The following is a 225,525-nucleotide window of genomic DNA, read 5'->3' as shown; positions in this document are numbered from 1 at the left end:
GCCCTGCTGCTGCCCGGGATCTGGCTGCTGACCCGTCGCTGGGACCGGGCCCACCTGCGCCTGGTCGGCTGGTGGTGCCTCGGTGTCGTCGCGGTGTGCCTGTGGTGGATCGTGCCGCTGCTGCTGCTCGGCGAGTACAGCCTGCCGTTCCTGGACTACATCGAGTCGTCCACCACGACCACCGGGGTGGCCTCGCTCTTCCAGGCCGTCCGGGGCACCAACCAGTGGGTGGCGTACATCGTCCAGGGGGATCCGTGGTGGCCGGCGGGCTGGCTGCTGATCGACCACCCCGTGCTGATGGCGCTGACCGCGCTTGTCGCGTTGATCGGGCTGGCCGGGTTGGCCGGCAACCTCCTGCCGGAACGGCGTTTCCTGGTGCTCGGCTTCCTGGCCGGGCTGACCCTGCTCACCATGGGCTACGTGGGCAGCCTGGACAGCCCGCTCTCGGGGCCGGTCCGGGAGTTGCTGGACGGCCCGCTGGCCCCGTTCCGCAACGTGCACAAACTCGACCCGGTGCTGCGCCTGCCGCTGATGCTCGGCTTCGCGCATGGCGTGGACGCGGTGGTCACCCGGCTGCACAACGCCGCCGCCCGGCGCCGGCCCGGCATCCGGCTGCGACCGTTGGCGCTCGTACCGGTGCTGCTGCTGGTCCTGGGCGCCGCCGCGCCGGCCTGGCTGGGTCAGCTGAGACCCGGGCCCGGCTGGTCGGACCTGCCGCCGCACTGGCGGTCCGCGGCCACCTGGCTGGCCGACCGGGACGCGCTGGCCCGGACGTTGATGGTGCCCGGGTCCGGCTTCGGCCAGTACGAGTGGGGGCGCACTGTCGACGAGCCGCTCCAGGCGCTGGCCGGAGCACCCTGGGCGGTGCGGAACCAGATCCCGCTCGGCTCGGCCGGCAACACGCGGGTGATGGACACGGTCGAGACCGTCCTGGCCGGTGGTCGGGGGTCGGCAGGGCTGGCCGACTTCCTGGCCCGTGCCGGCTTCCGGCACGTGCTGCTGCGCAACGACATCGACCGGAGCCAGGTGGACGCTCCGCCGGTCGCGGTGCTGCGCCGTGCGCTGACCGACTCGCCGGGCATCGCACGGGTGGCGACCTTCGGGAGCACGACCGCTGCCGGTCGCACGCCGGGCAGCCCGGTCGACGACGACGCCGGGCCGGTGCCGGCCATCGAGGTGTACGAGGTGCAGCGCCCGGTGCCGGCCGCCTCGGCGGTGCTCACCGACGATGTGCCGACGGTCAGCGGCGGTCCGGAGTCCCTGCTTCCCCTGCTGGAACAGGGGCTGGTGGAGCGGGACCGGCCGGTGGTGCTGGCCGGGGACCGCGCCGAGGTGGGGGACGAGAGGTGGATCGTCACCGACGGGCTGCGCCGCCGGGAGCGTGACATTGGCCGGGTGCGGGACAACGTCAGCCAGACGCTGACCGCCACGGAAGCCGGCCGGCAGGGTCGGGTGGCCCTCGACCTGCTGCCGTTCCCCGGCAAGCGGCACCAGACCGTCGCCACCTACCAGGGGGTGCGGGAGGTCAGCGCGAGCACCGCGACCAGCTTCGTGGACAACCTCGCCCCCGCCGACCCGTCGCACCTGCCGTTCGCCGCCGTGGACGGCGAGTACGCCACCGCGTGGCACTCCGCGCCGTTGGCCGGGCCGGTCGGCCAGTGGCTCCAGGTGGACCTGGACACCCCGCGCGCGGTGGACACCGTGTCGTTGGCGTTCGTCGACGACCTCGGGGTGGGCTGGCCGGTGACCCGGTTCCGGATCACCACCGACCGGGGCTCGGTGGACCACGAGGTGGCCGACACGCTGGGTGGGCACTCGTACTACACGCTGCCCGGATCCACCAGCCGCATACGGGTCACGGTTTTGGGCGTCGCCGGGGAACGACGCGACGGCGGGGTTGGCATCCGGGAACTCACCATTCCCGGCACCACCGCCCGCCGCGCCCTCCAGGCGCCGAACGACCTGCCCAAGGGCTTCCACGGGCCGGTCGCCTGGTCGTTCAGTCGAGGCCCGGCCGACCGGTCCGCCTGTTTCCCGGCAGCCGCTCCCGGCGCCGGTTGGGACGCGGCGGGCGCCGGGTCGGCGGGCGACGCCGACCGACCGGCCGGCTCGGTGGTGCGGTGCGACCGCTTCCTTGCGCGTGCCGGCGAGGAACCGCTCGGCGTCGACCGGGTGTTCCGCAGCACCACAGCGGGCAACTACCGATTGGCGCTCACCGCCGTGCCCCGACCGGCCGGTCAGCTCACCCTGACCGGCGTACCGGTGGCGGCCACCGTCTCCTCGTACCTGACCGGCGACCCGGCCGTCGCCGGCTACGCGGCCGTCGACGGCGACCCGGGGACGGCCTGGCTGGCCGACACCGGCGACCTCCGCCCCACACTGCGGTTGCGGTGGCCCGGGCAACGACGCCTCGCCGAGGTGCGGCTACGGCCCGCGGAGCTGCCGGTCGGCTCGCTGCCCACCCAGGTCGAGGTGCGGACCCCGGGCCGCAGCCGGGTGCTGCCGGTCGCCGCGGACGGGACGGTCCGCTTCCCGGCTGTGCGAACGGACCGGATCGAGATCGTGGTCCGGGAGACCGCCGCGCGGGTCGCCGACCGGCGCGGTAACGGCTGGACCGCCACCGCCGGCATCGCCGAGGTGGAGATCCCGGCGCTGGACGGCCTGCTCCGCCCGCTGTCCGGCGGCACCCGGATCACCGAGAAATGCGGCACCGGACCGGCCATCGAACTGGACGGCTACCGCTACCAGACCTCGGTGGCCACCACCCTCGCCGACGTGCTGGCCGGCCGGCCGGCGCCGGTCACGATCTGTGGCACCACGGGAGCGGTGGTGGACCTCCCGGCGGGAGGGCACCAGCTGGCGACCGTACCGTCGGCCGGTTTCGTGGTGCAGGACGCCACCCTGCGTCCGGAGGCGGCGGTGCCGGCGGCCCGGCACCGCGAGGTGACAGTGCTCGACTGGGACCCGACGGACCGGCGGGTCCGCGTGGCAGCCGGTGGCGCGGCGCTGCTGGTGGTGCCGGAGAACGCCAACGCCGGCTGGACGGCCACCCTCGCTGGTCAGAAGCTGGCCACGACCCGGGTGGACGGCTGGCAGCAGGCGTGGGTGCTGCCCGCCGGTGACGCCGCCGACGTCCGGCTGGTCTTCGCGCCGGACCGGACGTACCGGGGCGCTCTGGCGGCGGGTGCGTTCTCCGCGCTCGTGGTGTTTCTGCTGGCCGCGTGGCCGGTCCGCCGCCGCGCCGGGGTGGACCGGACGATCCCGGCCGAAGGCCCGGCGTGGGCGATCGGCGTCCTGCTGGTGGTGCTGCTCGCCGCCCTGGGCGGGGTGCTGCCGGTGGCGATCGTGCTGGCCGCGATGCTGCTGCGGCAGCTCGCCATCCGGGCGTTGCCGGTGGTGGTGCTCGGCGGCCTGGCGGTCGCCACGGTGACCGCGGTGGCGGGCCGGTTGCAGGGCCACGGGCAGGAGTGGGCGTACGGCCCGTGGGTGCAGGCGGCGATGCTTGTCGCGATCGGTGCGGTCACCGCGGCGGTGATCCCGGCACCCGGCACACCGGCCGCGCGAACGGCGGCGGGCGGGGACGAGCCGGCGACGGACCCGCCCCCGCAGCGGACGACTGTGGGCCCGGCGCGGCCGGAACCACGGACCAGGGACCAGGACGAGGACGAGGACGGGACGATGGCGCGATGACCACAGCAGACGGGGTGGCTGGCCGGGGGGCGTACCGGCGGTTCGCCACACTGGGCCGCTCGGTGACGCTGTTTCGGGCGTTCCTGGTCGAGCAGACCGACCCGGACCACTTCTACGGTCTGCTGGCCGGGGATTCGGTACGTCAGGTGGCGGGCTACACCGCGCTCGCCGGGCGGACCGTGCTGGACGTCGGAGGCGGGCCGGGGTACTTCGCCTCCGCCTTCCGCGCCGCCGGTGCCCGGTACGTGGGCCTCGACCCGGACGTCGGCGACTTCTCCGCCGCCGGGGACTCGGTCGCCGGCATGCTGCGGGGCAGCGGCACCTCCCTGCCGGTCCGGTCCGCCAGTGTGGACGTGACGTTCTCCTCGAACGTGCTGGAACACGTCTCCGCGCCGAGCCGGATGCTTGACGAGATGGCCCGGGTGACTCGGCCGGGTGGTGTGCTCTTCGTGTCGTTCACCCCGTGGCTGTCGCCGTGGGGCGGGCACGAGACGGCACCCTGGCACTACCTCGGCGGCGACCGGGCCCGCCGGCGTTACCAGCGGAGGATGGGCCGGCCGCCGAAGAACCGCTACCGCGAGACACTCTTTCCGGTCACCATCTCGGACGCCCTGCGCTGGGCGCGCGGCAGCGGTGACGTCGAGGTGCTGGACGCGCTGCCGCGTTACCACCCGTGGTGGGCCCGCTGGGTGGTCCGGGTGCCCGGCGTACGCGAGGTCGTGTCCTGGAACTTCGTGCTCGTCCTGCGGCGAACCGGTCAGGAACCGGGCGGCGCGGCGGAAAAACAGAGCTGACCGGGGGTCGCGTTGCAATGTGACCAGGTAGTAACCTCGCGGCCACATCACTGATCGATAGCGGCGAAATTAGCTCCTCCAGGGAGGAAACATGAAGCACCGCGCCATAGGTGCCGTGCTGTTCGGTGGCGGCGTACTGCTCCTGGCGTTGGCCGCCGGATTGGTGTTCGTCGTCAAGCCCGCGATGACCAAGCTGCCCTATGATCTAGAGGCGTCGACGTCCGTCGCCGAGGCGAAGGGTGCCACTTTCCTTCAGATCGCCAACGGCGCCATCGCGATCCACCAGGGCGATCTCAAGTCCACCGTCCTGGTCACACCGAACCGCGAGCAGACCGCCAAGCTCAGTGGCGACCTCAAGGGCGACACGGTGGTCTGGACGGTCGGTCAGACCGTCGACCGGACGGACACCAAAGAGCTGGTGAACGCGTACGGCGCCACGCTGGCGCTGGACCGGGTCTCCGGCGCGGCGGTGAACTGGGACGGTCAGTACCTCGACGACACCGGCACCCGGGAGAAGGTGACGTTCGCCGGCCAGGTCTACAAGTTCCCGTTCAACACCGAGAAGCGGAGCTACGACGTCTTCGACCGCGATCTGCGGAAGGCGCTGCCGGCCGAGTTCAAGGGCACGGAGGACGTCAACGGGCTCGAGGCGTACCGGTTCGAGCAGGTGATCACCGACCAGCAGCTGAACCTGGCCTCCGACCGGATGGCCCTGCTGCTGGGTGCCCTCGCCCCCGGTGCGACCCAGGGCAGGATGACCTACAGCAACACCCGGACGCTCTGGGTCGACCCGGTCACCGGGTCGTACGTCAAGGTGCGTGAGGTGCAGAGTAAGGCCCTGGTGCCGGATGTCGGCACCCCGATCTCGCTGCTCAAGGCCGACTTCACCTACAACGACGCCACCATCGAGGCGTCGGTGAAGCGGGCCAACGAGAGCCGTGGCCAGCTCACCATCCTCGGCGTCTACGCCCCGATCGGCGTGGCGGTGCTGGGCCTGGTGCTGATCGTTGTCGGTCTGCTGGTGGCCCGCCGGGGCGGGACCGCGCCGGCGGCCGAGGCGCGTCACCGGGCCGACCCGGTGCCCACGGGTGACCCGACGCCGACCCGGGTCGACCAGCCGGCGGTGCGGGACGACGAGCGCGAGCGGGAGGGCGGTCCGCTGACCGACGAGATCCCGCCGGCAACGACGAACTGGAAGTCCGAGGATCCGACGGTCCCGTCCCAGCGCTCGACGCCGGGCGGGGTGGAGCAGCGCTGACGCGCGTACGACCGGACGTATGACGAAGGGGTGGGCCGCACTGCGGTCCACCCCTTCGTCATGTCCCGCGACCTGCGCACTTTACATCCGTTACCAGATTGTAATCGGTCTATGCGATTGTCACTCTCCGTCGCTTTGCCGGGAATGATCACCTGGTTTGTGCCCTTTTGAAACCCCTCTGTGGTCCATGGTCCCGACATCTCGTGACGGTGCGACACCGCCTGGATGGCAGTGTGTTACCGCCGGGTAATCAAGGGGTTGTGAGTCGCGCCGCAACGGGTGCACGATCAGGCTCGATCGTTACCCGCCGGTAATAGATGACGGGCCCGGTGCAGGGCCGCCAGTCCGAAACCGGCCACCCGCGCGCATCCGCCTGAGGAGGAACCCGTGCAGGATCGGTTAGACAGTCAGGGTCGTACCCGGTGGCGGCGCTTCGCCGCCATGATGGTGCCCGCCACGGCGGCTGCCGGCGCCATCCTCTTTGGCATGTCGAGCGGCGCGATCGCGTCCGACATCACGGTCTCCGGGCAGACGTTCAAGATCGGTGCCGACCGCCTGGAGGGCGACGGCTTCAAGCAGTACGGCGGCATCGTCAAGGAGAAGGGCAAGGACGGCAAGAGCGGCGAGGTGCACCCGATCGCGCTTTCCGAGATCAGCAGCGCCGACCTCTACAACCTCTGCCAGTCCGTCCGCGCCGACCTGCCCGGCCTGCCGGTGGTGCTCACCATCAACGCCGGCGAGGGCAAGCAGCCCGCCCACGCCGAGGACCTGCTGATCGCGATGGACTCGCTCGACGGCAACGCGACGTTCACCAAGATCAAGATTGGTCGGGATGCCACCGACCTGAACCCGACGGCGCAGAAGGGTTCGTTCGGCCAGAACGCCGACCACGTCACCATCACCAACCTGAAGCAGGTGTCCCGGTACACGACCGCGGCGACCTTCAACCTGGTCGGCCTGCGGCTCAAGGTCAACGTGGGCGACGACGCCAAGGGCAAGGAGTGCTTCTGAGCTGAGCGCGGCCCGCGGTGACCGACCGCCGCGGGCCCGCTCCACCCCCGTCCCCGCTCCGCCAGGAGGAGTACGTGACAACCGCCAACCCGTCCCATGTCCGGCCGAGCAGTGCGGCCCAGGCGTGGCGGAGGTTCCGCCGCTGGCGACGGAGCCGGCCGTTCTGGGGCGGCCTTTTCACCATCCTGGCCGGGGTGGAGATGTTCGCCTCCACCCGGATGACCATCAACGGCCTGAGCTTCCACAGCGGAGCCACCGGGCTGCTCTCCCTGCTGATCCCGGTCATCCTGGTGACCTGCGGCGTGCTGCTCTGGTTCACCCCGGCGCAGCGGCTGTTCTACTCGATCGTCGCGGCGGTCACCGCGGTCTACGCGCTGATCGGGCTGAACCTCGGCGGGTTCTTCGTCGGCCTGCTGCTCGGCATCGTCGGCAGCGCGCTCGCCTTCGCCTGGACGCCGACCCGACCAGCGTCTGCCACCCCTGACCCGGCCTCTACCGAGCCGACCGCCGCCGCCGAGCAATCTGCCAGCGACCCGACCGTCGCTGACCCGGCCGTCGTCGGGCCGGCCGGTACGGGCGAGGTGCCGCAGCAACCAGACGAGCACCGAACCGAGCGGAGCACCGACTCCGCACCGGCCGGGATCGCCCCGGCCGATGCGACCGATGGCCGGACCGGCTCGGTGGCGGACCCTGACGCGGGCGCGTCCGGGCGTGCCGTTGATCCGCGTACCTTCGGTGTCGCCCTGGTGGTGCTCGGCCTCGCCACCGCCGGCCTGGCCGCCCAGCCTCGGCCGGTGCAGGCCGCCCCGACCCTCCCCGCCGCGAGCGTCTGCCCCACCCGGCCGGCGACTCCATCGCCCACTCCGAGCGCGCCGACCGCGACACCGGCACCGAGCGCAAGCCCGCACCGGGACGGCAACGTCGTCACCGACATCCTGGACGGGATCGGTGACCTGCTCACCGGCGGCCACCGCCGCGACGCCGCGACACCGTCGACAAGCCCGACCGTCACGCCCTCGGCCAAGCCGACCGCCACACCGACGGCCCGTCCCGGGTCCACGGCCTGCCCGGCCCCGGGCCGGCCCGGCCGACCGGGCGCGACGACGCCGGGTCCGGCGAAACCCGGCACCGTGGAGCCGGGCAAGCCCCTGCCGCGCATCGCCGCCGACCCGAACCTGCCTCGGGTGGCGCAGACGCCGTCCAAGCTCACCGGGACTTCGGTGCGGATGACGGGTCTGCGGTTCGAGGGAATCACCGACCTGCAGACCGAGAACGGCACCCTCAAGGTGCTGAAGTTCAGCATGCGGGAGGCGGTGACCGAGGACTTCCTGCTACGCGCCGACGGCCCGCAGGGGCGCAACCAGCGGTACGCGACCGACCGGCTGACCGTGAGCGGTGACGTGGCCTTCTACGCCACCCGATTCGTCGGCCGGCTGCTCGGCATCAAGATCACACTGACGCCGGACCTGCCGCTGCCGAACGGCCTCCCGGTCACCTCGCCCATCCCGATCACGTTCACCGACCCGGTCATCGACCTGGCGTACGTCACCAGCAACACCCTGACCGCGAAGCCGGCGCTGGCGCTGACCCTCGGCTGAGCGGCGGCCCGGCGGCCTCCGGGTGCCGACGACTGATCGCCTCGCCGGCACCCAGGGCCACTTCGGTGCCCTAGAGCCGGGCCAGCGCCTTGCGCAGCGGGTCGAGACCCAGCGCGCCCAGGTCCAACGCCTGCCGGTGGAACTCCCGCAGGTCGAAGTCGGCGCCCTTGCGGGCCTTGGCGTCCTCGCGGGCCTGCAACCAGATCCGCTCACCCACCTTGTACGACGGCGCCTGCCCCGGCCAGCCCAGGTAGCGGTTCAGCTCGAAGCGCAGGTTCTCGTCCGGCACCCGGCAGTGCGCCCGCATGAACTCCCAGCCCAGCTCGGGCGTCCACCGCTCGCCCGGGTGGAAGCCGAACGGGTTGTCCTTCGGGATCTCCAGCTCCAGGTGCATGCCGATGTCGACGATCACCCGGGCGGCGCGCATCGCCTGGCCGTCGAGCATGCCCAGCTTGTCGCCCGGGTCCTCCAGGTAACCCAGCTCGTCCATCAGCCGCTCCGAGTAGAGCGCCCAACCCTCGCCGTGCCCGGAGACCCAGCAGAGCAGCCGCTGCCAGCGGTTGAGCAGGTCGGCCCGGACGGCGGTCTGCGCCACCTGAAGGTGGTGACCGGGCACGCCCTCGTGGTAGACCGTCGTCACCTCCCGCCAGGTGGAGAAGTCCGTGATGCCCTGCGGCACCGCCCACCACATCCGACCCGGCCGGGAGAAGTCCTCGCTCGGGCCGGTGTAGTAGATGGCCCCGTCGCTGGTCGGCGCGAGGCAGCACTCGATCCGGCGGACCTGCTCCGGAATGTCGAAGTGGGTGCCGTGCAGCTCGGCGATCGCCTTGTCGGCGAGCGCCTGCATCCAGTCGCGGAACGCCTCCTTGCCCTGGATGGTCCGGGCCGGGTCGGCGTCCAGCGTGGCCACGGCCTCGTCGACCGTCGCGCCCGAGCCGGCGATGCGCCCGGCCACGACCCGCATCTCCGCCTCCAGGCGGGCCAGCTCCGCGAAGCCCCAGGCGTACGTCTCGTCCAGGTCGACCTTCGCGCCGAGGAAGTACTGCGAGGCGAGTTCGTAGCGCTCCCGGCCGGCGGCCTGCTTGTCCCGACCGTGCGGGGCCAGCTCGGCCCGCAGGAACTGGCCGAACTCGGCGGTCGCAGCGGTGGCCGCCGCCGCGCCCCGGCGCAGTTCGGCGCCGAGCGTGCCGTCCGCGCCCAGTCGTTCGACCAGGCCGTGGAAGAAGTTGTCCGCGGTCGGGTCGGTCCAGGTGTCGCACTGCTTGGCCACCTCGACGAGCTGCACCTTCGAGCTCACCCGCCCGTCGGCGAGCGCCTCGCGCAGCGTGGTCTTGTAACCCTCCAGCGCTCCCGCCAGGCCGTTGAGCCGGGCGGCGATGTTGGCCTGGTCGTCGGCCGTCGCGGTCGGCATCAGGTCGAACACCATGCGGACCTCGTGCAGCCCGCTCTCGATCACGCTGATTTCGCTCGTCGTCTCGCCGGCCTCGTAACGGGCCAGGTCGAGGCCGAGCCGTTCCTGCATGGCCTCCTTGGCGGTGCGTTCCGCCTCGGTGTCCGGCTCGGTCACCTCAAGCTCGGCGAGTGTGCGGCGGGTGAGGTCCGCCTTGGCCTGGTAACCGTCGGGGGAGAGGTCGTCGAGCTGGTCGTCATGGCCGGCGATGCCGACGTAGGTCGCGCCGGTGGGGCTCAACGGCGCCCACTCGGCCACGTAGCGGTTGGCGAGTTCATCAATTCGTCCCACAGTGCGACACTACGTGACCACCCCACCTGGATGTCGACGACGTTTGTCGTGTTCAGGTACCAGATCCAGAGGGCGGAAAGCCGCGGGACTTTGTCGTACCCGTCCGGCAGACTGTCAGGAGTGACCACCGATATCGCTCCTGACAAGGCGCCGTTGCGTGCCTGGCTGCCGGGCTTCTTCGCCCTCGCCGCCATCTGGGGTTCCAGCTTCCTGTTCATCAAGGTCGGCGTGGCCGAGCTGCACCCCGTCCAGCTGACCCTCTACCGCGTCGTCGCCGGCGCGCTGACCCTGCTGGTCGTCCTCGCGGTGCTGCGCGACCGACTGCCGCGCGAGCCCCGCGTGTGGGCGCACCTCTTCGTCGTCGCCGCCTTCGGCGTGGCCGTGCCGTTCACCCTCTTCGGTTACGGTGAGCAGCGGGTCGAGTCGATGCTCGCCGGCATCTGGAACGCGACGACGCCGTTGATCGTGCTCCCGCTCGCGGTGCTGGTGTTCCGCACCGAGCGGTTGACCGTGCGCCGCGCGATCGGCCTCGGGCTGGGCTTCCTCGGCGTGCTCGTGGTGCTCGGGGTCTGGGAGGGCATCGGCGGGGCACACTTCGTCGGGCAGTTGTTGTGCTTCGGCGCGGCCGCCTGCTACGGCGTCGCCATCCCGTACCAGAAGCGGTTCGTCGCCGGCAGCGCGCACTCCGGCCTCTCGCTGTCCACGGCGCAGCTGCTGCTCGCCGCCGTCCAGCTCGCCGTCGTCACCCCGTTCGTCGCGGGTGCGCCGCCGCTGCCCACCGAGCTGTCGCCGAAGGTGGTGGCCAGTGTGCTGACCCTCGGTGCGCTCGGCACCGGGCTCGCCTTCGTCATCAACATGCGCAACATCCGGGTGGCCGGCGCGAGCACGGCCTCCACCGTCACGTACCTGATTCCGATCTTCGCGGTGCTGATCGGCGCCGTGGTGCTCGACGAGCGGCTCAACTGGCACCAGCCGGTCGGCGCGCTCATCGTGCTGCTGGGGGTCGCGGTCGCGCAGGGCCTGTTCGGCCGTCGGAAGCCGCGCCCGGTGGTCGGCGTCGGCGCGCCCGCCGCGCCCGCAGCCGAACCCGCCCGCAGGTGACCCCGACCGGGCCGCCGGTCAGGCCCGGTCGTGTGTCCACTCCACCAGTCGCTCGGCCGACCAGGTGTTGACCACCCGGTCGGCCGGGACGCCGCAGCGGGCCGCCCGCTCGCAGCCGAACCGCTGCCAGTCGAGCTGACCGGGCGCGTGCGCGTCCGTGTTGATCGCGAAGCGGCAGCCCGCCTCCAGGGCACGGCGGATCAGTCGCTTCGGCGGGTCCTGCCGCTCCGGCCGAGAGTTGATCTCAACGGCGGTGTCGTGCTCCGCGCAGGCGGCGAAGACCGCGTCCGCGTCGAAGTCGCTCTCGTTCCTGGTCCGCGCCCGGTGGCCCCGATCACCCGGGCCGGTCACTCCCGCCGGCCGGGACGACACCATCCGCCCGGTGACGTGACCGAGAATGTCCAGGTGCGGGTTGGCGACCGCCCTCAGCATCCGCCGGGTCATCTTCGCCCGCTCGTCCTTGAGGCCGCTGTGCACCGAGCCGACCACCACGTCCAGCCGGGCCAACAGCTCGTCGTCCTGATCGAGCGAGCCGTCGGCGAGGATGTCCACCTCGATCCCGGTCAGGATCCGGAAGCCCTCGGGCAGCGCCGCGTTGACCTGCGCGACGTGGTCGAGCTGCCGGCGCAGCCGCTCGGCGGTCAGCCCTCGTGCCACCGTGAGTCGGGGCGAGTGGTCGGTCAGCACCAGGTACTCGTGGCCCAGCTCCACCGCGGCCAGCGCCATCTCCTCGATCGGGGAGCCGCCGTCGGACCAGTCCGAGTGGGTGTGGCAGTCGCCGCGAAGGGCGGCGCGCAGCGCCGTGGCCTCGGCGTCCAGGTCGCTGCCCTCGGTCGCCACCAGCCGGCGTAGATAGATCGGTTCCTCGCCGGCCAGGGACTCCGCCACGCAGCGGGCCGTCACGTCCCCCACGCCCGCCAGCTCGGTGAGTGTGCCGTTGCCGGCCCGCTCGGCCACCTCGGCCGTCGGGAGGCCGGCCAGCGCCTTCGCCGCCGAACGGAACGCCCGCACCCGGTAGGTGGCCTCGTTCGCACGCTCCAGCAGGAACGCGATCCGGCGCAGGTCGGCAATGGGGTCCCGGGCGCTCATCCACCGAACCTAGTGCGTACGAGCCGCGTCAGGGAGCCTTCGGGCAGCCGTGTTCGCGCTGCCACGCGGTCACCTCGGCGGCGGGTTCCCGGTTGCCGCCGCGCCGCCACGAGTCCAGATAGCGCGCCGGCCAGAGCACACCGCGCCGGATCCACCACCCGTCCTTGCCGGTGCACGGCGGCGAGATGCCGAAGTGCACGTGACAGACGTTGTTCGCGTTGCCGGTGCGGCCCACCTTGCCGAGCTGCTGCCCGGCACGGACCCGAACCCCCGCCTCGATGCCGGCGCCGACCACGCTCAGGTGCGAGCCGTAGTAGCGCACCCCGTCGTCGCCGAGCAACGACACCGACAGGCCGCCGTTGTCCGGGCCCTGCGGCCCACTCTTGGAGTACCTGTCGACACGACTCACCTCCAGGACCTTGCCGTCGGTCACCGCCACGAACGGCTCACCGCAGTCGGCGAACACGTCCGTCGCCGGGTACGCCCCGTGCGTCGTGTGATAGTCCACGTTGTCGGCGCGTACCGGAAAGACGTGCCGGAGCCCGGCGCGGGGTGCGGTCGGCGACGGCCTGGCCGACGACGGCGTCGGGCTGGCCGGGCGGGTCGTCGGCGTGGCCGCCGGCGCTGCCGGCTGCTCACCTGTCGCCCAGACCGCCGACGGCGACGCCGCGGCGCCATCCGGCGGCACCCCCGGCCGGGTGGTCGCGCAGCCGGCGGCCAGCACCGGGGCGAGCAGCAGCAGGATCGGGTACGCCGGACGCACGCGGCGACCGATCGTCGGCGAGGGCATTCGGTCATCCTGACAGACCGGTACCGTGGGCACGAGCGACGCGCGTGAGGGGAGGGCAGCCGATGACCATCGCCCGACCCGACCCCGTGCCGGATCCCGGTCCCGCCCGCCCGGCGTCGCGTACCCCGTCGGGGCTCTTCCCTGCCGGGCCGCCAACCAGACCCACCTACCGCGAACCGCACCCGGTGACCGGCGGTGGCGTCGCCGCCGGCGGTGGCGCGGCGGCTGCCTGGCTGCTGCTGTTCGGGCTGCTGGGCACCGACGTCGCCAGGTACGCGTGGTGGACGGTGGTGGCCGGCCTGCTGGCCTGGCTGACGGCTCTGGTGCTGGTCCGCTACGGCGATCGCGGCGTGGCCACCGGGGTGGCCATCGTCACCGCCGGTGGGTGGAGCATCGCCGCCGCCGTGGTGGCGGTCCGCTGGGCGACAAGCGGTGACTGGCCGATGTGGTGAGCGTGTTCGGACCGGCCCGGATCGGGGGGCGGACGACTGCGCCGCGTGCCCGGTTGGCTGCGTAGCGAACGCCGTCTTGACGTGGCTGTCGATACTCGGCACCCTCGGCACTATGGCCTGGACCACCCCGCGGCAGGACCCGGATCGCAACCGCCGCCGCCTCCAGTTGCTCGCCGAGTTGGCGGGCGCTCGGGCGGTACGCCAGCGCAGCCGGCCGCAGCGACAGCGCACCGAGCGTCTGCGCCAGCTCATCGCCACCCGCCGTCGGGTAGCCGGCTGATCCGACTTTGTCAGGTTTGGCTGGCGTCTCGGGGCGTTGACCGGTCGCCTGCCGACCCGACCGGCTAACGTGCACCCTTGACGAGTCGGCGCTGTGCCGAGGGCTTTTGGGGGAACCGTGTCGTACTTCGCTGCGGCCGTGGTGCGTGACGACAGTGGCTGGACCGCCGCCGAGGTCAGCCTGCGGGGCGCCACCGACATCGATGAGGTCGCCGACCGGCTGCGCGACGTCGACCAGGAAGCCGACGTGTCGCTGCTGTTCGTCGAGGCCGACGACGCGTACCTGGTGATCCTTCGTCTCGACGAGGGCGAGGATCTGCGGGTGTTCGGCTCGGACTCGGCGTTCGCCGAGGAGTCCCGGCTGGGTCAGCTGCTGGTCGGTGACCTGAAGACGTCCGTGACCGGGCTGGACGGCGACGACGAGCCCCGCCCGGCCGCCGGCGGCGACGACGACGAGAGCGAGCAGCCCGCCGTCGATCCGGAGGCCGATCCGGTGGGCGACGCCGACCTGCTGGCCAACCTGGGCATCTCCGCGCAGAAGCTGCTGACGCTCTGCGGCACCGAGGGGATGCTGCCGGCGGACGTCACCGCCGAGATCTGTGAGGTGCTCGGATGCGCCGACGAGGTCGAGGAGTTGCGTGAGGTCTGACCCCGCCGGGTCGGCAGCACACGGTGGGATCGTTCCGGCGGGCGGCGCGGAGCCGGCCGACGCCACCGATCCGCTGTTGGAGACGATCCGGCCGGGGCAGCCGACGCCCGGCGCGGTGGGCCGAGCCGGACCGGGCGCGCACGAAGGGCTGGCCGACCCGGGCGACCTCGGCCGGCGGCAGCGGCACGAGCTGTGGATGCGCCGGGCCCTGGAGGTCGCCGTCACCGGCCCGCCGGTCGACGACGCGGGTCCGGCCGACGTGGACGACGTGCCGGTGGGCGCGGTGCTCTACGGCCCGGACGGCACCGAGCTGGCGATCGGGCGCAACGAGCGGGAGTTGACCGGCGACCCCACCGCCCATGCCGAGGTGCTTGCCCTGCGCCGGGGCGCCGAGCGCGTTGGTCGGTGGCGACTGGACGGCTGCACCCTGGTGGTCACCCTGGAGCCGTGCACCATGTGCGCGGGCGCGCTGGTGCTGGCCCGGGTCTCCACCGTCGTCTTCGGTGCCTGGGAGCCCAAGACCGGCGCGGCCGGCTCCCTCTGGGACGTCCTGCGCGACCGCCGGCTCAACCACCGCCCCGAGGTCTACGGCGGCGTGTTGGAGACCGAGACCGCCGCCGTCCTGCGCGCCTTCTTCCGCTGAGACTGCCGCGCCCCGTTCGCTGTCAGTGCCCCTGGCCGCCGAAACCGCGCGTCGGTTGAAGCTGTGCGCGGGGGTGTCGGATGGTCAGGGTGGGGGCAGGGTCACCGTGACGGTCAGGCCACCGCCTGCGCGGGGCTGCGCGTCGACGCTGCCGCCGTGGGCACGCGCCACGGCACGGACGATCGACAACCCCAGACCGAAACCCCGCGCGCCCGCGACCCGCTCCCTGGACAGCCGGCGGAACGGCTGGAACATGGTCTCCACGTCGTAGCCGGCGATCACCGGGCCGGAGTTCGTCACCGTGAGGGTGGGTCGGCCTCCGACGAGCCCGGTGCGCACCTCGACCCACCCGTCGGCGGCCAGGTTGTGCCGCAGCGCGTTCTCCACCAGGTTGAACGTGAGCCGTTCCAACAGGACCGGGTCGCCGTTGGCCGGGGCCGGCGCGAGCGACAGGTGCACGGGTAGGTCGGGTGCCTGCTTGCCGGCCTGGTCGGTCACGTGCGCGCAGACCTCGGCCAGGTCGACCGGCGTACGGTCGGTCAGCTCGTTCTCCGAGTCGGCCAGGGTCAGCAGGCCGTCGATCAGCCGCTCATGCCGCTCGTTGACCGCCAGCAGTGACTCGCCCAGCCGGCGGGTCTCGGCCGACGCGTCCGGACGGGTGATGGCCAGCTCCACCAGGGCGCGGTTGAGCGCCAACGGCGTACGCAGCTCGTGCGAGGCGTTCGCCACGAACCGGCGCTGCCCGTCGAACGAGCGGTCCAACCGTTCCAGCATCTCGTCGAACGTGTCGGCGAGTTCGCGTACCTCGTCGCGGGGGCCGACGAGCGCGATCCGCTCGTGCAGGCCCCGACCGGCGGTGTCCGCGCCGGCGATCCGCCGAGCGGTGTCGGTGACCTGGTGCAGCGGCTGCAACGCCCGACCCGCCAGCAGCCAGCCGAACGCGATCGCCACCGCCGAGACCACGACCAACGCGATGCCACCCTGGGTGAGCAGAGACTCCAGCGCGCTGCGTTTCGCCTCGTCCTGCGCCTGTTCGACGAGGGCCCGCAGCATCTCGATGTTCTGCCCGCTACCCGAGCTGGGAGTGGGCGCCCCGACCTTCGGCAGGTCGCGCAGGCTCACCCCGAACGGCTGCGGCATCCGCTGGTCCACCAGCACGTACGTGACGGCGAGCAGGACCATGCCGGCCAGCAGAAACAGCCCGCCGTAGATGAGGGTGAGCCGGGCACGGATCGTGAGGCGTTTCATCGGATCCGGTACCCCGCTCCGGGCACCGTCTCGATCACCGGTGGATCGCCGAGCTTGCGGCGCAGCTTCATCACGGTCACCCGGACCACGTTGGTGAACGGGTCGATGTGCTCGTCCCAGGCACGTTCCAGCAGGTCCTCGGCGGAAACCACCGCGCCGTCGGCGCGCAGCAGCTCGACCAGTACGGCGAACTCCTTGCGCGACAGGGCCACGTGCCGGTCGTCGCGGCGTACCTCGTGGCGGGCCGGGTCGAGCTGGATGCCGGCGCGGCGCAGCGTCGGAGGCGCGGCCGGGCGGGCCCGGCGCGTCAGCGCGTGCACCCGTGCCGACAGCTCGACCAGGGCGAACGGCTTCGTCAGATAGTCGTCCGCCCCGAGCGCGAGCCCCGCCACCCGCTCCCGTACCGCCGCCGCGGCGGTCAGCATCAACACCCGGGTCTCGCCGCCCGCATCCACGATCGCCCGGCACACGTCGTCGCCGTGCACCACCGGCAGGTCCCGGTCCAGGACCACGACGGCGTACTCGTTGACACCGAGCCGTTCCAACGCCGCGTCCCCGTCGTACGCCACGTCGACCGCGAACGACTCCCGGCGCAGCCACTCGGCGATGGCGTCCGCCAGCACGCTCTCGTCCTCGACCACCAGCACTCTCACGTGTCCATGGTCCCCGGGGCGCGGTAACGGCGGCATAACCGCGCACGGTTACGCCCGGGATACACCCTCTGTCGTGCACTGGGTCCGACGTCCGGCGAGCCACGCCGGACACCAGCGGAGGTGAACACCATGCGACGACAGGTGCTCGTGGTACCCGTCCTGCTCGCCCTGGCGCTGGCCGGGTGCCGTGCGGGAGGCGACGACGGTGACGGGGTCGCGACCGCCGGCGGCGCGAAGACCGGCGCCTCGGCGAGCGCCACCCCGGTCAGCGACTCGGAGCGGCAGCTCGACTTCGCCCGGTGCATGCGCGAGAACGGGGTGGACATGCCCGACCCGGAGCCGGGCGGTCGCCCGGAGTTCCGCTTCGGTGCGGACGTCGACCAGCAGAAGGTCCAGGCGGCCATGGAGAAGTGCCGCGACAAGCTGCCCAACGGTGGGCAGGGGGCACAGCTCAACCCGGAGCAGGCCGAGCAGATGCGCACCCTGGCCAAGTGCATGCGGGAGAACGGCGTACCGGACTTTCCGGACCCGGAAGCCGACGGCCGGATCCAGATCGGGCAGGCCGGCAAGGCGTTCGACATGGGTGATCCGACGATGAAGGCCGCGCTGGAGAAGTGCCGGCAGTACGCGCCGCAGTTCGGAGGCGGCAAGTGACCCGGGCCATCCGACGTTCCCGGCTGCGTGCCGCCGTCGCCGGTGGCGTCGTCCTGCTGGTCGCCGCCGTGGGCGCGGTCGCCGCGATCGGCTTCGGTGGCGGCGCCACCGGGGACGCCGCCGAGGCCAGCGCGCCGGCGGCCACCGCCACGATCACCCGGCAGACCCTCGCCGACGCGCAGACCGCCGACGGTGAGCTGGGGTACGGCACGACTCGCACCGCCACCACCCGACTCAGCGGCACGATCACCGGGCTGCCGGCGACCGGGTCGACGGTGCGGCGGGGCAAGGCGCTCTACCTCGTCGACAACGAGGAGGTGGTGCTCCTCTACGGCGGGTTGCCCGCGTACCGGACGCTCACGTCCGGGGTGGAGGGCCCGGACGTCACCCAGTTCGAGCGGAACCTCAAGGCGCTGGGCTACACCGGGTTCACGGTCGACGACGAGTACACCGGCGACACCGCCGACGCGGTCCGTGACTGGCAGGAGGATCTCGGCCTGCCCGAGACCGGCCGGGTCGAGCAGGGGCGCGTCGTGTACGCCGACGGCGAGGTCCGGGTGGAGAGCCACCAGACCGACGTCGGTGCCGTCGCGCAGCCCGGTCAGGCGGTGTTGACCTACACCGGCACCAGCCGGGTGGTCACCGTCGACCTGGACGTGGACGACCAGCGGCTGGCCAAGCGGAACGCGAAGGTGACGGTGAAGCTGCCGGACGGCCGCTCGGTCGGCGGCACGATCAGCACGGTCGAGACGGTCATCCAGGCCGGTGCCACCGGCGCCAACGGGCAGTCCGGCGAGGCGGAGACGAAGATCGAGGTGACGGTCGCCGTCACCGACCCGAAGGCTCTCGCCGGCTTCGACCAGGCCAGCGCCGACGTGACGTTTACCGCCTCGGAGCGGCGTGACGTGCTCACCGTCCCCGTGGCGGCGCTGCTCGCGCTCGCCGAGGGCGGGTACGGCGTCGAGGTCGTCAACGGCGACGCGAGCCGGATCGTCGCGGTGACCACCGGGCTGTTCGCCGACGGCCGTGTCGAGGTCAGCGGCTCGGAGATCACCGAGGGCATGACGGTGGTGACGCCGAAATGACCGGTGACGTGATCGTCCTCGACCGGGTCAGCAAGCGCTACGCCGGCGGTGTGGTGGCGTTGGACGACGTCTCGTTGCGGATCGGCCACGGCGAGCTGGTGGCCATCGTCGGCCCGTCCGGGTCGGGCAAGTCGACGATGCTGCACCTGATCGGCACCCTGGACCGGCCCTCGTCGGGCAGCGTGCTCCTGGACGGGTACGACGCGGCGAAGCTGAGCGACCGCGAGCTGTCGGCCCTGCGGGCCAGCCGGATCGGCTTCGTGTTCCAGCAGTTCCACCTGGCCCCCGGCGTCCCGGTCGTGGACAACGTGGCCGACGGTCTGCTCTACGCCGGCGTACCCCTGTGGAGGCGGCGCGAGCGCGCGGAGGCCGCGTTGGTCCGGGTCGGCCTGGGCCACCGGCTCGGGCACCGGCCGCACGAGCTGTCCGGCGGCGAACGGCAGCGGGTGGCGGTGGCCCGGGCGGTGGTCGGCGAGCCGGCGGTGCTGCTGGCCGACGAGCCGACCGGCAACCTGGACTCCACCTCCGGCGCCGGGGTGCTGGACCTGCTGCACGAGCTGCACCGGGCCGGCACCACGGTGGTGGTCATCACGCACGACCGGGAGATCGCGGAGAGCCTGCCCCGGCAGGTACGGATGCGTGACGGCGCGGTACGGCACGACTCGGCCCTCGCGACGGCCCTCGCGACGGGCGGAGGCGTTCGATGACGACGGCCACGCCGGCGCGGCTCGTCCCGGCCCGGATGGGTCCGGCGGACGTCCTGCGGGTGGGCGGGGTCGGCCTGCGGACCCGCCCACTGCGGGCGTTCCTCTCCGCGCTGGGCATCGCGATCGGCATCGCCGCGATGATCGCGGTCGTCGGCATCTCCTCGTCGTCCCGGGCCGAGCTGGACCGCGCGCTCGACGCCCTCGGCACCAACCTGCTCACCGTCGAGCCGGGCAACACCCTGTTCGGCGCGGACGCGCAACTGCCCGAGGAGTCGATCGGCATGATCGGCCGGATCGGCCCGGTCACGCAGGTGTCCGCCACCGGGCAGGTCTCCGAGGCCAAGGTCTACCGTTCCGACCGGATTCCGGGGGCGGAGACCGGAGGCATCGCCACCCGGGCGGCACGACTGGACCTGCTCGGCACCGTCGGAGCCGAGCTGACCAGCGGCACCTGGCTGAACGAGGCCACCGCCCGCTATCCGGCGGTCGTCCTCGGCGCCACCGCCGCGCAGCGGCTCGGCATCACCACGGCTGATCCGCAGGTGCAGGTGTGGCTGGGCGGACGGTGGTTCACCGTGGTCGGCGTGCTCGCGGCCGCGCCGCTCGCCCCGGAGCTGGACACGTCAGCGCTGGTCGGCTGGTCCGCCGCGACCGACTACCTGGGGTTCGACGGGCACCCCACCACCGTCTACACCCGGGCGCAGGAGTCGCAGGTCGAGGCGGTGCGGTCGGTGCTCGGCGCGACCGCCAACCCCGAGGCGCCGAACGAGGTGGAGGTGTCCCGCCCCTCCGACGCGCTGGCCGCCGCCGAGGCGACCGACGCCGCGTTCACCGGGCTGCTGCTGGGCCTCGGGGCGGTCGCCCTGCTGGTCGGAGGGGTCGGCGTGGCGAACACCATGGTGATCTCGGTGCTGGAGCGGCGGGCCGAGATCGGCCTACGCCGGTCACTCGGGGCGACCCGCGGTCAGGTACGCACGCAGTTCCTCGCCGAATCGCTGCTGCTCTCTGCGCTCGGCGGGATCGGCGGGGTGCTGCTGGGCATCCTGGTCACCTCGGGATACGCGCTGTCGCAGGGCTGGCCGACAGTGGTGCCAGCGTGGGCGATGCTCGGCGGGGTCGGCGCGACCCTCGTGATCGGTGGCTTCGCCGGCCTCTACCCGGCGGTCCGCGCCGCCCGCCTCGCGCCGACCGAGGCGCTGACCGCCGTCTGACCGGGGTGGCGCGGGTTGGGCTGGCGTGGCGCGCGGTCGGGTCGGCGTGGCGCTTGGGCTGGCGTGGCGGTCCGACCCTGGCGTGATGCGGAAGAGCGGTATGACTCAGAGGAATAAATATTCCTCTGAGTCATACCGCTCTCGGCAGTGACACCGCCCCGCCGGGACGGATCAGGCGATGATCGTGTCGAGCGCGATCTCGACCATCTGGCTGAAGGTCTGCTCCCGCTCCTCCGACGTGGTCTTCTCGCCGGTCTTGATGTGGTCGCTGACGGTCAGCACGGTCAGCGCGCGGGCCTTGAACCGGGCGGCGATCGTGTAGAGCGCCGCTGACTCCATCTCCACCGCCAGCACGCCGTAGTCGGCGAGCGTGTCGTAGAGGTCCGGCCGGTCGGTGTAGAAGGCGTCCGCCGCCAGGATCGGTCCGACGTGCATGGTGATGCCGCGCCGCTCGGCCACCTCGACCGAGGTACGCAGCAGCCCGAAGTCGGCCACCGGGGCGTAGTCGATCAGCCCGTCGAAGCGCATCCGGTTCATGTTCGAGTCGGTGGACGACCCGATCGCCGCGACCACGTCGCGCAGTTGCAGGTCGGTGCTGAGGGCGCCGCAGGAACCGACGCGGATCAGCGTCTTCACGCCGTACTCGTTGATCAGTTCGTGGGCGTAGATGGAGGCGGACGGCATGCCCATGCCGGAGCCCTGGACCGAGACCTCGACGCCGTTCCAGCGGCCGGTGAAGCCCAGCATGCCGCGAACCGTCGAGTAGCAGGTGGCGCCCTCGAGGTAGGTCTCCGCGATCCACTTGGCCCGCAGGGGGTCACCCGGCATCAGGACCCGCTCGGCGATCTCGCCCGGCTTCGCGCCGATGTGCGTACTCATGGCAAAGATCCTGCCAGGCCGGCCCGAGCGATACCGGTTCGGCGTCCGAACCGGCGGTCCTGTACCCTCGTCGGCGGTGGCGTGTCCGAGCGGCCTAAGGAGCACGCCTCGAAAGCGTGTGAGGGTTAACGCCCTCCGAGGGTTCAAATCCCTCCGCCACCGCTCGTGAAATGCAGAAACGCCCGGACGATCCGCGAGGATCGGCCGGGCGTTTTCGCGTCAGAGCTGCTGCTGGCCGCCGTCGACGAACAGCTCGCCGCCGGTCATGAAGCTGCTCTGGTCGGAGGCGAGGAAGAGCGCGGCGTTGGCGATCTCGTCCGGGTGGGCCATCCTGCCCATGGGCACGCCGGAGGCGATGCCCTTCAGCAGCCCGGGGGCCTCCTCGGGGCTGGCCGCCAGGCCCGCGAGGCCGGGGGTTTCGGTCGAGCCGGGCACCAGGGTGTTGACCCGGATCTTCCGGCCGATCAGCTCGGCGGCCCAGGTCCGGCCGAACGAGCGGATGGCGGCCTTGGAGGCGGCGTAGACGCTGAACGCCGGGATGCCGCTCACCGCCGAGGTCGAGCCGGTCAGCACGACCGAGGCGCCCTCGTTGAGCAGGGGCAGGGCCTTCTGCACGGTGAAGATGGTGCCGTAGACGTTGGTGTCGAAGGTGCTGGCGACGTGCTCGACGGTGATCGAGTCGAGCGAACGGAACTCGCCGCCGCCGGCGTTGGCGAACACCACGTCCAGCCCAGCGCCCCGAGCCTCGATCGCCCGCATCACCCGATCCAGGTCGTCGAGCTTGCTGACATCGCTGGCGATGCCTGTGGCGTTCGCGCCGATGCTGGCCACCGCCTCATCCAGCGGGCCCTTGCGGCGGCCGGTGACGAAGACGTACGCGCCTTCGGCGGCGAAGCGGCGGGCGGTGGCCAGGCCGATGCCCGTGGTGCCCCCGGTGACAAGGGCGGTCTTGCCGTCGAGCTGTCCCACGATCGATCTCCTTCACAAATTGTGTACCGAGCGGTACTGATCCGACCGTAGCAACCGCTGACCTGCGCCGCAAATTTCTGTACCGATCGGTTTTCGACACGGGTAGGATGAGCCGAGGGGGTGGTGGGCAGTGCCACAACGAGGGCGACCACGCGGTTTCGACGCCGACGAGGCGCTGGAGCGCGCGCTGGAGGTGTTCTGGCGCCAGGGGTACGAGGGCGCGTCGATGAGCGACCTCACCGCCGCCATGGGCATCAACAAGCCCAGCCTCTACGCCGCCTTCGGCAGCAAGGAGGAGTTGTTCCGCAAGGCCGTGGCCCGCTACGCCGAACAGGACATGGAGTACGCGCGGAACGCTTTCGCCCATCCCACCGCGTACGAGGTCGTCGCCACTCTGCTGCGCGAGAACGTGCTCGCCGTGACCCGGCCCGACCGGCCGGCCGGCTGCCTGTCGATCCAGGGCGGCACCGCCTGTTCCAGCGAGAACGCCGCGGTCGCCGGGTTCCTCGCCAGCAGCCGCCTGGCCGGTGAGCTGGCCCTCGCCGACCGGTTCACCCGCGCCGTCGCCGAAGGCGACCTACCCGCCGACGCCGATCCGGCCGCGCTCGCCCGCTTCGTCATGAGTGTCACCGAGGGGCAGGCGATACACGCCGCCGCCGGTGTCGCTCGGGAGGACCTGCGTCAGACGGCGGAGATCGCGCTCGCCGGGTTCGCCGCCGTGTCCGGGGCGCGGGCTCCCGCGTCCGCGGACAACCCGGCCTGAGCGGCCGCCCCGGCCGAGCGCCGCGAGGCGTTGGGGGCCGTGCTTTGTGGATGACCGGCGGGCCGGCCCTCCAGCCACGTGGAGGACCGGCCCGCCGCCCGTCACGCAGTCGGGGCGTTGCCGTCCCGGTGGGTCAACCGGTACGAGGCGTCGACGGCATCCGTCTCCAGGATCACCGTCACCGGACCGGCGGGCAGGGTGCAGGTGATGGTCCGTTCGACGGCCGGGCTGGTGGGGCCGCAGTACCGGATGCCCTGGCTGTCGAAGACCGACATGCGGGCGTCACCGGAGCCGGCGGTACGCGTCCACGTGAAGCTCTCCCGGCTGGCGCGCTGGTCGGCCGGAACGGTGTAACAGACCGCGAAGTGGTCCGCTCCGGTCGTCACCGTGGCACCGGCCGCGTCCCCCGGCAGGACCGGGCAGGCCGGCGGCCCGTCGACCCGGGCGAAGCCCACGGCGTACGAGGCGGTGGGGGATCCCTCATCCGCGGTGAGCAGCACGGAGAAGGGCGCCTCGCCGGTCAGCTCGCAGCTGTACTGACGCAGCGAGGAGTAGTCGCACACCTGCTCGCCGGCGGCGTTCAGCACGCTGATCTCCGGTGAGGTCGCAGCCGTCACGTCCCCAGCCAGCAACTCGGCGACGTGAGCCCCCGCCGGGCTGGGCAGCTGGAGGCAGTTGTGCTGCCCAGCGGCGTCGAACCCACCCCGGCGCGGGGCGTCCTGCCAGCCGGTGTCGGACACCGGCGTGCAATCCGACGGCTTCCACGGCAGCAGCGCGACGGCGTAGAGGAAGTCATTGTCGATCACCGAGCCGGTCGCGCCCCCGCTGAGGACCATGGTGTACTTCCCCGCCGCAGGGATCTCGCACCAGGTGTCGGTGCAGACCTTGATTCCGGCGGAGTCGTAGACGGTGGCGTACGACCGATAGTTCTCCGCGTCCACCGCCGTGACCCGGTACACGCCGGCGCTGGGAAGGTCCAGGGTCCGGCAGCGGATGCCACCGAGGGCGCCGGCCGGTGCCGAGTTGTACGTGCCCGGGGTGATGGTCGGGCAGCCGGCCGCGTCGGAGAGTCGACGGACCTGGATCTTGTACGTGAGATCCTCGCTGTCGGCGGCCCAGTTGTTCAGGTAGGAGACGACGCGGTAGGTCCCGGTGGAGGGGAGGACGCACCCGTCCTGTTCCGACGAATCGGTACACAGCACGCCACCCTGCTCATCGACTATCCAGGAGTAGACGTCGTTGTACCGGTCCGGGGCCCGGTAGACCATGACCCGCTCGCCGGTCTCGCCGTGGAACGGCTGGCAGTTGGTCTGCACCGCCGAGGTCTGATGCACCGTCAGGGCCGGCTGGTCCCAGTTGAGTCCAGTGGGGGCGGCGCAACCTTCGGCCTGGTCGAGGCGGGCTGCCGCCACCCGGTAGGTAACCGGCTCCCAGTTCCAGTTCTGCGCCACCAGCGTGTAGGCCCCGGCCGTCGGTGCCGCGCAGGACCGCCAGGATTCGTACTCCGCGCACACCACATGTCCGGCGTCGTCGTACAGCCGCCAGTCGAGGTACTGGTTCGCGTTCTGATCAAAGCGGACGATCAGCCGGCCGGGGGCGGTGACCCGCAGCGACTGGCAGCTGATCCCCTGGTTCGGTGGCACGGTGCCCGTCCCGACCGCTGCGCCCGGGTCTCCGAACGCGGTCAGGGGCAGGGCCGGACAGCCGACGGACTGCGAGATCCGGGGCATCTTGAGGGTGTAGGCGGCCTTGTTGCCGTAGGTCTCCTCCAGGAAGAGCCGGTACGGTCCAGGCTCACCGAGGGTGCACTCCGTGGGGTACCGCACCGAGCAGATCGGCTGGAACAGGGCGTCCAGGATGCTGCCCTGGATGTCCTCGGCGCCGCCCGGGTCGGCGAGGTGCAGGACCGTGCCGGTGGGCTGCTTGAAGGTGAAGCAGCGGGCGGCAAGGCCGGCGGGCAGCGTGCCGCTGCGGCCCGTGGAGGCGAAGGAGAAGAAGCTCGCGGGCAGGTTGCCGCAGCTGGACGGGGTACGCATCGACTCCGCCGACAGCGAATAGGCGCCCTTGCCGGTCCCGTAGTCGAGCGTCACCGTGACCCGGTAGGTGCCGGCGGCGCCGAGCTTGCACTCCGTGAGGTACGGGCCGACGTAGCAGACGGTGGTGCCATCGGCGCCCTTGACCTGTGCGCCGACACCATCACCGGAGACCTCTCGGAGCCGGATGTACAGGGTGTCCTGGTCAACCGTCGAGGTGACCTTCCAGATCTGCTGTGCGGTGCCGACGATCGACGCGCAGTTCTTGACCTGGCCCAGCGGGAGCTGGCCGCCGCAGGCGGCGGAGAGGCCGACGACAGTCGTCGGACCCGCGGTGGTCCGGCCCGGGGCGGGGGCCGTGGGTGCTGGCTTCGAGGGCGCGGTGGCGGCGGGCGGTTGCTCAGTTGTCCGCGTCGGTCGCGGCGACGGCTCGGCCGTCGGGGCGGCGGTGGCGGGGCCGGCCAGCAGGCCCGCCCCCGTGAGGCTCAGGGCCGCCACGGCGGCCCACCTTGCCAGGTGTCTCCACCATGGATTGAGCACGGTTGTACGCACGATGTCCCCCCGTGTTCTGTCGCGCGATCTGCACGAGCGAGGGGATAATTTCACGATGGCCGATCGCCGACAATCGGCTTGTCGTATCGACCGGGACCGGTCGCTCAGCAGGGAGCGGCGCCCTCGTCGAAGAGGCGGCGGGCCCAGTCGGCGTACCCGGCGATGGTCTTTCGGACCGTGCGCCCGTCGTGCAGGAACAGGTACGCGCGGTCGCCGCTGCGGGCGAGCAGCCCGTCGAGCCGGTGCGTCCCCTGTGGAGCGGGCAGCCGCGTGACGGACGGGTAGCGCGCCCAGACCTCGTCGATCGGCGAGCCGGCCGTGATGCCCTCCGGGGTGCGCATCGGGTCACCGACCCACAGCAGCACCAGTCTGTCCTCAACGAAGACCGGACTGACCGTGTCGTGGCCGGTGAGCACCGGTCCACAGGCGTCCTGGTCGGTACGCAGGACGCCCCGGCGGGTCAGCTCGGCCTCGGTGTCGCCGAACTCGATGTTGCGCAGGCCGTTCAGGTCGATGACCTCGACGTTGCCCGCGGGTCGGTTCGGTGGCATCGGGCCGGGCGGTGGCGTGCCGCTGCCCGCGATCGAGGCAGCAGTCAGCAGCATGGCAATAAACGCGAATTGTCGCAATTTCATGGAATCCCCCAGTCCCCAACGGGACGGGGCCGCTCAGGTTGCTGCCCGTCGCCGGATTACTGGTTTTCCCACTGTTCGACCAGCTCGTCCCAGTAGTCGGCGCTGAGTCGCCGCCGCCCGTGCGCCAGCCAGCCGTCGGTGTTGCGCTCCAGATGCAACCCCACCTCGGCGAACGGGTCGATCCACGCGCCCCGCTCGACGCCGAGCTGAACCAGTGCCGCGTTGATCGGCCACTCCGCACGCGGCGCGTCGAGGACGTCGTCGAAGCGCGGACCCCAGGACAGGGCGCCGCCCAGCCACACCGCCGCCGACTGACGACCGACGCCACCACCGAACTCGGCCTCCACGTACGCCACCGGCCCCGACCGCGACCAGCGGGCCAGCAGGTCGGCCAGCGCCGGCGACAGCACCAGCTCGAACGGGTGGGCGACGGTGCGGTCGTCGGTCGCGTAATCCGGCAGCGAACCGGTCAACTCCACCACCAACTGCGGCGTGATCGGCAGCAGCGCGAAATCCTGCCGCAGCTCGCCGAGGACCGCGTGATCCAGCTCGGCGGTCTGCTCGCGGAGCAGGTCCACGTCCGCGACCACCGCGCTGAGCTGGTAACCCATCGAACCCTCCGCCGTCCACAGCCTGTGGATAGAACATGTGTACGACGGTTTTCCGGGTGCCGCCGGTCCCTGGAACGGTACCGGTGTTGCGGACGATCCGAAGCGGTCAGACCCGTCCCGGCGGCACCGCGACGGCCTGCACGGTGTCGGCGAGCAGGTGTGGATGGGAGAGCATCGGATGATGGCCGGTGGGCAGCTCGACGGTCCGGGTCGCGCGGACGGCCTGCAGGCGTTGCAGAGCGGGTGGCGTGGCGCGGTCCTCGGCGCAGACGACAGCCGTCGACGGCAGGTGACGCCAACCCGCGTGCCCGACCGCAGCGGTGAGCACCGACGCCTCCTGCCGGGTCAGGCGGGCGACCGCCCCCTCGACGGCCTGCTCGTCGCAGTCCTGGAGGAAGAGCTCGCGCACCGACTCACGCCGTACGCCGAACGTGCCGTCCGGGGAGAAGTCCAGGTAGGGGGCCGGTTCGCTCGGGCCGAGGTCGGCCAGGGCCTGCCCGACGTCCGGCAGGAACGAGCTGACGTACACCAGATGAGCGACCTCGCCGGCGTCGGCGGCCTCGGTCGCGACCACCCCGCCGTAGGAGTGCCCCACCAGCACTGCCGGGCCGACCTCGCGCAGCACCCGTCGGGTCTGGGCGACGTCCGCCGCGAAGTCGCGCTCGGCACCCGCCACCTCGCCGCAGCTCGGCAGCCGGACCGCGACGCTGTCCAGGCCGTCGGCGCGCAGCGCGGCGGCGACCCGCGACCACCACCACTCCCCGTCACGGACGCAGGCGCCGTGCACGAAGACCACAGTCATCACCGTCTCCCGTCCGCGAGCCCGCGCTGGGTCGCCCCGCCATCGATGTTCCGTTGACACCAGCGCAGATCTTGGACAGTTTCCGTTCGCCTGGAACGGAAACTGTCCAAGATCTGCGGCGGTGAGCCCTCCGCGGGCGTCAGGCGCGGCGGGCGACCTGGGTGACGAACGCACGCCAGGCCGTCGGCGGGAAGGCGAGCGCCGGGCCGGTCGGGTCCTTGGAATCCCGTACGCCGATCACGCCAGGCAGGTTGTCGGCGACCTCGACACACGCGCCGCCGTTGCCGCTGCTGCGGCTGCTCTTGCGCCACCGGGCGCCGTTCAGCTCCATGTCTCCGCCACTTCCGTCATCAGATCGACCGACTGCCAGTGCGACAGCGCCTCGCCGCGCACGTTCTCCCATGCCGCCATCATGGCCGCGATGTCGTCGGGGTCGCTAGCCACTTGTCCCTGGAGCTGGTTGTCCAGGTAGCCGGCTACCCGATGGTCGTGGCTGTGGGCGATCACGAACGGCCCGTTGAGGCCGGCGTACGCGCCGACCGCGCTGGGCACCACGTGCACCCGGATGTGCGGCTCCGCGCAGGCGGCGACGACGGCCAGCAGTTGCTCGCGCATCGTCGCCCGGCCGCCCACCGGCCGGCGGAGGATCGCCTCGTCGATGACGGCCGTGAACTGGGGCGGGTCGTCCCGCTTCAGCACGCCCTGCCGGTTGAGCCGCACGCTGAGGTGCCGCTCGATTTCGGTCGGCGGGATCAGGCCAGCACCGCCGAGGACCGCCCGGGCGTACGCCTCGGTCTGGAGCAGCCCCGGCAGGACCGTCGATTCGAACCAGCGCAGCGACACCGCCTCGCGCTCGATCTCCTGCCACGGACGAAACCAGATGGGGTCACGACGTCTTGAAGTGTCCGGCCAGATGTCCGACACGTCCTTGTGGAGGGCTTCCGCTGCCGCCAGGCGGTGCCGAGGATGCGGGATGCGGCCCTCGGTCAGCCAACGCGCCACGGTCTTCGGGTCGACGCCGACGGTCTCGGCGAGGGATTCGGTGGTGTGCCCGGTGTCGTTGAGCGCCACCCGCAACGCGTCGTTCACGGCCCCTCCATCGGATGTCTCGAATATCTGAGAACCATATAGCTACGCCCTGTATCTGCCCGGTGACGCGCCGCACTGTGGTCCACAGAAGACGGCGTGGCCGGTGGAGGCGCAGCAGCCCGGCGGTCGGCGTCAGTCCGGGGTCGCCCCGACGCGGAGGCGGGGTGACCCCTTCCACCAGGAAAGGAGGCTCACCCGTGCCTCGCCGTCGCCACCGAAACCACCTGCCGACCCGACCCACCTGGCGATGTCAGGCGTGCGGCATCGCCTGGCCCTGCTCGGCGGCGAAGCTCCGACTGCTCGGGGAGTACCGGAACGACCGGGTGGCGCTGACCGTCTACCTCGCGACGCTCCTGACCGAGGCCAGCGAGCAGCTCACAGAGGTGGACCCGGCGCGGCTCACCGACCGCTTCCTCTCCTGGGCCCGCGCCCGAGGGTGAGGGGCGGCGTCAGGGTCGCCAGATGACGATGCCCACGTCGCGCCGGCGCTCGGCGAAGAGGCCATCTCGCGCCGCCATCGTCAGGAGATCGCGCAGGTCCGCCTCGAACGCGGGCAGCCGATCGCCGAACAGGTGCGGCGCCGAACTGGACAGCGAGAACACCGCAGCCGTCACCTCGTCCACCGACCGTTCCACGATCATCCCCTGCTCGACGGTCAGTCGGGTGGGGCCGGAGAAACCCGCCGCGAGCATGATCTCCGCCTCGCCACTGGGCGTGCCGGCGGGTAGCGAGCCCTGACCGGCCCGACGGACCGGCCCCAGATAGCTTGCGACCAGCTCGTCGATCCGCGACCAGGGCGGCCGGGGACACGGCAGCGGGTCGTCGCCAGCCACGCCCTGGGTAGTGTTCGCGCTGACGTGGACCCAGGCCCCGTCGGGCGTGAGCATGTCGCGGACCCGCCGGGCCACCAGCGGTCGATCCATCCAGTGGTACGACTGGGCGAACGTGGCCACCCGGAACGTACCCAGGTTGGCCGGCAGATCCTCGGCGCGCAGGTGTCGCCACTCGACGCTGGTGATCCCGGCCTCGCTGGCCCGACGTTGCGCCTCGGCGAGCATGTCCCGGTCGGCGTCCACCCCCACCGCCGCCTCGAACAGGGGCGCCAGCAGCAGCGTCAACGACCCGGGGCCACAACCGACGTCCAGGAGGCGGCCGGTGCCGTCCAGGTCCAGCGCCGTACGGATGGCGTCGGCGAGTTCGGGCGGATAGGGCAGCCGGCCCACGCTGTAGTGGTGCGCGCTGCCCGCGTACAACGTCTCGTCCCACTCCCATGCGGTCTCCGCCATGGCGTCGATGAGACCACAGCAAGAACGCCCAGCCGACCAGTTATCCGTCTGCTGGGCGTTGCTGCTGCTCAGGGGAGCGCGACGCGGCCGGTGCGACCACGCTCGTGTCGTCGGCCGCAGTCCGCGCGTCGGGCACTGACGGGACCGCCGCCCCGGCATCACCAAAGTACGAGGCGCTCAGGGCGCGCTGGATCGATGGGGCGAGTGCTGGCTCGATCTCAACCGCCATCTCCTCAACCGGGAAAGGTGGACGCTCCGTCGTCAGGTGATAGCTCTCCAACTGGTTGATCTGCGCGAAGGCACGGTGGACCAGATTGACATAGCCGGCACGAACGTTGATCTGCCGACGGCTCGCTTGTGCGGCGGCGAGCTTCTCCATCGCCTCGGCCGTCGGAACGTAGGTGTAGACCGTGCACTGGTCCGGCTTCCCCGCCCAGGTCACCCACCTGGTGACCTCTCGGCGCTCGTAATTGCGCTCCCGCACGTCGAGTAGGGATAGGTCTTGGCGGGAGACCGGGAAGACCGAACCGTTGCATCCTGCTGAGGAACGGCTTTCCTCGATACCCAGCACCACCGTCACGCCGGTGTACTCACTGCCGTCGGCAAGCCGAAACGTTCGCTCCGGATGTGAGCCCTTGTCAGAGGCGACGTTCCACGATCGCCGCCACCCGGCCAAGATCGCATAATTGAACCTCGCCTGGTCAACCTCGTGACCCAGCGTGGACTCCACCGATTGGGGGCTGACCAGCGAGCCGTACCCGAAGACATAGATCTCGCCGTTGCCGTCGAAGTTGGGCCACCCGGGCCACGTCCTCGGGGGAGTCTCGTAATCGGTTCCGATCTCCTGGAAGTGCCCCAAGAGCAGATCCTCGCTCGCCTTGTACTCTCGGGCGCTGAAAAAGGGGTTCCCCGTGTCCAGCATGATGCCCGATACTAGCACCAGAAAAGACACGCGGCGTTTGTCTACGGCTTCGTCCCGGCGAGGCAAGCAGACCATCGTGCCGTCAATTGTCTCCTGCGCGGTCAGGCCCTCACCTAGGGCAGCGACGACGGTGAAGGGCACACCGCTTCGGGCGTACGGCCAGGACGCTTCGAGTTTATTGCTATTTGCATCTCGCGCGCCCAGGGGCAGCGCCAAGTTGCTGACCGTTTCCGGCGACCCGGTCGAGCGGACCCGAGCGATCACCTGGATGCTGACCCGTATGAGAGTGGAGGTGGTCCCGTTGTAGAAGCGGAAGCACAGTACCGACTGCCCGTTCGTCCGTGGCTCCAGCGAGACGACCTTCCGCCATTCAATGGGATCCTGCTGGAACAACTTGAACACGAAGGCGCTCAACAGGAAGATCGGAAGGAGAATGCCGAGAAGAGAAGCGAAACCGCCGAACAGATAGTAGGCCGGGGATTCTCCGTCCGCGAGGAGGATCTCTCCGGGGGAGAAGATCGTCGCGAGCGCCAGTCGGAAGGCAATGCCGTAGTGCATCCCCTTGGCACTGGCCGTCGTGAGTGTGAACGCCAGGAGCGATGCCGCGAACACGCAGGCCAGCGCGTAAACCGCGACGATGGTGGGCAGCCGGAGGCGACCAACGCGGACCCCGAGGGAAGTCCGGATCCGCGGATGGTTCCGGTGCCTCTTCAATCTCATGCGCCCGATCGTATCCGTCTATCTCAAACGCGACTGGGCTCGATTGAGCATTGGATCAGACATGTCCTGGGAGGGATTGTCCGCCTTTCCCGGCCGGACTCTTCGTCGTGTAAAGCACCGCGGTGCCGGCTCCTGTGCTCCTGGTCCTCGGCGTCTCCGGCCGTGCCGTGATGGGCATCATGGGCTGGTCCAACTCGGCGGTGGCAGTCCGATACCAGCACATGGCCGATCAGGTGCGTCGGGACATCGCGCAGCAGCTCGGCGGCCTGCTCTGGGGTGACCCGCCGCGTAGGACAGGGGAGGCCGGCCACGAGCGGCCCAACGGGCCGGAACATGGCAAGTGAGACGACAACTGAGACGAGAGCGACGGTGGAGACGATTCAGGGCCGGTCCCCGTGGGGGCCGGCCCTGTCGTTCTTCCTGCTCAAGCGAGCGGAGGATACGAGATTCGAACTCGTGAGGGTGTAAACCCAACACGCTTTCCAAGCGTGCGCCCTAGGCCTCTAGGCGAATCCTCCGCGAGCCAGGATACAGGCCCCCGTCGGTCGGGCCACCCCACCACCCCCTGAAGATCGACGGGCCGTCGGGTAGGGTTGGCGTCACCTCCCGTGCGGCGGTATCTCGTGAACCTCCCCAGGGCCGGAAGGCAGCAAGGATAAGCGAGCTCTGCCGGGTGCACGGGAGGCCTTTTTGTCTCCGGGGCCTTGATCCACTCCAGGTCGCCGATGTGGGGCTGTTCTGGGCCGTGGATACCGCCACGTCGCCGAGATGGAGTCGATCAAGCGCGGCAACCCGGGGTAACCCAAGCTGCCCGGCGGGGTGGGTGGTCACCCGCGGCCGACCGGCGCAGAATGGCTCGGTCGAGAGGAGGCGGGACGAGTGACGCTGGCGCTCTACCGCAAGTACCGGCCACGTACCTTCGCCGAGGTCATCGGGCAGGAGCACGTCACCGAGCCGTTGTCGCAGGCGTTGCGCAGCGGCCGGCTCAACCACGCCTACCTCTTCTCCGGCCCCCGTGGCTGCGGCAAGACGTCCAGCGCCCGGATCCTGGCCCGCTCGCTCAACTGCGAGCAGGGCCCCACCCCCGAGCCGTGCGGCAAGTGTGAGTCGTGCCGCTCGCTGGCCATCGACGGCGCCGGCTCCATCGACGTGATCGAGATCGACGCGGCCAGCCACGGTGGTGTCGACGACGCCCGGGAGCTGCGCGAGCGGGCGTTCTTCGCGCCAGCCAGCAGCCGCTTCAAGATCTACGTGATCGACGAGGCGCACATGGTCTCGACCCAGGGCTTCAACGCCCTGCTCAAGCTCGTCGAGGAGCCCCCGGAGTACGTCAAGTTCATCTTCGCCACCACCGAGCCGGAGAAGGTCCTCGGCACGATCCGGTCGCGGACCCACCACTACCCGTTCCGGCTGATCCCGCCGAAGGTCCTCCGCCCGTACCTGGAGCAGCTCACCCAGGCCGAGGGCGTCGCCGTCGAGCCGGCGGTCTTCCCGCTGGTGGTTCGCGCCGGTGGCGGCAGCGCCCGGGACAGCCTCTCCGTGCTCGACCAGCTCATCGCCGGCGCCGGCCCGGAGGGCGTCAGCTACGCCCGCGCCGCCGCGCTGCTCGGGGTCACCGACGCAGCGTTGATCGACGAGATGTGCGACGCGCTGGCCGCCGGTGACGGCGCCGCCGCGTACGCCACCGTCGACCGGGTCGCCGAGGCCGGGCACGACCCGCGCCGGTTCGCCTCCGACCTGCTGGAACGGCTGCGCGACCTGATCGTGATCCAGCAGGTGCCAGACGCCGCCGCGAAGGGCCTCATCGACGGCCCCGCCGACCAGATCGAGCGGATGGCCGCCCAGGCGTCCCAGCTCGGCCCGGCCACGCTCTCCCGCTGCGCCGACATCGTGCACGACGGCCTGGTGGAGATGCGCGGCACCACCGCGCCCCGCCTGCTGCTGGAGCTGATCTGCGCCCGGATGCTGCTGCCCGGCGTGGACGACTCCGCCGGCGGCCTCCTCCAGCGCCTCGAACGGATGGAACGCCGGCTCACCCTGGGCGGCACCGACGCGCCGTCGGCCGCCGCCGACTCCGCGTCAGCAGCCCAGCAAGGGGTACGCCCACAGCACGCCCCTCCGGTCCCGGCTGCCGCCACCCCGGCACCCGCCAACGCCCCGACCTCCGCACCGCCGTGGGACGTCGACCCGACCGCGTCCCCGGCCCCGGGCGCGCGCGCCGCAGACGCTGCGGGCTCGGGCGTTGTGGGTTCGGGTGCTGCGGGCTCGGCCGCTCGCGTTCCCGGCGTACCGGCCGCGCACGCGCCCTCGGGGGCGGACTCACCGATTCCGGCCTCGCCCGGTGCGTCGGCCGTCGCCGCGTCGACCTCCACTGACCCGACCGCCGCACCCGTCTCGCCGGCCCCGCGTCGCGTGGTGCCGCCGTCGGCCGTGCTGCCCGACCCGGCGACACCCGTGCCGCCTCGCCCCGGCGCGCCGGCCGCCGCACTGGACGCGGTGGCCGTTCGCCGGGCCTGGCCCGACGTGGTCGGCAAGGTCAACCGGACCAACAAGCGGATCGCCGCCCTCATGCGCGACGCGGTCGTGCGGGAACTCGACGGCGACATGCTGGTGCTGACGGTGAAGTCCACCGTGCTGGCCAAGATGATGGCCGACCACTCGGCGGTGCTCACCGACGCGCTCTACGAGGAGCTGGGCGGACGCTGGCAGATCCGCTGCGAGGTGGCCGGCGAGCGGGGCGGCGTGTCGCTGTCCGGCCCGCCGCGCTCCCAGCCGGCCGCGCCGCCCCGCCCGGCCGCTGCCGCGCAGGCACCGACCGCGCCGGTCCCGGCCGCTGCCGCACCGACCCCGGCCGCGCCGACCGCTGCCGTGCCGACCGCTGCCGCCCAGCCGTCTGCGCCGGCCTCGGCCGCTCCGACCTCTGCCGCGCAGCCGACCGCGCCGACCCCGACCGCGACCGCAGTTGCCGCGCCAGCCGCTGCCGCCGCGCCGCCTGCACCGGCGGATGTCCGACCTGCCCCCACGAACACAGCGCCCAACGTGTCTCCGGCCTCGACGAACATGGCCGCCGCGGCTGGCTCGACGAACACCCCGGCGGCTGCGGCAGCTGACGACGAGGACGACTGGCCGGAGGCTGCGCGCCCCGGTGGCAATGCTCCCGCCGCCGCCCAGGCGACGGATGACGACGACTGGCCGGAGGCCGCCCGGCCGGGCGGTACCGCCGTGGACGACCGCGACCCCGCCTCGGGCGGCGCCTCCGCACCCGTGTCGACCAGCGTGAACGGCGCCGATGCGGCCCACACCAGATCGAACGGCGCCGGCCCGGGGGCGAACGGTGGCGGCTCCGGCGGCTCCGGCGCGCTGACCGGTCAGCCGGACGCACGGGCGGCCAACCCCACGCCAGCGGCCCGGCAGCCGGCGGCAGCCGGCGGCGCACCGGTGAGCAGCGCCATCGCCGCCGCGCGAGCGGCGGCGGCGGGGCGCGGCGCGCGTACCGCATCGGCGGCCCGGCCCGTCGCGGACGCCGAATGGGCCGGCGAACCGCCTTACGACCCGGACTTCGACGGCCCGCAGCGCGGGAGGCGCCCGGGTGGCGCGGCACCGGCGGCGGTACCGACCTACGAGGGGTTCGACCCGGGCGATGAGCCGTTGGACGAGGTCATCGACGAGAAGACCGCCCGGGAGTCGAGCGAGGAGCAGGCGGTACGGCTGCTCCGGGAGACCTTCGGCGCCGAGAAGATCGACGAGGTCGACGCCCGCTGACACCCTGCCCCGTCGATCATGAGGTGGTGTGGCTCTCGGCCGACGCCGCGGCCTCCTGGGCGATGGGGTCGGGCGGGGTTTCGGCGAGCAGGGCGCCCAGGCAGCAGGCCCACACCGGAAGGGGCAGCACCGCTACGCGTTCCATGCCGCCCACTCCGATCCCGAAGCCCTGCTGGGCGAAGAACAGCACGGTCCCCGCCAGCGCGATCAACCCGGCGGCCAGGGTGAGCGGTCGCCATCGGCCGAGCACCGTGGTGTGCGGCGCGAAGCCGGCGAGGAGCAGCCCGACGTTGCCCAGTCCCATGATCAGGAACGCGCCGAGGACGTGCAGGTTCTCGTCGATGTCCGCCGGGTAGCGGGCCACCAGGGCGTACCCGCCGGCCGCCAGCAACAGCAGCGTCTGCGCGGAGCGCACCACCGCGCCGCGACCGAGTAACCGCCAGGTCAGCAGAAGCCCGGCGGCGAGTAGCACGGCGGTGGTGAGTATCGCGGCGTTCATCAACGGGTGCCAGGGGGAGCAGACGTACCGGGGCCGGGTGCTGTCCCAGACGCCGCAGTGGACGTTGCCGAGGTCGCTGATGTTGTGGCTGGCCCAACTGTAGGCCGGCTCGCGCCAGCGCAGGCCGGTGACCAGGCTGGCGACGAGGAAGACCGGCGCGGCGATCACCCAGCACAGTGCGCCGACCCGGCCCGCGGGGTTGAGGTTCATGCTGTCGAGCAGACCAGGGCGGTGGGTGCCGACGCACTACCCGCAGAGGGCCGGTTCGGGGTGGTGCCAGCCATACCTCGCAGGTCGTTCGGGCGGGGTCGGTCCCAGCGGTTAGGCTGGTCGGCGGCCGAGCAGACGAGTGCGAGAAGGAGCCATCAGTGCGCCCAGGTGGACAGCCGAACATGCAGCAGATGCTGAAGCAGGCGCAGAAGATGCAGCAGCAGATCGCCGCCGCCCAGGCCGAGCTGGCCGAGGCCGAGCTGACCGGCACGGCCGGCGGAGGTCTGGTCACCGCGACCGTCTCCGGCTCCGGTGACCTGAAGGCCATCAAGATCGACCCGAAGGCCGTCGACCCGGACGACGTGGAGACGCTTGAGGACCTGGTGGTCGCGGCCGTGCACAACGCCGCCGAGGCCGCGCGCGAGTTGACCGAGCGCAAGATGGGTCCGGTCGCCGGCGGCATGGGCGGCCTCGGCCTGCCCGGTTTCTGAGCCGGCAGATGTACGAAGGCGCCATCCAGGATCTGATCGACGAGCTGGGACGACTGCCGGGCGTGGGCCCGAAGAGTGCCCAGCGGATCGCGTTCCACGTTCTGTCGGCCGACCCGGCCGACGTCAACCGGCTGGCCGGCGCGCTGCGCAAGGTCAAGGAGCTGGTGCGCTTCTGCACGACCTGTTACAACGTGGCCGAGTCCGAGCAGTGCCGGATCTGCCGCGATCAGCGCCGCACCGACGAGGTGCTGTGCGTGGTGGAGGAGCCCAAGGACGTGGTGGCCATCGAGCGGACCGGTGAGTTCCGCGGTCGCTACCACGTGCTCGGCGGCGCGATCAATCCGCTGGAGGGGATCGGCCCGGACAACCTGCGCATCCGGGAGCTGATGACCCGGTTGAGCGGCGGGGCGGTCCGGGAGCTGATCCTGGCCACCGACCCGAACACGGAGGGCGAGGCGACCGCCACCTATCTGGCGCTGATGGTGAAGCCGATGGGGATCGCGGTGACCCGGCTGGCCAGCGGCCTACCGGTCGGCGGCGACCTCGAGTACGCCGACGAGATCACCCTCGGTCGCGCCTTCGAGGGCCGCCGGGCCGTCTGACCCTTCGACGACGATGAATAAACGGTGAGCCGGTGATGACAGTCAGGTGATCGCCGTCGTGACGATGGTGGCTCTTCTCTCCGCATCTCGCGACGGAGGTCACCGTGCGCCGGTTCCTGGCCCCCCTACTCGGACTCGCGGTGTTGACACCGCTGGTCCCGCCCTCACAAGCGGCCTCGGCCGCACCCCCCGACCCCGGCAGGAAGACCGCCGTCGGCCGGCCGGCGACACCGACCCGGCCAGCCGACCCGGACCGGATCCTCGACCCCGACCGGCGGCTCGGAGCCACCTGGCAGCGGTCCGCCGACCGGGTGGTCACCACGTCGTCCGACGAGACCGGTCTGCACGTACTGGTGGCGGACGCCAGGGAGGCGTACCGCTGGCGGACGGCCGCCACGCTCGGTGAGCCCGGCCTGCCGACGGACCAGTGGATCGGGCAGGTCTGCCTGACCGGCTCGGGTCGACGGGCGGTGGCGGTCTACGCCCCGCGCGAGTTCACCAACCGCGAGAACCTGCTCAACGCGGGCGCCTTCGCGGCGGTCGTCGACCTGGACACCGGCGCGGTCTCCAAGCTGCCCGAGCGCTACTCGCTGGCCTATCACAACCCCGGCTGCGGGGCGGGCGAGAGCGCGGTGCTGTCCCGCCTGGAGCTGCCCGCGTCGTCGCGGGCCGGCACGGCGGCACGGTCCACGCTGGCCACCGTGGACACCCGGAAGCCGTCTACCGCCCGGAAGGTGGTGGCCTCCGGTCAGCTCACCTCGGCGATCCCCGTCGGCGACGGGATCGTCGCGGCCAAGGGTCACGCCCTACTCACCCTCGATCGTGAAGGAGCGGTCCGGTCGACGCTGCGGACGTCGGGTTCGCCGTTCCGGCTGATGGCCGACGGTCCCCGGGACGTCGCCCTCCAGGTGGCCAGGGGAAACGAGGTCGACCTCACGCGCCTGGCCGGTGGTCGACTACAGCCGGTTGCGACCGTGCCGACGGGCACCGTCAAGCTGCGCGCCGGTGGTGACGGCCGCGTCTTCGCCGTGGGCGGCCGGGCCGCCGGCCGGCTTGCCGGCAAACGCCTGCCGAACGGTTGGGGCACGATCGACGCGCCGCCCGACAGCGACGTCTCCCGCACCGGCGACCTCGTGTTGACCAGGGCCGTCACGGGCCGGGAGGCCGCCGGTGCGCTGGGCGGCGCGCCGGGCGACGGGCGGACGGACCGGGTCGACATCAAGGCCCGGCTGCGGACCGGGGGCGATGTCGCCTTCACGGTGGTGCCGAACAGCGGCGTCGGGCAGGCGGCCCCGGCGGCGGGAGGCGGGGCCGCGAAGGGCAACGCGACCACCTTCGCCGACCCGAGCCCGGAGACCGTGGCGTACGACCTCGACGGCTCCTGCGCGGTACGCCGCAACGATCCGGCGATCCAGGTCTACCAACCGACCCGTGAGCAGGTGGAGTGGGCCGCCGACCTGGCGGTACGCGGACAGTTGACCTTCCAGCGCGCGGCCAACTGGGCGAACAACGGCCTGCCCGCGTACTCGCCGCAGACGATGTTCCCGTCGATGGCGCTCACGGGTGGTGGCGACGTGCCGGCGCAGGTGTTTCTTGGCATCCTCGCGCAGGAGTCGAACCTGTGGCAGGCGAGTTACCACGTCGTGGACGGGCTGGCCGGCAATCCACTGACCAGCCTCGGCTACTACGGGCTGGATCTGGCGAGCCCGGATTACACCAAGATCGACTGGACGAAGACCGACTGCGGCTATGGCGTCGGACAGGTCACGTCCGGGATGAAGAAGAGCGACACCGACCAGTGGATCGCGGGCGTGCAGTGGGACTCGACGAAGCAGAAGGCGGTGGCGCTGGACTACGCGGTCAACGTGGCGGCCGGCCTGCGCATCCTGCAGGACAAGTGGAACCAGACCCGGAACGCCGGGCTGGTGGCCAACAACGGCGACCCGAGGTACATCGAGAACTGGTGGTTCGCCATCTGGGCGTACAACACCGGTTTCTACAGCCAGATCCCGCAGGCCCCCACGCTGCCCTGGGGGGTGGGCTGGGCCAACAACCCGTCCAACCCCAACTACCCGGCGGACCGCAAGATGTTCCTGACCCAGCCGCTGGACGTGCCCACCGCCAACCCGCCGGTGGACGACCAGGTCGGCTACGACAACGCCAAGCACCCGAACCACTGGTCGTATCCGGAGCGGGTGATCGGCTTCGCCTACACCTCGCTGCGCCGCTACAACTACGAGACGGGCAACTACAGCGCGACGTACGCCACCGCGCAGGAACGCAACAAGCTTGTCGCCCAGCCGGAACGGTTCACCTTCTGCGTACCGGCCCAGAACGCCTGTGACCCGAACTTCTCCGGGGTGCCGGGCGACTACCCTGACGATCCTCCGGGGCCGTGCACCCGGGACGATCTGAAGTGCTGGTGGCACTCGCCGGTCACCTGGACGGACTGCTCGGTCAACTGCGGTCTGGAGAACCGGCGGTACACCAGCATCGAGCCCCGCCCGTACGGGTCCAGCATCTACGACTCGCAGTGCAGCCGGAACGGGCTGCCGAGCAACGCGCTGATCATCGACGACATCGACAGCGCCACCCCACTCGGCCCGCAGGGCTGCCAGCGCGACTACACGCCGGCGGGGAAGTTCTCGTTCAACTATCCGTCCCGGGTCGGGCCGAACAACGTGACCATCTATCCCGGGAAGGTGGACACCCACCAGATCGGCGGTGGGTTCGGCGGTCACTTCTGGTGGGCGCACACCCAGCGGTCCGACACGGCGCCGGAGAAGGTCACTGGACGCTGGACACCCACCAACCGCCTGAACGGCTGGGCCAAGGTGATGGTGCACATCCCCGACCACGGCGCGCACACCCAGCAGGCGAAGTACGTGATCAACACCGGGTCGGGGCAGAAGACCCGGTACATCCCGACCCGGACCGAGGCGCACCGCTGGGTGACCCTCGGGACGTACCAGTTCTCCAACTCGGGCGCCCAGTCGGTGGAACTGAACAACATCACCGAGGACGGTAACGGCACCGAGGACGTCGCCTGGGACGCTCTCGCGTTCGTCCCTCTGAGCGCCAAGCCGCGACACTTCGTGGTGGCCATGGGTGACTCGTACGGCTCCGGCGAGGGCGTCGGCAGCTACTACTACGAGACGGACAACAACTACGGCAACCGGGCATGGAACGGCTGCCGCCGCAGCACGAAGTCGTGGCCGCTGTTGACCCGCCTCCCCGGCTCGTCGAGTTCGATATCCAGCCGGCTGTCGAGCCACGACCAGGGTCTGGACTTCCAGAACGTCACCTGCTCCGGAGCGACGGCACAGCAGATGAGGGACACGAGCACCCCCTACTACTGGCAGAGCCCGCCCAGCGGGATCGGCGCCTACGGGCTAGCCGCCGAGGGGCAGTTCCGGGAGATGTCCCAGATCGAGTCCGGCGTACTGGACGGCAACACGACACTGGTGCTGTTGTCGGCGGGCGGCAACGACGCCAACTTCCCCGGCACGATGACCACGTGCGCGTTGCAGGCCTGTGACACCGCCAGCTACGAAGCGACAGTCCAGCAGCGGATCGACAGCGCACAGAGCCAGGTGCGCCAGCTCGTCAACGCGGTGGCCGCGAAGGCGCCGAACGCCACGGTGATGGTGGTCGGCTATCCCCGCATCTTCGCCAGTTACTACCAGGACTCGTGTGTCTTCGGCCGGTACTCGGCGGGCGAGATGGCGATGGTCAACAGGCTGGCGCTCTACATGCGGGACGCGGAGCGGACCATGGCCGACGGCGCGCGCGCGGCGGGGCTGAAGGTGCAGTTCACCGACATGGTCGACGGCATGCTCGACCACGGGACGTGCCGTAAGTACGACGCCACCCACGACATCCTCGTACCGGACGACATCAACGGGGTGGTCGCCGGCCCGGAGGGTGAGGGCGACTTCCGGATGGTGGACAACGACGACTACGCGACCTGCGTCGGCTGGATCACCGCGGGTCTCAACGTCTGCATCAGCCGGGCCTCGTTCCATCCGAAGGACACCGGCGCGGTGACGTACTCCAATGCCGTGACGTCACGATTGTCGGCGGTGGGATACAACTGAGTGGATCCGGTGGGTCCGCGCGTCGAACTCGCGGACCCACCGGCGTACCTCTGGAGGTGGCGTGTGGCGACGCGGCAACCGGAAAGGCGGTCCTGGACCCCGGCGGTGCTGGTGGCCGTGCTGACGCTGGCCTTCGCCGGCGTCCTCGTGGCGATCGAGGTGGGGAGCCGGCGAACCGCCGCGGACACCCGTGCCCAGGAAGCCGAGGCCGAAGCCGCGGTGACCCGGAACGCCCAGGCGTACGGCGCGGCGGTGGTCGCCACCGGCGACCCGACGCCGACCGACGAACGGTTGGCGGCGGTCGCGGAGGGCACCCAGGTCGAGGTGCGGGAGGTCCGCCGGGCGCCTGACCTGGTGGTGACCGTGTACGGTTCCGCCCCTTTCGGTGTGGTGTTCGGAGTGAGTCACGTGAACGCCTGCCACCGCGTGACCTTCCACGACCTGGGCACGGCCACGGCGGGTTCGGCCGTCGAGCGGCTGGCCGACTGCCCACCACCTGTGGCCTGGCCGTCGCCCTCCTGACGCGTCCCGAGATCGTCGGCAACGGGCGTCGACGGCTGGGTTCGTGGCGTCGGGTTCATGTGTCGCTCTATGTATTCGCCGCGCCGTCGACTGTCAGACGTCCGCGCAAGGTGTCGGCTTGGTAGCGATTGCCTGACGGCCGTTCCGCTTCCGGTGTTACATGTCATAGCCTCCCGCACACGGACCGAGCCACAGCTCGGCGTGGTCATGCGCATGACAGAGGTGAGAGATGCAGGCGAGAAGGCTTAAATCGGCCATGGCCATCGCGGCCGTTGCCGCTCTGGCGGTCGGCGCGGCCGGCTGCGCGAAGAGCGAGCGCGACGGTGGCAGTGGCGAGGCCAAGACTGGCGGCACCTTCATCTTCGCGGGTGCCGGTGACCCGAAGAACTTCGATCCGATCTTCAACGATGACGGTGAGTCGTTCCGGCCGGTCCGGCAGATGTTCGACACCCTGGTGAGCCACAAGCCGGGCACCGCGGAGCTGCAGGGCGGCCTGGCCGAGAGCTGGGAGCACGACCCAGACGGCAAGGTCTGGACGTTCAAGCTCCGCCAGGGCGTGAAGTTCCACGACGGCACCCCGTTCGACGCCGCGGCGGTCTGCTTCAACTTCGACCGTTGGTACAACATGAAGGGCGCTGCCGCCCAGTCCCAGATGATCTACTACATGGACGTCTTCGGGGGCTTCGCCAACAACGAGAGCCCGGACGCCGGCAAGGCGATCTACAACAAGTGTGAGGCGAAGGACGGCGGCACCGCAGTCGTCACCCTCAACCAGTACAAGGGGGCGTTCCCCGGCGCGTTCGCGCTGACCTCGCTCTCGATCGCCAGCCCCGAGGCGCTGAAGAAGTACGACGCCAACACGGTGAAGCAGAACGGCGACTCGTTCGAGTACAGCGCGTTCGCCACCACCAACCCGGTCGGCACCGGCCCGTTCACCTTCGGTGGCTGGGACAAGGCCAAGAACGAGATCACCCTGAACCGCAACGCGGACTACTGGGGTGACAAGGCCAAGGTCGACAAGATGATCATCAAGATCATCAAGGACGAGAGCACCCGCAAGCAGGAGCTCCGCGCCGGCACCGTCCAGGGCATCGACTTCCCGGCCCCGGCCGACCGCAAGGCGCTGGAGGGCGAGGGCTTCCAGGTCATCAACCGCCCGGCGTTCAACATCCTCTACCTGGGCCTCAACCAGAAGAACCCGAAGCTCAAGGACCTGCGGGTGCGCCAGGCGATCGCCTACGCGCTCAACCGCCAGCAGCTGGTGCAGACCAAGGGCCCGGGTGGCGCCAAGGTCGCCGACGAGTTCATGCCGGACACCGTGCTCGGCTACGCCCCGGACGTGCAGAAGTACGAGTACAACCCGGACAAGGCCAAGCAGCTGCTCAAGGAGGCCGGCGCCGAGGGTCTGACGCTGAACTTCTACTACCCGCCGGACGTCTCCCGGCCGTACATGCCGAACCCGCAGGAGATCTTCACCGTCCTCGCCAACGACCTCCAGGCCGTGGGCATCAAGGTCAACGGTGTGCCTCGCCCGTGGAACGGTGGCTTCAAGGACGACGTGCAGCAGTTCGGCAAGCAGGACCTGCACATCCTCGGCTGGACCGGTGACTACAACGACCCGGGCAACTTCGTCGGCACGTTCTTCGGCCGCGGCAAGGTCGAGTTCGGTGACCAGGGGATGACCGAGATGTTCGACGCCATCACCAAGGCCGACGGCACCGTCGACGACGCTGGCAAGAAGGCGGCCTGGGAGCAGGTCAACCGGGACATCGCGGCCAAGTGGCTGCCGGCCGTGCCGCTCTGGCACGCGCCGCCGGCGATCGTCGTCACCAAGGATGTCAAGGGTCTGGTGGCCAGCCCGTTGACCGACGAGCGATTCAACACGGTAAGCGTCGGCAAGTGACGTCCGTCGGCTGACGCCGTAGGCGTGATCGGCCCGGGTCCGGGGTTCCTCCCGGCCCGGGCCGATCCGCGATTCATCGAGAGTCTGGTGTGTGAGAGATGTTGCGAGTCATAGTCCGCCGCCTCCTGCAGTTGGTGGTGACCCTCATAGCGCTGTCGGCGCTGATCTTCATCTGGCTGCGGAACCTGCCCGGTGGCCCCGTCGAGGCGCTGCTCGGCGAGCGGGCCACGCCCGAGCGCCGCGCCCTGCTGACCAAGGCGCTCGGCTACGACCAGCCGATCCTGGTGCAGTACGGCAAGTTCATGCAGCGAGTCGTCACTGGCGACTTCGGCAACTCGATCCGGACCGGTGACCCGGTCACCGAGGTCATCAGCCGCGCCTTCCCGGCCACCATCGAGCTGGCTCTCGCCGCGATGATCATCGCGGTCGGCCTCGGCGTGCCGCTCGGCTACCTCGCCGCTCGCTGGCGCGGGCGATCGCTGGACAACCTCACCATCGCCGGCACCCTGCTCGGCATCTCGATCCCGATCTTCTTCCTGGGTTACCTGCTCAAGGACGTCTTCACCCAGAACATCCACTGGTTCCCACCGTCCGGGCGACTTACCACCGGACTGGACAACACCCACGTCACCGGGTTCTTCGTGCTCGACGGCCTGCTCACCCGCGAGTTCGACGCCAGCGCCGACGCGTTGTGGCACCTGATCCTGCCGGCGATCACGCTCGCCACCATCCCGTTGGCGGTGATCGTGCGGATCACCCGGGCCAGCGTGCTCGACGTCCTCAACGAGGACTACGTGCGGACCGCCGAGGCGAAGGGCCTGCGGCACCGCACCATCCGCGGCCGGCACATCCTGCGCAACGCGCTGCTACCGGTGGTCACCACCATCGGCCTGCAGACCGGCGCGCTCCTCTCCGGCGCGGTGCTCACCGAGAAGGTCTACAACTGGGGTGGCATCGGCACGCTGATCACGGACTCGATCAGCGGCGGCCGGGACTACCCGGTGCTCCAGGCGATCATCCTGCTCGCGGCGCTGGTCTTCGTGGTGGTCAACCTGCTGGTCGACCTCTCCTACGCCTTCATCGACCCCAGGGTGCGTGTGCGATGAGTGACCCCATCACCCAGGCCGGAGCGCCGACCCCCCGCAGCGGGGACGACAACCCCCGCCCCGGCATGAGCGAGCGCAGCATCGGCGTGCTCGGCGACCGCAAGAGGGCACGACTGGACGAGTTGGCACGTGCCAGCGCGTCCGGCCGGGGCGGCGTCAGCCTCGTCCGCGACGCCGTGCGCCGGCTGCGGCGCAACCCGGTGGCCATCGTCGGCGCCAGCATCGTGGGCCTGTTCGTCCTGGTGGCGATCTTCGCCCCGCTCATCGCGCCGCACGACCCGGTGCAGCGCTTCGAGGAGCTGACGAAGAACCTCACCGTGGACAGCATCCCGGGCGGCAGCGGTGACTTCCCGTTCGGCTCCGACCCGCTCGGCAGGGACTTCCTGTCCCGAATGATCTACGGGGCGCGACAGACCCTCTTCGTGGGTGTGCTCGCCACCCTCATCGGTCTGGCTCTTGGTGTGCTGATCGGCGCGATCGCCGGCGCCTTCGGCGGATGGGTCGACGTCGTCCTGATGCGACTCACCGACGTGATGCTGGCCCTGCCGAGCCTGCTGCTGGCGATCACCCTGGTCGCGATGGCCAGCCGGTCGAGCCAGTGGACGGTCATCTTCGCGGTGGCCATCGTCAACGTGCCGATCTTCGCCCGACTGCTGCGCGGCTCGATGCTGGCCCAGCGGGAGAGCGACCATGTGCTCGCCGCCCGCGCGCTCGGCGTCAAGGAGCGCAACATCGTGCTGCGGCACATGCTGCCCAACTCGCTGACCTCCGTGATCGTGCAGGCCACCCTGACCTTCGCGGTGGCCATCCTGGACGCCGCGGCGCTCTCGTTCCTGGGCCTGGGTGACCCGGACATCAACCGGGCCGAGTGGGGCCTGATGCTCGGCGTGGACGGTCAGCGCTACTTCGAGGTCCGTCCGGAGCTGGCGTACTACCCGGCGCTCGCGATCATCGTGGTCGCGCTCGGCTTCACCCTGCTGGGTGAGGCGATGCGCGAGGCGATCGACCCGAAGAACCGGCGGTGACCGCCGTGCGCGCATCGCGAGCGATGGACCACAGCAGTGAGGAAGTGACCCGATGAGCCTGCTCGACGTCCGTGACCTGAGCGTCGTGTTCCAGCGGCGGGGCGAGCGGCCCTTCACCGCCGTCGACAAGGTCAGCTTCACCGTGGAACCGGGGCAGACCGTCGGCCTGGTCGGCGAGTCCGGCTGCGGCAAGAGCGTGACCAGCCTGGCCATCATGGGCCTGCTGCCCAAGCGGGGCAACAAGGTCACCGGGGAGGTGCTCTTCGAGGGCACCGACCTGCTGAAGCTGCGACCGGACGACATGCGGGACCGACGCGGCCGGGAGATCAGCATGATCTTCCAGGACCCGCTGTCGTCGTTGAACCCGGTCATCCCGATCGGCGTCCAGGTGGCCGAGGTGCTGGAACGCCACCAGGGCCGGGACCGCAAGCAGGCGCTGCGCGAGGCACGCGACCTGCTCGACGCCGTCGGAATTCCCGACCCGCAACGGCGACTCAGCGAGTACCCGCACCAGATCTCCGGCGGAATGCGCCAGCGCGCGCTGATCGCCATCGCCCTGGCCTGCAAGCCTCGACTGCTGATCGCCGACGAGCCGACCACCGCGCTCGACGTGACCATCCAGGCGCAGATCCTCACCCTGCTCAAGCAGTTGGTCGACGACACCGGCACCGCACTCGTGATGATCACGCACGACCTGGGCGTGGTGGCCGGGCTCTGTGACACCGTCAACGTGCTCTACGGCGGCAAGGTCGTGGAGCGGGCCCGACGGCACGAGCTGTTCGCGCACGCCCGGCACCCGTACACCCACGGGTTGCTCAACTCGGTGCCGCGGCTGGACTCACCGCGCGGTGAGCGGCTGCACGCGATCCGCGGGTCGGTCTCCGACAACATCCCGTGGACCGAGGGGTGCGCGTTCGCCCCGCGTTGCGACAACGTCGTGGACGCCTGCCTGGAGGGGCCTCCGCCGCTCGAACCCACCGCCACCGGCGGCGACCTGCGCTGCAACAACCCCGTCTCCGAGGAGGTGGCGGCCCGATGACCGAAGAGACCACCCCGCTGATCGAGCTGCGTGACGTCAAGGTCCACTTTCCGATCAAGAGCGGTCTGCTCTTCGACCGGACCATCGGCTACGTCTACGCCGTCGACGGCGTGTCGCTGAGCATCCGCAAGGGCGAGACGTACGGCCTGGTCGGCGAGTCGGGCTGCGGCAAGTCGACGCTGGGCCGTGGCCTGCTCCGGCTCGTCGAGCCCACCGACGGCGAGATCGTCTTCGACGGCACCGACGTCCGCTCCCTCAAGGGCGAGGCGATGCGGCACGCCCGCCGCCGCATGCAGATGATCTTCCAGGATCCGCTCTCCAGCCTCGACCCTCGACAGTCGGTGGAGTCGCTGCTCGTGGAGGGCCTGAAGGCGCACGGCCTGGCCGGCGACAAGGCCGAGACGAACCGGCGGTTGCGCGAGACGCTGGAGGCGGTGGGCCTGCCCGCGTCGGCTCTCAGCAAGTACCCGCACGAGTTCTCCGGTGGCCAGCGCCAGCGGATCGGCATCGCCCGGGCCCTGGTGCTCAACCCGGACCTGATCGTCGCCGACGAGCCGGTCTCCGCACTGGACGTGTCGATCCAGGCGCAGGTGCTCAACCTGCTCGAGGATCTGCAGAACGAGCGCGGTCTGACGTACCTGATCATCGCGCACGACCTGGCGGTGGTCCGGCACATCGCCGACACGGTGGGCGTCATGTACCTGGGTGGACTGGTGGAGGAGGCGTCCAGCGACGACCTCTACCGCGAGCCGATGCACCCGTACACCCGAGCGCTGATGTCCGCGGTGCCGGTGCCCGACCCGGTCGTCGAGGACCGTCGGGAGCGCATCCTGCTCGCCGGCGACCTGCCCTCGCCCACCAACCCGCCGTCGGGCTGCCGATTCCACACCCGGTGCCCGTGGGCGCAGCCGACCCGCTGCGCCAGCGAGCGGCCGGCGCTGCGCGACGTGGTCGGCGGCCACCGGGTGGCCTGCCACTTCGCCGAGGACATCGCCGCCGGCCGGATCCGTCCGCACGAGGTCGAGGTGGAGCTGGTGCGCCCGGCCGAGGGCACCGGCCCGCTCGACCCGCCGGGTGAGTTGATCCCGACGCCGTGACGACATCGGGGGGCCGTCCTGCCACAGGACGGCCCCCGGTGCCACGGGTCGACGGTGCCCAGGTGTGGCGTCAGCCCTGCGGGCGGTGCAGCAGGGCGACCGCCACGGCGTGCACCGCGTCCAGCCCCGCCGGGTCGGCGAGCGGCACCGAGCCGCCGGTCACCGCGTACCACTCGTCGGCGTCCTTGTACTGCACCCGCAGCGTGACCTTGCCGTCGGCGTACTCGGTGCGCAGGGTCAGCTCGCCGGTGACCACCCCGACCTCGTCGGTCATCACCCCGCCCGGACCGGGCACGATGTCGGCGGTCCGGCTCTGCGGGGCGCTGGCGCCGGTCGAGTCCGCGACCATGCCGGCCCCCGGCACCGCGGCCGGCGTGTCGCCGGTGCCGTCGGCGGTCATCCCGGCCGCAGACGGGGCGGTGTTCGCGCCCGTCCCGGCGCCTGTCGCCGGTTCCTCGCTCATAAACAGCCCTCCAGCATGTCGGTCAGTGCGGACTTCTCGGCACTGGTCACCGTCAGCTTCCAGTAGTGCTTCACCGTCACCCAGTCCTTGGCGTACTGGCACCAGTACGACCGGTTTGCCGGCTTCCACTGGGACGGATCCTGGTCACCCTTTGCCCGATTGGAGGACGCGGAAACCGCGATGAGCTGCGGACGTGTCGTGTCGTTGGCGAAGTCACCGCGCTTGGCGTTGTCCCATTCGTCGGCGCCCGAGCGCCACGCGTTGGCCAATGGCACCGTGTGGTCGATGTCCACGTCGGAGGGATCGGTCGCGCTGCGGCCGTCGTACACACTCTCCCAGCGACCGCCGACCACGTTGCAGCCGGAGAGCTTCACGTCCTTACCGTCGCGTTGCAGGATGCTGTCCCGCACGTCGCAGTTCTTGCCGGTGTCCCGCCAGTGCGGGAAGCGGTCGCGGCTGTAGCCCTTCATCGAGCCGGCGGTGGCGACGGTCAGCTGGCCCAGCTGCTGCGCCGCGTTGCCGCCGTCCGTCGGTGGTGGCGGCGTTCCGGTCTCGTCCGGAGGGACGCAACCGGCCACGCCGAGCGCCAGCGCCGCGACGAGCGCGGTCACCGCCGCCCGCGGTCCTGATCTGGTACGCACAGACGACACCTCTCCAGCTTGCGGGCTCCCGGCGATTGCGCACAGTACCCGGGCATGGTTTCGGCGTTTCGCGGCGTCTCCCACATCCTGCAAGGCAGATTGATGAGATGACCACAGCCGTACCGTCGCCCGCTCTGCGGATGGGCACCGCCGCCGGCCGGGGGACGCTGCTCGCCGCGGTGCTCGCCTCCGGCATGGTCTTCCTCGACAGCACCGTCGTCAACGTGGCGCTGCCGAAACTCGGCCAGGATCTCGGGGCGAACGTGGCCGATCTCCAGTGGACCGTGAACGGGTACCTGCTGATGCTGGCGGCGTTCGTGCTGCTCGGTGGTGCGCTCGGGGACCGCTTCGGCCGACGACGGGTCTTCCTGATCGGCGTGGCGTGGTTCACCCTGGCCTCGGTGCTGTGCGGGCTGTCCCAGGGCACCGGTTGGCTGATCGGGGCGCGGTTCCTCCAGGGCGCTGGCGGGGCGCTGCTCACCCCCGGCTCCCTGTCGGTGCTCCAGGCCAGCTTCCACCCGGACGACCGGGGGAAGGCGATCGGCGCCTGGGCCGGGTTGTCCGGTGTGTCCACCGCGCTGGGCCCGTTCCTCGGTGGCTGGCTGATCGACGCGTTGTCGTGGCGGTGGATCTTCTTCCTGAACCTGCCGATCGCCGTGCTGGTGGTGCTGGCCACCGCCCGCTGGGTGCCGGAGAGCCGGGACGAGAACGCCTCCCGGACGCAGGGGCCGGGCCGGACGCGACGCCGATTCGACGTGGGCGGGGCGCTGCTCGGCGCGCTCGCGCTCGCCGGCGTCACGTACGCCCTGATCGACGCGCCCGCGCGGGGCTTCACCTCGGCGTCGGTGCTGATCGCCGCGCTGGTCGGGGTGGTGGCCGCGGTGGCCTTCGTCCTGCTGGAACGGCGGCGCGGCGACACGGCGATGCTGCCCACCGGGCTGTTCGGCAGCCGGCTCTTCTCCGTCCTGAACATCTTCACCGTGGTGGTCTACGCGGCGCTCAACGGCTTCACCTTCTTCTTCGCCGTCTACCTGCAGAACGTCGTCGAGTGGTCGGCCTTCCGCACCGGGATCGCGCTGCTGCCGATGACGGTGCTGCTGCTCATCGGGTCGGCCCGGGCGGGCGCGCTGTCGGCGCGGATCGGCCCCCGGCTGCCGCTGACCGTCGGGCCGGTGGTGGCCGCCGCCGGTCTGCTGCTGCTGCGCGGCGTCGGCCCGGGCGCGTCGTACTGGACCGACGTGCTGCCCGGGGTGCTGCTCTTCGGCCTCGGGCTGACCCTGGTGGTGGCGCCGCTGACCGCGTCGGTGCTCGCCGCGGTCGAGGACCGGTTCTCCGGGGTGGCCAGCGGCTTCAACAACGCCGCGTCCCGAGCGGGCGGTCTGCTCGCGGTGGCCGCGCTGCCGCTGCTGGTCGGCCTCTCCGGCGGCGGGTACGAGCAGAAGACCGAGCTGACCGACGCGTTCCGGGGCGCGCTGGCCTGGTGTGCGGGGCTGCTGCTGGCCGGAGCGGTGCTCGCCCTTGTGCTGGTGCACCGACCGCCCCGGGCGGCACCGCCGTCGCAGCCCTGCCACTCGATGCCCGCCGCCACACCCCCGGCCCGCAGGGGCTGAGGGAGGGCACCGGATGCCCTCCCTCAGCCAGGTCAGCCGCGCGCGCGGTTGACGGCGCTGGTGACCGCCTTGATCGACGCGGTGACGATGTTGGCGTCGGTGCCGACACCCCAGACCGTCCGACCGTCCACCTCGCACTCCACATAGGCGGCGGCCTGCGCGTCCCCACCGGAGGACAGCGCGTGCTCGTGGTAGTCGAGCACCCGGACGCCCACCCCGACCGACTGGAGCGCGTTGACGTACGCGTCGATCGGGCCGTTGCCGACCGCGGTCAGCGACCGTTGCTCGCCGCCCACGCCGACCTGTGCCTCGATCTCGACCTTGCCGTCGGTGGTGCCGATCGTGTAGCCGGCGAACCGGACCGCCGGGTCGGGCTGGTGGTCGAGCAGGTAGTGCGTCGCGAAGATCTCCCACATGGCGCGCGGGTCGACCTCGCCACCGTCGTGGTCGGTGACCTGCTGCACGACCCCGGAGAACTCGATCTGGAGCCGGCGGGGCAGGTCCAGCTGGTGCTCGCTCTTCATGATGTACGCGACGCCGCCCTTGCCGGACTGCGAGTTGACCCGGATGACGGCCTCGTAGGTGCGGCCCAGGTCCTTCGGGTCGATCGGCAGGTACGGCACCGCCCAGGTGTGCTCGTCCATCGGTACGCCGGCCGCCTTCGCGTCGGCGGCGAGGGCGTCGAAGCCCTTCTTGATGGCGTCCTGGTGCGAGCCGGAGAAGGCGGTGTAGACCAGGTCGCCCGCGTACGGGTGGCGCTCGTGCACCGGGAGCTGGTTGCAGTACTCGACGGCCCGCCGGATCTCGTCGATGTTCGAGAAGTCGATCATCGGGTCGATGCCCTGGGAGAAGAGGTTGAGCCCCAGCGTCACCAGGTCGACGTTGCCGGTGCGCTCGCCGTTGCCGAACAGGCAGCCCTCGATCCGGTCCGCGCCGGCCAGCAGGCCCAGCTCGGCGGCGGCCACCCCGGTGCCCCGGTCGTTGTGCGGGTGCAGGCTGAGCACGATGCTGGCGCGGCGCGGCAGGTGCCGGTGCATCCACTCGATCGAGTCGGCGTACACGTTCGGGGTGGCCATCTCGACGGTGGCCGGCAGGTTGATGATCAGCGGCCGGTCCGGCGTCGGGTCGATCACGTCGATCACCCGGGAGCAGACCTCCAGCGCGTACTCCAGCTCGGTGCCCGTGTACGACTCCGGCGAGTACTCGTAGAAGATCTCCGTGTCCGGGGTGTGGATCTCCGCGTACTTCTGGCAGAGCCGCGCACCTGTGGTGGCGATGTCGGCGATGCCGTCCTTGTCCAGGCCGAAGACCACCCGCCGCTGGAGGGTGGAGGTCGAGTTGTAGAAGTGCACGATGGCCCGCTTCGCGCCGCGCAGCGACTCGAACGTCCGGTCGATCAGGTGCTCCCGGCACTGGGTGAGCACCTGGATGGTGACGTCGTCCGGGATCATGTCCTGCTCGATGAGCTGCCGGACGAAGTCGAAGTCGGTCTGGCTGGCCGACGGGAAGCCGACCTCGATCTCCTTGTAGCCCATCTGGACCAGCAGCTGGAACATCCGCCGCTTGCGCTCGGGCGACATCGGGTCGATCAGCGCCTGGTTGCCGTCCCGGAGATCCACCGCGCACCAGCGCGGAGCGGCCTCGACGGTGCGGGTGGGCCAGGTGCGGTCCGGCAGGTCGATCCGGAACTGCTCCCGGTAGGGCTGGTAGCGGTGGTACGGCATCCGGCTGGGGCGCTGCCGGGCGATCGGATCGGTCTCGGCGTCGGTGACAGGTTGAGCCATCTCAGAGTGCTCCCTGGAACATGTGGCGTCAGCAGATCGGAAGGTGTCGGCGAGGTGCCGGGCGTCGGTGCGCGGCGGTGCCGAGAGGAAACTCAGATGTGCTGGACGGCGCGATGCAACTCCGCGACGAGGTGCCGGCCGGTCAGGCCTCGTCGCGGCGGCTAAGGAGAAGAAGCGCCCGCCACATGACCAGGTCACCCTACGTGATGGAACGGGGGGTGCAAAGGCTGGTCCGGACTATGGGACCGGGGTCATGGTCGGCTCCGGGGCCTGGGAACCCAGCCTCGGGGTCCGTTCGGCCCAGGCCACCGCGGGCACGATCGCCGCTCCGACCAGCACGAAGATCGCTGCCGTCGGTAACCAACCCCAGCCGCCGGTGCTGACGGCAAGCGCGGTCAACCCGGCCGGGGCGATCAGGTACTGCACCTGTCTGCCGAGCTCGAACGCCCCCACGTACGCGCCGCGCTGGGCGGCCGGCGGCAGGGCGGCGATGAGCCCCCAGGTGCCCGCCGAGTCGATCAGCTCGGCGAGGATCAGCAGGATCGCGCCGGCCACCAGCACCACCACGGTGAGCGCGCCACGGGTGACCCCGGAGATCGGCAGGACCAGGCAGGACAGGGCGATCAGCAGGCCACCGCGGCGGGAGGCCCGCGCCGCGCCCGCAGCGGTGTCGGCGCCCCGGCTGACGCGTACCTGGAGCAGCACGATCAGGACCGTGTTGAGCAGCACCAAGGCGGCGATCAGCGTCTTCGGGGCGTCGGTGTGGGTGAGGATCCAGAGCGGCAGCACCGTCAGGTAGAGCGTCTGGTGCGCGGTGAGCAACCCGGACAGCAGGGACACCGTCATGAACGGGCGGTCCCGCAGCACGGCGAGCCGGCTCATCGGCTCCTCCGGTCGAGCGACCTGCGGCAGCCGGGGCAGTCGCCGGACGAACAGGGCCGTGACCAGGAAGACCGTCGCGATGAACCAGACCATCGCCCGGTACGCCTCGATCGTGTCCACGGCCAGCACCAGACCGCTGATCACCGCGCCCAGCCCGAAGCCGACGTTCAACGACGACCGCTGGTACGCCATCGCCGTGACCCGTTCGGCGGGCGGGAGCGCGTTGATCGAGTAGACCTGGCGGGCCACGCCTGTCGACGCATCCACCGCCGCCAGCGCCACCACCACGGCGAGGAAACCGGCGAAGCCACCCACGAACGGGTACGACGCGAAGAGCGCCGCGTCCAGCACCAGCCCGACCACCCAGACCCGCTGCGGTCCGTACCGGTCGGTGAGGCCGCCCAGCGGCACGGTGCCGAGCAGTGACACCCCCGCCGAGATGGACAGGCCCAGCCCGACCTGGGCGGCGCTGAGCCCCAGCGCCCGGGTGAAGAAGACGGCGCTGCCAGCGTGGAACAGGCCGCTGCCGACGGCGTAGACCATGGCCTGCACGGCCAGCGCCCGGGTCAGACCGGCCGGCGGTACGACGTTGTGGACAGCGGTGCGGATGGTTTCTCTGGCCCCCATGGCCGGGAAGTGAACCGGGACCGGGCAGATCGGTCGAGCCTTTTAGGCTGGACCGAATCCTGCTCCCGGGGGAGGGCGCGTGTCCGAGTTGCGGTTCAGCCTGGCCGACGTCGCGAGAGTGCGGCTCGCCGTGTCGCCGGTCAACGAGACGGTAATGAGCATGTGGGCGTTGGCCAGCCCCGTTTACCACGCGGTGCACCTGCCCTGGATCGACCGCGCCCGGGTGACCATGCGTCGGCCCGAGGTGGCCGTCCGGGTCCGACCGCTGGTGGAGCTGGCCCGGCCGCGTAGTTGGCTTCCGGACTTCCTCACCCCGGCGGCCCGACCCAACGTGGAGATGACCGAGCAGCTCGACCAGATCGCCGCGACACCGCCGGCCGTGGTGGTCCAGGACCTGCTGGCGACCACCCCGCGCCGGCCGCTGAGCCCGTTCGGGCTGGCGCTGCTCGCCGACCCCCGTGGGCTGTTGCCACAGCTCGTCGACGCGGTGCGGGTCTGGTACGACGAGGCGATCGCCCCGGACTGGTCGCGGATGCGGGCGCTGCTCGACGCCGACGTGGCGTACCGGGCCGCACAGCTCGCCGAGAACGGCGCCGGACGGTTCTTCGAGCAGCTCCACCCGAGCCTGCGCTGGCTCGGCGACCGGGTGGTCAGCGACGATCCGTTCGCGCGGGACTTCGACCTGCGGGACCGTGGGTTGGCGCTGAACCCGACGGTGTTCAGCGAACGTCGGGTGCTGTGGAACCTGCTGGAGGACTCGTTGCCGGCCGGCGCGTACCCGGTCCGGGCGGTCGGGACGCTCTGGGAGACGAGCGCGCCACCGCCCGGCGACCCGCTGGCACGGGTGATCGGCCCCGGCCGCGCCGCGCTGCTGCACCTGCTCGACACGGCCACCACCACCACCGACCTGGCCCGGCTCACCGGGATGTCCGCCGGAAACGTCTCGCAGCACCTGGCCGCGTTGCACGCCGCCGGCCTGGTCGGCCGGTCCCGACAGGGTCGGCATGTGCTCTACCGCAACACCGACGCCGCCGGGGTTCTGCTGCGGGCCAGCGGGGCGGCTGACCCGATCAGGTGATCAGGCGAGCAGCAGGTCGGTGACCGGCCGGCGGTGCCGCAGGCCGGTCTCCCGGGCGCGCAGCTCGGCCGGGAGGGCGAAGGGATCTCCGAGCCGGCCGACGGCTGCGACCACCAGCGGTCGGACGCCGCCGGGCAGGTCGAGTTCGGTGGCGAGGCCGGCCTGGTCGAAGCGGACGAGCTGGCGGACGTGCAGACCGAGCGCGGTGGCCTGCAGCGTCAGGTGGGCGATCGCCTGGCCGAGGTCGTACGCGGCCCGCTCGGCGTCGCCGCCGGTGTGTGCGCCGACCACCAGGGTCGCGGCGTGCCGGGCCCAGCACTGGTCGTCGGCCGGAAGGTTGATCAGGATCCGTTTCCAGTTCTGGTCGTCCCGGTGGCCGAGGGCGAACCGCCAGGGCTGCCTGTTGTCCGCCGACGGCGCCCACCGCGCGGCCTCCAGCAGCGAGGCCGCCTCGTCCGAGGTCAGGGTCGCGCTCGGGTCGAAGGCCCGAGGGCTCCAGCGGAAGGCGAGCAGCGGGGTCAGGTCAGCCATGCCGAGAATCGTCCTGTATGGGCGATTCGCCACTCAATGCGGGCCTGCGGGATGTGGGCAAAAGCACCCGTAACGGGATGAAGATCAGGACGTTCCCGCGCTCGGGCTGAGTGTCGGATCGGGCGTCGGAGGGGCCGCGGTGTCGAGGGGTTCCGCGTCCACCACCACCGGCCCGGCGAGCTGCACGGTGGCGGGCGCCGGGCCGGGCGGGGCCACCAGCCGCAGCGTGCCGGCGTCGGTCCGGACGCCGGTCGGCGTGCCGTCGGTGTCGTAGCAGTAGATGCCGACGTCCAACGGCGCGTTCAGTGAGGCGGAGGTGGAGTCGACCGAGTAGCAGGTCCCGGTCAGCCCCTTCGGCGTGGTGGCCTGGGCCACCGCGAGCGGCGCGCGCCGGTCGGTCAGCACGTCCAGCCAGTCGGTGAGCGGATGCTGGATCCGGGGGTCCAGCCGGCGCGGGAGGGCGTCGTCACGTTCGCCGAGGCGTACGCAGCGCGCCGGCTCCGGGTGACCGGTCGAGGGCAGCGCGCACTGGAACAGCCCGTCGCCGGTCGCGGCCAGCGAGACGTCGGCGGTGCCACCCAGCGCTCCACCCGGCACGTCGACCCGCCAACTGCCGTCGTTCGCGCTGGTGAACACGATGCTGCGGTCCGGTTGGCCGGTCCGGGTGAACACGTAGCGCGCCACCAGGTGGCGATCCTGTGCGGCGGCGGCCAGGGCGGCCAGCTCGTCCCGGGTGGCATCCACCTCGACCGGGCCGGGGTCGGCCGGCGGCGGAGGCGGAGGCTGCTCGCTGGTGCAGGAGACCAGGACTGCCGGCAGGGCGAACACGAGCGGCCCGAGCACGCGGCCGGCCGAGCGGTGAAGGACGGGCACCGGCCCATTCTGGTGGGTGCGGGCCAGGCGCGGGCACCGGCGGGCAGCCGTCCGCTCCGGCGTGTCGGGCGCGGCCTTTCGGCGTACCGCCTGAACTCGCGGACCTGGCCCACCCGCGTTGCCCGCACGGCCGCGCGGGCCGGATCGTGGGATCACCCGACCCGCCGTCGCGGACCGCCGGATACCCTCATGGGGTCTGACACGCGCCGCCGGCCCCGGTTCCGGCGGCGTCGGCACGCTCAGGGTCACTGGGAGGGAGTGCACCGTCGTGGCACTCGTGGTGCAGAAGTACGGCGGGTCCTCCGTCGCCAACGCCGAGCGGATCAAGCGGGTGGCCGAGCGCATCGTCGCCGCCCGCAAGGCCGGCGACGACGTGGTGGTGGTGGTCTCCGCGATGGGGGACACCACCGACGAGCTGCTCGACCTGGCCAACCAGGTCAGCCCGCTGCCGCCGGGCCGCGAGCTGGACATGCTGCTCACCGCCGGGGAGCGGATCTCCATGGCCCTGCTGGCCATGGCCATCCACAACCTGGGGTACGAAGCCCGCTCGTTCACCGGCTCGCAGGCCGGTGTGATCACCACCTCGGTGCACGGCCGGGCGCGGATCATCGATGTCACCCCGGGGCGGCTCAAGGGCGCGCTCGACGAGGGCTCGGTGGTCATCGTGGCCGGTTTCCAGGGCGTCTCGCAGGACACCAAGGACGTCACCACGCTGGGCCGCGGCGGCTCGGACACCACGGCCGTCGCGCTCGCCGCCGCGCTGCACGCCGACGTCTGTGAGATCTACACCGACGTGGACGGCATCTTCACCGCCGACCCGCGGATCGTTCCCAACGCCCGGCACATCAAGGACATCACCTACGAGGAGATGCTGGAGCTGGCCGCGTGCGGCGCGAAGGTGCTGCACCTGCGTAGCGTGGAGTACGCCCGCCGGGCGGGGTTGCCGATCCACGTCCGTTCGTCATACTCGACCAACACCGGCACGATGGTCACCGGATCGATGGAGGACCTTTCCGTGGAGCAGGCACTGATCACCGGGGTCGCGCACGACCGCAGCGAGGCCAAGATCACGATCGTCGGGGTGCCCGACGAGCCGGGTGCCGCCGCGCGGATCTTCGACACCGTCGCCGGCGCCGAGATCAACATCGACATGATCGTGCAGAACGTCTCCACCGAGGGCACCGGCCGTACGGACATCTCGTTCACGCTGCCCAAGGCCGACGGCCCGACCGCGATGGCCGCCCTCAGCAAGATCCAGGAGCCGGTCAAGTTCAAGGGCCTGCTCTACGACGACCACGTCGGCAAGGTCTCCCTGATCGGCGCCGGCATGCGCTCGCACCCCGGCGTGGCCGCCGGCTTCTTCGCCGCGCTCGGCGCTGCCGGGGTCAACATCGAGATGATCTCCACTTCCGAGATCCGCGTCTCCGTCGTCTGCCGGGACACCGACCTCGACGCCGCGGTCCGCGCCATCCACGATCAGTTCGAGCTGGGCGGCGACACCGAAGCCGTGGTCTACGCCGGGACGGGTAGGTAGCGCCGATGACGGCGCTGCCCACCCTCGCCGTGGTCGGAGCGACAGGTGCCGTCGGCACCGTGATGTGTGAGCTGCTCAGCGGGCGTCGCAACGTCTGGGGTGAGATCCGGCTCCTCGCCTCCGAGCGTTCGGTCGGAAAGCGGGTGCGCTGCCGGGGCGAGGACCTCGTCGTCCAGGCGCTGACACCGGAGGCGTTCGACGGGGTCGACGTGGCGATGTTCGACGTGCCCGACGAGGTCTCCGCCGAGTGGGCGCCCATCGCCGTCGCCCGTGGCGCGATCGCCGTCGACAACTCCGGCGCCTTCCGGATGGACCGGGACGTCCCACTGGTCGTTCCGGAGATCAATCCCGAGCAGGTCCGCAACCGGCCCCGGGGCATCATCGCGAACGCCAACTGCACCACCCTCGCGATGATCGTCGCGGTCGCGCCCCTGCACCGCGAGTACGGTCTGCGGGAGCTGGTGCTCGCCTCCTACCAGGCGGTCTCCGGCGCCGGTCAGGCCGGCGTGGACATCCTGCACGACCAACTCGCCAAGGTCGCCGGGGATCGCGCGCTCGGCTCGCGGACCGGCGACGTCCGCCAGGCGGTCGGCGACGACCTCGGCCCGTTCCCGGCGCCGCTGGCGCTCAACGTGGTGCCCTGGGCGGGCTCGTCGGCCGACGGCGGCTGGTCGTCGGAGGAGATGAAGATCCGCAACGAGTCGCGGAAGATCCTCGGCCTGCCCGACCTCAAGGTCAGCGCCACCTGCGTGCGCGTGCCGGTGGTGACCGGCCACTCGGTGGCCGTACACGCGGTCTTCGCCACCGAGGTCGACGCCGAGGGCGCCCGCGAGGCGCTGCGCAACGCCCCCGGCGTGATCCTGGTCGACGACCCCGCCGCCGGTGAGTTCCCGATGCCGATCGACGCGGTCGGCACCGACCCGTCGTGGGTCGGCCGGATCCGCCGCGCCCTGGACGACCCGCGCGCCCTCGACTTCTTCGTCACCGGCGACAACCTCCGCAAAGGCGCGGCCCTCAACACCGCCCAGATCGCCGAACTCCTGGCCAAGGAACTCCGCACCCCTTAACCGGTCGCGCGCCCCACTCTGCCGCCCCACTCTGCGGCACCGCCATCCGCTCTGGCCGCCCGCCATGGCGATGTGCTGTTGAGCGGTATACCTCACAGGTATAAATATGACTCTGAGGTATACCGCTGACTGCCGCATCCGCCCCCAGGAAGGTGACCGACGGTCACCGTCGGCTGTCAGCCGGGTCCAGAGGTCGAGCCGAGACCAGGCCTCACTCGTCCAGGTCGTTCAGGCTGCGGCCAGGTGGACGCCGTCCCGGCCCTGGCGTTTCACCGCGTAGAGCGCCTGGTCGGCTCTTCGCAGGGTGCGATCGGGGGATTCGCCGGGGCGGGGCAGCGCGACGCCCACGCTGATCGTGCGACCGGTCCGTCGAGCCGCCTCGGTCAACCGCTCGGCGATCCGGACCGCCTCCTCCGGACGGCTCACCTCGATCACCGCGACGAACTCGTCGCCGCCGATCCGGTACAGCTCGTCGCCGTGCCGCAACGCCCCCTCCAGCGCGCGGGCCAACCCGACCAGCACCTGGTCGCCGGCCTGATGGCCGTACGTGTCGTTGACCGTCTTGAAGCCGTCCACGTCGATCGCCAGCAGAGCCGTACGCCCCGGGGTGGCCGCCGCGATCCGCTGCCCGAACGGGCCGGTGTGCCGTAGCCCCGTCAGCGGGTCCGAGCTGGCCTGCTCCCGCAACCGGGCGAGCGTACGCAGCCGGTCCAGGCTGGTCCACACCTGCCCGGCGAGCAGCTCCATCAGGCTGACAGTGGTCGGGTCCGGACGCAGCGCCCGCTCGTCGGCGACGAGCAGCGCCCCACCCGCGTCCGGCGGACCCACCGGAACGGCGATCAGCGTGCGTACCCCGGCCCGGGTCAGCGGTCGATAGTCCTCGGTAGGCGGGTGCCCCGCCTCGCCCAGCGTGTACCCGGCGCCGTACCGGTGCGCCCGGTCGATCATCCGGCCGAGAGCCTCCGATCCCGCCTCGGCCAACTCCGCCCGGATGTGGGTCTCCAACTCGCACCCGGCCAGCGGCGGCGGCCCGAGCTGGGCGCCCTCCGGGCCGCCGATCAGCAGCACCGCGGTGGAGAGGGTGGACACCTCCCGGGCGGCGGAGGTCGCCGCGCTGATCACGGCCTCCTCGGTCGGCGCGGCGGAGAGCGCGGCGGCGTGCCGGAGCAGCTTCTCGCTCCGGCTCTCCGACGGAGGGCCGCCCACTGCGGCGATGCGCGCGCCGAGCCGGGCCGCCAGCCGCTGCGCGGTCTCCCGCCACGGCTCCAGGTCGACCGGTCCACTCCACTGCAGGTCCAGTACGCCGATCACCCGGCCCGCCGGGTCGCGCACCGGCACGCACAGCTCAGCGGTCACGTCCGGGCGTACCGGAAGGTAGTCCGGGTCGGCGGTGACGTCCGGGACCACCGCCGCGACGTCGGTGGCGTACACCCGGCCGACGATCCCGGTGCGCGCCGGGACGGTCGCGAAGACCTGCCACGCGCCGGTCGCCGCCACGCAGCGCAGCCGGTCGTGGGCCTCGAGCAGCACCGAGATGGTGGCCGGGGTGTGGCGCGACAGCGCGGCGACCGTCCGCCGACAGGCCTCCGGCGCGGTCGACGCCATCGACAGGCGGACGGTGACGTCACGGATGACTCGCTGATGATCCACTCGCACGTCGTTCCAGGTAGGGGAGGGTCTGCGCGATCAAGCGTACCCACGCTGAGCAGGGCCGTCCGGGCTTCGTACACATGTGCTATCCACAGGCTGTGGACGCAGCCTGTGGGAAGAGGCGACGGGCGATAGCGTGGAACTCCCGTCGCCGAGGAGGCGAGCACGCATGCTCATCGCCCAGCTCAGTGATCCGCACGTGACCACCGGCCTGCTCGCCGCCGAGCCCGCCGCCGGGCTGCACCGGGCGCTCGGCCGGGTGCTGGCCCTGCGCCCGCGACCCGACTGCGTGGTCATCACCGGCGACCTGGTCGACCACGGCCGACCCGACGAGTACGCCGCGCTGCGCGAGCTGATCGGCCGGTTCCCGCTGCCGGTGTACCTGGCCGCCGGCAACCACGACGACCGGGAGTCGCTGCTCGACGCGTTCGGCGGCACACCCTGGCTCGGCGGCGGATTCTCCGCCTACTACCACGTCGACCACGAGGCGGCGACAGTCGTCGTGCTCGACTCGATCACCCCCGGCAGCGGCGGCGGCAACCTGGGCGAGGAGCAGCTCGGCTGGCTCGACGGCGTGCTCTCCGGTCGGCCCGACGTGCCCGCCGCGATCTTCCTGCACCACCCGCCGGTCGCGGTCGGCATCCCGGCGGCGGACACCATCCGGCTCGCCGACGGGCCCGCGCTGGCCGAGGTGGTCGGCCGGCACCGGCACGTCGTGCGGGTCGCCGCCGGGCACCTGCACCGTACGGTCACGGTGGGGTACGCGGGCACGGTGCTCACCGTGGCGCCCAGCACCTGGAAGCAGAGCACCCTCACGATGGCCACGGACGAGGTGATCGGCTGGGTCGCCGAGCCAACCGCCTTCCTGCTGCACCGCATCGAGCCGGACGACTGCGTGACCCACGTCGTGCAGGTCAGCCACTCGGCCGGCCAGACCTGCGGCTTCTGATCGCAGCGCAGATGCCCGGCACCGTCTGGTACGTCGCGTACGGCTCGAACATGCACGCCGCCCGGCTGGCCTGGTACATCGTCGGCGGCTGCCCGCCCGGCGGCCGGCGGACGTACCCGGGTTGCCGCGACCCCCGCCCACCGAGCCGGTCGGCGCCGGTGTGGCTGCCCGGCGGGATCTACTTCGCCGGCGAGTCCGGCGCGTGGACCGGCGGGATGGCGTTCTACGACCCGCAGCTGCCGGGCGAGGCCGCCGCGCGGGCCTACCTGGTCACCATCGAGCAGTTCACCGACATCGCCGCCCAGGAGATGTACCGCCCGACGGGCGACACCGCCGACCTCGTCCCGGCGGCCGGCGCGGCAGTCGACACCGCCGTCGCCGAGGGGCGGGCGACGCTCGGCCCCGGCCGCTACGAGACCCTGATCTGCCCCGGCCTGCGCGCCGGCGTCCCGCTGCTCACCTTCACCGCTCCCGAGCCGGCGTCGGCCGTGCAGTGCCGGCCACCGGCACCGGCCTACCTGCGCATGATCGCCCGAGGGCTGCACGAGTCACACGGCTGGCCCGCCGAGCGAATTGCCGACTACCTGGCACAGCGCCCCGGAGTCGCGGACGGCTGGCCCCCCGACGCGGTGACGACTCTGGTCACCGACGCGCTCACCGCCGGCGGTCGAGCACCATCAACCTGAAGTCCTGGACGCTGCGGGACAAGGCGCGCCATGTTTACACCTTCAGTGGCGACGTCCGCCTCGCCGCCGGAGCGAGTGTCTACATCCACACTGGAAAGGGCCGGAACACCTCGACCCACCGCTACTGGGGATCCGGCGCGTACATCTGGAACAACACCGGCGACAGCGCGTACCTGCGCGACTCGGCCGGGAAGCAGATCGACTCCTGCTCCTGGGGCAGCAAGGGCAGTTGCACCTCCCGCTGAGCAAGCGGACGCCGCCGGTGGACCGGCCGGCGGCGTCCGCCGCGGACGTCGGTCGACGAGATGTGGTCGGTGACCGATGGTGGACCAATCGGTGTATTCGCAGCTCTGCTGTGCTGCTCGGCTCGACGGGTGAGCGTCCGGATGAGAGGCTGGCCGGGCGGGCGACGCCCCAACCGCCCGCAAGCGTGATCGATCCTTCCGACGGCGTCGACGGCGGCCGCTCGACCCACAGGCCGGCCACCGCACGCGCCGATTCTCACGAGGAGTTCCATGTCCATACCCGGGATGCGTAGGGCCGCTGTCGGCCTGACCGCGCTCGCGGTGGCAGCGCTCGGCGCGGTCGCCACCACCCCCGAGCAGGCCGACGCGCGACCGAAGCCGGTCGACGTCACCCTGCTGGCGCTCAACGACTTCCACGGCAACCTCGAACCCCCGAGCGGCTCCAGCGGCACCATCGCCGGGCAGGCCGCCGGAGGCGTCGAATACCTCGCGACCCACCTGGCCGAGCTGCGCGCCGCCGCCAAGAAGAAGAACACCATCACCGTCGCCGCCGGGGACCTGATCGGCGCGTCCCCCCTGCTCTCCGCCGCGTTCCACGACGAACCGACAATCGAGGCGCTGAGCATGGCCGGGCTGGACTACGCCAGCGTCGGCAACCACGAGTTCGACGAGGGCGCCGCCGAGCTGCTGCGGATCCAGAACGGCGGCTGCCACCCGGTCGACGGCTGCGCCGACGGCACCCCGTACCGGGGCGCCGGCTTCCAGTACCTGTCCGCCAACGCCTTCAAGACCGCCACCGGCAAGCCGCTCATGGCGCCGTACGCGATCCACAAGGTGCAGGGCGTCAAGGTCGGCTTCATCGGGATGACCCTGGAGGGCACCCCGCAGATCGTCAGCCAGCAGGGCGTCGCGGGCCTCACCTTCGCCGACGAGGCGGAGACCGCCAACCGGTACGCCCGCGAGCTACGCCGCAAGGGCGTGGAGACGATCGTCGTGCTGCTGCACGAGGGTGGCGCCCAGGCGGCGACCGGTGGCATCAACGACTGCGTCGGCATGACCGGGCCCATCGTGGACATCGCCAACCGGATGGACCCGTCGATCGACGTGGTCGTCAGCGGCCACACCCACCAGGCGTACAACTGCAACATCAACGGCAAGCTGGTCACCAGCGCCAGCTCGTTCGGCCGCCTGGTCACCGACATCGACCTGAAGATCGACCGCCGCTCCGGGGACGTGCTCTCGGCCTCCGCGAACAACGTCGTGGTCACCCGCGACGTCGCCAAGGACCCGAAGCAGACCGCCCTGATCGACAAGTACAAGACGGTGCTCGGCCCGGTCGCCGGCCGCCAGGTCGGCGAGACCACCACCGCCATCACCAAGACCCAGGAAACCCTCTTCGGTACGACCCTGGGCGAGTCGCCACTGGGCAACCTGATCGCCGACGCGCAGCTCGCCGCCACCGATGACGAGCAGAATGCGGTCGCCGCCTTCATGAACCCGGGTGGGGTCCGAGCCGACCTCAACGCCGGCCCGGTCACCTACGAGGAGGCGTTCACGGTACAGCCGTTCGCCAACAACCTGGTGACGCTCGACCTGACCGGTGCGCAGCTCTACTGCGTACTGGAACAGCAGTTCGTCACCGGCCGGACGCTGTACCCGTCGTCGACCGTCGGCTACGTGGTCGACCCGGCCGGCACCACCGGCACCGTCGCCAACCCGTGCGCCGGCACCCGCGTGGTCCGGGGCAGCCTCACCATCGGCGGCACCGCCGTCGACACCGCCGCCACCTACCGGGTGACGGTGAACAACTTCCTGGCCGGCGGCGGCGACGGCTTCAGCGCCCTCACCGCCGGGACCAACCAGGTCACCGGCCAGATCGACCTGGACGCGTTCGTGGCGTACCTGACCGCGAAGTCGCCGGTCTCCGCCCCGACGCTCGACCGCATCCGCACCACCGCCGAGGTCCCCGCCGCCTGACGACGTACCCCGCAACGATCGGGCCCCGGAGCATCCGCTCCGGGGCCCGACCCGTCCCCGGACACCGGCCGCTGCAGCAAGGGACGCGGGGCGCGGGACGGGTCGTCAGACGGGGGTGGGTGCCGGGGCGGGCGTGGTGATCGTCGGGCGGCCGTCCTGGTCGACGGTGAGCAGTCGGCGCAGGGAGAGCGCGATGAGCGAGGCGATCAGGCAGCCGCCGACCACCACCGCGACCCAGACCATGCCGTTGGCCGCGCCGATGAGCGGGCCGGCGGTCACCGGGCCGATCACACCGCTGATCCCGAAGATCATCGAACTCATGGCGTTGTACCGGCCGCGCAGCTCGTCGGTGGCGAGCGCGTTGGTCAGCGCCGGCATCACCGGCGACAGCAGCGTCTCGCCGAGGCCGAAGATCGCCGAGCAGGCCACCACGCACAGGGCGGCCACCAGGGCGTTGCCGGTGCTGATCACGCCGGCGACGCCGAGGACCAGCCAGGCGACGGCGAACACCGCCCCGACCACGGCGAGCGCGCCGGTGCGGCTGCGCCCCTCGATCCGGCGGATCACCAGCAGTTGGGCGAGCACGATCATCACCGTGTTGGCCGCGAGCGCCCAGGCCACCACCCGGGGGTTCACCTCGGCGACGCGCACGGCGTACGCGGCGAAGCCGACCTCGACCTGGGCGTACCCGCAGGTGGTGAGGACCAGACCGAAAATCACGAGTCGGCGGAACGGACGGTCCCGGAGCACGGTCAGGTAGCCGCCGCTCGACGGCCCGTCGCCAGCGGTTCGGTGGCCGAGTCGGTGGCCGACGCCGGGCAGGGTCAACAGGATCAGGGCCGGCATCAGGTAGCTGACCGCATCCAGCAGGTAGATCGTCTGGAAGGTGCCGGGCCGCGCCGTGTCGACGATCGCGCCGGACGTCATGCCGCCGATGCCGATGCCGAGGTTGAGCAGCGCGAAGTTCAGCCCGAAGACCCGTTGCCGCTCACCGTCGTCAGTGAGCGAGGCGAGGATGGTGTTCTGCCCGGACCAGATCGCCGAGCTGCCGACGGCGACCACGGTCATCACGAGCAGGGCCGAGCCGGTCGAGTGGACCAGCGCCAGCGAACCGGTGCCGATCGCCTCGATCACGAAGCACGGCACCACCACCCGGCGCGCGCCGAACCGGTCGATAAGCGTCCCGCCCAGCGGCGACAACGCCAGGGTGACGACGCCGTACCAGCCGATCACCAGACCGGCGCGGGTGTCGGTGAGCCCGCGCACGTCGGTGAGGTAGATGAACAGGAACGGCAGGGTCAGGCCCCGCCCGATCGCCGACAGCAGGGTGCCGAGGAGGATCCGGCGGGCTTCCCGACGGCGGGGCAGGGATCGACGCAGCATGCCCGGCATTCTGTTCGGTGGGTGTGACGCCCCGCGAACCGTTTTGCAGCGGCGATGCTGTTCCCAGGGCCGCCGCGTGACCAACCCCACGGCGATCGTCGGTGTCCGCCGGGTCTGCGATGCTGGCCCGATGACCGGCACCTGGCGACACCTGCCCGCTACCGCCCGCGCCATCGCGGTCACCGCCACAGCGGCCGTCGCCGCCGCCCAGGCGCGCGACCACCAGGCGTACGACGAGGCGGTCGCTGATCTCGCGGCCGACGACAGGTCCGGTCTGGTGCTCGGAACGGTGGTGCGGCTCCTGCTGGAGGAGGGCCACCCGGAAGGGCTGGCTGGCGACGACATCCGCCAAGTGCTGACCCGCTGCGTGCAGGACGCGATGCGGTGGCGTCGTGATGTCGATCCGCACGTGGTGCTCGTCCTGCTCGCCGGGGCCCTCGGGGTGTACGACCCCGATGGCGACGAGTCGCCGCCGGACGCGTCCGCCCTGGCCCGGCATGCCCCGCTACTCGTGGCCGACCTGTTGGCGGTGACGGGCGTGCCGTTGGACGACTACCTGGCCGCCGCGTTCACCGAGATCGAGCGCACCGAACGGCAGGACTGACACCACCCGCCCGTTGCCGTGGCCGTGACCTTCGCCGGCACACACAAGAGGGCACATCCATGGATCGGATGTGCCCTCTTACCTCTGGTCGGGGTGGCCGGATTCGAACCGACGACCTCTTCGTCCCGAACGCGGGGACGGGGCAACGCCGAATGTCGTCCGGTGCTGTCTGACGCTGCCAAACAGCGCCCCTTCGCCGTCTCGTGTTGCCCCTTAGCGTTCACTGCTGGTCTTTTCGCTGCCTACTGGCTGCCTCGCCGACGTGCCACAGCCGGAGGAACGTCTAATGCGCCCGGTTGTGCTCGATCACCGAGATGCGTCGCGAACGCCCCTCGGCAGTGCTGAGCCCGTCAAGGTCTCACGGCACCCTCGTCTTGCCGCGCCGGGACCTCGTGGACCTTCTCGATAGCCACCCATCCCGACCGATGACGCGTGGGCCAAGCAGGGTCTTGCTGATACGCCACTGCGGCGGCAAGAGGCACCGAGAGCTGGCTGAACTAATGGGTGACCTGTCAGGATGACTTGATGGTCCCGATCGAGCCACCGCGTCCCGAGCTCGTTATCGCCCTGGCGAACGCACGCGTGGCTGTCGAAGACCACATGGTCCGGGCAGACCGAGCAGGCATCAGCTGGCGCGAGGAGACTGTCTCGGAGCTGCTGTGGGTCCATGCACATCCCTATATCTCGTGTGCCGACTTCAATAGGAAGCAAGAGAACCAGGTAGGGGCAGACTGGCTGTGGTGGTGGGTTGACGGCACCGGCGAATGCTTTGGACTGCTGGTCCAAGCAAAGCGGCTACATCACAGTCAATCCCAACAACCGCATGCCCTGCTTGACTTCGGGCACGGCGATGGCGAGCAGTTCCGGCGCCTGGTTAGCACTGCTGATCGCCTCGGTGTACCGGCCGCATACATCGTCTACTTTGGCGGCATCGAGCACCGCTACGGCCTCAGCTGCGAAGCGGACGACCATACGTCTCAGTGTCTCCCATGCAAGCGCCGTAGTGTCTCCGTCATCACCTCGTTGCAGGCTGGGTTGTTGCTCGGCGGAAGTCAGAGGGATGCAGCCACGGGGACATTCCTGTACTCCAAACCGCTCGAGAACCTTGTAGATCCTGACCTCGCTGCGCGCCCGGTCCAGGATCTCAACCTCCGCAATATCGACATGGAGCTGCGCAAGTTTCTGCTCACGCCACAAGTCGGAGCGCGCCGAGTCGCGAAAGAGGTTTTCCGCATGGTGGCGGAGATGCGGATGGGCCAGTTCGCCGCCGCCGTGGCCGATCGCGTCGAACTTGAAGACGACGCCATCTTCACGGGCCTGCCACTCGACCGCGGGCACTTCTCTGGCCCTTACTACCCGTACATCATGCGTGGACTTCGGCGCCGGCTTCCAGACACGGTCCAGCACGTACTTGACGGCAAGCCGCCGCCGGAGGAGTTCGATGGAGTTGCCGGCCTAGTCGTTGTGTATTGCTGAGCTTCAGCTCGTCGGGATGGCCACCCCGCGTCTTGACCCAGGCGTCGCACCGCAGGTTGCTGGCAGGACCGATGTATCTAAGGGTGCTGGTCGTTGTCACCTGTCTGACGCAGCAGCCGTGCCGGCCGCCGCAGCCAGGGGCTGATCGAGGGTTGACCCTCAGGCACCGCCCATCGGGCGCACGCCGGGCGCGGCCCACGCTCCTGCCTTACAAAGATCAAAGCTTCTCTCGGTCAGCGTCAGCGACCGTCGCTGGCCTGCTCGCCGCGTCGCCTCCCGTCGGCCGCGGGCGGCTCTCGTCGGCCGGCTTGGCTGTACGGATGGCCGTACAGTCACCCTCTAATCCGTGCTCTGGGCGGGTTGGGTCCCTTTCGGCTTCCCCCGAAGTCGGCTAGCTCCTGGGCGCGGCGTGGCAGCTGGTGCAGCTCGATCGGCTGTTGTACTTCGCTGCTGTACTGCCGCAGCCCCTGCACTACGCAATTCGGCCGCGGAACATGTTCAAGTGGTGCCAGGTGAAATAAGTCGCGCTCGCCACCGTGTGGGCGCTGACGAACCGTCCTTCGAGGTCGGCCAGCTTAGTAGCGATGGCCTTGTGCGCTGGATCGAAGCTGCTGGCGACGATCTGGCCGTTCTCGTTGACGCCGATGTAGCCCGTCTCGAACAGCGAATCACAACCGAAGACACAGGCGAGCATCCCCACGTGCGATAGGTCTCGGCGTTCGGCGTCCGTGCAGACCGACCGCGGCTTGATGTGAGCTGCCCACAGGAAGCGTGCCGGGTAGGTCTCACCGCAGATGGCGCACTCGGCTTCGGACATCGAGCCGAGCAGACGCCGACGCAGAGCCGGTTGTTCTCCTCGTTGGGTCCCCGCGAACGGCTTCTCAAGGCTGCCTGTAAAGGGATCCGTTGCGACCTTGTCGGCAGCCGGCGGTGAGCTGGCGTCTGGCTCAGCCACGGCAGGGGCCTGGAAGCTGATGACGGGAGGACTGCCGCTCGCCAGCGCGTAAGGCAACTGGAGTAAGACGGCTCCAATGAAAGCGCTCCGGTAGCCGACTTGGTCGGGGTGGATGGTGACCGAACCATGTTCCCGCAGGAGCTGCAATGCTTCCTCGACCCAAGCGATCGGTACCAGCGCCCCGGCGGGTGACGACTCCGTAGCAACAACAACCTCCGGTGGGCGCACGGCGAGAATCTTGTTCGTCCGCCCCTTGATGGTAAGTAGAGGCACGCCAATGAGCGCACGGAGCAGCTCGACCGCCTCCATCCGCGCCTCACTGGGCACATAACCGCCGGCGGCGACCCCCAAGGCCGGAAATCTGTCACCGAAGGTCGACGCAAACGACTCCCCGAAGGTCTTGCTCAGGGGGAAGAGGTAGCCCTGCTTGACCTTGCCCGAACGATCGAAAGGCCCAGCCTGCGGCTCCCTCAGCCGTTCATCAAGGAGCAGCTCGTCCAACGCAATCGCGTCCGCGGCCTCGTTATAGGTCGTTCGGATCATGCGGCCGTCGCGGTCCCACATGTCTTCCGGCAGGTCGCCGGGCCTGTGTGCGTCGACCGCGGCGGTGGCCACCACGCTGAACGCACGGACGCCCTTCGCGTAGTGGAGGATCACATCTCCCGGCCGCACGTGAAGCATGGACTGCCAGTGCAGAGGCTGGACGCCATTCTTCTGCACCTTGGGCGCCCAGAGGATTCCAGCCTTGCGCTCCTGCTGGTAGGTCTGGCCCTGGTTGACCCACCAGTAGTTCGTCTGCCCTAGCTTCGTTTCCGCCACGACGTCTGGTCTATCGACTCCCGCCAGCGAGCACAAGATCTGTTCAGCTGAAGATCCTCCTCCAGCCTGGCTGGCCCGGGGACATCATCGCCGCTCTAGCGACCGACCTCTTCGGTGTGAATGTTGCTCCAAGCTGCCGGCGCGCTTCATCCGCTGCCAGCAGATGTCGCTGCGTTCGCCCGATCCATCGTCGTGCAACGATCAACTTTGGATGACGCCAGCCGTCTTGCTGACTTCTCGCTGTCGCAGCGGCCGAGCGCCGGCCCGCGCCTCGAACCCCATCGTTCAAGGCGGGCCGCGACAAGCAGTTCTTCGCCGTGCTCACGTATGGTACTAGCGTGCCAGACTTTCGGCTATTGGCGGACATCTACTCTAGGCGCGCAAAGGGGACGATTCGTAGGATCAGGTTGGAGTGGCGAGGCGCTAGCCAATTCCCGTATTGGAATCCTAGCGGCAAGGTAATCATCTTCCGCCGGCCAACAGTGTTGCGGTTTGTCGAAACCAACCGCTACAGAAGGCATCGTCGTAGAGTTCAACGCATCAACCGCAGGCTGAACGAGAGGTACGTGCCAGGAAGGTTTGCACTGACCTTCATAGCATTGATCGCCGTCGCAGGCATCACCATCGCAGGCATATATACAGCACTAAATACAATCGCCACCGACGGAACCGCCGCCGTTCCTAATGAGGCCTCCTTCCGGTTGGAGGCCATTAAGGTGGCTCTCACGGCAACGGGTGGATTGGGCGCTTTAACCGCTCTTCTTGTTGCATATAGGAAGCAGCGAGCCGACGAAGTCGGACACCTTCGAGACCAAGATAAAACCTTCACCGACCGTTTCACAGCGGCTGCGGGGCAGTTAGGACATGATCGAGCTGCCGTCCGATTAGCTGGGGCATATGCGCTTACCCGTATCGCTGATGACTCCGATCGCGACCGCAGTACCTGCCTCAATACCCTTGCCGCATACCTTAGGATGACCCCCGCGCGTGATTCCGAACCGCCTCCCAGTGAAGACCCAGGCGAGGAAAACTTGAGAAGGGCAATACTGGCGGCCATAGTTCAACGGTTAGACGTATCTCAGCCCGAGATTTTCTGGGCGGAGAGCTTTCTAGACTTGCGTGAGACGCGCCTACCATTCCTGCACCTCACTTTCAGTCGACTGGAGGGCTTCGCCTCCTTTGATGGGACCGTCTTCGACGGGTCAGTTGAGCTGCTGGATGTTGCAAGCGGAGCGCCGCTCCAGTTCAAGCGATGCCACTTTCGGGATAAGGTAGAGACCGTCTTCCGACACGAAATCACCTCTCTCAACTTCTCCGGCTCCAGCTTTGACGAGGGCCTGCGGTCAATTATCGGATGGAAGTGCGAACAGTTCATTGACCTTGAGGGATCAACCATAAGGCAGGAACTGTCGATCGAGCATGAGGATGTCGAGGCCGGTCAGGTTCTTCTCCAAGGCGCGGATCTTTCACAAATTGACCGAGACAAGAACGGAGGACACCGTCTCGATATCCGTGTGGGGGACGTCGTTTATGACCGACAGACCTCATGGCCCACGGGTTTCAAGCCACCGACAAGGTGGCGCCGGCTAGAGCCCGGCGACTTCTCAGGCTTTCACCGTTGGCATAGCGAGTAACCTCAAGTATGGCGGAACGTTGCCCGTAATATGCACTACGAGCTAAGCAGATCGAAGTGAAAGCCTAATAGGAATAGTACGAAGGCAAGCCATCTCAGGTGATGGCCCGGCTCGGCGCGACGCAGGAGAAAAATCACTGGAGTTAGCAGCAGCGAGTGTGATACTGCACCCAGAGTAAGGCGCAGTATCTCAATGTAGAAAATTACCCAAGGGAGAAAATACACTAGGAAAGCTGTGGCCATCCATCCCAGAAGGAAGAAGACCCATACCGGGAGTCCATGCAAGTAGTCAGGCTGGCCTTCGACTACCCCTTGAATGACGGCGCATATTGCAATAAATGCGGGGCAATACGTGATGAACAGCGCGAGGAAGGCGCTAGCCTCCACTTCATCGAGACCCTTAAAGTACTCCGCGCGCACCTCGGGACGCGTCTCGCTGAACCTGTAGTGGGCACTTGCGATTCGGAAGAATGACCGCCTAGTGTCCTCTACATCGAATTGCAATCTTCTGCCAAGCAATCTCTGACGGTCGTCCGCTTTCCGCCCGATTCGTGCCAATCGACGAGGTCCGATTAGGTCTAAGACTACGATGAGCCCTGCGGTGAACTGTGCAATCTTGCCGTATCGCCCCCACCACTTGATCGTGGCCCCGAGCCAGACCTCTGAAGAAACATCTGCTCCGGCGAGCCACTGACACCAGAGATCCCATAAGGCCGACATCAGAGCGAAAGTACCGCTGGTGCGCAATAGGCCGACGCGTCGATAGCTTGGCCGCACCGGACACCCACCTTGATCGCCATCCCGTCTGCCGCCGACCCACACACCGTGGAGCGGGCCAGGGCCAGGGCGACAAGGTGGAGCGCCCAACCGGACGAACGACCTTGTCGCCCTGGCCCTGGTCTGCTCGGCTTGCCTGGGTCGGTGGCTGGCGGGATGGCATCCTCCATCAACCAACCTCCTACCGGAACCGTTCGGCAACTCCATCTCGGAGTCGTCTGGCCCCCGCCGGAGGCACAGCTTTAACCCCGCCTCTCCCTCACCCCCACACCACCTCAACCCCTCCCCTCCCTTGGGCTTGAGCGACCGGGCGCCATCGTTCGGCAACTTCGGCCCTCCGCGGTTGATCCGCCGGATCTCGTGCTGCTTCGGGATCGCCGGCACCGGGTAGATGCATGGGCGCCTGGCCCCGGTCGTCCTTCGGGACTCGTCACCGGGTCACCTCACTGACCCAGGGGTGACGCGCGGGGCGGGGCGTGGGCTCGGCCCGGCTGACTTACCGCCCCGGCGCCGTAGGCGGCCGGGGCGGCGGCTCCGCCGCAGCCGGTTACCGCGCCCCGCCCCGCGCCGCGCGGAGCGCGCTTGATCTAGTACAGGCCAATTCGGCAACAGATCACAGGCACCGCTCCTGACTGGCCACGGCGCGCCACGCACTACATCGGCCCGCACGATGCCAGCTAAGCTCACCCCGACCGCTCGCTCCACGCTCCACCTGGCTATGTGGAATCTCGGAGCGTCCGGTGCGCCGCATCAGCCACTCCCCGGGCATGCCTCTCCGGTCACCTCAGGCATCGCCCCGCAGCCCTTCTTCCGCTTCCAACTCTCAGCAGTCAAGGTGTTTGCGCGTTGAGGTGATGACCAAAAGTTAGAGCGCTACCTCCCACCGTCCCTTCTGAGGGACCGGCCGTCCAGTGCGGTGACACTGCGCTTTGGCCCGGCATCCAGCTATGGCAAAATCACCTAGGGTGGCGGCGCTGTGACAGTGCAGGCTCATTGTCCGCGAGGGGGATGCATGTCGGGGAGCGGACCGAAGTGGCTGAGCCCATCTGACGACCCCTGGCACCACCCGAAGCCGTGGTTCCTTCGGGCTCTCGCCTACGCGCGGGCCGCTGGTTGGTGGTACCGCAAGGCTGCGGGCTCAGCGCACATCCACGGCACCGCGTACTGTCAGCCTCCTGACGATCGCAGTGACGCCTGCAAATTCGTCGTCTTCTCGTCAGGAGGAGGTGGCGAGTCGGCAGCACGTGATCTTGAGCGTTTGGTCCGCCGGTGCTCCCACAACACGGGAGTAGTTGTCGGGGTAGTGGCCGAGGCGTCGGTTCAACTGGACAAGGTCGAAGCGCTCTGCCGAGGAGCCGAAGCCCTCCTAGACCAATGGTTGTACGACCAGGACGCCGCCGGGCTACTAGACAGGGCAGAGCAGCTCTTGACCGAGGCTGGGACAGGGGCGTCCGAGGTGGACGAGTTGCTGACCGCAGCCTTCGACTTGGAGCAGGAGGCTCGGGCTGCGGGTGAAGCCGCAGACGCAAGTCTTCGCCTCGCGGCGACGCAAGTCCGGGACCCTGGCCAGCTATTAGAGCTAGCCGACGAGTCGGCTTTACAGGTGAAGGCATCCCTCAAGCGGGAGCCTGAGTCGACCGAGGTTCGGGACCTGAAGAGGCGGGTAGGAGACATCCGTACTACTATTCGGTCTCTTCGGGAGCGTTTGCCCGAAAGGTGACACACCGAAGCGATTAACTGACGTAGGGTGTTGGCACCTGGCAACAGTAGCCCTATGCTAGAACCTTAGATGACGAGCAGGTGGGAGAGGCTCATGATCCGCATCCCCCTTCGTGTTAGCGGCGTGGATCTAGACGATGACGTCACCCTTGAGCTGCTGGGCGAGCATCTTTCCGATTTGACGTGGTCTGAGTGCGGCGGTGACGTTGTCGCAACGCTTCACACACCGACCAAGAACCCCGTCGCCACGGCCCTACAGGCCGCTCGCCGCATTGCTCACGTCCTTCCTCAGGCCGAGGTTTTAGATGTCGATCCAGAGCTTGTGTCGGCGTCTGACATTGCCACTCGCCTGGGAGTGTCACGTGAAGCCGTACGGCTTTGGGTGGAAGGGCTTCGCGGGCCAGGCGGCTTTCCGCGCCCCATCGGGACAATTGGAAATGGCAAGTCAAAGATCTGGCAGTGGTCAAGTGTCAACTCCTGGATGCAGGAGAACTACCACATCGGCGAAGATGAGCATCACTTGTCGGCAGAGCAGATCGCCGAGCTGAACGCTCACTTGTTGAAGGTCAAGCAACCGATCGACCATGAATGGGAAGCCGCCAATTCGTACCAGGGTCGAATCCGCCCGCCGGTAGAACGAGCGGAACACTATCATGTCCTCCTAGCGCAGCTCACCGAGGAGATTCTTTCCTCGCGAGCGAAGGGGCATATGAATTGGGCGATCGACATGAGCGAAGACTCGTCATCCTGGGTGGCTAGGTACTGGCACCAGCATGCCGCCTCCTACATTGAGGTAACACCTGGGCTAGAGCAAGTTGAGGAATTAACGTGAGCAACGCCTCTGAGTCTGAGGTCGTCCACGAGGCTCCCCCGTCCACCGCAGATTCCGAGCCGGCTCTCAGAGACTTAGTCTCCCGCGCAGACCTGCTGGACGTGCGGGTGGCTAAGTGGCACGCAGAACTGTTGACCGATAGTGCCGTAGAAGTCGGCGAGTTGGAAGTTAGAGTTGAAAGCGCATGGCGCCTTCGCGGTGACGGATTCGAAACTCGTTTCAACGTTGATGCACCCCTTGCCTCGCCAAGCGGCGAAGATCAAGTTGCCTCGATCCAGGTCAACATAATTGCAAATTTCTCGCTGAGCGAGGGCGAAAAACCTAATCGAGCACTGATGCGGAAGTTTATCGACCAAGTCGCCTTCTTTGTCGTGATGCCATTCATACGTGAGGGATTGCACTCGCTGTCGATGCGCATCGGGTTGGAACCCATTACCATAGGGCTACTTCACCAAGGTAAGGAAACTCCGCAAACCGCTTGGCAGAAGAAGCGTGGCGCTCCGACGGCGAGAGACTCTGCGGACGCTCAGTAACTATGAGGGCGGCTCCCAAGAGGGAACCGCCCTCATTTGCACTTCTAGCGCCGCCGATTTCACTCGAAGTCCACTGAACTATCCCGGGCGCTCCCAATACATAAACGCTTCTGCAACTGCACGCATTGACGTGACCAGCGCGTCAGCGCCCGCCGCTCGGAAGAGTTCCTCTTTCTGCGGCCTATTTGCGTACCCGATCACCCGGACTCCCGCAGCCTTCGCTCCCTCGATGTCCGCCAGCGAGTCTCCGACCAATATGCAGAGCGCCGGAGAAATTCCCACCGATGACGCCGCCTCTAAGATCGGTGCCGGGTTCGGCTTCATGCGGGACGGATTGGCGTAGGCACGCCCTACCGTCCTAGCGACATGGGCGCTCAGTCGATTACTCTTCAGGTACCTTTCTACCGCCTGAGCGGAGTTGTTACTCACTACCGCGATTTGCAATCCTAACTGCCGCGCCGCAACCATCGTCTCACGGCCGTACGGCGTTGGTTCGGCTGTCCTTACGGCCTGAACTTCGGCCGCAATCAGCCGATCCTCTACGGTCCTCGTAAGGCCATGGTCGCCCTCGACGGCTGTCCGCCGGAGGACTTCGAGTGGATCGGATTGGCCGTCCAGGTTACGGGCGAACTCGGCGCCCCGCGCCATAAGTAGCTGCACTAGTTTCTGGGCGACCATCGGGGCCGGATAGCCTGCGAAAATGCTGCACACCGGTCCGTCGAAGTCGAGCAGCAGCGCGCGGGCTTCGCGGCATAGCTGCTCAAGCGCCGCATTCACCCTTCGTACCTGTAGGCAATGGTCGACCACAAGGAGTCAAACCATTGCTGGGAAGCCTCCACGAACTGCGTACCGTGCGAGGCGTCGTCGTCGGTGACGGCGTAGTGGAAGAGGGGAACGTCCTTGCCCATCAGGTCGTAGATCGCCATGGGCTCGCCCTTGATAGCCACGGTGCGCTCCACCGCTGGGTAGAAGCCAAAAAACACTTCCTCGCCGTTCAGCAGGTAAAGCTTGAACTGCGGGGAGCCGCGGTGCATTCGGACCTCAACGGCTGTTGAGCGGACCAAACCGAGGTCCGCGAGTTCAGACACCTGGTCGATGATCCCGTCCACCGCCCGGCGGGTGATGCGGTCAGCGCGCTCCCGCACCGCCGGGTCATCTGCTTGGGTCTCCGCCCTGGAGGGCAGCGCTACTGGCGCCGACATGTCGGAGACCAAGACTCGGATGGCGATGGTCTCTGGCGCGAGTCGGCCTACCCGGACCTTGTCCAGCACTTCAGCGAGAGCGTCCCGGAGCGTCTCGCCCGAAAAGCCTGCAAAATCGACCGTTACATGAGACCGCTCGAATGCTGCCTCGATATGAGGCCGGAGTTCAACCGCACGCTGTGTCTGGGCTCGGACAAATGCGCCGCTTCCTTGCCTGGTCACGATGAGCCGCTCCGAGCGGAGCGCTTCGAGGGCTCGCTTGACGGTCTCGCGTGCCACGCCATACCGGGCGGCTAGATCAGGTTGCGACGGCAGCTTGTCGCCCGGCGCCAGTCGGCGCGTGAGGATCGCAGCCCGAAGCTTGTTCGCGATCTGCTGTGACGCCTGCTTCGGGTCATCGGGGTCAAGTTCCCCGAGGTAGTCCAGGTTCTCTGTCACCCCCTAAGCCTACTTCTGACTAGCCAAGCCAGGAAAGTATCCCCCTGATCTATTGACCTGGCTAGCCAAGCCCCCTTAGTCTCGACTCCAGCTACTTGGCTAGCCAGGGCGGTCAGTCTGGCGAATGGGTGCTCGGTCGGATCGACCGGCTGAGCGGTGAGCGCCGTTGGCGCTGAGGAGGAACACAATGGCTCTTCGCGGTGGTACTCGGTTCTCGGTTCCGTTCGAGGCGGTCTTTCCGCACGGTTGTGTGTTGGTGCCGGACTCGATCGCGGAGGCGCAGGACTTCGACGAGAAGACCCGGGCGCGGACGCCGAGTAAGGACAAGCTGACGGGGCAGCGGGTGTGGCAGTGCCGGGTGATGGACATGGACCCGGAGTTGGGTGCCCGCTCGCGTGAGGTGTCGATCAAGGTTCTGGCGGATGTGCAGCCGGTGCCGCCGGTGGGTCCGTTCCAGCCGGTGGAGTTCGAGAACCTGATGGTGACGCCGTACGTCGGGAGCAACGGCCGGCTGGCCTACTCCTACCGGGCGACCGCGTTGACGGCGCCGAAGACCCTGGCCGAGTCGCGCGGCAAGGCTGCCTGATGTTCGGCAGGAAGGGTGCCGAGCCGGAGCCGGTACGCAGGGACAAGGTCATGCGACTGATCAAGCTCGGCATGGACGAGACCGATGCGGCCGATCGGGACATTGACGGTCCCGGGTTCGACAAGGCTAAGAACGCGTTCGACGCCGCGAAGGACGGGTGCACCAAGGCGGAGCTGACTGCCGCCTACGACGCGCTTCGCCGGCACGGCTACTGAGCACACCAGCTGTTTTGGCGCGGGGCGGTCCGCTTCCTACGGCCTGACCGCCCCGCTGCCCTCTCAACCCTCTCGGCCTGGAAGGGCAGGTTCATCATGCCAATTTCCTTGGACTGGAGTCGCGGCGGTAGTGCCGGCGAGCCGGTCCCGTGTGTGATCTGCGGGAAGCCGGCGATCTGCCGCAGCCCTGCGGGCAAGCCGGTGCACAAGACCTGCGCGGAGGCGTGGACCGAGCAGCACAGCTCCCGTAAGGCGGTGGCGTGATGCGCGCTCCGCTGGTCAACTTCCGCCGCCTCCAGGTGGCTACCCCGTGGCCGCTGGTTTGGACGGTCACGATCGCGTTCCTCCTGGTCCGCCTCGCGGTGGCGGTGGTGCGCTTCGCTGTCTGGGCGCTGCGGCACTGGCGGGCCTGGCCGGCCGTCACCCTGGTCATAGTCGCCGTCAACGTCTACCAGTCGCGCGGCTGGTGGCCTCACCTCCTGGTCCTGCTCGTCTTCGCCGCTGGCGCTGGCCTGTGGTTCTGGCGCGGTCGGGATTCCTTCCACCGCCTGGTTGTCCTGCGTGCGGTCACTGTGTGGCGGCAGCTGTGGGTCTACCGGCGTCAGTGGCACGAGGCGATGACGCTGTGCGGGCTGGTGAAGAAGTACGACGGTGGCGAGAAGGTCCCTGACCTGCTCTCGGTGCGCTGCTCCTACGCCACGGATGAAGTGGTGCTGCGGATGCCGCGGGGGCAGAACCCGGAGGTCTACCACAAGGCTGCCCGAGATCTGGCGTACTCGTTCGGTACCCGGCACTGCCGCGTGTTCTCCGGCCGACGGCAGGCACCCCCGGTGCGCTCTGGTCGGTTGGCGTGGCTGCTGCGCCGGGTCGACGCGATCCGGTTCCGGGACCGGCCGCGGCATGTGTGGTTGGTGTTCATCCGCCGCGACCCGCTGACCCGCATCGTGGCGCCGCTGCCCGTGCCGGCCCGCCCCGACTTCACCGCTCTACCGCTCGGGCTGCGCGAAGACCTGGCCGTGTACTGCCTGCGACTGCTGGCGACGCATGTCCTGATCGGCGGGGCGACCCGGATGGGCAAGGGCTCGGTCATCTGGTCCCTGCTGCGGGCTCTCGCCGCCGGCATCCGGTCGGGGCTGGTGCGGGTGTGGGCGATCGACCCGAAGGGCGGCATGGAGCTGTCCATCGGTCGGCCGTTGTTCTCCCGCTACGTCGATGACGACTGGTCGCGCATGGCGGACATGCTCGATGACGCCGTGACCCGGATGCGTGCCCGGCAACGGCTGCTGCGGGGCAAGGTTCGGGTGCACACGCCGACCGTTGATGAGCCGCTGATCGTCATCGTCATTGACGAGATCGCCGCCCTGCTCGCGTACCTGTCCGACAGCGACATCCGTAACCGGATCGCCCAGTCGCTGGGGCTGCTGCTGTCGCAGGGTGCCGGGCTCGGCGTCTTGGTCGTCGCCGCGACCCAAGACCCCCGCAAGGAGGTCGTCTCGGTCCGGGATCTGTTCCCGACCCGCATCGCCCTCGGCCTTACCGAACGGGGCCACGTCGACCTCCTGCTCGGTGACGGCGCCCGTGACCGGGGAGCGCTTGCGGATCAGATTCCGCTGTCAGCCAAGGGCGTGGCCTACGTGCTGCTGGACGGCCAGCCCGAACCCGCCCGCGTCCGGTTCTCCTTCATCGCGGATGACGTGATCCGGGACATGGCCGCGACGTTCCCCGCCCCGCCCGAGATGACGCCGGAGCCGGTCGAGTCCCCGGCCTCGGTGAAGCCGGCCCGCTCCAACGGCAACGGGCGGCATACCTACCGGCCGACCCCACCGCGGCAGGCCGCGCCGCTGCTGCCGCCGTCGCTTCTCAACGCCCTGGACCTCAACACCACCCCGAACGGCGGTGACCCCCAATGACCACCGAGCTACCCGAGGACGTTCCGGTGCGGATGCCTTACGCCGACGAACCCGACGAGCAGACCGAGCAGCAGCGTCGCTTCTACCGGCTGCGCGCCCCGCACTTCGACAAGGCCACGGTGCCGGTCACGGTCCGGGTCACCCCCGACGCCGACCTGTACGTCGCGGTTGGCTCCGGCCGGCGCCGCATGTACCTGACTCCGGCTGAGGCGTGGGCGCTGTGGCGCTGCCTGTCGGAAGCCGTGGCCTCGACCGGTGAGCCGCCGGAGTGGATCCGCGTGCACATCACCCCCACCCACCGCTGACCCTGCCCTGTCTGGAGCTTGCGTGATGCGTACTCGTCGACTCAACCGTCGGCCCATCCGCCGGACCTGCCTCGACCTTGCCCACACCGACCCCGACCAGCAGTGCCCCTACTGCGCCCCCGACACCCACGCCGACGCGATCCTTGCCGCCGCGCTCGCCCGGCACGCCGAGATCGCCGCCGACGACGCCGAAGCCTGGGGGTGGGCCGCATGAACCCGCAGCTGTGGTCCTGGCTCCTGATGGCCGTCGGCGTCACCGGCCTCTACCTCGCCGGTAAGCGCTCCTGGACCGGCTGGGCTGTCGGCCTCGCCGCGCAGGTCCTGTGGCTGGCCTACTCCATCACGACCGAGCAGTGGGGCTTCCTCGTCTCCTGCTTCGCGTACGGCGCCATCTACATCCGCAACCTGCTCGCCTGGCTCCGCCCCACCCCGCCAACCGTGCCCGAGTCGGAGGTGACCGAATGCGCCGCCTCCTGAACCCAGAGCGGCTGGAAGCCATCGCCTTGGTCCTCATCCTTCTGGCCGTGGGCGGAATGGCAGGCGCCGCGTCGTTCACCCACGTCAAGGACTGGACGATGCTCCACGCTCCCGCCGGCACCGGGGACTGGTTCGGCTGGTCCAACGCCGTCATCTCGGAGCTGACCCCGGCCGCCGCGCTGCTGGTCATTCGCCGACGCCGCCGCCACGACTCGGAAGCCTCCGTGCTTTACCCGCTGGCGATCCTGATCGCCGCCGTGGCGCTGTCCCTGGCCGCGCAGATCGCCGTCGCCAACGACAGCTTCTCGTCGCGGCTGCTGTCCTCGGTCCCAGCGCTGGCGTTCCTCGCCCTGTCCAAACTCGTCCTCAACGGCACGCCGGCTCAGCCCGCGCCGACTCCGACCCCGCCCACGCCGGTCCCAGTGCAACAGCCCGTCGACCTCGCTCCGGTCACCGTGCCCACCGACCCGGCTCCCGCCGTGGTGCCGACCGCGCCGACGTCCGCACCGGCATCGGTGGTGCGTCCCGCGCTGGTGTCGTCCGTCGTCCAGTCGCCCCGCAACGGCCACGTCTTCACCTCGGAGGTGACCCGATGACCCGCACCCAGCTCGCCCGCGTCCAAACCCGCCGCCCTACGATCGTCGCCCGCCGGATCGTCGGCACCCCCGCCGAAGTCGCCGCGACCGTCGCCCTGGTCCGCGACTCCAACCGGCTGCTCTCCATGAGCGAGCCGCAACTGATCCCAGGCGGCTCCCGGGTGACGGTCACGGTGCGGTTCCTCGACACCGCCCGACCTACGCCCGCCTCGGCCCGGCGCAGGGTCAACCGCGGTCGCGTCGCCGCCGCGATCGCCGTCCCGACCGTGGGCGCCCTCGCCGCTGTCGGCTACCTCGCCATGCAGCTCGTCCAGGCGGTCCGGGCCGCGTTCCCCGCTATCGCGGGCGGCGTCCTGGTCCTGATCGTCATTGCCCTGCTACTGCGCCGCTCGGGTCGCTGCTGCCCCGGTCTGCACTGCCCCGGCTGCGGCCACTGACCGCCATGGCTACCGGCTGGCCCACCTACTGCGCCCGCTGCGGTGGGCCAGCCACCGCCCTGATCGAAGCCGGCCAACCCGGCACCGGCCACTACCGCGCCGAAACCACCTGCGCCCGGCACACCGCTGCCGCCCACCGCTGGGCCAGCACCGCCGGCCCGACCCGCACTACCCCAATCGGTGATAGCCAACCCGCCCTGTTCGACCTCCCGGAGGTGACCCGTTGACCGCCCCGACCCTGCCCGGCCTCGCCCCCGACGCCACCACCGAACCCGCACCCGCCCCGGCGCCCGTTCCGCCGGCGAGCGGGTCCCGCGCTGCCCGCCTCGCTCTGCCCATGTCGCGCCAGGTACTCAAGGAGATGGCCGCTGAGTACGGCGTGTGCCTGCGCCCGGTCACCCTGCGCCGCACCGACCTGCACACCGGCCAAACCGAAGTCATCGACCTGCCCTGCGGCTCCACCCGGGAAGACAAGTGCGAGCCGTGCGCCAAACGCGCCCGCCGGCTACGCCAGACCCAGATCCGGGAAGGCTGGCACCGCACCGACGAACCCGCACCCGCCCCCAACCCGGCCACCGACGCCCAGCGGGAGCTGATCCTGCTGCGCGCGCACCTGGAGTTCGCCCGCGACGAAGCTCAACGTGCCTCGCAGTTTGACCAGGTACCCGGTATCGATCACGCCATCGCCGAAGTCGAAGCAGCCATCGCCGCGGAAGGGCTGCGCGGGCAGGTCGCTCCAGCTCACGATGATGCCGACGGCTTCGGTCTGGGCATCAACCTTGGCGGGCGCCGCAAGCGCTCCACTCGCCGCCGCCAAGATGCTCCGGACCTGCCCCGCAAGAAGGTGGAACGCCGCACTCTGGGCAAGGTCTACACCGCCCCGGATGGCACCGAACATCGCCCGTCGATGTGGCTGTCGCTCACCCTCGACAGCTACGGCCGCGTTCGGCCCGATGGGACACCTGTCGACCCGGACAGCTACGACTACCGGCGCGCTGCCTGGGATGCGGTGCACTTCGCCCGGCTTCTCGACCGGTTCTGGCAGAACCTGCGTCGGTGCGTGGGCTGGAACGTCCAGTACGCCGGGTGCGTCGAGCCGCAACGCCGCTTGGCGCCACACGGCCACTTCGCCATCCGCGGCACCATTCCCCGCGCGATGCTGCGGCAGGTCGCCGCCGCCACCTATCACCAGGTGTGGTGGCCGCCGGCTGACGACCTCGTGTACTCCCTCGACCGGCCCCCGGTGTGGAACAACGACTGCGGAGAGTGGGTCGACCCCGACACCGCAGAGCCACTGCCCTCATGGCGGGACGCGCTGGACCTGGTCGACTCCGACCCCGCCGCCGAACCGGCGCACGTCGTTCGCTTCGGCCAGCAAGTCCACGCCGAGGGCGTCACCCCCGGCACCGTGCACGCTGACCGGACCATCGGCTACATCACGAAGTACATCACCAAGAGCGCCGCCGACTGCCACAAGACCGACACCGACCGACAGCGGGACCACCTCGACCGGCTCTGGCACCAACTCCGCATCACGCCGTGCAACGAGCGGTGCGCCAACTGGCTGCTCTACGGCATCCAACCCAAGAAGGCACACGAGCGGCTACAAGCGGGACGCTGCAAAGGCAAGGTCCACCAGCGAGCCACCCTCGGCATCGGTGGACGACGCATCCTCGTCTCCCGCGACTGGTCCGGGAAAACCCTCGCCGACCACCGCGCCGACGCCCGCGCCTGGGTCCGCAACCTCCTCGGCATCACCACCGGCGCCGACGACTCCGACCCCGCCGGCCCGGACCAACCCGCCGCCTACGCCTGGGAAATGGCCCGCCCCGACGACCCCGACATGCCACCCCTACAACACCGGCTCCTGCGCGCCCTGTCTCAACGGGCGCAGTGGAAGGCCGCGCTCCTGGCCGCGAGAGACCGAGCTGCCACCGCCGCCCCGACCACCGTCGACCACCCCACGTCCTGACCGGAGGAGCAATGGAACACGCCACCATCCCCACCGCCGCCCGTCCGGATCTGCCCGGTCGGATCCTGCGCACTAGTGACACCCGCGCCGTCTACTCCGTCCGGGAGGTCGCCCGCTTGCTCTCGCTCTCCCTGGGCAGCACCTACGCCCTGGTCCGCGAGGGAGAGATACCCGCCCGCAAGCTCGGCGGGCGCTGGGTCATCCCCAAGAAGCGATTCCACGATTGGCTCAACGAGGCCAACGAGCAGGACAACCGAGCATCGGAGGGGTGGGCCTGATGGGCTTCGTTCGCAAGACTCCCGTTGGGCGTCACCGGGCGTGCTGGCGTGATCCAGCCGGCCAGCAGCGGTCAAAGACGTTCCGCACCAAGAAGGAGGCCAATGCCTTCCTGGCCGAGGTCGAGTCGGCGCTGAACCGCGGAACGTACGTCGCTCCCGACGCCGGCCGGCTCCGCTTCGCCGACTACGCGCAACGCTGGTTGAGCAACCGCAACGACGAGAAGGCGACCGCCGCCCGGGACGCCTCGATCATGCGAAACCATGTCGTGCCGAGGTGGGGTCCGGTGCCGCTGGCGAAGATTGAACACTCGGCTGTGCAGGAGTGGGTAACCAAGCTGGGGGAGCGGCTGTCGCCGGCTACGGTCCGCGAGTGCTATCGGCTCACGTCAGGGGTGCTCCGGTCCGCGGTTCGGGACCGGCTCATCGGCTTCAACCCCTGCGAGGGCGTGCGGCTTCCACCGCGGCGACGCATGGACACCGACGAGTTGGTCATCTCCCGCGCGGATCTGTTCGACCGGCTCCTCCCCGTCGTCCCGGACCGGTATCGCGCCCTAGTCGCCGTCGCCGCCGGCACCGGACTGCGCTGGGGCGAGTGCGCGGGACTCCGCTGGGACGCTGTCGACCTGGCCGCTGGCATCCTCCGGGTGGTCCGGGTCGCGGAGGAGGTGTCAGGGCACGTCACGCTCAAGCCGTACCCGAAGTCACGAGCTGGCCGGCGAACCGTGCCGCTGCCTCCGTTCGTCGTCCAGGCGCTGACCGACCACCGGCAGTCCTTCGAAACCGGCGCCGAGGGTCTGATCTTCGTCGCCCGGACCGGTGAACCACTGAAGCGTGGCACCTTCCGAGCGCGAATCTGGAAGCCCTCGCTGCAACGGGCAGGGCTGCCGTTCGCGCTCCGGTTCCACGATCTGCGGCACTCGTACGCGACCTGGCTCGTGTCCGACGGCGTTCCGATCAACGACGTAGCGAAGGTGATGGGGCACGAGCAAACGTCAACGACCTTGGACCGCTACACGCACTCGACGCGTGACCGGGATCGCAGGGTGCTCGCGTCGTTCGCTGCCTTCTCGCTGCCTCAGGAGGAGCGGTGAGCCCTACAAACGAATCAAGACCCCTCGGTGGAGGGGCCTTGACCTGTACTTACCTCTGGTCGGGGTGGCCGGATTCGAACCGACGACCTCTTCGTCCCGAACGAAGCGCGCTACCAAGCTGCGCCACACCCCGAGGCGTGCCGACAAATAGTAGCCCACCCGCTCCGATGGTCAAACTCGGTACCCCGCCGCCCGGCCCGGCGGAACCGCGCCCGGAGCCGCCAAGATCCGCACAACTTCCGCGATGTTGCTGCCTCCCGGCACGGTGAGGCAGCCACATCCCCGATCTTGCGCGGATCTTGGGGCGGGACAGGGCGGGGCAGAGGCTGGGCGACGCAGCGGGCCGGCCTGAGGGTCAGCGGGGGATGAGGGTCAGGATGCTCGCCTCCGGAGGGCAGGCGAAGCGGATCGGTGCGGTCGGGTGGGTGCCGAGGCCGGCGGAGACGTGCAGCCAGGAGTCCGACCCCGGCCACCGGTGCAGCCCTTGTGCCATCGAGCGGGGCAGGCCGCAGTTGGTCACCAGCGCCCCGTACCCCGGGACGCAGACCTGTCCACCGTGGGTGTGCCCGGCCAGCAGCAGGCCGAAGCCGTCGGCGGCCATCTGGTCGAGCACCCGCGGCTCGGGGGAGTGGGTCAGCGCGATGGACAGGTCGGCCGAGGACGAGACCGCGCCGGCCACCGCCGGGTAGTCGTCCCGGTCGATGTGGGGGTCGTCCACGCCGACCAGGTCGAGCTGCCGGCCGCCGGCCTTGAGCGTGGTCCGGGCGTTGTTGAGGTCCGCCCAGCCGGCGCCGGTGAACACCTGGCGCAGCTCCTCGTACGGCAGGTCGACGCCCTCGGTGTACTCCCGGTCGGGCAGGAAGTAGGTGAACGGGTTCTTCAGCACCGGCCCGGTGTAGTCGTTGGAGCCGAACACGAACGCGCCCGGGTAGTCCAGCAGCGGTTGCAGCGCCCGCAGCACGCCCGGCACCGCGCCCGGGTGCGCCATGTTGTCGCCGGTCACCACGACCAAATCCGGGTCGAGGGCGGCCAGTGACGCCACCCAGCGCTGCTTGCGCGCCTGGTCGGGCATCATGTGCAGGTCCGACAGGTGCAGCACGCGCAGCGGCTCCGCGTCGGCCGGCAGCATCGGCACGTCGTACCGCCGGAGGGTGAACATGTTGCGCTCGACGAGCGACGCGTACGCGAGTGTGGTCGCGCCGACCGCGGCGGTTCCGGCGGCGAGGCGGAATAGTGTGCGCTTTCGCATGGCGTTCAGGGTAGTTTGACCGTCCATGAGCACGCTGAAGGACCGCCTCACCGCCGACATGCGTTCCGCGCTCAAGGCGCGCGACGAGCTGACCACCTCCACGCTGCGGATGGCCCTGGCCGCCGTCGGCAATGCCGAGGTCGCAGGCAAGGCCAAGCGCGAGCTCACCGACGACGAGGTGCTCGCGGTGTTGACCAAGGAGGCCAAGAAGCGCCGGGAGGCGGCCACCGCGTTCGCCGACGCGGGCCGCGCCGAGCAGGCCGCGAAGGAGACCGCCGAGGGTGAGGTGCTGGACCGCTACCTGCCCAGTCAGCTCTCCGACGCCGAGCTGACGGAGCTGGTCGCGGGGGCGCTCGCCGCGGGCGGCTTCACCGGCAAGGCCCAGATGGGCCCGGCCATGAAGGCGGCCCAGGCCGCGGTGGCCGGCCAGGCCGAGGGCGGTCGGGTCGCCGCCGAGGTACGCCGACAGCTCGGCCTCTGATCCGCCGGTTCGGACCGACGAAAACGGGCGGGCACCCGCAGTGGGTGCCCGCCCGTTCGTGTGTCCTGCTCGTCGGCTCAGCCGTTCGGGCGGCCGCCGGGTCGACCGGGCGTGCCACCGGGCGGCGCCGGCTTGTTGCCGTCCGGTGGAGTGCCGCCGGCGCCGGTGCTGACCTGGATGGTGACGATGCCGTTCTTGATGGTGCGCCCGTCCGGGCTGGTGCCGGCGGCGGTGCCCGCCGGGCAGGTGGACGCCACCTTCGTCTCGGAGACGATCGGCTCGAAGCCCGCGCCCTTGATCCGGGACTTCGCGGTGTCCACCGGCTGGCACTTCACGTCGGGGATGCTGCGCTGGTCACCTTCGGAGATCTTCTGCCCCGGGGCTTCGAACTGGATGCGCGGCTTGCCCTTCATGGCGTCCCGCAGCGTCTCGTACACCGGCGGGTTGATGCCGTCCTTCTCGGCGTGCTTCATCTCGACGTTGGTCTGCGCCCAGTCCGGGTCGGCCATGATGCCGGCCACCGCGTACTGCTTGGTCATCGCGACCAGGGCGGCGGTCTTCTCCGAGTCGGTGGTGCCGGACTTGCCGGCCACCGGTGCGTCGACGATGCCCCGCACCACAGCGGCGGTACGGCTGCTGCCGCACTTGCTGGTCTTGGAGTTGTCGCCGACCGGGCAGCGGGCGGCGTCCACGGCGGCGCGGGCCACGTCGGTGCTGAACCGCTTCTCGCAGCGCGGGTTGGCGATGTCGAGCTTCTTGCCCTCCGGGTCGCGGATCTCCTGCACCGGGATCGGCTCGCAGTACTTGCCGTCCGCCGCGAGGGTCGCGTACGCGTTGGCCAGGTCCAGCGGCGTGGTGGCGGAGACGCCCAGGGTGAAGGCGCCCCACTGGTGGGCCGCGTCCTTGGTGGCGGCGAACTTGGCGTCGTTGCTGGCCCGGAACTGGATGCCGGCCCGCTTGGCGACGTCGACCACGTTCTCCGCGCCGACCTGCTGCTGCAGCGGCACGAAGTAGGTGTTGATCGACTGGGCGAACGCGGACCACATGTTCTGCACGCCACCGGCCTTCTTGCCCGAGTTGGTCGGGCAGTAGAAGTGGGTGCCGGGGCAGGCCGCCGGGCTGCTGCTGTCGATGATGTATTCCGACTTGAACTGCTGCGGCGCGTTCATCGAGTAGCTGAGCGGGATGCCCTTCTCCAGCGCGGCGACGATGGTGAAGATCTTGAACGTCGAGCCGGCCTGGTAGCCGGCGATGCCGTCGCCGCCGGTGAGTAGCGGGTTCACCGTCGCCGGGTAGTTGCCCCTGATGCCCCGCTTGCTCTTCGCCGGATCGCTGGAGATCTTGTTCTTCGGGTTCTTCGGGTCGTCCAGCTTGAACTGCCGGTTGACCGCCAGCGCCCGCACCCGGCCGGTGCCCGGCTCCACCACGGCGACCATCGCGGCTTCCTTGCTGGTCTCCTTCTTGGACCGGCGAACCGCCGCGTCCGCGCCCATCTGCGCCTGCTTGTCGATCGACGTCACGACGGTGTAGCCGCCGCTCTTCAGGCGCCGCTCACGGTCGTACGAGGTCGAACCGAACGTCTCCTGCTGCATCCACCAGCGGTAGAAGTAGTCGCAGAAGAAGCCCCAGCTGTTGACGTTGGTGGCGACGCAGCCGTTCGGGGTGCGCTTGTCCTTGACCACCAGCTTGATCGCCTTGGCGGCGTCCGCCTCCTGCTGGGTGATGGCCTTGATCTCGACCATGTTCTGGATGACGTAGTCACGTCGTTCCAGCGCGGCCGGGTAGCCCGACTCGGTGGTCGGGTCGTTCGTCGTGGGCGCCTTGACCATGCCGGCCAGCATCGCCGCTTCCTCGATCTTGAGCTTGCTCGGCGGCTTGCCGAAGTAGACCTGGCTGGCGGCGTAGATGCCGTACGCGCCGTTGCCGAACGCGGCGAGGTTCAGGTAGCGGGTGAGGATCTCGTCCTTGGAGAACTCCTTGTCGACCTGCAGGGCCAGCCGCATCTCGCGGAGCTTGCGGGCGCTGGTGTCCTCGGTCGCGGCAACCACGTCGGCCGGGTGGGTGGCCGAGTAGGCGATGGCCAGCCGGACGTACTGCATGGTCAGCGTCGAGGCGCCCTGGCGCCCGGAGCCCTCGCTCTGGTTGTTGACGAACGCGCGGGCGACACCGTTGATGTCGACGCCGTTGTGCTTGTAGAAGTCGTGGTCCTCGGCCGCGATGATGGCCTTGACCATGTACGGCGAGATGTCGGCGAGCTTCACGTCGCGACGGTTCTCGTCGTACATCGTCGCTAGCGGCGTCTTGCCGTCCGACGCCAGCAGGTAGCTGATCTGTGGCGCGCGGGCCACCGTCAGCTCCGTCGGCAGGTTGCCGAATGTCTCTGCGCCGGCCTTGGCGGCCAGGCCGGACATCGCCACCGCGGGGAAGGCCGCCGCAGCGACCACCACGCCAGCCAACAGGCCACATATGAGCAGCGATGCGGCGTTGGTCAGCACATTGTGGTCACGTTTCCGCATCCAGGTCACCTCGGCATGGTACGCGAGTAGGGAACGAGGGGCGCTGGGGCGTTCTTTCCCCATTTCCTGCGTGCGCTGCCCTCGTTGTGCTAAACGCATGACCCCCCGTGCGAGGTTGCGTGTGACCTGGCGCGAGTCTCCACCGTTCGGCGGAGGCTCCGCAGCGTTTTCGCCGACCTCGGCGGGGTAACCGGCGGTCGAGAGCCCGGGAAGCCGGGTGTGTCCGGAATGATGGATTTCGCCGACAACGTTGCGTAATCAGCCGACTACAGAGCATGATGATGGCGGCGACAGCGCCACATGTCGTCCGCACCGCCTTGGGGAAGGCGGCCGGGCGACCGGGGGGAATTGCCGGCTGCCGTGCAACGAGGTCGGTAGGTACTGCAAGGGGGGACGTGTACACATGGGCATGATCACTGACTGGCCGTCGCTGGCGGCGTGTCAGAACGGGGACCCGGACGCGTTGTTCGTACAGGGCGCCGAACAGAACGTGGCGAAGCGGATCTGCCGGAGCTGCCCAGTTCGGTACGAGTGCCTGGCCGACGCGCTGGACAACCGGATCGAGTTCGGTGTGTGGGGCGGTATGACCGAACGCGAACGCCGGGCGTTGCTGCGTCGTCACCCACAGGTGACGAGCTGGCGCAAGATGTTCGAGGCAGCGATGAAGAAGAACAGCAAGGACAAGGCTGGCAAGGACAAGATCCTCGTCAGCGCGGCCACCTGACGCCGGTCACGACCGGCCGATCGCCGCGCCGATCGTCCGCAGCCCGTCGACGTCGTGCACGTCGGCGGGCTGCGCCGTCACCGACACCGCCGGCACCGCCGGGAACGCCTCGGTGAACCGCGCGGCGACCTGCTGCTCGCGTACCGCCTGACGGGCCAGCGCGGCGTGCGACCGCAGCACGTCGGCGGTGGCCTCGTGCCCACCCAGCTCGGCCAGCCGCTCCGCGGCGGCCCGACTCTGCTCGGCGTCCAGCTCCGGGACCGCCGGTCGGTGCACCCGGTTGAGCACCAGGCCGGCCAGCGGCATCTTCTCCTCCCGCAGCCGGCCCGCGAAGTAGGCGGCCTCCCGGACCGCGTCCGGCTCCGGTGCCGCGACCAGCACGAAGGCCGTCTCCCGCGCCTGCAGGATGCGGTACGTCTGCTCGGCCCGCTGCCGGAAACCCCCGAACATCGAGTCGAGCGCGGCCACGAAGCCGGACAGGTCGGTGAGCAGCTGCGCGCCGAGCACCTTCTGCACCACCTTCGAGAACATCCCGAACGAGGCCGTGACCAGGTTGAACATGCTCCGTCCGCCGCTGCGCGCCGGTGCCAGCAGCAGACGCAGCATCCGGCCGTCGAGGAAGCGGGACAGTCGGGCCGGCGCGTCCAGGAAATCCAGCGCCGAGCGGGACGGCGGAGTGTCCACCACGATCAGGTCCCACTCGCCCCGGGCGTGCAGCTGGCCCAGCTTCTCCATCGCCATGTATTCCTGCGTGCCGGCGAACGTCGAGCTCATCGCCTGGTAGAACGGGTTCGCGAAGATCTCCGCGGCCTTCGCCGGGTCGGTGTGCTGGAGCACCACGTCGTCGAAGGTGCGCTTCATGTCCAGCATCATGGCGTGCAGCTCACCGCCGCTGGCCTCGACGTCGATGCCCTTGACCTGACGGGGGGTGTTGTCCAGCTCGGTCAGGCCCAGTGACTGAGCCAGCCGGCGGGCCGGGTCGATGGTGAGCACCACCGTGCGCCGGCCATGGTGCTCGGCGGCCCGCAGCGCCAGCGCCGCGGCCGTGGTCGTCTTACCCACCCCGCCGGCCCCGCAGCACACGACGATCCGCACGCCCGGGTCGGCGAGGATCTGGTCGACGTCCAGCTGCGGCGCCGCGTCTTCGGAAGGCACCAATCGAGCGTATCGGGCCGCGTCGGTCCGTGCGCCCGTGCCGAGCTCAGGTGTGAGTCAATCGGCGCTGACGAGGGCGCGGGCCAGGGTCGTGAGGGCCGCCCGGTCCACCCCGTCGGGCAGCAACGGCAGCTCGACCATCGGCAGCCCCAACTCCACCAGGTCGGCGCGGAGCGAATCCTCCAGTTCGCGCCGGATGAGCTGGTCTCGCGCCTCGTCGTGCAACCCGGCCACGATGTCCTGATCGGCCGGCAGCCCGGCGGCGACCAGGCCGCGCCGGAGTTCCGCGGCGGTGACCGCCGGGCCGGCCGGCAGCGGAGGTCGGGCGCCGTTGACGATCACCTTCCCGATGCCGAAGCCGAGCGAGGTCAGGTCGGCGATGGCGTCCACCGTCTCCTGCACCGGCATCTCCTCCAGCAGCGTGACCACGTGCACGGCGGTCATCGGGGAGCGCAACAGCGCGGACACCCCCTCGCTCTGGGTCTTGATCGGGCCGACCTTGGCGAGCCGCGCCGTCTCGGCCGTGACGTTGAGGAAGCGGCCGATCCGACCGGTGGGCGGCGCGTCCAGCACCACCGCGTCGTACGCGCGCCGCTGCCCCGAGGTCCGGGTGGTGGCCTCCTTCACCTTGCCGGTGAGCAGCACGTCACGCAGACCCGGGGCGATGGTCGTGGCGAAGTCGATGGCGCCGAGCTTGCGCAGGGCCCGGCCCGCCGCGCCCAGCTTGTAGAACATGTCGAGGTACTCGAGCAACGCCTCCTCGGCGTCCACCGCGAGCGCGCGCACCTCACCGCCGTCCGGCGTGTCGGCGAGGTGCCGCTCCTCGTACGGCAGCGGTTCGATGCCGAAGAGCTGGGCGATGCCCTGCCGGCCCTCCACCTCCACCAGCAGGGTGCGCCGGCCACCGGCGGCCAGCGCCAGGGCCAGCGCTGCCGCCACGCTGGTCTTGCCGGTGCCGCCCTTGCCGGTCACCACGTGGAGGCGGGCCGACCATCCGGTACCGGCCGGGTCGGACGGCCGCTCAGCTGCACGCACCCGTCGAGCCTATCCAGGCCTGCCGGTCAGGCGACCTCGCAGACCCACCAACCCGTCTTCTGCACCACAGTGAAGCGCAGGTCCTGGTCGGCCACCTTCTCGTCGGCGGTGGTCATGGTGATGCGGGTGGAGACGGTGGCCCGGTCGCCGGTCTGGTTGTCGACCTTCGGGGTGGTCCACTTGAACCGGGGGTTCTGGTACTCGGACGCGTACTTCTGCACCTCGGCCACCTTCGCCGCGATCTTCTTGTCGTCGCGCGAGGCGGCGCAGACGTGATTGGCGGCCTTTGTCGCGTCCCGGTCCTTGTAGACGGCGGTGAGGAACTCGTCGACGGCGACCGCCGGCTCCTTCGCGCCCTCGCCGGATTCGGCGTTGCGCAGGGTCAGGAACGCCACGACGCCGCCGCCCACGCAGAGCACCATGATCACGACCAGCGCGATGGCGGCGATCAGCAGGCCGCGCTTCTTCTTCGGCTCGACGGTGCCCTGGCCCTGGTACGGCGGGTAGCCGGGCGGGGGCGGCGGGATCGCACCCGGGACGCCGGGAGACTGCGGCGTGCCGGCCGGGTCGTCGGACTGCGGGACGCCAGCGGGCGGGCCGGGCTGGGTCGGCACGCCCGGCTGCGCGGGGAGCGCCCCCGGCGCGGGCTGCCCGGGAAGAGCGGGCTGGCCTGGCTGGGCGGACGGGCCTTCAGCGGCGGCCGGGCCAGCAGGAGCGGCCGGGCCGGGAGGTGCGGGCTGGGCAGCCGGGCCGGGTTGGGCGGCGGTCGGCGAGCCGGGATGCTCCTGGACGGTCGCCCCGTCGGACTCCCTCAAGGGGGCGGTCGGGTCGGGTTGCCCGGAGATCGGCTGGACGGAGGGCGCCGGATCGGACTGGCCGGAGGCCGTCGGGCCGGGCTGTCCGGGGATGGTCGGCGTCTCGGGCTGACCGGCGGAATCCGGGGGCGCCGACGGAAGAGCGCGCGGGCCGGCCTGGTCGCCGCTGGGCGGTTGGGTCATCTCGTTCCCCCGGGGGTGCGGCGCCCGGCCGCCACCCCTGGCGCCGAGCGAGATCGAGCGGGCGGCCGGGCGCTGTGCGACCGTCCGACCGGAAGGGTAGCGGCCAGCCGCCGGTTCGGTGTCGCCCCTACCGCGCGGCGCTGGGCATCGCGCGCATCGTCCAGACCGCGAGATCACTCGCAGTCGGGATTTCTGCCCGACATCTGTCACATATGTGACTGGTGGTGACTGATCGTGCGCGTCCTGTTGGCGGGACTGCCGCCGTGGACCTACCTTCGTCCCGGTGCGGGGGCCGGAACGGATGAATGGTCCGGGCCGGAAGCGTGATCCGAGAGGTACGACCGGAGGCAGTTCATGCGCGACGCGGACAACATCCCTCGCACCCAGTTCCCGACGAACGAGCGGCAACGCCGGCCCGGGTCCATGGGAGAGGTGGCCGGCGGGCCGTTCGGCAGCCTGCCCATCAACGAGCGGTCGTACCGTCGGGTTCCGGAGCCCCCGGAGGTGATCCGGGGGTCGAGCCGGCCCGGCGAGCGGCTGCGGGACGACGACGAGCCCGGGTTCGTCATCCACCTGCCGATCCGGGTGCCCGACCTGGCCTCGGCGACCGTGCTGGCCGGTCGAGTCGCCGAGTCGCTGGGCTTCCTACCGGAGCTGGACGCCGGCGAGACCACCGTGTCCAACGCCGACGACCAGAACAACCGTCACCGGGTCTTCTGCGACCTGCTGCTGCCCGACCGGTCGCGCTGCCCCCAGGGGTACGAGCACCAGGGGCCCTGTGGAGAGCTGCCGGCCACGCCGGAGCAGCGTCCCGCGCCTCGTCCGGCCAGCGGAACGTAGGCTGTGCCCGACGAAGTCCGCACCACGAGGGAGCCCTCCAGCGATGCAGAAGTGGGAATACTCCACGGTCCCTCTGCTGGTCCACGCGACCAAGCAGATCCTCGACAACTGGGGTGAGGACGGGTGGGAACTCGTCGCCGTGGTCCCCGGCCCCAACCCCGACCAGCTGGTGGCGTACCTGAAGCGGCCCAAGGCATGAGCAACGGCCCGCACGCGAAGCTCGCCGAGCTGGGCCTCGAACTGCCCGACGTGGTGCCGCCGGTGGCCAGCTACGTGCCGGCTGTGCAGTCCGGGCAGCACGTGTACGTCTCCGGCCAGCTGCCGATCGCCGAGGGCAAGCTGCTGGCGACCGGCAAGGTCGGCGCCGGCATCTCCGCCGAGCAGGCCAAGGACCTGGCCCAGCGGTGCGCGCTCAACGCGCTGGCCGCCGTCGACTCGCTGGTCGGCCTGGAGAACGTGGTCAAGGTGGTCAAGCTGACCGGGTTCGTGGCGTCGGCCCCCGGCTTCATCGGCCAGCCCGCCGTGATCAACGGCGCCTCCGACCTGTTCGGCACCGTCTTCGGCGAGGCTGGCCGCCACGCCCGCAGCGCCGTCGGGGTCGCCGAGCTACCTCTGGACGCCCCGGTGGAGATCGAACTGATCGTCGAGGTCGCCTGACCGCACCGCCACCGTCCCGCGATCGTGCGCCGCCGGCCCGGAGGAAAGCCCTGAACAGGGATGAATCAGGGGCCGCACGTGCATGATCGCGGGCCGTGGCGGGCGGGGTCGTACGATCGCAGCCATGAGCGGGCACGTGACGGGGGCGACTGCGGCGCTGGCCGACAGGCTGCCGAGCTGGGTGACACTGCTGCGCGCGCCGAACCCCGGCCCGATGACCCTCGACGGCACCAACACCTGGGTGTTGCGCGCGGCCCCGGGCGAGCCGGCAGTGGTCGTCGACCCCGGGCCGCCCGACGAGGGGCACCTGGCGGCGATCGCCGCGCACGGCCCGGTCGGGCTGATCCTGATCACGCACGGCCATCCCGACCACACCGAGGGCGCCGCCCGGCTCAGCGAACTGCTCGGCGGGGTGCACGTCCTCGCCGTCGACCCGGCGCACACCATCGGCGGTACGCCTCTGACCGATGCGCACCTGGGCGGCTTCGGCCTGGGCATCCGACTGCTGGACACCCCGGGGCACACCGCCGACTCGGTCTGCTTCGTCGTCGAGCACGGCGACGAGCGGGCGGTGCTCACCGGTGACACCATTCTCGGCCGCGGCACCACCGTGGTGGCCCACCCCGACGGGCACCTCGGCGACTACCTGAGCAGCCTGGAGCTGCTGTCCGCGTACACCGGAATTCCGGCGCTGCCCGGGCACGGCCCGGCGCTGGCCGACTGCGCCGCCGCCGCCACCTTCTATCTTGCCCACCGCCGGGCCCGGCTCGACCAGGTCCGGGCGGCGGTCGCCGCCGGCGCGCGGACACCGGCGGAGGTGGTCGCGGCGGTCTACGCCGACGTGGACCGCTCGCTCTGGTGGGCCGCGGAATGGTCGGTCCGTGCCCAGTTGGAGTATCTGGGCGTCGACACCGGGGAATCCGCGCCGGGGGTCAGTGGGTTGGAGCACATGTGACCTGCCCGGTGTGCGGAACAGTCGCTGTCCCCGGCGCACGGTTCTGCCACAACTGCGGTGCCGCACTGCCGGCCGCCGCCACGTTGCCGGCGGCCGAGCGTCGGGTCGTCACCGTGCTCTTCGGTGACCTCTCCGAATTCACCTCCTGGTCGGAGGACCTCGACCCGGAGCGGGTCGGCGCGGTCACCGACCGGGTGCTCGCCTCCCTCGCGGGGGCGGTGAAGACGTTCGGCGGGCACGTCGACAAGCTGACCGGCGACGGGATCATGGCGGTCTTCGGGGCGCCGGTGGCACACGAGGACGACGCCGAACGGGCCGTCCGGGCCGCCCTGTCCATGCAGCGGGCCGTGCGTCGGGTGCTCGACGACGAGCGCGGCGGCGGTGCGCCGCTCGGCCTGCGGGTCGGCCTGAACACCGGCGACGTCATCGCCGGCATCCAGGCGGCCATCGAATACACGGTCATCGGCGACACGGTGAACACCGCCGCCCGGCTGGCCGACGCCGCCGCGGTCGGCGCGGTCTACGCCGGCGGACGGACCGCCGCCGCGACCCGGCACGTCGCCTCCTGGCGGGCGCTGCGCCCGCTGCGGCTCAAGGGCAAGCGCGAGCCGGTCGAGGCGTACGAGCTGCTGGGCCTGCTGGACGCGCCGGGCACCCGGTCGGGTCTCGGCGACGAGGCGCCCTACGTGGGCCGGGAGACCGAGATCGGCCGGGTCGCCGGCCGACTCGCCGAGGTGATCGACCAGGGTGACCCGCGGGTGCTGCTGATGACCGCCGAGGCGGGCATCGGCAAGTCCCGGTTCGCCGCCGAGGTCGAGCGCCTCGCCGCCGGGTACGACGTGGGCGCCGGCCGGTACGCCGCGCACACCGGCGCCCGGGTGCTCTCGGTGCGGTGCGCCGCCTTCGGTGAGCGGCGCAGGCTCGCGCCGTTGGCCGACCTGGTCCGTGCCGCGGTCGGTCTGCCCGGTGACGCGGCAACCGCGCTGACCCGGCCGGCCGTGGAGGAGCGGCTGCGGCGGCTCGGTCAGCGGCTCGCCCGCTCCGCCGGCGAGACGCCCCCGATCGCCACCGACCAGCTGCTCACCCTGCTCGGGTACGCCGAACTGCCCGTGCACGGCGGCGCCGACAACGGCGAGTGGGGCAGCACGGCCGCCTCGCCCGCCGATGCGGAGGCGGTGCCGAACGCCGTCGCCGACCTGCTCAGCGGGCTCGCCTCGGAGGCGCCCCTGGTGATCGTGGTGGACGACCTGCACGACGCCACCCCCGAGACCATCCGCGCTCTCGGGCTGACCCTCTCCCGACTCACCGGCCCGGTGCTCGTGCTGCTGCTCGGCCGCCCCGAGCTGGTCCGCACCGCCGGCGCGCTGACCCGCGTCGCGGATGCCGAGGTGCACTCCCTGCCGCCGCTGCGGGGCGCCGACGCCGCCCGGCTGCTCACCAGCTACCTCGGCGGCGGGAAGCTGCCACCGGCCGACGCGGACCGGCTGCTCGCCACCGCCCAGGGCAATCCGTTCTACCTGGCGGAGCTGGTCACCCTGCTGATCGAACGCGGCGCGCTGACCGCGGAGCGGCCCGCGTCCGGTGACCGTGACCCGAGTACGCCGGCCGGCTGGCGCCTGGTACCCGGTTCCCTGGGCAGCCGGCTGCTCTCCCGGGACCTCGCGGCCGTCCTCGCCGCCCGGATCGACGCGCTGCCACCGGACGCCCGTTCCGTCCTGCGGGACGCGGCCGTGGTGGGTGACACCGTGCCGACCGGCGCGCTGGAGGCGCTGCGCGAGCAGCGGGCCGGCCGCGACGGGAGGCCCTCGGCGGTGGTCGCCGTGGAGTTCGATCGGGCCGTCGAGGAGCTGCTGCAACGCCGCATGCTGCACCGCACCCGCGCCGGCTACGCGTTCGCCACCCCGCTCATGCGGGAGGCCGCGTACGCCGGGGTGAGCAAGGCGGAACTGGCCGAGCGGCACGCCGCGCTGGCCCGTTGGGCGGCACCCGTCGACGGGGCCACGGCCGGCGGGGTGGGAGGGTTCACCGAGGAGGCACGCGACGACTTCGTCGCCATGCACGTCCAGCGGGCCGCCACGCTCGCCGACGCGGTGAAACTGCGACCGGACGCGCCGGCCCGCGCCGTGGTCCCGCTCGGGATCGCCGCGCTCGGCCGGGCCGCCCGCCGGTCGCTGTCCGCCGGGGAGCCCGCGCTCGCCGTCGAGTACGCCGAACGCGCCGACGAGCTGGCCCGCGACGGAATACCGGCGATCGACCGGGTGGTGCACGCCCGTGCGCTGCTGCAGATCGGCCGGGTGGCCGACGCGCTCGCCTTCGCCGAGAAGATCGCCGCCAACGCGGGGGACGACGCCACCCGTGCCAGCGCCCTGCTGCTCGCCGGGCAGGCCCAGCAGACCCTCGGCGACCAGGGTCGGGCGGAGGCCGCCTGGCAGGAGGCGTTGCAGGTGGCCACGGCCGGCGGGCTGCCCACGCTGCGCGCGTCCGCCATGCGTCGGCTCGGCATGGGCGACTTCGTGGCCGGTCGGCTCAGCCAGGCGAGCAGCCGGTTGGCCGCCGCCTACCAGGTCAGCCTCAGCGCGCAGGATCGGCGTGGGCAGGCCTGGTCGCTGCAGAACCTGGCCTGGGTGACCACGACCCGGGGTGACTTCGCCGGCACCGATGCCGTCCTCGGCCGGGCCGCCCGGCTCTTCGCCGAACTGAAGGACCCGTACGGGCGGGCCTGGCTGCGGGGCACCACCGCGTTCGCCCGGCTGCTCGCCGGTCGGCTGCGGGAGGCGTGCCGGATGGCGCAGGTCTTCCTGCCCTTCGGCGAGCGGGTCGGCGAGGCGTGGGCGGTGGGCACGTTGCGCGCGGTCGCGGCGTTCGCCACCGCCGAGTTGGGCGAGCTGGCCGAGGCCGACCGGGAGGCCCGCCGGGCATACCGCGAGTTCGCCGCCGCGTCCGACGACTGGGGGCGCGGGTTCGCGCTGGTCGTCCGGGCCGTCGTGGCCCGTGGGCTGGGCGAGCCGGAGCACGCTGCCGACCTGCTCACCGACGCCCTGGTGTACGCCGAACAGACCTCACACCCGCTGCTCACCGGAATGGCGGGCACGCTGCGCGGCTTCGTGGCGCTGGACATGGGCGACCACGAGACCGCCGAGCAGGCTGCCCGAGCGGTGCTGACGGCCGTCGAACCGCACAACCCGCAGGCGCCGGCGCAGGTCGCGCCTCGGGTGCTGCTGGCCACCGCCCGGCTGGCCGCCGGTGATCCGGCGACCGCGGTCGGGCTGCTCGCCCCGGTGGCGACGGCTGCCGCCAACGCGCCCTCCCTGCTCTTCTCCCGCCGCCAGACCATGGCCCGGTACGCGTCGGCGCTGCTCGCCCACGGTCAGCGGGAGCAGGCGCTGGACTGGGCCCGACGGGCGGTTACCGCGCCCGCTGAGGACGTGCGCAGTCAGGTGATCGCGGCGATCGTGCTCGCCGAGGCACTGGCGGCCTGCGGCCACGCGGCGGAGGCCCGGTCCTGCGCCGACGAGGCGGTCCGCCTCGCGTACGCCACCGAACAACGCAGCGAACGAGCAGCAGCCAAAGCCCTCCAAACCCGCCTAACCCCTCCCCTAACCCCTCCCCCGCCCCCGGCCCCTCGCCCCGGGCCCTCCGCCCGTTGACCCCGTTGATCATGAAGTTATTGCGCCGACACGCCGGCATTGGTGGCAATAACTTCATGATCGCCGCGGGGGGGGGGGGGGGGGGGGGTGGGGGTGGGGGTGGGGCGGTTTTGGCGGTTCTGGGGATGTGGTGGTCGGGGTGAGGGGCTAGCGTGTCACCACCGTGCGGTGGTCCACAGTGGTGATCGTCGCCGTGCCTGGGGAGGCCATCATGAAGCTGCCGCGTTCCGTCGCGGGGTGGACCATCGCGGTCTTCGGCGTACTGGCGCTGGTGATGGGCGCGGTCGGGTTGCTCTGGCCGGAGGCGCAGCTGCGCCTGCTCGGGTTCGAGGTGCCGGCGACGCGTGGCGCTGGCGACTACACCGGCACGTTCCTGCTGGCGTCCTCGATGGCGTCGTTCAACATGGGCGTCTACTACCTGCTCGCCACGGTCACCGAGTGGCGGGCGTTCTACCGGTTCACCGTGGTCTTCCGACTGGTCACCTTCACCGTGTTCAGCATCGCCGTGCTGGCCGACATCGCCCCGGACCGGTTCTTCGGCGTGGCTGCCTGGGAGGGGTTGGGCGCGGTGGCCACCGCGGTCGGATTGCGGATGGACGCTCGCCGCGGCACGCCGGCCGCCGCCGACACCGCTGCCGCGTCTCCCGCCTCCGCTGCGCCCGCCGCCTCCACGTCGGCCGATGTCGACGTGCCGGGAGGCGCCGGAGAGGCGCCCGGCGCGGCCGGTGCCGCTCCGGCGGACGCGGCGCGCTGAGCCGCCGGCCGGGTTGGGTATTTTCGAGCGGTGACCGACACCCCGACCGGTGGCTTGCCGGTGCCGATCGTGCCCGGTCTGACTGATTTGCGGGTCTTTGCCCGAGGTGGCTACGCCACTGTCTACCAGGCCACCCAGATCTCGGTCGGCCGAGAGGTCGCCGTCAAGGTCGAGAACCGCACGCTGGACAGCGAGCGCGACCAGGCCCGTTTCCTGCGCGAGGCGCGGGCTGCCGGCCGGATGTCGTCGCACCCGCACGTGGTGGACCTCTTCGACGTCGGCGTCACCGTCGACCAGCACCCATACCTGATCATGGAACTCTGTGACGGGTCGTACGCCGAGCGGATGCGCAGCTCGCCGCTCGGCCCGGTGGAGGCCCGCGATCTCGGCATCAAGATCGCGGATGCGTTGGCGCACTCGCACGGGGCCGGGGTGCTGCACCGGGACGTGAAGCCCGCGAACATCCTCTACTCGCACTTCAACTCGGCGGTGCTGGCCGACTTCGGGCTGGCCGTGCTGGCCGAGGCGCGGGACGCCTCGGTCACCCTGGAGGTGCTCACCCCGGCGTACGCGCCGCCGGAGATGTTCAGCCACAGCCCGCCGTCGCCGGCCGTCGACGTGTACGCGCTCTGCGCCACCCTCTACGCGGTGATGCACGGCCGGCCGCCCCGCTGGCAGTCCGAGCGCAATCCCAGCCTGGTGACCGTGCTGGAGATGTTCAACCAGCCGCTTCCCGGCCTCCCGGGCGTACCGGACGAGCTCATCGACGTGCTGCGTCTCGGCATGGCCAACGATCCGGCTGAGCGACCGTCCGCCCTCGAACTGCACGACCTGCTCGCCAACCTGCCGTTCGGCTCGCCGGCCGCCCCGGTGAGCGGCGTCCCGATCAGCGGCTCCCCGATCAGCGGTGCCCCGGTCAGCGGCTCCCCGGTCAGTGGTGGTCCGAGCCGGTCCGGCCTGTACGGCACCGGTCAGCCAGTGCCGCGCCCCCCGGTCGAGGACTCCCGCCCCAGCGTTCCCGGCGGCCGGCGCTGGCGGCGGCGCTGGTTCCTCGGTGGCGCCGGAGTGCTGGCGCTCGCCGCCTCGGGCACCACCGGGGCCTGGCTGGCGAGCAGTGGCTCGCCGCCCGACCCGTCACCGTCGGTGACCCAGGTCGCGGCACCGGCGACCGGGCCGCTGCCCGGCTGCGCGTCCGGCGCCGGGGCACCGACCGCGCTGCCCAGCGGTGCCCGTTGCCTGCCCGAGCTGGAGTGCTTCGGCCCGGTGCGCATCCGCGGCGCCCGCGCCGAGGCGGCCCGGGTCTCCTGCGACGGCCGGCACACCTGGGAGACGTATGCCGAGGGCATCCTGCCGGTGCCGCTCGTCGGCGCGGCCTACGACGACGTGATCGCCGCCGACCCGGTACGACAGGTGTGCAGCGCCACGACGTTCCGACTGACCACGAAGATCGCCGAGCCGGTCGGCTGGCACCTGGAGGTGTTGCCGCCGGTGGACGGCAACGTGGACCGGGTCTACCGGTGCCTGGCGGGGCGGGGCGTCGACGCGCTCACCGCGCCCACGCTCACCGGTCGCTGAACCCGCCGCGCGCCCGTCCCCGGTCCCGCACCGCACGCAACGCGTCCCGGCTGTCCAGGGCGTCGAGGGTGTCCGCGTCGATCCCGTACGGCATCAACTCCGGCGGCGCGGTGGCGTGCGGTTGGTCCGCCGGCTGTGGTTCGGCGCGCTGACGGGCGGCGGACACGGCGACCGCGGTGACCATGGCCAGCAGCACGCACAGCAGCGCGAGAACCACACCGACGAGATCCTGCCGGCGCAGGACGACCAGCAGGATCAGCAGCGCGAGGGCTCCCGGCGCCGCGACCGCCGCCACCATCCGCGCATCGATCCTGGACAGTCGATTCACCCCTCCAGCATGTCGCTACCTGGGTCGCTGTCAACTTCAGAGGCGATCCGCCGCGCCGATCGGCGTTGATCGAACGGACCAGCCGACCCGACCGGTCGGCGTGCACACGCAGTGGACCCAGCTCGCTACTCTCGGTGTTCCGCAGACTGCTCCGTCAGCGAGGTCGCCCATGAACGTACGCAGTTCCCAGTCCCGGCTCCGCTCGGTCGCGTCGACGCTGGCGGTCGCCCTGACCCTCACCCTCTCCGCCGCCGCCGGCTGCGACAGCCGGAAGGAGCCGGACCTGCCGTCGGTGCAGGAGAAGTTGCGTGAGTCGCACATCTACGGGCAGTCGAAGCTGCGCATCGGCGTCGCCACCAACGAGCCGTTGATGGGCGACCTCCGCAACGGCGAGCACGTCGGCTTCGACGTCGAGATCGGTAGGTACATCGCCGCTTCCCTCGGTTACGAGGGCGACCAGCAGTTGGAGTTCGTGTCGGCGGCCACCGAGGATCGGATCCCGTACCTGCAGGGCGGCACTGTCGACCTGGTGGTGTCCAGCTTCTCGATGACCGAGGAGCGCAAGAAGCTGGTCAGCTTCGCCGGCCCGTACTTCGTCACCACCCAGGAGGTGCTGGTGCCGGTCCGGCTGAAGGACAAGATCCGCACCATCGAGGACCTGCGCGACCCGGCCTACAAGATCTGCACCACCGGCGGCTCCACCACCGAGGCCGAGCTGGAGAAGCGCCAGGTCAAGGCGCTGGTGGTGAAGGACGTCTGGGACTGCGTGACAGGCATCCGCGCCGGCCGGTACGACGTGGTCAGCTCGGACGAGACGATCCTCGCGGGCTTCTTGGCCACGTACCCCAAGGAGTTCGAGATCGTCGACCTGCCCTTCGGCACGAGCGAGCTGTTGGGCATCGGCGTGCCGATCGGCGATCCGGCGCTGCGCGACCTGGTCGCCTTCTTCCTGCAAAAGAGCTACCAGCAGGGCCGCAACGGGCAGGCCAGCCCGTGGCTGACCGCGTACAACCGGACCCTGGGCCCGTGGCTGCGCGTCGAGAAGACTCAGCCACAGCCACTTGAGGTACCGAAGCTTGTCGACTTCGACGACAAGGCGCCCCGGCGGTGAGCACGGTACCGACCGCCACCGGTGACGCGAGCGCCGGCGGCCCGGTGCCGCCCCGGGCGTCCGTGCCGACCGACCACGTGGAGGTGGACGCCGGCGGGTGGCCGACCGGGGTGCCGCGGGCCGAACCCGCCGTGCCGGTCGCCGACGTCCAGCAGGTGCCGGTGCGGTGGGACCCGGCGGAGCGGCGGGCGCGGGCCAGCCAGTCGTTCTGGACGGCCGTCGTGGGCGTACCGGCGATCTTCTCGGTGCTCCGGCTCGGCGTGGAGGCGGGTGGGGAACTCCAGACCACGCTGCTGCTGGTCGCCAACGTCGGTCCGGTCAACCTGCTCGCCGGGTTCCTGACCACCGCGGCCCGGCTGCTCTCCACCGGGCTGGTCGCCGTCTTCGCGCTCGGCGCGGTGCTGGCCGTGAGCGTGGAACAACTGCCGCCCGGCACCCGTCGCCGCCCGCTCTTCGCGCGCTGGGCGGACCTCACCCCCGCCTGGGTGGTGCTGGCGAGCTTCCTGCTCGCCCTGCTCACCTGGCCGCTGCTCTACCTGCCGCTGCTGCTGCCGGCGTTCGCCGCCGCGTTCCAGCTCCGTCCGGACCGGCTGCACGATTGGGTCGTACCTCGGTTGTCCGCGATCGTCGCGCTGTTCGCCGGGTACGGCTGGCTGCTGCTGCCGACGCTGCGCGACGCCCGTGCGCAGGGCGAGCTGCTGGTGCTGGCACTGCTCGTGGTGCCGCCGGTGTTGGCGCTCTTCATCGCCGGGCCGCTACCCGGCGTGGTGATCCGACCGCTGGCGTCGCTGACCGAGGTGGCGGTGCTGGCCATGCTGGTCTGGGCCGCGCTGCCGGTGATCAGCACACCGGTGCTCCCGCTCACCGTGACCACTGTGGGCGCCGAGAACGGCCCGACCGAGGACGTACGGGGGCACGTGGTGACCACCGACGACGTCAGCATGGTGATCCTGCAGGAACGGGGTGGAGTCCGGTACGTGCCGGTCGACCTCGTCCGCGCGCAGGTGCTCTGCCCGAGCGAGGAGGAGCTGCCCCGGCACCGGCTGCGGATCCACGACTTCCACATCGAGGATTCGCTGCTGGAGGGGATGGGCCGCCGGGTCCGCCCGGTGCACCGCATCGACGCGGCCTGCCGGGCCCCCGGCTGAGGTCAGTAGGACTTGTCCTGGCCGAGGACGTGCTGGGCGACGAAGTTCAGGATCATCTCCCGGCTGACCGGGGCGATCCGGCCGGCCCGGACCGCGCCGAGCAGGGTGGCCACCCCATACTCGGTGGTCATGCCCGCCCCGCCGAGGGCCTGCACCGCGGTGTCCACGGCGAGCGCGGCGGCCTCCCCGGCCGCGTACTTGGCCATGTTGCCGGCCACCCCGGCCTCCAGGTCACGGCCGGAGTCGTACAGGGTGGCGGCCTTCTGGATCATCAGCCGGGCCAGCTCCACCTGCACCGCCGCGTGGGCGAGCGGATGCGACACCCCCTGGTGCGAGCCGATGCTCCGGCCACCCCACACCTTGCGGGTGGCGGTGTACTCGCTGGCCCGCTCGATGGCGTACCGGCCGGTGCCGGCGCCCATCGCGGCGACCGTGATCCGCTCGGGGTTGAGCCCGGCGAAGAGCGCCGGCAGGCCGGCGTCCAGGGACTCGCCGACCAGCGCGTCGGCGGGCACTCGCACGTCGTCGAGGTAGAGCAGGAACTGGTTCTCCGGAGAGACGATCTCCATGTCCAGCTTGGACCGGGTCAGCCCGGCCGCGTCCGTCGGCACCAGGAACAGCGCCGGCTTCAACTTGCCGGTGGACGCATCTTCGGTCCGGGCCACCACCAGGACGTGCCCGGCCTCGTCGACCCCGGAGATGTAGCACTTGCGGCCGTTGAGCAGCCAGTCGTCGCCGTCGCGGCGGGCCACCGTGCCGAGTCGGTGGAAGTTGGAACCGGCCTCCGGCTCGGTGATCGCGAAGACGATCTTCTGGGAGCCGTCCGCGAGGCCGGGCAGGTGCCGCTTGCGCTGCTCCTCGGTGCCGTGCCGGTTGATGACGGTCGCCGCGATGGCGGGGGAGACCACCAGCAGCAGCAGCGGGCACCCCGCCGCCGCCAACTCCTCGCACACGATGGCCAGCTCGGTGATGCCGCCACCCCCGCCGCCGTACTCGGTGGGGATGTTGACCCCCAGATAGCCGAGCCGTCCGGCCTCGGCCCACAACTCGGTCGTGTGCTCGCCGGCCTTCGCCTTCTCGACGAAGTAGCCGTGGCCGTACCGGCGTCCCAGCGCCCGCACGGCGTCGCGCAGTTGGTCCTGCTCGGGGGTGAGGTCGAAGGTCATCGGGGGTCCTCCTCGGGGTTCGACGGCTCCAGGTCGCCGCTTGCGGGGGAGCCGTCGATGACGGCCAGGACGGCGCCGGTGCGGACCTGACCGCCGGCCGGCACCGGCAGTTCGGTGACCACCCCGTCGGTCGGGGCCAGCACGGGGTGTTCCAGCTTCATCGCTTCCAGCGTGAGCAGTGGATCGCCGGCCGTGACCCGCTGGCCGACCTGGACGTGCACCCGGGTCACCGCGCCGGGCAGCGGCGCCAGCAGCGACCCGGCCGCCACCGCCGCCGTGGGCAGCGGGAGGCGTGGCAGCTCGACGAGGCTCGCCGCCCCGTCCGGGCCGTCCACGAAGACCTCCGACCCCACCCGGTGTACGCGGTACGCCTGCCGAACCCCGTCGACGTCGAGCACCACCCGGTCTCCGGTGGCCTCGACCAGCGCCACGGTCGGCGTGTTCGCCGATTCGGAGGCGTCGCTGACCTTCGGCCGCTCGGCGGAGTCGTCGGCTGGCAACGTGCTGGACCAGTCGGCGAGCGCGCCGGTCCGGTCCAGGCGGTAGCGGATCTCGATCTCGTCGCCGTCCGACCCGACGAAGAGGGTGGTCTGGGGGACCGCGGGCACGTTGCGCCAGCCGGAGGGGAGTCCGGCGAGGACGGGGGCGTCCGTCCGACGCTGCGCGGCGCCGGCCAGCGCCGCCGCGAGCGCGGCGATCGGGAGTCGGCCGGCGGGGAGCAGCGGCGCGAAGACCTCCGGGTGCCGGTCCAGGAATCCGGTGTCGATCTCGCCGGCCGCGAACTCCGGGCTGCGCAGCACCCTAACCAGCAGATCGCGGTTGGTCGCCACCCCGTGCAGCTCGGCCCGCGCCAGCCCGCCCGCCAGCGCGCGGGCCGCCTCCGACCTGGTCGGCGCCACCGCGATCAGCTTGGCGAGCAGCGAGTCGTAGTGCACACCCACCATCGAGCCCGCCACCACGCCGGAGTCGAGCCGCAGGCCCGCCCGCTGGAGCCAGCCGAACTCGCGGTCCACGCCGGGCACGTCGAAGCGGTGCAGGGTGCCGGTGGCGGGCCGCCAGCCCTGCGCCGGCTCCTCGGCGCAGAGCCGTACCTCGATCGCGTAGCCGCGCGTGGCGGGGTAGTGGTGGTGCTCGGGCAGCGGGGCGCCCTCGGCCACCAACAACTGCATCCGAACCAGGTCCAGCCCGACCGGGGTGATCAACTCGGTGACCGGGTGCTCCACCTGCAGCCGGGTGTTCATTTCGAGAAAGAAGAATTCGCCGGTCGGCGCCAGCAGGAACTCGACAGTGCCGGCCCCCACGTAGTCGACAGCCCGTCCGGCAGCCACTGCAGTCTCGTGCAGCCGCTCCCGCAGCCCTGGCGGGAGATCCCCGGGCGCCTCCTCGATGATCTTCTGGTGCCGGCGCTGGATCGAGCACTCCCGGACACCGAGGGCGGCCACCGTCCCGTGGGTGTCGCCGAAGATCTGCACCTCGACGTGCCGGCCGCGCTCGACGTACCGCTCGATGAAGACCGTGCCGTCGCCGAACGCGGCAGCCGCCTCGCGGCGCGCGGAGGCCACGGCCTCGGTCAGGTCATCGGCGTCCCGGACGATCCGCATGCCCCGCCCGCCACCACCCGCGGACGCCTTCACCAGCACCGGGAAGCCCGTGACCTCGTCGGCGTCGGTCCAGCTCGGCAGCATCGGCACACCCGCGTCGGCGAGCAGCGCCTTCGCCGCCAGCTTGTCGCCCATCGCGGCGATCACCTTGGCCGGCGGCCCGACCCAGGTCAGCCCGGCGTCGGTCACCGCCGCCGCGAACTCGGCGTTCTCGGCGAGGAAGCCGTAGCCGGGGTGGACGGCGTCCGCGCCGCTGCGCCGGGCCGCGTCCAGGATCAGGTCCACCCGCAGGTACGTCTCGGCCGGCGTGTTCCCGGGCAGCCGCACCGCCTGGTCGGCCTCGGCGACGAACGGCGCGTCGGCGTCCGCGTCGGAGTGCACGGCGACGGTCTGCACGCCCATCGCGCGGCAGGTGGCGAAGACCCGGCGGGCGATCTCGCCCCGGTTGGCCACGAGCAGTCTGTTGATCATGAGTGGCCTCTCTACATCCGGAAGACGCCGAACCCGTCGGCGCCCTTCACCGGTCCGTTGTGGATCGCCGAGAGGCAGAGCCCCAACACGGTCCGAGTGTCCCGGGGGTCGATCACCCCGTCGTCGTAGAGCCGGCCGGAGAGGAAGAGCGCGCCGGACTGCGACTCGATCTGCTGCTCCACCATCATCCGCATCGCCGCGTCGGACTCCTCGTCGTAGTCCCGCCCCCGGGCGGCGGCGGCCTGCCGGGCCACGATGGACAGCACCCCGGCGAGCTGCGCCGGGCCCATCACCGCCGACTTGGCGTTCGGCCAGGTGAACAGGAACCTCGGCTCGTACGCACGCCCGCACATGCCGTAGTTGCCGGCCCCGTACGAGGCGCCCAGGTTCACCGTCAGGTGCGGCACCGTCGAGTTCGACACCGCGTTGATCATCAATGCGCCGTGCTTGATGATGCCGCGCTGCTCGTACTCGGTGCCGACCATGTAGCCGGTGGTGTTCTGCAGGAAGATCAGCGGGGTGTCCGAGGCGTTCGCGAGCTGGATGAACTGGGCCGCCTTCTGTGCCTCCGCGCTGAACAGCACCCCTCGGGCGTTCGCCAGGACCCCCACCGGGTATCCGTGCAGCTCGCCCCAGCCGGTGACCAGCGCGTCCCCGTACGCCGGCTTGAACTCGTCGAAGTCGCTGCCGTCCAGGATCCGGGCCAGCACCTCGCGCGGGTCGAACGGCACCTTCAGATCGGAGCTGACGATGCCGAGCAGCTCCTCCGCGTCGTACTTCGGCGGCTGCGGCACGGCCGTGCGCGGCGACGGGCCCTGCTTGCGCCAGTTGAGCCGGCGGACGCACTGCCGGGCCAGCCGGATGCCGTCGCGCTCGTCCTCGGCCAGGTAGTCGGCGAGCCCGGACGTGCCGGCGTGCATCGCCGCCCCGCCCAGCGACTCGTCGTCGGTGACCTCGCCGGTCGCCATCTTCACCAGCGGCGGCCCGGCCAGGTAGACCTGCGACCGGTCCCGAATCATGATCACGTGATCTGACATCCCCGGCACGTACGCGCCACCGGCCGTGGCGTTGCCGAAGACCACGCTGACCGTCGGGATGCCCGCGGCCGAGAGCCGCGTCAGGTCTCGGAACACCCGACCGCCCGGGATGAAGATCTCCGCCTGGGTGGGCAGGTCCGCCCCGGCCGACTCGACCAGGTTGACCATCGGCAGCCGGTTGGCCAGGGCGATCTCACCGGCACGCCGGGTCTTCGCGAGCGACCACGGGTTGACCGCGCCGCCGCGTACCGTCGGGTCGTTGGCGACGATCAGGCACTCCACGCCCTCGACAACGCCGATGCCGGTGACCACGCTGGCCCCGACGGGGAAGTCCGTGCCGTACGCGGCGACCGGCGACAGCTCCAGAAACGGGCTGTCGGCGTCCACCAGCAGCTCGATCCGCTCCCGGGGGAGCAGCTTGCCGCGCTTGTGGTGCCGGGACACGTACTTCTCGCCGCCGCCCGCCCGGGCCTGGTCCAGCGCGACGTCCAGCTCGGCCAGCCGCTCCAGCAATGCCGCCCGGTTCGCCACGTACCCCGGTGCGGCCGGGTCGATCGCGCTGTCCAGGATCGTCATAGGCCCATGCCCTTCGCGATGATCTCGTTCATGATCTCGGTGGTGCCGCCGCCGATGCCGAGGATCCGGGCGTCGCGGTAGTGCCGCTCCACCTCGGCGTCACGCAGGTAGCCGAAGCCACCGTGCAGTTGCAACGCCTGGTCGACGACCTGGTCGCAGGCGGCCACCGCGACGTTCTTGGCCATCGCCACCTCGGTCACCACCGGCTCGCCCGCCGCCACCCGGATGGCCACCTCGTGCACGTACGACCGGGCCGCCTCGGCGCGGGTGTGCATCTCGGCCAGCCGGTGCCGGACCAGCTGTCGGCTGGCCAGCGGACGCCCGAAGGTCTCCCGGTCTCGGCACCAGCGCACCGCCAACTCGACGCAGCGCTGCGCGGTCGCGTACGCCTGCGTCGCCAGCGACAGTCGCTCGGCGGCGAAGTGCTGCATGATCGCCAGGAAGCCGGTGTTCTCCGCGCCGATCCTGTTGGCCACCGGCACCCGCACGTCGACGAAGGACAGCTCCGCCGTGTCCGAGCAGTGCCAGCCCAGCTTCTCCAGTCGGCGGCCCACCGTGAAGCCGGGCGACCCCTTGTCGATGACGAGCAGGGTCAGTTCACCGCTGCCGGGGAAATCGGTGCACACCGCGGTGGTCACGAAGTCGGCCCGGTGCCCGCTGGTGATGTACGTCTTCGACCCGTTCACCACGTAGTGGTCGCCGTCGCGGCGGGCGGTGGTGCGGATGCCGGCCACGTCGGAGCCGCCGTCCGGCTCGGTGATCGCCAGCGCGCCGATCATCGTGCCGGCCAGGGTGGGCCGGACGTACCGCTCGATGAGGCCGTCGTCGGCGGACGGCAGGGTGCCGCCGAGCCGGCCGCCCAGCGACCCGCCGGTGCGGGCGCCGGCCGCGGCGACCATGTGCGGCAACGCGATGCCGTGCGTGAACAGGGCCGCGACCAGGCCGGACGAGCCACCCGAGCGGATCAGCTCCTCCGTCACGATGATCGAGTCGAGCAGGTCGCCGCCGCTGCCGCCCACCGACTCGGGAAAACCGATGCCGAGCAGGCCGAGCTTCGCGGCGGTCGCGTGCAGGGCCCGGGGGACCTCGCCGGCCCGCTCCCAATCGTCCAGGTGCGGCAGCACCTCCCGGGTCACGAAGGCCCGGGTCAACTCGCGCAGCTGCCGCCGTTCGGGGGTGTCCACGATGCTCATCGCGTCACCCCCGTCGGCAGGTCGACGATCCGGGCGCGCAGCAGCTCACCGAGCGCCTTGGCCTGCGGATCGAACCGGGTGGACGCGGCGACCCCGGCCCCGAGCAGGCCCTCGATCACGAAATTGACCGCGCGCAGGTTCGGCAGCTCGTAGCGCCGCACCGACAGCGACGCCGTCTCCGGCAGCAGCTCGGCCAGCCGCTCGACGGTCAACCAGGTGCGCAGCCACGCGTACCCGGCGTCGGTTCGGGCCCAGACACCGAGGTTGGCGTCGCCGCCCTTGTCGCCCGAGCGCGCGCCGACCAGCTCGCCGAGCGCCCCGCGCCGGGTCGGGCCGTCGACCGCCGCGTCACCGCCCGGTACGGTCTCGTCGTCCGCGGTGGGGGCGGTGTGGATCGGTGGGGCGATCGACACCCGCTCACCGCCGGGCAGGACCGCGACGTGCGCGACCTCGTCCTGCGGCACGGTGTCGGCGGTGAAGACGCCGTACGGTGTCGCGTCGCCCGGGAGGGTGGTCAGCGTGCAGCCCGGGTAGGAGGCCAGCGCCAGCTCCACCGCGGCGGCCGAGAAGGCCCGCCCGGCCCGCGCCCGGTCGCCGTCGCGCAGGTGTACGTGCAGCAGGGCGCTGGCCACCTCGGTGTCGGCGACGTCCGGGTGGTCGGTCCGGGCCAGCGTGAACTTCAGCCCGTCCTTGCCCACCGCCTCCTCGATCTGCCCTCGCACCAGGGCCGCCTTCGCCTCGATGTCCAGCCCACAGAGGACGAACGTCATCGAGTTCCGGAAGCCGCCGAGGTTGTTGACGCCCACCTTGAGCGTTGCCGGCGGCGGGGTGCCTCGCACGCCGGAGACCCGGACCCGGTCCGGCCCGTCGGGGCGCAACGTCACGGAGTCCAGCCGGGTGACCACGTCCGGCCCCAGGTACGCCGGTCCGCCGATCTCGTAGAGCAGCTGGGCGGTGACGGTCTCCACGGTGACCCCGCCGCCGGTGCCCGGATGCTTGGTGACCACCGAGGAGCCGTCCGCGTGCACCTCGGCGATCGGGAAGCCGGGGCGGTGCCCGCCGTCGGGCAGTTCGGTGAAGAAGCTGAAGTTGCCCCCGGTGACCTGCGCGCCGCACTCCAGGAGGTGCCCGGCGACGGTCGCCCCGGCCAGCTCGTCGAGGTCGCCGCGGCCCCACCCGTACCGGGCGATGGCCGGGCCGACCACCAATGACGCGTCGGTGACCCGGCCGGTGACCACCACGTCGGCACCGGCGTCGAGGCAGGCGGCGATCCCGAACGCGCCCAGGTAGGCGTTCGCGGTGAGCGCGTCGGGCCGCTGAAGTGCGTCGCCCTCGACGTACCCGACCTTCGCCGACAGGCCCAGACGGCCGGCGAGCGCCTCGATGGCGGCGGCCAGGCCGGCCGGGTTCAACCCGCCGGCGTTGGTCACGATCCGCACCCCCCGGTCGAGGGCCGTGCCCAGGCAGGTCTCCAGTTGACGCAGGAACGTCTTCGCGTAGCCGAGGCCGGGGTCGCGCAGCCGGTCCCGACCGAGGATCAGCATGGTCAGCTCGGCCAGGTAGTCACCGGTCAGCACGTCCAGCTCGCCGCCGTCGAGCATCTCCCGCCAGGCGGTGAACCGGTCGCCGTAGAAGCCGGAGGCGTTGCCGATGCGGATCACGCCCGTACTCCGTTTTCGCTGGCCGGTGCCCGGCCGGCCCCGGACGGCCCGGCGAAGGCCTGCGCCACGTCGAGCCACTCGTCGGCGATCGGGCCGGTGGCCACCAGAGCGAGGTCCGCGCGGTGGCGGCGTTGGGTGACCAGGAGGCAGAAGTCCCGGGCCGGGCCGCTCAGCCGGTCGGCGGCGTCCGCCGGACCCCAGGTCCAGATGTCACCGCCGGGCCCGACCAACTCGACCCGGACCGGCGTCGCCGGTGCCTCCCGGCCGTGGGCGGCGAAACCGTGCCCGAGAGTACGCACACCGAGGTGCGCCACGTGCCGGAGCCGGTCGCTGTCGGGGCGGACGACACCGAGGGCGTCGGCCACGTCCTCGCCGTGTGCCCAGGTCTCCATCATTCGGGCCGTCGCCATCGAGGTGGCCGACATCCGGGTGCCGTACCAGGGCAGCTTCTCGCCGGCCGGGACGGCGGCCAGGGCGTCGGCGAGTGCCGCCCGCCCGGCGCGCCAGCGGGCGAGCAGGTCGACGGGCGGGGCGAGGAATTCATCGGCACCCGCGTCCACCAGCCGGGTCACGTCCGGAGCGCCGGTCACCGTCGCGTAGAACGCCTCGGTATCGGTGGCGGCCAGCAGCGCCACGTGGTCGGTCCAGGCGAGGTGGGCGATCTGGTGCGCGATGCTCCAGCCGGCCGCCGGGGTCGGGCGGGCCCAGTCGGCCGCCGGCAGCGGCGCGACCAACGCGTCCAGGTCGGCGGACTCGTCGGCCAGATCCGCGAGCAGGTCACTGAGGTCGACCATGGTGCCTCCGGTCGGTGCTGGGCCGGTGTGGCCGGGGTCAGGGCGTGAGGAGGGTGGCGAGCTGGCGTTTCCAGGTGACGAGCAGGGCGGCGCGGCGGGCCGAGTCGTCGCTGAGCAGGTTGGCCACCCCGAGCCCGCGCAGCAGGTCGAGGGTGGCCTGTACGGCTTCGCGGACGCCGGGACGACGCTCGTCGACACCGAGCAGGACGACGGTGAGCCGGTGCATCTCCCGGCCGACCGTCGCCTCCAACGGGACCAGAGCGTCGCGGAGCTCCGGATCGGTGCGGGCGGCCACCCACAGTTCGAGCGCGGCGACGAAGAGCGGCCCGGTGAAGGCCACCCCGAGCAGGTCGATCACCCGGTCCAGCCGCTGCGGGCCGGCCGGCAACGCCTCGGCCTCGGTGCGCAGCTCGTTGGCCCGGCGCTCGGCCAGATGGGCGACGGCGGCCGTGACCAGCGCGGCCTTCGTCGGATAGTGGTGCAGCTGTGCGCCCCGCGAGACACCGGCTCGCGCCGCCACGACGGTGGTCGTGGTGCCGGACCAGCCATGATCGATGAGGCAGTCTACTGTCGCCTCCAGCAGGCGGGCCTGGGTGGCGCGACTGCGCTCCTGCTGGGGCACACGCGTCGCGCCGACGGACGTCGAGGCAGCAGACGTCGAGGCAGCAGACGTCGATGCGGCGGACGTCGATGCGGCGGACACGGCAACAGCCTGCGGCCTCCGAAACAAACAGTCAAGACTGACTTTTTATGGCTGGACCGGCGATGTACTCAGGTCGAGCTGACCTCGACTGCCCTCTCCGGCCCCTGTAGAGCTGCCCCACGAATGGGGCAGCGACGACGCGCCATCTGCCCCTCCTGCTCCGGGGCCTCCGTAGAGCTGCCCCGCCCGTGGATTGGGCGGCGACGATGCGCCATCTGCCCCTCCACCTTCAGGGCCTCCGGAGAGCTGCCCTGCCTCGGGATTGGGCGGCGACGATACGCCATCTGCCACTCCCTGGCCCTGTAGAGCTGCCCCACGAGTGGGGGGGCGGCGACGCCTGGTCTGCCCCAGATCTGGGGCAGCTCTACAGGCAGCAGAGGGGGTCCTCCGAGCTCAGCTGATTCGCCGGCGCCGGCTGTGGGCCACCAGCCGAGGCCGCCTGCAACCGCGAGCCGTCCGCAACGTCGAGGGCATGTGCGGCGCCGGGGCACGTGCGGCGTCGGAGCGGTGTGGGTCAGCGGCCGTCGCGCGGGCCGAAGACGGCGAGGGCGTCGGCGTCGCTGTGCTGGGAGCGCAGGTACTCGTCGGCCCAGGCGGCGGCGTCGGGGAAGGTCGACTCCGTCGCCACCCGGGCGCAGGCCGCGTCTACGTCGAAGGCGGTGCGGCGCAGCTGTACGCCCGGACCGAGCAGCGCCCACCACGCGCCCGCACCTCCGTACGGCATGCCGATGCTGCCCGGGTTGACCACCAGGCGCCGGTCGACCAGCCGGGTGAACGGCATGTGGGTGTGGCCGCAGACCACCGTCGTGATCTCGGCCGGGAGGCCGGCGAACACCTCCGACCAGCGGGACATTCGGGAGTCGACGAGCACGACTTCCTCGTCGTCACGAGGGGTCGCGTGACAGAACAGTGTTGGCCCGAGGCCGTCGATCTCGAACGTCGCCGTCGCCGGCAGGGCCGCGAGTCGGGCCACCTGGTCCTCGCGGAGCTGCCCGCCGGCCCAGTTGGACACCTCGAAAGCGGCGGGCCGGCCGGCCCGTGCGTCGACCAGCTCACGTTCGCAGTTGCCGCCCACCCAGCAGACCCGGTCACCCAGGTCGGCGAGTACGTCCAGCACCTCGACCGGCTGCGGGCCGGACGCGATGTCGCCGGTCAGCACGATGAGGTCGGCGGCGGCGACGTCCGGCTCGGCCAGCACGGCCTCCAGCGCGGGGAGTACGCCGTGGATGTCGGAGAGCACCGCAACCCTGTTCACCATGGGCCCACCCTCACCGCTTCTGCCGCCCCGAGCCAGCATTTCTGCGCCGGGCAGACGAAAACGTCCCCGCCTGCCGTCGGTGACGGCAGGCGGGGACGGGAAGTACCGCTCAGACGCGGGCGCGGCGGGCGAGGCGCTCCGGGTCCAGGATGATGATGCTCTTGCCGTCCAGCCGCAGCCAGCCGCGCGAGGCGAAGTCGGCAAGCGCCTTGTTGACCGTCTCCCGGGAGGCGCCGACGAGCTGGGCGATCTCCTCCTGGGTGAGGTCGTGCGTCACGCGCAGCACGCCGCCATCGCGCGTGCCGAACCGGCCGGCCATCTGGAGCAGGTTCTTCGCGACCCGGCCCGGCACGTCCGTGAAGATCAGGTCGGCGAGCGAGTCGTTGGTCCGACGCAGCCGCCGGGCGAGCACCCGGAGCAGCTGCTCGGCGATCTCCGGACGGTTGTTGAGCCACGGCCGCAGCGCCTGCTTGCGCAGCCGCACCAGCCGGGTGTCGGTCACCGCGGTGGCGGTCGCCGTACGCGGACCCGGGTCGAAGAGCGACAGCTCACCGACCATGTCCGACGGCCCCATCACCGCGATCAGGTTCTGCCGGCCGTCCGCCGCCCGGCGGCCGACCTTGATCTTCCCGGACAGCAGGATGTAGAGACTGTCGCCGGGCTCGCCCTCATTGAAGACGATCTCGCCCTTGCGGACCTCGATCGTCTCCATCTCCTTGGCAAGTGCCTCGGCAGCTTCCGGGTCGACACCCTGGAAGATCCCGCTGCGGGCCAGTACCTCATCCATCGCGCACCTCCGCCTACGCGTGCCGTCCATCGGCCGGGTCCGCCGTCCGCTGATCCCCTCGCGCGCCGCCAAGTCTAGGCGCACGTGAGCACGAATCAGAGGTCGCCCCTGGAATCTTGATCGGTGGGCGTAACCTGCCCGACGTGCTGAGCGACCCGACTCTGACCAGCCGCGCCGAGGACGGGCGGCACATTCCGCTGCTCGTCTGGCGGGCCGACGGGCCCTTGCGAGCGGTCAGCAGCGGCCCGCTCGGCGGTGGCGTCGGCGTCCGGCACTGGGTGCTGAACGCGACAGTGCCCATGTCGTACGACCGGGACGACCCCGCCGCCCACCTGACCTCGCTCGCCGCGGACCTGGCCCTCGACGGGCCCGGGGTGGGCCTGCTGACCGGCGTCGACGTGACCGAGGTGGTCGCCCGGACCGACACCGGGGTGCGGGCCTGGGCGACGGTCGGGCTCGGCACCCCGGTGCCCGCGGCCGCGCCGGAACCGGCCGCGCTCGCCCAGCGGGTGGGCACGGTCAACATCGTGGTGTACGTGCCGGCCCGGCTCGCCGACTCGGCGCTGGTCAACGCCGTCGCCACCGCCACCGAGGCGAAGACCCAGGCGATCGTCGAGCTGGGGTTGCCCGGGACCGGCACCCCCACCGACGCGGTCACCGTGCTCTGTCCGGTGGACGGGCCGGAGGTCGCCTACGGCGGACCGCGCTCCACCTGGGGCGCCCCGCTGGCCCGAGCCGTGCACGCCGCAGTGCGCGCGGGCGGCGACCGGCAGGTCGTTCCCTGGTCGGACCGGCTGGCCGGCTGAACTTCCGACCGATCGGCCCTCGTCGGCGCGTTGCGGGGCCGGTAGGGTCGCGGGCGATGTACGCTTCCGCCTCCCTCGCGCCCCGCTCGTTCCGCCGCGTCGCCCTCGGCCTCGCGGCGCTGCTGGCCGCCCTGCTCGTCGCCGGCTGTGCCGACAGCGGGGAGGCCCCGGTGTGGCAGCCCGGCGCCGGTGGTGGTGGCACCGGAGCGCCGGTGACCACGTCCGGCCCGAAGGCGAGCGGCGGCGCCGCAACCTCCGGCGGGGGTGGCGCCATCTCGCTCTCCGCCACCGGCGACATCATCATGGGCAACGCGCCGAGCCGGCTCCCCGCTGCTGGCGGCAAGGGCTTCTTCGACTCGGTCAAGCAGGCGCTCAAGGCCGACCTGGTGATGGGCAACCTGGAGGAGCCGCTGACGGTGGACACCGGCACCGGCAAGTGCGGGCCCAACTCCACCCGCTGCTACCAGTTCCGGGCCCCACCGGAGTACGCCGCGCACCTGCGCGACGCCGGCTTCAAGGTGCTCAACCAGGCCAACAACCACGGCTACGACTACGGGCCGAAGGGCTACGAGAACACGCAGAAGGCGCTGGAGAAGTACGACCTGGAGCACACCGGCGCCCCGGACGAGTTCACCGTGGTCGACGTCAAGGGCGTCAAGGTGGCCGTGGTGGGTTTCTCGTCGTACGTCTGGTCCAACAGCCTGGTCGACATCGCCAAGGCCAAGACGGTGGTCGCCAAGGCGGCCACCATGGCCGACCTGGTGGTGGTGCAGGTGCACATGGGCGGCGAGGGCGCGGACCAGACCCGGGTGAAACCCGGCACCGAGATCTTCTCGGGTGAGAACCGGGGGGACCCGGTGAAGTTCTCGCACGCCATGATCGACGCGGGCGCGGACCTGATCGTCGGGCACGGGCCGCACGTGCTGCGCGGCATGGAGTTCTACAAGGGGCGCCTGATCGCGTACAGCCTGGGCAACTTCGCCGGCGGTAGCAACACGTTGATCAATACTGGCCGGCTCGGCTGGGGCGGGGTGCTGAAGGTGTCGCTCAAGCCGGACGGCAGTTGGGCCGGCGGCACGTTCACCTCGACGTACATGAATTCCACAGGCAAGCCGACGATGGACCCGGACGACCGGGGCCTGGGCCTGGTCACCGAGCTGAGCCGCGCCGACTTCCCGAAGGGCGGGGCCCGGTTCGACGGGCAGGGCAGGATCACCGCGCCGACGGCGGGTTGACCCGAGCAGGAACGTCCGGGGTGCGACGTAGGCTGACCGTCGTGACCAGTAGCCCTCCCGGTGCCAGCGAGACCGATCTCGGGCGCAAACGTCGTGCCCGCAAGATCGGCCGGGTGCTGGCCGAGACGCACCCCGACGCGCACTGTGAGCTGGACCACTCCAACGCCCTGGAGCTGGCCGTCGCCACCATCCTCTCGGCGCAGTGCACCGACAAGAAGGTCAACGAGGTCACCCCGAAGCTCTTCGCCCGTTACCCGAGCGCCGCCGCGTACGCCGGGGCCGACCGGAGCGAGATGGAGGAGCTGATCCGGCCCACCGGCTTCTACCGCAACAAGACAGATTCGCTGCTCAAGCTCGGGCAGGCCCTCCTCGACCGGTACGACGGTCAGGTCCCCGGCCGGCTCGTCGACCTGGTGACGCTTCCCGGGATCGGCCGCAAGACCGCCAACGTCATTCTCGGCAACGCCTTCGACGTCCCCGGGATCACGGTCGACACGCACTTCCAGCGGCTGGTGCACCGGTGGCGGCTGACCACCGAAACCGACCCGGTCAAGATCGAGCACGCGATCGGCGCGCTGTACGACAAGCGCGACTGGACCATGCTGTCGCACCGGATCATCTTCCACGGGCGACGGGTCTGCCATGCCCGCAAGCCCGCCTGCGGGGCGTGCACGCTCGCGAAGCTCTGCCCCTCGTACGGCACCGGCCCGACCGAGCCGGCTGCCGCCGCCAAGCTGCTCAAGGGCCCCCGGGCGCGGGACCTCGCGGTGGCCGCCGGGGTCGACCCGGAGCTGGTGCCCGCGCAGGCGGTCGCAGCGGAGGTGCCGTGAACCGGCGCCTCGCTCTGCTCGTCCTGCCGCTGCTGCTGGTCGTTGCCGGTTGCACCGGCAGCCCGGCCGACGACCCCGCACCACGGCCGGCCGCCGCCGAGCGGCCGTCGCCCTTCCGTGACTGCGCCGGGCTGGGCACTCCCCCCACGGCCGCGTCACCCGGCGCCGGCACGACGGCCCCCGCCACGCCCGGCACGTCGACGGCACCCGGCGGGCAGGAGCTGCCGGAGCTGACCCTCGCCTGCTTCACCGGCGGCGCTCCCGTCGCTCTGCGCGACGTGGCCGGGCCAGCCGTGATCAACGTGTGGGCCTCCTGGTGCGGGCCGTGCCGCAAGGAACTGCCCGCCTTCCAGCGGCTCAGCGAGCGCGCCGCCGGGCGACTCCAGGTGGTCGGGGTCAACACCCGGGACAGCCGGGGCGGCGCCCAGTCCATCGGCGAGGACTTCGGCGTACGGTTCCCAATCCTGGTGGACCAGGGCGACGCGCTGCAACGGGAACTGAAGCGCAATGCCTTCCCGCTGACCCTCTTCGTCGACGCGCAGGGCCGCATCCGGCACATCGACGCCACCGGGGCGCTCGACGACGCGCAGATCGCCAAGCTGGTCCGCCAACATCTCGGCCTGACGGTGCCAGCATGATCCGCCGACCGCCCGAGTGGATCGAGCCGTTGCTGACCCGGCTGGGCACCGCCCGTGCCGAGGACTTCACCCGGCTGACCACCCCCGCCGAGGGCGGCCGGGAGAGCGCCGTTTTGGTGTTGCTCGGTGAGCAGCCCGGCACCGGTCCCGACGTGCTGGTCCTGCAACGGGCCGCCACCCTGCGCAACCACGCCGGTCAGCCGGCCTTCCCGGGCGGGGCGGCCGACCCGGAGGACGCCGACGTCCGGGCCACCGCACTCCGCGAGGCGAACGAGGAGGTCGGCCTCGACCCGGCCAGCGTCACCGTGCTGGCCGAACTGCCGAAGTTGTGGATCCCGGTCAGCGACTTCGTGGTCACCCCCGTGCTGGCCTGGTGGCACGACCCGCACCCGGTGCACCCGGCCGAGCCCGCCGAGGTGGCGCACGTGGCGCGACTGCCGGTCCGCGAGCTGGTCGACCCGGCCAACCGGCTGCGGGTCCGCCACCCCAGCGGTTGGGTGGGGCCGGCGTTCTCGGCGCGCGGCATGCTCGTCTGGGGCTTCACCGCCGGAGTGCTGGCGGCCCTGCTGGAGATGGGTGGCTGGGCCCGCCCGTGGTCGCCCGGCCGGCTGGTCGAGCTGCCGCCAACGGGGGCCACTCCCGCGCCGTCGGCCGGCACCGAAGAGGTCGACGAGACCGCCCTACGCTGACCACGCGGTCACCTTCCGCAAGCGGTGGTCATCCGGTAGGCGCACTGCCCGTACGCTGGACCCCGTGTCCGTCGTGGATCTCGTCCTGCTGCTGCTCATGCTCGTGTTCGCGATCAGCGGATACCGCCAGGGTTTCGTCATCGGCATCACGTCGCTGTCCGGTTTCTTCCTGGGACTCCTGCTCGGCCTGCAACTCGGGCCGCTGTTCGCCCGGCAGTTCGTCGACGCCGGCACCCGGGTGCTGATCTCACTGGTGGCGATCTTCGGGTTGGCCGTGATCGGGCAGGCGCTCGCCGGCTGGCTCGGCTCGCACCTGCGCAAGACGATCACCAGCGACGTGGGTCGGCGGGTCGACGACATCGGCGGGGCGTTCGTCTCACTGTTCGCGGTGCTCCTGCTGGCCTGGCTCGTCGCCGTACCGCTCGGGTCGTCGTCGGTGCCCTGGCTCGCCGCCGCGGTGCGCAACAGCGCGCTGATCACCGTGGTGAACGGGGTGCTGCCGGAGGAGGCGCACCGGCTCTCCACCGCTCTGGAGGACACCGTCGACACCGACGGGTTCCCGGACGTCTTCGGTGGTCTCGCGCCCACCCGGGCCCGGCAGGTCGATCCGCCCGACCCGGCGCTGGCCGGCTCCCAGCTGGTGGTCAACGGTCAGCGCTCGGTGGTCAAGGTGCTGGGCTCCGCGCCCAGCTGTTCCCGCCGCATCGAGGGCTCCGGCTTCGTGTACGCCGACGACCGGGTCATGACCAATGCCCACGTGGTCGCCGGTACCCGATCGGTGGCGGTGGAGCTGGGCGGTGAGCGGTACGACGGTCAGGTGGTGGTCTACGACCCGAACCGCGACCTGGCGGTGCTGCTGGTGCCGGGGCTGCCCGGCCCGTCGCTGCGGTTCGCCGCCGGCAACGCGGGCAGCGGCTCCGACGCCATCGTGCTCGGCTTCCCGCTCGACGGCCCGTACAACGCGCAGTCGGCGCGGGTTCGGGACGTCGACCGGATCAAGGGGCCGGATATCTACTCCTCCGGCGACGTCACCCGGGAGATCTACACAATCCGGGCTCTGGTGCGTAGTGGCAACTCTGGTGGGCCGCTGCTCTCCGCCAACGGCCTGGTGCTCGGCGTGATCTTCGCGGCGGCGGCGGACGACCCCAACACCGGGTTCGCGGTGACCGCCGCCGAGGCCCGGCCGGTGGCGCTGGCCGGCGCCGAGCGCAACCGGGCCGTCGCCACCGGCGAGTGCACCTGAGCGTCGCGCCGGGTCAGGTCCGGGCCGGTGCGGCGAGCGGCAGCTTGGTCCGCCCCCAGCGCAGTCCCCGGTCCAGCACCGCCCGGGCCATGATCGCGACGCAGGTGCCGCCGTTGAGGAAGGACGCCACCACGTCGCTCGGGTGGTGCATCCCCCGGTACATGCGGGTCAGCGCCACACCCACCGGCACCATCAGCAGCAGCGTCCACCAGGCGACCTTCGCTCCGGTGCTGCGCGCCCGCAGTGCCATCAGCACCGCGATACCGACGTAGAGCGCCACCGCCGCCGAGGTGTGCCCGGACGGGAAGCTCGACGTGGGCGGCGAGACATCCATGTGCTCCACCGCCGGCCGCTGCCGGTCGATCACCATCGTGGTGAACAGGAACACCAGCGCCTGGGCGGTCACCGCCGCGCACAGGAACAGGGGCTCCCGCCAGCGCTTCAGCCAGAGCCGCAGCGCCAGCGCCACCAGCACGGTGACCACGACGATCATCTGGGTGCTGGCCAGCGTGCTGAACACCAGCGAGACGTCGTTCCAGCCGCCGGTGCGGTCACCCGCGAACTCCCGGTTCACCGCGTCCTCGACGGTGAACGGCCAGGTCCGGGCGAACACGCGGGTGACCAGCACCCCGAGCAGCACCATGAAACCGAACAGGAGGGACACCGGCAGCAGCACCCGCCGGACGATCTGGACCACGGTGTCGGACATGGGCCGGCCAGTACCCGGTCGGCGTCGTCGTCACGCCTCAGGTCTTGTCCGGCTGCCGCTCGACCTCGGGCGCGACGCCGTCGCGGACCGGCCGGACCGGTCGGAGGCCGGTGTGCGCCCGCCAACTGGTGAACGCGGCGGTGGTCGCCGCGACCACCGCCACGCCGAGCAGCCAACCGCCGAGCACGTCGCTGGTGAAGTGCACACCGAGCGCGACCCTGCTCACCCCGGTCACCACGGTGAGCAGCAGCGCAGCGACCCAGAGCGCGACCCGCGAGGCCCAACGTCGGACGTACGGCAGGAACACCAGCAGCAGCACCCCGGCGGCCAGGGTGGCGTTCAGCGCGTGCCCGGAGGGGAACGAGTAGCCGGCGGCCCGCGCCACCGGGTCGAGCAGTTCCGGCCGGTCCCGGCCGACGAGCAACTTGAGCAGTGGACCCATCAACCCGCCGACCACCATCGTCGTGGTCACCCAGAGGGCCAGCCGCCGAGCCTGCCGGCGCAGCAGCCAGATCACCACGAGCAGCGCCACGACCCGCAGCGGCATGGGCGCGAACACCGCACTCCAGACGTCCATCAGCGCGACCCAGGCCGGGTGGTGCACCGCGTGGTCGTGCAGCGCGTCGGTGATCGTCGTGTCCAGCCGGTGCAGCGGCGCCCACGCACCGAGCACCAGCAGCGCGAGCAGGGCGAACGGCACCAGCACCAGGAACGCCGCCGTCGCCGCCAGAGTCAGCCGCAGACCGAACGAGTGGTCCGGGTCGAGGCGGCGGCGCCGCCAGGACGGGCGCCGGGTGGTGTCGAGGGTACGTGCGGCGGGCGTGCTCATGCGGACGGTTCTACCCCACCCGCCGGGCAATCAGACCTGCCGTCAGCGGCGCTCAGCGAGAGCGCTGACGGAACCGGCGCACCATCAGCGCCGCGCCGGTCACCAGGGCGGCGAAGAGCACAACCCCGGTCCACAGTTGCTCCGGCGCGGATTCGTCCGGCACGCCCGCCGGCCGGGCCGTCCACCCCGTCTGCTGGCGGGGAGCGGTGAAACCGAGCGTGTCGCTGCCGGCGCCGCTGACCGGGCCGTTGTCGCCCGAACCGGGGGCCGGACCGAAGCCGACCACGCCCGGCGAGGTCAGGTCGTCCAGCGGATTGGCGGTGACCGGGGGAACGTCCGCGGTCAGCGCCGCCACCGGGTCGACCGCCCCGTAGCCGAAGCGGTCGTCCCGGCCGGTCGGGCCGAGGTCACGGGCGGTGGCCAGCAGCCGGTTGACCACCTCGCCGGCGGGCATGTCCGGAAAGCGGGACCGGACCAGCGCGGCGGTGGCGGCCACCAACGGCGAGGCGAAGCTGGTGCCCTGCACCCGCCAGTACCCGTCGGCCGGGCGGGCGCCGACCAGGCCGGTGGCGGGAGCTGTAAGCACCGTCGCCCGGCCGGTGATCGACCCGGACCACAGGTTGTCGCTGCTGCGCTCCAGCCCGGCGACCGCGATCACGCCCGGCTCGCGAGCCGGGTACCAGACCTTGGAGTCGGTCGACGTGGCCAGGTTGCCGGTGCAGGCGACCACCACCACGTCCCGGGCGAACGCGTAGTCCAGAGCTGCGGCCAGGGCGGGGCTGTCCCCGCTGCCGCCCAGCGACAGGTTGATCACCCGGGCGCCGTTGTCGACCGCCCAGCGGACGCCCTTCGCGACGATCAGGGCGTCGTCGTACTTGTTGCGTTCGTCCAGCACGCGTACCGGAAGGATCCGGGAATCCGGCGCCAGGCCGACCACGCCCCGCTTGTCGTCGTTACGCCCGGCGATCAGGCCCGCGACCGTGGTGCCGTGACCGACCGGATCCGGGCCGGCGCCGCCGGCGGGCCCGACCAGGTCGAGGCCGGGCAGCACCTGGCCGGCCAGGTCGGGATGGTTGGCGTCCACACCGGAGTCGACCACCGCCACGGTCACGCCCCGGCCGGTTGAGGTGCGCCAGGCCGTGTCGGCCCGCAACTCGTCGAGCTGCCACTGCTCGTCACGGACCTGGTCGCTGCGGGCGACGCTGTCACCGGGGGCGAGCGCCACCGCTGCGCCGGCGAGTTGCCCGCCGCTGCTGGGCGCGGCGACGGGTGCGGCGGTCGGAACCGCGACAGCGAGCATCGCCGCCACACCGAGCAGCGCCCGGCCGGCCCGCCGGGCCACTGCCGGACCGCTGTGCCGAACCCCTGTCACATCCTCAGCCATTCAATCCGACGACGGAACCACGACGATCGGAGATTACCGGTTTCCCCACCCGTCACGGGAGGAACTACCGAGACAGGTCATGGTGGCGGCAGATGTGCGAGCTGAACGAGGCGTACGCCCTCCCGCCGGGTGACGAGCCGACCACGGCCCGCCGGCAGCGGCCCGGGCCGCACCGGGCCGACGAGCGCACCCTCCTCGGGGCTGCCCGCCATCACCAGCCCGGCGGTGGAAAGCTCCCGCAGCCGCTGCACGATCGGCTCGTACTGGGACCGTCCCGCGCCTCCGGAGCGGCGGGCCAGCACCAGGTGCAGCCCGACGTCGCGGGCGTGCGGCAGATGCTCCTCCAGTGCCCGCAACGGGTTCGCCGGCCCCGCTGCCACCAGGTCGTAGTCGTCGACCAGCACGAACAGCTCCGGCCCCGACCACCAGGAGCGGTCCCGCAACTGCTGCGGAGTGACCTCCGGTCCGGGAGCCCGCCGCTCCAGGTATCCGGCGGCCGACTCGACCAGGTCGGCGGTGTGCGCGGCGGCGGTGCCGTACCCGATGAGGTGCGGCGTCTCGATGGCGCCGAGCAGGCTGCGCCGGTAGTCGACCAGGATCACCCGGGCCTCCTCCGGCGTGAACCGGGTGGTGATCGAGGCGGCCAGCGCCCGTAGGAACGTCGACTTGCCGCACTCCGCGTCCCCGAAGACCACGAAGTGCGGCTCGCTCGCGAAGTCGAGCAGCACCGGCCGCAGGTCCGCCTCGGCGATCCCGATCGGCAGCCGCAGCCCGGTCGTCGCGGCGAGGTCCAGGTCGGCGTACGGCAGAACCGGCGGGAGGAGCCGGACCCGGGGCGCCACCGGACCGGCCCAGCTGTCGGCGATCCGTTTGACGAGGTCGGCGGTGCCCGCGTCCGGGGCGGCGAGCTGCGGGAGCGCGGTGAGGAAATGCAGACTCTCCGCCGTCACCCCCCGGCCGGGGCGCTCCGGCACGTTCGCCGCCGCCCGCCGGGCCACCAGGGAGTCGGCCGGGTCGCCGAGGCGCAGCTCCAACCGGGAGCCGAACAGGTCCCGGATCGCCGGGCGGAAATCCAGCCAGCGCAGCGCCGTGGCGACCACGTGCACCCCGTACGACAGGCCCCGGGTGGCCAGGTCGGTGACCAGCGGTTCCAGGTCGTCGTACTCGCCGCGGACGGTGCTCCAGCCGTCGATCACCAAAAACACGTCGCCGAACGGGTCGGCGCCCGGCTGGCCGGTCGTTCCCGCCGCGGCGCGACGCTGCCGGTACACGGCCATCGACTCCACGCCCAGCTCGGCGAATCGGCGCTCCCGCTCGGCCAGCAGGGTCGTCATCTCGCCGACCGTGCGCCGCACGGCGGTCGGATCGGCGCGGCCCGCCACCCCGCCCACGTGCGGCAGATCGCGCAGCGCCGCGAGGCCACCGCCGCCGAAGTCGAGACAGTAGACCTGCGCCTCGGCCGGGGTGTGGGTGAGCGCCAACGCGCAGATCAGCGTGCGCAGCGCGGTGGACTTGCCGCTCTGCGGCGCGCCGACCATCGCGACGTGCCCGGCCGCGCCGTCCAGGGTCAGCCAGAGCAGGTCCCGGCGCTGCTCCAACGGCCGGTCCACCACCGCCACCGGCACACCCAGCGCGCCGTGCAGCTCGGGGTTGCCCACGGTGAGCCCGCGCGCCGGGTCCACCTCGACGGGGCCCACCAGCTCGTCCAGGGCGGGTGGCTCACCGAGCGGCGGAAGCCACACCTGGTGGGCGGGCGGGCCCTGCCCGACGAGCCGATCGACCAGCAGGTCGAGCAGGGTCTCCCGGTCGCTCTCGTCCTCGGCGGCCATGGTCAGGGCCGGGGTGGTCGGCTCGGGCAGCGGCACGGCGTGGGTGGTGAACGTGAGCAGGCGGGCGCCGCCGCCGGCAGTCGCGCCCGCCGTCGCGGCCCGGCGGCGCATCGTTCCGGAGACGTACGCGGCCTTGAAACGGGCCAGCGGATCGGTGCCGGCCCGCAGGTAGCCGTGGCCCGGTGAGCGGGGCAACTCGTGCGCGTCCGGCACGCCGAGCACCGTCCGGGACTCCAGCGCGGAGAAGGTGCGCAACCCGATCCGGTACGACAGGTGGGTGTCGAGCCCGCGCAGCCGGCCCTCCTCCAGGCGCTGGCTGGCGAGCAGCAGGTGCACGCCCAGCGACCGGCCCAGTCGGCCGATCTGCACGAACAGGTCGATGAAGTCGGGCTTGGCGGAGAGCAGTTCGGAGAACTCGTCGCAGATCAGCAGCAGCGACGGGAGCGGGGCGAGCGGGCTCCCGGCGGCGCGGGCCCGCTCGTAGTCGCGCACGCTTGCGAAGTTGCCGGCGCGGCGCAGCAGCTCCTGCCGGCGGACCAGCTCCCCGTTGATCGCGTCGACCATCCGGTCGACCAGGGGCAGCGCGTCGGCCAGGTTGGTGATCACGGCGGCGGTGTGCGGCAGCCGGTCGAACGGCGCGAAGGTCGCGCCGCCCTTGAAGTCAACCAGGACGAAGTTGAGCTGCTCGCTGCTGTGCGTCGCCGCCAACCCCAGCACCAGCGTGCGGAGCAGCTCGGACTTGCCGGACCCGGTGGCCCCGATGAGCAGGCCGTGCGGGCCCATCCCGTCCTGGGCGGACTCCTTGAGGTCCAGCTCGATGGCCCCGCCGTCGACACCCACCCCGATCGGCACCCGCAGCCGGTCCCGGGCCGAGCGCGGCGCCCAGCCCTGCTCGGCGGTGAAGCTCTCCGGATCGCCGAGGCCGAGCAGCTCCGGCAGGCCCAGCTCGACCTGGAGCGGGGCGTCCGGGCCGCGGGCCGTGCCGGCCAGCCGCAGCGGCGCCAGCCGCCGGGCGACCGCCTCGGCGTCGGCGAGGTCGAGGTGGTCGGCGGTGCCCACCTCCGCGTGCCCCTCCACCGACCACGAGTGCAGCCGCCGACCGCGCAGCTCCAACAGCAGCGCGTACCGGTCGAGCAGGCGGGGCGGCGGAGTGTCCAGGTCCAGCACGGTGACCGCGTCGATGCCGCCGTCGCCGGTCAGGTCGGTGGCTCCGGTCAGGTCACCGCCGTCGAGGACCACCACCACGTGCGGGCCGTCGGTGGCCGGTCCGGCCGGGCTGAACCGGGACCGGCTGGCCAGCACGTCACCGAGCAGCCGCTCCAGCTCCGCGGCCGACGACGTCACCAGCCGCACCGGCCCGAGCGCGTCCGTGCGCGAGGGATGGTGCGCGTGCGGAAGCCACTTCACCCACTCCCAGTCCGCCCGGCGTTCCGGGCCGGCGCAGACCGCGATCAGCAGCTCGTCGGGGGCGTGGAACACGGCCAACTGGGTCAGCACCGCCCGGGCCAGGGCCTGGGCGGCCGGATCGCCGGTGGGCGGCCCACCGCTGGCCGGGCCACCGGCGGCGGTCCGCACGTGCACCCGGGCGAAGCTGCGCAGCGACAGGGCCACCGGCAGCTCCAGCACCACGGAGTACGCGTCCAGAAAGCGGCGCAGCGCGCCAGCGGTCATCGGCTCCAGCTCCTCGAGCGGTCGGGTGACCGGTCCGACGAGCGGGGTGGCCAGGGTCTGCGGCCCGACGGCGACGCGTACCACAGCGAAATCCGGGTCGGCGGGGCGGCGTTCCCAGACCCGGCGGCTGTCCACCGTCGACCACAGCCGACCCGGGTCGGGGTGTCGGTAGTAGAGCCCGGCCCGCTGCTGCCCGGCGGTCTGCCGGACCCGGCGGCGCAGCGTGGCCAGGTGGCGCAGGTACTCCCGGCGGGCCGCCATCATCTCCGACTTCTTCGGGGTGCCCGAGGCGCTGCCCCACGAGGTGACAAGCATCGCCAGCGACGAGAGCCCGAACATCCCGCCCACCACGTACGAGTAGGCGCCGCCGCCCCGGCCGAACATCATCGCCATCGCCACCGTGCCGCCGAGCATGGGCAGCACCATCAGCATCTGCTGCCACCGTCCGCCGGCCACTGCGGGGATCTCCGGCGGCGCCTCGACGGGCAGCTCGCCAACGGGGATCTCCGGCGCCGGCCGACGCGGCGGGCGCTTGATGACGACTGTGGACACTCGGCCTCCTGACAGCGCTGGGTAACCCGAGCCTGGCTCATCGTAGGTAAAGTCCTGTCGTCCGCGCAGCCTCCGATCCCCTTCGATATGGAGATCCCTCGATGACAATCGGGCTGGCCCGCGTCACCATCAGCGCGCCGCAACGGCGGGTCGACGTCGCACTGCCGGAGCAGGTGCCCCTGGCCGAGTTGCTGCCCGACGTGCTCCGACACGCCGGGGAGGGCCTGGCCGACGACGGCGAGCGGCACGGCGGCTGGGTGCTGCGTCGTACCGACGGGGCGCTGCTGGCGACGGCGCAGGCGCTGCTGCCGCAGGGGGTCCGCGACGGTGAGGTGCTGCACCTGGTGCCGGCCCGCGCCCACTGGCCCGAGTTGGAGTACGACGACGTGGTGGAGGCGATCGCCGACGGCGCCCGCCGACGGGGTGGGGCCTGGTCACCAGACGCCACCCGGGTCGCCGGCCTGGCCGGTGCCGCCGTGCCGCTCGCCGTCGGGCTGTTCGCTCTGCTCGCCGGCGGTCCGACGCTGCCCAGCGGCTGGTTCGCGGCGGCGGTGGTGGCGCTGCTGCTCACCGTGGCCGGCGCGGTCGCCTCTCGCGCCAACGGCGACGGTGTCGCCGGGGCAACGCTCGGCGGCTACGCCCTGCCGTACGCCTTCGTGGCCGGCGCCCTGGCGATCGGCTCCGGTGACCCGGTCGGCCCGCTCGGGCCGATGCGCTGGGTCGGCGCACCCGAGCTGCTGACCGGCTCGGTGGCGTTGCTGCTGGTGGCGCTGGTCGGTCTGCTCGGGGTGGCCAGCCGACTGCGGGTCTTCGTGGCCGGCGTCACGGTCGGTCTGCTCGGTGCCGGCGCGGCGCTCGGCGCGCTGCTGCTGACCCCTGCGGGCACGGCGGCGGTGCTGCTCGGCGCGCTGGTCTTCGCCCTCGGGGCGATCCCGCTGCTCGCCATCCGGTTGGGCAAGCTGCCGTTGCCGCCGATCACCCTGCCGGCCGCCGCGTCGGGTGCCGAGCCGGAGCGCCCCCGGGACCTGCCGGACCGGGGTCGGGTGCACGCCGCCGTCACCCGCACCGAGGAGGTGCTGACCGGGATGCTGCTCGGGCACGCCGTGCTGGCGGTGGGCGCGGCGGTCGTCCTCGGCGTGGCCGGTGGGACGGCCGGGCCGGTGCTGGTGGCGGTGGTCTCGGCCGTGCTGCTGCTGCGGTCGCGGCTGTTCGTGGCACTGCGGCACCGGGTGCCGACGGTGCTCGCCGGACTAGCCGGCTACGCGGTGCTGGGCGCGGTGCTTGTCGACCGGGCCGACGACACCGGCCGGTTGGCGCTGGTCCTCGGTGGCGCGGCGCTGGGCCTGGTGACCGTGGCCGCCGGCACCGGGTACGCCCGGCGCGCGGTCTCGCCGTACCTCGGAAGGGTCGCGGACCTCACCGACACGGCCCTGGTGGTCGCCGTGGTGCCGGTCGCCTGCGCGGTGCTCGACCTGTACGACCGGGCCCGAGGGCTGCTCGGTTGAGCGGCTCCCGGGCCCGGTCGGTAAGCGTTCGTCAGTGGCTGGACTCGCCGCGCGCCTCGGCGTCGCGGGCCCGCTGGTACGAGGCCCGGATCTCGGCCTCGGCCTCGGTGCGCCCGACCCAGGTCGCGCCCTCGACCGACTTGCCGGGCTCCAGGTCCTTGTAGACCTCGAAGAAGTGCTGGATCTCCAGGCGGTCGAACTCGCCCAGGTGGTGGATGTCGCGCAGGTGCTCCTGGCGCGGGTCCTCGTAGGGCACGCAGAGGACCTTGTCGTCGCCGCCCTTCTCGTCCGTCATCCGGAACATGCCGATGGTCCGGCAGCGGATGAGGCAGCCCGGGAAGGTTGGTTCGGGGACCAGCACCAGCGCGTCCAGCGGGTCGCCGTCCTCGCCCAGCGTGTCCTCGATGAACCCGTAGTCGGCCGGGTACTGGGTGGACGTGAACAGGGTGCGGTCCAGCCGGATCCGGCCGGTCTTGTGGTCCACCTCGTACTTGTTTCGGTGACCCTTGGGGATCTCAACCGTCACGTCGAAATCCATCTGCACGCTCCCTCGTCTGCCCACGCTGGCTAACGGAACCACTGGTGGCGCCCTCCGGACAGGTGAATGCCCACCCGCCGACTCCGGCCACCGCATAGTCTTCGGACCGAAGTAGTGTCACCCAAGCCGATTTTCGCTGGGGGAGGAGGGGGTCGTGGGGAGGGAAGATTCACACTACCGCCCGGACGGGGGCACCGCGCGTGGTACCGGGCGATCCGGCTCCGGCGGCGCCACCGGGCGGGTCCCGGTGCCCGACGCCCACCTTCCCCGGGCGCCCGAGGAGTCGGTGCCGGAGCGGCCTCCGCCGCTGCCGTGGCACCCGTCGGAGGCGACTTCCGCCGGACCGAACAGCGGGCGCTTCCCGGTTCTGGGCGGTGGAAACCATCCCACCAGCGCCCCGCCGAGCGGCGCACACCCGACCAGCCCCGCCCGGGGTGGCGCACCGTCCGGTGACGGCCCCACTGTCCGCATTCCGACCGGCGTACCGCCGCTGGGCCCGCCGATCTCCGCGCTGCCGGCGCCGGCCGACGCCGAGCCGCCGGTAGCGCCCTCCGCGCCGCCGACCTCGCCGCGCCGCAGAGGGCGGCTGGTGGCCGTGCTGGCAGTGGTGTTGCTGCTGGTGCTTACCGGTGTCGGCGTCGTGGTGACCCGGCCCGGCCCGGTCGCCGGCTGGTTGGGCGAGGATGCGGCGTCCGCGCCGACCGCCGCCGGCCCCGCCGCGGAACCCGCGCCGGCGGACGTGCTGGACGGGCCCGACCCGAACGCCGCGCTGCCCGCGCCCGACGGCGTACGGGCCGCGCTGGACCCGTTGGTAGGTGTCCCCGCCCTGGGCGACCGCGTGAACGTCTCAGTGGCCGACGTGACCACCGGCCAGACGCTGTTCGCCAAGGGGGCGGACGACGGGACGGTGCCCGCCTCGGTGACGAAGCTGGCGACCGCGGTGACCGTGTTGGCCGCCCGTGGGCCCGGGTACCGGATCCCCACCCGGGCGGTGGCCGGCGCCAAGCCCGGCGAGGTGGTGATCGTCGGGGGCGGCGACCCCACGCTCGCGGTGGACAAGAAGGGCTACTACCCCGGGGCGGCACGCCTGGACGACCTGGCCGCGCAGGTGCGCACCGCGCTCGGCGGCACGGCCCCGACAAGCGTCACCGTCGACGGCACGATCTACTCCGGCCCGGTGTACGGCCCCGGCTGGGACGACGACATCCCGATCGGCGGGTACGGCGGCGCGGTGACCGCGCTGATGACCGACGGTGCGCGCAAGGACCCGGGCGCCGAGGCCGGCGGCGCCGAGCGGGTCGCCGAGCCGGACCTCGCCGCCGGCCGGTCGTTCGCCCGGCTGCTCGGCGTACCCGCCAGCACCGTCAAGCGGGGCACCGCCCCGGCCCTGGCGACCGCCGCCGGTGGCACCCCGCCTCCCGGTACGGAGCTGGGCGCGGTGCAGTCGCCGCCGTTGATCCGGCTGGTCGACATCATGATCAGCGAGAGTGACAACCTGCTGGCCGAGGCGCTGGCCCGCCAGGTGGCGCTGGCCCGCAGCCAGACGGCGTCGTTCGACGGTGCCGCCGCCGCGATGGACGCCGAGGTGGCGGCGCTGGGCCTGCCCGCCGAGGAGATCACCCTCTCCGACGGCAGTGGCCTGTCCCGCCGTAACCGGATCAGCCCGTCACTGCTCACCGACCTGATCCGGCTGGCCGCGAGCCCGGACCACCCGGAGCTGGCCGGCGTCTTCGGCGGCCTGCCGGTGGGCGGCTGGTCCGGCACGCTTGGCGACCGGTACCGGGGCGCTCCCGGCACCGCCGGCGGGGCGGGCGCCGTCCGCGCCAAGACCGGCACCCTGACCGGGGTGCACGCCATCGCGGGCCTGGTCACCACCGCCGACGGCCGACTGCTCACGTTCGCGGTGCTCACCGACAGGGTGCCCGGTGGGGCGGACACCGCCCAACCGGCGCTGGACCGCATCGCCGCCGCGCTGGCCGGCTGCGGTTGCCGCTGACGAGCGTCGGGGCGGGGTTTCCGGCCGGCGCCGGGCCCGCGACCGGCGTCGATCGCCGACGCGAGCCCGGGCCGGGGTGTCGCGACGCGGGTACGGTGGGTTCATGGCGCAGTTCGTGGACTGGGATCTGGCCGCCGCGACCGCGGGGGCGTTGAGCAAGTCGGGCCCCCGGGTGTCGTACTCGGAGGCCACCGACGTGGTCGGCGACCTCCGTCGGCTGACCGACGAGGCGGCCGGGCACGTGGCCGACTACACGGGGCTGCGGGCGCAGGTGGCACACCCGCCGGTGCGGGTCGTCGACCGCCGGGACTGGGCGGCCACCAACATCGCCGGGCTGCGTGAGGTGATCACTCCGCTGGTCAGTCGGCTGTCCGGCGACAAGCAGCCCGGCGCGCTCACCGAGGCGATCGGGTCCCGGCTGACCGGGGTGCAGGCCGGCACCGTGCTGGCCTACCTCTCCGGCCGGGTGCTCGGCCAGTACGAGGTCTTCTCCGCCGACCCGGGCCAACTGCTGCTGGTGGCGCCGAACATCGTCGAGGTGGAGCGCAAGCTCGGCGCCGACCCCCGAGACTTCCGGCTGTGGGTCTGCCTGCACGAGGTCACCCACCGGACGCAGTTCACCGCCGTGCCGTGGATGCGGGCCTATTTCCTCAGCGAGGTGCAGGCGTTCGTCGACGCCTCGTCCAGCGGCGGCGAGCACCTCGTCGAGCGGTTGCGGCGCGGGGTGGCGACGCTGTCCGAGGCGGTCCGCGACCCGGAGAGCCGGACGAGTGTGCTGGACATCGTGCAGACCCCGGCGCAGCGGGCCGTCCTCGATCGGCTCACCGCGCTGATGACCCTGCTGGAGGGGCACGCCGAGTTCGTGATGGACGGCGTCGGCCCGCAGGTGATCCCGAGCGTGGAGCGGATCCGGGCGTCGTTCAACCGCCGGCGCGAGGCGGGTAACCCGTTGGAGAAGGCGATCCGCCGGCTGCTCGGGGTGGACGTCAAGATGCGCCAGTACGCCGAGGGCCGCAAGTTCGTGCACGGCGTGGTCGAGCGGGTCGGCATGCCGGGCTTCAACTCGATCTTCAACTCGCCGCTCACCCTGCCCCGGCTGTCCGAGTTGGGCGACCCGGACGCCTGGGTAACGCGGGTGCACGGCCCGGCCGGCACCGTACCGGCCGCTGGCTGACCGTCCGTCGATGGGCGCGCTCGCGCCGCCGGTGGCCGCGATCCGGGTGGCGGTCCGTCGCGCGCTGACTCACCTGCCGTCCGGCGGCCCGGTGCTGGTCGCCTGCTCCGGTGGCGCCGACTCACTCGCCCTGGCGGCGGCCACCGTGTTCGTGGCGCCCCGCATGGGCCGGACCGCCGGCCTGGTGACCGTCGACCACGGCCTGCAGGCCGGCTCGGCGCAGCGCGCGGAGGCGGTGGCTGACTGGGCCCGGGAGGCCGGGTTCGGGCCGGTGGCGGTGGCCCGGGTGCGGGTGGCCGGGCGTCCGGGTGGCCCGGAGGCGGCGGCCCGCCAGGCCCGCTACGAGGCGTTGACCGAGGCGGCTCGGCAGCACGAGGCGGTCGCGGTGCTCACCGGGCACACCCGCGACGACCAGGCGGAGACCGTGCTGCTCGCGCTCGCCCGGGGCGCCGGTCCACGCGGGCTCGCCGGGATGCCCGGCCGGCGGGAGCTGGCCGGGGTGCCGCTGCTGCGCCCGCTCCTGGAGATCGGTCGGGAGCAGACCCGCGCCGCCTGTGCGGCGCTCGGGCTCAGCCCGTGGCAGGACCCGCACAACACCGACCCGTCGTACGCCCGCTCCCGGGTGCGGGCCGACGTGCTGCCGGCGTTGGTGCGGGCGCTCGGGCCGGGCGTGGTGGACAACCTGGCGCGTACCGCCCGACTGGTGGCGGCGGACAACGCCGCCCTCGACGAGACGGCGGCGACGGCGCTGGCGGCGGCCCGACACCCCGCCGGTGGGCTCGCGGTGCCGGAGCTGGCCGGTGTGGCCGCCGCCGTACGCAGTCGGGTACTGCACGCCTGGGCGCGGGAGCTGGGCGCGGTGCCCGGGGCGCTGTCGCACCGGCACGTCGCCGCGCTGGACGCCCTGGTCACCGACTGGCACGGTCAGGGTCCCACCGACCTGCCCGGGGGTGTCCGCGTACTCCGTCGTGGCGACCGGCTGACGGCCCTCAGCTCGGGCTGAGAGCCCCGGCGCCGTCCGCCCGGTCCCGGAAGGTGGTCCGGTAGCTGTGCGGGGTGGCGCCGACCCGGCGGCTGAAGTGGTGGCGCAGGGCGGCCGCGTCGCTGAAGCCGGCCTGGTCGGCGACGGCCTCCACGCTCAACGGGGTCTCCTCCAGCAGCCGTCGGGCGAGCAGCACCCGCTGGTTGGTGAGCCAGTCGTGCGGCGTGGTGCCGGTCTCGGCGCGAAACCGGCGGGCGAACGTGCGCGGGGCCATGCCGGCGCGGGCGGCCAGCTCCTCCACCGTGATAGTCCGGTCCAGGTGCCCCATCAGCCACTCCAGCACCGGCTCCAGGGTCGGCGCCTCGGGGGCCCGGGGGATGGGCGCCTCGACGTACTGCGACTGGCCGCCGTCGCGGTGTGGCGGGACCACCATCCGCCGGGCCAGCCGGGTCGCGGTGGCCGAGCCGTGCACCTGGCGGATCAGGTGCAGGCAGGCGTCGATGCCGGCCGCCGTGCCGGCGCTGGTGAGCAGGCGACCGTCCTGGACGTACAGCGAGTTGCAGCGCACCCGGGCGCGGGGATGCCGGCGTTGCAGCTCGTCGACGTAGCGCCAGTGGGTGGTGCACTCCCGGTCGTCCAGCAGGCCCGCCGCACCGAGCAGGAAGGCTCCGGAGCAGACGCTGAACAGGTACGCGCCGCGCGCGTCGGCCCGGCGCAACGCGTCGAGCACCGGGTCGGGAATGACGGTGCCCGCGCTGTGCGCGGGGACGGCCACCAGGTCGGCCTCCTCCAGCGGGCCGAGGTCGGCGTTCGGGGTGAGGTGGAAACCGGCGGACGTGCGGACCGCAGCGCCGTCGGGGCTGCACACGTCGAAGCGGTACGCGGGGAAGCCGTCGGCCGTCCGGTCGGTGCCGAACACCTCGGCCAGCACACCGAGCTCGAACGGAGCGACCTGGTCGAGGGCGAGGACGGCGACGGATCGGAGCATGTGACGAGGGTAACCCGAGAGGTGGCAGTAAATCGATGCCCAGTGGCATCTCTGCCACTGTCTGGCCGGCGGGAGTCGGAGCAGACTGGTCTCAGTCCGGTGCGCACCGGCGGCGAAACCGACAGCAACCATGCGAAAGTGAGCGCCGCCATGGAGTTCCTGCTCTTCCTCCTGTTCCTCGTCCTGCTCGTCGCCGCCTCGGCGGCCGGCCTCACCGCGGACAGCCACGACTCGGCCGACTGGAAGCCCAGCGAGGACGGCCGCCGCTGGCGGTCCCGTACCAGCTGACGTGTTTGGTGTCCTTTGCGCCGAAAATCCCCGGCGGGACCGCGCCGAAAGGTGCGGCCCCGCCGACGAAGGCCATCCGACGTACGGCAGGCTAGGAGTCATGGCTGACGGCTCCTGGTACGACGCCGACATCGACCACGTGATCATCTCCGAGGCGCAGATCCGCGAGAAGACAGCGGAGCTGGCCAAGCAGGTCTCCGCCGACTACGCCCACGTGGGCGACGGACTGCTGCTGGTCTGCGTGCTCAAGGGCGCGGTGATGTTCATGGCGGACTTCGCCCGGGCGTTGGGCCGCAACGGCCCCCCGGCCGAACTCGACTTCATGGCCATCTCCTCCTACGGCCAGGGCACCACCTCCTCCGGAGTGGTCCGCATCCTCAAGGACCTCGACCGGGACATCGCCGGCCGGCACGTCGTGGTCGTCGAGGACATCGTCGACTCCGGCCTGACGCTCTCCTGGCTGCTGCGCTACCTGGAGTCGCGCTCGGCGGCGAGCGTCGAGGTGGTCGCGCTCTTCCGCAAGCCGGAAGCGGTCAAGGTGCCGGTGCCCGTGAAGTACGTCGGCTTCGACATCCCCACCGAGTTCGTGGTCGGCTACGGCCTCGATTTCGCCGAGCGCTACCGGGAGCTGCCCTACGTCGGGGTGCTCAAGCCCGAGGTCTACGCCCGGTCCTGACGCCGGCCGACCGTCCCGCCGGGTCGCGCCCCGGCGGCGTGAGAGCAACTCGCATCGGTATTCGTCAAGCCGACGTTCAGCGGGCTCTCAGCTGTTCCGGTTACCGTGGAGCCCGGTGGCGCGGAGGCAACTCCGCGTCCGGCCCCTCGACCGCGTGACCGGGCGTGCGGGTGGCCGGGCCGGATTCCCCGCCACGCCGGTTCTTGCCCGACCCGCCGTACGTCCTGGTGCGGGGCTGGCGAGGCTGCTCACGGAGCCCGTCGTCGATGGCGACGGAGAACCGAGGGCGGGGCTCGCAGGCTCGCTCCTCGCGTACGACGGGCCGTCGATTGATACACCACTGCGGGGCTCGCAAGCTCACTCCTCGCGTACACGGTGTACCGTCGAATGACCGCGGCGCGGCAGTTTTCGCGCCTCGGGGTCGAGGCCGGCCCGCACGGCGGCTCCGACGCCGCCCAGGGCGGCGACACCATCAGACGGTCAGGACGTCGATCAGGAGGATGCGGGCGCTCCGGCGCTCGACAACAGTATGGAACGTACGCGTTTCTTCCGCCGACCGGTGGTCTGGATCATCCTGGTCATCCTCGGCGCCGTTGTGCTCAGTCAGCTGTTCACCGCTGGTCCCAGCTACCACCGCGTGGACACTTCCGTTGCGCTCGACCAGCTCCACACCGCCCAGATCAACAAGGTCGTCTTCCAGGACAAGGAGCAGACGCTCCAGCTGGACCTGAAGAACAAGACCAAGTTCGGTGAGACCAACACCGACCGGATCGAGGCCCAGTTCCCGTACCAGGCTGGGGACGAGATCTGGAACCAGGTGCTGGACGCCAAGGCGGCCAACCGGGTCACCGGCCCGGCCGACGCCAAGGTCTCGTCGGACAGCATCTGGGTGAGCCTGCTGGTCAACCTGCTGCCGATCGCGCTGCTCGTGCTCCTGCTGCTGTTCTTCATGTCGCAGATGCAGGGCGGCGGCTCCCGGGTGCTCAACTTCGGCAAGTCCAAGGCGAAGATGATCACCAAGGACACTCCGAAGACGACCTTCGCGGACGTCGCGGGTGCCGAGGAGGCCGTCGAGGAGCTGCACGAAATCAAGGACTTCCTGCAGAACCCCGCGAAGTACCAGGCCCTGGGCGCCAAGATCCCGAAGGGCGTGCTGCTGTTCGGCCCGCCCGGCACCGGCAAGACCCTGCTGGCCCGCGCGGTCGCCGGCGAGGCCGGGGTGCCGTTCTACTCGATCTCCGGCTCCGACTTCGTGGAGATGTTCGTCGGTGTCGGCGCCAGCCGGGTCCGCGACCTCTTCGAGCAGGCCAAGTCGAACGCCCCGGCGATCGTCTTCGTCGACGAGATCGACGCCGTCGGCCGCCACCGCGGCGCCGGCATGGGCGGCGGCCACGACGAGCGGGAGCAGACGCTCAACCAGCTGCTCGTCGAGATGGACGGCTTCGACACCAAGGGCGGGGTCATCCTGATCGCGGCCACCAACCGGCCGGACATCCTCGACCCGGCGCTGCTGCGCCCGGGCCGGTTCGACCGGCAGATCCCGGTGGACGCCCCCGACATGGAGGGCCGCAAGGCCATCCTGCGGGTGCACGCCAAGGGCAAGCCGTTCACCCCCGACGTCGACCTCGACTCGGTGGCCCGGCGTACCCCGGGCTTCAGCGGCGCCGACCTGGCCAACGTGATCAACGAGTCGGCCCTGCTCACCGCCCGTAAGGACCAGCGGGCGATCACCAACGACTCGCTCGAGGAGTCGATCGACCGGGTGATCGCCGGTCCGCAGCGACGGACCCGGGTGATGAGCGACCAGGAGAAGAAGATCACCGCGTACCACGAGGGTGGGCACGCGCTGGTCGCCTGGGCGCTGCCGCACGCCGCGCCGGTGCACAAGGTGACGATCCTGTCCCGTGGCCGCTCGTTGGGCCACACCCTGGTGCTGCCGACCGAGGACAAGTACACCCAGACCCGCGCCGAAATGATCGACACCCTGGCGTACGCGCTGGGCGGCCGGGCCGCTGAGGAGCTGGTCTTCCACGAGCCGACCACCGGCGCCGGCAACGACATCGAGAAGGCCACCCAGCTGGCCCGCGCGATGATCACCCAGTACGGCATGAGCTCGAAGCTCGGCGCGATCAAGTACGGCACCAGCGGGGATGAGCCGTTCCTCGGCCGCAACATGGGCCACGAGCGGGACTACTCGGACTCGGTGGCCGCCGAGATCGACGGCGAGATGCGGGCACTGGTCGAGCTGGCGCACGACGAGGCCTGGGAGATCCTGGTGGAATACCGGGACGTCCTGGACAGCATCGTGCTCGAGCTGATGGAGAAGGAGACTCTCTCCACGGCCGACATGGCGCGGATCTGCGCGCGGGTCGTCAAGCGCCCGCCGCTGGCTCCGTACAACGGCTTCGGCAAGCGCCAGCCGTCCACCGAGCCGCCCGTGCTCACCCCTGCGGAGAAGGACAAGCTCAAGGCGCAGGCCCAGGCCGACGGCGCGCAGGCGTCCGTTGGTGGCGGCTCGCCGTCCAACAACTCGGACGGTACGCACTGAGCGACGACCCGACGGCCAGCTCCCCTCACCGGGAGCTGGCCGTTTCCGCGACCGAGCCCGACGGCGACGACGGGCTGGACTACGTTGCCGCCCGGCTGATCAGCGGGCGGTTGACCGGGCGCCCGATCGAGGACGCAGTCGACCTCGGCCGGATCGAGAAGGCCGTGCGGGAGATCCTGATCGCGGTCGGCGAGGACCCGGACCGCGACGGGCTCAAGCAGACCCCGGCCCGGGTGGCGCGCGCGTACGCCGAGCTCTTCGCCGGCCTGCGCGTCGACCCGGCCCAGGTGCTCAGCACCACCTTCGAGGCCAACCACGAAGAGCTGGTGATCGTCCGGGACATCGACGTGATGAGCCTCTGCGAGCACCACCTGCTGCCGTTCCGCGGCAGCGCGCACATCGGCTACATCCCCGGCCCGGACGGACGGATCACCGGCCTGTCCAAGCTGGCCCGCCTCGTTGAGGTCTTCGCCCGCCGACCCCAGGTGCAGGAGCGGCTCACCTCGCAGGTCGCCGACCTGCTGATGAGCAAGCTCGCCCCGCGCGGCGTCGTCGTCGTGCTCGAATGCGAGCACATGTGTATGGCGATGCGGGGTATCCAGAAGTCCGGTGCCAAGACCATCACGTCGGCGGTGCGCGGCGTCCTGCAGTCCGACTCCAAGTCGCGGGCCGAAGCGATGGCGCTGATCATTCCCCGCTGACCTCCCGAACGCGACAACGGCCGGCCGCCCCCTCCCGGGACGGCCGGCCGTCGCGTCTGCGGGGTCGTCTGCTCGGCGGCGGGTCAGCCGGCCAGCAGGGCCAGCAGCAGGCCGGCCGTGACCAGCACCGCCGGCACCAGACAGACCAGCGCACCGAGGCGCACCGTCCGGTCCAGCCGCTCGCCGGGGCTCGCCTGGAACACCCGACCGACACCCACCCAGCCGACGACGAAGGCGACCGCCGGCATCGGAAGGCCGCCGATCAGGGCCGTCACGCTGGCCGGGCCGGTACCCGTCGTCGCGTACACGATGACCTGGATCAGCGGTACCAGCAGCGCCAACGGCCCGTACACCAGGAGGTTGCGCGCCCGCGCGGGCCAGGAGGCCGGTCGGAGGCCGCGACGCGCGGCCAACGCCGCGTCCGCGGCCTCGGCCCGACCACGCGCGGCCCGCAGCGCCGCCAGCACGGCGGCCGGGCCGCCGACCATCGACCGGGCCGCCTCGGTCAGCTCCGGCGGCGACGGCACCAGCGAGATCGCCGGTACGCCTCGCTCCCGCAGCCGCTCCTGCTGACTCGCCAGCCCGGCACGCACGACAGTCAGTTCCTCCCGGGCGGCCTCCGCCGAGCGGGCCTGCTCACCGGCGGCGGCAGCCGCGCCGCGCCGGACCGCATCCAGTTGCCGCGCGGCCGCCAGGTACTCGGCCCAGCCGCTGACGGGTTCCACGGCCGCCGGCGTGCCATCGCCGTCCGCCCCGGCGGTCCGCTGCCGCCCCGGCCCGGTCACCGTGGCGTTCGACCCCACACCGACACCTCCCGCGTGCACCGCCCGCTCACCCCACCTTGTCGGCGAACGGCACCAGGACCGTGCCCCGCTCGTCCGGACCGTCCCACAGCGCCGCCCGGTCCGGGTGCGCCCGCCACTCCACCGGCCGGCCGAAGACGGCGGCGAGCTGCGCCGCCGGCACGTCCAGCACCACGACGGCGGCGAGCTTGTCGACCTCGCCGTCCGGCTCCAGCAGCGCGGCGAACGGCGGCACCGCCCGCCACCAGCCCAGCAGGTGCCGGCCCGCCGGCGGCCCGTCCCGCAGCAGCGCGCGCAACCGGTCGGCCGGCAACTCCCGCGACCCGGGCCGATCCAACCCGAAGACCACCAGGTACGTCGGCAGCTCCCCATCGGTGTCCGCGAGCAGCGTCGGCACGTCCACCAGGCACGCCGGATGGCGGGCGGCCAGCTCGGCCGTCAACGCCTCCGCCAGTGGGCGTGCGCCCTGGTCCGGCGCGGCCACCAGGAACCGGGCGGTGCCCGGCGGATGATGAGCCGCGGTGCTCCGGGCCGCCGTCGCCAACAGGCCACCCGCCGCCGGCCCGGAGCCGAGCACCGCGAGGTTGCGCCCGGCCGCCGGCCCCATCGGAACGGCAACCGTCGTACGGGCCACGTCCACCGCCCGGCCGAGCAGTGCGGCCGGTCCGTGTGCCTGGCCCGCCAGAGCCGCCCGGTGACGCGGATCGTTGCTCAGCAGCGGGCGAGCGTAGCCGGCGAACACGACGGGCGGCGTCGACCCGGCCGGCCGAGCCTCCCACAGCTCGTGCCGCAGTTGCTCGACGACCTCCGGATGGTCCAGCGGATCCGGGTGCCGGATCAACCGCTCGTGGCCACGGATCGCGCCCCGGGGGCCACCGAGCCCTCCGGCGGTGTTCACCACCGCGCTGCCTACCGGCAGGCCCGCGGCCGAGTCGTTGGTCGGCTCCAGCACCGGGCCGCCGCCCGGCAACGCCACCCGCACCGGGAACTGCCCGAGAACCGAATCCCGGTGCCCGGCGTCCGCGCGGCCACTCAATCCCAGCTCGCCCGCGCCGGCCAGCACCAGGTGTACGCCGTACGCCCGACCAGCGCGCGCCAGCCCACCCACCTGCGTGGTCAGCTCGGCGGCCAGCCGATCCCGCGCGGCGAAGAGCAGCGGCACATTGTCCACCACACAGACGATGCGGGGCAGCGGGCGGTGTTGGCGCAGCTCCGCGAAGCGCTGCCCACCGGCCCGCCCGGCGGCCTCCGCGCGGCGCTGCACCTCGGCCGTCAACTGGTCGAGCAGGTCCCGGACGTACTCCCGGTCGGCGGCCATGGCCGCGGCCCGCACCTGCGGGATCCAGGAACGATCCCGCTCGGTCTGCAGAAACTCCACAAACGACTCACCGTCGCCCAGATCCGCCAGGTAGAGCGCCAGGTCGTCCGGGCCGTACCGGGCGGCGAGCCCCAGCAGCGCGGTGGTCAGGAACGCCGCGCGCCCCGCCCCGGACCGGCCACTGACCAGCCAGTGCGGGGTCAACTCGGTGAAGCCCAGCGGCACCGGCCGGCCCCCGGCGTCACCCACCATCGTGGTGAGACTGTCCGAGGAGTCCGCCTCCCAGAGCCGCTCACCCGTCGCCGGCAGGAGATCGGCCAGTGCCAACCGGGAGCCCGCCTCCACCTGGGCGGCGAGCCGTCGACAGACCGCGTCGACGAGATCCGCCGGCGGGTCCGTCTCCACGAAGACCGGTGAGTTCAACCCGCCCGGTGGGTCGGCTCCGGGGCTCGCGAACGACGCCCCCGGAGGGTCGCCGAGCAGCGCGTACGCGTTGCGCAGCACCAGTGAGGTGGCCTGCGGCAACGGCGCCCGGGACGCGTACGGGCCCGGTGGCGGCCAACCGGCCACCACCAGGTGCAGGCCAGCCGTGGGCCCCTGCTCGGCCAGCGCCTCGATCCGCGCCAGGTCGGTCGGACCGGTCAGCTCCGGCAACGCGGCGACCACCAGCAGCAGGGTGCGGTCGTGGCGACGACGCCCGCTCGCACCCGGGGTCACCCACTGCTCCGCCTCCGTCAACACCGCCCGCAGACCCGCCACGTCCACCGCCGGTGGCGGCAGCAGCCCGGCATCGGCCAGCGCGCCGAACGGCGTGAGCACCGCACCCGTGGCGTCCACCGCGCGCACCAGCAGCGCGCCGGCGGGCGCCCCGCCCAGCAACCGCAGCAGCACGGCCCGCAGCAGCCCCGCCACCCGGGGCTCCCGCGCGTCGGCGTCCACACTCAGGTGCCCGGCCCCGATCAACGGCACGAGCGCGGGGAAACGGGCGTCATCCAACGGCGCCGCCGTACCCACCCGCACGAAGGGCGGCGGGCCGTCACCCGCCGGAGAATCCACGGTGAGCGAGTCCAGATTGGCGCCCGACCAGCCCGGGGCCAGCCGCGTGGCAACCACTCGCAGTCGGTCGGCCAACTCGTACTGGCGGCGCTGATCCGCGGGGGCCGGTCGAGTCTCGTCGAGGATGCCGGCGGCGGCGGTCACGACAGCTGCGGCCTGGCGGTGCAGCGCCGCCGCTCGGTTCGTGCGTGCCTTCGGACCGGCCACCGTGTCCACCCCCTCACCCGAGGTTGGCAACCCCTCCCCGAGCAGTGACGGTATCCCAGCCGGAGCCGCTCCTCCGGGAGGTACCGCGGCGGTGCGCCGGTGTTGTCGCGGATCTCACCGGTGGGGAGGGGTCCGTCACGATCCGCTGGATCTGAGGCATTGGCTCCGGGCCGTCCAGCCGTTAACTTCAGGAGGTGGAATCAGTGCAGCCCCCCGCCGGTTCCCAGGTCTCCCGCGTACCGGCCCAACGGACTCCGTCCGAGCAGCTGCCGCCGGCCCCGCCAGCGCCGGCGCCACAACCGCGCCGCCGCCGACTGCGTACCGTGCTCACCGTGGTCGGTGGGGTGCTCGCCCTGCTCTGCCTCGGTGCGGTGGCGACGGGGTACGTGCTGTACACCCGCGCGGCGGCCCCCGACCGCAGCGCCCCCGACGTGGTCGTCGACAACTACCTGCGCGCATTTCTCGTGGACCGCAACGACGCACGAGCTGACCAGTACACGTGCGAGGGCGGGACGCAACTGGAACCACTTCGGGCGCTACGAGCCGACCTGCTCACGCGTGAGCAGCAACTAGACGTCACCATCTTGGTCAGTTGGGGCAGCCTTGAAGTCAAGGATCAGGGCAACACCGCCACCGTCGTGACGACTGTTCGCCGCAGCGCGACGGTAGATGGAACCCAGCAGAGCTTGACGGACACTTGGCAGTTTGACGTCCGAAAGCAGGAAGGCTGGCGGGTCTGCAGCGGGGCGAAAGTGAGCTGACCGTCACTCGATCCACAGCAGATGGACCGGAACCTCCAGGGTGGTGGGTGACTGGCCACGCCAGGCCCAGCGGTACCACTCCACTTCTGGCGTGATCCGGACGCAGATGTCGCCCTCGGCCCCCGAGTAGGTCTCGGTGACGGCCCGCATGTCCCGGTGTTCCAGCCCACCCTCGACGTGCACCACCCGGCGTCCGGTCACCGCGTCCGCCTCGAAGACGGGCGTGGGGGACCGATGGGACGGCCCGTCCAGCGAGACCAGCCGGATCCCGGTATCCCGGGTGCCGTCCGATCCGGGCCGTTCACCGATCGTCTCCACCCAGACCCGCTCCACCGGCACCAGCGGCGCGAACACCTCGACCTGGTCGGCCTCGGCCCGGTACCACTCGTGCTCCGGGATGACCGGCACGTAGGTCCGAGCACCCTGCACGACGCCGTCGTCCGCGCGCAGGTCGCCTCGCCAGCCCAGCCCGGGCAGACCGACCAGCACCCGCTGCCCGCGTAACTCCACGCGTCCGGTCGCGGGCACGATGGCCAGTGGGCGGGGTGGCCGGGGCGCCCAGTCCGGCTGGTCGGCGAACGGGTCCGGCATCGGTCCGGTCATGCCCGTGACAGCCTCACTCCGCGGCGCGCAGCGGGGCGCCCCGCTCGCGCATGAACGGAATAGGGTCGACCGCGCCCCGGCTGGACCGGTCGTTGCGCAGGTGCACCTCGAAGTGCAGGTGCGGGCCGGACGAGTTACCGCTGCTGCCCACCTGCCCGATCACCTCGCCGGCCGGCACGATCTGATCGGGTGCGACCCGGGGGTGGACCACCATGTGGCAGTACCGGGTGATGTAGCCGCCGGCGTGCAGGATGTCGACGAACCAGCCACAGCCGCCCTTGCCGGGGTACCCGTCCACGTCACAGCTCCGCCGTCCGCGATTGTCCGGGTCGCAGCGGGCTACCAGCACCCGGCCGGCGGCCGCGGCGCGGATCTCGGTGCCCTTGGCCGCTCCGATGTCGACACCGTTGTGGCTGGGTCGCTCGGCGGTCCGGAAGCCGGAGCCGACGTCACCGGAGATCGGCGCGGTCCAGCCGGAGGCGGCGATCTGGCCGCGCTCGGCCGCGTCGCACACCGCCTTGCCGTTGATCTCGACGGTGCGGGCCGCGCCACCGGCCAGCGCGTCCACGATCTTGCTGGCCAGCTCCTCGTGCTTGGCGTACGCGTCCGGATAGGCGCTGATCTGCACCTGCTGGGCCACGACGGTCAGCGGTCGGCGCTGCCAACTGCGCACCTTCACGAGCTTCTCGTAGAACTTCCGGGCCGTGTACGCGGGAGTCATCCGCTCGGCGACCGAACCCCACCCCGGCCGCTGCTGGAACAGACCCAATGAGTCGTGGTCCGCGCCGACGCCCTCGTGCGGCAGGGCGAGCGAGGCGGGCACCCCGGTGTTCGCCAGATTACGCAGCGCGGACTCCTGCATCGCGGTGGCCAGGGCGATCACCCAGCCACGCGAGGGCACCCCCATGTCCTGACCGACCTTGATGATGATCGCCGCGTTGCGGATCTGCGCGTCGCCGTACTCGGCAAACCGGGGCAGTTCGCCGGCGATGTCGACCGGCCGCACGGGTCCGCAGCCCCAACCGGCCAGGGTGTCCCCGTCCTCCGCGTCGCCGCCGAGACCGCTGAGGAAGAACGCCGCGGTGCCTCCGGTGCAGCAGAGCAGGAGCAGCAGCCCGGTGAGCACCGAGGCGATCACGCCGACCCGAATCGGGCGGCGAAGGGCACGGCCTGCTCGGCCGGCGGTCACTGTCGCTCCCAGTCCACCACGTCGACCAGCCAACCCTCGTCCGCCACCACCAGCTCCAACCGGAGCCGCCCGGTGTCGAGCGGTAGCAGCACCTCGACGAAGGTGTCGGTGCGCGATCGTACCGATGCTGGGCCGGTCACGTTCTCGGCCGGCACCCCGCCGGGCTCGGCGCCGGCCAGCTTCTCGGTCAGCGCCGGGGTCGACAACGGCCGCAGCCCGGCCTGCCACTGTTCCGCCGTCATTCCGGGTCGGCCGAGCCAGGCGGAGGCGAACCGGTCGGCGGTCTGCTCCGGCGTGCGGGCGCCGGGCCGGGTGACCGGCGACGGCGGAGCCTCGGTGGAGGTCACCCCGTCGTCACCGGCCGTCGGGTCGACGGTGGTGATCGGCCGGTTCGGTCGGCTGCTCAAGCCGTCCGCCGGGTCCATCGGACCGGACGCGAGGCGGGCCGCCCCGATCACCCCGAAGATCAGTACCGCGATCACCACCGCCACTCCCAGTCGGGACCGCAGCGCCCGGGTGAAGAGGAATTCCAGGGCCCGTCGCATCGCGGTCACCGAGCCTCTGAGCGCACCCGCGGTCCGGTGCGATCCGGCGCACGTTCGGTGGAGCCGGGCCGGTAGACCACGAACGACGGGTTCTCCGACGGCACGTCCGGTTCGGTCCAGGTTGCCGGCTGTCGTCGACGGGGCTGCGGCGGCACCGGACGACCTCGGTTGCCGGTCTCCTTCGTCGGCGCCTCATCGGCGCGTTCCTGGCCGTCCGGTCGACCGTCGCTGGCGCCTCGGCCCGCGACCGGTGTCGGCGTCGGCGTCGGGGCCGGGTCTTCCCGGCGTGCCTCCGGACGCAGCCGGGTCTGCTCGGCATCCGGCGACCGGCGGCGTCCGCCCACCGGTTCCATCGTGCCCCCGGGCTCGGCCACGTCGAGCCGGGCCGCCGTCCGCATGTCCCGGAAGAACCGGCGGTGCCAGGACCCGGCCGAGCTGACCGCCTCGCTGCTGTCCTTACCGCCGAGCTGGGTGATCCGCCGGTACGGCCGCAGCAGCAGCCAGCCGACCACCCCGCACAACCACACCAGCACCACCTGGAGCCAGCCGGGCAGCGTGGGCGTACTCATGATCAGATCGACCGCGAACAGGTAGATGGCGGCCCCGGTGCCGAAGATGGCGATGTTGAAGATCGCGGCGACCACGGCGTTCGCGAGCCGTCGTAGGCCGGCACTGGCCGGGCGGAGCAACCCCACCGTGCCCAGGATGGGTGCCGCGATCACCGCCCATCGGAAGATCAGGAAGCCCAGCAGGACCAGCAGCGACGCGGTCAGGTCGAACATGGCGAACAGGACCGAGGCCAGCACCGCGATGAACCCGGCCCCGACCCGGTCCATGTCCCGGACACCCTGGAGGTACTCGTACGCCTCCGGGTCCTCGGTCTGGATCTGCTCGGCCACCCGCGCCCACTGCTGCTGCTTGGCCTTGATCGTCGCCTCCCGGGTGGCCGGGTTGGCGCGCATCTTCTCGACCTCGTCCCACGACAGCGCCTTGGCGTCGTACAGCGCCGGACCGTACTTGCGGGCCGTCTCGCTGTCCGCCGATCCGAGGACTCCCCGGACCCAGTTCCGATAGAGCATTGTCTCGGTAGCGGTGTCGCTCGCGCGGACGGCCGGGGTTCTGAGGTCCTTGCAGCGATCTGGATCGATGCAGCGTCCGGGTGCAGGTTCCTTCGCTTGCGGGCCCACCGCGTCGTGCACCACCCCGAGGCTGGTGACAAGCGCGCCGTCCGCGATGTTCGCTGATTTCACCGGCCAGGCGGCGAGCGCCGTGACGGCGACCATCACCAACAAGGCCCAGCCGGCGGTGGTCATAGCGTTGCTCATGTCGGACTGGCGAGATCGCCAGAGCAGATAGAGCCCCACTACGCACAGCGTGACGATCCCGAAGACGCTGAACACCTTCTCGTAGACGGCCTTGGTCGCCTTCTCGACCAGCGGGTCGGCCCAGCCCCACATCGAGCCGGGATCCCAGGCGCGTTCTCTGAGCGCGTTCGAGGCACCGATGATCGCCGTGGCGACCATGAACTCGCCGTTTGCGACCGTCGTGGTGAACTTGTAATCCGGATGCAGCACGCTCGACGCGCATCCGCCGTCGATGTCGTAGGTGTTGTAGCTGTAACCCGCGTATCCGTAGAGGCTGTACCGACCGGCTACCCCGTTCGCCGCCTCAGCCGGGGGCGCGGCGGCGAACCAGCCGGCGAGGCCGGAGTCCGGCGTGCCCGGGGTCGGCGCGTTACGGCACTTGACCTCGTCCTCGCTGACCGCCTGGAGCTTCCCGACGCAGGCCTGGAAGTCCGCTTGCCATTCGGCTGTCGTGCAGAGGTCGGCTCGGGCCTGGGCGACCGGTGGCGCGGCTGCGGCCGCCTCCGCGCCGAGCAGCGGCCAGCTGAGGGTGGCCCCGGCCAGCACGCCGAGCGCGAGCAGGAACGACGCGATCCGTGCCCGGGGCCCAGCCATGTCACGCCTCCAGATCCGGCAGGGAGATGCTCGGCAGGACTCCGGCCGCCGCGGCGATCGCGGCGGGCGTCGTGTCGAGGTGATCCAGCAGGCCGTCGACGTACGAGACGTCGACGCGGACCTTCTGCACCCGGCCGTCGACGTCGCGCATCACGAACTCGCGGAAACCGAGGCGGTTGGCCGAGTTGGTGTCGGCGGCGGAGAGCGAGGCCAGGGTGGCCTCGTACCCGTCGTTGACCGGCACCCGCAGCAGCCGCAGCGCTTCGGAGGCGATCTCGGCGTCCTCGGCGATCCGGCCGACGAAGACGGTGGAGACCAGGTTCTGGACGTCGAGGCCGAGGATGTCGCGGGGGTTCTGCGAGGCGACCAGCGCCGCGAGGTTCCACTTCCGGGAGTCCCGGGCGAGCCGCACCAGGAACGACCGGCCGGACCGCCAGCCCTCCATGAAGTGCGCCTCGTCGAGGCCGACGAGCTTGCGGGACGACATCGACCCGCCGTAGCAGCGGCGGACGGCGAGCCGGTGCGCGGTGTGCAGCATCGGCAGGGCGAGGGCCTCCTCGGCCGACCAGTACTCTCGTTCGATCTTGAGGTCGGGCAGCCGGAGCCCGGCCATCGTGATCACGGTGAGCGCCGCGTCGGCACCGAGCAGACCCTCCGGCGGCCGACCGAAGAAGAGCATGGCCAGTGGCATCTCAGCGGTGTCCAGGAGCAGGTTCGCCAGCTCCTTGCCGGCGTCGTCGTCGAGCCGCCCGAGGCAGCTCACCACGTCGTCCAGGGTGGACGTCTCTTCGGCGGGGACCTGCCGGACGGCGTGCCGGAACAGGGTGGCGGTCGACGCCTCGCGGGCCACCTGCGGCGGCACGAGCATCATGCAGATGTCCTGGACCAGCATGCGCCGCTCGGCCCGGGCGTTGGAGACAGCGATCTCGAACTCGCGGTCACCGGCGGCGCCGGTGGCGAACTCACTGCGCAGTGGCGTCGGGATGAGCGAGTAGGGCGCCAGGGTGCCGTGCTCCGAACCGGTCAGGTTCAACACCCGGGAGTACGGCCGCAGCTCGGGCATGGCGCAGAGCCGGGCCAGCGGCCCGGACGGGTCGAGCAGGGTCACCTGGACCCCTCGTCGGGCGGCGAGGTAGCCCAGCGCGCCGAGCAGGGTCGACTTGCCGCCGCCCGGCTCGGCCACGAAGACCGCGAGCCCGGAGCGTTCGCGTACCTCCATGGGGAAGTGCAGGTCGAGGAAGACGGGGCGGCGGCAGGTGCCGGCGGTACGCCCGATGAGGTCGCCCCGGCGGTCACCGACGGTGGACGCGGCCTGGGGGAGCGCGGCGGCGAGCAGCGGTACCGGCATCCGGCGGACGTAGCCGGTGTTGGCGATGGGCTCGCCGGGGATGAACTCGCGAGCCAGCCAGTCCTGGTTCTTCGGGTGCTGTAGGGAGATGCGCAGCTCCCGGGAGTAGAGCTGGATGAGCCGCCGGGCCCGCTCCAGGCACTCCTCCCTGGTCCGGCCGCCGACCGCGATCCGGTGCCAGCCGTGGGCGCGGGCCGAGTCGACGGGCAGCCCGGTGGTCATCTCGTCGCCGATCACCAGCGCCCGCTTGGCGAGGCGTTCCAGCTCCGGTGGCGCGTCGATGCCGTGCTCGGCGTAGTCGAGTTGCTGGGAGCGGATCATCCGCAGCCGGTGTTCGAGATTGCGGAACGAGTCGCCGGAACCGAGGATGTCGACCCGGGTGGAGATCTCCATCGGCCAGGGCAGTCGCTCGTGGAAGTGCAGCCAGGGCTCGTGCCGTTCGGGGATCTCCAGCGGCTCCATCCGGCCGACGGCGAGCACTGCCACGTGCCGTTCCTCGCCGGTCATCCGGTTGACCAGTTTCACGGTCGAGCCGTACGGGGTGCGGTAACGCTCGACCTGCTCGGTCAGGGCGAGCAGGTCACCGCGCTCCCAGCGGCCGTCGGTCACCGGGGAGAGCCGGCCCGGGGGTGCCATGCACAGCGCCACCGAGCGGTAGAGCAGCCACTCCAGCTCCTGGGCGGTGACCCGTCGGCCGCGCATGCCGAACGCGCCGAGAACCTCGTCGAACTGTTCCACGGTGCGGCCCAGCTTGCGACGCTCGCCCTCGGCGGTGCCCCGACCGAAGGTGCGCAGCAGGCGTTCGGTCATGGAGTCGCCGAGGGAGCGGCGGGCGAAGGTGACGCCCAGGTAGGTCTGCCCCTCGGCATGGTTGACGGCCATGAGGTGCCGCTGGGCGGCGACCAGGTGGTCCGCCCAGCCGGTGGTGCCGGCGACGTCGGGCAGCGGTGCCGGGGTGTGCGCGTCGATGGTGCGCGCCCACTCGTCGGCGGGGAACGGGCGGGTGGTCCGGCGCAGGTGCAGCCGGAAACCGGCCAGGCCCGCGTACTGCTCGGAGATCGCCGACAGCAGCGCCTCACGCTCGGCGTCCGGGCGGAAGGCCCAGCGGACCTCGGGCAGCCAGTACCAGGCGGTGACCGTGTTCGGGGTGAAGGTCAGGTGGCCGGCGATCTCGGTGATGGCCAGCTCGACCGACGGATCCCGGTCGCCGAATTTGATCTTCGGGGCGCGGACCCGGGTCGGCTTGATCGGCCGGTCCTGGTTGCTCGCGGCCCGCTGGCGCGGTGGGGCGACTTCCTTTCCGGCCCCCTTGGGTCGCTCCGACCCGGGGCGGCGCGGCGTCCGCTCCAGGGCCGGCCGGTCGCTCGGGGCGGCGGTGGCCGGCCGTTCCGCCGGCGCGGTCGGAGGCTGCACCGATGCGGTCGGTGGGACGACGGGTCCGGCGCTGGACGTCCGAGGTGCCGGGCCGATGGCCGTCGACGCGGACACACCTGCGGCGGTCGGCTCGGGGTCGTCCGAGGGGTACCGCATCGGACGTCGGTCGCCCGCCTGATGCGGCACCCGGGATTCACCGGCCGGGTAGGCGTCCGCCCGTCGTGGCTCGATGGCCGACCGGTCGCTGGTGGACCGGTCGTCGGGCGTCCACGGTGGCTCCAACTCGGGCGCCGGTCGGGCCGGGGTCGGGGCGACCGCGGGCGGCTGCTGCGGGGCCGTCGGCTGGCTCCGGGTCGCGGGTCCCGCCGTCACGGCCCGTGGACCACCAGGTCGCGCGCCACCGAACAGGTCCAGGAACGGCGAGTCGATGTCGGCGTTCTCGCCGGCCGAGACCGCGCTGGGCTCGGCGGGCGGTGTCCGGCGGGTGACCGGCCGAGGCGCCTGGAACACACCGACCGCGCCGTGGCCGGGCGAGGTCACCAGCGCGGGGTCGAGCGCCACCTCGTCCTCGGTCTCCGGGTAATCGAATGACTGCGCACGGTGACTGGCCGGCACGGCCGGGCGGCCGGCCGGGGAACCCGGCGTGGAAGAGCGACTCATGCGACCGCCTCACCCGCGTCGTGCAACAGACCGCTCGGCGTACGCCCGGTCATGCCAGCTCCTCCCGGATCCTGATCCGGCTGCCGACCAGACGCGGGTCGCGCTGCTCGATCGCCGGCTCCCGGGTACGTCGCCAGTCGGTCAGCGCGGTGCGGATGACCACCCGCGCCGGCCGGTCGGGGTCGACGTGCCGGAAGATGAACGACGTGGTCACGATGGCGAGCGCGATCTCCCAGGCTGGGAAGAGTTCGACGTTCAACGTGAACAGCCAGTGGATGAACATGTAGAGGGGGACGAGCAGCATGAAGAGCCCGTACTGGGCGTAGGGCAGGTGGACCGGAAGGGTGTAGCCGGGCGGCCCGAGGTAGACCAGGCGGGCCCGGTAGATGTCGTCGTCGGTGCGTAGCCGCATCTGGTGAACGCGCCTATTCGAAGATCAGGTCGATCAGGTAATCGCCGACGAAGAAGAGTGTTGCCGCGCCGGCGATGAAGGCCAGCCCGACGATGGCGATCGCGGAGCTGGTCAGGACCTTGGAGATCTCGCCCCGGCTGGCGCGACCGATGAAGATGACGCCCAGGACGGCGAGCAGGATCGGCGCGATCTTGCTGGCGAAGAAGGTGACGACACTGTTGGTGTCGATCCCCTTCGGTGCCGGCTCCGCGAGTGGAGCCGACGCCAGGGTGGAGAGCGCGTGGGCGACGCCGGAAGACGCCGTCTCCATGAGCTCGAAGGCGATCACTGGAACCTCCCCATAGCGCGGCCGGCGGTGCCGCAGCGGTGCAATGGACGAGCCTGGCGGGAAATGTGCTCCACAGGGCGCAGCGTTCTCGACCCTGCGTTCGTTACTCACCACGGAGGGTGGCGAGGTTTGGGCGTTTTTCCCCCGCTTCGGCCCTCCCTCCAAGCTTCGCCATCTCGATGCTGGCCAATTCCAAAGCGTACGGGCCGCCCCGGATTGCGACAAGCCGCGAAGGGACTGCCTGCTGCTGCCCGGATGACCGATCGTACACCTGTTCTAACGAGCACGTCAGGGGTGGTAGACCCGGGCCGCCGGGTGCCGTCGCTGCGACCGGTACCGTCTAGTCGTGACCGATCTGGTACGGGCTCCGGGCCCGGTGGTGATGGGCGTCCTCAACGTCACGCCGGACTCCTTCTCCGACGGCGGACGGTACGCCGACCTCGACGCGGCCGTCGGACACGGCGTCCGTCTGCGCGAGGCCGGGGCGGACCTGATCGACATCGGCGGTGAGTCGACCCGTCCCGGCGCCGAGCGGATCGACGCGGTGACGGAGGCCGAGCGGGTGCTGCCGGTCATCCGCGAGCTGACCGCCGCCGGTGTGCCGGTCAGCATCGACACCAGCCGGGCGCGCGTGGCCGAGGCCGCGTTGGGTGCCGGCGCGGCGGTGGTCAACGACGTCTCCGGCGGGTTGGCCGACCCCGACATGGCCCGCGTCGTCCGCGACGCCGGCTGCCCGTGGGTCCTCATGCACTGGCGTGGCCACTCCCGGCAGATGCGCGACCTGGCCAGCTACACCGACGTGGTGACCGATGTGCGGGACGAACTGGCTCAGCGGATCGACGAGGCGCTGGCCGCCGGGGTCCCGGCGGACCGCATCGTCATCGACCCCGGCCTCGGCTTCGCCAAGACGGCCGCCCACAACTGGGAACTCAGCGCTCGCCTGCCGGAGCTGCTGGACCTCGGGTACCCGCTGCTCTTCGGCGCCAGCCGCAAGTCCTACCTCGGTCGACTGCTCGCCGGCGCCGACGGCACACCGCGACCCACCGCCCAGCGGGAGGCCGCCACCGTGGCCACCAGCGTGCTCGCCGTCGCGGCGGGCGCCTGGGGCGTACGCGTGCACGACGTGCGTGCCACCGTGGACGCGCTCGCCGTCTGGGCCGCCACCGGCAGCCCGCGCCTGGTGCCAGCCAGCCCGGCTGGGCGGCCCGAACGAGCGGCCGCCGGCCGGCGAGAGGGAGACCGATGAGCGACCGGATCCAGTTGACCGGCCTGCGCGCCCGCGGCCGGCACGGGGTGTACGACTTCGAGCGGGCCCAGGGGCAGGACTTCGTGGTCGACGCGGTCCTGGAGTTGGACCTCGCCCCGGCGGCGGCCAGCGACGACGTCACCGCCACGGTCCACTACGGCGAGCTGGCCGAACGTCTGGTGGCGGTGGTGACCGGCGAGCCGGTCAACCTGATCGAGACCCTCGCCGACCGGCTGCTCGCCGTCTGTCTGGCCGACGAGCGGGTCCGCACCGCCACGGTCACCGTGCACAAGCCGGAGGCGCCGGTCCCGCACACGTTCACCGACGTGGCCGTCACGATGACCCGGACGCGTACCCGATGACCCGGGCCGTGCTCTCGCTCGGCAGCAATCTCGGCGACCGCCTGGAGCACCTCCGGACGGCCGTCACCACGCTCGGCGACACCGTGCTGGTGGTCTCCGGCGTGTACGAGACTCCACCGTGGGGGGACGCCGACCAGCCCGCGTACCTCAACGCGGTGCTGCTGGCCCAGGACGCCGCCGCCACGCCCCGCGACTGGCTGGAGCGGGCCCGGGCCGCGGAGCGCGCGGCCGGCCGGGTCCGTGACCCGCAGCGGCGGTTCGGGCCGCGCACCCTCGACGTGGACGTGATCGCGGTCTGGGGCGACGACGACGAGCCGGTGCTCAGCGACGAGGAGGAGCTGACCCTGCCGCACCCCCGGGCGCACCTGCGCGCGTTCGTGCTGCGACCGTGGATCGACATCCAGCCGTACGGGCGGCTGCCCGGCCACGGCTGGTTGACCGACCTGCTCACCGCCGGCCCGGTCGCCGACGAGGCGCTGGAACTGCGTCCCCGGCCGGAACTGGCGTTAGAGTCGACGGCATGACCCAGTGGAGCCGGCCGGCATGACGCAGGCGAAGTCCCCACCACCGGGCGGGCCGGGCCCGGACCGGTCGCGGATGGGCCCCACCCGGATCTCGACCCTGGTCGTGGCCGCCCTGGGTGCGGCGGCGGTGGCCTGGCTGCTGATCAGCACCCTCTACTACAGCGGCATCCCCCGTCTGCCGTGGCTGCCGGTGGTGACGCTTGCCGCGCTCGCGGTGCTGGAGGCGTACGCGGCCGTCAACACCCGCGGTCGCGTCGAGCGCAAGCCCGGCCGGGATCCGGTGAACCCGTTGATGGTCGCCCGCTTCGTGGTGCTGGCCAAGGCGTCGGCGCTGGCCGGGGCCATCTTCGCCGGTTTCTACGCCGGGCTCAGCGGGTGGCTCTTCGTCGAGACCACCCGGGCCGCCATCGAGGATCGGCCGGCCGCCGGGAGCGGGCTGCTGGCGTCGCTGGCGCTGGTGGGGGCCGCGCTCTGGCTGGAGCGGTCCTGCCGGGTCCCGGAGCGTCCGGACGACGAGCACGAGCCCGACCAGCGCCAGAGCCGTCCCGGCCAGCGCTGAGCAGGGGGTTACGCCTGGCTCCGGGCGCGGGTACGGTGCCTCCGATCGGAGAGCAACGGTCGCCCCCGATCCGTCCGTGCGCCGGACCGGGACGGCCGGCCAGTGGGGAGGCGGTGCCATGGCGTACGAGGACACGGGCCGGGACCGGTCGGTCGAACCCTCGTCCGGGGTTCCTGCCGCCGTCCTGGAGAACGTCTTCGACGATCCCACCCACGGCGAGCCTGGCCGGGACCGCGTCGGCGTGCACGTGTTCTGGGAACTCCTGCTGCTGGTCGGTCTCGCCGCCCTGGGCTGGCTGCTCTGGCGGGCCGACCCGGGCACGCTGCGCGGTGCCGGTCTGCGTACGTTGCTGGTCGGCGCGGTCGGCCTCGGGCTGCTCGCTCTCGCCGCCGGGCTGAGCCTGCGCACCGCCGTCCCCAACCTGGCCGTCGGGCCGGTCGCGGTCGCCGCCGCGCTGCACTACGCGGAACAGGGCGATCGGGGTCTGGCGCCGTCCGTGGGGTCGGCCGTCGTGGTCGCCGCGGTGGGCGGTTTCGTGTTGGCGCTGGCTGTGGTGGTGTTACAGGTGCCCGCCTGGGCGGCGAGCCTGGCCGCGGCGGCCGGGGTCGTGGTGTTCATCGAACGCCGTTCGACGTCGATTCTGGTGCAGGGGGACTACGACCCGAGGCGTACGGCCGGCTACCTCTTCGCCGGGTTCGCCGCCGTCGCGGTCCTCGGCGGTCTGTTCGGCACGATCAGGTCGATCCGCCGGCTGGTGGGTCGGTACCGGCCGGTGGCCGACCCGGCCCGTCGCCGGGGCGCGCTGGCCGCCGTGGTCGCCGCCATCGCGCTGGTTGGTTCCACGGTGCTGGCCGCGCTCGCCGGCGTTCTGCTCGCCGCCAACGGCCCTGGGGCGGTCACGCCCACCTCCGGGCTGGACTGGACCGTCCTGGCCTTCGGCGTGTCCCTGCTCGGCGGCACCAGCGCGTACGGCCGCCGCGGCGGGGTGTTCGGCACGGTGCTGGCGGTCGGCCTGGTCACCGTCTTTCAGGCGTACGCGCCGGAGCGCGACTGGACGGTGAGTCAGTGGGCGCTCGGTGGCGTGGCGCTCGGCGTCGGGCTGCTGGTGACCCGGCTGGTCGAGACGTTCGGGCGGCCCCGGCCGGGCCACGTGGAGAAGATCGAGCCGGTGGGCGACGGCACGATCAGCACGGGATGGAACGTGCCCCGGCCACAGTCGGCCGAAAACTGGCCTCCGACGCTGCCGACACCCCTCGCGCCGGAACCGACCGACCCGTGGCGTGACCCCCGCTGGGAGACCGGCCCACGGCACTGGGACGCCGACGACCGGTGAGCCGTGTCCCGTCCGCCGAGCCGGCGCTGATCTCGACCGTTAGGCTCGCCGCATGACCGACACACCTGCCGCCACCCCCGGCGGAACCTCGTTCGAGGAACTCGACGCGCTGTCCACGGAGGAACTGCGGGAGCGGGCGTTCGCCCGGGCGCGGGAGCGTCGCGACGTGGGGTTCTACTGGTCGGTGCTGCGGCACCTGCCGAACGCGGACGAGGCCACGGTGCTGGACGGCGCGCCCAACTCGATCGGCCCGACCATCGACGAGGCGAACGCCTTGTGGCGGGAGCTGACCGGGCACGGCTACGAGGAGTCGGCGCCGCTGCTGCGGGCCGCCTTCATCGACTACCTGCTGAAGCACTGAGCCGTTCGGGGCAGCCCAGGTCCGCCCGGCCAACCGGCACGGGACCTGGGCGGATCATGGGACTCGTCCGTACCGGCCCGGTCAGCGGCTACGGGACGGCCGCCGGCACCGGCGCGCTCGCCGTACTGCTGCTGGTCGGCATCTGTGGCAGCCCGGCGTACACCGGCTGGGCCGCCGCGACGCTTACCGACCCGGACTCGGCCGGCGGCTTCTACCTGCGCCTGCTCGCCTGGCCGGCCTGGCGGCTGGACGCGGACGGGCAGGCCGGCGGTCTGTTCGCCGCCGACCTGCGGGCCGTCGCGCTGGTGGTCCTCGCGGTAGTGCTGCTCTATCTGCTGCCCGCCGCGCAGGTGGCCCGGGTGCCCGGCCCGGTCAGCCAGTTCTTCTCCGGCTGGGCCGCGTACGTGCTGGCCGGCGGGCTCGCCGCCGTGCTGGCGGCGCTGCTCGGCCCGGACCCGTCGCTGCTGGCGGCACTGCAGGACGCCAGCAGCGGCGCCGGCTACGGCTTCCTCACCGGCTGGATCATCGGCACCGCGAGCCTCGGTGGTCGCGCCTGACCCGAGCGACGCCAGGTGGAACGGGTGACGCCGCCGGGCCGGTCAGCGGCCGGGTCAGCCCGTCGAGCGGCCCAGGTCGAGCAGCCGCTGGCGGCTCAGCGCGCCCACCGGGCGGCCGTCGTCGGTCACGACGAGCTGATCCCGTCCCGACGTGAGCAGTACCGCCAGCGCGTCGTACGCCGTGCCGTCCAGCGCCACGGTGGGCAGATCCGCGGCGGCGCCTGAGGGCACCGGCTCCAGGGACTCCCGGTCGAGCGGGGTGACCGCCAGCCGGCGGATGCCCCGGTCGGCTCCGACGAATTCGCGGACGAACGGAGTGGCCGGCGCGCCGAGCAGGGCGGCCGGCGTGTCGTACTGCTCAAGATGCCCGCCCTGGGAGAGCACGGCGATCCGGTCACCGAGCCGGACGGCCTCGTCGAGGTCGTGGGTGACCAGCACGATCGTCTTGCGGACCTCGGCCTGGAGGCGGAGGAACTCCTCCTGCAGGCGGGCCCGGACGATCGGGTCGACGGCCGAGAACGGCTCGTCCATCAGCAGCACCACCGGGTCCGCGGCGAGCGCGCGGGCCACGCCGACCCGCTGCCGCTGCCCACCCGACAGCTCGTGCGGATAGCGGCGGCCGAACTGGGCCGGGTCCAGACCGACCAGGTCGAGCAGCTCGTCGACGCGGGCCCGGGTCCGATCCCGGGACCAGCGGAGCAGACCCGGGACGGTCGCCACGTTCGCCCGGACCGTCTGGTGTGGAAAGAGGCCGACGTTCTGGATCACGTAGCCGATCCGGCGACGTAGCCGCACCGGGTCGACGTCGGTGACGTCCTCGTCGCCGAGCATGATCCGCCCGGCCGTCGGCTCGATCAGACGGTTGACCATGCGGAGCACTGTCGACTTGCCGCAGCCGGACGGGCCGATCAGCACCACCAGCTCGCCGGCCTTGACGTCCAGGCTCAGGTCCCGCACGGCCTCGGTGCCGTTCGGGTAGCGCTTTCCGATGCCCTGCAGGGAGATCGACGCCGCGCGAGGGGATTCGGCCACGCTGGCGGCCTCCGGGGTAACGTCCACGTATGTCCTTCCGCCTGAGCTACCGGGCCGACCCGGGTAACCCCTGGTTCTCCTGGCAGTACGTGCGGGACAACTCTGACACGATCCTCGCCGCCATGCGCGAACACGCCTCCCTCACGGGACGCGCGGTGCTGATCGCGGTGCTGATCGCCCTGCCGTTGTCCGTGCTCGCGTACTGGGTCCGCCCGCTGGCCGGCCCGATCCTCGGCGTCACCGGCGTGATCTACACCATCCCGTCACTGGCGCTGTTCGCGTTCATCGCGCCGTACCTGGGCACCGGCGCCACCACCGTGCTGGTCGGGTTGGTCCTGTACGCGCTGCTGCTGATCGTCCGCAACGTGGTGGCGGGGCTCAACCAGGTGCCGCCGGAGGTCGGCGAGGCCGCCGAGGGCATGGGCTACGGCCGCTGGCGGCGGCTCTTCCGGATCGACCTGCCGCTGGCGATCCCCGGCATCCTGACCGGGTTGCGCCTGGCCACCGTGTCGACTGTCGCGCTGGTCACCGTCGGCGTGCTGGTGGGGCACGGCGGCCTCGGCCAACTGATCTTCGCGGGCTTCCAGAACAACCTCTACAAGGCCGAGATCATGACCGGTACGGTGCTCTGCGTGGCGCTCGCGGTGCTGCTGGACCTGCTGCTGGTCCTCGTCGGCCGGCTGATCACCCCCTGGTCCGCCCGGGGTGTCCGGTGAGCGCTGCGGCGAACCCCGTGCACCAGGCGGTGCTCTGGCTCAACGACCCCCTGAACTGGAGCAACCCGGGCGGCATCCTGGACCGGCTCGGCGAGCACCTGACGATCTCCGCCCTGGCGGTGGCGCTGGGCTGCCTGGTGGCCTGGCCGGTCGGGCTGTGGCTCGGGCACACCGGCCGCGGCGGCGGTCTGGTGGTGCTGGTGTCCAACGCCACCCTGGCCATTCCCACCCTGGCGCTGCTGACCATCCTGCCGCTGACCTTCCTCGGCTTCGGGCGTACGCCGGTGGTGGTGGCGCTCGCCGTCTTCGCCATTCCACCGCTGCTGGCCAACGCCTACACCGGCGTACGTCAGGCCGACCCGGAGGCGCGCGACGCGGCCCGTGGGATGGGCCTGTCCGGCGGGCAGTTGCTGCGTCGGGTGGAGCTGCCGCTCGCGGTGCCGTACCTGGCGGCCGGCTTCCGGACCGCCGCCGTGCAGGTCATCGCCACGACCGCGCTGGCCTCGTTCGTCAACGGTGGCGGTCTCGGCGAGATCATCCGTACCGGATTCGGTCTGAGCATCGCCGCCGGTGGCGGGCAGATCGTGGCCGGCGGTGTGCTGGTGGCCGGCCTGGCACTGCTGGCCGAGCTGCTCCTCGGGATCGTCGAACACCTGGTCACCCCCCGTCCGCTGCGACGCGGACGGCAGCGCGCGGGCCGCGCCCGGCCGGCCGACGCCACCGGCCGCGCCTGACGCGCCGTCGCGATCCGTCCGGGTGAGCGGACGCCGAAGCGGCGACCAGCGGCGGGCCGGTCGGTGACGATGCGGTGACGAAGCCCATCCCGGGTTGTCGGTCGCTCCCGGACCATGTTGGGTGGAAGTCGCGGGCGGCCGACAGCCAGGATCGCCCGTCGGACACGCGGCCGGCCCGGGACGGGTCGCGCCGGGACACGGAAGGCGGGCGGCACACATGCGCGCACGTACACGTCTGGCGATCGGCGCCATCGGCGCTGTCGCCGGAGCAGCACTCCTCACCGGGTGTGGTGATGCCGGCTCGTCCGGCACCGACGCCCCCCAGACGAGCGCCTCCGGCGCCGGGTGCGCCCCGGTCGCCGGTCAGCAGCTCATCGCTCTGACGGACGACAAGAAGCTCCAGAACTCCGACAACGTCATTCCGGCGGTCAACAGCAAGGTGGCCAACCCGCAGCTGATCGCCGCGCTGGACAAGGTCTCCGCGGCGCTCGACACCCCGAAGCTGATCCAGCTCAACAAGGCCGTCGACGCCGACCGCAAGACTCCCAAGGTGGCCGCCGAGGAGTTCGCCAGCGCCAACAACATCACCGCGGGCATCGCCAAGGGCCCGGGTGGCGACATCGTGGTGGGCGCCGGCAACTTCAGCGAGAGTCAGACCCTGGGCGAGCTGTACCGGATCGTGCTCACCGCCGCCGGTTACCAGGTCAAGGTGCAGCAGATCGGCAACCGGGAGCTGTACGAGCCGGCGCTGGAGAAGGGCGAGATCCAGGTCGTCCCGGAGTACGCGTCGACCATGGCCGAGTTCCTCAACACCAAGGCCAACGGCAAGAACGCCCAGCCGGTGTCCTCGCCCGACATCAACACGACGGTGACCAAGCTCAAGGCCGAGGGCGACAAGGTGGGCATCACCTTCGGCACTCCGGCCGCCGCGCAGGACCAGAACGCGTTCGCGGTCACCCAGGAGTTCGCCGACAAGAACGGCGTGCGGACCCTCTCCGAGCTGGCCGCGAAGTGCTCCGGCAGCGCGACGGTGCTGGGCGGCCCGCCGGAGTGCCAGCAGCGTACGTTCTGCAAGCCGGGCCTGGAGAAGACGTACGGGCTCTCGGTGGGCTCGTTCTCCTCGCTGGACCAGGGCGGGCCGCTGACCAAGAACGGACTGCGTGAGGGCAAGATCAGCGTTGGTCTGGTCTTCTCCTCGGACAGTGCCTTCGCCACCAGCTGAGGCTCCTTACGGGTGTGCCGTGGACGCCCCCTCCCCTTCTCGGGGCGGGGGCGTCCGCGCGTCCGGGGCCCGTTCCCTCCGCTGGGGATCGTCGGTAGGCTGCACAGCCATGCCAGCCCCGGTCACCCCCGACGCCCGGCGTCAACCGCTGTTGCTGACCGTGCTCTTCTGGGGCGGCGTGGCCCTGGCCCCGGTGGCGGCGCTGATCCTTCTGGTCGCTGACGGTAACGGCCCGCTGCGCTTCGCGGCGGTGCTCGCCATCGTGGCGGTGGTCCTGATCGGCCTCTCCATCGCGTTGCGCCCCGACGGCGACGACGCTCGGGCCGATGAGCTGCTGGACGAGATCGAGGAGCTGCGCCGGGAGTTGCGCGCCGAGATCGTGGCCGCCGCGCAGCGCGGCAACCAGGCGCTCGACCAGGCGCAGCGAGCCCAGGAGGGAATCGCGGCGGTCCGCCGCCGCCTCGATGCCACCGGAGCGGCCCTCGCCGGCGCCGCCCCGCCGGCCGAGCCGGCAGGCGCCGGGCGGGTGCGGGTGCCCGCCGCCGACCCGGTGGACGAGACTCCGCCCGCCCGCAGCCGGGTACCGGTCCCCGGCGACGCCCCGGTCGCCCGGGTCCGGGTGCCCGCTCCGGAGGAGGCCGCCGGCCGGGTTCGGGGTCCGGGCGAGGTGGCTGGTCGGGTTCGGGTGCCGGCCCCGGACGAGGCCGCCGATCGGTGGGGTCGCGACGAGCGCGCCGACGATGAACCGGCGTACCGCCACCGCGCCGCCGCCGACGCGCCCCCCGAGCCGGCCGCCGGCGGTGTGTACGGCGCCGACCGGCCCGCGGCCGGATACGCCGCCGCTCCCCGCCCGCGTGAGCACGACCGCCCCCGTGAACATGACCGCCCGCGTGAGCATGACCGCTCGGAGCCGGCGCACCGGCCGGTGGGCGTGGTCCGGCACACCGAGACCGTGCATGTCACCACCCGGCACACCGTCGTCGACGGCGGACCGGCCGAGCCGGGCGGGCGCTACGGCGGCGGGTACGCCGGCCAGTGGACCCCGCCGGCCCAGGAATGGACCCGGGGCGGCGGCCCGGAGGGACGTGCCCGGCCGGCCGACCGCTCGTGGGGCGAGCCGGAGAACCCCCGGGCCACGTACGGCGACGACCGTGCCCGCCCAGCCGACGACCGGGCTCGGCCCGTCGACGACCGGTCGTGGGGTCAGCAGCCCGCCGCCCGGGGTGAGTCCGGTTGGAGGGGCGCACGGGACGGCTCGGGCTCCGACCGGAACGGGCCCGACCGCGGCGACGAGGAGCCGGGCTGGACGGCTCGCCGCGACGAGCCGGAGTGGACCGGCCAACGCGACGTGTACGCCCAGGCCGACGAGCCCGCCTGGGGCGGCCGATCGCAGCACGACGACCGTGGCTGGTCGGAGCAGGCCGAGCCCGATTACGCCGGTGCGCCGCAGCCCGGTCCCGCCCTGCGGGCGGACGACACCGGCGAGTACTGGTCGCAGTTGCGGGCCGGCGACCGGTGGGCGGCCGTCCGGGACGACGAGAACGGCCGTGAGCTGCACGTCGGGGAACGCCGGGCCGAGGTGCACGCCGACGCCACGGGGACCGAGTACCGGATGGCGGACCGCTGGGCGTCCGTCCGCCACGAGGACCCACGCCGCCACGAGGATCCACGTCGCCACGAGGACGCCCGTCGGCACGAGGACCAGCGCCGGCACGACGACCCGCGCTGGCAGGACGAGCGCGAGTCGTACCACCGGTCCGAGCCGGGCGGCCGGCCGGCGCTGCCGGTCGGCGGCGTGCCCGTGCCGGACGAGTGGCGCCCGCCGCGCCAGCGCGGCCACGAGCCGGAGCCCGCCCCCGAGCGGGCCGGCCGCCGCCGGGTCGAGGAGCGGTACGGCTACCCGCCGCAGGACGACGTGCCGCGTGCCGGCGGCGCCCCGCCCGGCGACCGCTGGCGTTGACGCGTCACTTGTCGATGTCGCCGACCACGAAGAACATCGAGCCGAGGATGGCGATCAGGTCCGGCACGAGGCAGCCGGGGAGCAGGGTGGCCAGCGCCTGCACGTTCGCGTACGAGGCGGTGCGCAGCTTCAACCGCCAGGGGGTCTTCTCGCCGCGCGACACCAGGTAGTAGCCGTTGATGCCGAGCGGGTTCTCCGTCCAGGCGTACGTGTGCCCCTCCGGCGCCTTGAGCACCTTCGGCAGGCGGGTGTTGATCGGCCCGGTCAGCTGGTCCACCCGGTCCAGGCACTGCTCGGCGAGATCCAGCGAGACGTACACCTGGTCGAGCAGCACCTCGAAGCGGGCGTGGCAGTCCCCGGCGGTCTTGGTCACCACCGGCACGTCCAGCTCGTCGTACGCAAGGTAGGGGTCGTCGCGGCGCAGGTCCAGGTCGAGTCCGGAGGCTCGGGCCACCGGCCCGGACGCGCCGAACGCGGCGGCGTCGGCCGCGGACAGCACGCCCACGCCCACCGTGCGGGCCAGGAAGATCTCATTACGCCGGATCAGATGGTCGAGGTCAGGCAACCGCCGGCGGACCTCGCCGATCGCCGCGCGGGCCCGCCCGGTCCAGCCGTACGGCACCTCCTCCTTCAGCCCGCCCACCCGGTTGAACATGTAGTGGATCCGGCCGCCGGAGACCTCCTCCATCACGGCCTGGATGGTCTCCCGTTCCCGGAAGGCGTAGAAGACCGGCGTGATGGCCCCGATCTCCAGCGGGTAGGAGCCGAGGAACATCAGGTGGTTGAGCACCCGGTTCAGCTCGGCGAGAGCCATCCGCAGCCAGGTGGCCCGCTCCGGCACCTCCATGCCCATCAGGCGTTCCACCGCGAGCACCACACCCAGCTCGTTCGAGAACGCCGAGAGCCAGTCGTGCCGGTTGGCCAGCACGATGATCTGCCGGTAGTCGCGCACCTCGAAGAGCTTCTCCGCGCCCCGGTGCATGTAGCCGACGATCGGTTCGCAGGCGATGACCCGCTCGCCGTCGAGCACCAGCTTCAGGCGCAGCACGCCGTGCGTGGAGGGATGCTGCGGGCCGATGTTGAGCACCATGTCGGTGCCGAGCTGCTGATCGCCGGTGCCGGCGACCAGACCGGCCCCGGTGCCGACGGTCAGTTCACGAAGGGCCCCGGCGTCGGTGGTCATGCCCGTCATCGTGCCACGGCCGGCGGGAGCGGGATGCCGACCGGTTGGTGCAGCCACAGGTGTCCGCCGAGCCCGGCCGGGTCGGTCAGCTCGGCCACCGCCGACGCGGCGGCCAGCGCCCGCACGTAGCCGGCCGGGTCGGTGCCGGCCAGACTCAGCGGCGGTCGCCCACCGTCGGCCCCGAGCGCCCGCAGCGCCTCGGCCTGCGAGATGAGGGAGTACGCACACCGGGCGACCGCCGCGCCGGCGGAGGCGACCGAGTCCATGGCCACGTGCGCGGTCACATCACTCGACCCGTCCGGCACCGGAGGCACCTGCCGCCCACCCCGATACCCGGTCAACGTCCCGTCCACCGGCCGACCCTCCCGCAGATGCCCGTAGTCGACGGCCACCGCGAGCCCTCGGCTGATCTGTCGCACCGCGTCGGCCCATGCCTCATCTCTGCTCCGGCCGATCTCGGCTCGTCGGTAGTCACTGCTGGGGGTTTCCGGGCAGCCCGGGCGGGGGCGGGGGGGGGGGGGGGGGGCCGCCCCCCCCCGGGGGGCCCCCCCCCCCCCCCCGCGCGGCCCGGGGGGGGGGGGGGGGGGGGCGGGGGGGGCCCCGGGGCCGGGGGGGGGGGGGGGGGGGGGGTCGCCCGGGGGGCCCGGGCGGCCCGGGGGGGGGGGCCGCGGGGGGGGGGGGGCCCGCCCGGGGGCCCCCCCCCCCCCCGCGGCGGTTCAGCCGACCGGCGTGGGAAAGCCCCGACCGTGCTCGGCCTGGAGCCGGAGCATCGCGTGCTCGACCACCGTCACCAGCACCTGCTTGACCGAATCCCGGTGCCGGGCGTCGGTCATCACCAGCGGCACCTGCGGCGAGATGGCCAGCGCCTCGCGGATCTCCTCCACCTCGTACTCGGGAGCGCCGTCGAACCGGTTCAGCGCCACCACGTACGGCAGGTTGCGGTTCTCGAAGTAGTCCAGCGGGGCGAACGCGTCGGTGATCCGGCGGGTGTCCACCAGGACGGCCGCACCCACCGCACCTCGGATGATCTCGTCCCACATGAACCAGAAGCGGGTCTGACCCGGCGTACCGAACAGGTACAGGATCAGGTCCTGGGCCATGGTGATCCGGCCGAAGTCCATGGCGACCGTTGTGGTCTCCTTGCCCGGCACCTTGGACGGGTCGTCGATGCCGACACCCGCGGCGGTCATCACCGCCTCGGTCGTCAGCGGCGTGATCTCGGAGATCGAGCCGACGAGGGTCGTCTTACCGACGCCGAAGCCGCCCGCGACGACGATCTTCGCGGAGACGATTCCCCGGCTCGGCCGCCCCCCAGCGGGGGGGTCATAGCCTGCGAAGTCCACTTAGCACCCTTCCAAGCAGTTCCATCCGCTCCTCGAACCCCTCGGCGGGAGCAGCAGTGTGTAACGTCAGCAGGCTCTCGGCCACCATGTCGGCGACCAGCACCCGGGCGACGCCCAGCGGCATCCGGGTGTACGCGGCGATCTCCGCCAGCGACTGTGCACGGCCCTCGCAGACCGTGGCGATGCGGTGCTTGTCGTGCCCCGCGAAACGGGACTCGGCAACCTGGGTGGGAGAGGACGTGAGGACCGCCTCGAGGGCGATGTCCTGCCGGGGCTCGGTACGACCACGGGTGACCGCGTACGGACGCACCAGAGCGCCGCGCGGGTCAGCGCGCCGTTGGTCCATCCACGATCACCTCCTCCCCAGCGGAGCCGGCCCACACCGCCTCCCATCCCTGATCCGGCGCACGGCCCGCGCGCCGGGTCTACCGGCGCTACGAACGCACCGCGTCCCTCGGCAGCGGCACCAGCGCGGCACCAACCCGCTCCACCAGCAGCGCCATCTCGTAGCCCACCTGGCCCACATCGCAGCTCCGCGCGGCCAGCACGGCCATCGACGAGCCGTCGCTGATCGACATGAGGAAGAGGTAACCGCTGTCCATCTCGATGACGGTCTGCAACACCCCGCCCGCGCTGAACATCCGGGCCGCGCCCTCGGTCAGGCTCACCACGCCGGAGGTGATCGCGGCGAGCTGGTCCGCCCGGTCCCCCGGCAGGTCCCGGGAGGACGCGAGCAGAAGCCCGTCGGCGGACACCGCCACCACGTGGGCGATGCCCGCCACGCTGTCGGCGAAGTTGGTGAGCAGCCAACCCATGTCCTGCATGGCAGCTGGCCTGTTCATCGGCTCTCCTTGGTCGAGGTGCTGTTCAGGTCCGTGCCGGCCGTCCGACCACGCTGTACGCCGCGGTGGTAGGCCGACAACAGGCCGCGTACTTCATCGGGGGTCCGCCGGCTGCGGTCCCGGCCACCCTTCGGTTCGATGCCACCCGGCACGAGCTGTGCCTGCGGCACCCGCTTGGGCAGACCCGAGCGGGTGGTGCCGGCGGCGGCCGGCTCGGCGGCCCGGCTGGCCAGCGACCAGCCCTCGTCGGCCGCCGTCCGCCAGGCGTCCGAGTCCGTGGCCGGCGGGGGCGTGCTCGGCGTGGCGGCGGGAGCGGGGGCCGCCGGCGCCGTCGGGACGGCCGGCGGCGGGGTGTACGACGGCGGTGGTTTCGGCGTCGAGGCGCCACGACCGCCGGTGCTCGCACTGCCGCGACCGCCGGTGCTCACACCGCCACGACCGCCGGTGTTCGCACCGCCGAATCCGTCCATGCTTCCCACGCTCTGCGCTCCGGTGCCCTCGGAACTGCCCGGGGTGCGGGTGGGCAGTGGCGGTCGGGCCGGCGCGGTCGCCGGCGCGGACGCGGACGCGGTGGCCGGTTGACCGCCGTTGGCCGCCCGCAGGCCGGCGTCGGCGGGCGCGGGCGGTGTGTCGAACTGCGGCCGGGTGAAGATCGCGGTGGCGTCGTCGCCGTGCGACCGGAACCAGACCGCCTCCATCTCCCGGAAGATCGGCGCCTCGGCGGGGAACTCCGGCCGGGTGCTGACCGGCGCGGCGGGCGTCGGCGGCGTGGCCGGCGGGGCGGGCTGCACGGGCGGGGCCGGCGTCGCGGGCGTTGCCGGCGGGGCGACCGCTCCGGGACCGGCGACCGGCCCGACGGGCAGCACCGGCGCGCTCCGACCGTCCGTGGTGTCGGCCGTCGAGCCGCGTCGGGGCAGCGCGTCGATGGTCGGGTACGCCACGGTCGGGCTGCCCACCGAGGTGCCCGCGCCGTTGCTGTACACGGGTCGGGCGGGCGGGACCGGGGTGGCCGGCGCGGCGGCGGGCGGCACCGTCGGGCGGGCCCCGGTGTAGCCGCCGGCCTGCACGGCCGGGGCGGTGTCCCGCGCGTCGACCGGCGACTGCCACTGCGCGGGCGCCGGGGCGTTGGTCCGCCACTGGTCGGGCAGCGTCGCCGCCGCAGTGGTGGCGCCGGCGTACGACTCGGCGTGGTTGACCGGGGTGAGCGGGGTCTGCTCGACCGCCATCGGCTGGCGCGGACGGGTGAGCACCTGCTCGCGGCCCCGGTTGCTGGGCAGGAGCACGGTGGCGGCGGGCAGCGTCACCTGTGCGACGGTGCCGCCCTCGACGTTGCGGCGCAGCTCCACCCGGATGCCGTAGCGGGAGGCGAGCCGGCTCACCACGGCCAGACCCATCAACCGGAACGCGGCGACGTCCACGCTCGGCGGGGCGGCCAGCCGGCGGTTGAGCGAGTCGAGCTGCTCGTCGGTGAGGCCGAGCCCGCGGTCCTCGATCTGGATCAGGACATAGTCGCGGATGCGCCGACCGTCGGCGACGACAGTCGTGTTCGGCGGCGAGAACCGGGTGGCGTTGTCCAGCAGTTCGGCGACGAGGCGTACCACGTCGTTGACGGCGTGCGCGGCCACCGAGACGTCGGTGTCGACGGTGCCGAACTCGATGCGGTTGTAGAGCTCCACCTCGGACTGCGCGGCGCGCAGCACGTCCACGACCAACGCGTCGTCGCGGCGCGGTACGGCCGAGTCGGCGCCGGCGAGGACCAGCAGGTTCTCGTCGTTGCGGCGCATTCGGGTGGCCAGGTGGTCCAACTCGAAGAGCTGGGCCAGCCGCTTCGGGTCCTCCTCGCCGCGCTCGATCGCGTCCAGCTCGCCGATCATCCGGTCGACCAGGGTCTGACTGCGGCGGGCCAGGTTGAGGAACATCGCCGAGACGCTGGTGCGCAGTGCCGCCTGCTCGGCGGCGACCCGCACCGCCTCCCGGTGGACGACGTTGAAGGCCAACGCCACCTGACCGACCTCGTCACGGCTGTTCAGCTGGATCGGGTCCCGGACCTGGCGGACGATCTCGTCCACGCCACCGTCACCCACGCTGCCCATGTTCTGCAGCCGCTGCACGGCGTCCGGCAGGTCGTGGTTGGCCACCGAGAGCGCACCCTCGCGCAGCCGGCGCAGCGAGTGGTTCAGCGATCGGGCCAGCACCACGGCCAGCGACACCGCGATGATCAGGGTGAGCAGCACCAGGATCGACTCGACCACGGCCTGCCGGATGACGTCCGAACGCGCCTGGTCGGCCTGCTCGAGCAGCCGGTTCTGCAGTTGGGTCTCGGCCCAGCGCATCAGGTCGTTGACCGCGCCGATGGCGGCGGTGGCGTCCTGCGCGCTGACCAGCGGGCGCTGCCCGACGGAGCGGGTGATGTCGGTGGCGACCCGGTCGGAGAGGCCGACCGCGTCACCGGAGACGGTGCTGTCGACGAGGGCCCGCTGCACGGGGTCGGCGGCGAGCGAGAAGGCGACAAGTGCCTCCTGCTGGCTGGTCAGCGTGGCCACGAAGGAGGAGAACTGCTCCGGGTCGAGCTGGCCGGCGGTCAGCGCCGTGAAGGCGACCGCCTCCTCCTCGGCGACGGACGCCTTGGCGCGGGCGAACGCGGCGACCGCGCGACGACTGTCCGACAGGCTCTCGTCGCCGGGCAGCTGGGCCAGCCCGTCGCCGTAGGCGACCAGGTCGGTGAGGATGACGCCGTAGCGCAGCACCGCCTCGGCGACCGCCATCTGCCGGCGGTCCAGCACCTCCTGGCGGGTGCCGTCCAGGGTGGACAGGTGGTCGTCGATCGCCGCCAGCCGGTCCCGCAGCGCCGCCGGCACGTCGCCGATGCGGCCCCGCTCGGCGTTGTACTGCTCCACGCGCTGCTGTGTCTGGCGCACCCGCAGGTTGTACGCGTCGGCGGGCTGCTGGGGAGCGGCCAGGTAGGCCGCCGCGGCCATCCGCTCGGCCTGGAGATCCTGGGTCAGCGCGCTGACATCGATGGAGAGCGCGGTGAGCGACCGGGCCCGGGTAGCGTCGTAGGCGCCCTCGCCCACCGAGATGAGCCGGACGGTGGCCAGCGCGATAACGGCTGCCACCGGAACGACCAGAATCAGCGCCAGCTTGGACCGGATCCGGGCGTCCCGCAGTCTCGGCAGGCGCCGGCGCGTACGCCGAGTATTTTCACCGAGCGCGGGCAGGGTCGTCGGTCCGGTGCTCACGACATCGCCTCCGTCGTTTCTTCCCCGCCTGGCCCGCCGAGCCGTGCCGTAAGCGGAGGGGACCACGTGCGGCACGGCCGCGATTTCATCAGAGAAGATCGTGTTTGGGAAGCCGCAGTGAGGCAGGAAACGGTCGGACGGCGCGGAACCCCTGATCCGGTCAACTGATACCTTCATTTCCGCAAGCCCCTGAACAGGGCATGTAACTCCAGAGTGGTCACGCGTGTATGCAAAGTGAGCTTTTGCAAACATTGTGTTACCCCAGCATGTGGGATGACCGTCCCGAAAATGCAACCCGGGTCCGCGCTTGACCACAGCGCCGGCCATTGGCAAGGTTTTGCAGGCTTCGCGCACACCGTACGGCAGAGGAGATCCCGCCCTCCACTGAGGACGGATTAGCGGCGGTGACCGGGCAGCGCCCGCGCCCGCACCTGGAGGACTGAGTTGAGCCCCATCCGCTCCGCGACCATCGCGGCGCTCGCATCGGCCGTTGTGGCCACCACGCTCACCGGCTGCCAGTTCGGTGGAGCGGAGCAGGACACGAGTCCGATCGTGATCGCTGCCGATCTCGAACTCTCCGGGGCTGCGGCCCCCGTCGGTCAGACATACCAGCGGGCCCTGAAACTCAAGGTCGAGCAGTTGAACTCCTCCGGAGCACTGAACGGCCGGAAGATCGAACTGAAGGTCAAGGACAACCGTTCCGACGCCGCCGAGTCACTGCGCAACATCGCCGAGTTCAGCAGCGATTCCCAAGTCAGCGCCATCGTCATGGGCGGCTGTAACGAATGCGCGGTCGGCGCGGTCGGGATCATCAACGAGAAGCGGATTCCCACCATTGCGCTCGCCGCTTCCGGTGCGATCGCCAGCCCGGTCGCCGAGCGGCGCTACGTGTTCAAACTCGGCCCGAACGCCGCGGACAGCGCCGCGGCGCTCACCACCGAACTGCGTCGCAAGAACGTCCGCAAGGTGGGCCTGCTCGCCAGCAACGACGACTACGGCCGGGAAGGCGCGCTCGCACTGCGCCGCGAACTGACCAAGGCCACCATCAAGGTGGCCGGTGAGGAGTCGGTGAAGACCACCGACACCGAGGTCGGCCAGCAGGTCGACAAACTCACCAAGCTCAAGCCCGACGCGCTGATCGTCTGGACACCGCCGGAGCAGGCTGCGCTGGCCGCGACCAGCGCCCAACAGGCCGCGTTCCGGGGGGCGCTGTTCTTCGACGCGGGAGCGGCCGGCGAACTCTTCCTCGGCGCCGCGGCCCGAGCCACCGAGCGGGCCACGCTGATCTTCACCCAGACCATGGTGATCGACGACGTGATCGCCACCACCCCGGCGAAGGCGGCCCGGCGGCAGTGGTTCCAGGACTACACGGCCCGCTTCGGCGGCTACAACGGAGCCTCGTCCTTCGCCGCCGACGCGATCCAGCTGATCGCCGACGCCGAACTGCGGGCCGGCGGCCCAGCCGGGAAGGTCGACCGGAACGGCATCCGCGACGTGCTGGAGACGTCCCAGATCGACGGCCTCTCCGGCCCGATCCGCATGACGCCCGACAACCACTCCGGCCTCATGCCGCAGGCGCTCACCACGCTGGTCGCCCGCAACGGGCGCTGGCGGTTGGCGGGGTAACGGCTCGGGCCTCGGGGTGTTGTTGTGCTCGCGGCCTGGTTCGTCGTGCTCGGCGTTTTGGGCTGTGGCCTACCGTGCCCGGCTCCGGGCGGTCAGGCTTGATCCCTCCGCCGGGCACGGTAGGCCACAGCCCTTCCGCGTCACCGTTATCGGAACGGGCCGGCCTCCTTCGTGGGGCCGGCCCTTCGCGTTTGCTGTGGTCTGGTCTTCTCTGTGGGTCAGCGGCTGCTGGTGGTTTCTCTTACCCAGGGCAGTGCGATTCGCTCGATGAGCACGAGGGCGGAGTAGAGCAGGATGCTGACCAGCGCCACCAGCATGATCGCCGCCCAGGCGGTGGCGGTGTCGCCGACGCCCGCGTACTGCGTGATCACGTAGCCCAGGCCTCTCTCCCCGGCCTGGAACTCACCGATCACCGCGCCGATGGCCGCCAGCGGCATGGCTACCTTGAGCCCGACGAAGATCTGCGGCAGGGCCGCCGGGAACCGCACCTTGCGGAACGCCTGCCAGCGGGAGGCGTTCCACGACCGGACCAGCTCGGCCAGGTCGGCCGGCGTGGTGGTCAACCCCGTCGCGGTGGACAGCACGATGGGGAAGAAGCAGAGCAGGAACACCATGGTCAGGATCGGCTTCTGGCCCCAGCCCAGCGCCACCACCAGCAGCGGGCCCAGGGTGATCTTCGGCACGGCGTTCACCGCGACCAGCAGCGGGGTGAACATCCGCTCGACCGTGCGGGAGCTGGCCAGGGACAGTCCGATCAGGACACCGGCGGCGGCCGACAGGACGAAGCCGACGAGGATCTCCAGCAGGGTGGCCCAGGTGTGCTCCAGCATCTGGGCGGGCTTGTCGACGAACGCGGTGAGCACCTCCCCCGGCGGCGGCAGGGCGGCCGGGTGGACCAGCTGCAGCCGGGCGATCAGCCACCAGGCGGCCAGGGCGACCACGAGACCGGCCGCGGGCAGCAGCGCCGCCCCGGCCCCCGCGCGCAGGCCGGCGCCCCGACCCGCCCGACCCGCCTGGGGGCCGGTGCCCGGGGGTGGAGGCACCGTCACCGCCGGCTCGGCTGAGCGGACGTCGGTCATCTTGTCCTCCTCGTTATTCGCCGGCCGCGGGGGCCGACGAGCGACGGGGGTACGCCCCACCGGATCCGGCGGGACGTACCCCCTGGTGGCGACCGGACGATCAGGCCTTCGGCGCGAGGCTGAAGTCGATGATCTGCTCGGGGGTGATGTTCTGCTTGAGCGCGCCCGCGCCCTGCAGGATCGCGATGCTCTTCGCGACCCGGCCGCTGTCCAGCGTGCCGATCGCGGTGCCGGAGTTGCCGGAACGCACGTACGCGGCCATCAGGTCCAGCTCGGCGGCGGCGGCGGCCGGGTTGGCGGCGTCGACGTTCTTCTTCAGGATCTCGCCGGCCTCCTTGGAGTTCGCCAGGCTGTACTCCAGGCCCTTGAGCAGCGCTGCGGTGAACCGCTTCACCATCTCCGGCTTCTCCTTGGCGATCTTCGAGGAGGTGATCAGCACGTTGCCGTAGAGGTCCTGCATCACGTTGCTGTACGGCAGCATGACGGCCTTCTTCTTGGCCACCGCCTCGATCGTCGGCTGGCCGACGACGAACTGGCCGATGCCGTCCACCGACCCGCTGGCCAGGGTGCCGATCAGCGCCTGCGCCTCACCGTTGACCCAGGTCACCTTGCTGGCGTCCACACCGGCGAGCCGGGCGTACGTCGGGAACAGGTTGCGGACCACGGAGCCGGGGGTGTCGGCGAGCTTCTTGCCCTCCAGGTCCTTGGGCGAGTTGATGTTCTTGCCCTCGACGGTGGCGATGCCGGCCATCGTGCGCTGCTGGATCGCGGCCACCGCCGTGAAGTCCTTGGCCTGGCCGTTGCCGAGCTGGAGCAGACCACCGGTGAGGTCGATCGGCCCGAAGTCCGCCTGGCCACCGACGACGGTCTGGATCACGCCACCGGTGCCCTGGCCGGCCTTGATCTCGACGTCGAAGCCGGCCTCCTTGAAGAAGCCCTTGTCCTTCGCCACCCAGGCGTAGGAGTCACGGCCGAAGTTGCCGAAGGAGGTGAGGTAGGTCACCTTCTCCAGCGCGCCGCCCTTGCCGCCCTTGGCGTCGTCGGACGAGTCCGACCCGCTGCTGCAGGCGGAAACAAGGGCGAGGGCGGTGGCCAGCGCGGCCGCAGCGACCGTACGGGTCAGCCTTCTCATCAGTGCACCATGTCCTTTCCGACCGGGGCCGCAGGCCACCGGAGGGGGTTGTCGCGACGGTACCGGCGGGAGGGGTAGAAGCCGGGCACCGCCATCGTGAGGGGACTCTTCGCGGGCACAGCGTACGAGAAACCCACAGTTGCGACGCCAGGCGTATTGGGTTGCGGAACGGATACAACATGACGACCACCCCGGACGGTGCGGAATGTCAACGAGGCGGCTAGCCTTTGTCGGATTCCTGACCGACCACTCAGCGGAGGTACGCCGCAGATGATCCGAATGTCCGGGGTGTCGCGTACCTTCGAGGGTCGATCCGGCCGGGTCGAGGCCCTTCGCGGCCTCGACCTCGACGTCGCCGAGGGCGAGTTCGTGGCCGTGCTCGGGCGCTCCGGCTGCGGGAAGTCCACCCTGCTGCGGTTGATCGCCGGGCTACTCCCGCTGACCTCCGGCGAGATCACCGTGGCCGATACGCCGATCACCCGGCCCCGCCGCGACATCGCCATGCTCTTTCAGAAGCCGGCGCTGCTGCCGTGGCGCAGCGTGCTGGACAACGTCCTGCTGCCGGTGGAGATCTTCGGCTGGAGCCGCACCAAGCACCGCGAGCGGGCCCGCCAACTGCTCGACGTGGCCGGGCTCTCCGGGTTCGAGAAGCGGCTGCCGCACGAACTCTCCGGTGGCATGCAGCAGCGGGTGTCGCTGTGCCGGTCGCTCATCGGCGAACCCCGGGTGATGCTGATGGACGAGCCGTTCTCCGCGCTCGACGCGCTCACCCGCGAGGAACTCTCTGGCGAACTCCAGCGCGTGCACATGGAGAACAAGCCCACCATCGTCTTCGTCACCCACTCGATCGACGAGGCGGTGCTGCTCGCCGACCGGGTGGTCGTGCTGAGCCCTCGCCCCGGCCGGATCCGCAAGGTGGTCGAGGTGGCCATCCCCCGACCCCGCACCCTGGGCCGCAACGCCCACCTCGCCGACGTCGCCCAGGTCAGCGCCGACCTGCACGAGCTGTTGATGGAACGCGACCAGCCGGCCGCGGCCGGCGCGGAGGGACGATGAACATGCGGGTGTCGGTCTTCACCGAGCCCCACCGCGGCGCCGACTACGACACCCAGCTCCGGTTCGCCCGACTGGTCGAGGCCGGCGGCTACGAGGGCTTCCTCCGCGCCGACCACTACCAGTCGATGGGTGCCGACCCGGGCCTGCCCGGCCCGACGGACGCCTGGCTGACCCTCGCCGCGCTGGCCCGCGAGACCCAACGGATCCGGCTCGGCACCCTGGTCACGTCGGCGACCTTCCGCCTGCCCGGCCCTCTCGCCGTGCTTGTCGCACAGGTCGACCAGATGAGCGGCGGCCGGATCGACCTCGGCATCGGCGCCGGCTGGTACGAGCGCGAGCACACCTCGTACGGCATCCCGTTCCCGCCCGTCAGCGAGCGCTTCGACCGACTGGCCGAGCAGCTTGAGGTGATCACCGGGCTGTGGGCCACCCCGGTGGGCGAGACGTACAGCTTCACCGGTGACCACTACCGGCTGGTGGACGCGCCCGCGCTGCCCAAACCGGCGCAGGTGCCCGGGCCACCGATCATCGTGGGCGGGCGCGGTCCCAAGCGGACCCCGGAACTTGCGGCCCGCTACGCCGACGAGTTCAACATGCCGTTCAAGTCCGTGGCCGAGACCGCCGGGGCGTACGACCGGGTGCGGGAGGCGTGCGACCGCGTGGGTCGGGCGGAGACCGGCCGTGCCCCGCTGGTGCTCTCCGCCGGGATCGTGGTGGCCATCGGCCGCACCGACGCCGAGGCGCAGCTGCGGGCCGCGCCACTGCACGAGAAGAGCGCGCTGCCACCAGAGGACCCGGTGGTCGGCTCGCCCGCGCAGCTCGTGCAGCGGATCGGCGAGTTCGCCGAGATCGGCGCCACCCGGGTGCACGTGCGCATGACCGACCTCGACGACCTCGACCACCTCGAGCTGATCGCCGCCGAGGTGCTTCCCCAACTGGATGGTGGACGATGACGGACGTGATCGACGGCACCGAACTCGGGCCGGTGGGCCAGGAGATCGTGTACGAGAACGATCGGGTCCGGGTCTGGCACATCCGGCTCGAGCCGGGCGAGCGGCAGCCCCTGCACCGGCACGACCACCCCTACCTGGTGGTGGCGATCCAGGGCGCGAAGAACGTCGTACAGACCATCGACGGCACCCGGATCGACGCCGACGAGCCCACCGGCGGAGTCGTCTACCGGGACCCCGGTGCGGTACACATGCTCACCAATGTCGGGGACACGACATACCTGGCCCGACTGGTCGAACTCAAGTAGACCCGCCGGGCGCGCCTCGCCGCGCCGCGCGGCGCGCCGGTGGCGATCGGGTGTACCAGGTGCGTAACGTGCCGGACATGGCCTTTCGGACCTGGGGCAGACTACTGCTCACGGCGCTCGGGGTGAGCGTGCTGGCCGGAGCCGGCCAGCTCGGCGTCGCGTACGGCTTCGGCATCGTCCGACTCACCGGCGCCTTCACCGGCACGACCGTCAACCAGTGGCCGGCCCAGCTCGTCTGGGTGGGCTGGTTCGCCGCGAACGCCGCCATCGCCGGTGCCGTCCTGACCGGGCGTCTGGCCCGCCGGGACACTCCGTCGGCCAGCACCGGCCGGCAACTGGCCATCGGCGGCGCGGCCGCACTCGGCGCCACCGCCGTGGCCCCGCTCTGCATGCAGCCCGCCCGAGCCGCCGAGTTGATCTCGGTGGACCCGGTCTGGGCGGTCGGCATCTGCGCCATCCTCGGGGCGGTCATCGGAGCGGGCGCGGCCGTCGCCGTACTGTTCCGACCGGAACTGGGCTGGAACATGGCGGCCGTGGCCGGGGCGGTCTGGCTGCTGGCGTTGATCTCCGTCCTGCCGTCGCTCGGCACGGCCGGCCCGCTGCCCACGGTCCGACTCGGCGTCCTCGAACCGAACTGGCTGGACGACGCCGCCGCGCAGCGTCTGGCGCTGCTCCTGCTGCCCGTGGTGGCGCTGCTCGCGGGCGCCGCCACCGCCGGGTTGGCCCGCTGGCGCGGCCAGGTTCCGCTGGTCAGCGGGGCGACCGGGGTGGCGGGTCCGGTGCTGGTGGCATTCGCGTACCTGACCGCTGGCCCCGGCGACGCGGTGGACCGCTACCAGACCACGCCCTACTACGGCGCGCTGATCGCGATCCTCGCCGGCGCCCTCGGCGCCGCTGCCGCCGCCCTGCTGCGCTGGCCCGTCGGCGCCGACGCCGCTGATCCCCAGTCGATCGAGCCGAGCGACATCCTGCGCCCGCTGCCCGCCGGCCCGCCCCTGCCGGGCACCGAGGCGGCGAGGTCGACGGGTCCGGTCGACGACCACCGTGACACCGAGCCCACCGCCGACGCGACCCCCACCGGTGGGCACCTGACCGGGACCGGTCCGGGTCCGCGCACCGCCGACGACACCGCCACCGTACGCACCGTCCCCGCCCACTGGGACTGGCCGGCGACCACCGCGAGCGGCCAGTACGGCGCCGTCCCCACCGACGCGACGCCCCCCGGGCAGGCGCCCCAGCCGGTCGGCCGTCGCCAGCACCCGGACACCACCCCGGACGCGCCGACGACGGGCACCCCGACCCAGAACGCGCTCCACACGGGCGGGCAGCACGACCGCGCGACCAACCCGCCGGCCCCCGCCTCCTGGCTTACCGACCCGACCGGCGAGTTCACCGCCGGGCGGCAGTCGGCCCCGTCGAGCCGGGATGCGGACCCCATCGTCGCCGCCGACCCGACCCCTACCGTCCCGGCATCCACCGCGGCGACGTCCACCGCCGCGACGTCCACCGCCGCGACGTCCACCGCTGCGGCCGGCGACACGGGGGCCGTCGGTACAGGGGCCGTCGGTCCGACGTTCGACGCGGACGCCGACGACCGGACCGGCAGCACGACGACGACCACGGCCGGCGGTGACGAGCGGGACAGCGACCGCACGACGACCAGCGACCCGACGGCCCCGGTCACGGCGGCCCCGGTCACGGCGGCCCCGGTCACGGCGGCCCCGGTCACGGCGGCCCCGGTCACGGCGGCCGCGGACACGCCAAGCGCGGGCAGCGCGGACACGCCGAGCGCGGGCGACGCGGACACGCCAAGCGCGGGCAGCGCGGGCACGCCGAGCGCGAGCGCGCCGAGCGCGGGCGACGGCGCGGCAGACGCGCCCGCACCCAAGCCGCGCCGTACGCGCAAGCCGAAGTCCACCCCGGCCGACGTCACTCCGGGCACGACCGCCGACCAGACGGCGGCAGCTGCCGGATCGACCGCTGGGCGCACCAGGCGGCCGGCCCGGTCCGGCAAGGCCACCGACCTGACCGGCACCGACTCCGCAGGACCCGTCGACCAGGACGCTCTCCTGCCCGACCGGGACGCTCCCCTGCCCGACCGGGACGCTCCCCTGCCCGGCCAAAGCACCGAGCCCGGCCAGGCGAATCAGACCGGCGGAAAGGATCCGCAGGAGCAGACCGTCGGGACCGGTGGAGAGAGCCGGCGCGACGGGACGGCCAGCACCGAGCCGGCGGCCACCACCGCCCCGGTCGGTGATCCCGCACCCGTCGAGGGGTCCGGGACGGGCCGCGCCGACCGGTCTGCGGCCGAGAGCGACGGCGGCGCTTCGTTGTTCGGTGCGGCGACTGCCGAGGGCCCGGGGACCGACCGGTGGGCCCCGACGGCACCGGCCTGGCCGGTCACCTCGGCGTGGACCACCGCACCGGGGACGGAGACGGCCGACCCCGAACCGTCCGGTTCGGATGCTCCCGTCCCGGCGGAGGAGCCGACCGACTGGACGCCCCGCTTCCGGCACCGGGCGCCGCTGCCGGACCTGAGCCGCGCCAGCACCTGGGACGCCTTCAACACCACCCGACGCGCCGCCGCGTCGGATCGCACCGCCAGCACGCCCGACCAGGGCAGCCCGACAGATCCGACCGCCAGCACGCCGGACCAGGACAGCCCGACCGCCGCCACGCTCGACGGGGGCCGGTCGAGAGGCCGCGCCAACAGCACGACGGGCCAGGCCAGCAGCGCGACCGACCCGGCCAGCAGCATGACCGACCGGGCCAGCAGCGCGCCGGACCGGGCCGTCGGCAGGCGCGGCCGGGTCGGCGAGGCTACCGGCGCGCCCGCCTCGGCGGGACCGGTCGTGCCGCCGCCGGCCGGTCCGGGCATACCGGAGCAGGGCCGCGCGTCCGGCACCGCCGACAGTGGCGGGCCGGACGGCGATGCCCGGCGGGCCGCACCGGCGTCCACGGACGACGCGGAGCAGCCCTCCCGGCGGGGACGGCTCGGTGGCCTGTTCCGGCGCAACCGGGCCCGGGCCGACGAGGAGAAGCGGCCCGCAGCGGATGCGGCGGAGCCGCTGGCCACGCAGGACGAGGAGTTCGTCGACTGGGTCGCCGGGCTCGGCAAGCCGATCGCGGACAACGAGCCGGAGCAGGAGAACGGTCGTCGCTCGCTGCGCTCCACCGGCCGTCACCACCGCGACTGACCCACCTGACGTCCGTTCGGGACGCCGACCCCGTCTGATCGACTCGGGTTCCCTGAATCCGGGCTGTCCCCGCGCCGGGACACCCCGACCTCAGTGAACCCGAGTCGACCTTGCCGGGCCGGTCAGGCGAGCGGCAGATAGACCTTCCCGCCGCCGGAGACGAACTCCGCCGACTTGTCCTTCATGCCGCGGGCCGCGTACTCCTTGAGCTCTTGCGTGATCTTCATCGAGCAGAACTTCGGGCCGCACATCGAGCAGAAGTGCGCCGTCTTTGCCGGCTCGGCGGGCAGCGTCGCGTCGTGGTACGACCGCGCCGTCTCCGGGTCAAGCGAGAGGTTGAACTGGTCCTCCCAGCGGAACTCGAACCGCGCCTTGGACAGCGCGTCGTCCCACGCCTGCGCGCCCGGGTGCCCCTTGGCCAGGTCCGCCGCGTGGGCCGCGATCTTGTACGCGATCACGCCGGCCTTCACGTCGTCGCGGTCCGGCAGGCCGAGGTGCTCCTTCGGGGTCACGTAGCAGAGCATGGCGGTGCCGAACATGCCGATCATCGCGGCGCCGATGGCCGAGGTGATGTGGTCGTACGCGGGCGCGATGTCGGTGGTCAGCGGGCCGAGCGTGTAGAAGGGCGCCTCGTGGCACCACTCCTGCTGGAGGTCCACGTTCTCCTTGATCTTGTGCATGGGTACGTGGCCGGGGCCTTCGATCATCACCTGCACGTCGTGCTCCCAGGCGACCGTCGTCAGCTCGCCGAGGGTGCGCAGCTCGGCGAACTGCGCCTCGTCGTTGGCGTCGGCGATCGAGCCGGGCCGCAGCCCGTCGCCGAGGGAGAACGTCACGTCGTAGCGCGCGAGGATCGCGCACAGCTCGGCGAAGTTGGTGTAGAGGAAGTTCTCCTCGTGGTGGGCCAGGCACCACGCCGCCATGATCGAGCCGCCTCGGGAGACGATGCCGGTGACCCGGTCCACGGCCAGCGGCACGTACGGCAGCAGCACCCCGGCGTGCACCGTCATGTAGTCGACGCCCTGCTCGGCCTGCTCGATCACGGTTTCCCGGAAGACCTCCCAGCTCAGCTTGACCGGGTCGCCGCCGACCTTCTCCAGGGCCTGGTAGATCGGCACCGTGCCGATCGGCACCGGCGAGTTCCGCACGATCGCCTCACGGGTCTCGTGGATCCGCTTGCCGGTGGACAGGTCCATCACGGTGTCGGCGCCCCAGCGGGTCGCCCAGGTCAGCTTCTCCACCTCCTCGGCGACCGACGAGCTGACCGCCGACGTGCCGATGTTGGCGTTCACCTTGACCAGGAACGCCTTGCCGATGATCGCCGGCTCGCACTCCGGGTGGTTGACGTTGAGCGGCAGCACCGCCCGGCCGGCGGCGATCTCGGCCCGCACGAGTTCCGGGTCGACGTTCTCCCGGATCGCCACGAACTCCATCTCCGGCGTCACCACGCCGGCCCGCGCGTACGCGAGCTGCGTCGGACGACGTCCGTCCACGCCGGCGAGCGGCGTACCCGCGCCTCGTACCGGCGCCACGTCACCCCGCTCGGCGATCCACGGGCCCCGCAACGCGGGCAACCCCACCGACGGGTCCGATCCCGGGCCGGACGTGTCGTAGAGCCGCACCGGCGGATGGTCGCCGGTCAGCGCCACCTCGGCGAACGGCACCCGCACATCCGGTCGTGACCCCTCGACGTACACCTTGCCTCGTGCCTGCATGACAACCTCCCTGGTGATCAGGCGGACCAGCCGAAGTGATCCAGCGGCCCGCGCCCCGCGCCCAGCTCCCAGCCCCGCGCGCCGGTCAGCGCGCGGAGCACGTACTCCTTGGCGGCGCCCACCGCCGCCGGCACCGGATCGCCCAGCGCGAGCCGCACCGCGATCGCCGCCGAGAACGAGCACCCGGTGCCGTGGGTGTGCCGGGTGTCCACCCGTGGCCCCCGCAGCAGGGTCGTGATGCCGCCCCCGTGCAGCACGTCGACCGCTTCGTCTCCGCCCAGGTCACCGCCGGTGACCACGACGTGCTCGGGGCCGCCGGCGGCGAGGGCCTCCGCGGCGACGACCATCCCGGCCAGGTCGTCCACCGCGCGTCCGGTGATGGCCGCGGCCTCCGCGCAGTTCGGCGTCGCCACCCGGGCGTACGGGAGCAGCCGCTCCACCGCACCCACCACGCCGAGCCGGTGGCCGCTCGTGGCGACCAGCACCGGATCGACGACGAGGTGGGGCAGCCGGCCGTCCTGGGCAGCCTGGGCGACCGCGTCGGCGACGGCGGGTGTGCCGAGCATTCCCGTCTTGACCGCGCCGACGGTGAAGTCGGCGAGCACGCTGTCCAGCTGCTCGGTGACCGTGCGCGGCGGCAGCGGCAGGACGGCGTCGACACCGCGGGTGTTCTGCGCGGTGACCGCCGTGAGGACGCTGGTGCCGTACGCCCCGAGCGCCGCGAAGACCTTGAGGTCCGCCTGGATGCCGGCGCCGCCGCCGGAGTCGGAGCCGGCGATGGTTAGCACTGTGCTCGGGGTCATGTTGCCTCTTCGGTTGCGGTCTGGGGCTGCGGCCGACCGTGCCCACTCCGGGCGGTCAGGCTTGATCCCTGCGTGGGCACGGTCGGCCGCAGCCCTGACCTGGGGACCTCCGTGCGCCCTTGCCAGCTTTCGGGCAGCTTCGGGGTGACCGCCTCTTGGAAAGCGCTGCTCAGTAGGTGGGCTGTTTCTTCTGGGTTTTGGGCTCGCATGAGTGCGCCCAGCACTGCCACTCCGCTGGCTCCTGCCTCGACGCAGGCGGTCACCTGTTCCGGTGTCTCCACTCCCCCGAGGGCCAGGACGGGCACCGGGCTGGCCTCGATCAGCTTCCGCAGGCCGTCCGTTTCCAGGGGTGGGCCGTAGCCGGGCTTGGATTTTGTTGGCCAGATCGGGGAGACCGTGGCGTAGTGCTCGGTGGTCAGGCGGTGCAGCTCGTCCTGGTTGTGGCAGGAGCGGCCGACCAGTTGGTGGGGCGGCGGCGGGTACGGGCCGGCGGCGGGCAGGTGGACGGCGTCGCCGCCGAGCGGGTCGGGGCCGGCCACGATGAGGGTCCCGTCGATGTCGGCGAGGATCGCGCGCAGGTCGACCGCGAGGGCGGCGCGCTCGGCGCGGGGCAGGTCCTTCTCCCGCAGTACGACCCACCGCACTCCCCCGGCGACCGCCCCCGCGACGACCCGTTCAAGACCACCCCTGGCGACCAGCCGATCGGTCAACAGGACAATTCCCGACGGCACGGCCCCCGTCACAGGTCTGGTCTTCCCTCGTCGGGAGTGGACGGCAGGGCGTGGAATCGGCGGGCGATCCGACCCGCACCGGCGGCCAGTCGGCCCGCCTCGACGGCGTACCGCATCGCCGTGGCCATCGCCACCGGGTCGGCGGCCCGGGTCACCGCGCTGGCCAGCAGGACCGCGTCGCAGCCCAGCTCCATGGCCAGGGCCGCGTCGGACGCCGTGCCGATGCCGGCGTCCAGGATCACGGGCACGTCCACGCTCTGCCGGATCAGCCGGATGTGGTGCGGGTTGCCGATGCCGAGCCCGGAGCCGATCGGCGCGCCTGCGGGCATCACCGCGGCACAGCCCACGTCGGCGAGGCGGCGGGCGAGCACCGGGTCGTCACTGGTGTACGGCAGCACCGTGAAGCCGTCGGCGACCAGCTCCTCGGCGGCGCGGAGCAGTTCCACGCCGTCGGGCAGCAGCGTCCGCTCGTCGCCGATCACCTCCAGCTTGACCCAGTCGGTGTCGAACGCGTCGCGCGCCAGCCGGGCCACCTTCACCGCCTCGGTGGCGGTGTGGCAGCCGGCGGTGTTCGGCAGCAGCCGTACCCCGCACCGGTCCAGCAGGTCGAGCAGGCCTCCGGCGGTGCCCGGGGCGGTGTCCACCCGGCGCAGCGCCAGCGTGACCAGCTCCGTGCCGGACGCCCGGATCGCCTGTTCCAGCACGTGCAGGTTGGCGGCGCCGCCGGTGCCGAGGATCAGCCTCGACGTGAACGCCACCCCACCCAGTTCGAACGACATGCCGCTCACCCGCCCTGCGCGGCGGTTAGCACCTCGACGCGGTCACCGTCGCGCAGCACCGTGCCCGGCCAGCCGGCCCGGGGCACCACCTCGCCGTTGACCGCGACCGCGACGCCACGCTGGTGCGGGGCGACGTCGCGGACCAGGTCGGCCACCGACGCGCCGCCGGGGACGCTGCGCCCGGCCCCGTTCACCGTCAACTCCACCGGTCCTCCTCGGTCGTCCGTCCAGGTCCGCTCACGTCGCCCGCGCCGGGCCGTGCCGCGTCGCCGGTCTCGACCGACGTGACGGCGAACCGGTCCGCGCGAAAGGGCGCGAGCAGCGGGTCGGGCACGCCGGTGGTCACCAGGTCGGCGATCTTCTCGGCGGTGATCGGGGTGAGCACGATGCCGTGCCGGTGGTGCCCGGTGGCGGCCAGGACGTCCGGCCGGCCGGGCAGTGGCCCGAGGATGGGCGCGTTGTCCGGCGTTCCGGGCCGCAGACCCGCGATCGCCTCGACCAGGTCGTACTCGGTCAGCTCGGGCAGCAGGTCGACACCGGCGCGCAGCAGCCGCAGCACCGCGCCGGCGGTGACGCTGGTGTCCGCGCGCTCCTCGACCGTCGCGCCGAGGACCACCTCGCCGTCGGCGCGGGGCACCAGATAGACGTGCTCGCCGTCGGCGTACCCCCGGATCACGTACCGGAAGCCCGGCGCGACGCCGCCGGGCGCGCGCAGCCGGAGGATCTGGCCCTTCACCGGCCGCACGGGCAGGCCGGTGAGCGCGGCGGCCCCGCAGCCGGCGGCGACCACGGTGACCCCCGCGTCCACGTCGGACAGCCGCCGAACCGGCTGCGGCACGAGCACCGCGCCGGCCCGCTGCGCGGCCGTGCGCAGCGCCGGCACCAGCAGCCGGGGATCGACCTGATGGTCGGTGGGCGCAAGCGCGCCGCCGCGCACCCGAGGGGCGAGCGCCGGTTCGCGGTCGCGCAGCTCGCTCGGGCGCAGCGGCGTCACCGGCAGACCCAACCCCTGTTGGTACGCCCAGAGCCGGCGTGCCTCGGCGAGGTCGTCGCCGGTCAGCCCGACCATCAGGGTGCCCTCGGTCCGGTAACCGATCTCGGTGCCGCTCGCCTCGGTCAGCTCGGCGGCGAACCCGGGCCAGCGGGCGGCGGACGCCACCAGCAGCTCGGTCAGCCGCCGCTCACCGAAGTACGCCTCGGCGACCGGGGAAAGCATGCCGGCGGCGACGGCCGACGCCCCCGACCCGGGGGCCGGGTCGTGCACCTCGACGCGCAACCCCCGGGTGGCACAGCGCCACGCGATGGCCAGTCCGATCGGGCCCGCGCCGACCACCGCCACATCGGCGCGCGTCACGCCAGCGCCCGCAGCAGCTCAGCGGTCGCCCGCGCGGGGTCGGCGGCGTCGGAGAGCGCACCGATCACCGCCACCCCGTACGCCCCGGCGGCCCGCAGCGCCGGCACCCGGTCGGCCCGCACCCCGCCGATCGCGATGACCGGCACGTCGACGGCGTCGGCGACGGCGCGGACGCCCGCGGGCCCGATGGGATCCGGCAGGCCGCCCTTGGTGCTGGTGGCGTGGCACGGGCCGACGCCCAGGTAGCTGGCCCCGGCGGTGACCGCCTCGACCGCCGTCTCCGGCGCGCGTGCGGTGGCGCCGAGCACTCCGGTCGGGCCGAGCACGTGCCGGGCGGCGGCGACCGGCAGGTCGTCGGCCCCGACGTGTCCACCGGCGGCGCCCACCGCGAGCGCCACGTGCAGCCGGTCGTTGACCAGGCAGGTCGCTCCGTACGTCGCGCAGAGCGCCAGCACCCGGCCGGCCAGGTCGTACGCCTCGCGATCGGTCGCGGAGTCCTCCACCCGGACCTGCACGACGAGGTCGGCGCGGGCCGCCGCGAGGGCGGCCCGGACCACGGTGAGTGGGTCACGCCCGGGTCGGGTGTCGGTGATGAGATGCAGTCGTCCAAGGGACGGCACGGCAACGCTCCTCCCTGCGCCGGCATTACCCGGATCAGGTTCGACGGTCGGGGGCTGTCAGCCCCCCTCTCAGCCCGGTTCACCGGGCTCCCGTGGGTTACTTGCGTGTCACCGTACGACAGTTCCGCCTCCTCTGCCAAGAGAGGGGTCGGCGGCCCCGGCACGAAAGATCGACCGAGCACTTTCTCCTGTCCTGTTCGGAATGTCGCCCGCCGTTGCAGAACCGTTACCCGCCGGCATCTTGCCGGACATCGATGCAGCCGAACTAATTTGTTCAGCGAATCGACAAAATGCCGGCGTGGACGCCCTGGCACGGCGTCTCCACCGGCTCCATCTGGGACGGTCTTCGGCGAGCCGCCCCCGCGAGTCCTGTCCACCGCGACATTGGAGGCGGCGTGTCCCGTTCTCGTCGTGCCCGTTTACCACTCACCGCTACCCTGCTCTCCCTCGCGCTCGCCTCGACGACCCTGCTCGGGTCGCCGGCGCAGGCGGCTCCGGCCGCGGCGCAGGTCCCCCCGCGAGACGCGCAGGCCGCGGCTCCGGTCACCCAGGTGGTGCCGAAGGCACCGAAGGCCGCAGCGGCCGACCCCTACTCCGTCCTGGTCTTCTCCAAGACCGCCGGCTTCCGGCACGACTCCATCCCCACCGGCATCGCCGCCATCCAGCAGCTCGGCGCGGCGAACGGGTTCACGGTGGACACCACTGAGGACGGCGCCGCGTTCAACGACGCCAACCTCGCCAAGTACAAGGCCGTGATCTGGCTCTCCACCACGGGTGACGTCCTCGACGCCGACCAGCAGGCGGCCTTCGAGCGCTACGTACGGGCCGGCGGCGGTTACGCGGGCGTCCACGCCGCCTCGGACACCGAGTACAGCTGGGCCTGGTACGGCGACCTGGTCGGTGCGTACTTCGCCAACCACCCGCAGAACCAGCAGGCCACCGTCAAGGTGGAGGACCACGCCCACCCGTCCACCGCCGAACTGCCGGACCGCTGGTCCCGGTTCGACGAGTGGTACAACTTCCAGACCAACCCCCGGCCGGACGTGCACGTGCTGGCCAGCCTGGACGAGAAGAGCTACACCCCGGGCGCCGGCGCGATGGGCGCCGACCACCCGACCGCGTGGTGCCAGGACTTCGACGGTGGCCGCTCCTGGTACACCGGCGGCGGGCACACCCGGGAGTCGTACGCCGAGCCCGAGTTCCTCAAGCACCTGCTCGGCGGCATCCAGACGGCGGCCGGCGTGGTCGACGCCGACTGCGGCGCCTCGAAGACCTCCAGCTTCGAGAAGGTCACGCTGGACAGCAACACCAGCAACCCGATGGAGCTGGACATCGCCCCCGACGGGCGGGTCTTCTACATCGAGCGCGACGGCCGGGTGCAGATCATCAAGCCGGACACCGGCAACACCGTCACCGCCGTCGACTTGGACGTCTTCACCGGTAACGAGGACGGCCTCATCGGCATCCGGCTCGACCCGGACTTCGCCACCAACAAGTGGGTGTATCTCTACTACGCCCCGAACGACGGCGTCACGCGCAACCTGCTGTCCCGGTTCACGGTGACCGGCGACACCATCGACCCGGCGAGCGAGAAGCAGGTGCTGCGGGTCGACACCCAGCGCAACACCTGCTGCCACGCGGGCGGCAGCATGACCTTCGACAGCGCCGGCAACCTCTACCTGGCCACCGGTGACAACACCAACCCGTTCGAGTCGAACGCGTACGCGCCGCTCGACGAGCGGCCGGGCCGTCAGGACTACGACTCGCAGCGCACCTCCGCCAACACGAACGACCTGCGCGGCAAGGTGATCCGGATCCACCCGGAGGACGACGGCACGTACACCGTTCCGACCGGCAACCTCTTCGCGCCGGGCACCGAGAAGACCCGTCCGGAGATCTACGCGATGGGCTTCCGCAACCCGTTCCGGATCGGCACCGACCCGAAGACCGACACGCTGTACGTCGGGGACTACGGGCCGGACGCCAACGCGGACAACCCGAACCGGGGCCCCCGCGGTCTGGTCGAGTGGAACGTCGTGAAGCCCGGCAACTACGGCTGGCCGTACTGCACCGGGACGAACGAGGCGTACAACGACTACACCTTCCCGTCCGGCCCGAGCGGTCCGAAGTTCGACTGCGCCGCGCCGGTGAACAACTCGCCCAACAACACGGGCCTGACCAACCTCCCGCCGGTCGTCCCGGCCACCGTCGACTACGGCTACGCCGGTGACGCGCGGTACCCGGAGATCGGTGGCGGTGGCGCCCCGATGGGCGGGCCGGCCTACCGGTACGACGCCAACCTCAACTCCACCCGCAAGTGGCCGGCCTACTACGACGGCAAGGCGCTGCTCGGCGAGTGGAACCAGAACAAGATGTACACGATGCAGATGACCGCCGACGGCAAGTCGTTGGTGGACATCAACCAGCTGCTCACCGGGATGCGCATGATCCGGCCGATGGACTTCGAGTTCGGCCCGGACGGCGCGCTCTACCTGATCGAGTGGGGCACGGGCTTCGGCGGCAACAACGACGACTCCGGCATCTACCGGATCGACTACACCGCCGGCGACCGCGCACCGATCGCGGCGGCGTCCGCCAACCCGACCTCGGGGCCGGCACCGTTGACTGTCGCCTTCTCCAGCGCCGGCTCCCGGGACCCGGACGGCGGCGCGCTCACCTACGCCTGGACCTTCGGCGACGGGCAGACCTCCACCGAGGCCAACCCGACGCACACGTACGCGACGGCGGGCAACTACACCGCCCAGCTCACCGTGACCAACCCGAAGGGCCGTACCGCGGTGGCCAACGTGCCGGTCACCGTGGGCAACACCGCACCGACGGTGAGCATCGAATTCCCGCCGGACGGTGGCTTCTTCAACTGGGGTGACCAGGTCCGTTACACGGTCAAGGTGACCGACCCCGAGGACGGGCAGATCGACTGCGCCCGGGTGAACCTGCAGGTGCTGCTCGGTCACGACGAGCACGCCCACCCGCTGGAGCAGCACACCGGCTGCACCGGCACCGTCCAGACGTCGCTCGCCTCCGGGCACGGCGCCGAGGCGAACGTGTTCGCGGTCTTCGAGGCCACCTACACCGACAAGGGCGGGGCCGGCGGGTCCGGCGCGCTCACCGGCCGGGACATCGAGATCCTGCAGCCCAAGCAGAAGCAGGCCGAGTACTTCACGGCCACCGGACGGGTGCCGGGCGGCACCGGCGGCGGAGACGCCGGCGTGCAGCGGGAGACCGGGGCCGACACCGCCGGTGGCGGCCAGAACATCGGGTTCATCGAGGACGGCGACTGGTGGTCGATCGTCCCGGCGGACCTGACGAACATCACCGAGATCCGGTTCCGGGCCGCCTCGGCCGCCGCCGGGGGTCGGATCGAGGTCCACGCGGGCGCCGTCGACGGACCGGTCGTGGCCACGGCCACCGTTCCGGCGACCGGCGCGTGGCAGACGTACACGGACGTGAGCGCGCCGGTCACCGGTGCCGCGAGCGGCTCGCTGTACTTCGTGGCCCGCGATCCGAACGGCGGAACGGGTTCCCTGTTCAACGTCAACTGGATGGACTTCGTCGGCCGCGGCGTCACCGAGAACGGGCCGCCGGTGGTCACCGCCACCGCGACCCCGGCCACCGGCACCGTGCCGGTCACCGTCGCCTTCGACGGCACGGCCACCGACGCCGAGGGCGACACCCCGCTGACGTACGCCTGGGACTTCGGTGACGGCGGCACCGCGTCCACCCTGGACGCCAGCCACACGTACACCAGCGTGGGAACCTTCACGGCCACCCTCACGGTGACCGACAGCAAGGGCGCCAAGTCGTACGCCACGGTGCCGGTGCGGGTGAACGCGCCGGACACGTCCTGCTTCGGGGCACGTTCGGACGACTTCAACGGCAACACCCTGGACAAGGGCCGGTGGACCAGCGTGGTCCGGGAAAACCAGCTCTACTCCATCGGTGGGGGCACGCTGAAGCTGCCCACCGCGGTGGGTGACCTCTACGGCGCCCGCAACGACGCCACCAACCTGGTGCTCCAGGCGGCTCCGAGCGGCGCCTGGGAGATGACCACCAAGGTCACCCTTCCGGTGACGGCCAACTACCAGCAGGCCGGCCTGCTGGTATACGGCGACGACGACAACTACGCCAAGCTGGACCTGCTCTACAACGGCAGCCGACGGGTGGAGTTCATCCGGGAGACGGCCGCGACGCCGCGCAACGACGCTGCCGACAGCGCCGCCGCACCGGCGGGTGACACCGTGTACCTGCGGATCACCAGCGACGGGACGAACCTGACCGCGGCCTTCTCGGGCGACGGGCAGACCTTCACCCCGGCCGGCCGCTCGGCCGCGCTCGCCGGCATCACCAACCCGCGGATCGGGGTCTTCGCGCTCAACGGAGGCACCGAGGCGCCGGTTGTCGACGCCGCGTTCGACTCGTTCGTGGTCACGCCGGACGCCCCGGCCGGCCCGGTCGAGCCGTCGGACGAGTTCAACGGCACCACGCTGGACAAGTGCCGGTGGGACGCGATCCTGCGGGAGGACCCGAACGGTTACCGGGTGACCGGTGGCGCGCTGCGGATCGACGTGCCGAACGGTGACATCTACGGCACCGGCAACACCGGGCCGAAGAACTTCATCCTCCAGACCGCGCCCTCGGGCGACTGGACCCTGGAGACGAAGGTCGACGGCAGCCTGCTGAACGAGCAGTACCAGCAGGCGGGTCTGCTCGTGCAGGCGGACGACGACAACTACCTGAAGTTCGACTTCATCGCGGACAACCAGGCCGGCCAGACGGTGACGCGGCGGATCGAGTTCCGCAGCGAGATCGGCGGCGTCGTCCAGAACCCGCAGCCGGAGGCGACGAGCCTCACCTCGGCGGTGTGGCACCTGCGGCTGGCCCGTGTGGGCAACACCTTCACGGCGTCGTACTCGGCCGACGGGACGACCTGGACCACGCTGGAGGCGCTGACCAACAGCGCGGTCGGGGCGACCCCGAAGGTCGGTCTGTTCACCCTCGGCGCCAACCAGACGGCGTCGAAGACGGCCTCGTTCGACTACTTCCGGTTGAGCACGAAGGCGGCCGACGAGAAGGCGCCGGTCACCACCGCGGCGGTGTCCGGCACCCCCACCGAGGGGTGGTACACCGGGCCGGTGACGGTCACCCTGACCGCCGCCGACGAGGCCGGCGGCAGTGGCCTGGCCGGTACGCAGTACCAGCTGGACGGGGCCACCGCGTGGACCAACTACACCGCTCCGGTGGCGATCAGCGGTGACGGCGAGCACGAGCTGCGGTTCCGCTCGACGGACCAGGCCGGCAACGTGGAGTCGACGAAGACCGTCTCGGTCAAGATCGACACCACCGCGCCGGTCACCACTGCGACGTTCGCTCCGGCGAACGACGCGGGCTGGCACAACGGGACCATCCCGGTGGTGCTGACCTCGACCGACGCCGGTTCCGGTGTCAAGACGGTCGAGTGGTCGCTGGATGGCGGCGCGTGGACGCCGTACTCGAAGCCGGTCGAGGTGGCCGGTGACGGGCAGCACGAGCTGCTGTACCGCTCCACCGACAAGGCGGGCAACGCCGAGACGCTCAAGTCGGCGATCCTGAAGATCGACGGCACCAAGCCCACGCTGCTGGTCTCCGGTATCGCCGACGGCCAGCTCTACGGGGACAGCCAGGACGTCCGGGTGTCCTGGCAGGCCGTCGACCCGACCTCGGGCATCGCGACAGTGGTCGGCCAACTGGACGGCAAGGCGTACGCCAGCGGCACTCTGCAGGCCATGTACGAGCTGTCGCTCGGCCTGCACGAGCTGACCGTCACCGCGACCGACAAGGCCGGCAACAAGACGACCTCGAACGTCCGGTTCTTCGTCACCACCTCGTTCCGGGACATGCAGTTCCTGCTGGACCGGTTCAAGGCGACGGGACGGTTGTCGGCCAAGGCGCACAAGCAGTTGACGGCGAAGCTCGACGCGGCCCGCAAGGCCGAGGCGGCGGGCAACGACGACAAGGCGATCAAGCAGCTGACCGAGTTCCGGACCCTCGCCACCGACGCCACACTGGTGCCGGAGGCCGAGATCCGGGACGTCCTGATCCGGGACGCTGACGCCATGATCGTTCGGCTCGGCGGCACGGCCAGCAAGGCCGGGGTCAAGGCGAACGACGGCGAACCCGTCAAGGGCACCGGACGGCTCGGTGGCGACGCCACCCGGCTGGCACCCGGTCGCCAGCTCTGATCCGATCGAGGCCCCTCTCTGACACCACGGTGTCGGGGAGGGGCCTCCCTCATCCGTAGTGGGGAGATGTCCGTGACGGGTATCCGTAAGGTCCTGGCCGCCGTTTTCGTCGGACTGGCCCTGACCCTGTTCGCCGCGGCCCCGGCGGCCGCCAAAGCCGACAAACTCAAGCTGACGGTGGCCGGCGACGGCGCTGAGGGGGTCACGATCCAGGCCACCTACGCCGATGGCCGCCGGCTGGACCGGGTGGTGCGGTTGGTGCTCACCGCCACCGGCCCGGACGGGCAACGGGTCGGTCCGGTGCAGCTGGAGCCACAGCCCGAGGGGCAGGGCTTCTACAGCAGCGGCCCGGTGCTCTCCACCGGCACGTGGAAGGTGACGGTGGACTCCCCCGCTCCGCTGCAGAGCAAGGCCACCGCCACGGTGCAGGCGAAGGCGGCACAGTCTCCGCCGGTGCCCGCGCCGGTCGCGGTGCCCATGCCCGCGGACGAAGGCGGGGCGGGCGGCTGGTGGCCGTTCGCCGCGGCCGGCCTCGTGCTGGTCGCCGCGGCGATGGTGGCGGCCATGCTGTTCGGCCGCCGCCGGGCCTGGACGCCGAACGACTGACCGACCGGCGCTGCGGCGCCACTGGAAACGACCGGGCCGGGCCGCGACGAGCGGCCCGGCCCGGTGTCGTTCAGGCGACCACGCGCCCGCCGCGCTCAGAGGATGGCGCGCAGCGCCGCCAGGTCGTCGTCGCTGGGCTCCCAGGTGCCGGCGGCGGCGTTGGCGTGCACCTGCTCGGGCGTGGTGGCGCCGGCGATCACCGAGGTCACCGCCGGCTGGGCGGCCAACCCGCCGATCGCCACCTGGAGCATGGTCAGACCCCGCTCGGCCGCGTACGCCTCGATCGCCTCGATGGTGTCCCAGTCGGCTGCGGCGAGCCGGTCGGCGTACCGGCCACCGCCGGAGAGCCGGCTGCCGGCCGGCGGCTGCTCGCTGCGCTTGTACTTGCCGGTGAGCAGGCCGTTGGCGAGCGGGAAGAACGGCAGCATGCCGAGGCCGAACCGCTCGCAGGCCGGGATCACCTCGGTCTCCACGGACCGCTCCAGCAGGCTGTAGTGGTTCTGCGCGCTGATGAAGCGGGCCCGGCCGTTGGACGAGGCGACCCAGTCGGCGTCGGCGATCTGCCAGCCGGCGAAGTTGGAGTTGCCCAGGTAGCGGACCTTGCCGTCGCGGACCAGATCGTCCAGGGCCGCGAGGGTCTCGTCGATCGGGGTGCCCGGGTCGGGCTCGTGCATCTGGTACAGGTCGATGTGGTCGGTGCCGAGCCGGCGCAGCGACGCCTCCACCGCGCGGGCGATGTACCGCCGCGAACCCCGGGCGCCGAAGTCCGGACCGTTGAGGCCGTTCATGTCCATGCCGAACTTGGTGGCCACCACCACGTCGTCCCGGCGTCCCTTGAGCGCCTGCCCGAGCAGCTCCTCGGAGCTGCCCTGCGGCTCGCCGTAGATGTCGGCGGTGTCGAAGAGGTTGATCCCGGCGTCCAGGGCGGCGTCCACGACCGCGCGGGTGCCGTCGAGGTCGAGCTTGCGGCCGAAGTTGTTGCAGCCGATGCCGACCACGGACACCACGAGCCCGGAGTCGCCCAGCCGGCGATAGGTCATGTCAGTCACGAGATCCACCCTATGCCGGCCGGGCGCACCCCCGCCGGACGACGGCTCAGCCCACGTCCCAGACCGGCTCCGGGGTCTCCACCACCTCGCTGTCGCCCCGGAACAGCACGAACCGGTCGAAGGAGCGGGTGAACCACCGGTCGTGGGTGACCGCCACCACCGTCCCCTCGAACGCGTTCAGGCCCGCTTCCAGAGCCTCGGCGCTGGCCAGGTCGAGGTTGTCGGTGGGCTCGTCGAGCAGCAGCAGGGTCGCGCCAGACAGCTCCAGCAGCAGCACCAGGAACCGGGCCTGCTGCCCGCCGGAGAGCGTGCCGAAGCGCTGGTCGCCCTGCCCGGCCAGCTCGTAGCGGCTGAGCACCCCCATCGCCGCGTGCCGGTCCATCCCGGTGCGGTGCTCGTCACCCCGCCACAGGATCTCCACGAGCGTCCTGCCCATCAGCTCCGGTCGGTCGTGGGTCTGCGAGAAGTGGCCGGGGCGGACCCGGGCGCCGAGCCGGGCGGTGCCGTCGTGCGCCACCGGGGCGAGCGCGCCCGCCCCGTCGACAGGCCCGTTCGCCGGGTCCGGATCGGTGCCACCCCGGGCCAGCAGCCGCAGGAAGTGCGACTTGCCGGTGCCGTTGGCGCCGAGCACCGCCACCCGGTCGCCGTACCAGATCTCCAGGTCGAAGGGGAAGGTCAGGCCGTCCAGCTCCAGCTTGTCGCAGACGACCGCGCGCTTGCCGGTCCGCCCGCCGGTCAGCCGCATCCGGATGTCCTGGTCCTTCGGCGGTACGGGCGGCGGCCCGGCCTCCTCGAACTTACGCAACCGGGTCTGCGCGGCCTGGTAGCGCGAGGCCAACCCGTCGTTGTACGCGGCCTTCTGCTTGTACATCAGCATCAGCTCGCGCAGCTTCTGGTGCTCCTCGTCCCAGCGCCGGCGCAGCTCGTCGAGACGGGCGTGCCGGGCCACCCGCGCCTCGTGCCAACTGGCGAAGCCACCGGGGTGCACCCAGGCGCTGCCGCCCTCGACGGCCACCACCCGGTCGGCGCTCTGGGCCAGCAGTTCGCGGTCGTGCGAGACGTAGAGCACCGACTTGGTGGACTCGCGCAGCCGCGCCTCCAGCCAGCGTTTGCCGGGCACGTCGAGGAAGTTGTCCGGCTCGTCCAGCAGCAGCACCTCGTCCGGGCCGCGCAGCAGCAACTCCAGGGCGAAGCGCTTCTGCTGGCCGCCGGAGAGGGTACGCACCGGCCGGTCCCGTACCGCGTCCCAGGGCTTGTTGAGCACGATGGTCGCGACGGTGTCGAAGAGCACCTCGGCGTCGTACCCGCCGGCCTCGCCCCAGGCGCCGAGCGCGTCGGCGTACGCCAGCTGGGCCTTTCCGGCGGCGCTGCTGAACTTGCCGCGGACCTCGGCCGCCCGCATGGCCGTCTCGGTCTCGGCGAGCCGGCGGCCGGCGTCGCGCAGCGGTGGCGGGGCGAGCGACAGCGCCAGGTCGGCCAGCGTCGTCTCGTCGCCGATCATGCCGATGAACTGGCGCATCACGCCCAGCCCGCCGGCCCGTGCGACGGTGCCGGTACGCACCGGCAGGTCACCGGCGACCATCCGCAGCAGGGTCGTCTTTCCCGCGCCGTTCGGCCCGACCAGGGCGACCTTGCTGCCCTCCCCGACCCGGAACGACACGTCGGCGAAGAGTTCCCGACCGTCGGGCAGGATGTGCCCGACCGCTGCCACGTCCACGTATCCCACGCCGGGATCCTGCCCCAGCGAGGGCCGGGAGGGACATCCAATTACCGGGTGACCCGCAGCACCCGGAAGCCCTTCTGGCTGGCGCGCCGCTCGACCTGCCAACCCGCATCGACGATCCAGCGGTGCAGCGAGTCGCCGCCGAGGTGGCGGGCGACGACCAGCCAGCCGACGCCGTCCGGGGCGAGTCGGGGCAGCCAACGCAGCAACAGCTCGTGCAACTCGTCCTTGCCGATGCGAATGGGCGGGTTGGACCACAGCTGCGCGAACCGGAGGTCCGCCGGCACGTCGTCCGGTGCGCTGACCCGCACCCGGTCGGCGGCGCCGATCCGGGCCGCGTTGACGGCTGTCAGCTCGCGGGCGCGGGCGTTGACGTCGACCGCCCAGACGGTGCTCGCCGGTGCCACGTCGGCCAGCACGCAGGCGATCGGGCCGAACCCGCAGCCGAGGTCGAGCAGGTCACCGGTGGTGTCGGCGGCGGGCAGCTCGGCCTTGCGCAGGAGCACCGCGGTGCCGGGATCGAGCCGGCTGGCGGAGAAGACGCCGCCGGCCGAGACGAGCTGGTAGTCGCGGTCGGCGACGGAGAACTCGACTTCGCGCACCTGCGCGTCGCTGGCGGGCTGCGCGGTGAAGTAATGGTCGCCGGTCACGCCGGCAATTCTCGCACCGGCCCGGGCAGGCCACGACACGGCCCACAGCCGCATTTCCTAATATTACCCCCTAAAGGGACAATGGCTCCTACTCTAGGCGACATGGTGTATCGGTACGAGTCCGAAGAGGACGCATTCGAGGACCCGGAGCCCGGGTCCGACCTGGCCGTGCTCGGCGCCGGTCCGCCTCCGCCAGCCGGCCCCTCACCGTCCCGGTTTCCCGCTCCGTCGCTGCCCCGACCCAACCAGCTGATGCTGCCGTCGACCCAGCCGCCGCCGGTAACCCGCGTCAGCACCCCGGTCGCGGCTCCCCGCAGCCAGGTCTACACCTCGGCCCAGCCGGTGGAGCCGCCCGCACGGCGCGGCGGCGGGCGACTCTGGCAGGTGCTGGTCGGCGGTGCGGCAGTCCTGGTCCTGCTCGCGCTCTGCGGTCTGGGCGCCGCCGCGCTGCTGGTGGACAACAAGCCGGCGCCACAGGCCACCCCGACGTACCAGCCGAACGTCGCCGCGTCCGCTTCCGCACAGCGGCAGGATCTGGACTCGCGGGACACCGACCAGGCGCCGCTCACCGCGAAGGAACTCTTTCCCGGCAAGGAGTTGAAGCTCGGCAACGGCCAGCCCGCCTACGAGATCCTCAAGACGCACTCCAGCGGCAGTTGCGCCGTCGCCGCCACCGACGAGGTGGCCGATTTGCTGGTCCGGCTCGGCTGCAACCAGGTCGTCCGGGCGACGTTGCGGGCTCCCGGCGGCGACCACCTGGTCACCGCCGGCCTGTTCAACCTCACCGACAAGGTCAGCGCCGAATGGGCCCGGGACCGGATCCGGCAACTCCTCGACGACCGGCAGGGCCGGTTCCGGGGGCTGTCCGCCGGCGACGACGCGGATGTCCTGGCCACCGCCCCGGCACGGGTCGGCTGGCAGGTCCGGGGCCACTACCTGGCGTACGCGCTGGTGGTCCGCGCGGACGGAGCCGCGGTCAAGTCCGGCGACACCAAGATCCGGGAGATCCTGTTCGACATGATCGAGGCGCACCTCAGCCGGGGCGTCCTGCAACGGCGGGCCGACAGCGGCACGGCCGGACAACCCACGACAGCGCCGACCGAGAGCAGCGGAACCCAGAGCGGCACCGGCAGCGGCGACGGCGACGGCGAACTGCCCGGAGACTGATCCGCACCTCCGCCCGACGGGTGTGCCGCCGACAGGTGGCACACCCGTCGTCGTCCTCGACCGCCCGTCGTCAGCCTTCTCGACTGGCCGCCGAGGTCGCGACCGCCGCTGTCAGCCCTCCACGGGCACGCGCAGGCGGCGGGTCAGGCCCGCGCGGCGGGCGTAGTCGGCCGGGTCGGCCGGGTAGCCGACCGCGACCAGGGTGAGGCCGTGCGCCGGGGCCACCGTCACCTCGCTGGAACGCTCCTGCCGGTCGAGCAGGCTGCCCGGCCACTGGACCGCCCGACGGCCGTCGCCAGCCGCGAGCATCGCCCCGACGAGGCTGCGGACCATCGCCTGGCAGAACGCGTCCGCCTGCACGGTGGCGACCAGGATGCCGTCCGGGTCGCGCCGCCAGTCCAGCCGGGTCACCTCGCGCAGCGTCGTCGCGTTCTCCTTGCGCCGGCAGTACGCGGCGAAGTCGTGCTCACCGACCAGACCGGCCGCGGCGGCGTTCAGGGCGGCCAGGTCCAGCGGTCGCGGCCAGGCCAGCACCTCGTGCCGGCGTAGCGGCTCGGCGCCGTACGGGGCGTCGGTCACCCGGTACTCGTAGCGCCGGAAGGTGGCCGAGAAGCGGGCGTCGAAGTCGGCCGGCACCTCCGACATCGCCCGTACCCGCACGTCGGTGGGGAGCAGCCGCGCGAGCCGGCGCAGCAGCCGTCCCTCGTGCTGCCGCCACACCTCGGCGGGGAGGTCCAGGTGGCAGACCTGCCCGGTGGCGTGCACCCCCGCGTCCGTGCGACCCGCGACGGTCAGACCGGTCGCCGTGCCCGCGCCGAGGACCAGGTCCAGGGTCTCGACGAGCACCCCGGCGACGGTCCGCCGGGTCGGCTGGGGCGCCCAGCCGGAGAAACCGGCGCCGTCGTACGAGACGTCCAGCCGCAGCCGGATCCGCTCGTCCACCTCGTACCTCCTGTTACGGGTCGGGCCCGGCACCCCGATGGGGGTGCCGGGCCCGACGTTGCCCTTGATCAGGCCTTGTTCTCGGTGGCCTCGTCGCTGTCCTCGCGGGCGGCGTCGGTGTCACCGGACGCCGATACCGGCGCCTCGGAGTCCTGGTCGGCCGGGGCCGACTTCGGGGCCTCCTCGGCCGGGGCGAGCGCCTCGACCTTGTCCTGCTGCGCGGCCTTGCGGGCGGCGGTCTTCTTGTTCACCTTCGGCTCGGCGACCTGAAGCTCCTCCACCAGCTCGATGATGGCCATCGGCGCGTTGTCACCCTTGCGCGGACCGGTCTTCACGATCCGGGTGTAACCGCCGGGGCGGTTCGAGTACCGGGGCGCGATCTGGTCGAACAGGGCGTAGACAACGTCCTTGTCCTTGACGACACCCAGCACCCGCCGCCGCGAGGCGAGGTCACCGCGCTTGGCCTTGGTGATGAGCTGCTCGGCCAGCGGACGCAGCCGGCGCGCCTTCGTCTCGGTGGTCTGGATCTTGCCGTGCTGGAACAGCGCGGTCGCCAGGTTGGCGAGCATCAGCCGCTCGTGCGAGGGGCTGCCGCCGAGGCGGGGGCCCTTGGTGGGCGTGGGCATTTTTGGTGCTCCTCAGTTGTGGCGGCAGCGCGGACTAGAGCTGCTCGGTCTCGCGGTAGTCGTCGGTGTCGTAGTCGGCCTCGCCGAAGGTGTCCACGACGTGCGCCGGGTCGAAGTTCGGAGCCGAGTCCTTCAGCCCGAGACCCATCCCGGCGAGCTTCATCTTGACCTCGTCGATCGACTTCTGACCGAAGTTGCGGATGTCGAGGAGGTCGGCCTCGGTACGCCCGATGAGCTCACCAACGGAGTTGATGCCCTCGCGCTTGAGGCAGTTGTAGGAGCGGACGGTGAGGTCCAGCTCCTCGATCGGCAGAGCGAGGTCCGCCGCCAGCTGGGCGTCCTGCGGGGACGGCCCGATGTCGATGCCCTCGGCGGTCTCGTCCAGCTCCCGGGCCAGCCCGAACAGCTCCACCAGCGTCGAACCGGCAGAGGCCAGCGCGGTACGCGGGCCCATCGACGGCTTGGTCTCGACGTCGATGATGAGCCGGTCGAAGTCGGTGCGCTGCTCGACGCGGGTCGCCTCGACGCGGTAGGTCACCTTCAGCACCGGCGAGTAGATCGAGTCGACCGGGATGCGGCCGATCTCGGCGCCGGACTGCTTGTTCTGTGCAGCCGTCACGTAGCCCCGGCCCCGCTCGACGGTCAGCTCCATGTCGAGCCGGCCCTTGCCGTTGAGGGTCGCGAGCTTGAGGTCCGGGTTGTGCACCGAGACGCCGGCCGGGGGCTGGATGTCGCCCGCCGTCACGTCGCCCGGGCCCTGCTTGCGCAGGTACATGCTGACCGGCTCGTCGTGCTCGGAGCTGACGCACAGCTCCTTGATGTTCATGACGAGCTCGACCACGTCCTCCTTGACACCGGGGATCGTGGTGAACTCGTGCAGCACGCCGTCGATCTTGATCGAGGTGACCGCCGCACCCGGGATCGACGACAGCAGCGTGCGCCGCAGCGAGTTGCCGAGGGTGTAGCCGAAGCCCGGCTCGAGCGGCTCGATGGCGAACCGCGACCGAGTCTCGTTGATCGACTCCTCGGAGAGGGAGGGTCGCTGGCTGATGAGCATGTTGTCTCTTCTCTTCCGGGACGCCCGCTATTTGACGCCCACGACACAAACTGTTCCGGTGGCCCGCCCCGAGGGGCGGGCCACCGCAACGAGCCCGACTACTTGGAGTAGAGCTCGACGATCAACTGCTCCTGGACCTGCGTGTCGATGACCTGCCGGGCCGGGAGGGAGTGCACGAGCACCTTCATCTGGCTGGGGATTGCCTCCAGCCAGGCCGGCACCGTCTTCGAACCGGCCTGAGCCTGCGCCACCACGAACGGGGTGAGCTCCTTGCTCTTGCCCCGGACCTCGATGATGTCGTGCTCCTTGACGCGGTACGACGGGATGTCGACCTTCTTGCCGTTCACCGTGAAGTGACCGTGCTTGACCAGCTGGCGGGCCATGTCCCGCGAGTGGGCGTAGCCGGCCCGGTAAACGACGTTGTCCAGCCGCGACTCGAGGATCTGCAGGAGGACCTCACCGGTCTTGGCCTGCTTGCCAACGGCTTCCTCGTAGTAGCCACGGAACTGCTTCTCCAGCACGCCGTAGACGCGGCGGGCCTTCTGCTTCTCGCGGAGCTGGAGCAGGTACTCCGTCTCCTTGGTGCGGCCGCGGCCGTGCTGCCCGGGCGGGAACGGCCGGGACTCGAACGGGCACTTCGGGCCATCGCACTTGCTGCCCTTGAGGAACAGCTTCATCTTCTCCCGCCGGCAACGGCGGCAGTCAGCACCGGTGTAACGAGCCATCTCTCTCTACCTCTCAGACCCGACGACGCTTAGGCGGACGGCATCCGTTGTGCGGCTGCGGGGTGACGTCGGCGATCTGGCCGACCTCCAGCCCGACGGCCTGCAGCGAACGGATCGCGGTCTCCCGGCCGGAACCGGGGCCCTTGACGAACACGTCGACCTTGCGCATGCCGTGCTCCATGGCCCGACGCGCGGCGGCCTCGGCGGCCAGCTGAGCGGCGAACGGAGTCGACTTGCGGGAGCCCTTGAAGCCCACCTGGCCCGCGGAGGCCCAGGAGATGACCGCACCGGTCGGGTCCGTGATGGACACGATGGTGTTGTTGAAGGTGCTCTTGATGTGCGCCTGCCCGTGGGCGACGTTCTTGCGTTCCTTGCGCCGGACCTTCTTGACAGCGGCTCCGGCACGAGCCTTCGGTGGCATAAGTCTGTGCGCTCCTGAATGGGTTCTGTGGCTTGTCGCCCCGTTGATTACGTAGACACCGGTTCCGGTTGGAGCCCGGCCTACCTCGACGGAGAACGACCAGAATTCCGGTTAAAGAATTACTTCTTGCCGGGCTTCTTCTTGCCGGCGACGGTCCGCTTCGGGCCCTTGCGGGTCCGTGCATTGGTCTTGGTCCGCTGGCCACGCACGGGCAGGCCCCGGCGGTGCCGGATGCCGGCGTAGCAGCCGATCTCGACCTTGCGGCGGATGTCAGCGGCGACCTCGCGGCGCAGGTCGCCTTCAACCTTGTAGTTGCCCTCGATGTGGTCGCGGAGCTGCACGAGCTCCTCGTCCGTGAGGTCCCGAGCGCGCTTGTCCGGCGAGATGCCGGTGGCGGCGAGTGTCTCCAGGGCGCGGGTGCGACCGACCCCGAAGATGTAGGTGAGCGCGATCTCCATCCGCTTCTCGCGGGGGAGATCCACGCCGACTAGACGTGCCATGTGCGGGCGTACTCCTCGTGATGTGTGGCGGAGGTGTGGACCCGTCCCACCCCGCTACCGGCCGTCCCGTCTTTCCGACGCTGTCAGCGCCGGCGACCGGGATCGGTCGCTGCCCAAGCGGGCCCCGGCCTCCGACCGGGGGTCAGCCACGCGCAAGTACGTCTCGCGTACCGCTCGCGGCTGGGACGAGCATGTGTGATCTGTGTGTCGCTGAGGAACTGCCCGGACCAACGCCACCCGGCCGTGTTCCGGCCGGACGGGCTGAGTCAGCCCTGGCGCTGCTTGTGGCGCGGGTCGCTGCAGATGACCATGACCCGGCCGTGCCGGCGGATAACCCGGCACTTGTTGCAGATCCTCTTGACGCTCGGCTTGACCTTCACGGTTGCCTTACTTCCCATCTGGCCCGGGGACGCGCGATGCGCGAGACCGGACGTCGAAGACGGACACGGGACTTCCCGGCCGCCGTCAGGACTACTTGTAGCGGTAGACGATGCGCCCGCGGGTCAGGTCGTACGGCGAGAGTTCGACGACGACCCGGTCCTCCGGCAGGATGCGGATGTAGTGCTGCCGCATCTTGCCGCTGATGTGAGCCAACACCTTGTGGCCGTTCGCGAGCTCCACCCGGAACATGGCGTTCGGCAGGGGCTCGATGACCCGACCCTCGATCTCAATGGCTCCGTCTTTTTTCGGCATGTCCTCCGCTGTCCTGACGTCGATTGCTCCGGGCGGCCCACAACGTCTTACACGGGAAACTGACCAAGATCAGAAGCCCGCGCCAGCCGCGGCTCCAGGTCCCACCGAAGCGCAGGGTGGGCATGCCGGAGTGGACGCTGTGCGCCGAACAGAAAGTGTACGCCGGCCTGCGCGCCGTCGCCAAACCGGCCACCCACCGCAGCCTCGCGTCGGCCCCCGCTGCCCCACCCGGCCCTCGGATGATCTCCGCGGAGCCGCGCTCCACCGAATACCGATCATGAGGTTGTCGGGCCGAAACACCGCGACCGACGACACCAGGTCCATGATCATCGACTGCGGGTGGGTCAGGTCTCAGGCCCGGGATCTTCCGGCCCGTCGGTGCGCAGCTCCCGGCGGCGCTCACGCTTGGCCCGCTTGCGCTCACGCCGGCGCTCCCGCTCGATCGCCTGCCGGCGTGGCTCTCCCCCGGCCAGCCCGCCGACCGTCCGGAGCACCAGCACCACGCCCCAGGGCCCGGCCACCCACGCCGGCCAGAAGTAGAGCAGTTCCTGGCTCAGCAGCGAGGTCACGCCCCAGATGGTCACCACGATGGCGATCACCCTCACGTACGGCAGCCACATCTCGGCCAGCCAACGATTGACATGGCCGCGCCCGAGCGCGCCGAGCGGGCCGACGGGCGGCTCAGCCGGCGCGCTGGCCGGCCGCAGGGCCGAATGCTCCGGGGGCGTCACCGGGGGCAGGTCGGTGAGCAGGGCGTCCAGCTCGGCGTACGTGCGCGCCGCGTAGGCCCGCTGCACCCGCTCGTCGTACTCGTGCAGGTCCAACCGCCCCTCGCCGAGGGCGGCCCGTAGCCGGTCGGCAACCACCTCACGGTCCGCGTCCGCGGCTCGCATCCCGTCGCGCCCGTCCATGCCGGCAAGCATGCCACCGCCACGCCAGTCCGCCCGACCTCGGACATCGGTTGATCATGAAGTTGTTGCCAGCCGCACCGGCGTGTCAGGGCAACAACTTCATGATCAACGGACGGGGTGGGGTCAGGGGGTGGTGGTTTCTGCGGGTTGGCGGGCGGTGACCAGGTCGCCCAGGCGGGCGCGGCCCCCGTCGAAGGCCGTGAGCACCCACACGCCGTCGGGCAACAGCGCCATCGAGTGCTCGACGTGCGCCGCGACCGACCCGTCCCGGGTGACGACCGTCCAACCGTCGGCCAGTTCGACCGTACGCGGGGACGCCATGGTGATCATGGGCTCGATCGCCAGCGCCATGCCGGGGACCAGACGCGGCCCCTTCCCCGGCCGGCCGTGGTTGAGCACGTGCGGGTCCTGATGCATCTCGGTGCCGATGCCGTGGCCACCGTAGCCGTCGACGATGCCGTACCGGCCGCCCTTGCGGACCGCCGTCTCCACGGCGTACGAGATGTCGGTGAGCCGCCCCTTGCCGCTGGCCGCTCCGCGCGCTGCGGCGGCGATGCCCGCCCACATCGCGTCCTCGGCGACCTCGGCCATCTTGAGCAGCGCCGGGTCGACGTCGCCCACCCCGACGGTGATCGCGGAGTCCCCGTGCCATCCGTTGAGCACCGCGCCGCAGTCGATCGAGATGAGGTCGCCGTCGGCGAGCACCTGCTCCGGCGAGGGGATGGCGTGCACGATCTGCTCGTTGACCGACGAGCAGATCGACGCCGGGAAGCCGTGGTAGCCCTTGAAGGACGGGACGGCGCCCGCCTCGCGGATCGTCGACTCGGCGATGGCGTCCAGATCCGCCGTGCTCACGCCGGGGGCCACCGCCTCGCGCATCCGCCGCAGGGCCTCGGCGACCACGAGCCCGGCCGCGCGCATCTTCTCGATCTGGTCAGGGGTCTTCAGCTGGATGTCCAGCTGGGGACGACGCATGGAGCGGTTACCTTTCGTGGCTATTCAGCGGGGCACGTCTCGCGTACCCCGCTGTTCGCACTCTATCCGCCGCGGCGCGGGAAGAACCTCAGCCGCCGTACGACCGCAGGGCGTCGATGGCCCGGGTGGTGACGTCCTCCACCGGGCCGGTGGCGTCGATCCCGACCAGCTTCCCCTGGGCGCCGTAGTAGTCGACCAAGGGCGCGGTCTTCTCGCTGTACTCCCGCAGGCGGGTGGCGATGGTCTCCGGCTTGTCGTCGTCGCGCTGGAACAGCTCGGCGCCGCACCGGTCACAGATGCCCGGCCGGGTGGTGGCGTCGAACTCGACGTGCCAGATCTTGCCGCAACCCCGGCAGGTGCGCCGGCCGGAGAGCCGCCGGATCACCTCGTCGTCGTCGACCACCAGCTCCAGGACCAGATCCAGGGCGGTGCCCAGATCGGCGAGGAGCTTGTCCAGAGCGGCCGCCTGCGGAGTCGTCCGCGGGAAGCCGTCGAGCAGAAAGCCCTCGCTGGCGTCCGGCTCGGCCAGCCGGTCCCGGACCATGTTGATGGTGACCTCGTCCGGAACCAGCTCGCCGGCGTCCATGTAACGCTTCGCCTCTACGCCGAGCGGCGTGCCCTGGGTGACGTTCGAGCGGAAGATGTCTCCGGTCGAGATCTTGGGCACCGACAGGTGCGCGGCGATGAACTCTGCCTGCGTGCCCTTACCCGCACCCGGCGGGCCAACCAGAACGAGTCTCATCTACCGCAGGAACCCTTCGTAGTTCCGCTGCATGAGTTGGCTCTCGATCTGCTTCACGGTCTCCAGACCGACGCCGACCATGATGAGCACAGCGGTGCCACCGAACGGGAAGTTCTGGTACTGCTGGCTGTCCAGCCAGATGAAGAAGAAGTTCGGCAGGATGGAGATGATGCCGAGGTAGAGCGCGCCCGGCAGGGTGATCCGGCTGAGGATGAAGTCGAGGTAGTCGGCCGTCGGCTTGCCCGGCCGGATACCCGGCACGAACCCGCCGTACTTCTTCATGTTGTCCGCGACCTCGGTCGGGTTGAACGTGATCGAGACGTAGAAGTACGTGAAGAAGATGATCAGCAGGAAGTAGACCGAAATGTAGATCGGGCTGTTCGGAGCGACCAGGTTGTTCTGGATCCACGCCTGGACCTTGCCCGGGTCGTTCTGGTCGAAGAACTGGAGCGCCAGCTGCGGGAGGTACAGCAGCGACGAACCGAAGATGACCGGGATGACACCCGCCTGGTTGACCTTCAGCGGGATGTAGGTCGAGGTGCCGCCGTACATCCGCCGGCCGATCATCCGCTTGGCGTACTGCACCGGGATCCGGCGCTGCGCCTGCTCGATGAAGGTGACCGCGGTGATGACCACCAGAACCAGCGCGATGACGAGGGCGAACTTGCCCCAGCCCTGGCTGGTCTTGATCTGCCAGCCCTCGCCGGGCAACCGGGCCGCGATCGAGGTGAAGATCAGAACGGACATGCCGTTGCCGACGCCCCGGTCGGTGATCAGCTCACCGAGCCACATGACCATGCCGGTGCCGGCGGTCATGGTGATCACCAGGATGGACAGGGTCAGCCAGTCCGGGATGCCGGTGCCCTCGGGGATGATCGGGAACTGGTCGCAGCGGTTCTGGAACAGCTGCCCCGAGCGGGCCAGCGCCACGAACGCCGAGGCCTGCAGCACGCCGAGACCGAGGGTCAGGTAGCGCGTGTACTGCGTGATCTTCGCCTGGCCGGCCTGGCCCTCCTTGCGGAGCTGCTCCAGGCGCGGAATCACGACGGTCAGCAGCTGCAGGATGATCGACGCGGTGATGTAGGGCATGATGCCCAACGCGAAGACCGAGAGCTGGAGCAGCGCCCCGCCGGAGAAGAGGTTGAGCAGATTCAGCGGGCCCGTCGTGTCGCCCGAGATGGAGTCGAGGCACTTCTGCACGTTGCCGTACGAGACGCCCGGGCTGGGGAGCGTGGCACCCAGCCGGTAGACCGCGATGATGCCTACTGTGAACAGCAGCTTCTTGCGCAGGTCAGGCGTACGGAACGCACTGAGAAAGGCGGACAGCAACTTCTTCCTCCTGCGCGAGGCGGGCCGCCGGTGATCCCTGGCGGGTGGGGGTGGATCACGGGCGAGTGCCCGCAATCCATGGCTGGGATGGGACTCTAACAGCCCTGTCCCGCTCCGGGCAGGTGTGCCCGGCTACATAAACCGAATCCGATATTACCGGGCGCACACGGCCCAGGCAGACCTAGGCGCCCGCCAGTTGCTCACAACTGACGGGCGCCGAGGTCGTACGCCTTACAGCTCGGTGGCGGAGCCACCGGCGGCGGCGATCTTCTCCTTGGCCGACGCACTGAACGCGTGCGCCGACACCTGGAGCGCCACCCCGCCAAGGTCCCCGGTGCCGAGGACCTTGACCGGCTGGCCCTTGCGGACCGCGCCGGCCTCGACCAGCTCGAGCGGGCCAACCTGGCCGCCGTTCGGGAACAGCTCGGCGAGCCGGTCCAGGTTGACCACCTGGAAGACCACCTTGAACTTGTTCTTGAAGCCCTTCATCTTCGGCAGGCGCATGTGGATGGGCATCTGCCCACCCTCGAAGGCCGCCGAGATGTTCTTGCGGGCCTTGGAGCCCTTCGTACCGCGACCAGCGGTCTTGCCCTTGGAACCCTCACCACGACCCACACGGGTCTTCGCGGTCTTGGAACCGGGCGCCGGGCGCAGGTGGTGCACCTTGATCGTCATTACTCGACCTCCTCGACCTTCACGAGGTGGTTCACAGTGAAGATCATGCCGCGGATCTCGGGCCGGTCCTCCTTGACCACCACGTCGTTGATCCGCTTGAGACCGAGCGAACGCAGCGAATCACGCTGGTTCTGCTTGGTCCCGATACCGGACCGGACCTGGGTGACCTTCAGACGTGCCATCAGTGCGCCACCCCCGCACGCGACGCCAGCATGGCGGCCGGCGCGACGTCCTCCACCGGCAGGCCACGACGCGCCGCGACCTGCTCGGGGGACTCAAGCCCCTTCAGGGCCGCCACGGTGGCGTGCACGATGTTGATCGGGTTCGACGAGCCGAGGCTCTTGGAGAGCACGTCGTGGATCCCGGCGCACTCCAGCACGGCGCGCACCGGACCACCGGCGATGACACCCGTACCGGCCGAGGCCGGCTTGAGCAGCACGACGCCAGCGGCGTCCTCACCCGTCACCGGGTGCGGGATCGACTGACCGATCCGCGGAACCTTGAAGAAGTGCTTCTTGGCCTCCTCGACACCCTTGGCGATCGCCGCGGGCACCTCCTTGGCCTTTCCGTAGCCCACGCCGACCGTGCCGTCGCCGTCGCCCACGATCACCAGGGCGGTGAAGCTGAAGCGACGACCACCCTTCACGACCTTGGCGACGCGGTTGATCGCGACGACCCGCTCAAGGTGCGGGGTCTTCTCGACGGGCGCGTTTCCGCGGCCGCCCTCACGGCGGTTGTCGCGGCGACCACCCTCGTTGCCACCGGACCCGCCGCCACGGCGCTGTTGACCTGGCATCAGCAGCCTTCCTTATCTCTCGTGACGGGGTTGTTAGAACTCGAGCCCGGCTTCGCGGGCGGCGTCGGCAAGCGCGGCGACTCGCCCCGCGTACCGGTTGCCACCGCGGTCGAAGACGACCTTGGAGACGCCGGCGGCCTTGGCCCGCTCGGCGAGCAGGGCGCCCACCTTGCCGGCGAGGGCGCTCTTGTCGCCCTCCGCACCGCGCAGCGAGGAGTCCAGGGTCGACGCCGACGCCAGGGTGTGACCCTTGGTGTCGTCGACGATCTGGGCAACCATGTGCCGCAGCGAACGGGTGACGACCAGGCGCGGACGCTCGGCCGTACCGCTGACGTTCTTGCGGACGCGGAAGTGCCGACGCGCACGCCCAACGGCGCGCTTGGCGGCGACGCCGCGGCGGCGCTTGAGCAGCGTGGCGCTCACTTCTTACCTGCCTTTCCAGCCTTGCGGCGGATGACCTCGCCCTGGTACTTCACGCCCTTGCCCTTGTAGGGCTCCGGCGGACGGATCTTCCGGATGTTGGCGGCGACCTCACCGACCTGCTGCTTGTCGATGCCGGCCACGTGGAACAGGGTCGGCCGCTCCACCGTGAAGGTGATGCCCGCCGGCGCGGGAACGACCACCGGGTGCGAGAACCCGAGCGCGAACTCGAGGTCCGAACCCTTGGCGGTGACCCGGTAACCGGTGCCGGCGATCTCCAGGCTCTTGCGGTAGCCCTCGGTCACGCCGACGATCATGTTGGCGACCAGGGTACGGCTCAGGCCGTGCAGCTCCTTGGCCTTGCGCTCGTCGTTCGGGCGGTTGACGTTCAGCTGCCCGTCCTCCGCACGCTCGATCGTGATCGGGTCGGCGATCGTGTGCTGGAGCTCGCCCTTCGGGCCCTTGACCTTGACGGTCTGCCCGTCGATCGTGATGTCGACGCCGGCTGGTACCGGGATCGACTTACGTCCAATTCGCGACATTTCTACCAGTCTCCCGTTACCAGACGAAGGCGAGGACTTCCCCGCCAACACTCCGCTTGCGGGCCTGCCGGTCGGTCAGCAGCCCCTGGGACGTCGAAATGATCGCCACGCCCAGCCCACCGAGCACCCGCGGGAGCCCGTCCGACTTGGCGTACACCCGGAGACCGGGCTTGGACACGCGCTTGATGCCGGCCAGGCTCCGCTCCCGGTTCTGGCCGTACTTCAGCTCGACGACCAGTCGCTTGCCGACGGCGCCCTCCTCGGGCTCCTCGACCGACCAGGTGGCGATGTAACCCTCGGCCTTCAAGACTTCGGCGATGTTCGCCTTGATCTTGGAGTAGGGCATCTTCACCTGATCGTGGTACGCCTGGTTGGCGTTACGCAGACGCGTGAGCATGTCTGCGATCGGGTCGGTCATCGTCATGGATTTCGTCAGCCTTTCTCGCCGGGGTTCCCGGGGCACCAGCCCCGGGCCTACGGCGAAGAGCAATACCTAATCGGTGCAGGAGTTCCCGGCCGACAGCCGGGACGCGGTCGCCCTTACCAGGAAGCCTTGGACACACCCGGCAGCTCACCGCGGTGGGCCATCTCCCGGATGCAGACCCGGCAGAGCCCGAACTTGCGGTAGACCGCCTTCGGACGCCCGCACCGCTGGCAGCGGGTGTACGCGCGAACCGAGAACTTCGGCTTCGCGGCCGCCTTGATGATCAGCGCCTTCTTGGCCATCTCAGTTCTCCTTGAACGGGAAGCCCAGGAGCTTGAGCAGCGCCCGGCCCTCGTCGTCGGTCGTGGCGGTCGTGACCACCGTGATGTCCATGCCCCGCTGGCGATCGATCCGGTCCTGGTCGATCTCGTGGAACACCGACTGCTCGGTCAGACCGAACGTGTAGTTGCCGTGCCCGTCCAGCTTGCGCCCGTCCAGACCGCGGAAGTCGCGGATACGCGGCAGCGCGATGGAGAGCAGCCGGTCCAGGAACTCCCACATCCGGTCGCCGCGAAGGGTGACCTTCGCGCCGATCGGCATGCCCTCGCGGAGCTTGAACTGCGCGATGGACTTGGTCGCCCGCCGCACCTGCGGCTTCTGGCCGGTGATCGTGGCGAGGTCGCGGACCGCGCCGTCGATCAGCTTGGCGTCGCGAGCAGCCTCGCCGACACCCATGTTGACGACGATCTTGACCAGCCGCGGCACCTGCATGGGGTTGCCGTAGCTGTTCTGCTCACGCAGCTGGGCCACGATCTCGTTGCGGTACCGCTCCTTGAGGCGCGGCAGGGTCTTTTCGGTAGCCGTGGTCATCACAGGTCCTTACCGGTGCTACGCGCGATGCGGACCTTCTGGCCGTTGTCGTCGAACCGGTAACCGACGCGGGTCGGCTTGCCGTCGGAGTCCAGGACCTGCACGTTCGAGACGTGGATCGGGGCCTCCTGAGTGACGATGCCGCCGGTCTTGGCGCCACGCTGGGTGGTGCTGATACGGGTGTGCTTCTTGACCCGGTTCACGCCCTCGACCAGGACCTTGTCCTGCCGCGGGTAGGCCGCGATGACCTTGCCCTTGGCACCCTTGTCCTTGCCGGCGATGACGACGACCGTGTCGCCCTTCTTGACCTTCACGGTCACAACACCTCCGGCGCGAGGGAAATAATCTTCATGAACCGCTTGTCCCGCAGCTCCCGGCCCACCGGGCCGAAGATGCGGGTACCGCGCGGGTCCCCACCGTCCTTGATGATGACGGCGGCGTTCTCGTCGAAGCGGATGTACGAGCCGTCCGGCCGCCGCTTCTCCTTGGCCGTGCGAACGACGACCGCCTTGACGACGTCGCCCTTCTTCACACCGGCACCCGGGATCGCGTCCTTGACCGTGGCCACGATGACGTCGCCGATGCTCGCGTAGCGCCGACCGGAGCCACCGAGAACCCGGATGCACAGGATCTCCCGAGCACCCGTGTTGTCGGCGACGCGCAGTCGCGACTCCTGCTGAATCACGTCTATCTCCTATGTCTGCCGGTTCTCCGGCCGCCGTGGCGGCCGGAGCCTGGCGGAACCTACGCCCGACGCAACGCCGGGCGAGCTCGAGCCTTCGCTACTTGGCCTTTTCCAGGATCTCCACGATCCGCCAACGCTTGGTGGCGCTCAGCGGCCGGGTCTCCATGATCAGGACCCGGTCGCCGGTGCCGGCGGCGTTCTGCTCGTCGTGCACCTTCAGCTTGCTGGTACGACGCATGATCTTGCCGTACAGCGCGTGCCGAACCCGGTCCTCGACCTCGACCACGACGGTCTTGTCCATCTTGTCGCTGACCACCAGGCCCTCGCGAACCTTGCGGCGCGCGCGGGTGGCGTCAGTGGTGGTGTTCTCGGTCATGATGCAGTCACCTCAGTCGGCGCGGCCGAGAGCCCCAGCTCGCGCTCGCGCATGATCGTGTAGATCCGGGCGATCTCCCGACGGATGACCTGCAGCCGCCGGTTGTTGTCCAGCTGCCCGGTTGCGGCCTGCACGCGGAGGTTGAACAGCTCCGCCTTGGCCTCCCGCAGCTTCGTGACCAGCTCCTCCTCGGAGAGCTCACGCAGCTCGGTCGCCTTAACGCCCGCTGCCATCAGGATTCACCCACTTCGCGCGTAACAATGCGGCACTTCATCGGGAGCTTGTGGATCGCGCGACGCATGGCCTCTCGCGCGATCTGCTCGTTGGGGAAGGACATCTCGAAGAGAACCCGCCCCGGCTTGACGTTGGCGACCCACCACTCGGGCGAACCCTTACCGGAACCCATCCGGGTCTCGGCAGGCTTCTTGGTGAGGGCCTGGTCCGGGAAGATCGTGATCCAGACCTTGCCGCCACGCTTGATGTGACGGGTCATCGCGATACGCGCCGACTCGATCTGGCGGTTGGTCACGTACGCAGGCTCGAGAGCCTGGATCCCGAACTCGCCGAACACCACCCGGTTACCACCCTTGGACGCGCCACTGCGGTCCGGGTGGTGCGGCTTGCGGAAGCCCTTCGGGGGCTTGCGCGGCATCAGCATCTGTCAGCCCTCCTGCTGCGTTTCTGCCGGAGCAGCCGCGGCCGCGACAGCAGCGCTGTCGACCGGCTCGCCACTCGGCGTCTCGGCCTGCTGCGCGATGGTGGTCGCAGCAGCCCGGCCGGCCTCGGTGCCACCAGCGGTCGTGCCGGACGAACCGGACCGGCCACGGCGCGGACGCTCGGGACGGTCGCCGCGCTCACCACGACGCGGGCGCGACGGACCGGCCTCGGCCGGAGCCTCCCGGCCCGGAACCGCGTCGCCCTTGTAGATCCAGACCTTCACACCGATCCGGCCGAAGGTGGTACGGGCCTCGAAGAAGCCGTACTCGATGTTGGCCCGCAGCGTGTGCAGCGGAACCCGGCCCTCGCGGTAGAACTCGGTCCGGCTCATCTCGGCGCCGCCGAGGCGACCCGAGACCTGAACCCGGATGCCCTTGCAGACCGGGTTCTTCATGGCCGACTGCATGGCCTTGCGCATCGCCCGACGGAAGCTGACCCGGCTGGACAGCTGCTCGGCCACGCCCTGCGCGACGAGCTGAGCGTCCGACTCGGGGTTCTTCACCTCGATGATGTTCAGCTGGACCTGCTTGCCGGTGAGCTTCTCGAGCTCACCGCGGATCCGGTCGGCCTCCGCACCCTTACGGCCGATGACGATGCCCGGCCGGGCGGTGTGGATGTCGACGCGGACGCGGTCGCGGGTGCGCTCGATGTCGACCTTGGAGATCCCGGCACGCTCGAGGCCCTTGGACATCATGCGGCGGATCTTGACATCCTCGCCGATGTAGTCCTTGTAGAGCTTGTCCGCGAACCAGCGGGACTTCCAGTCGGTCGAGATGCCGAGCCGGAACCCAGTGGGGTGAACCTTCTGACCCATTACTCGGCGTCCTCCGTCTTGCTCTGCGCTTCGGCCGGTGCGGCCTCCGTGGCCGGGGCGGCCTTCTTCGCCGCGGCCTTCCTCGGCGCTGCCGGCGCGACCGCCTCGACCGCCACTGTGATGTGGCAGGTGCGCTTGCGGATCCGGTACGCCCGACCCTGTGCCCGCGGCTGGAACCGCTTCATCGTCGGGCCCTCGTCCACGAACGCCTCGCTGACGAGCAGCGCGTCGGGGTCCAGCCGCTCGTTGTTCTCCGCGTTGGCGATCGCGCTAGCGAGCACCTTGTACACCTGCTCGCTCGCAGCCTGCGGCGCGAACTGCAGCACCGTGAGCGCCTCCTTCGCGGGCAGGCCGCGGACGAGGTTGACCACCCGGCGCGCCTTCATCGGCGAGATGCGCACGTGCCGCGCAACCGCCCGCGCGCCCGGAAGCACCGGAGCGTCGCCCTTTCCTGGCATCGCTGTAACCCCTTGTTCCCTCTATCCGTATGCCTGGCGGCGTCAGCGCCGACGGCTCTTCCGGTCGTCCTTCTCGTGACCCTTGAACGTGCGGGTCAGCGCGAACTCGCCGAGCTTGTGCCCGACCATCGCCTCGGTCACGAACACCGGGACGTGCTTGCGTCCGTCGTGCACGGCGATCGTGTGCCCCAGCATCTCGGGGATGATCGTCGAGCGCCGCGACCAGGTCTTGATCACGTTCTTGGAGCCCTTGTCGTTCTGGACTTCCACCTTCTTGAGCAGGTGGTCGTCGACGAACGGGCCCTTCTTGAGGCTGCGAGGCATGTCTTATCTCCCTCAGCCGCGCTTACGCGTGGCGTAGCGGCGGCGGACGATCAGCTTGTCGCTCGGCTGGCCCTTACGGCGGGTGCGGCCCTCGGGCTTACCCTGCGGGTTGACCGGGTGGCGACCACCGGAGGTCTTACCCTCACCACCACCGTGCGGGTGGTCGACCGGGTTCATGGCGACACCACGGACGGTCGGGCGCTTGCCCTTCCACCGCATACGGCCGGCCTTACCCCAGTTGATGTTCGACTGGTCGGCGTTGCCGATCTCGCCGACGCTCGCGCGGCAGCGCACGTCCACCCGCCGGATCTCGCCGGACGGCATACGCAGGGTCGCGTACGCGCCCTCACGGCCGAGCAGCTGGATGCCGACGCCTGCGGAGCGGGCCAGCTTGGCCCCGCCGCCCGGACGCAGCTCCACGTTGTGGATCGTGGTACCGACCGGGATGTTGCGCAGCGGCAGGTTGTTACCCGGCTTGATGTCGGCGCCCGGACCGGACTCGACGCGGTCGCCCTGCTTCATGTCCTTCGGCGCGATGATGTACCGCTTCTCGCCGTCGGCGTAGTGCAGCAGCGCGATGCGCGCCGTGCGGTTCGGGTCGTACTCGATGTGAGCGACCTTCGCCGGCACGCCGTCCTTGTCGACCCGCTTGAAGTCGATCAGACGGTACTGGCGCTTGTGACCGCCACCGTGGTGCCGCGTGGTGATCCGGCCGTGGGCGTTACGCCCGCCCTTCTTCGGCAGCGGAGCCAGCAGCGACTTCTCCGGCGTGGACCGGGTGATCTCGGCGAAGTCGGCGACACTGGAGCCACGTCGGCCCGGCGTCGTCGGCTTGTACTTACGGATAGCCATTGTCTACACCCCTCAGCTGACCGGGCCGCCGAAGGCCTCGATACGGTCACCGTCAGCCAGCTTCACGATCGCCCGCTTGGTCGCCTTGCGCTGACCGAAGCCGGTCTTGGTGCGCTTGCGCTTGCCCTGGCGGTTGAGCGTGTTGACCGTCAGGACGCGGACGTCGAAGATCTGCTGGATAGCGATCTTGATCTCGGTCTTGTTCGCGTCCGGGTGCACCAGGAAGGTGTACCAGTTCCGGTTCAGCTCGCTGTAGCTCTTCTCCGAGACGACCGGCGCCACGATGATGTCGCGCGGGTCGGCGATCGTGCTCACTTGCCACCCTCCTCGGTGGTCTCGGCGGGCACGCCCAGGAACTCGTCCAGGGCGTCCTTGGTGAAGACCACGTCGTCGGCCACCAGCACGTCGTACGTGTTCAGCTGGCCGGACTCGATCAGGTGCACGCGCGGCTCGTTGCGCAGCGACACCCAGTTCAGCTCGTCGGTGCTGCTCAGCACGACGAGAACCCGACGGGCCTCGGTGAGCTTGGTCAGCGTGGCCAGTGCGGCCTTGGTCGACGGCTTCTCGCCCGAGACGAACGCCTCGACGACGTGCACCTGCCCGGCGCGGGCCCGGTCCGAGAGGGCACCGCGGAGCGCGGCGGCCTTCATCTTCTTCGGGGTGCGCTGGCTGTAGTCGCGCGGCACGGGACCGTGCACCACGCCACCGCCGGCGAACTGCGGCGCGCGGATCGAGCCCTGCCGGGCGCGACCGGTGCCCTTCTGCTTGTACGGCTTCTTGCCGCCACCGGCGACCTCGCCGCGGGTCTTGGCCTTGTGCGTGCCCTGTCGGGCCGCCGCGAGCTGGGCCACCACGACCTGGTGCATCAGCGCGACGTTGGCCTGCACGTCGAAGATGTCAGCCGGCAGCTCGACGGAGCCGCTGGTGCTGCCTTCGACGGTGCGCACGTCAACGGTGGTCACTTGGCCGCACCGCCCTTCTTCACCTTGCTCTTGGCCGCGGTACGGACCAGAACCAGCGCGCCCTTGGGACCAGGAATGGCACCCCGGACGAGCAGCAGGTTGTTCTCGGTGTCGACCGCCTGGACGGTGAGGTTCTGCACGGTGTAGCGCACGCCACCCATGCGGCCGGCCATCCGGGTGCCCTTGAAGACACGACCCGGGGTGGCGCAGGCGCCGATGGAACCGGGCGAGCGGTGCTTGCGCTCGACACCGTGGCTGGCGCGCAGACCGTGGAAGCCATGCCGCTTCATCGGGCCGGCGTAGCCCTTGCCCTTGGTCTTGCCGGTGACGTCGATCGTGACGCCTGCCGGGAACTCCTCGACCGTGACCTCCTGGCCCAGCGAGTATTCCCCGGCGTCCGTGGTGCGCAGCTCGACGATGTGCCGGCGCGGCGCCACGTCCGCCTTCGCGTAGTGCCCGCTGATCGGCTTCTTGACCTTGCGCGGGTCGATCGTGCCGTACGCCAGCTGGACCGCGGAGTAACCGTCCTTCTCGGCGCTACGAACCTGGCTGATGACGCACGGGCCGGCCTCGACCACGGTCACGGGAACAACACGGTTGTTGTCCCAGACCTGGGTCATGCCGAGCTTGGCGCCCAGGATCCCCTTGACTTGCCTGTCCATTTGTCCGGTCCCTACAGCTTGATCTCGATGTCGACGCCAGCCGGCAGGTCGAGGCGCATGAGCGAGTCGACCGTCTTCGGGGTCGGGTCGATGATGTCGATCAGCCGCTTGTGCGTGCGCATCTCGAAGTGCTCGCGCGAGTCCTTGTACTTGTGCGGCGAGCGGATAACGCAGAAACGGTTGATCTCCGTGGGCAGCGGCACCGGGCCCGCGACCTGCGCCCCGGTGCGCGTCACCGTCTCGACGATCTTCCGAGCCGAGGAGTCGACGACCTCGTGGTCATAGGCCTTGAGCCGGATGCGGATCTTCTGTCCCGCCATGGTGGCTTCTGTTCCTTCTCTCGATGCCGCTGTGTTGCGGGCGCCTGTACCGGCTGGCACAGGCCCACTTCGCCGACCCCCGCGGTCGGGCGTGTCGCGCCCTCGGGCCGGGCTCCGCCCCGTGGTTCCGGAGTGGTGCTGACCGCGCGGTGGGTCAAGGCGCCGATCGCATTACCGCGACCTGAACGCCGCGCGAGGGTGGTTGGCGACTGGGCCGCCAACCACCCCACGCTCGACTGTCTCGCCACCCGGAGGTTCAGCGAAAGCCGAACACAGGCGACGAACTGTCGTTACGCAACCTGACTAGTATGCCGCACGACCGGCGGCGGGTCTAATCGGGGTTACCTAGCTCACTTGATGATCTTGGTGACGAACCCGGCGCCGACGGTGCGGCCACCCTCGCGGATCGCGAACTTGAGGTTCTCCTCCATGGCGATGGGCTGGATCAGCTTCACCGACATGGTGGTGTTGTCGCCCGGCATGACCATCTCGGTGCCCTCGGGGAGGGTGACGACACCGGTGACGTCCGTGGTCCGGAAGTAGAACTGCGGACGGTAGTTCTGGAAGAACGGGGTGTGCCGGCCGCCCTCCTCCTTGGAGAGGATGTAGACCGTCGCCTCGAACTCCGTGTGCGGGGTCGTGGTGCCCGGCTTGACGACCACCATGCCGCGCTCGACGTCCTCGCGCTTGATGCCACGCAGCAGCAGACCGACGTTCTCGCCCGCGCGGGCCTCGTCGAGCAGCTTGCGGAACATCTCGATGCCGGTGCAGACCGTCTTCTGCGACTTCTCGCGGATACCGACGATCTCCACCTCCTCGTTCGGCTTGAGGATGCCGCGCTCGGCGCGACCCGTGACGACGGTGCCACGACCGGTGATCGTGAAGACGTCCTCGATCGGCATGAGGAACGGCCGCTCGGTCTCACGCTCCGGCTGCGGGATCGCGGTGTCGACCGCGGTCATCAGGTCCAGGAGCTTGCCGGTCCACTCGGGGTCACCCTCGAGGGCCTTCAGCGCCGAAACCCGGACGACCGGCAGGTCGTCACCCGGGTACTCCTGCGAGGAGAGCAGCTCACGGACCTCGAGCTCGACGAGCTCCAGGAGCTCCTCGTCGTCGACCATGTCGCTCTTGTTGAGCGCCACGACGATGTACGGCACGCCAACCTGACGCGCGAGCAGCACGTGCTCACGGGTCTGCGGCATCGGGCCGTCGGTCGCCGCGACCACCAGGATCGCGCCGTCCATCTGCGCGGCACCGGTGATCATGTTCTTGATGTAGTCCGCGTGGCCGGGGCAGTCGACGTGCGCGTAGTGCCGCGCCTCGGTCTGGTACTCGACGTGCGCGATCGAGATCGTGATGCCGCGGGCCTTCTCCTCCGGCGCCTTGTCGATCTCGTCGAACGGCGTGTAAGGGTTCAGGTCCGGGAACTGGTCGTGCAGGACCTTGGTGATGGCCGCCGTCAGCGTCGTCTTACCGTGGTCGATGTGACCAATGGTGCCGATGTTGACGTGCGGCTTAGTCCGCTCGAACTTCGCCTTCGCCACTGGTGTCCTCCTGTGGACTTCTTGGTTCGTACGCCCGGCGCGCCGGTCGGCGCTTAGGACTCTGTCGACAGCCTTTCCGGCCTGGCGGCCGGAGAGCTTTTGTGGGTTCTGCGGCGATGAAGCCTACAGGCCCGGTCTCACGCGATCCGATCGTGGTGGCCGCGGGCGGGTGAAACCACCCGCGACCGACCACGAATCACCTGCTCGGGGAGGTTACTCGCCCGTTGCCTTCGCGATGATCTCCTTCGCGACGCTCTGCGGAACCTCGGCGTAGGAGTCGAACTGCATGCTGTAGCTAGCCCGGCCCTGGGTCTTCGACCGCAGGTCGCCGACATAGCCGAACATCTCCGACAACGGCACCAGAGCCCTCACGATGCGGGCGCCGCTGCGCTCCTCCATCGCCTGGATGATGCCGCGGCGGGAGTTGAGGTCGCCGATGACGTCACCCATGTTCTCCTCAGGAGTGGTGACCTCAACGGCCATCATCGGCTCGAGCAGTGCGGGATCGGCCTTGCGGGCCGCGTCCTTCATCACCATCGAGCCGGCGATCTTGAATGCCATTTCCGACGAGTCGACCTCGTGGTACTGGCCGTCCAGCAGCGTCAGCTTCACACCGACCAGCGGGAAGCCCGCCAGGATGCCGTACTGCAGCGCGTCCTGCGCACCGGCGTCCACCGACGGGATGAACTCCCGCGGGATACGGCCACCGCTGACGGCGTTGGCGAACTCGTAGGTCGGCGAGTCGTTGTCCAGCGGCAGCGGCTCGACGCTCACGATGACGCGGGCGTACTGGCCGGAACCACCGGTCTGCTTCTTGTGGGTGTACTCGACCTTGTCCACCTTGCGGCGGATGGTCTCGCGGTACGCCACCTGCGGCTTGCCGACGTTGGCCTCGACGTTGAACTCGCGGCGCATCCGGTCGACCAGGATGTCCAGGTGCAGCTCGCCCATGCCGGAGATGACCGTCTGACCGGTCTCCTCGTCCAGCTGGACGCGGAAGGTCGGGTCCTCCTCGGCCAGGCGCTGGATAGCGGTGCCCAGCTTCTCCTGGTCGGACTTGGTCTTCGGCTCGATCGCCACCGAGATGACCGGCTCCGGGAAGGTCATCGACTCCAGGATGACCGGGTTCGCCGGGTCCGAGAGCGTGTCGCCGGTCGTGGTCTGCTTGAGACCCTGCACGGCGATGATGTCGCCGGCCTGCGCCGACGGACGCTCTTCCCGCTTGTTGGCGTGCATCTGGTAGATCTTGCCGATCCGCTCCTTGCGGTCCTTGGTGGAGTTGACCACCTGGGAACCGGAATCGAGCGTGCCGGAGTAGACCCGCACGTAGGTGAGCTTGCCCAGGTGCTTGTCCGTCTGGATCTTGAAGGCCAGACCGGAGAAGGGCTCCGAGTTGGACGGCTTACGCAGCAGCGGGGTCTCGCCGTCGGTGGCCGTACCCTCGATCGCCGGAACGTCCAGCGGCGACGGCAGGAAGTCGACCACGGCGTCGAGCATGGGCTGGACGCCCTTGTTCTTGAACGCCGAGCCGCAGAGCACCGGGTTGGCCTTGCCGGCGATGGTGGCACGCCGGATGGCGGCCTTGATCTCCTCGACGGAGACCTCTTCGCCCTCCAGGTACTTCTCCATCACCGAGTCGTCGACGTCGGCGAGGGTCTCCATCAGCTTCTCGCGCCACTCGGCAGCGGAGTCGGCCAGGTCGGCCGGGATCTCCTCAACCGCGTAGTCCTCACCCTTCTGGGTCTCCCCGCGCCAGGTGAGGGCGCGCATGCCGATCAGGTCGACGACACCGATGTGGTCGCCCTCGAGCCCGATCGGGATCTGGAGCACCAGCGGGGTGGCGTTCAGCCGGTCGATCATCATCTGCACGCAGCGGAAGAAGTCGGCGCCGGTCCGGTCGAGCTTGTTGACGAAGCACATGCGCGGGACGTTGTACTTGTCGGCCTGCCGCCAGACGTTCTCCGTCTGCGGCTCCACGCCGGCGACACCGTCGTAGACCGCGACCGCACCATCCAGGACACGCAGCGACCGCTCGACCTCGACCGTGAAGTCGACGTGACCAGGCGTGTCGATGATCTGGATCGTGTGGCCCTTCCACTCACACTTGGTAGCAGCGGAGGTGATGGTGATACCACGCTCCTGCTCCTGCTCCATCCAGTCCATGACGGCAGCGCCCTCGTGGACCTCACCGATCTTGTACGTGATGCCGGTGTAGAACAGGATTCGCTCGGTGGTCGTGGTCTTACCGGCATCGATGTGCGCCATGATGCCGATGTTGCGTACGTTGGCGAGCGCGTCTGCGGCGGCCACTTCAATCCCTACTTATCGTCGTCTCGACTCAACTGGTGGCGGTTCCGGCGCCCGGAGGCGCCGGAACCAGGGTGTTACCAGCGGTAGTGCGCGAAGGCCTTGTTCGACTCGGCCATCTTGTGCGTGTCCTCGCGCCGCTTGACGGCGGCACCGAGGCCGTTGCTCGCGTCCAGCAGCTCGTTCATCAGCCGCTCGACCATGGTCTTCTCGCGCCGGGCGCGGGAGTAGGTGACCAGCCAGCGCAGGCCCAGGGTGGTCGCCCGGGTGGGGCGGACCTCGACCGGAACCTGGTAGGTGGCGCCACCGACACGACGGCTGCGCACCTCGAGGGTCGGCTTGACGTTGTCCATCGCCCGCTTGAGGGTGACGACCGGGTCGGTGCCGGACTTCTCGCGGCAGCCCTCGAGGGCCGCGTACACGATCGACTCGGCGAGCTGACGCTTGCCGCGGAGCAGGATCTTGTTCACCAGCTGGGTGACCAGCGGCGAGTTGTACACCGGGTCAGCGACCAGTGGCCGCCGCGGAGCGGGTCCCTTACGCGGCATGTCAGCTCTTCTCCTTCTTCGCGCCGTAACGGCTGCGCGCCTGCTTGCGGTTGCGGACACCCTGGGTGTCCAGCGAGCCGCGGACGATCTTGTAACGCACGCCGGGGAGGTCCTTCACCCGGCCGCCGCGAACGAGCACGATCGAGTGCTCCTGCAGGTTGTGACCGACGCCCGGGATGTAGGCGGTCACCTCGATCTGGCTGCTGAGCTTCACACGAGCGACCTTGCGCAGCGCCGAGTTCGGCTTCTTCGGGGTGGTGGTGTACACGCGGGTGCACACGCCGCGCCGCTGGGGGGACCCCTTGAGCGCCGGGGTCTTGGTCTTGGTCGTCTTGGCCTGACGGCCCTTTCGGACCAGCTGCTGGATGGTGGGCACCGGGTTTCTCCGCTCCCTTCGGCCGCTGTACGCGGCCGCGCCGTCTGCTCGTTAGCCGGCCTGATGACCGGCTCTCCTACATTCCGACCAGGGCCACCTTGCGGAGGCCCCGGCACCCGCGGTCGGGCGTGTCGCCCAGCTCACGGTCCCGGTGCGGACGCTTTCGCAGGCGTACCGGGTTTTCTGTCACCGGCACGCGGATCGCCCCGCCCCGGATCTCTGGCTTGTCGTGCCGCCGTCCGGACTCCGGATCCAGCGCACGCACGAGTTGCCCGGGCACGCCCGGGCACAAGGGGAAAGAGTACCTACCACAGCCGCCCAGGTCAAAACGGAATGGGTCGGCGACCGTCTCACACTCGCCGGCCGGATCTCGTCCCGCCTCGTCGCCCGCGATGGGCACCTACGGACACAAGTGTACCGGCTTCCCCGCCGGGCCACCCGTCGCCCCCGTGGCAGGCACCGCAGACCCGGCGCGCGGCCTCACGTCAGGGTGATCAGCAACGCCAGCCCCAGACCCAGCAGGCTGAGCAGCGCACCCGCCGCGCCGCAGCTGATGCCCGCCGCCGCCAGCCCTCGCCCGGTGAACCGTACCGCCGACGGCCCGGCCGGCCGGCCGATCTGCCGCCGAGCGAGCAGACCGGTGACGATCGCCGCCACCCCCGCCAGCACCCCCAGCACCGTGAATGCACCGGAGGCCCAGACGCCACCCTCGTTAGCGAACGCCACCCCGAAGCAGATCACCAGGAGCGAGACCAGGATCGACGCGATGCCCGCCACCAGCGCCCCGGTCGCCAGTCCGGAAATGACCGGCGGCACGTCCAGGTGCACGACGCCGAACGGCGTGCCGGGCACCGCCTCCACCCGCTTCGGTGGCCGCCGCTGGTCGTCGGTGGGCGGCGGCACCGATCGGGCGGGAGCCACACCCCACCCGGGCGACTGGCCCTGCGCCGGCTGGCCCCAACCCGCGGGCGCGCCGGGCCCCGATGGCGGCTGACCCCAGGCGGGCGGCACGCCCATCCCCGCCGGCGGGTGCCCCCAACCCCCGGGCGCACCAGGCCCGGACGACGGCTGACCCCAGCCCGTCGGCACGGCAGGCCCCGACGGCTGACCCCAACCCGACGGCGCACCAGGGCCCGACGGCGGCTGGCTCCAGGCGTGCGGCAGCGGCGCCCCGGAAGGGGGATGGGGCTGGCCGTGTCCGGGCGGATAGACCCCGCCCCACTCGGCCGTGGGCGGACCCCACCCGGGCGGGGGCGGCGCACCCCAACCCGACGGCGGCGTACCCGGATCGGGGACGTCGGAGCGTGGGGCGGGCTGCCCGTTCGGATCGGGTTGGGCCCGGTCGTCCGGTCCGGAGGGGGCCGGGCTCGCGGCCGGCGCGTCAGGATGCCCCGCCGGCTCGTCCGCCGGGGGCCGCGCCGGTTCCGTCACGAGGTCCTCCTGTCGACAGGGCCGCCGTCGCCGCGCGGCGGACACCGGCCAGGCTACCGCCGGAAGCGGCGCCGCCCGCGCTGGGCGTGGCCGGTGGAACGGTCAGTCCATGTTCGCCGGGTAGTCGTGACCGAACGGCGTGCCAGCCAGCCGGACCACCCCGATCACCACGGCGACGACCACGGTGACCGCGACCAGCGCCAGGCCGGTCCAGGCCAACCGCTCCCCCCGCCGCAGCCAGACGCCGCCGGTCAGGAAACCCCCCGAGGCGTACGCCTCCCGGCGGGCCTGCCGGGCGAGTTGCAGCGCCACCGTCGCCGGCACCACCCCGCCGATGAAGAGCCCGGTCAACATGCCGAGCAGCCCCAGCGCGAAGACCGCCCGCGCCTTCGTGGCACGGGCCGGGTCCGGATCCAGCGGGTGGCGCAGGCCCTGGGACGCGACGGACACCTGTCCGGGTGCGGTCGTCATGCCTCCATCATGCCCAACCCGGTCGACGGCCGGGTCGGTCCGGACACGACGAGGCCCCCGGCAGGTGCCGGGGGCCTCGTCGGTGTCGGTGCTTAGCGGTACGACCCGAAGTCGAAGTCGTCCAGCGGCACAGCCTGCCCGCTGGCCGGCCCGAACCCGTAATCGGTCTCCGGGTAGCCGGTCATCGAGTAGACCTTGGCCTTGGCCTCCTCGGTCGGCTCGACCCGGACGCTGCGGTACTTGCTGATGCCCGTACCGGCCGGGATGAGCTTACCGATGATCACGTTCTCCTTGAGGCCGACCAGCGAGTCGCTGCGCGAGTTGATCGCAGCGTCGGTCAGCACCCGGGTGGTCTCCTGGAAGGAGGCCGCGGAGAGCCAGGAGTCGGTGGCCAGCGAGGCCTTGGTGATACCCATCAGCACCGGACGGCCGGCGGCGGGCTCGCCACCCTCCGACACGAGCCGGCGGTTCTCCGACTCGAACAGCGCCCGGTCGACGAGCACACCCGGCAGGAACTCGGTCGAGCCGGAGTCGATGACCGTCACCCGCTTGAGCATCTGGCGAATGATGATCTCGATGTGCTTGTCGTGGATGAGCACACCCTGCGAGCGGTAGACCTCCTGGACCTCACTGGTCAGGTGGACCTGGACCGCCCGCGGACCCATGATCCGCAGCAACTCGTGCGGGTCGATGGTGCCCTCGGTCAGCTTCTCGCCGACCGCGACGTGACCGCCGTCGTGGGTCCGGAGCTTGACGCGCTTCGAGATCTTGTCGTAGACGATCTCTTCGCTGCCGTCGTCCGGCACCACGATGATCTTGCGCGAGCGCTCGCCGTCCTCGATCCGGATCCGGCCGGGGGTGTCGGCGATGGGCGCCTTACCCTTCGGGACCCGAGCCTCGAAGATTTCCTGAACACGCGGCAGACCCTGGGTGATGTCCTCACCCGCGACACCACCGGTGTGGAAGGTACGCATCGTCAGCTGCGTACCGGGCTCACCGATGGACTGGGCGGCGATGATGCCGACAGCCTCGCCGATGTCGACCGACTTGCCGGTCGGCAGCGAACGGCCGTAGCAGGCCGCGCAGACACCCAGCTTGGACTCGCAGGTGAGCACGCTGCGCACCCGGACCGTCTCCACGCCAGCGGCGACGATCTTGTCGACCCCGATGGAGTTGATGTCCTGGCCGCGCTCGGCCACCACGGTGCCGTCCGGCCCCTTGATGTCGTCGGCCAGCGTCCGGGCGTGCACGCTGGTCTCGGCGTGGGTGTGGACGACGAGCTTGCCGTCCAGCTTCTCGCCGATCTGCATCGGGATCGCCCGGTCGGTGCCGCAGTCCTCCTCGCGGATGATCACGTCCTGGGAGACGTCCACCAGACGACGGGTCAGGTAACCCGAGTCGGCGGTCCGCAGCGCGGTGTCGGCGAGACCCTTACGGGCACCGTGCGTGGAGATGAAGTACTCCAGCACGGACAGACCCTCCCGGTAGCTGGCCTTGATCGGCCGCGGGATGATCTCGCCCTTCGGGTTGGCCACCAGACCACGGATCGCCGCGATCTGCCGGAGCTGGAGCAGGTTACCGCGGGCACCCGAGTTGATCATCACCCACAGGGGGTTCTCCTGCGGCAGCGCGGTGTCCATCTCCTTGGCGACCTCGTTGGTCGCCTTGGTCCAGATCTCGATGAGCTCGCCGCGTCGCTCCTCGGCGGTCATCAGACCACGCTGGTACTGCTTGTCGATCCGGTCGGCTTCCTTCTCGTACTTCGCCAGGATCTCCGCCTTGCGCGGCGGAGCGATGACGTCCTCCATGCCGATCGTCACGCCGGACCAGGTGGCCCAGTGGAAACCGGCCTCCTTGAGCCCGTCCAGGGTGGCGGCCAGCGCCACCTTGGGGAAGCGCTCGGCGAGGTCGTTGACGATCGCGGAGAGCTGACCCTTGCGGATCTCGTAGTTCACGAAGCGGTAGCCCTGCGGCAGCGTCTCGTTGAACAGCACCCGGCCCAGGGTGGTCTCCACGGTCAGCGGGTCACCCTCGACCCAGCCCTCCGGGGCGGTCCACGCCTCGGAGCCAGCGCCGTTGTCGACGCCGACCACGCCACGCAGGCGGATCTTCACCGGCGCCTGCAGGCCCAGCTCACCGTTGTCGAAGGCCATCTGCGCCTCGGCGTCCGAGCTGAACACCCGGCCCTCGCCCTTCTCACCGGGGGTGAGGTGGGTGAGGTGGTAGAGGCCGATGACCATGTCCTGCGTGGGCATGGTGACCGGCTTGCCGTCGGCCGGCTTGAGGATGTTGTTCGACGACAGCATCAGGATCCGCGCCTCGGCCTGGGCCTCGGCGGACAGCGGCACGTGCACCGCCATCTGGTCACCGTCGAAGTCGGCGTTGAACGCGGTGCAGACCAGCGGGTGGATCTGGATCGCCTTGCCCTCGACCAGCTGCGGCTCGAAGGCCTGGATGCCCAGACGGTGCAGGGTCGGCGCCCGGTTGAGCAGCACCGGGTGCTCGCCGATGACCTCTTCCAGCACGTCCCACACGACCGGGCGCTGACGCTCGACCATCCGCTTGGCGGACTTGATGTTCTGCGCGTGGTTGAGGTCCACCAGCCGCTTCATCACGAACGGCTTGAACAGCTCCAGCGCCATCTGCTTGGGCAGACCACACTGGTGCAGCTTGAGCTTCGGGCCGACCACGATGACCGAACGGCCCGAGTAGTCGACGCGCTTGCCCAGCAGGTTCTGGCGGAACCGGCCCTGCTTGCCCTTGAGCATGTCGGACAGCGACTTGAGCGGGCGGTTGCCCGGGCCGGTGACCGGCCGGCCGCGACGGCCGTTGTCGAACAGCGCGTCGACGGCCTCCTGGAGCATCCGCTTCTCGTTGTTGACGATGATCTCGGGCGCGCCGAGGTCGATCAGCCGCTTGAGGCGGTTGTTCCGGTTGATCACACGCCGGTACAGGTCGTTGAGGTCCGAGGTCGCGAAGCGGCCACCGTCGAGCTGCACCATCGGGCGCAGGTCCGGCGGGATGACCGGGACGCAGTCCAGCACCATGCCGAGCGGCGAGTTGCGGGTGTTCAGGAACGCCGCCACGACCTTGAGCCGCTTGAGCGCCCGGATCTTCCGCTGACCCTTGCCGGACCGGATGGTCTCCCGCAGGCTCTCGGCCTCGGCGTCGAGGTCCATGTTCTGGACCAGCGCCTTGATCGCCTCGGCGCCCATGGAACCGGTGAAGTACTCACCGAACCGGTCGCGCAGCTCGCGGTAGAGCAGCTCGTCGGTGACCAGCTGCTTCGGCTCCAGCTTGCGGAAGGTGTCCAGCACCTCGTCCAGGCGGTCGATCTCGCGCTGGGCCCGGTCGCGGATCTGGCGCATCTCGCGCTCTCCGCCCTCCTTGACCTTGCGCCGGACGTCCGCCTTGGCACCCTCGGCCTCCAGCTCGGCCAGGTCGGCCTCGAGCTTGGCGGCCCGCTTCTCGATCTCCGAGTCGCGGCTGTTCTCGGACTGCCGCTTCTCGGCCAGGATCTCGTTCTCGATCGTCGAGAGGTCACGGTGACGCGACTCGGCGTCCACGCTCGTCACGACGTACGAGGCGAAGTAGATGATCTTCTCGAGGTCCTTGGGGGCGAGGTCCAGCAGGTAGCCCAGCCGGCTCGGAACGCCCTTGAAGTACCAGATGTGGGTCACCGGAGCGGCGAGCTCGATGTGCCCCATCCGCTCACGACGGACCTTGGAGCGAGTCACCTCGACGCCGCAGCGCTCGCAGATGATGCCCTTGAACCGGACGCGCTTGTACTTACCGCAGTAGCACTCCCAGTCCCGCTGCGGACCGAAGATCTTCTCGCAGAAGAGTCCGTCCTTCTCCGGCTTCAGGGTGCGGTAGTTGATCGTCTCAGGCTTCTTGACCTCGCCGTGCGACCACTGACGGATGTCGTCGGCGGTGGCGAGACCAATGCGCAGCTCGTCGAAGAAGTTGACGTCGAGCACTCTGTCCCCTATGTCGTCGTCTGTACTGCTAATTCTCGGGTGGGGTCGGGGGGGGGGGGGGGCCCCCCCCCCCCCCCCCCCCCCCAACCAACCCCCCCCCCCGCGCGCCCCCCCCCCCCCCCCCCCACACACAACCCCCCCCCCCCCCCCCCCCCCCA

At 71.3% G+C, this 225,525-nt stretch carries 212 protein-coding genes, 3 tRNA genes, 1 other RNA gene, 2 pseudogenes and 1 riboswitch (1 of these 219 only partly in view); of the genes and pseudogenes, 100 read left to right on the top strand and 118 right to left on the bottom strand.

Translation table 11 applies throughout. The features are described from left to right. From ACGGAQ_RS24200 to ACGGAQ_RS24180, 5 genes are all read left to right on the top strand, one after another. Positions 1–3,690, top strand: partial view of an alpha-(1->3)-arabinofuranosyltransferase gene (locus tag ACGGAQ_RS24200; RefSeq protein WP_393052669.1) — the 3' portion only. It extends 588 nt beyond the left edge of the window; the window shows 3,690 of its 4,278 coding nt (coding positions 589–4,278); its start codon lies beyond the left edge, outside the window; it ends in the stop codon at positions 3,688–3,690. Next, positions 3,687–4,484, top strand: a complete 798-nt coding sequence (locus ACGGAQ_RS24195) for a class I SAM-dependent methyltransferase (RefSeq protein ID WP_393052668.1) — start codon at positions 3,687–3,689, stop codon at positions 4,482–4,484. Before ACGGAQ_RS24200 ends, ACGGAQ_RS24195 begins: the two co-directional genes overlap by 4 nt. A gap of 91 nt (positions 4,485–4,575) precedes the next feature. Further along, entirely contained in the window at positions 4,576–5,742 is a 1,167-nt protein-coding gene (locus ACGGAQ_RS24190; protein ID WP_393052667.1) for a DUF3068 domain-containing protein, read from the top strand. Positions 5,743–6,129: 387 nt separating this feature from the next. Further along, the gene (locus tag ACGGAQ_RS24185) at positions 6,130–6,753 is read left to right on the top strand and encodes a DUF6230 family protein (RefSeq protein WP_393052665.1); all 624 of its coding nucleotides are present in this window, start codon (positions 6,130–6,132) and stop codon (positions 6,751–6,753) included. Positions 6,754–6,827: 74 nt separating this feature from the next. Further along, complete coding sequence (locus ACGGAQ_RS24180) at positions 6,828–8,351, top strand: DUF6114 domain-containing protein (RefSeq protein WP_393052664.1); 1,524 nt, start codon at positions 6,828–6,830, stop codon at positions 8,349–8,351. 70 nt (positions 8,352–8,421) lie between these two features. Here ACGGAQ_RS24180 and ACGGAQ_RS24175 read toward each other — a convergent pair whose 3' ends face one another. After that, entirely contained in the window at positions 8,422–10,092 is a 1,671-nt protein-coding gene (locus ACGGAQ_RS24175; RefSeq protein WP_393052662.1) for a DUF885 domain-containing protein, read from the bottom strand. Between the two features lie 120 nt (positions 10,093–10,212). Between ACGGAQ_RS24175 and ACGGAQ_RS24170 the strand changes: the two genes are divergently transcribed. Continuing rightward, positions 10,213–11,193, top strand: a complete 981-nt coding sequence (locus ACGGAQ_RS24170; protein ID WP_393052660.1) for a DMT family transporter — start codon at positions 10,213–10,215, stop codon at positions 11,191–11,193. Between the two features lie 18 nt (positions 11,194–11,211). On the opposite strand, the gene ACGGAQ_RS24165 is transcribed toward ACGGAQ_RS24170, so the two are convergent. Further along, a complete protein-coding gene (locus ACGGAQ_RS24165; protein ID WP_393052658.1) occupies positions 11,212–12,282 on the bottom strand; it encodes a PHP domain-containing protein in 1,071 nt (356 codons plus the stop codon). 28 nt (positions 12,283–12,310) lie between these two features. Further along, on the bottom strand, positions 12,311–13,072 hold the full coding sequence (locus ACGGAQ_RS24160; protein WP_355135882.1) for a M23 family metallopeptidase: 762 nt from the start codon (positions 13,070–13,072) through the stop codon (positions 12,311–12,313). 62 nt (positions 13,073–13,134) lie between these two features. Between ACGGAQ_RS24160 and ACGGAQ_RS24155 the strand changes: the two genes are divergently transcribed. From ACGGAQ_RS24155 to ACGGAQ_RS24140, 4 genes are all read left to right on the top strand, one after another. Beyond that, a complete protein-coding gene (locus ACGGAQ_RS24155) occupies positions 13,135–13,524 on the top strand; it encodes a hypothetical protein (RefSeq protein WP_393052656.1) in 390 nt (129 codons plus the stop codon). Positions 13,525–13,636: 112 nt separating this feature from the next. Beyond that, entirely contained in the window at positions 13,637–13,804 is a 168-nt protein-coding gene (locus ACGGAQ_RS24150; RefSeq protein WP_167626078.1) for a hypothetical protein, read from the top strand. A 117-nt stretch (positions 13,805–13,921) separates the two neighbouring features. Next, positions 13,922–14,452 (top strand): tRNA adenosine deaminase-associated protein, encoded by a 531-nt coding sequence (locus ACGGAQ_RS24145; RefSeq protein ID WP_393052654.1) that lies wholly within the window; start codon positions 13,922–13,924, stop codon positions 14,450–14,452. Between the two features lie 196 nt (positions 14,453–14,648). Continuing rightward, complete coding sequence (locus ACGGAQ_RS24140) at positions 14,649–15,095, top strand: nucleoside deaminase (RefSeq protein WP_393052704.1); 447 nt, start codon at positions 14,649–14,651, stop codon at positions 15,093–15,095. Between the two features lie 84 nt (positions 15,096–15,179). On the opposite strand, the gene ACGGAQ_RS24135 is transcribed toward ACGGAQ_RS24140, so the two are convergent. Continuing rightward, positions 15,180–16,343 carry a sensor histidine kinase gene (locus ACGGAQ_RS24135; RefSeq protein WP_393052652.1) on the bottom strand — a complete coding sequence of 388 codons (1,164 nt, stop codon included), beginning with the start codon at positions 16,341–16,343 and terminating at the stop codon, positions 15,180–15,182. After that, positions 16,340–16,996, bottom strand: coding sequence for a response regulator transcription factor (locus tag ACGGAQ_RS24130; RefSeq protein ID WP_357498680.1), 657 nt, complete (start codon positions 16,994–16,996; stop codon positions 16,340–16,342). Before ACGGAQ_RS24130 ends, ACGGAQ_RS24135 begins: the two co-directional genes overlap by 4 nt. 129 nt (positions 16,997–17,125) lie before the next feature. Here ACGGAQ_RS24130 and ACGGAQ_RS24125 point away from each other — a divergent pair, with 129 nt between their 5' ends. The 4 genes from ACGGAQ_RS24125 to ACGGAQ_RS24110 are packed head-to-tail and all read left to right on the top strand — an operon-like array spanning position 17,126 to position 20,653. Next, positions 17,126–17,650, top strand: a complete 525-nt coding sequence (locus ACGGAQ_RS24125; protein ID WP_393052650.1) for a hypothetical protein — start codon at positions 17,126–17,128, stop codon at positions 17,648–17,650. Beyond that, complete coding sequence (locus ACGGAQ_RS24120; RefSeq protein ID WP_393052648.1) at positions 17,647–18,735, top strand: peptidoglycan-binding protein; 1,089 nt, start codon at positions 17,647–17,649, stop codon at positions 18,733–18,735. The genes ACGGAQ_RS24125 and ACGGAQ_RS24120 overlap by 4 nt, the downstream gene beginning before the upstream one ends. Continuing rightward, positions 18,732–19,442, top strand: a complete 711-nt coding sequence (locus tag ACGGAQ_RS24115; RefSeq protein WP_393052646.1) for an ABC transporter ATP-binding protein — start codon at positions 18,732–18,734, stop codon at positions 19,440–19,442. The genes ACGGAQ_RS24120 and ACGGAQ_RS24115 overlap by 4 nt, the downstream gene beginning before the upstream one ends. Beyond that, a complete protein-coding gene (locus tag ACGGAQ_RS24110; RefSeq protein WP_393052645.1) occupies positions 19,439–20,653 on the top strand; it encodes an ABC transporter permease in 1,215 nt (404 codons plus the stop codon). The genes ACGGAQ_RS24115 and ACGGAQ_RS24110 overlap by 4 nt, the downstream gene beginning before the upstream one ends. A 171-nt stretch (positions 20,654–20,824) precedes the next feature. Here ACGGAQ_RS24110 and deoD read toward each other — a convergent pair whose 3' ends face one another. Next, entirely contained in the window at positions 20,825–21,532 is a 708-nt protein-coding gene (gene deoD, locus ACGGAQ_RS24105; RefSeq protein WP_074315244.1) for a purine-nucleoside phosphorylase, read from the bottom strand. A 75-nt stretch (positions 21,533–21,607) separates the two neighbouring features. On the opposite strand from deoD, the gene ACGGAQ_RS24100 reads away from it, so the two are divergent. Further along, a tRNA-Ser gene (locus tag ACGGAQ_RS24100) sits at positions 21,608–21,694 on the top strand. A 57-nt stretch (positions 21,695–21,751) separates the two neighbouring features. Here ACGGAQ_RS24100 and ACGGAQ_RS24095 read toward each other — a convergent pair. Further along, entirely contained in the window at positions 21,752–22,501 is a 750-nt protein-coding gene (locus ACGGAQ_RS24095; RefSeq protein ID WP_393052643.1) for an SDR family oxidoreductase, read from the bottom strand. Positions 22,502–22,631: 130 nt separating this feature from the next. On the opposite strand from ACGGAQ_RS24095, the gene ACGGAQ_RS24090 reads away from it, so the two are divergent. Continuing rightward, positions 22,632–23,264, top strand: a complete 633-nt coding sequence (locus ACGGAQ_RS24090) for a TetR/AcrR family transcriptional regulator (protein WP_393052641.1) — start codon at positions 22,632–22,634, stop codon at positions 23,262–23,264. Positions 23,265–23,365: 101 nt separating this feature from the next. Here ACGGAQ_RS24090 and ACGGAQ_RS24085 read toward each other — a convergent pair whose 3' ends face one another. From ACGGAQ_RS24085 to ACGGAQ_RS24060, 6 genes are all read right to left on the bottom strand, one after another. Beyond that, entirely contained in the window at positions 23,366–25,795 is a 2,430-nt protein-coding gene (locus tag ACGGAQ_RS24085) for a hypothetical protein (protein WP_393052639.1), read from the bottom strand. Between the two features lie 158 nt (positions 25,796–25,953). Beyond that, positions 25,954–26,448: a hypothetical protein gene (locus ACGGAQ_RS24080; protein ID WP_393052703.1), complete on the bottom strand. Its 495-nt coding sequence runs from the start codon at positions 26,446–26,448 to the stop codon at positions 25,954–25,956. A 92-nt stretch (positions 26,449–26,540) separates the two neighbouring features. Then, positions 26,541–27,095, bottom strand: a complete 555-nt coding sequence (locus ACGGAQ_RS24075) for a hypothetical protein (protein ID WP_393052637.1) — start codon at positions 27,093–27,095, stop codon at positions 26,541–26,543. 106 nt (positions 27,096–27,201) lie between these two features. Beyond that, entirely contained in the window at positions 27,202–27,897 is a 696-nt protein-coding gene (locus tag ACGGAQ_RS24070; protein WP_393052636.1) for an alpha/beta hydrolase, read from the bottom strand. A gap of 139 nt (positions 27,898–28,036) precedes the next feature. Next, positions 28,037–28,228, bottom strand: coding sequence for a DUF397 domain-containing protein (locus ACGGAQ_RS24065; RefSeq protein WP_393052634.1), 192 nt, complete (start codon positions 28,226–28,228; stop codon positions 28,037–28,039). After that, positions 28,219–28,986 carry a Scr1 family TA system antitoxin-like transcriptional regulator gene (locus ACGGAQ_RS24060; RefSeq protein WP_393052632.1) on the bottom strand — a complete coding sequence of 256 codons (768 nt, stop codon included), beginning with the start codon at positions 28,984–28,986 and terminating at the stop codon, positions 28,219–28,221. Before ACGGAQ_RS24060 ends, ACGGAQ_RS24065 begins: the two co-directional genes overlap by 10 nt. 197 nt (positions 28,987–29,183) lie before the next feature. On the opposite strand from ACGGAQ_RS24060, the gene ACGGAQ_RS24055 reads away from it, so the two are divergent. Then, the gene (locus ACGGAQ_RS24055) at positions 29,184–29,426 is read left to right on the top strand and encodes a flavin reductase (protein ID WP_393052630.1); all 243 of its coding nucleotides are present in this window, start codon (positions 29,184–29,186) and stop codon (positions 29,424–29,426) included. Between the two features lie 9 nt (positions 29,427–29,435). Here the strand turns inward: ACGGAQ_RS24055 and ACGGAQ_RS24050 are convergent, their stop codons facing one another. Together ACGGAQ_RS24050 and ACGGAQ_RS24045 are read right to left on the bottom strand one after the other, a co-directional pair. After that, positions 29,436–30,272 (bottom strand): class I SAM-dependent methyltransferase, encoded by an 837-nt coding sequence (locus tag ACGGAQ_RS24050; protein WP_393052628.1) that lies wholly within the window; start codon positions 30,270–30,272, stop codon positions 29,436–29,438. 40 nt (positions 30,273–30,312) lie between these two features. Further along, on the bottom strand, positions 30,313–31,914 hold the full coding sequence (locus ACGGAQ_RS24045) for a gamma-glutamylcyclotransferase family protein (protein WP_393052626.1): 1,602 nt from the start codon (positions 31,912–31,914) through the stop codon (positions 30,313–30,315). Positions 31,915–32,036: 122 nt separating this feature from the next. On the opposite strand from ACGGAQ_RS24045, the gene ACGGAQ_RS24040 reads away from it, so the two are divergent. After that, entirely contained in the window at positions 32,037–32,258 is a 222-nt protein-coding gene (locus ACGGAQ_RS24040; protein WP_393052625.1) for a hypothetical protein, read from the top strand. 89 nt (positions 32,259–32,347) lie between these two features. Here the strand turns inward: ACGGAQ_RS24040 and ACGGAQ_RS24035 are convergent. After that, positions 32,348–32,432, bottom strand: a tRNA-Ser gene (locus tag ACGGAQ_RS24035). Positions 32,433–32,514: 82 nt separating this feature from the next. Between ACGGAQ_RS24035 and ffs the strand changes: the two genes are divergently transcribed. Together ffs and ACGGAQ_RS24025 are read left to right on the top strand one after the other, a co-directional pair. Next, positions 32,515–32,604, top strand: an RNA gene (ffs, locus tag ACGGAQ_RS24030) — signal recognition particle sRNA small type. A gap of 189 nt (positions 32,605–32,793) precedes the next feature. Further along, positions 32,794–35,676: a DNA polymerase III subunit gamma and tau gene (locus ACGGAQ_RS24025; protein WP_393052624.1), complete on the top strand. Its 2,883-nt coding sequence runs from the start codon at positions 32,794–32,796 to the stop codon at positions 35,674–35,676. Between the two features lie 16 nt (positions 35,677–35,692). Here ACGGAQ_RS24025 and ACGGAQ_RS24020 read toward each other — a convergent pair whose 3' ends face one another. Continuing rightward, entirely contained in the window at positions 35,693–36,385 is a 693-nt protein-coding gene (locus tag ACGGAQ_RS24020) for a DUF998 domain-containing protein (protein WP_393052622.1), read from the bottom strand. A 182-nt stretch (positions 36,386–36,567) separates the two neighbouring features. Between ACGGAQ_RS24020 and ACGGAQ_RS24015 the strand changes: the two genes are divergently transcribed. The 9 genes from ACGGAQ_RS24015 to ACGGAQ_RS23975 all read left to right on the top strand — a co-directional run bounded on the left by ACGGAQ_RS24015 (position 36,568) and on the right by ACGGAQ_RS23975 (position 48,267). Then, positions 36,568–36,876: a YbaB/EbfC family nucleoid-associated protein gene (locus ACGGAQ_RS24015; RefSeq protein ID WP_220090758.1), complete on the top strand. Its 309-nt coding sequence runs from the start codon at positions 36,568–36,570 to the stop codon at positions 36,874–36,876. A gap of 8 nt (positions 36,877–36,884) precedes the next feature. Next, positions 36,885–37,478 carry a recombination mediator RecR gene (recR, locus tag ACGGAQ_RS24010; protein ID WP_234583245.1) on the top strand — a complete coding sequence of 198 codons (594 nt, stop codon included), beginning with the start codon at positions 36,885–36,887 and terminating at the stop codon, positions 37,476–37,478. Between the two features lie 104 nt (positions 37,479–37,582). Continuing rightward, positions 37,583–41,575: an SGNH/GDSL hydrolase family protein gene (locus tag ACGGAQ_RS24005; protein ID WP_393052619.1), complete on the top strand. Its 3,993-nt coding sequence runs from the start codon at positions 37,583–37,585 to the stop codon at positions 41,573–41,575. Positions 41,576–41,638: 63 nt separating this feature from the next. Continuing rightward, positions 41,639–42,097 (top strand): hypothetical protein, encoded by a 459-nt coding sequence (locus tag ACGGAQ_RS24000; RefSeq protein ID WP_393052617.1) that lies wholly within the window; start codon positions 41,639–41,641, stop codon positions 42,095–42,097. 229 nt (positions 42,098–42,326) lie between these two features. Further along, on the top strand, positions 42,327–44,000 hold the full coding sequence (locus ACGGAQ_RS23995; RefSeq protein ID WP_393052615.1) for an ABC transporter substrate-binding protein: 1,674 nt from the start codon (positions 42,327–42,329) through the stop codon (positions 43,998–44,000). A 98-nt stretch (positions 44,001–44,098) separates the two neighbouring features. Continuing rightward, positions 44,099–45,106, top strand: a complete 1,008-nt coding sequence (locus ACGGAQ_RS23990) for an ABC transporter permease (RefSeq protein ID WP_393052613.1) — start codon at positions 44,099–44,101, stop codon at positions 45,104–45,106. A 65-nt stretch (positions 45,107–45,171) separates the two neighbouring features. Beyond that, a complete protein-coding gene (locus ACGGAQ_RS23985; RefSeq protein ID WP_393052701.1) occupies positions 45,172–46,131 on the top strand; it encodes an ABC transporter permease in 960 nt (319 codons plus the stop codon). A gap of 52 nt (positions 46,132–46,183) precedes the next feature. Then, positions 46,184–47,170, top strand: coding sequence for an ABC transporter ATP-binding protein (locus tag ACGGAQ_RS23980; RefSeq protein ID WP_393052611.1), 987 nt, complete (start codon positions 46,184–46,186; stop codon positions 47,168–47,170). Beyond that, positions 47,167–48,267, top strand: coding sequence for an oligopeptide/dipeptide ABC transporter ATP-binding protein (locus ACGGAQ_RS23975; RefSeq protein WP_354856455.1), 1,101 nt, complete (start codon positions 47,167–47,169; stop codon positions 48,265–48,267). Before ACGGAQ_RS23980 ends, ACGGAQ_RS23975 begins: the two co-directional genes overlap by 4 nt. Before the next feature lie 70 nt (positions 48,268–48,337). On the opposite strand, the gene ACGGAQ_RS23970 is transcribed toward ACGGAQ_RS23975, so the two are convergent. Beyond that, positions 48,338–48,730: a hypothetical protein gene (locus ACGGAQ_RS23970; protein ID WP_393052609.1), complete on the bottom strand. Its 393-nt coding sequence runs from the start codon at positions 48,728–48,730 to the stop codon at positions 48,338–48,340. Then, positions 48,727–49,371, bottom strand: a complete 645-nt coding sequence (locus tag ACGGAQ_RS23965) for an HNH endonuclease family protein (protein WP_393052607.1) — start codon at positions 49,369–49,371, stop codon at positions 48,727–48,729. The genes ACGGAQ_RS23970 and ACGGAQ_RS23965 overlap by 4 nt, the downstream gene beginning before the upstream one ends. Positions 49,372–49,478: 107 nt before the next feature. Between ACGGAQ_RS23965 and ACGGAQ_RS23960 the strand changes: the two genes are divergently transcribed. Beyond that, the gene (locus ACGGAQ_RS23960) at positions 49,479–50,981 is read left to right on the top strand and encodes an MFS transporter (RefSeq protein ID WP_393052605.1); all 1,503 of its coding nucleotides are present in this window, start codon (positions 49,479–49,481) and stop codon (positions 50,979–50,981) included. Positions 50,982–51,013: 32 nt separating this feature from the next. On the opposite strand, the gene leuA is transcribed toward ACGGAQ_RS23960, so the two are convergent. Together leuA and ACGGAQ_RS23950 are read right to left on the bottom strand one after the other, a co-directional pair. Continuing rightward, positions 51,014–52,765: a 2-isopropylmalate synthase gene (gene leuA / locus ACGGAQ_RS23955; RefSeq protein ID WP_393052604.1), complete on the bottom strand. Its 1,752-nt coding sequence runs from the start codon at positions 52,763–52,765 to the stop codon at positions 51,014–51,016. Between the two features lie 237 nt (positions 52,766–53,002). Further along, the gene (locus tag ACGGAQ_RS23950; protein WP_393052602.1) at positions 53,003–54,274 is read right to left on the bottom strand and encodes an MFS transporter; all 1,272 of its coding nucleotides are present in this window, start codon (positions 54,272–54,274) and stop codon (positions 53,003–53,005) included. A 79-nt stretch (positions 54,275–54,353) separates the two neighbouring features. Between ACGGAQ_RS23950 and ACGGAQ_RS23945 the strand changes: the two genes are divergently transcribed. Beyond that, complete coding sequence (locus tag ACGGAQ_RS23945; protein WP_393052600.1) at positions 54,354–55,352, top strand: ArsR family transcriptional regulator; 999 nt, start codon at positions 54,354–54,356, stop codon at positions 55,350–55,352. On the opposite strand, the gene ACGGAQ_RS23940 is transcribed toward ACGGAQ_RS23945, so the two are convergent. Both ACGGAQ_RS23940 and ACGGAQ_RS23935 read right to left on the bottom strand, forming a co-directional pair. After that, positions 55,353–55,883 (bottom strand): nitroreductase family protein, encoded by a 531-nt coding sequence (locus ACGGAQ_RS23940; protein ID WP_393052598.1) that lies wholly within the window; start codon positions 55,881–55,883, stop codon positions 55,353–55,355. Positions 55,884–55,967: 84 nt separating this feature from the next. Beyond that, a complete protein-coding gene (locus ACGGAQ_RS23935) occupies positions 55,968–56,756 on the bottom strand; it encodes a hypothetical protein (protein WP_393052596.1) in 789 nt (262 codons plus the stop codon). Between the two features lie 268 nt (positions 56,757–57,024). Here ACGGAQ_RS23935 and ACGGAQ_RS23930 point away from each other — a divergent pair, with 268 nt between their 5' ends. After that, positions 57,025–58,290, top strand: coding sequence for an aspartate kinase (locus ACGGAQ_RS23930; protein ID WP_354856481.1), 1,266 nt, complete (start codon positions 57,025–57,027; stop codon positions 58,288–58,290). Between the two features lie 5 nt (positions 58,291–58,295). Next, the gene (locus ACGGAQ_RS23925; protein WP_393052594.1) at positions 58,296–59,357 is read left to right on the top strand and encodes an aspartate-semialdehyde dehydrogenase; all 1,062 of its coding nucleotides are present in this window, start codon (positions 58,296–58,298) and stop codon (positions 59,355–59,357) included. A 228-nt stretch (positions 59,358–59,585) separates the two neighbouring features. On the opposite strand, the gene ACGGAQ_RS23920 is transcribed toward ACGGAQ_RS23925, so the two are convergent. After that, a complete protein-coding gene (locus ACGGAQ_RS23920) occupies positions 59,586–61,007 on the bottom strand; it encodes a diguanylate cyclase (protein WP_393052592.1) in 1,422 nt (473 codons plus the stop codon). A 169-nt stretch (positions 61,008–61,176) separates the two neighbouring features. Here ACGGAQ_RS23920 and ACGGAQ_RS23915 point away from each other — a divergent pair, with 169 nt between their 5' ends. The 4 genes from ACGGAQ_RS23915 (at position 61,177) to ACGGAQ_RS23900 (ending at position 64,864) form a co-directional block, all read left to right on the top strand. Further along, entirely contained in the window at positions 61,177–61,956 is a 780-nt protein-coding gene (locus ACGGAQ_RS23915; protein WP_393052591.1) for a phosphodiesterase, read from the top strand. 11 nt (positions 61,957–61,967) lie between these two features. Continuing rightward, positions 61,968–62,642, top strand: coding sequence for a histone deacetylase (locus ACGGAQ_RS23910; protein WP_393052589.1), 675 nt, complete (start codon positions 61,968–61,970; stop codon positions 62,640–62,642). Then, the gene (locus ACGGAQ_RS23905) at positions 62,570–62,887 is read left to right on the top strand and encodes a lamin tail domain-containing protein (protein ID WP_393052700.1); all 318 of its coding nucleotides are present in this window, start codon (positions 62,570–62,572) and stop codon (positions 62,885–62,887) included. Before ACGGAQ_RS23910 ends, ACGGAQ_RS23905 begins: the two co-directional genes overlap by 73 nt. Positions 62,888–63,157: 270 nt before the next feature. After that, positions 63,158–64,864 carry a bifunctional metallophosphatase/5'-nucleotidase gene (locus ACGGAQ_RS23900; RefSeq protein WP_393052587.1) on the top strand — a complete coding sequence of 569 codons (1,707 nt, stop codon included), beginning with the start codon at positions 63,158–63,160 and terminating at the stop codon, positions 64,862–64,864. A gap of 105 nt (positions 64,865–64,969) precedes the next feature. Here the strand turns inward: ACGGAQ_RS23900 and ACGGAQ_RS23895 are convergent, their stop codons facing one another. Beyond that, positions 64,970–66,247, bottom strand: a complete 1,278-nt coding sequence (locus tag ACGGAQ_RS23895; RefSeq protein ID WP_393052585.1) for an MFS transporter — start codon at positions 66,245–66,247, stop codon at positions 64,970–64,972. A gap of 130 nt (positions 66,248–66,377) precedes the next feature. Between ACGGAQ_RS23895 and ACGGAQ_RS23890 the strand changes: the two genes are divergently transcribed. Together ACGGAQ_RS23890 and ACGGAQ_RS23885 are read left to right on the top strand one after the other, a co-directional pair. Continuing rightward, positions 66,378–66,851, top strand: coding sequence for a hypothetical protein (locus ACGGAQ_RS23890; RefSeq protein WP_393052583.1), 474 nt, complete (start codon positions 66,378–66,380; stop codon positions 66,849–66,851). Positions 66,852–67,376: 525 nt separating this feature from the next. Then, positions 67,377–68,327, top strand: a complete 951-nt coding sequence (locus ACGGAQ_RS23885; RefSeq protein ID WP_393052581.1) for a hypothetical protein — start codon at positions 67,377–67,379, stop codon at positions 68,325–68,327. Between the two features lie 472 nt (positions 68,328–68,799). Here ACGGAQ_RS23885 and ACGGAQ_RS23880 read toward each other — a convergent pair whose 3' ends face one another. Beyond that, the gene (locus tag ACGGAQ_RS23880; RefSeq protein WP_393052579.1) at positions 68,800–70,101 is read right to left on the bottom strand and encodes a hypothetical protein; all 1,302 of its coding nucleotides are present in this window, start codon (positions 70,099–70,101) and stop codon (positions 68,800–68,802) included. Positions 70,102–70,667: 566 nt separating this feature from the next. Here ACGGAQ_RS23880 and ACGGAQ_RS23875 point away from each other — a divergent pair. The 3 genes from ACGGAQ_RS23875 to ACGGAQ_RS23865 all read left to right on the top strand — a co-directional run bounded on the left by ACGGAQ_RS23875 (position 70,668) and on the right by ACGGAQ_RS23865 (position 75,595). Continuing rightward, positions 70,668–71,735, top strand: coding sequence for a hypothetical protein (locus tag ACGGAQ_RS23875; RefSeq protein ID WP_393052578.1), 1,068 nt, complete (start codon positions 70,668–70,670; stop codon positions 71,733–71,735). 2,589 nt (positions 71,736–74,324) lie between these two features. After that, positions 74,325–75,062, top strand: a complete 738-nt coding sequence (locus ACGGAQ_RS23870; protein WP_393052576.1) for a helix-turn-helix transcriptional regulator — start codon at positions 74,325–74,327, stop codon at positions 75,060–75,062. Continuing rightward, positions 75,059–75,595 (top strand): hypothetical protein, encoded by a 537-nt coding sequence (locus ACGGAQ_RS23865; protein WP_393052574.1) that lies wholly within the window; start codon positions 75,059–75,061, stop codon positions 75,593–75,595. The genes ACGGAQ_RS23870 and ACGGAQ_RS23865 overlap by 4 nt, the downstream gene beginning before the upstream one ends. A 78-nt stretch (positions 75,596–75,673) precedes the next feature. On the opposite strand, the gene ACGGAQ_RS23860 is transcribed toward ACGGAQ_RS23865, so the two are convergent. Next, a complete protein-coding gene (locus tag ACGGAQ_RS23860) occupies positions 75,674–76,372 on the bottom strand; it encodes an HAD family hydrolase (protein WP_393052572.1) in 699 nt (232 codons plus the stop codon). Next, positions 76,369–77,235 (bottom strand): GntR family transcriptional regulator, encoded by an 867-nt coding sequence (locus ACGGAQ_RS23855; protein ID WP_393052571.1) that lies wholly within the window; start codon positions 77,233–77,235, stop codon positions 76,369–76,371. Before ACGGAQ_RS23855 ends, ACGGAQ_RS23860 begins: the two co-directional genes overlap by 4 nt. Before the next feature lie 187 nt (positions 77,236–77,422). On the opposite strand from ACGGAQ_RS23855, the gene ACGGAQ_RS23850 reads away from it, so the two are divergent. The 13 genes from ACGGAQ_RS23850 (at position 77,423) to ACGGAQ_RS23790 (ending at position 85,102) form a co-directional block, all read left to right on the top strand. After that, entirely contained in the window at positions 77,423–77,821 is a 399-nt protein-coding gene (locus ACGGAQ_RS23850; RefSeq protein WP_357650069.1) for a transcriptional regulator, read from the top strand. A 50-nt stretch (positions 77,822–77,871) separates the two neighbouring features. Continuing rightward, positions 77,872–78,036: a hypothetical protein gene (locus ACGGAQ_RS23845; RefSeq protein ID WP_393052569.1), complete on the top strand. Its 165-nt coding sequence runs from the start codon at positions 77,872–77,874 to the stop codon at positions 78,034–78,036. A 96-nt stretch (positions 78,037–78,132) separates the two neighbouring features. Further along, the gene (locus ACGGAQ_RS23840; RefSeq protein WP_393052567.1) at positions 78,133–78,300 is read left to right on the top strand and encodes a hypothetical protein; all 168 of its coding nucleotides are present in this window, start codon (positions 78,133–78,135) and stop codon (positions 78,298–78,300) included. Next, entirely contained in the window at positions 78,300–79,946 is a 1,647-nt protein-coding gene (locus ACGGAQ_RS23835; protein WP_393052565.1) for an FtsK/SpoIIIE domain-containing protein, read from the top strand. Before ACGGAQ_RS23840 ends, ACGGAQ_RS23835 begins: the two co-directional genes overlap by 1 nt. Continuing rightward, positions 79,943–80,251, top strand: coding sequence for a spread protein (locus ACGGAQ_RS23830; protein ID WP_393052563.1), 309 nt, complete (start codon positions 79,943–79,945; stop codon positions 80,249–80,251). The genes ACGGAQ_RS23835 and ACGGAQ_RS23830 overlap by 4 nt, the downstream gene beginning before the upstream one ends. Before the next feature lie 25 nt (positions 80,252–80,276). Beyond that, positions 80,277–80,465, top strand: coding sequence for a hypothetical protein (locus ACGGAQ_RS23825; RefSeq protein WP_210791587.1), 189 nt, complete (start codon positions 80,277–80,279; stop codon positions 80,463–80,465). Next, positions 80,462–80,728, top strand: a complete 267-nt coding sequence (locus ACGGAQ_RS23820) for a hypothetical protein (RefSeq protein ID WP_393052561.1) — start codon at positions 80,462–80,464, stop codon at positions 80,726–80,728. Before ACGGAQ_RS23825 ends, ACGGAQ_RS23820 begins: the two co-directional genes overlap by 4 nt. After that, complete coding sequence (locus tag ACGGAQ_RS23815; protein ID WP_393052559.1) at positions 80,713–81,324, top strand: hypothetical protein; 612 nt, start codon at positions 80,713–80,715, stop codon at positions 81,322–81,324. Before ACGGAQ_RS23820 ends, ACGGAQ_RS23815 begins: the two co-directional genes overlap by 16 nt. Then, a complete protein-coding gene (locus ACGGAQ_RS23810) occupies positions 81,321–81,761 on the top strand; it encodes a hypothetical protein (RefSeq protein ID WP_393052557.1) in 441 nt (146 codons plus the stop codon). Before ACGGAQ_RS23815 ends, ACGGAQ_RS23810 begins: the two co-directional genes overlap by 4 nt. Positions 81,762–81,766: 5 nt before the next feature. Further along, the gene (locus ACGGAQ_RS23805) at positions 81,767–81,988 is read left to right on the top strand and encodes a hypothetical protein (protein WP_393052555.1); all 222 of its coding nucleotides are present in this window, start codon (positions 81,767–81,769) and stop codon (positions 81,986–81,988) included. Then, on the top strand, positions 81,985–83,733 hold the full coding sequence (locus tag ACGGAQ_RS23800) for a replication initiator (protein WP_393052553.1): 1,749 nt from the start codon (positions 81,985–81,987) through the stop codon (positions 83,731–83,733). The genes ACGGAQ_RS23805 and ACGGAQ_RS23800 overlap by 4 nt, the downstream gene beginning before the upstream one ends. An 11-nt stretch (positions 83,734–83,744) precedes the next feature. Then, a complete protein-coding gene (locus ACGGAQ_RS23795) occupies positions 83,745–84,011 on the top strand; it encodes a helix-turn-helix domain-containing protein (RefSeq protein WP_393052551.1) in 267 nt (88 codons plus the stop codon). After that, positions 84,011–85,102, top strand: coding sequence for a tyrosine-type recombinase/integrase (locus ACGGAQ_RS23790; RefSeq protein ID WP_393052549.1), 1,092 nt, complete (start codon positions 84,011–84,013; stop codon positions 85,100–85,102). The genes ACGGAQ_RS23795 and ACGGAQ_RS23790 overlap by 1 nt, the downstream gene beginning before the upstream one ends. 56 nt (positions 85,103–85,158) lie before the next feature. On the opposite strand, the gene ACGGAQ_RS23785 is transcribed toward ACGGAQ_RS23790, so the two are convergent. Both ACGGAQ_RS23785 and ACGGAQ_RS23780 read right to left on the bottom strand, forming a co-directional pair. Next, positions 85,159–85,235: transfer RNA gene (locus tag ACGGAQ_RS23785), tRNA-Pro, on the bottom strand. A gap of 222 nt (positions 85,236–85,457) precedes the next feature. Then, positions 85,458–86,351 (bottom strand): metallophosphoesterase, encoded by an 894-nt coding sequence (locus ACGGAQ_RS23780; RefSeq protein ID WP_393052548.1) that lies wholly within the window; start codon positions 86,349–86,351, stop codon positions 85,458–85,460. Positions 86,352–86,376: 25 nt separating this feature from the next. Between ACGGAQ_RS23780 and ACGGAQ_RS23775 the strand changes: the two genes are divergently transcribed. Beyond that, a complete protein-coding gene (locus tag ACGGAQ_RS23775) occupies positions 86,377–86,832 on the top strand; it encodes a GatB/YqeY domain-containing protein (RefSeq protein ID WP_393052547.1) in 456 nt (151 codons plus the stop codon). Between the two features lie 77 nt (positions 86,833–86,909). Here the strand turns inward: ACGGAQ_RS23775 and ACGGAQ_RS23770 are convergent, their stop codons facing one another. Beyond that, positions 86,910–89,348, bottom strand: a complete 2,439-nt coding sequence (locus ACGGAQ_RS23770; protein ID WP_393052546.1) for a transglycosylase domain-containing protein — start codon at positions 89,346–89,348, stop codon at positions 86,910–86,912. A gap of 403 nt (positions 89,349–89,751) precedes the next feature. On the opposite strand from ACGGAQ_RS23770, the gene ACGGAQ_RS23765 reads away from it, so the two are divergent. Next, positions 89,752–90,072: a WhiB family transcriptional regulator gene (locus tag ACGGAQ_RS23765; protein WP_007466209.1), complete on the top strand. Its 321-nt coding sequence runs from the start codon at positions 89,752–89,754 to the stop codon at positions 90,070–90,072. 6 nt (positions 90,073–90,078) lie between these two features. On the opposite strand, the gene ACGGAQ_RS23760 is transcribed toward ACGGAQ_RS23765, so the two are convergent. The 3 genes from ACGGAQ_RS23760 to ACGGAQ_RS23750 are packed head-to-tail and all read right to left on the bottom strand — an operon-like array spanning position 90,079 to position 92,876. Next, positions 90,079–91,230, bottom strand: a complete 1,152-nt coding sequence (locus ACGGAQ_RS23760) for an ArsA family ATPase (RefSeq protein WP_393052545.1) — start codon at positions 91,228–91,230, stop codon at positions 90,079–90,081. A gap of 54 nt (positions 91,231–91,284) precedes the next feature. Next, positions 91,285–92,262 (bottom strand): ArsA-related P-loop ATPase, encoded by a 978-nt coding sequence (locus ACGGAQ_RS23755; protein WP_355064886.1) that lies wholly within the window; start codon positions 92,260–92,262, stop codon positions 91,285–91,287. 26 nt (positions 92,263–92,288) lie between these two features. Beyond that, entirely contained in the window at positions 92,289–92,876 is a 588-nt protein-coding gene (locus ACGGAQ_RS23750; RefSeq protein WP_393052698.1) for a hypothetical protein, read from the bottom strand. A 738-nt stretch (positions 92,877–93,614) separates the two neighbouring features. On the opposite strand from ACGGAQ_RS23750, the gene ACGGAQ_RS23745 reads away from it, so the two are divergent. The 7 genes and pseudogenes from ACGGAQ_RS23745 (at position 93,615) to ACGGAQ_RS23715 (ending at position 101,688) form a co-directional block, all read left to right on the top strand. Continuing rightward, positions 93,615–94,100 (top strand): hypothetical protein, encoded by a 486-nt coding sequence (locus ACGGAQ_RS23745; protein WP_393052543.1) that lies wholly within the window; start codon positions 93,615–93,617, stop codon positions 94,098–94,100. A 43-nt stretch (positions 94,101–94,143) separates the two neighbouring features. Next, positions 94,144–94,299: a DUF4177 domain-containing protein gene (locus ACGGAQ_RS23740; protein WP_007466198.1), complete on the top strand. Its 156-nt coding sequence runs from the start codon at positions 94,144–94,146 to the stop codon at positions 94,297–94,299. After that, positions 94,296–94,757, top strand: a complete 462-nt coding sequence (locus tag ACGGAQ_RS23735) for a RidA family protein (protein ID WP_007466196.1) — start codon at positions 94,296–94,298, stop codon at positions 94,755–94,757. Before ACGGAQ_RS23740 ends, ACGGAQ_RS23735 begins: the two co-directional genes overlap by 4 nt. Before the next feature lie 124 nt (positions 94,758–94,881). Then, the gene (locus ACGGAQ_RS23730; protein ID WP_393052540.1) at positions 94,882–95,712 is read left to right on the top strand and encodes an MBL fold metallo-hydrolase; all 831 of its coding nucleotides are present in this window, start codon (positions 94,882–94,884) and stop codon (positions 95,710–95,712) included. Further along, positions 95,709–99,359, top strand: coding sequence for an adenylate/guanylate cyclase domain-containing protein (locus tag ACGGAQ_RS23725; protein WP_393052538.1), 3,651 nt, complete (start codon positions 95,709–95,711; stop codon positions 99,357–99,359). The genes ACGGAQ_RS23730 and ACGGAQ_RS23725 overlap by 4 nt, the downstream gene beginning before the upstream one ends. Before the next feature lie 211 nt (positions 99,360–99,570). Then, positions 99,571–100,023 (top strand): annotated as a pseudogene (locus tag ACGGAQ_RS23720) (hypothetical protein); the annotation flags it as partial. 120 nt (positions 100,024–100,143) lie between these two features. Continuing rightward, entirely contained in the window at positions 100,144–101,688 is a 1,545-nt protein-coding gene (locus ACGGAQ_RS23715) for a serine/threonine-protein kinase (protein WP_393052537.1), read from the top strand. Here ACGGAQ_RS23715 and ACGGAQ_RS23710 read toward each other — a convergent pair. Next, positions 101,675–102,016, bottom strand: a complete 342-nt coding sequence (locus ACGGAQ_RS23710) for a hypothetical protein (RefSeq protein WP_393052535.1) — start codon at positions 102,014–102,016, stop codon at positions 101,675–101,677. The two genes, ACGGAQ_RS23715 and ACGGAQ_RS23710, sit on opposite strands and share 14 nt — an antisense overlap. 169 nt (positions 102,017–102,185) lie before the next feature. Between ACGGAQ_RS23710 and ACGGAQ_RS23705 the strand changes: the two genes are divergently transcribed. Both ACGGAQ_RS23705 and ACGGAQ_RS23700 read left to right on the top strand, forming a co-directional pair. Continuing rightward, entirely contained in the window at positions 102,186–103,127 is a 942-nt protein-coding gene (locus tag ACGGAQ_RS23705) for a transporter substrate-binding domain-containing protein (RefSeq protein WP_393052533.1), read from the top strand. After that, entirely contained in the window at positions 103,124–104,275 is a 1,152-nt protein-coding gene (locus ACGGAQ_RS23700) for a hypothetical protein (protein WP_393052532.1), read from the top strand. The genes ACGGAQ_RS23705 and ACGGAQ_RS23700 overlap by 4 nt, the downstream gene beginning before the upstream one ends. Positions 104,276–104,277: 2 nt before the next feature. Here the strand turns inward: ACGGAQ_RS23700 and ACGGAQ_RS23695 are convergent, their stop codons facing one another. From ACGGAQ_RS23695 to ACGGAQ_RS23655, 9 genes are all read right to left on the bottom strand, one after another. Continuing rightward, positions 104,278–105,441 (bottom strand): acyl-CoA dehydrogenase family protein, encoded by a 1,164-nt coding sequence (locus tag ACGGAQ_RS23695; protein ID WP_393052530.1) that lies wholly within the window; start codon positions 105,439–105,441, stop codon positions 104,278–104,280. Beyond that, a complete protein-coding gene (locus ACGGAQ_RS23690) occupies positions 105,438–107,513 on the bottom strand; it encodes a biotin carboxylase N-terminal domain-containing protein (protein WP_393052529.1) in 2,076 nt (691 codons plus the stop codon). Before ACGGAQ_RS23690 ends, ACGGAQ_RS23695 begins: the two co-directional genes overlap by 4 nt. A gap of 11 nt (positions 107,514–107,524) precedes the next feature. After that, positions 107,525–109,126: an acyl-CoA carboxylase subunit beta gene (locus ACGGAQ_RS23685; RefSeq protein WP_393052527.1), complete on the bottom strand. Its 1,602-nt coding sequence runs from the start codon at positions 109,124–109,126 to the stop codon at positions 107,525–107,527. After that, on the bottom strand, positions 109,123–110,319 hold the full coding sequence (locus ACGGAQ_RS23680) for an acyl-CoA dehydrogenase family protein (protein ID WP_393052525.1): 1,197 nt from the start codon (positions 110,317–110,319) through the stop codon (positions 109,123–109,125). The genes ACGGAQ_RS23685 and ACGGAQ_RS23680 overlap by 4 nt, the downstream gene beginning before the upstream one ends. Then, entirely contained in the window at positions 110,316–111,980 is a 1,665-nt protein-coding gene (locus ACGGAQ_RS23675; RefSeq protein ID WP_393052523.1) for an acyclic terpene utilization AtuA family protein, read from the bottom strand. Before ACGGAQ_RS23675 ends, ACGGAQ_RS23680 begins: the two co-directional genes overlap by 4 nt. Continuing rightward, a complete protein-coding gene (locus ACGGAQ_RS23670; RefSeq protein WP_393052521.1) occupies positions 111,977–112,774 on the bottom strand; it encodes a TIGR03084 family metal-binding protein in 798 nt (265 codons plus the stop codon). Before ACGGAQ_RS23670 ends, ACGGAQ_RS23675 begins: the two co-directional genes overlap by 4 nt. Before the next feature lie 37 nt (positions 112,775–112,811). Next, positions 112,812–113,396: a TetR/AcrR family transcriptional regulator gene (locus ACGGAQ_RS23665; RefSeq protein WP_393052696.1), complete on the bottom strand. Its 585-nt coding sequence runs from the start codon at positions 113,394–113,396 to the stop codon at positions 112,812–112,814. A 595-nt stretch (positions 113,397–113,991) separates the two neighbouring features. Then, positions 113,992–114,735 carry a metallophosphoesterase family protein gene (locus tag ACGGAQ_RS23660; RefSeq protein ID WP_393052519.1) on the bottom strand — a complete coding sequence of 248 codons (744 nt, stop codon included), beginning with the start codon at positions 114,733–114,735 and terminating at the stop codon, positions 113,992–113,994. 109 nt (positions 114,736–114,844) lie between these two features. Beyond that, positions 114,845–115,522: a Crp/Fnr family transcriptional regulator gene (locus ACGGAQ_RS23655; RefSeq protein WP_007466162.1), complete on the bottom strand. Its 678-nt coding sequence runs from the start codon at positions 115,520–115,522 to the stop codon at positions 114,845–114,847. A 143-nt stretch (positions 115,523–115,665) separates the two neighbouring features. On the opposite strand from ACGGAQ_RS23655, the gene ACGGAQ_RS23650 reads away from it, so the two are divergent. The 6 genes from ACGGAQ_RS23650 to ACGGAQ_RS23625 all read left to right on the top strand — a co-directional run bounded on the left by ACGGAQ_RS23650 (position 115,666) and on the right by ACGGAQ_RS23625 (position 120,963). Beyond that, complete coding sequence (locus tag ACGGAQ_RS23650) at positions 115,666–116,328, top strand: adenosylcobinamide amidohydrolase (protein WP_393052517.1); 663 nt, start codon at positions 115,666–115,668, stop codon at positions 116,326–116,328. 56 nt (positions 116,329–116,384) lie between these two features. After that, positions 116,385–117,563 carry a CapA family protein gene (locus ACGGAQ_RS23645; RefSeq protein ID WP_393052515.1) on the top strand — a complete coding sequence of 393 codons (1,179 nt, stop codon included), beginning with the start codon at positions 116,385–116,387 and terminating at the stop codon, positions 117,561–117,563. A gap of 41 nt (positions 117,564–117,604) precedes the next feature. Then, positions 117,605–118,393, top strand: coding sequence for an endonuclease III (gene nth, locus ACGGAQ_RS23640; RefSeq protein WP_393052513.1), 789 nt, complete (start codon positions 117,605–117,607; stop codon positions 118,391–118,393). Then, complete coding sequence (locus ACGGAQ_RS23635; protein WP_355064913.1) at positions 118,390–119,031, top strand: redoxin domain-containing protein; 642 nt, start codon at positions 118,390–118,392, stop codon at positions 119,029–119,031. The genes nth and ACGGAQ_RS23635 overlap by 4 nt, the downstream gene beginning before the upstream one ends. After that, the gene (locus ACGGAQ_RS23630; protein WP_393052511.1) at positions 119,028–119,720 is read left to right on the top strand and encodes an NUDIX hydrolase; all 693 of its coding nucleotides are present in this window, start codon (positions 119,028–119,030) and stop codon (positions 119,718–119,720) included. The genes ACGGAQ_RS23635 and ACGGAQ_RS23630 overlap by 4 nt, the downstream gene beginning before the upstream one ends. Before the next feature lie 64 nt (positions 119,721–119,784). Further along, positions 119,785–120,963, top strand: coding sequence for a MarP family serine protease (locus tag ACGGAQ_RS23625; RefSeq protein WP_354860820.1), 1,179 nt, complete (start codon positions 119,785–119,787; stop codon positions 120,961–120,963). A 13-nt stretch (positions 120,964–120,976) separates the two neighbouring features. On the opposite strand, the gene ACGGAQ_RS23620 is transcribed toward ACGGAQ_RS23625, so the two are convergent. The 4 genes from ACGGAQ_RS23620 to eccCa all read right to left on the bottom strand — a co-directional run bounded on the left by ACGGAQ_RS23620 (position 120,977) and on the right by eccCa (position 127,937). Beyond that, complete coding sequence (locus ACGGAQ_RS23620; RefSeq protein ID WP_393052509.1) at positions 120,977–121,672, bottom strand: phosphatase PAP2 family protein; 696 nt, start codon at positions 121,670–121,672, stop codon at positions 120,977–120,979. Between the two features lie 37 nt (positions 121,673–121,709). After that, positions 121,710–122,501, bottom strand: coding sequence for a phosphatase PAP2 family protein (locus tag ACGGAQ_RS23615; RefSeq protein WP_393052507.1), 792 nt, complete (start codon positions 122,499–122,501; stop codon positions 121,710–121,712). A 52-nt stretch (positions 122,502–122,553) separates the two neighbouring features. Further along, complete coding sequence (gene mycP / locus ACGGAQ_RS23610) at positions 122,554–123,885, bottom strand: type VII secretion-associated serine protease mycosin (RefSeq protein WP_393052506.1); 1,332 nt, start codon at positions 123,883–123,885, stop codon at positions 122,554–122,556. 77 nt (positions 123,886–123,962) lie between these two features. Next, positions 123,963–127,937, bottom strand: coding sequence for a type VII secretion protein EccCa (eccCa, locus tag ACGGAQ_RS23605; RefSeq protein WP_393052504.1), 3,975 nt, complete (start codon positions 127,935–127,937; stop codon positions 123,963–123,965). A gap of 101 nt (positions 127,938–128,038) precedes the next feature. On the opposite strand from eccCa, the gene eccD reads away from it, so the two are divergent. After that, on the top strand, positions 128,039–129,442 hold the full coding sequence (gene eccD, locus ACGGAQ_RS23600) for a type VII secretion integral membrane protein EccD (RefSeq protein ID WP_393052502.1): 1,404 nt from the start codon (positions 128,039–128,041) through the stop codon (positions 129,440–129,442). A gap of 31 nt (positions 129,443–129,473) precedes the next feature. On the opposite strand, the gene ACGGAQ_RS23595 is transcribed toward eccD, so the two are convergent. After that, complete coding sequence (locus tag ACGGAQ_RS23595) at positions 129,474–129,980, bottom strand: inorganic diphosphatase (RefSeq protein WP_393052500.1); 507 nt, start codon at positions 129,978–129,980, stop codon at positions 129,474–129,476. Between the two features lie 511 nt (positions 129,981–130,491). On the opposite strand from ACGGAQ_RS23595, the gene dacB reads away from it, so the two are divergent. The 3 genes from dacB (at position 130,492) to tilS (ending at position 134,153) form a co-directional block, all read left to right on the top strand. Beyond that, positions 130,492–131,976, top strand: a complete 1,485-nt coding sequence (dacB, locus tag ACGGAQ_RS23590; protein ID WP_393052694.1) for a D-alanyl-D-alanine carboxypeptidase/D-alanyl-D-alanine-endopeptidase — start codon at positions 130,492–130,494, stop codon at positions 131,974–131,976. 103 nt (positions 131,977–132,079) lie between these two features. After that, the gene (locus tag ACGGAQ_RS23585) at positions 132,080–133,150 is read left to right on the top strand and encodes a zinc-dependent metalloprotease (protein ID WP_393052498.1); all 1,071 of its coding nucleotides are present in this window, start codon (positions 132,080–132,082) and stop codon (positions 133,148–133,150) included. Between the two features lie 10 nt (positions 133,151–133,160). Beyond that, positions 133,161–134,153 (top strand): tRNA lysidine(34) synthetase TilS, encoded by a 993-nt coding sequence (gene tilS, locus ACGGAQ_RS23580; RefSeq protein WP_393052496.1) that lies wholly within the window; start codon positions 133,161–133,163, stop codon positions 134,151–134,153. Here tilS and ACGGAQ_RS23575 read toward each other — a convergent pair. Further along, a complete protein-coding gene (locus tag ACGGAQ_RS23575; RefSeq protein ID WP_393052494.1) occupies positions 134,140–135,120 on the bottom strand; it encodes a GlxA family transcriptional regulator in 981 nt (326 codons plus the stop codon). The two genes, tilS and ACGGAQ_RS23575, sit on opposite strands and share 14 nt — an antisense overlap. Before the next feature lie 138 nt (positions 135,121–135,258). Between ACGGAQ_RS23575 and ACGGAQ_RS23570 the strand changes: the two genes are divergently transcribed. The 4 genes from ACGGAQ_RS23570 (at position 135,259) to folE (ending at position 139,333) form a co-directional block, all read left to right on the top strand. Further along, positions 135,259–135,408, top strand: coding sequence for a hypothetical protein (locus ACGGAQ_RS23570; RefSeq protein ID WP_234587421.1), 150 nt, complete (start codon positions 135,259–135,261; stop codon positions 135,406–135,408). A 100-nt stretch (positions 135,409–135,508) separates the two neighbouring features. Continuing rightward, positions 135,509–136,084 (top strand): hypoxanthine phosphoribosyltransferase, encoded by a 576-nt coding sequence (gene hpt / locus ACGGAQ_RS23565; protein WP_393052492.1) that lies wholly within the window; start codon positions 135,509–135,511, stop codon positions 136,082–136,084. A gap of 529 nt (positions 136,085–136,613) precedes the next feature. Continuing rightward, positions 136,614–138,632 (top strand): ATP-dependent zinc metalloprotease FtsH, encoded by a 2,019-nt coding sequence (ftsH, locus tag ACGGAQ_RS23560; protein WP_393052490.1) that lies wholly within the window; start codon positions 136,614–136,616, stop codon positions 138,630–138,632. A 35-nt stretch (positions 138,633–138,667) separates the two neighbouring features. Then, complete coding sequence (gene folE / locus ACGGAQ_RS23555) at positions 138,668–139,333, top strand: GTP cyclohydrolase I FolE (RefSeq protein ID WP_393052692.1); 666 nt, start codon at positions 138,668–138,670, stop codon at positions 139,331–139,333. Positions 139,334–139,416: 83 nt separating this feature from the next. On the opposite strand, the gene ACGGAQ_RS23550 is transcribed toward folE, so the two are convergent. Both ACGGAQ_RS23550 and ACGGAQ_RS23545 read right to left on the bottom strand, forming a co-directional pair. Further along, on the bottom strand, positions 139,417–140,118 hold the full coding sequence (locus tag ACGGAQ_RS23550; protein ID WP_393052690.1) for a hypothetical protein: 702 nt from the start codon (positions 140,116–140,118) through the stop codon (positions 139,417–139,419). 46 nt (positions 140,119–140,164) lie between these two features. Further along, positions 140,165–142,726, bottom strand: coding sequence for an FtsK/SpoIIIE domain-containing protein (locus tag ACGGAQ_RS23545; RefSeq protein ID WP_393052488.1), 2,562 nt, complete (start codon positions 142,724–142,726; stop codon positions 140,165–140,167). Between the two features lie 194 nt (positions 142,727–142,920). On the opposite strand from ACGGAQ_RS23545, the gene ACGGAQ_RS23540 reads away from it, so the two are divergent. After that, positions 142,921–143,478, top strand: coding sequence for a hypothetical protein (locus ACGGAQ_RS23540; protein WP_393052487.1), 558 nt, complete (start codon positions 142,921–142,923; stop codon positions 143,476–143,478). Positions 143,479–143,481: 3 nt separating this feature from the next. Here the strand turns inward: ACGGAQ_RS23540 and ACGGAQ_RS23535 are convergent, their stop codons facing one another. From ACGGAQ_RS23535 to ACGGAQ_RS23505, 7 genes are read right to left on the bottom strand one after another with little or no spacing between them, the layout of a single operon-like run. Then, positions 143,482–144,081, bottom strand: coding sequence for a hypothetical protein (locus ACGGAQ_RS23535; RefSeq protein WP_393052485.1), 600 nt, complete (start codon positions 144,079–144,081; stop codon positions 143,482–143,484). 13 nt (positions 144,082–144,094) lie between these two features. Next, positions 144,095–145,270: a M23 family metallopeptidase gene (locus ACGGAQ_RS23530; protein ID WP_393052483.1), complete on the bottom strand. Its 1,176-nt coding sequence runs from the start codon at positions 145,268–145,270 to the stop codon at positions 144,095–144,097. Beyond that, positions 145,267–145,824 (bottom strand): hypothetical protein, encoded by a 558-nt coding sequence (locus tag ACGGAQ_RS23525; protein ID WP_393052481.1) that lies wholly within the window; start codon positions 145,822–145,824, stop codon positions 145,267–145,269. The genes ACGGAQ_RS23530 and ACGGAQ_RS23525 overlap by 4 nt, the downstream gene beginning before the upstream one ends. Further along, entirely contained in the window at positions 145,821–147,773 is a 1,953-nt protein-coding gene (locus ACGGAQ_RS23520) for an MFS transporter (RefSeq protein ID WP_393052479.1), read from the bottom strand. The genes ACGGAQ_RS23525 and ACGGAQ_RS23520 overlap by 4 nt, the downstream gene beginning before the upstream one ends. Before the next feature lies 1 nt (position 147,774). Next, positions 147,775–151,155 carry an ATP-binding protein gene (locus ACGGAQ_RS23515; protein ID WP_393052478.1) on the bottom strand — a complete coding sequence of 1,127 codons (3,381 nt, stop codon included), beginning with the start codon at positions 151,153–151,155 and terminating at the stop codon, positions 147,775–147,777. Positions 151,156–151,204: 49 nt separating this feature from the next. Continuing rightward, positions 151,205–151,567: a hypothetical protein gene (locus ACGGAQ_RS23510; protein ID WP_252417346.1), complete on the bottom strand. Its 363-nt coding sequence runs from the start codon at positions 151,565–151,567 to the stop codon at positions 151,205–151,207. Positions 151,568–151,580: 13 nt separating this feature from the next. Then, positions 151,581–151,895, bottom strand: a complete 315-nt coding sequence (locus tag ACGGAQ_RS23505) for a hypothetical protein (RefSeq protein WP_030327982.1) — start codon at positions 151,893–151,895, stop codon at positions 151,581–151,583. A 346-nt stretch (positions 151,896–152,241) separates the two neighbouring features. Between ACGGAQ_RS23505 and folP the strand changes: the two genes are divergently transcribed. From folP to ACGGAQ_RS23470, 7 genes are all read left to right on the top strand, one after another. Then, positions 152,242–153,141 (top strand): dihydropteroate synthase, encoded by a 900-nt coding sequence (folP, locus tag ACGGAQ_RS23500; RefSeq protein ID WP_393052476.1) that lies wholly within the window; start codon positions 152,242–152,244, stop codon positions 153,139–153,141. Next, positions 153,138–153,503, top strand: a complete 366-nt coding sequence (gene folB, locus ACGGAQ_RS23495; RefSeq protein ID WP_234587444.1) for a dihydroneopterin aldolase — start codon at positions 153,138–153,140, stop codon at positions 153,501–153,503. The genes folP and folB overlap by 4 nt, the downstream gene beginning before the upstream one ends. Further along, on the top strand, positions 153,500–154,027 hold the full coding sequence (folK, locus tag ACGGAQ_RS23490) for a 2-amino-4-hydroxy-6-hydroxymethyldihydropteridine diphosphokinase (protein WP_393052474.1): 528 nt from the start codon (positions 153,500–153,502) through the stop codon (positions 154,025–154,027). The genes folB and folK overlap by 4 nt, the downstream gene beginning before the upstream one ends. Positions 154,028–154,046: 19 nt before the next feature. Beyond that, a complete protein-coding gene (locus tag ACGGAQ_RS23485) occupies positions 154,047–154,586 on the top strand; it encodes a DUF3180 domain-containing protein (RefSeq protein WP_393052472.1) in 540 nt (179 codons plus the stop codon). Positions 154,587–154,704: 118 nt separating this feature from the next. After that, positions 154,705–155,919 (top strand): ABC transporter permease, encoded by a 1,215-nt coding sequence (locus tag ACGGAQ_RS23480; RefSeq protein WP_393052471.1) that lies wholly within the window; start codon positions 154,705–154,707, stop codon positions 155,917–155,919. Between the two features lie 52 nt (positions 155,920–155,971). After that, a complete protein-coding gene (locus tag ACGGAQ_RS23475; RefSeq protein ID WP_234587453.1) occupies positions 155,972–156,280 on the top strand; it encodes a hypothetical protein in 309 nt (102 codons plus the stop codon). A gap of 56 nt (positions 156,281–156,336) precedes the next feature. Further along, positions 156,337–156,837 carry a hypothetical protein gene (locus ACGGAQ_RS23470; RefSeq protein ID WP_393052470.1) on the top strand — a complete coding sequence of 167 codons (501 nt, stop codon included), beginning with the start codon at positions 156,337–156,339 and terminating at the stop codon, positions 156,835–156,837. Positions 156,838–156,891: 54 nt separating this feature from the next. On the opposite strand, the gene ACGGAQ_RS23465 is transcribed toward ACGGAQ_RS23470, so the two are convergent. Next, positions 156,892–157,896: an ABC transporter ATP-binding protein gene (locus ACGGAQ_RS23465; protein WP_393052469.1), complete on the bottom strand. Its 1,005-nt coding sequence runs from the start codon at positions 157,894–157,896 to the stop codon at positions 156,892–156,894. Positions 157,897–157,898: 2 nt separating this feature from the next. Between ACGGAQ_RS23465 and ACGGAQ_RS23460 the strand changes: the two genes are divergently transcribed. From ACGGAQ_RS23460 to ACGGAQ_RS23445, 4 genes are all read left to right on the top strand, one after another. After that, positions 157,899–158,585, top strand: coding sequence for an ABC transporter permease (locus tag ACGGAQ_RS23460; RefSeq protein ID WP_393052467.1), 687 nt, complete (start codon positions 157,899–157,901; stop codon positions 158,583–158,585). Beyond that, on the top strand, positions 158,582–159,319 hold the full coding sequence (locus tag ACGGAQ_RS23455) for an ABC transporter permease (protein WP_393052465.1): 738 nt from the start codon (positions 158,582–158,584) through the stop codon (positions 159,317–159,319). The genes ACGGAQ_RS23460 and ACGGAQ_RS23455 overlap by 4 nt, the downstream gene beginning before the upstream one ends. A gap of 217 nt (positions 159,320–159,536) precedes the next feature. Next, the gene (locus tag ACGGAQ_RS23450; RefSeq protein ID WP_393052464.1) at positions 159,537–160,541 is read left to right on the top strand and encodes a glycine betaine ABC transporter substrate-binding protein; all 1,005 of its coding nucleotides are present in this window, start codon (positions 159,537–159,539) and stop codon (positions 160,539–160,541) included. Between the two features lie 109 nt (positions 160,542–160,650). Then, entirely contained in the window at positions 160,651–162,501 is a 1,851-nt protein-coding gene (locus ACGGAQ_RS23445) for a hypothetical protein (RefSeq protein WP_393052462.1), read from the top strand. A 4-nt stretch (positions 162,502–162,505) separates the two neighbouring features. Here the strand turns inward: ACGGAQ_RS23445 and ACGGAQ_RS23440 are convergent, their stop codons facing one another. The 6 genes and pseudogenes from ACGGAQ_RS23440 to ACGGAQ_RS23415 form a co-directional block, all read right to left on the bottom strand. Beyond that, positions 162,506–163,693: an NADH-quinone oxidoreductase subunit D gene (locus ACGGAQ_RS23440; protein ID WP_393052461.1), complete on the bottom strand. Its 1,188-nt coding sequence runs from the start codon at positions 163,691–163,693 to the stop codon at positions 162,506–162,508. After that, positions 163,690–164,190: pseudogene (locus ACGGAQ_RS23435) on the bottom strand (SAM-dependent methyltransferase); the annotation flags it as partial. The pseudogene ACGGAQ_RS23435 and the gene ACGGAQ_RS23440, both read right to left, overlap by 4 nt. Before the next feature lie 210 nt (positions 164,191–164,400). After that, positions 164,401–165,027, bottom strand: a complete 627-nt coding sequence (locus ACGGAQ_RS23430) for an ATP/GTP-binding protein (RefSeq protein WP_393052460.1) — start codon at positions 165,025–165,027, stop codon at positions 164,401–164,403. Further along, on the bottom strand, positions 165,008–165,373 hold the full coding sequence (locus ACGGAQ_RS23425; RefSeq protein WP_363756868.1) for a DUF742 domain-containing protein: 366 nt from the start codon (positions 165,371–165,373) through the stop codon (positions 165,008–165,010). Before ACGGAQ_RS23425 ends, ACGGAQ_RS23430 begins: the two co-directional genes overlap by 20 nt. An 88-nt stretch (positions 165,374–165,461) precedes the next feature. Further along, a complete protein-coding gene (locus tag ACGGAQ_RS23420) occupies positions 165,462–165,869 on the bottom strand; it encodes a roadblock/LC7 domain-containing protein (RefSeq protein WP_007465177.1) in 408 nt (135 codons plus the stop codon). Then, positions 165,866–169,108, bottom strand: a complete 3,243-nt coding sequence (locus ACGGAQ_RS23415) for a nitrate- and nitrite sensing domain-containing protein (protein WP_393052458.1) — start codon at positions 169,106–169,108, stop codon at positions 165,866–165,868. The genes ACGGAQ_RS23420 and ACGGAQ_RS23415 overlap by 4 nt, the downstream gene beginning before the upstream one ends. Before the next feature lie 444 nt (positions 169,109–169,552). Here ACGGAQ_RS23415 and ACGGAQ_RS23410 point away from each other — a divergent pair, with 444 nt between their 5' ends. Then, positions 169,553–170,734, top strand: a complete 1,182-nt coding sequence (locus ACGGAQ_RS23410; protein ID WP_393052456.1) for an ABC transporter substrate-binding protein — start codon at positions 169,553–169,555, stop codon at positions 170,732–170,734. Between the two features lie 218 nt (positions 170,735–170,952). Here the strand turns inward: ACGGAQ_RS23410 and ACGGAQ_RS23405 are convergent, their stop codons facing one another. Then, positions 170,953–171,813 (bottom strand): ABC transporter permease, encoded by an 861-nt coding sequence (locus ACGGAQ_RS23405; RefSeq protein WP_393052455.1) that lies wholly within the window; start codon positions 171,811–171,813, stop codon positions 170,953–170,955. A 100-nt stretch (positions 171,814–171,913) separates the two neighbouring features. Then, positions 171,914–172,945 (bottom strand): ABC transporter substrate-binding protein, encoded by a 1,032-nt coding sequence (locus ACGGAQ_RS23400; RefSeq protein WP_393052453.1) that lies wholly within the window; start codon positions 172,943–172,945, stop codon positions 171,914–171,916. A gap of 270 nt (positions 172,946–173,215) precedes the next feature. On the opposite strand from ACGGAQ_RS23400, the gene ACGGAQ_RS23395 reads away from it, so the two are divergent. The 4 genes from ACGGAQ_RS23395 (at position 173,216) to ACGGAQ_RS23380 (ending at position 178,456) form a co-directional block, all read left to right on the top strand. Beyond that, positions 173,216–174,001: an ABC transporter ATP-binding protein gene (locus tag ACGGAQ_RS23395; RefSeq protein ID WP_393052451.1), complete on the top strand. Its 786-nt coding sequence runs from the start codon at positions 173,216–173,218 to the stop codon at positions 173,999–174,001. A gap of 2 nt (positions 174,002–174,003) precedes the next feature. Further along, positions 174,004–174,954 carry an LLM class F420-dependent oxidoreductase gene (locus ACGGAQ_RS23390; RefSeq protein ID WP_393052688.1) on the top strand — a complete coding sequence of 317 codons (951 nt, stop codon included), beginning with the start codon at positions 174,004–174,006 and terminating at the stop codon, positions 174,952–174,954. Then, a complete protein-coding gene (locus ACGGAQ_RS23385) occupies positions 174,951–175,259 on the top strand; it encodes a cupin (RefSeq protein ID WP_266246239.1) in 309 nt (102 codons plus the stop codon). Before ACGGAQ_RS23390 ends, ACGGAQ_RS23385 begins: the two co-directional genes overlap by 4 nt. Positions 175,260–175,336: 77 nt before the next feature. Next, positions 175,337–178,456 (top strand): hypothetical protein, encoded by a 3,120-nt coding sequence (locus tag ACGGAQ_RS23380; protein WP_393052448.1) that lies wholly within the window; start codon positions 175,337–175,339, stop codon positions 178,454–178,456. Between the two features lie 122 nt (positions 178,457–178,578). Here the strand turns inward: ACGGAQ_RS23380 and thiC are convergent, their stop codons facing one another. From thiC to thiE, 7 genes are all read right to left on the bottom strand, one after another. Then, positions 178,579–180,171, bottom strand: a complete 1,593-nt coding sequence (gene thiC, locus ACGGAQ_RS23375; protein ID WP_354863263.1) for a phosphomethylpyrimidine synthase ThiC — start codon at positions 180,169–180,171, stop codon at positions 178,579–178,581. Positions 180,172–180,188: 17 nt separating this feature from the next. Further along, positions 180,189–180,974, bottom strand: coding sequence for a bifunctional hydroxymethylpyrimidine kinase/phosphomethylpyrimidine kinase (thiD, locus tag ACGGAQ_RS23370; protein WP_393052446.1), 786 nt, complete (start codon positions 180,972–180,974; stop codon positions 180,189–180,191). Next, the gene (locus ACGGAQ_RS23365) at positions 180,971–181,717 is read right to left on the bottom strand and encodes a thiamine phosphate synthase (protein ID WP_393052444.1); all 747 of its coding nucleotides are present in this window, start codon (positions 181,715–181,717) and stop codon (positions 180,971–180,973) included. Before ACGGAQ_RS23365 ends, thiD begins: the two co-directional genes overlap by 4 nt. Beyond that, complete coding sequence (locus tag ACGGAQ_RS23360) at positions 181,714–182,493, bottom strand: thiazole synthase (protein WP_393052442.1); 780 nt, start codon at positions 182,491–182,493, stop codon at positions 181,714–181,716. Before ACGGAQ_RS23360 ends, ACGGAQ_RS23365 begins: the two co-directional genes overlap by 4 nt. Then, positions 182,490–182,690, bottom strand: a complete 201-nt coding sequence (thiS, locus tag ACGGAQ_RS23355) for a sulfur carrier protein ThiS (RefSeq protein WP_234583421.1) — start codon at positions 182,688–182,690, stop codon at positions 182,490–182,492. Before thiS ends, ACGGAQ_RS23360 begins: the two co-directional genes overlap by 4 nt. Next, entirely contained in the window at positions 182,681–183,838 is a 1,158-nt protein-coding gene (gene thiO / locus ACGGAQ_RS23350) for a glycine oxidase ThiO (protein ID WP_393052440.1), read from the bottom strand. The genes thiS and thiO overlap by 10 nt, the downstream gene beginning before the upstream one ends. Further along, a complete protein-coding gene (gene thiE / locus ACGGAQ_RS23345) occupies positions 183,835–184,458 on the bottom strand; it encodes a thiamine phosphate synthase (RefSeq protein ID WP_393052438.1) in 624 nt (207 codons plus the stop codon). Before thiE ends, thiO begins: the two co-directional genes overlap by 4 nt. After that, positions 184,453–184,562: riboswitch (TPP riboswitch) on the bottom strand. (Overlaps the previous gene by 6 nt.) Positions 184,563–184,853: 291 nt before the next feature. Between thiE and ACGGAQ_RS23340 the strand changes: the two genes are divergently transcribed. Further along, a complete protein-coding gene (locus ACGGAQ_RS23340) occupies positions 184,854–190,697 on the top strand; it encodes a ThuA domain-containing protein (protein WP_393052436.1) in 5,844 nt (1,947 codons plus the stop codon). 72 nt (positions 190,698–190,769) lie between these two features. Beyond that, on the top strand, positions 190,770–191,303 hold the full coding sequence (locus tag ACGGAQ_RS23335; RefSeq protein ID WP_393052434.1) for a hypothetical protein: 534 nt from the start codon (positions 190,770–190,772) through the stop codon (positions 191,301–191,303). A 95-nt stretch (positions 191,304–191,398) separates the two neighbouring features. Here the strand turns inward: ACGGAQ_RS23335 and ACGGAQ_RS23330 are convergent, their stop codons facing one another. The 3 genes from ACGGAQ_RS23330 to ACGGAQ_RS23320 are packed head-to-tail and all read right to left on the bottom strand — an operon-like array spanning position 191,399 to position 194,725. After that, positions 191,399–192,361, bottom strand: coding sequence for an aldo/keto reductase (locus ACGGAQ_RS23330; protein WP_393052432.1), 963 nt, complete (start codon positions 192,359–192,361; stop codon positions 191,399–191,401). A 37-nt stretch (positions 192,362–192,398) separates the two neighbouring features. Further along, a complete protein-coding gene (locus ACGGAQ_RS23325) occupies positions 192,399–194,078 on the bottom strand; it encodes an ABC-F family ATP-binding cassette domain-containing protein (RefSeq protein ID WP_393052430.1) in 1,680 nt (559 codons plus the stop codon). Positions 194,079–194,119: 41 nt separating this feature from the next. Next, positions 194,120–194,725, bottom strand: a complete 606-nt coding sequence (locus ACGGAQ_RS23320; protein ID WP_393052428.1) for a class I SAM-dependent methyltransferase — start codon at positions 194,723–194,725, stop codon at positions 194,120–194,122. 102 nt (positions 194,726–194,827) lie between these two features. Here ACGGAQ_RS23320 and ACGGAQ_RS23315 point away from each other — a divergent pair, with 102 nt between their 5' ends. Then, a complete protein-coding gene (locus tag ACGGAQ_RS23315; RefSeq protein ID WP_393052426.1) occupies positions 194,828–195,892 on the top strand; it encodes a hypothetical protein in 1,065 nt (354 codons plus the stop codon). 111 nt (positions 195,893–196,003) lie between these two features. Here the strand turns inward: ACGGAQ_RS23315 and truA are convergent, their stop codons facing one another. The 40 genes from truA to ACGGAQ_RS23115 form a co-directional block, all read right to left on the bottom strand. Further along, positions 196,004–196,834 (bottom strand): tRNA pseudouridine(38-40) synthase TruA, encoded by an 831-nt coding sequence (gene truA, locus ACGGAQ_RS23310; protein WP_393052424.1) that lies wholly within the window; start codon positions 196,832–196,834, stop codon positions 196,004–196,006. A gap of 68 nt (positions 196,835–196,902) precedes the next feature. Continuing rightward, positions 196,903–197,460: a 50S ribosomal protein L17 gene (rplQ, locus tag ACGGAQ_RS23305; RefSeq protein ID WP_234583431.1), complete on the bottom strand. Its 558-nt coding sequence runs from the start codon at positions 197,458–197,460 to the stop codon at positions 196,903–196,905. Between the two features lie 34 nt (positions 197,461–197,494). After that, a complete protein-coding gene (locus ACGGAQ_RS23300; protein WP_007465227.1) occupies positions 197,495–198,517 on the bottom strand; it encodes a DNA-directed RNA polymerase subunit alpha in 1,023 nt (340 codons plus the stop codon). Positions 198,518–198,615: 98 nt separating this feature from the next. Further along, positions 198,616–199,242: a 30S ribosomal protein S4 gene (rpsD, locus tag ACGGAQ_RS23295; RefSeq protein ID WP_007465229.1), complete on the bottom strand. Its 627-nt coding sequence runs from the start codon at positions 199,240–199,242 to the stop codon at positions 198,616–198,618. A 13-nt stretch (positions 199,243–199,255) separates the two neighbouring features. Beyond that, a complete protein-coding gene (rpsK, locus tag ACGGAQ_RS23290; protein ID WP_030329919.1) occupies positions 199,256–199,663 on the bottom strand; it encodes a 30S ribosomal protein S11 in 408 nt (135 codons plus the stop codon). A gap of 119 nt (positions 199,664–199,782) precedes the next feature. Further along, positions 199,783–200,163, bottom strand: coding sequence for a 30S ribosomal protein S13 (rpsM, locus tag ACGGAQ_RS23285; protein ID WP_007465236.1), 381 nt, complete (start codon positions 200,161–200,163; stop codon positions 199,783–199,785). Between the two features lie 266 nt (positions 200,164–200,429). Beyond that, positions 200,430–200,543 (bottom strand): 50S ribosomal protein L36, encoded by a 114-nt coding sequence (gene rpmJ, locus ACGGAQ_RS23280; protein ID WP_043965539.1) that lies wholly within the window; start codon positions 200,541–200,543, stop codon positions 200,430–200,432. A gap of 91 nt (positions 200,544–200,634) precedes the next feature. Further along, on the bottom strand, positions 200,635–200,856 hold the full coding sequence (gene infA, locus ACGGAQ_RS23275; protein ID WP_007073013.1) for a translation initiation factor IF-1: 222 nt from the start codon (positions 200,854–200,856) through the stop codon (positions 200,635–200,637). A 344-nt stretch (positions 200,857–201,200) separates the two neighbouring features. Continuing rightward, positions 201,201–201,767: a DUF1707 domain-containing protein gene (locus tag ACGGAQ_RS23270; RefSeq protein ID WP_393052420.1), complete on the bottom strand. Its 567-nt coding sequence runs from the start codon at positions 201,765–201,767 to the stop codon at positions 201,201–201,203. Positions 201,768–201,890: 123 nt separating this feature from the next. After that, on the bottom strand, positions 201,891–202,742 hold the full coding sequence (gene map / locus ACGGAQ_RS23265; RefSeq protein ID WP_354858645.1) for a type I methionyl aminopeptidase: 852 nt from the start codon (positions 202,740–202,742) through the stop codon (positions 201,891–201,893). 88 nt (positions 202,743–202,830) lie between these two features. Further along, on the bottom strand, positions 202,831–203,484 hold the full coding sequence (locus ACGGAQ_RS23260) for an adenylate kinase (protein ID WP_088950228.1): 654 nt from the start codon (positions 203,482–203,484) through the stop codon (positions 202,831–202,833). Further along, a complete protein-coding gene (secY, locus tag ACGGAQ_RS23255; RefSeq protein ID WP_393052417.1) occupies positions 203,485–204,813 on the bottom strand; it encodes a preprotein translocase subunit SecY in 1,329 nt (442 codons plus the stop codon). A 231-nt stretch (positions 204,814–205,044) separates the two neighbouring features. After that, a complete protein-coding gene (gene rplO / locus ACGGAQ_RS23250; protein ID WP_007465260.1) occupies positions 205,045–205,488 on the bottom strand; it encodes a 50S ribosomal protein L15 in 444 nt (147 codons plus the stop codon). Next, positions 205,488–205,670: a 50S ribosomal protein L30 gene (rpmD, locus tag ACGGAQ_RS23245; RefSeq protein WP_074314584.1), complete on the bottom strand. Its 183-nt coding sequence runs from the start codon at positions 205,668–205,670 to the stop codon at positions 205,488–205,490. Before rpmD ends, rplO begins: the two co-directional genes overlap by 1 nt. Then, on the bottom strand, positions 205,670–206,284 hold the full coding sequence (rpsE, locus tag ACGGAQ_RS23240; protein ID WP_074314587.1) for a 30S ribosomal protein S5: 615 nt from the start codon (positions 206,282–206,284) through the stop codon (positions 205,670–205,672). Before rpsE ends, rpmD begins: the two co-directional genes overlap by 1 nt. Positions 206,285–206,317: 33 nt before the next feature. Then, positions 206,318–206,695 carry a 50S ribosomal protein L18 gene (rplR, locus tag ACGGAQ_RS23235; RefSeq protein ID WP_355068567.1) on the bottom strand — a complete coding sequence of 126 codons (378 nt, stop codon included), beginning with the start codon at positions 206,693–206,695 and terminating at the stop codon, positions 206,318–206,320. A gap of 8 nt (positions 206,696–206,703) precedes the next feature. After that, a complete protein-coding gene (gene rplF, locus ACGGAQ_RS23230; protein ID WP_354858653.1) occupies positions 206,704–207,246 on the bottom strand; it encodes a 50S ribosomal protein L6 in 543 nt (180 codons plus the stop codon). Between the two features lie 16 nt (positions 207,247–207,262). Beyond that, positions 207,263–207,670 carry a 30S ribosomal protein S8 gene (rpsH, locus tag ACGGAQ_RS23225; protein ID WP_007465270.1) on the bottom strand — a complete coding sequence of 136 codons (408 nt, stop codon included), beginning with the start codon at positions 207,668–207,670 and terminating at the stop codon, positions 207,263–207,265. 116 nt (positions 207,671–207,786) lie between these two features. Continuing rightward, the gene (locus ACGGAQ_RS23220; protein WP_007465272.1) at positions 207,787–207,972 is read right to left on the bottom strand and encodes a type Z 30S ribosomal protein S14; all 186 of its coding nucleotides are present in this window, start codon (positions 207,970–207,972) and stop codon (positions 207,787–207,789) included. Between the two features lies 1 nt (position 207,973). Further along, on the bottom strand, positions 207,974–208,540 hold the full coding sequence (gene rplE / locus ACGGAQ_RS23215) for a 50S ribosomal protein L5 (RefSeq protein WP_124776994.1): 567 nt from the start codon (positions 208,538–208,540) through the stop codon (positions 207,974–207,976). Next, complete coding sequence (gene rplX, locus ACGGAQ_RS23210) at positions 208,540–208,860, bottom strand: 50S ribosomal protein L24 (protein ID WP_355242147.1); 321 nt, start codon at positions 208,858–208,860, stop codon at positions 208,540–208,542. Before rplX ends, rplE begins: the two co-directional genes overlap by 1 nt. Beyond that, on the bottom strand, positions 208,857–209,225 hold the full coding sequence (gene rplN / locus ACGGAQ_RS23205) for a 50S ribosomal protein L14 (protein WP_007073026.1): 369 nt from the start codon (positions 209,223–209,225) through the stop codon (positions 208,857–208,859). Before rplN ends, rplX begins: the two co-directional genes overlap by 4 nt. 97 nt (positions 209,226–209,322) lie before the next feature. Then, on the bottom strand, positions 209,323–209,601 hold the full coding sequence (rpsQ, locus tag ACGGAQ_RS23200) for a 30S ribosomal protein S17 (protein ID WP_053653938.1): 279 nt from the start codon (positions 209,599–209,601) through the stop codon (positions 209,323–209,325). Beyond that, entirely contained in the window at positions 209,598–209,834 is a 237-nt protein-coding gene (rpmC, locus tag ACGGAQ_RS23195) for a 50S ribosomal protein L29 (protein ID WP_007465283.1), read from the bottom strand. Before rpmC ends, rpsQ begins: the two co-directional genes overlap by 4 nt. Continuing rightward, entirely contained in the window at positions 209,834–210,259 is a 426-nt protein-coding gene (gene rplP, locus ACGGAQ_RS23190) for a 50S ribosomal protein L16 (protein WP_007465292.1), read from the bottom strand. Before rplP ends, rpmC begins: the two co-directional genes overlap by 1 nt. 3 nt (positions 210,260–210,262) lie before the next feature. Continuing rightward, the gene (gene rpsC, locus ACGGAQ_RS23185; RefSeq protein ID WP_007465294.1) at positions 210,263–211,132 is read right to left on the bottom strand and encodes a 30S ribosomal protein S3; all 870 of its coding nucleotides are present in this window, start codon (positions 211,130–211,132) and stop codon (positions 210,263–210,265) included. Then, positions 211,132–211,590: a 50S ribosomal protein L22 gene (gene rplV, locus ACGGAQ_RS23180; RefSeq protein ID WP_007465297.1), complete on the bottom strand. Its 459-nt coding sequence runs from the start codon at positions 211,588–211,590 to the stop codon at positions 211,132–211,134. Before rplV ends, rpsC begins: the two co-directional genes overlap by 1 nt. A gap of 42 nt (positions 211,591–211,632) precedes the next feature. Next, the gene (gene rpsS, locus ACGGAQ_RS23175) at positions 211,633–211,914 is read right to left on the bottom strand and encodes a 30S ribosomal protein S19 (RefSeq protein WP_007465299.1); all 282 of its coding nucleotides are present in this window, start codon (positions 211,912–211,914) and stop codon (positions 211,633–211,635) included. A gap of 12 nt (positions 211,915–211,926) precedes the next feature. Continuing rightward, the gene (gene rplB / locus ACGGAQ_RS23170) at positions 211,927–212,766 is read right to left on the bottom strand and encodes a 50S ribosomal protein L2 (protein WP_007465301.1); all 840 of its coding nucleotides are present in this window, start codon (positions 212,764–212,766) and stop codon (positions 211,927–211,929) included. A 12-nt stretch (positions 212,767–212,778) separates the two neighbouring features. Further along, entirely contained in the window at positions 212,779–213,081 is a 303-nt protein-coding gene (gene rplW, locus ACGGAQ_RS23165) for a 50S ribosomal protein L23 (protein WP_088998352.1), read from the bottom strand. Continuing rightward, a complete protein-coding gene (rplD, locus tag ACGGAQ_RS23160; RefSeq protein ID WP_234583436.1) occupies positions 213,078–213,728 on the bottom strand; it encodes a 50S ribosomal protein L4 in 651 nt (216 codons plus the stop codon). Before rplD ends, rplW begins: the two co-directional genes overlap by 4 nt. Next, positions 213,725–214,390, bottom strand: a complete 666-nt coding sequence (rplC, locus tag ACGGAQ_RS23155; protein WP_030329888.1) for a 50S ribosomal protein L3 — start codon at positions 214,388–214,390, stop codon at positions 213,725–213,727. Before rplC ends, rplD begins: the two co-directional genes overlap by 4 nt. A gap of 11 nt (positions 214,391–214,401) precedes the next feature. Continuing rightward, positions 214,402–214,710 (bottom strand): 30S ribosomal protein S10, encoded by a 309-nt coding sequence (rpsJ, locus tag ACGGAQ_RS23150; protein ID WP_007073037.1) that lies wholly within the window; start codon positions 214,708–214,710, stop codon positions 214,402–214,404. Positions 214,711–215,060: 350 nt separating this feature from the next. Next, the gene (gene tuf / locus ACGGAQ_RS23145; RefSeq protein ID WP_007465313.1) at positions 215,061–216,254 is read right to left on the bottom strand and encodes an elongation factor Tu; all 1,194 of its coding nucleotides are present in this window, start codon (positions 216,252–216,254) and stop codon (positions 215,061–215,063) included. A gap of 213 nt (positions 216,255–216,467) precedes the next feature. After that, positions 216,468–218,564, bottom strand: a complete 2,097-nt coding sequence (gene fusA / locus ACGGAQ_RS23140; protein WP_203148337.1) for an elongation factor G — start codon at positions 218,562–218,564, stop codon at positions 216,468–216,470. 74 nt (positions 218,565–218,638) lie between these two features. Further along, a complete protein-coding gene (gene rpsG / locus ACGGAQ_RS23135; protein ID WP_007465317.1) occupies positions 218,639–219,109 on the bottom strand; it encodes a 30S ribosomal protein S7 in 471 nt (156 codons plus the stop codon). 1 nt (position 219,110) lies between these two features. After that, positions 219,111–219,485 carry a 30S ribosomal protein S12 gene (gene rpsL, locus ACGGAQ_RS23130; protein ID WP_007465318.1) on the bottom strand — a complete coding sequence of 125 codons (375 nt, stop codon included), beginning with the start codon at positions 219,483–219,485 and terminating at the stop codon, positions 219,111–219,113. Between the two features lie 480 nt (positions 219,486–219,965). Further along, positions 219,966–220,346 (bottom strand): hypothetical protein, encoded by a 381-nt coding sequence (locus ACGGAQ_RS23125; protein WP_393052686.1) that lies wholly within the window; start codon positions 220,344–220,346, stop codon positions 219,966–219,968. 672 nt (positions 220,347–221,018) lie between these two features. Further along, positions 221,019–221,387 (bottom strand): hypothetical protein, encoded by a 369-nt coding sequence (locus ACGGAQ_RS23120; protein WP_393052411.1) that lies wholly within the window; start codon positions 221,385–221,387, stop codon positions 221,019–221,021. Positions 221,388–221,479: 92 nt separating this feature from the next. Beyond that, positions 221,480–225,367, bottom strand: a complete 3,888-nt coding sequence (locus ACGGAQ_RS23115; protein WP_393052409.1) for a DNA-directed RNA polymerase subunit beta' — start codon at positions 225,365–225,367, stop codon at positions 221,480–221,482. Positions 225,368–225,525: the final 158 nt, after the last annotated feature.

It is taken from the genome of Micromonospora sp. NPDC047557 (assembly GCF_043205095.1).
In the GTDB taxonomy this organism is placed as follows: Bacteria; Actinomycetota; Actinomycetes; order Mycobacteriales; family Micromonosporaceae; genus Micromonospora.
The sequence above is the reverse complement of the archived record's forward strand: the minus strand, read 5'-3'. Positions and strand labels throughout refer to the sequence as shown.

Excerpts from the sequence above, each read along its gene's own strand:
- ACGGAQ_RS24195 (WP_393052668.1), top strand. The coding sequence starts at position 3,687 with ATGACCACAGCAGACGGGGTGGCTGGCCGGGGGGCGTACCGGCGGTTC.
- ACGGAQ_RS24190 (WP_393052667.1), top strand. The coding sequence starts at position 4,576 with ATGAAGCACCGCGCCATAGGTGCCGTGCTGTTCGGTGGCGGCGTACTG.
- ACGGAQ_RS24165 (WP_393052658.1), bottom strand. The coding sequence starts at position 12,282 with ATGAGCGCCCGGGACCCCATTGCCGACCTGCGCCGGATCGCGTTCCTG.
- ACGGAQ_RS24160 (WP_355135882.1), bottom strand. The coding sequence starts at position 13,072 with ATGCCCTCGCCGACGATCGGTCGCCGCGTGCGTCCGGCGTACCCGATC.
- ACGGAQ_RS24155 (WP_393052656.1), top strand. The coding sequence starts at position 13,135 with ATGACCATCGCCCGACCCGACCCCGTGCCGGATCCCGGTCCCGCCCGC.
- ACGGAQ_RS24150 (WP_167626078.1), top strand. The coding sequence starts at position 13,637 with ATGGCCTGGACCACCCCGCGGCAGGACCCGGATCGCAACCGCCGCCGC.
- ACGGAQ_RS24140 (WP_393052704.1), top strand. The coding sequence starts at position 14,649 with ATGCGCCGGGCCCTGGAGGTCGCCGTCACCGGCCCGCCGGTCGACGAC.
- ACGGAQ_RS24135 (WP_393052652.1), bottom strand. The coding sequence starts at position 16,343 with ATGAAACGCCTCACGATCCGTGCCCGGCTCACCCTCATCTACGGCGGG.
- ACGGAQ_RS24125 (WP_393052650.1), top strand. The coding sequence starts at position 17,126 with ATGCGACGACAGGTGCTCGTGGTACCCGTCCTGCTCGCCCTGGCGCTG.
- ACGGAQ_RS24115 (WP_393052646.1), top strand. The coding sequence starts at position 18,732 with ATGACCGGTGACGTGATCGTCCTCGACCGGGTCAGCAAGCGCTACGCC.
- ACGGAQ_RS24110 (WP_393052645.1), top strand. The coding sequence starts at position 19,439 with ATGACGACGGCCACGCCGGCGCGGCTCGTCCCGGCCCGGATGGGTCCG.
- deoD (WP_074315244.1), bottom strand. The coding sequence starts at position 21,532 with ATGAGTACGCACATCGGCGCGAAGCCGGGCGAGATCGCCGAGCGGGTC.
- ACGGAQ_RS24075 (WP_393052637.1), bottom strand. The coding sequence starts at position 27,095 with ATGGGTTACCAGCTCAGCGCGGTGGTCGCGGACGTGGACCTGCTCCGC.
- ACGGAQ_RS24070 (WP_393052636.1), bottom strand. The coding sequence starts at position 27,897 with ATGACTGTGGTCTTCGTGCACGGCGCCTGCGTCCGTGACGGGGAGTGG.
- ACGGAQ_RS24065 (WP_393052634.1), bottom strand. The coding sequence starts at position 28,228 with ATGGAGCTGAACGGCGCCCGGTGGCGCAAGAGCAGCCGCAGCAGCGGC.
- ACGGAQ_RS24050 (WP_393052628.1), bottom strand. The coding sequence starts at position 30,272 with ATGGCGGAGACCGCATGGGAGTGGGACGAGACGTTGTACGCGGGCAGC.
- ACGGAQ_RS24045 (WP_393052626.1), bottom strand. The coding sequence starts at position 31,914 with ATGAGATTGAAGAGGCACCGGAACCATCCGCGGATCCGGACTTCCCTC.
- ACGGAQ_RS24020 (WP_393052622.1), bottom strand. The coding sequence starts at position 36,385 with ATGAACCTCAACCCCGCGGGCCGGGTCGGCGCACTGTGCTGGGTGATC.
- ACGGAQ_RS24015 (WP_220090758.1), top strand. The coding sequence starts at position 36,568 with ATGCAGCAGATGCTGAAGCAGGCGCAGAAGATGCAGCAGCAGATCGCC.
- recR (WP_234583245.1), top strand. The coding sequence starts at position 36,885 with ATGTACGAAGGCGCCATCCAGGATCTGATCGACGAGCTGGGACGACTG.
- ACGGAQ_RS23995 (WP_393052615.1), top strand. The coding sequence starts at position 42,327 with ATGCAGGCGAGAAGGCTTAAATCGGCCATGGCCATCGCGGCCGTTGCC.
- ACGGAQ_RS23990 (WP_393052613.1), top strand. The coding sequence starts at position 44,099 with ATGTTGCGAGTCATAGTCCGCCGCCTCCTGCAGTTGGTGGTGACCCTC.
- ACGGAQ_RS23985 (WP_393052701.1), top strand. The coding sequence starts at position 45,172 with ATGAGCGAGCGCAGCATCGGCGTGCTCGGCGACCGCAAGAGGGCACGA.
- ACGGAQ_RS23980 (WP_393052611.1), top strand. The coding sequence starts at position 46,184 with ATGAGCCTGCTCGACGTCCGTGACCTGAGCGTCGTGTTCCAGCGGCGG.
- ACGGAQ_RS23975 (WP_354856455.1), top strand. The coding sequence starts at position 47,167 with ATGACCGAAGAGACCACCCCGCTGATCGAGCTGCGTGACGTCAAGGTC.
- ACGGAQ_RS23970 (WP_393052609.1), bottom strand. The coding sequence starts at position 48,730 with ATGAGCGAGGAACCGGCGACAGGCGCCGGGACGGGCGCGAACACCGCC.
- ACGGAQ_RS23960 (WP_393052605.1), top strand. The coding sequence starts at position 49,479 with ATGACCACAGCCGTACCGTCGCCCGCTCTGCGGATGGGCACCGCCGCC.
- leuA (WP_393052604.1), bottom strand. The coding sequence starts at position 52,765 with ATGGCTCAACCTGTCACCGACGCCGAGACCGATCCGATCGCCCGGCAG.
- ACGGAQ_RS23950 (WP_393052602.1), bottom strand. The coding sequence starts at position 54,274 with ATGGGGGCCAGAGAAACCATCCGCACCGCTGTCCACAACGTCGTACCG.
- ACGGAQ_RS23940 (WP_393052598.1), bottom strand. The coding sequence starts at position 55,883 with ATGGCTGACCTGACCCCGCTGCTCGCCTTCCGCTGGAGCCCTCGGGCC.
- ACGGAQ_RS23925 (WP_393052594.1), top strand. The coding sequence starts at position 58,296 with ATGACGGCGCTGCCCACCCTCGCCGTGGTCGGAGCGACAGGTGCCGTC.
- ACGGAQ_RS23915 (WP_393052591.1), top strand. The coding sequence starts at position 61,177 with ATGCTCATCGCCCAGCTCAGTGATCCGCACGTGACCACCGGCCTGCTC.
- ACGGAQ_RS23910 (WP_393052589.1), top strand. The coding sequence starts at position 61,968 with ATGCCCGGCACCGTCTGGTACGTCGCGTACGGCTCGAACATGCACGCC.
- ACGGAQ_RS23900 (WP_393052587.1), top strand. The coding sequence starts at position 63,158 with ATGTCCATACCCGGGATGCGTAGGGCCGCTGTCGGCCTGACCGCGCTC.
- ACGGAQ_RS23895 (WP_393052585.1), bottom strand. The coding sequence starts at position 66,247 with ATGCTGCGTCGATCCCTGCCCCGCCGTCGGGAAGCCCGCCGGATCCTC.
- ACGGAQ_RS23890 (WP_393052583.1), top strand. The coding sequence starts at position 66,378 with ATGACCGGCACCTGGCGACACCTGCCCGCTACCGCCCGCGCCATCGCG.
- ACGGAQ_RS23885 (WP_393052581.1), top strand. The coding sequence starts at position 67,377 with ATGGTCCCGATCGAGCCACCGCGTCCCGAGCTCGTTATCGCCCTGGCG.
- ACGGAQ_RS23870 (WP_393052576.1), top strand. The coding sequence starts at position 74,325 with ATGATCCGCATCCCCCTTCGTGTTAGCGGCGTGGATCTAGACGATGAC.
- ACGGAQ_RS23850 (WP_357650069.1), top strand. The coding sequence starts at position 77,423 with ATGGCTCTTCGCGGTGGTACTCGGTTCTCGGTTCCGTTCGAGGCGGTC.
- ACGGAQ_RS23845 (WP_393052569.1), top strand. The coding sequence starts at position 77,872 with ATGCGACTGATCAAGCTCGGCATGGACGAGACCGATGCGGCCGATCGG.
- ACGGAQ_RS23840 (WP_393052567.1), top strand. The coding sequence starts at position 78,133 with ATGCCAATTTCCTTGGACTGGAGTCGCGGCGGTAGTGCCGGCGAGCCG.
- ACGGAQ_RS23835 (WP_393052565.1), top strand. The coding sequence starts at position 78,300 with ATGCGCGCTCCGCTGGTCAACTTCCGCCGCCTCCAGGTGGCTACCCCG.
- ACGGAQ_RS23830 (WP_393052563.1), top strand. The coding sequence starts at position 79,943 with ATGACCACCGAGCTACCCGAGGACGTTCCGGTGCGGATGCCTTACGCC.
- ACGGAQ_RS23825 (WP_210791587.1), top strand. The coding sequence starts at position 80,277 with ATGCGTACTCGTCGACTCAACCGTCGGCCCATCCGCCGGACCTGCCTC.
- ACGGAQ_RS23820 (WP_393052561.1), top strand. The coding sequence starts at position 80,462 with ATGAACCCGCAGCTGTGGTCCTGGCTCCTGATGGCCGTCGGCGTCACC.
- ACGGAQ_RS23815 (WP_393052559.1), top strand. The coding sequence starts at position 80,713 with ATGCGCCGCCTCCTGAACCCAGAGCGGCTGGAAGCCATCGCCTTGGTC.
- ACGGAQ_RS23810 (WP_393052557.1), top strand. The coding sequence starts at position 81,321 with ATGACCCGCACCCAGCTCGCCCGCGTCCAAACCCGCCGCCCTACGATC.
- ACGGAQ_RS23805 (WP_393052555.1), top strand. The coding sequence starts at position 81,767 with ATGGCTACCGGCTGGCCCACCTACTGCGCCCGCTGCGGTGGGCCAGCC.
- ACGGAQ_RS23795 (WP_393052551.1), top strand. The coding sequence starts at position 83,745 with ATGGAACACGCCACCATCCCCACCGCCGCCCGTCCGGATCTGCCCGGT.
- ACGGAQ_RS23790 (WP_393052549.1), top strand. The coding sequence starts at position 84,011 with ATGGGCTTCGTTCGCAAGACTCCCGTTGGGCGTCACCGGGCGTGCTGG.
- ACGGAQ_RS23780 (WP_393052548.1), bottom strand. The coding sequence starts at position 86,351 with ATGCGAAAGCGCACACTATTCCGCCTCGCCGCCGGAACCGCCGCGGTC.
- ACGGAQ_RS23775 (WP_393052547.1), top strand. The coding sequence starts at position 86,377 with ATGAGCACGCTGAAGGACCGCCTCACCGCCGACATGCGTTCCGCGCTC.
- ACGGAQ_RS23770 (WP_393052546.1), bottom strand. The coding sequence starts at position 89,348 with ATGCGGAAACGTGACCACAATGTGCTGACCAACGCCGCATCGCTGCTC.
- ACGGAQ_RS23765 (WP_007466209.1), top strand. The coding sequence starts at position 89,752 with ATGGGCATGATCACTGACTGGCCGTCGCTGGCGGCGTGTCAGAACGGG.
- ACGGAQ_RS23745 (WP_393052543.1), top strand. The coding sequence starts at position 93,615 with ATGCGCGACGCGGACAACATCCCTCGCACCCAGTTCCCGACGAACGAG.
- ACGGAQ_RS23740 (WP_007466198.1), top strand. The coding sequence starts at position 94,144 with ATGCAGAAGTGGGAATACTCCACGGTCCCTCTGCTGGTCCACGCGACC.
- ACGGAQ_RS23735 (WP_007466196.1), top strand. The coding sequence starts at position 94,296 with ATGAGCAACGGCCCGCACGCGAAGCTCGCCGAGCTGGGCCTCGAACTG.
- ACGGAQ_RS23730 (WP_393052540.1), top strand. The coding sequence starts at position 94,882 with ATGAGCGGGCACGTGACGGGGGCGACTGCGGCGCTGGCCGACAGGCTG.
- ACGGAQ_RS23705 (WP_393052533.1), top strand. The coding sequence starts at position 102,186 with ATGAACGTACGCAGTTCCCAGTCCCGGCTCCGCTCGGTCGCGTCGACG.
- ACGGAQ_RS23695 (WP_393052530.1), bottom strand. The coding sequence starts at position 105,441 with ATGACCTTCGACCTCACCCCCGAGCAGGACCAACTGCGCGACGCCGTG.
- ACGGAQ_RS23690 (WP_393052529.1), bottom strand. The coding sequence starts at position 107,513 with ATGATCAACAGACTGCTCGTGGCCAACCGGGGCGAGATCGCCCGCCGG.
- ACGGAQ_RS23685 (WP_393052527.1), bottom strand. The coding sequence starts at position 109,126 with ATGACGATCCTGGACAGCGCGATCGACCCGGCCGCACCGGGGTACGTG.
- ACGGAQ_RS23680 (WP_393052525.1), bottom strand. The coding sequence starts at position 110,319 with ATGAGCATCGTGGACACCCCCGAACGGCGGCAGCTGCGCGAGTTGACC.
- ACGGAQ_RS23670 (WP_393052521.1), bottom strand. The coding sequence starts at position 112,774 with ATGGTCGACCTCAGTGACCTGCTCGCGGATCTGGCCGACGAGTCCGCC.
- ACGGAQ_RS23660 (WP_393052519.1), bottom strand. The coding sequence starts at position 114,735 with ATGGTGAACAGGGTTGCGGTGCTCTCCGACATCCACGGCGTACTCCCC.
- ACGGAQ_RS23655 (WP_007466162.1), bottom strand. The coding sequence starts at position 115,522 with ATGGATGAGGTACTGGCCCGCAGCGGGATCTTCCAGGGTGTCGACCCG.
- ACGGAQ_RS23645 (WP_393052515.1), top strand. The coding sequence starts at position 116,385 with ATGTACGCTTCCGCCTCCCTCGCGCCCCGCTCGTTCCGCCGCGTCGCC.
- ACGGAQ_RS23630 (WP_393052511.1), top strand. The coding sequence starts at position 119,028 with ATGATCCGCCGACCGCCCGAGTGGATCGAGCCGTTGCTGACCCGGCTG.
- ACGGAQ_RS23620 (WP_393052509.1), bottom strand. The coding sequence starts at position 121,672 with ATGTCCGACACCGTGGTCCAGATCGTCCGGCGGGTGCTGCTGCCGGTG.
- ACGGAQ_RS23615 (WP_393052507.1), bottom strand. The coding sequence starts at position 122,501 with ATGAGCACGCCCGCCGCACGTACCCTCGACACCACCCGGCGCCCGTCC.
- mycP (WP_393052506.1), bottom strand. The coding sequence starts at position 123,885 with ATGGCTGAGGATGTGACAGGGGTTCGGCACAGCGGTCCGGCAGTGGCC.
- eccD (WP_393052502.1), top strand. The coding sequence starts at position 128,039 with ATGACAATCGGGCTGGCCCGCGTCACCATCAGCGCGCCGCAACGGCGG.
- ACGGAQ_RS23595 (WP_393052500.1), bottom strand. The coding sequence starts at position 129,980 with ATGGATTTCGACGTGACGGTTGAGATCCCCAAGGGTCACCGAAACAAG.
- ACGGAQ_RS23585 (WP_393052498.1), top strand. The coding sequence starts at position 132,080 with ATGGCGCAGTTCGTGGACTGGGATCTGGCCGCCGCGACCGCGGGGGCG.
- tilS (WP_393052496.1), top strand. The coding sequence starts at position 133,161 with ATGGGCGCGCTCGCGCCGCCGGTGGCCGCGATCCGGGTGGCGGTCCGT.
- ACGGAQ_RS23575 (WP_393052494.1), bottom strand. The coding sequence starts at position 135,120 with ATGCTCCGATCCGTCGCCGTCCTCGCCCTCGACCAGGTCGCTCCGTTC.
- hpt (WP_393052492.1), top strand. The coding sequence starts at position 135,509 with ATGGCTGACGGCTCCTGGTACGACGCCGACATCGACCACGTGATCATC.
- ftsH (WP_393052490.1), top strand. The coding sequence starts at position 136,614 with ATGGAACGTACGCGTTTCTTCCGCCGACCGGTGGTCTGGATCATCCTG.
- ACGGAQ_RS23535 (WP_393052485.1), bottom strand. The coding sequence starts at position 144,081 with ATGACCGGACCGATGCCGGACCCGTTCGCCGACCAGCCGGACTGGGCG.
- ACGGAQ_RS23520 (WP_393052479.1), bottom strand. The coding sequence starts at position 147,773 with ATGGCTGGGCCCCGGGCACGGATCGCGTCGTTCCTGCTCGCGCTCGGC.
- ACGGAQ_RS23515 (WP_393052478.1), bottom strand. The coding sequence starts at position 151,155 with ATGAGTCGCTCTTCCACGCCGGGTTCCCCGGCCGGCCGCCCGGCCGTG.
- ACGGAQ_RS23510 (WP_252417346.1), bottom strand. The coding sequence starts at position 151,567 with ATGCGGCTACGCACCGACGACGACATCTACCGGGCCCGCCTGGTCTAC.
- folB (WP_234587444.1), top strand. The coding sequence starts at position 153,138 with ATGAGCGACCGGATCCAGTTGACCGGCCTGCGCGCCCGCGGCCGGCAC.
- folK (WP_393052474.1), top strand. The coding sequence starts at position 153,500 with ATGACCCGGGCCGTGCTCTCGCTCGGCAGCAATCTCGGCGACCGCCTG.
- ACGGAQ_RS23485 (WP_393052472.1), top strand. The coding sequence starts at position 154,047 with ATGACGCAGGCGAAGTCCCCACCACCGGGCGGGCCGGGCCCGGACCGG.
- ACGGAQ_RS23480 (WP_393052471.1), top strand. The coding sequence starts at position 154,705 with ATGGCGTACGAGGACACGGGCCGGGACCGGTCGGTCGAACCCTCGTCC.
- ACGGAQ_RS23475 (WP_234587453.1), top strand. The coding sequence starts at position 155,972 with ATGACCGACACACCTGCCGCCACCCCCGGCGGAACCTCGTTCGAGGAA.
- ACGGAQ_RS23470 (WP_393052470.1), top strand. The coding sequence starts at position 156,337 with ATGGGACTCGTCCGTACCGGCCCGGTCAGCGGCTACGGGACGGCCGCC.
- ACGGAQ_RS23460 (WP_393052467.1), top strand. The coding sequence starts at position 157,899 with ATGTCCTTCCGCCTGAGCTACCGGGCCGACCCGGGTAACCCCTGGTTC.
- ACGGAQ_RS23450 (WP_393052464.1), top strand. The coding sequence starts at position 159,537 with ATGCGCGCACGTACACGTCTGGCGATCGGCGCCATCGGCGCTGTCGCC.
- ACGGAQ_RS23445 (WP_393052462.1), top strand. The coding sequence starts at position 160,651 with ATGCCAGCCCCGGTCACCCCCGACGCCCGGCGTCAACCGCTGTTGCTG.
- ACGGAQ_RS23440 (WP_393052461.1), bottom strand. The coding sequence starts at position 163,693 with ATGACGGGCATGACCACCGACGCCGGGGCCCTTCGTGAACTGACCGTC.
- ACGGAQ_RS23425 (WP_363756868.1), bottom strand. The coding sequence starts at position 165,373 with ATGGACCAACGGCGCGCTGACCCGCGCGGCGCTCTGGTGCGTCCGTAC.
- ACGGAQ_RS23420 (WP_007465177.1), bottom strand. The coding sequence starts at position 165,869 with ATGAACAGGCCAGCTGCCATGCAGGACATGGGTTGGCTGCTCACCAAC.
- ACGGAQ_RS23405 (WP_393052455.1), bottom strand. The coding sequence starts at position 171,813 with ATGACCGACGTCCGCTCAGCCGAGCCGGCGGTGACGGTGCCTCCACCC.
- ACGGAQ_RS23400 (WP_393052453.1), bottom strand. The coding sequence starts at position 172,945 with ATGAGAAGGCTGACCCGTACGGTCGCTGCGGCCGCGCTGGCCACCGCC.
- ACGGAQ_RS23395 (WP_393052451.1), top strand. The coding sequence starts at position 173,216 with ATGATCCGAATGTCCGGGGTGTCGCGTACCTTCGAGGGTCGATCCGGC.
- ACGGAQ_RS23390 (WP_393052688.1), top strand. The coding sequence starts at position 174,004 with ATGCGGGTGTCGGTCTTCACCGAGCCCCACCGCGGCGCCGACTACGAC.
- ACGGAQ_RS23385 (WP_266246239.1), top strand. The coding sequence starts at position 174,951 with ATGACGGACGTGATCGACGGCACCGAACTCGGGCCGGTGGGCCAGGAG.
- ACGGAQ_RS23380 (WP_393052448.1), top strand. The coding sequence starts at position 175,337 with ATGGCCTTTCGGACCTGGGGCAGACTACTGCTCACGGCGCTCGGGGTG.
- thiC (WP_354863263.1), bottom strand. The coding sequence starts at position 180,171 with ATGCAGGCACGAGGCAAGGTGTACGTCGAGGGGTCACGACCGGATGTG.
- thiD (WP_393052446.1), bottom strand. The coding sequence starts at position 180,974 with ATGACCCCGAGCACAGTGCTAACCATCGCCGGCTCCGACTCCGGCGGC.
- ACGGAQ_RS23315 (WP_393052426.1), top strand. The coding sequence starts at position 194,828 with ATGGTGTATCGGTACGAGTCCGAAGAGGACGCATTCGAGGACCCGGAG.
- rplQ (WP_234583431.1), bottom strand. The coding sequence starts at position 197,460 with ATGCCCACGCCCACCAAGGGCCCCCGCCTCGGCGGCAGCCCCTCGCAC.
- ACGGAQ_RS23300 (WP_007465227.1), bottom strand. The coding sequence starts at position 198,517 with ATGCTCATCAGCCAGCGACCCTCCCTCTCCGAGGAGTCGATCAACGAG.
- rpsD (WP_007465229.1), bottom strand. The coding sequence starts at position 199,242 with ATGGCTCGTTACACCGGTGCTGACTGCCGCCGTTGCCGGCGGGAGAAG.
- rpsK (WP_030329919.1), bottom strand. The coding sequence starts at position 199,663 with ATGCCACCGAAGGCTCGTGCCGGAGCCGCTGTCAAGAAGGTCCGGCGC.
- rpsM (WP_007465236.1), bottom strand. The coding sequence starts at position 200,163 with ATGGCACGTCTAGTCGGCGTGGATCTCCCCCGCGAGAAGCGGATGGAG.
- infA (WP_007073013.1), bottom strand. The coding sequence starts at position 200,856 with ATGCCGAAAAAAGACGGAGCCATTGAGATCGAGGGTCGGGTCATCGAG.
- ACGGAQ_RS23270 (WP_393052420.1), bottom strand. The coding sequence starts at position 201,767 with ATGGACGGGCGCGACGGGATGCGAGCCGCGGACGCGGACCGTGAGGTG.
- map (WP_354858645.1), bottom strand. The coding sequence starts at position 202,742 with ATGCGTCGTCCCCAGCTGGACATCCAGCTGAAGACCCCTGACCAGATC.
- ACGGAQ_RS23260 (WP_088950228.1), bottom strand. The coding sequence starts at position 203,484 with ATGAGACTCGTTCTGGTTGGCCCGCCGGGTGCGGGTAAGGGCACGCAG.
- rplO (WP_007465260.1), bottom strand. The coding sequence starts at position 205,488 with ATGACGATCAAGGTGCACCACCTGCGCCCGGCGCCCGGTTCCAAGACC.
- rpmD (WP_074314584.1), bottom strand. The coding sequence starts at position 205,670 with ATGGCACGTCTGAAGGTCACCCAGGTCCGGTCCGGTATCGGGACCAAG.
- rpsE (WP_074314587.1), bottom strand. The coding sequence starts at position 206,284 with ATGCCAGGTCAACAGCGCCGTGGCGGCGGGTCCGGTGGCAACGAGGGT.
- rplF (WP_354858653.1), bottom strand. The coding sequence starts at position 207,246 with ATGTCGCGAATTGGACGTAAGTCGATCCCGGTACCAGCCGGCGTCGAC.
- rpsH (WP_007465270.1), bottom strand. The coding sequence starts at position 207,670 with ATGACGATGACCGACCCGATCGCAGACATGCTCACGCGTCTGCGTAAC.
- ACGGAQ_RS23220 (WP_007465272.1), bottom strand. The coding sequence starts at position 207,972 with ATGGCCAAGAAGGCGCTGATCATCAAGGCGGCCGCGAAGCCGAAGTTC.
- rplE (WP_124776994.1), bottom strand. The coding sequence starts at position 208,540 with ATGACCACGGCTACCGAAAAGACCCTGCCGCGCCTCAAGGAGCGGTAC.
- rpsQ (WP_053653938.1), bottom strand. The coding sequence starts at position 209,601 with ATGACCGAGAACACCACCACTGACGCCACCCGCGCGCGCCGCAAGGTT.
- rpmC (WP_007465283.1), bottom strand. The coding sequence starts at position 209,834 with ATGGCAGCGGGCGTTAAGGCGACCGAGCTGCGTGAGCTCTCCGAGGAG.
- rplP (WP_007465292.1), bottom strand. The coding sequence starts at position 210,259 with ATGCTGATGCCGCGCAAGCCCCCGAAGGGCTTCCGCAAGCCGCACCAC.
- rpsC (WP_007465294.1), bottom strand. The coding sequence starts at position 211,132 with ATGGGTCAGAAGGTTCACCCCACTGGGTTCCGGCTCGGCATCTCGACC.
- rplV (WP_007465297.1), bottom strand. The coding sequence starts at position 211,590 with ATGCCAGGAAAGGGCGACGCTCCGGTGCTTCCGGGCGCGCGGGCGGTT.
- rpsS (WP_007465299.1), bottom strand. The coding sequence starts at position 211,914 with ATGCCTCGCAGCCTCAAGAAGGGCCCGTTCGTCGACGACCACCTGCTC.
- rplB (WP_007465301.1), bottom strand. The coding sequence starts at position 212,766 with ATGGCTATCCGTAAGTACAAGCCGACGACGCCGGGCCGACGTGGCTCC.
- rplC (WP_030329888.1), bottom strand. The coding sequence starts at position 214,390 with ATGGACAGGCAAGTCAAGGGGATCCTGGGCGCCAAGCTCGGCATGACC.
- rpsJ (WP_007073037.1), bottom strand. The coding sequence starts at position 214,710 with ATGGCGGGACAGAAGATCCGCATCCGGCTCAAGGCCTATGACCACGAG.
- rpsG (WP_007465317.1), bottom strand. The coding sequence starts at position 219,109 with ATGCCGCGTAAGGGACCCGCTCCGCGGCGGCCACTGGTCGCTGACCCG.
- ACGGAQ_RS23120 (WP_393052411.1), bottom strand. The coding sequence starts at position 221,387 with ATGACGACCGCACCCGGACAGGTGTCCGTCGCGTCCCAGGGCCTGCGC.